Below are 227,048 nucleotides of genomic sequence, written 5' to 3'. Positions count from 1 at the left end.
GGGGGACCGGCAGCAGGTGCCCCGCCTCCAGGACGGAGGTCGCGGTCAGCGGGCCCCCGGCCCGGACGAACGCGATGTGCTCCGTCACCAGGGGCGCCCCCAGCGCCGTCGCCTTCGCCGCCAGCTCCGCGAGCCGCCCGGCGTCCGGACGGTCCGCGCCGCCGATGCCCAGCGACACCCCGTGCGGGACGACCGTGACCCCTCGCGAGCGCAGCCGGGTCAGGGAGTCGGGGAGGTGGCCGGCGCAGAGGTTCTCCGCGACGACCTCCACCCAGTCGACGCCGGGCAGCGCCTCCACCGCGTCCGCGATCTCGGGCCGCCAGCCGATGCCGATGCCGAGTTCCGTCATGTCCCCCTCCTTCAGTCCCCGGTGTGATGGCCCCGCCGGATCCGTTCGAATCCAGCCGGAGGGACGTTCAGAGGTTGATTTGAGGTTCCGGCGCACCCGGCCCCGATGGCGCCGCTATCCGGACATGCCCTAGGAGTGCGGGGTGACGATCCCCCCGTCCGGCACCGGCCGGGAGGTGAACGACTGGTCCGTCCCCGACGGGACCACCGGCGTCGGCACGCCGGGCGACGGCACCGCGGGCGGCCCCGTCGGGCTCGACGTCTTGCGCCCGGCGGCCTCGTTCGCCAGCGCGTCGAAGTCGACCATCCCGGTCGCCTCCAGCATGGTGATGTGGTCGAGGACCGTCTGGTTCGCGTCACTCGCCAGCTGGCGTATCAGGGTGTTGCGGGTGGTGTGCCGGACCTCGGCGATCAGCGCGAAGACCTTGCCGTGCGCGTTGCGGAGCAGGTTCGCGAACTTCCGCTCGTACTCCTCCCCGCGCGACGCCGTCAGCTCGCGCAGCCAGCCCTGCTGCTGGTCGGTGGGCTGATTGGGCAGCTCCACGCCCAACTGCGCCGCCACGGTCCGCGCCCGCCGGTCCAGGTCGGTGTGGCCGACGACGAGGTGGTCGCCGCACTCCACCATCGCCTTGCTGGGGGCGCGCTCGATGGCCTGCTGTCCGGCCGGTAGCTCCCAGAGGCCGGCCAGCCGCACCTTCACCAGGAAGTCCCGGTCGGTGGCGGAGAGCGGCCCCCACTGGGTGGCCACGGACGAGGCGTTGAGATTGGCCTCTCCGGTGCCGGAGCGGTCGGCATAGGACCAGACGGGGAAGGCGAGCGCGCCGACCGTGGCGACGAGCGCCGCGATGATGAGTGCCGTCCCGTTGACGCGTAGCGACAAGGTGTCTCCCGTACGTTCGTGGTACCGCAGACTGAACCGCCTCACGGGCAGCGGTTCAACCTCCTTGGCGATATGAGGAGATACGCACGGGGAGGGAGGTGCGTTCAGCCGAGGAGCCGACCCGCGGCCGGGAAGTCGGACACCACCGTGCACGAACCGGGAGCGATCTCCGTGAATCCGGCGTCCCGTACCACCGGCAGGCCGCTCGTCGTCAGCGCAGCCCAGCGCGCCGGGTCCGCCGTCCGCACCGCCAGCGGGAACCCGGCCTCGCGCCAGGCCTCCCGGTCCGGCTCCGGCATCGCCCACCAGAGGAGCTGCGCCCCGTGCCCGGCCTGCGCCATCGCCTTCCCCGCGGACATCTCGAGGCCGGGATTGAGCCACAGCCGCGCGGCCCCGGCCGGTACGTCGCCGGGCTCGGCCGGGTCCTCCAGGTCGGTGCCGGAGACCTGGAGCTTGACCAGCTCCTTGGGCCAGCCGTCCAGCGGGACCGGCGGGAAGACCCGCACCTCCGCGGTCTCCCCGTGGACGGTGATGCCGGGCAGGGCGGCCGCCCGGCGCCACTCCGCGCCGCGCGCCCGGCGCACGACCTTCCGGATCCGGGCGTCCTGCCATTCGGTCATGACCCGCGCCCACTCCCCGTCGCCGTGCGCGCGTGCGTCGGTGAGGATCGCCAGCACGGCGCGGGCCGCCGTCTGCAGGGCGTCGGTACGGGCGGGGGGTTCGGCGCGCTCCACCCGGACGACGAGGGGCAGGACGAACTGGGGCTTGTCGTCGCGGGGATCGGTCTCGTTGCTGCTCACCCGGCAAGTCTGCCATCGCGGCCGTCCACCGCCCGCGACGGGCGATTCTTGTAGGAACGACCGATTCCGGGTCAGGATGCGAGCATGAAAAGTGATCTGTTCACCGGCGAACACCTTGCCGACGCCGCGACGTTTCCGGGGATGACCCTCCAGAACGCGAAGTCCGTGAAGTACACCGTCCAGGGCGAGATGCACGCCCGCCAGGGCTCGATGATCGCCTTCCGCGGGGACCTCCAGTTCGAGCGCAAGGGCCAGGGCCTCGGCGGCATGCTCAAGCGCGCCGTCACGGGCGAGGGGCTGGCGCTGATGGCCGTGCGCGGGCAGGGCGAGGCCTGGTTCGCGCACGAGGCGCAGAACTGCTTCATCGTCGAGATCGAGCAGCACGACGCGCTCACCGTGAACGGCCGCAACGTCCTCTGCTTCGACCCCACCCTCTCGTACGAGATCAAAACCGTGAAGGGCGCCGGCATGACCGGCGGCGGCCTCTTCAACAGCGTCTTCTCCGGTCACGGCAAGATCGCCCTGGTCTGCGACGGCACCCCGATCGTCATCCCGGTCTCCCCGCAGCTGCCGGTCTTCGTCGACACCGACGCCGTCGTCGGCTGGAGCGAGCGCCTGCACCCCTCCCTGCACCGCTCGCAGTCCTTCGGCTCGATGATGCGCGGCGGCTCGGGCGAGGCGGTCCAGCTCAAGCTGGAGGGCGAGGGCTTCGTCATCGTCCGGCCGAGCGAGCTGACCCCGCAGAAGGCGTCGGCCAACTGACCGTGTCCCCCACGCGCTTGGCGGGGGTGGGCCGCCGCTACGGCCTGCGCGGCTCGTGGGTGCTGCGCGGCGCCGACCTCGCGCTGCCCGCCGGCGCCCTGGTGCGGGTCATCGGGGGCAACGGCTCCGGCAAGTCCACCCTGCTGCGGCTGATCGCGGGGATCGACGCGCCCTCCGAGGGGCGGATCACGGGCCGCCCCGCCCGCACGGCGTACGTCCCCGAACGCTTCCCGGCCGCCCTGCCGTTCACCGCGCGCGGCTATCTCCGCCACCTCGGCCGCGTCCAGGGCCTCGGCGGGGCGGAGGCGGAGGCGCGGGCGGGGGAGTGGCTGGAACGCTTCGGCGGGAGCGGCTTCGCCGACACCCCGCTCGCCGCACTCTCCAAGGGCAGCAGCCAGAAGGTCGCCGTCGCCCAGGCCCTCCTCGCGGACCCGGAGCTGCTGGTCTTGGACGAGGCGTGGACCGGCCTGGACGCGGCGGCCCGCCGGGAACTCGACCACGCGGTCCGGGGCCGGCTCGCCGCCGGGGCGGCGGTGGTCTTCGTCGACCACGACCCGCGGAGACTGGCGGGGGAGGCCGACGCGGTGTACGCGGTGGCGACGGGCCGGGTCCACCCGGCCCCGGCCGGGGCCGTCGGCGCCGCGGCCTCCGGGGCTGCCGCCTCCCCGGCGCACCGGACTCTGCCCGCGGTCGTCGGCGCCGCGGTCTCCGGCGCCGCCGCCTCCCGAGCGCACGGGACTCCGCCCGCGGTCGTCGGCGCCGCGGTCTCCGGCGCCGCCGCCTCCCGAGCGCACGGGACTCCGCCCGCGGTCTCCGGGGCGCTCCCGGAACCGGCCTCTGCCGGCGGGGTCCGGGTGCGCATCGTGGTCTCCGGCGGGGGAGCGCTGCCCGACGGGCTCCCGGGCCGGCCCGCGTCCGCCCCCGGCCCGGACGGGACCACGGCTCTGACCGTCGACGCGGCCCACTCCGACGCGGTGCTGCGCACGCTGCTCACCGCCCGCCCCGCCTGGCACGTCCACCACCTCAGTACCGAAGGCGTACGGGTATGACCGCACTGGTCCGCTACCACACGGCCCTGCTCCTGCGCTCCCAGCGCTGGCTCGCCCCGCTCCTCCTCTATGGCGTCTTCCTCGTCGTGGGCCTCCGCGCCGGAGAACCCGTGCTGGGCGCCCTCGGCTACGCCGTGGCCGGACTGCTGCCGGTGACCGCCTGGGTGGTACGGATCTGCCTGAGCCAGGAACCGGCCGCCGCGCGCGGGGTGGTGGCGGCCGCGGCGGGCCGCCGACGGGCCCACGTCGCGGCGGTCCTGGCCGCCGTGGGCTGCGCGGGGCCGGTCGGCGCGGTCGCGGCCCTCGCAGTGACGGCGACGAGCGACCTGCGCCGGGTCGACCCCGTGGCGGCGGGCGCCGCCGGGCTCCTCGCCACGGCCGTCTGCGTACTGACCGGCGCGGCCGTCGGCACCCTCACCTCCCGTCCCTTCCTCCACGCCCGCGGCCTCTCCCTCGCTGCCCTGGTCCTCGGCTCCCTGCTCGCCCTGGTCACCACCGGCTCCCCGGCGGCCCACACCATCACCTCCCTGGTCACCGCCTCCGCCACCTCGACCGTCCCCCTCCCCTGGCTCCCCCTGGCCGGCGCCGTGACCCTCACGGCGGCGACGGTGACCCTGGCGTGCCGGGCGACGGCGTGGCGCGAGTGACGGACTATGTCGAAAGTTGGTGTGATTTGTTTCATGCGTGCGAGAGCGCAATTGCCCTGTTTGTCGCATGTATATAGGTCCAAAGTGTCGGATCTGTGCGGTCTGAGTACAACGAGTGACGTGACATAACCCTTTGACGTCAGCGTGGTCAGCCTCGTTCACTCCCTCCAGTACCTGAAGCGGGGGGAATTGGGGGGTCATGAGAGTCAGACGCGCACGATGGGGACTTGGGCGAGGTGTTGCGACAGCGGTCGCGGCAGCCTGTGCCTTCACCGGAATGAGTGCCGTGCCCGCCGCGGCGGACATCGCAGCGCCGACGCAGGGCGGCGGGCAGGTCGACGCGCAGTCGGAGAACGCCGACACGCCGGAGAGCCTTGCCGTCGCCAAGGCGAAGAAGAACGGCAAGCCGGTCGATGTGGCGTCGATGCGGACCGAGTTCAGCGAAGTGACGGCACGTCCGGACGGGACGTTGGAGTCGGTCACGCACACGCAGCCGGTGCGCACGCGCAAGAGTGGTGCGTGGGTGGACATCGACCCTGCCCTCGAGCGGGCTTCCGGCGGCATGGTGGAACCTCGGGCGGCCTTGTCCGGTCTCGCTTTCTCCGGGGGAGGTGACAAGCCTCTCGTCCGGATGACGCGCGCCGGCAAAGTTCTCGAGTTGACCTGGCCTGAGCCGCTTCCGGAGCCTGAGCTCGACGGTGCGACGGCCACGTACCAGTCGGTCCTGCCCGGAGTCGACCTTCGGCTGATTGCCACGCGTACAGGGTTCAATCAGTTGCTCGTGGTCAACACCCCGGAGGCGGCGAAGAACCCGGACCTCGCCCAGCTCCGCCTCGGGCTGAACGCCGAGGGGATTGCCGTGCGGGAGAACGCCGACGGCACGCTGGAAGCGGTCGACAAGGGCGCAGGCGGAACGGTATTCACCGCTCCCAAGCCGATGATGTACGACTCCTCGGCCGGCGCCAAGGAGGGGCCGGGCAACCCTGGGACTCCCGCTGCAGCGGCCGCGCGCGGCGCGCGGGCCGCATCCAGCCTGCCCGGCGCCACCTCCGTCGAAGCTCCCGTGCCCGGCGCAGCGCACGCCGCGCCGGTCGGCGTGGAATTCACGGCCGATGGTCACGGCACGGGCGGTGACGACGCGATGATCCTCACCCCCGCACAGTCCCTCCTGCAGGATCCTCGCACGGTCTACCCGGTCCACATCGACCCCGCGTGGGACACCCCGCACACCTCGGCCTGGGCCGGTATCTCCCGGGCTTATGGAGACCAGGCCTACTATAAATTCACGTACAACAGTACATATGTGCACGACTTCGGAACGGGCTACTGTGCATCGCCCAGGTGCGCCACAGCTGATGTGAAGCGGGTCTACTACCGCATTCCGGTGACCGGCAAGTTTGCCGGAAAGCACATTCTGTCGGCCGAGTTCAACGCCTACGAGTCTCACTCCTACAGCTGTAGTGCGAAACCCGTACAGCTGTATCTGACCAAGGCGATCGGGCCGGGCACGACCTTCAACAACTCGACGGTCTCAGGCTTCTGGCAGAAATGGCTCCAGACCGTGACAGCGGCCAAGGGCTGGAGCTCCAGTTGCGCTCCCGGCTTTCTGGAGTTCGGGGCTGCCAACGTCAAGAGCGTGGTGCAACAAGCGGCCACCAATGGCTGGCGGGACATCACCTTCGGCCTTAAGGCGGAGAACGAGTCGGACCCCGCAGCGTGGAAGCGCTTCACGGACGACGCGAGCCTGCGGGTCCACTACAACCTCCCGCCCCGCCAGATCCCGATGAAGTCGCTGACCATGTCGCCCGGGTCGGTCTGCCTTGCCACTGGCGTCAAGATCAACCGCGTGCCGCAGATCACTGCCGTCGCGACCGACCCGGACAACGAGAAGATTGGCGTGCAGTTCGCCGTCAACTGGGACGCGGGCGACAAGACCGGCTACAAGCGACGCTGGTGGTCTACGGGAGCGGAAGGTACGACGCCTTCCTCCAGCTCCTTCAAGGCGTCGGGCTCGCCGTTCTCCGTCTCGCTGCCCGTCGCGATTCCCCAGGGCATCTGGGTGGGGTGGGAGGCGCGTGCCTGGGACGGGGCCGAATGGGGCCCATGGAGTTCGTACGGTGACGCCACCGGGTGTTACATCAACATCGACACCAGTCTTCCCGACGGGCCCCGCGTATCGTCCAGTGAGTTCCCCGGCAGCAAGACACACTCCGACGCGCTGCCCTCGACCGACGGGGTCGGCAGATACGGAACCTTCACGCTCGACAGTGCGGCGGTCGACGTCGTCAAGTACGAGTACGGGCTGGACACCACGGCCTCGGCCGCCAACACGGTTGCGACGACCGACGGAGACCCACGGACGGTCAGTCTGCTTCTCGAAACTTCCGGACCCCACTTCCTCTCGGTCCGGTCCATCGACGGGGCGAATAACGCCTCACAGCCTGAGAATTACTACTTCAATGTCCTGGTGGGGCATCCTCAGCGAGCCGGCTGGTCCATGGACGAACAGCAGGGCGCAACGTCGCTCGCGGGAGCGGAGAGCACCTTCGAGACGACCGCGGGTGCCGGAGCCACCAGCGACCCTGCCGGACATGACGGCAGCGGGCCAGCCGTGAGTCTGAACAACACCAAGACGGGCTATCTGGCCACTGACCGAGCCATCGTCGACACCGACCGCAGCTTTACGCTCTCCGGATGGGTCAAGCCCGTCGGCGTCCTCCCCACGAGGAACTCCGCCGCCATCGCTCAGTACGGCCAGCACCAGTCCGTCACCATGGGACTGCTCGGGGACAAGTGGGCGATCAAGTCGACCACCGCCGACACCGCGTCCGGCTACGGGTGGTACACCGCCGCATCGACCGCCCCAGCGGTCGAGGGCCAGTGGACCCACCTCGCAGGCGTGTACGACGCGGCGGCTCGTACCCTCACGCTCTATGTCGACGGCGTCTCCTCGGCTTCCCTCGCGAACGTCACGATGTGGTCCGCCCGAGGTGCGATGAATTTCGGACGCATGAAGCAAGACGGCGACCCACAGGCGGATCCGTGGTCCGGGGCCCTGGACGATCTCTCGGTCTGGGACCGCGCTCTCGGGGCCACGGAGGTGGCCGAGGCGGCGGCAGGCCGTCGAGTGACGACAGGTCTGCCCGCGAAGGCGCGATGGACGCTTGACGAGCCCACGACCGGACTGCTGTTCGGGCGCTCGGAAACCACCGTTGCGACGTTGGAGAACGGCGCCATCACGGGGGCGGCCGGCACCTCTGGGAAAGCTGTGCACCTCGACGGAGTCGACGACCACATCCGCACCGCACGCCCGCAGGTGGACGGCACCCGCAGCTTCTCCGTATCGGCATGGGTACGTCTGCCGGCCACCACGGGTACGACGCCGAGAATGATCGTCAATCAGCGTGGTGTGCATCAATCCGAATTCCTGCTGTACTACTCCGCGTACGCGAAGAAATGGAGCTTCGGCCGTTACACCGAGGACTCGGCGTCGGCGCCGCTGATCTCGGTACAGCAGCCCGCCTGCACGGCGCCGGTGGCCGGTGCGCCTGGAACGCCCCGCACTCCCTGCTTCGGGCCGACGACGAACGAGTGGACCCATGTCATGGGTGTCTCGGACGCGAAGGCGGGCAAGCTGAGGCTGTTCGTCAACGGCTACCGGGTCGGAGAGGTCGCGTACGCCCAGGCGAAGCCGTGGGTCTCCCCGGGCGGGCTCCAGATCGGGGCGGTGCACCGCGGGGGCGTCAACGGTGAATTCTTCGGCGGAGACGTCGACGACGTGCGGGTTCACGACCGAGTCGTCACGTCGGACGAGGCACGTGCGATGGTGCAACAGCGGCCCCAGCTGGGGGCCCGATGGGCGTTCAACAACTCGACCGGGACGCCCCCGGCGGCACCGGATGACGCGGGTGCCCCCGAGAACGCGGTGATGACCGCGGGCGCCCGGATCAACGAAGAGGGCGGCGCGGTCGTCGGAGACGACGGAAGCCCGTCGGGGAGCCTGCTGCTCGACGGCGTCGGAGCCCATGCGGCCACCACAGCCATGCCGATCCGCACCGGGCAGAGTTTCAGCGTCGCAGGCTGGGCTCAAACCGCGGGAACGCCGAACCGGGACATGACCATGCTGTCGGTCGCGGGGAGTAACCAGAGCGCCGTCGAAGTCGGCTGGGATTACATCAAGACCGTGACCGACCCCGTCACCTCGGAGCCGTCCCACGTAGGGCAGTGGCGTGTCAGCGTCGCGGACAAGGATGGCGCGACCACCACCCGCACGACGGCGGTGCACACCTTCGACGAAGGCGCACGGTTGGGCCTCTGGAACCACCTCGCTGTGGTGTACGACGGCTTCAGTGACCAACTGTCGTTGTACGTCAATGGCGCGTTGGAAAACCAGGTCTGCTCCGAGGAGGCTCCTGCCGGGAACTGCGTCGATCACGTCTCCTGGGCATCGGCTACGCAGCCCTTCGACGCCACCGGCCAGGTGCAGTTCGGTCGGGACCGGGTCAACGGTTCATGGGGCTCCTACTTCTCGGGCGAGATCGACGACGTGTGGATGTATCAAGGTGCGCTGAGCCCCGCTCAGGTCGTAGCCCTGAGCGACCCCAACGTCGAGTCGAGCAGTTACTCGGCTCTGTAGCCGGCAGCGAGAACCGAGGGGTGAGTGAGCGCCGCTTGCCCACCCCTCATCGGCCTGGGGCCGCCTGCCTGACCCGATCTCTCGCCGGCCCTGCTTCCTTCCCCCATCCAGCCGCAACACCGGAGGACGTTCCGTAGTGCGCTCCTACAGATCAGCACGGAGACGGGCCCTGGCCCGGATCTCCCTTGTCACGAGCGGAGCCCTGCTGGGCACGCTCATACAGGGCTTGTCACCCTCCGCGACCACGTCGGCGACGGCCGACGAAAATCGCCCGACGCCCGTTTCGTCCGAGCGGCCCGTGAAGGGCTCCGTGGCGAAGCCCAAGCCGCGACGCGGCGAGCAGCCTTCCACGGCAACCAAACCGGTCATCGCCTGGCCTGCTCCCGGCAACGTTCGCGTGCAACTGCCCTCGCGCGGCGCTGCGGAGAAGACGTCGGTGCGGGTGGGGAAGACGGCCGTAACACTGGGCGCGGTGGGGGGAAGGGGGGCCGCCCGCTCCGGAGCCGGCGGCCGCGCCGCCGAGGCGGACCTGCGCTTCCTGGACCGGTCCGCCGCCGAGCGCGCCGGGATCGACGGCGCACTGCTGACCCTGGGAAACGCGACCGTCGGCACCGCTGCGACACCGCTGACGACGAGGGTGACCGTCGACTACAGCGATTTCACCAGGGCCGCCGGCGGCAGCTACGGCTCACGGCTTCAGCTCGTCCGGTTGCCCGACTGCGTTCTGACGACACCGGAGAAGCCGAAGTGTCGCATTCCGGTCCCGCTCGCGGGACGTAATGACGCCGAGGCCAAGTCGGTCACCGCCGACACCGTCCCGGTACCACCGGCGGCGCCGGCGGGAGTGCGGACGCAGCTAGGCGCCGCCACCACGACCGTACTGGCTGCGGTCTCTGGATCCTCGAGTCTCTCGGGCGATTTCAAGGCGAGCCCGCTCGGAACCTCTTCCTCCTGGAAAACCGAGCTCAACACGGGTGCCTTCACCACCTCGTACGGGATGGCCGTACCGTCGGTGCCGGGCGCCTTCGTGCCCAAGCTCGCGCTCAACTACTCTTCCGGTGCGCTGGACGGCCGCACCTCGAACAGCAACAACCAGGCGTCCTGGGCCGGCGACGGCTTCGACATGTCGCCCGGATTCGTCGAGCGTTCGTACAAGCCCTGCTCCGATGAGGGCGTCAAGAAGGACGACGTCGAGATCGGCGACCTGTGCTGGGGCTATGACAACGCCACGATCAGCTTCGCCGGGCACTCGGGCGAGCTGATCCCCGTGGGCGCGGACGAGTGGCGACTCAAGGGCGACGACGGCACCAAGGTCACCCGCCACAAGGAAGCAGCTCGCGGCAACGGCGCCAAGGACGGCGAATACTTCAAGGCAGTCACCTCGGACGGCACCACGTATTGGTTCGGGTACAACCGGCTCGACAACTGGGCCTCCGGCAAGCCCGAAACCAAATCGGTCTTCACCGTGCCGGTCTACGGCAACAACGCGAACGAGCCCTGCCACACCAGTGACATGAAGACCTCCTGGTGCCAGCAGGGTTGGCGCTGGAACCTCGACAAGGCGGTCGACTCCAAGGGCAACGTCATCACCTACTGGTACAACCAGGAGGGCAACTCCTACGGCCGGTACCTCACCGCGGCGGACGACACCCCCTACGTACGCGGCGGAACCCTCGACCACATCGAGTACGGCCTGAAGGCGGCCGACATCCATTCGGCCACCGTCAAACCGATGGCGCGGGTCGACCTCAGAACCGCCGAGCGATGCCTGGAGACGAACGCCTCCCTGTGCGACGCCGCGAAGATCGACACGAACCGCCAGTACTGGTACGACACGCCCTGGGACATGAATTGCAAGGCCGGAACGGAATGCAACGCCGGCCGCTTCTCCCCCACGTTCTTCACGCGCACCCGCCTCGCTTCGGTCACCACACAGACACTGCAGCCGGACGGCGTCTACAAGGACATCGACTCCTGGACCCTGCACCATCGATGGGGTACATCCGACAGCGACTACCAGCTGCTTCTCTCCTCGATCGACCGCAAGGGACTCGCGGGGGCCACCCCGCTGTCCGTGCCGCCGACGGTCCTCGGGTACGACGAGCGGATCAACCGCCTCGACAAGAGCGGTGACGGGCGCGCGCCGTTCATCAAGGAGCGGCTCTCCAGCATCACCGACGAAGCCGGCGGCCAGCTCGACATCAACTACTCCGGGGAAGCCTGCTCTTGGAGCCGTCTGCCGACGCCGCAGACCAACACCACGCGGTGTTTTCCGCAGCAGTACCAACCGAGCAACAAGATGCCCGTCACCACCGAGTGGTTCAACAAGTTCGTCGTCGACTCCGTGACCGCGACCGACCTCACGGGCGGTTCGCCGGACATGGTCACCCGGTACACCTACCTTGGCGACGCGGCTTGGGCATTCGACGACGACGAGGGGCTGACCAAGGAGAAGCTCAAGACCTGGTCGCAGTGGCGTGGCTACCAGCACACACGGGTCCAGACCGGTAGCACGCTCGCGATGTCCACGCAGACCGACCACTGGTTTCTGCGGGGCATGGACGGGGACCGCAGCGAACCCGCCGACAAGACCGCGACGCGCTCCGTGAGCGTGGCGGACGGCGTGGGCGGCACCCTCAAGGACGATCAAGCATGGTCGGGCCACGAGTTCCGGGTCGAGTCGTATGACAGGCCTGGTGGCAAGATCCTGGCAAAGCAGATCAAAAGGCCGTGGAAGAAGGAGACCGCGAAGCGCGTCCGCGACTGGGGCACCACCACTGCCAACATCACCAACACCGAGACGACCCGTTCCTTCACATCCCTCGACGACGGAGCCGGCAGCCGGTGGCGCGAAACCCGCTCCAACAGCGCCTTCGATGCCTACGGCCGCGCCGTCACTTCGGAGAACCTCGGTGACGTCTCCGATTCCACCGACGACCAGTGCACGCGTACCACCTACGCCGACAACCGCGGTGCCTGGATACTCACCGGTGTCATCCGCAAGGAGACGGTAGCGGCGAACTGCGCCACGGCGGTCGACCGTGACACCCGCGCGGACGGGTCCTCCGCCGTCCTCTCCGACGTGCGCACCCGCTATGACGGTCAGGCCTACGGCGCGGCACCTGTCAAGGGCCTTCCCACACTGGTGGAGACGCTCAAGGAGCGAACGGGGACCAAAGCCACCTACTTGGACAGCGCGGCGACCTTCGACGCGTACGGTCGGCCGCTGACCGCGACAGAACTCGCTTCCACCAGCGTCTTCGACCCCTCTGACGGGACGGCCACACCGGTCACCACGGCCCACTCGGGTGCGCGGACCACGTCCACGGTCTACACACCCGCCACAGGACGCCCGACCAGGAGCACGGTGACGACCCCTCCGGCTACGGTCGGTGTCGCCGCTACGGCACAGCAGTCCACGACGTACTACGACACTCTCCGGGGGCTACCGGCGGCGGAAGTCGACGCCAACACCCTCCGCACGGACGTCGTGTACGACGCGCTGGGACGGAGCCTCAAGCTCTGGAAGCCCGACCGATCGAAAGTGAGCGGCAAGACACCGAACGTGGAGTACCGCTACCACGACGGCGCGAACGGCATTCGTTCCGTCGAGGCGCTCATTCTCAACAGCGACGGCTCCCAGACATCGAGCTTCGTCCTGTACGACGGGCACCGTCGTGAACGACAGACCCAGGGACCCGGCGACAACGGAGGAAAGCTCCTCACCGACACCTTCTACGATGCCCGCGGCAATGTAGAGCGCACGCACGCGACTTACTACGCCACGGAGGCGCCATCAGGGCAGCTTTTCAAGCCCGAGAACGCCACCGGAGTCGAGACCCAGACAGTGACCGAGTACGACGGCCTGGACCGCGCCACGAAAGTCACTCAGCTCGCGGGCAACGGAGTCGGTCTCAAGATCCTGTCCAGCAGCCGCACCATCTACGGCGGCGACCGTGTCACGGTGATCCCCCCAAAGGGAGGTACCACCACCACGTCCATCGCGGACGCGGCAGGCCGAGTCGTCGAGCTGCTCCAGTACCGGAGCGCGGAGCCCTCGGGCCCCGCGGACAGCACGAAGTACGCGTACGACCCGGCCGGTCGCCTCGACAAGCTGACCGATCCGTCGGCCAACGTCTGGACGTGGACGTATGACCAGCTCGGCCGCCAGACCAAGGCGACAGACCCGGACACCGGCACCTCGAAGAAGCACTACAACGACCGCGGTGAGCTGACGAGTAGCGAGAACGGCAACAAGAAGAGCACTGCCTTCCGCTACGACAATCTCTCGCGCCAGATCGAATCACGCGCGGACAGCGCGACCGGCACCCTGCTCACCTCCCAGATGTGGGACCCCGCACAGAACAAGGGCAGGGTGGGAAGTTCCAGCCGCTACGTGACGGCCGGTGCGAAAACGTACGAGTACAAGTCGACGGTCAACGTCTACGACGCCCTCTACCGGCCGACCCGTACGACCCTGACCGTTCCTTCGGTTCCGGGGCAGGAGGGCCTGGCCGGCAATTACGTCACCGGTACGACGTACTTCCCCGATGGCACGGTGAAGTCCCTGGCCTATCCGGCCGCGGGTAATCTCGCCGGTGAATCCTTGGCGTTCACCTACGACTCGCTGCACCGGAGAGTCAGCGCCGGCAGTCAGATGTCCGGATACCTGGCGAAGCAGACGTACAGCCTCACCGGCAAGCCGCTGCAGTCCACGCTCAACGCCGGTGGAAAGAACATCTGGGTCGGCAACGCCTGGGAGCACGGCACCCAGCGTCTCGTGGGGAGCCGTACCGACCTGGAGGGTGGAGACGGTGCGGAGCGCGCGGCCACCTACACCTATGACGAAGCGGGCAACGTCACCTCGCTGAGCGACACCTCCCGGTACGGTCAGGACTACCAGTGCTTCACCTATGACTACGTCGGGCGCCTGACCGAGGCGTTCACGCCGACATCCACACCTTGCCCCGCCTCGCCCTCTGCCGCGACCCTGGGAGGCCCGGCTCCGTACTGGACCAGCTGGGCCTACAACACCGATGGCACCCGTAAGACGGAGACCGAGCACGACCCCGCCGGCAATGCCGCCGCCGACAAGGTTCGCACGTTCACCTATCCGGCCAAGGGCGCGGCTCGGCCCCATGCGCTCCTCGGTACCAGCACCCTCACGGGCGGCACGGGCTCGTCCGTCGACGAGTCCTATGCCTACGACGACAGCGGCAACACGACGGAGCGGCACCTGAAGCCCGCACCCGGCACCAGTAGTGATCAGATCCTCGAATGGGACGGCCAGGGCAAGCTCAGCAAGATCACTGACACGGTCAGGAGTGGGACCGACGGGCTGACCGTCACGACAGCGAAGACCAGTGACTATGTCTACGCCCCGGACGGCAGCAGGCTGCTGAGCCACAGCGTCGATTCGGCGAACCCGGCGGCGGAGACCACGACCCTCTACCTGGGAGCCACCGAGCTTCAGCTGACCAAGGGCGCGGCGAAGCCGAAGGCTACGCGGTACTACGACCTCGGCACGGCGATCGCCGTTCGGACAGACGACAATCGGGTGTCCTTCCAGGTCGTCGACCACCACAACACCGGCACCCTCGACATCGACGCCGCAGGCACCGAGGTCGACCAGCGCCGCATGACGCCCTTCGGTAAGCCGCGCGGTGGTTCTCCCACCGGCTGGGCAGGCTCCCGCGGTTTCGTCGGTGGAACCATGGACCCGACCGGTCTGACCCACCTCGGGGCGCGTGAGTACGACCCCGTCACCGGTCGATTCATCAGCGTCGACCCGATCCTGGCCACGGGGGACATCCAGTCCCTCAATGGCTACGCCTACTCCAACAACAACCCCATGACCCTCTCGGATCCCTCGGGCCTCCGCCCTGAGGGAATCTGCGGCGGCAACTCCAGCACCTGCCGTCCGGACAATCACCCCAATGAGATGTCCGTGACGTACCACGAGTCCTGGCAGTACATGGGCACCGGTTGGAAGTGGAGCAACTACCAGGAGGACAAGAAGGGGAAGCGCTGGTACACGTACGGCGGCGTCAACTGGGGCACGGTGGTCGACCTGACGCCCCGCAAGATCCGGTGGAACCGGAACACCCTGGCCGGCGCGCTACGCAGCGTCGTGGCCACACTCGACGTCATCAGGCCCCTGCCCATCGGGCCGTCGGCGACTCAGTCGTACGACGCCGTGGTGCAGGGACTGGGCTTCGACACCAGTGACCCGGGTTATGAAGACGGCGAGACCATGGTCGATGCCGTCGGGCTCGCCTTTGCCGGAGTCGGGGCGGCCAAGGGCGTGGCGAAACGCTGTGCGAAGTCGAACAGCTTCGTAGAAGGAACGGAAGTCCTCCTGGCCGACGGCACGGCCAAGCCGATCGAAGACGTCCGCGTGGGAGACAAGGTGCTCGCGACCGACCCGGAGACGGGGGAAACGCGAGTCGAGACGGTCGAGGCCGAGATCACGGGCGAGGGGCTCAAGCACCTGGTCAAGGTCACCCTCGACACCGACGCCAAGGCCGACTCGAAGCCGTCCCAGCTGACGGCGACCGACGGCCACCCTTTCTGGGTGCCCGAGCTCGGCAAGTGGGTCAACGCGAAGGACCTGAAGCCTGGCCAGTGGCTCCGCACGAGCGCTGGCACGCACATACAGGTCACGGCGATCGAACGCTGGACCAGTCCGGGTACTACGGTCCGTAACCTGACGGTTAGTGACCTGCACACGTACTATGTGCTGGCGGGGCAGACTCCGATCCTCGTTCACAATACGGGTGGGGCAGGTTTTGACCTCGATAAATATGACCGCCCAGGGTACAGCAACTATGTACTGGTCGACCGGAATAATGTGCCCTACTACAGCGGGATGTTTGGTCCCAATGAATCACCGGCGTCTGTTCAGCGACGCCACAGTGGAACCTATAATCGATTCAACCCTGCAAGCGGCGATAGGATGGACGTGTATCCGGGCACACGGACCTATGGCCAATCCCGCCTCCTTGAACAGCGAATGACAGACCACTTCGGCACGTACATCGGAGATGACGGCGTCAACTACAGGGGTAATCGCCAGAACCCTATGGATCCCAAGAAGACGCCCGGGTACCTGGCATACGAGACGTTCAAGAATGGAGGGTGTCCGTGAGCGGTGACAATGTGAGGGCCAAACTAGCGGAGATCGTATTGGAATTCTCCGAAATGACGGGAAGTCTTCCTTCATTGAAAGAGTTCTTGCAGCTGCTGGAGTGGTCGTCGGATGGTATTTATTCCACGCCTCTCGCCTTTGAGGCTACCCTGGCGGACGGAACCGTCTACTCCGGCCCGGGAGGCTCCAGGGTGCCTGAATTGAGCGATTCGCTGTTTACCGACGTGGCCGACATCCTTGCTGGTTCGTCCGATGAGGGAAGCACGAAGCCTGTGTCCCCGTCCGGCCTGGCGGACATCCTATTGTCCTTCATCAATGACGAAGCGGCGACCCTTATAGATGTGTCCAGTGGAGACGTTTCCCGGCTCTCATTCGCATCGACACGGAGCGCCAGCAAGCCCGAGATTGGGGACATCCTAGCAATTCCTGCCAACGGCAGCTGGTATGCAGGGATCGTGGTGGCTCGCAACAGATTCGGGGTTGCGTTCGGAATCTTCCGAGAAAAGTTTGATTCCTTGGCGTCCGTAAGTCCTCGACATTCCTCCGCGCGTAGATTCCCTGTTTATAGTGATGACGAGCAGGTTCTGAATGGTTCGTGGCAAGTGATCGGGCATAATGAAGGCCTGCTTTCGGCTTTCCCTGACGAACCTGAAATTTACCACTCGCCGATTCCGGTGTGGCCAGGGCGTAATTTTGGGGAGTTTGGCGCAGCCGAAACTCCGGCAGGGGATATCAGACTGATTGACGGCGATGAAGCAAGGGCCATCGGGATTGCGGATGGGAGTTACAGGCAGTCGCATACTAGTGACTTCTTGCAGCTGTCGCTGGAGAGTTTGGTAACTCGCTGATATCGACCTACTGTTGCTTCCTCTAGGGCCTCGCTACTGGTCACTGGCCTGTGGGCGGTAATCGAAGGGGATCGACCCAATATGAGAAAGCCGCCGGGGCGTGCATCGAGCACACCCCGGCGCTTTCTTCCGAGTCGCCAGCGATTTCGGTGCGATGGGGGACCCGAACTGCCCCGCTTTCGTTACAGGCAAAGTCAAAGGTCTCACAGGCTGGGCGCGAGGGAGAGTAGCTGATGCATGCCCTGGTGCTCACCTTCATGCAGTCGTGAAAAGGGCACCCGGGACTGTCCCATGGCTGCTACGGGAGCGCTTGACGGCAGTTAGTTGACGGCAACGTCAGCGGACGAGGGCGGCACAGGGTGGCGGTTCATCGCCGTCGTCGTTGGCCGTCTCGGTGATCGCCGGGCCGTTGAGCGCGGTGCTTTCGATAGCGTCTCGCTGGAGGCGGAGTCGAACGTGGGCATAGACGGTGGCGGTAACGCCGATGTGGGCGTGGCCGAGAGTTCCTCAATCACGACGAGTTCCACGCCTTGCTCCAAGAGCAGCGTGGCGGTCGAATGGCGGAGGTCGTGAAAGCGGATGCGGCGGAGGCCGGCCTTGCGGAGGAGTGCGGTGAAGGTGAGGGTGAGTTTGGTCGGGTCGGTCGTTCTTCCCTGGGGAGTGGTGAACACGTGTCCGCTGTGCTGCCACGTGGCGCCCGCGGCCTCCCGCTCGCGCCGCTACTGCTCACGGTGGAGCTTCAGCGACTGGACGCAGCGGGAGGGGAGGGCGATGCGGCGTTCGGAGGCCCGCGTCTTGGTGGGCAGCGTGGTGAGCCCACCTGCGGGGGCGCGCTGCAAGGTTCGGCGGATCGCGGGTGGGGTCGGTCGGCTCCGTGGCCTTACCCACCTGTTCGGGCCGGGGCCCGCGTCGGGCAAGGCCAGGGGTCCACTCGTTCTTGCGGTCAGGCTCAAATCCTGCCCGAGTTGCCGACCAGCGTACGGCCCCCTGACCATGCCCGGCCCCAACCCGAACAGGGCACCGGCCAAAACCCACTCCGCAGACCTCACGTGCGTAGCCGTCTGACGGCAACCCCGACGGCAACAGGGGCGCACGGCACCGCACTTCCGCGCACACCCACGGACTGGCCTAATTCCGCTGACCTGCGAAAACGCAGATGACAGCACCTCAGCACGCACACGTACTATGTGCTGGCTGGGGCCACCCCGGTCCTGGTTCACAATTGTGGCGGCCAGGACGGGAGGTCGTGGCGTCGCGGGGAGTGGTCATCAGACGGCTTCCTGGTCGAGTCAGGCGCGGATGAGGTCGGTGAGGGCGTGGGTGGGGATGCGGCGGGCCAGCCGAGAGTGATCGAGGCGAGCTGCCGAGTACGGAGAAAGTTGTAGACGGCCGACCGGCCGAGCTGGAGCTGTGCCATTACCTGGGGAACCGTCATCAGCTCCTGCGTCCCGCCCGGCCCGTGGTTGAGCACGGTGGGCTGGTACGAGGTCATCAGCAACCCCCTTCCGCTACGAACTGCCGCTCCAGCTCTCTGCGGTGCCAGACGCCAGCAGCGAGGATCCCGGCGCCGGAGCTGTAACCCGAACCGAGGTAGGACCAGTGGCCGGGGACGAGGGTTGTCATCGGGTCGAGGTCGGGAAGGCCGGCGTGGGCGCGGCCCTGCTCGGTACGCCAGGCGCGGCAGGCGTGGCGCAGCGCGCCGACGGTGGCCGAGTAGCAGCGGGACCTAGTGGAGAAGTGACCCCGGAAGCCGAGCATGTGCGCCCACTTCCAGAGCCTGAGAGCGGCGAACCCCGGCAGCTTGCCCAGCTTCCAAGAGGTCCGGATCATCTGCCGTGCGTGGCGTGCGACGGAGAGGCGGGGCAGTGGCCGGGCCTGTCCGGTGCCAGTGCATGCGGTGCACTGGACCGGGGTTCCGTGCGCCGTGAGAGTCACACCGCGTCCCTGGCAGGGGCGGCAGAGCAGGGCCCGGTTGAGGGTGCCGGAGGCGTCTGCGGACTTGGTGGCGTGCTTGGCCACGTAGGCGGCGAGGGCGTGGTCGGTCAATCCGGCGTCGGTGTCGAAGGCGACGATCTCGCGTACGTCGAGCTGTTCGCCTCAAGCGAGTTCGCGTTTCCCGACCGCGTCGGACACGACCGCGATACGGGCGCGGACGGCGGCGGCCGGGATGGCGTCGTCGGGCAGGGCGACGGTGGCGGACGATGGTGGGGGCTGGGTGCTTCCGTCGGGGCCGTCGAGGCGGATCACCGCATGGAAGTGGACCAGGCCGCGCTTCTGGTACTCGGCGACCTTGGCGAAGGAGACCCAGGGGCCGCGCGGGTGGCCTTCTGGGTGAGCCCGAGCCGGGCGGCGATCTCGCGGGGCAGGTAGATCGTGAAGCGTGCCCACAGCGCGGAGGCGTGGGCGTAGAACAGGACCGCAGCCGCGTAGTCGTACGTCGCCGGTTCAGCGGGGTACCGAGCAGGGTGTCTGTGGGTTCGTGGAGCTTGCCGCAGCGGCAGGGGCGGGGGGCCGTCGTCTGCGTTGGCGGGGCGGTTGTGGACGGGGCCGAAGGAGGGGTTGGTGAGGGTGGCGAAGACGCGGGGGTGGGCGCGGACGATTTCGGGGACGGTCTTGCCGCCGGTCAGGCCGGCGCGGATGAGGTGGTATGTGTCGGCGGCGTAGAGGCGGGAGCAGGCTGGGCAGCGGGAGGCGCGGCGGTTGCCGCACGCGGTGAGCAGGCTGCCCGTGGGCTCCTCGGACGTGGCATGAGAGCGCAGGACCTCGCCGGTTGTGGTGTCGACGGTGGTGGTGTGACCGGTGAGGCGGACGGGTTCGGTGCAGCCGCCGAGGTATTCGATCTGTGGCTGTGCGCGGTCGAAGTTGGGGTGGTTGACGAAGTGGAGCAGGTCCCGTACGGCGGGGCTTGCCACGTGGCGTAGGTCCAGGGTGATCATGTCGGGGCGTGTCCCTTCTGTCGGGGTGGGTGGCCCCGAGCAGCAACCGGCCAGGAGAGGAGGCGTGTTGGTGTTGCGGCATGACGAACCGGGCCCATTGGTGGGCGTGGGGTTCGGTGGGGTGATTCGGCCAGCGGCCGGGGCGCTCAGAGCTGAGCGAGCGCGGCGGTGGCCACCGGCAGGGCGACACCCATGCGCGCGCCCAGGTGAGCGGCGGTGATTGGGGCCCCGTGCTCGGCACGGTGGGTGTCCGCGATTCGCCGGGCCGCGTCCAGCAGGACGGCCGGCAGGGCCGGGCCGGAGGCGGGACGAGCCGTCTTGGCGACGGGCGGAGCGGCGGCGGGAGCCGGACTGGTAGGCGGTTCCTCAGCCAGCGGGGCGACGGCGACCGGACCGGGGGCCGGGGGCGCTGATTCGGGTGCGGGTGCTTCGTCGGGCACCGGCTCGGAGACAGGAGCGGCGGCGTCCTCCAGATGCGGGGTGGGGGCGGTGGGGTTGTGGAACCGGGCGAGGAAGGCGGGGCCGACGTGGCCCCAGTCGAGGAGTAGGAGCGGGGCGACGGGCTCCAGGCAGGCCCGGCCGTAGCGTCCGGCCAGCAGCGGTTCGGCGGTGTTCGGGGCGAGAGTGAGCAGCCCCGCACAGGTGCAGCAGCCGCCTACCAGCCCGCAACTCCGCCTTGGGCACCCCACGCAGGGCCGGGAACCGCAGCGTTACCAGGAGCCCTACCACGGACAGGTCCACCATGGGCGCGATCAGCGGCGTGATCGGGTGCGGAACGCCGAGGCGTAGGGCGAGCGCCCAGACGTTGCCGAAGGAGAAGACGAAGGCCAGGGCCGCGATGACCGCCATGACCACGGTCACGGTGCGCCGGGCGACCGTTCGGACTCCGGTGCAAAGCCGAGTTCGTGCCGCGCGCGGAGCCGCTCCGCGCGGGCCGCGTCGAGGAAATGGCGAGCCTCCGCCGCCGTGAGCGGCCGGAAGCATCTGGACAGGGGCGTGGTACAGAGGGCACGTAGGTCACGGTCAAAGCGGACAGTTGCTTCTTGCGGCACCCGCCCAACGGCGCAGCACTTTCCGTTCAGTGTTCAGGCCCTGGGTGCAGCACTGGCAGGTGGTACGGAGTCGGTCGAGGAAGGCGCGGATGCCCCTGGCGGTGAGACGCGCGACATTCTTGGTGCCGAGGCCGGGGATGCGGTGGAGGCGGTGTAGCGCGTGTGGGTGTTCTCTTGGAGCCGGTGCGAGTTTTTCGGCGGCTTCTCTGCGGGTGCTGCCGTAGACGCGGACGCGTTTACGGGTGCCGTTGGCGGCGAGGACATGGCCAGCGGCTGACCAGCGACCGGCTTTGCGATGGTAGATGGAGGCGTCGCCATTGGAGCGGGCCTTCATGCGCTTCGGGGCGGCTCTCAAGCCCCTTTCAGGCGGCGCTGGACGCGTCAGCGTGGGCGTGGCGGGGAAACGGCGGGTGCGCAGGAGGTCATAGAGGGCGGTGCGGCGTCGATTGCGGTGACGCACAACGGCAGAACGACGCACATTGAGGCGGGTTTTCGAGTAAGAGAGGACTATACTGCTGGCCTGCGGAATCGATCTAATTATCCCGGCACAACCGTGATTCGAGTGCCTCTGCTGAATGCAATTCCCGGTATCGAGATCTAGTGAGATCGCAGCCTGGCTGCGAAAACAACCTTTCCTCGAAGGAAGCTGTGATGGAAGACGAGTGGGAGTGGCTGAGAGGTCTGCAGCCATCCGAGGGGGTTCCTGAGCGCCTGTGCGAACCGACGGCATCACCAGAACTCAACCTCGGTGTGCAGATGATCGGCAGCAACATCGTCGGTAACGACGTGGTCGAACTGGCCGCGCAATACATGGCCGAACATGCCAGACTCGAACTGTGGATCGGGAATCACGAGCCGCCCCTGGGATTTAGGAAGCAGTTCGAGCTGGGTCGGACCTCTTCCGGGGTGCTACTTGAGGCTTTCGAGGCGTGGGTCGCGTTCGAAACCGCCTACGTGGCGTCCGGAAAGAGGGTCGATCACGTGCGCGAGGAACGAGAGAAGCTGAAGGTAGCTCTTCGCGGGGCCACTGAGGCTCTCATACGCGCAAGGATCGAATAGCGGAAAAGGGCCGCCGGCGGCCGTGCGCCCGTCCGTGGGTCCCCGAGGCACTCCAGACGACTTCGCCGCCCCTTGATCACACCAGGCCCGCCCGCCCTCACCCCTCACGGCCCCTTCGTGGAAAGGCACGGTGCGCCCCTCACCGGGGTGAGGTGAAGCTCACCCCGGTGGTCGGGAACCTCGCCGAGTGAGGGATCATCTGACCTTCGGCGCCCGGAGCGGTGCCACTGACGCATGCGGTTACGAAGCTGGGCGCGCCCCGGCCGCCGTTCTGGAGACACAGTTGAAGACAGTCACGACCCTGGAGCCGGCGGAGTCGGCTCCTGACACCCATCGGACGTCACGGCGCCGGGCGCCCGAGGGGCTCGTCCAGGGGTTGACGCGCCGGTGGGGTCCGGCGGTCGGCGAGATAGCCGTCGGTGTGGCAGCCGCGCTCGGGTTCACGTACCTGGGGCTGGGGGTCGACAACAGTCCCGTCACGCGGGTGGGGCAAGTCAGTGGGCTGTCGAACCTGCAGTTGTGGTTCGCGCTGCTCGTCCTGGCCGTCCTCGCCGCCGTGGGCTGGGCGACCGTTCGGGCGGGCGAGCGGGTGCGGAAGCTGTCGGTGCGGCTCGGTGCCGCCGCCGTCGCGGGGTTGAGCACCGGCTTCCTCGGGGCCGCTCAGGTCTTCGCGCTGCGTGGGACGCCGTGGCCGCTGAACGGGCCGTACGGGGACAACAACCGCATCCTCGGATGGGCGGAGGAGGTGCTGCACACCGGGGCGATGGACGCGTTCTATCCGCCGGGGGTGCCGTACTCCATCGGCTACCTCGCCAAGGCCGGGCTCTTCGACGGTGAACCCGCGCTGGCGTTCAAGTGGGTGTTCATCGCTCTCGTGGCGCTCACCGGACCCGCCGCCTATCTGTTCTGGCGGATGAGCGTCACTCCGCTGCCCGCGCTCGCGCTCGGCCTCCTGCCCGCCCTGCAGCAGACGCTGCCGCACAAGCCGTACAGCCCCCTCGTCCTCGTCCTGATCGTGCCGCTGATCGCGAAGCTGCTGCTGTGGCTGCGCGCCTCGCCGCACTTCACCACCCGCGGGACCGTCCTGCGCGGCGGTTTCCTCGGGCTGCTCTTCGGGCTGCTCTTCCTCGTCTACTCCGGCTGGCACCTGTGGTCGCTGCCCGGCGTGCTCGTCGCCGTCCTGTTCTTCTACCCGTGGCGGACCGGCCGGCTGCGCGGTCTCGCCTTCCTCGGCAGCTCGCTGCTCGGCTTCCTGCTGGTGGCGGGCGTCTACCTGCGGGTCCTGTTGGGCGCGACGAGCACGCGTGACCAGTGGTGCTCGGGCTACACGCTCACCGAACCCGGGTACATCGGGACCACGCCGCTGAGCAGCCGGGCCTGGGACGAGCCGGGGGAGTACCCGGGCTTCGGGGAGTTCGCCGGCCTGCACATGTACGCGGTCGTCGTCCTGGTCGGCCTCGGCTTCGCCGTGGCGCTCGGCCTGCGCAAGGCCGTGGTCGTCGCCCCGCTCGCCTGCTTCGCCAGCGCGTGGCTCATCCGCTTCTGGCTGGCCGGCCACATGGAGGCCGACCAGCAGGTGCAGCTCTTCCCGCGCACCATCATGCAGATCCAGGTCACGCTGACCGCACTGACCGTCCTGGCCTGCGTGCTCGCAGCGCAGCGGCTCGCGCCCCTCGTGAAGCGCCTGCGCTCAGCGGATGCCGAGACCGAGGCCGGTCCCGAGGCCAAGCCCACGGCCAAGGGCGCGAGCACCGAGGCGCGCCGGTTCACCGCGGTCGGCGTGCTGCTGGCCATGGCGCTCGCCGGCGGCATGATCGGATCCTTCTTCGGCAACCAGTACCTCCCCACCCATCCCGACGAGAAGCTCGCCGGCACCCTCGCCTGGCAGGCCCATCAGTTCCGCAAGCCCGACGGCGACTGCCCGAAGTACGCCAACTTCGGCAAGTGCAAGCCCTTCCCGGCGCGCACCGTCGCCGAGGAGCCCGTCGAGGTGGAGCGGATGGTGTGCGAGTACCCGTGGCGGAAGGCCACCGAGGGCGGTTCGATCGTGCTGGATCTGATGACGCGGCCCTGAGGCGCGTCAGCGGGTGGGGGCCATCAGGTCGGAGACCTTCACGAAGCGGTAGCCCCGGGCGCGCAGTTCCGGGACGATCCGGCGGATCGCCTGTTCCGTGACGGGGGCGGCGCTGCGCGTGCAGTGCATGACCACCAGTGAGCCCGGTTTCACGCCGTCCAGGACCTGCTGGGCCACCGCGTCGCCGTCCTTCGCGAAGGCGTCGCCGCTGACCACGTCCCACTGCACCGCCGTCACCCGGGCGGGGCCGAGGGCGCGCAGCGCGGCGTCGTCGTAGCAGCCGCCGGGGAAGCGGAAGTACGGCACGACGTTGCTCGCGCCCGCGTCCCGGAAGGCGTCGAAGGCCCGCTGGACGTCGGCGGCCATGTCCGTCCGCGCCACCGTCGGCAGGCCGTAGCAGGGGGTCGCGAAGGCGTGGTGGCTGTAGGAGTGGTTGGCGATCTCGAAGAGCGGGTCGTTGCCGATCGAGCGGGCCTGGTCGGGGTACTCCTCCGCCCAGCGGCCCGTCATGAAGACCGTGGAGTCCACCCGCAGCCGGCGCAGGGTCTCGATCAGGCGCGGGTTGTCGAACCGTTCCCCGGCCGCCGCGCGCGGCCCCTGGTCCGCCGTCATGTCGGCGTCGAAGGTGAGCGCGACGACCTTCTCGGTGCCGCGGGCGGTGCGGTGCGTGTAGACCGGCGTGAGGCCGCCGGGACCGGGCGCCATCGTCGGCGGTGCCGTGCGCGCGGGCGCCGCCGGTCCCGGTGCGGCGGTACCGGGGCTCTTGGCGGCACCCGGGCCGCCCACCCCACCCGGGCCGCCCGCGTCGGCGCGGACGGTCGGGCGGGTGGGGGGCGGGGTGTCGGTGGTTCCCCCGGCGCAGCCGACAAGAACGGTACTCAAGAGGGCGAGTGCCGACATTCTTCGTACAGAAATGGTCACTCACGGAAATTATCTGATGATTCGCTCGGTGGCCGCCACCGGCACTCGGTCGGCGGCCGGATCAGCCTCGCGGCCGCCTCAGCGCCACCGCCGCCACCGCCGGATCAGCCTCCCGGCCGCCTCAGCACCACGGACCCCGCACCGCGAACGTCGTCCCCGGCGTGTAGCAGTTCACGTACATCGTCCGGCGGTCAGGCGAGAACGTCACGCCCGCGAACTCGCCCCACTCGGGCGCCTCCGGCGTCCCGATGTTGTTCGCCCCGCGCGCCACCGCGTACAGCCGGCCCTTCCGGCTGAGCCCGTAGACGTGCTGCGCGCCGTCGCCGTCCTCGCAGACCATCAGTCCGCCGCCGGGCGCCAGGCAGATGTTGTCCGGGGACTCGCCCGGCAGCCGGATGTCCGTGCTCGGACCGAAGACGACGACGAGCGTGAGCCGGCGCAGGTGCGGCTCGTACTTCCAGACCTGGCCGAAGTGGGTGGCCCCCGAGCCGTCCGCCGCGCGGGCGAAGCTGGAGACGAAGTAGACCGCACGCCCGCCCCAATAGCACCCCTCCAGCTTCTGCGCGTGCGTGATGCCCCGCGGGCCGAAGTCCTGGAGGCGGATCGGGGTCCGCTCCGCCTGCGGATCCGGTACGGGGACCCACTCGACGCCGTCGAAGGACGCGCCCGTCTCCTGGATCACGGACAGGTCCGGGACCCCCGGCACCCGCATGGCCTGCAGCGCGCCGCCCGCGCGCAGCGAGCCGGTGCCGCCGAGCGGCTTGCGGGGCAGGAAGCGGTAGAAGAGGCCGAAGGGGTGCTGGAAGGCGTCCTCCGTCTCGTAGACGATCCCGCTGCGCGGGTCGACGGCGATCGCCTCGTGCTGGAAGCGGCCCATCGCGGTGAGCGGGACGGCCCCGGTGCGGTGCGGGTCGGCGCCGTCGACCTCGAAGATGAAGCCGTGGTCCTTGGTGTATCCGGCGGTGCCCGCCTTCTCCTCGGTCTCCTCGCAGGTGAGCCAGGTGCCCCACGGGGTCGGGCCGCCCGCGCAGTTGACGGCGGTGCCCGCGATCGCGACGCGCTCGCCGAGGACCTCGTTCCGGCTGTCCAGCTCCAGCGCCGTACAACCGCCCTTGGCGGCGGGGTCGTACGTCAGCCCCTTCACGGTCGGGACGCCGACGCGGCCCGTGGTCCGGTTCTCGTGGTTGCGTACGAGATGGGTCCGTCCGCGCCGTCCGGCGAAGGCGCCCATGCCGTCGGGGTTGCTCGGGACCGGGCCCTCGCCCGAGCGGAGGGGGTCGCCCTCGCGGGAGAGGACCTTGTAGCGGAAGCCCTTCGGGAGGTCGAGCAGTCCGGCCGGGTCGGGGACGAGCGGGCCGTACCCGCTGCCGCTGCTCGCGGCCGCGCTGCCGGCGAAGAGTTCGCCGAAGGCGCCGGCGAAGGCGATCCCGGCGACGGACGCGCCGGTACGGGACAGGATCTGACGTCGTGTTGCGGACACGCTCATGAGGCAACCCACTCTGTTGGCGGACAGGTGTGCGTGACCCGCATGTGTGTACCACGCGTGGTGGTGACACGTGAACCATGCGGGCCCACGGTTACCTCAGGTGACGGCCGATCAGGTGAGCACGCGGCTCCGGCCGTCGGTGGCCCGGAAGGCCGGTGGATCAGGCCAGTTCGGCGGTGAGCGTGATCGTCGTGCCGGTGAGCGCCTGGCTGACCGGGCAGTTCTTCTTGGCGTCCTCGGCGAGGGACTGGAACTGGTCCGCGTCCAGGCCGGGGACCTCTCCGCGCACGGTCAGGTGGATGCCGGTGATGCCCTCGCCCGGCTGGAAGGTGACGTCGGCCTTGGTCTCCAGCCGGGTCGGCGGGTTGCCGGCCTTGGCGAGGCCGTTGGAGAACGCCATGGAGAAGCAGGAGGAGTGCGCGGCGGCGATCAGCTCTTCCGGGCTCGTCTTGCCGTTGGGCTCCTCGGAGCGCGCCGGCCAGGAGACGTCGTACGAGCCGAGGCCGGAGGAGTCGAGGGTGACGACGCCCTCGCCCTTGAGGAGGTCGCCCTTCCAGACGGTGTGGGCGTGACGGACGGTGGCCATGGTGAATCCCTTTCGATCGGGTATGGCCCCCAACCTACTGCTCCACCAGACCCTTTGCGTCGCGTGCCAGCGCCGTGAGCCGGGAGATCGCCCGGAAGTACTTCTTCCGGTACCCGCCCTTCAACATCTCTTCACTGAACAGCCGGTCGAAGGGGAGCCCGGAGGCGAGCACCGGGACCTCGCGGTCGTACAGCCGGTCGGCGAGGACCACGAGCCGCAGCGCGGTGGACTGGTCCGGGACCGGGGTCACCTCGGTGAGGCAGACCGCGGTGACGTCGTCCGTCAGGGCGCCGTAGCGACTGGGGTGCACCTTGGCCAGGTGGTCGAGGAGATGGGGGAAGTCGTCGAGGGAGGCGCCCGGGGTGGCGTACGCCGCCCTGACGACCTGCTCCTCGGCGTACGGAGCGGGGGCCTCGGGCAGTCCGCGGTGGCGGTAGTCCTCGCCGTCGATCCGCAGCGGGCGGAAGTGGGCGGACAGGCCCTGGATCTCGCGGAGGAAGTCGGCGGCGGCGAACCGGCCCTCGCCGAGCTTGCCCGGCAGGGTGTTGGAGGTGGCGGCCAGCGCGACACCCTCCTCGACGAGCCTGCTGAGCAGGGAGGAGACGAGGACGGTGTCGCCCGGGTCGTCCAGTTCGAACTCGTCGATGCACAGCAGCCGGTGTCCGCTGAGGGTCTTCACGGTCTGCTGGAAGCCGAGCGCGCCGACCAGATTGGTCAGCTCGACGAAGGTGCCGAACGCCTTGAGCGCGGGCTCGGCGGGGGTGGCGTGCCAGAGGGAGGCGAGCAGGTGCGTCTTGCCGACGCCGTAACCGCCGTCGAGATAGACGCCGCGCGGGCCGGTGGGGGTCGCGGGCTTCTTCGCGAACAGACGGGCGAGGACCGGCTGCCGCTTGCCGGCGCCGCTCGCGTGCGCGCCGCCGAGCCCCTCGGCGAAGGTGCTCAGCACCTCGACCGCCTCGGTCTGGCTCGGCTGGTTCGGGTCCGGGATGTACGTGTCGAAGCGCACCGAGTCGAACCGCGGGGGCGGCACCATCTCCGCCACGAGCCGGTCGGCGGGGACATGCGGCTCTCGGGCGCAGAGCGAGAGGGGGGCCGCTTCCGTGGAAGCCGCTTCGGTAATGGCACGGGTCGACACAGTTCCCCACTCTAAGGGCCGTGTCAGACTGCGGGGATGCGACGCCTGTTCCCTGTGACGGACATGACAGCAGCCGATGCGGCGGCCGGGGACCGGGAGTGGTCCCTCGACGAGCTGGCCGACGCCTACCCGTATCCGGAGGGTGACGGCGCGTGGCTGCGCGCCAACATGGTCTCCTCCCTCGACGGCGCCGGACAGCACGACGGCCGCTCCCAGCCGCTCTCCTCCGACACCGACATGCGGATCTTCGGCACCCTCCGGGGCCTCGCGGACGTGATCGTCGTGGGGGCGGAGACGGTACGGCTGGAGGGGTACCGCCCCGCCCGGGCGCGGGAGGCCTTCGCGGGCCGCCGGGCCGCCGCCGGGCAGGGCCCCGCGCCGGTGATCGCGGTGGTCAGCGCCTCCCTGGACCTGGACTTCTCGCTCCCGCTCTTCACCGGCCCGCTGGTTCCGACCCTCGTCCTGACCGGGGCGGCGGCGGACCCCGGGCGGGTGAGCGAGGCCGGGAAGGCGGGCGCGGAGGTGGTGGTCGCGGGGGACGGTCCCGGGGTGGACCCGGCGCGAGCCGTGGCCGCGCTGGCCGAGCGGGGCCTGCGGCGGCAGCTGACCGAGGGCGGCCCGCGGCTGCTCGGCCAGTTCGTGGCGGCCGGCGTCCTCGACGAGCTGTGTCTGACGGTCTCCCCGACGATGACGGCGGGGGACGCCCAGCGGATCGCCGGAGGGCCCCCGGTGGCCGTGCCGAAGCGCTTCGCCATGGCGTCGGTCCTGGAGGAGGCCGGGTTCCTTTTCACCCGCTACCGTCGGATCTGACATGGAGCGGAATTTGCCGTTCCGGTTAGCGTCCGCTGGGCACACTTACTCTCGCAGACCCCGTGTGGGCACGGGGAAGGATGGTTTCCGCAGAAGGGCTCCTGAGGTGTTCACAAGCGTTTTGATGATCGAGAAGCCCCTGACGTCGGTCGACGTGGAGTTCGTCACCACCCTGCACGGCGACGAGCATGTCTCCTTCATCGTGCTGATGCAGCCGCGCGGTGACCAGGCCGATGTCCTGCTGCGTGCCATCGACGACGTCGCGATGGGCGAGCTGAAGGAAGCGACCCGGGAGGGCGAGGAACCGGAGGGCAAGGAGGCCAGACGCCCGGCGGAGGCGGCCCTGGAGCACTCCCTCCAGGCCCTCCGCGACGCCGGCTGCGGCGCCGTCGGCCAGGTCGTCGAGGACCATCCGCTCGACAGGATGAAGACCGTGGTCGACGAGTCCGGGGCCGACGAGGTGATCGTCCTGACCGCGCCGCACTACGTGGAGGAGTTCTTCCACCGCGACTGGGCGTCCCGGGCCCGCCACAAGGTGGGCGTCCCGGTCCTGAAGCTGTTCGCGCACAGCGAGGAGCCGCAGGAGCCCGGGAAGGAGTAGGCGGGCGCGGGGGAGGGGCGCCCGGTGGGGCCCGCCCCTCCCGCACGCAAGCCCGCCCGCGCCGCCTCCCGCCCCCGGCAGCCCGCTCCCGGGTCCCCGCCCGCCGCATGGGGCGCCCGGAGGGCGGGCCGGGAGCCACTAGGCTGGGACCTCCTGTACGCCGCACTCCGGGGAGAGATCCGCATGGCATCCGCCATCCCTGCCGCCGCCGTCGTCCCTGCCACCATGGAGCGGCCGCACTTCATCGGCATCGGCGGTGCCGGAATGTCGGGCATCGCGAAGATCCTCGCCCAGCGCGGCGCGAAGGTCGCCGGCAGCGACTCCAAGGAGTCCGCGACCGCAGAGGCGCTGCGCGCCCTCGGCGTCACCGTGCACATCGGGCACGCCGCCGCCCACCTCGCCGACGACTCCTCCGCCGTCGTCGTCTCCAGCGCCATCCGCGCCGACAACCCGGAGCTGGTCCGCGCCGCCGAGCTTGGCATCCCGGTCGTCCACCGCTCCGACGCGCTCGCCTCCCTCATGGACGGCCTGCGCGCCGTCGCCGTCGCCGGGACGCACGGCAAGACGACGACCACCTCCATGCTGGCCGTCGCCCTGACCGAGCTGGGCCTCGACCCGTCGTACGCCATCGGCGGCGACCTCGCCGGGCCCGGCACCAACGCCCGCCACGGCGCCGGCGCGGTCTTCGTCGCCGAGGCCGACGAGAGCGACCGCAGCTTCCAGAAGTACGACCCCGAGGTCGCCATCGTCCTCAACGTCGAGCTGGACCACCACGCGAACTACGCCTCCATGGACGAGATCTACGAGTCCTTCCAGGCCTTCACCGCCAAGATCCGCCCCGGCGGCACCCTGGTCGTCGGCGAGCACCCCGGCGCCCGCGAGCTGGCCGCGCGGGTCTCCGGCAACCGGGACCTGCACGTGGTCACCGTCGGCGAGTCCGAGACCTCCGACGTGTGGATCCGCTCGATCGTCCCGAACGGCATGACCAGCGAGGTCGTCGTCGTCATGGACGGCGTCACGCACACCTTCACCGTCTCCGTCCCGGGCCGCCACTACGCCCACAACGCCGCCGCGGCCCTCGCCGCCGGCGCCCGCGTCGGCATCGACCCGGCCGAGCTGGCCCAGGCACTCACCGCCTACACGGGGGTCGGCCGTCGCCTCCAGCTCAAGGGCGAGGCGGCCGGCGTGCAGGTCATCGACTCGTACGCCCACCACCCCACCGAGATGACCGCCGACCTGGAGGCCATGCGCGGCGCCGCCGGGGCCGCCCGCCTGCTGGTCGTCTTCCAGCCGCACCTCTTCTCCCGCACCCAGGAGCTGGGCACGGAGATGGGCGACGCCCTCGCCCTCGCCGACGCCTCGGTCGTCCTCGACATCTACCCGGCCCGCGAGGACCCCATCCCGGGCGTCACCAGCGAGCTGATCATCGCCGCGGCCCGCGCCGCCGGCGCCGACGTCACGGCCGTCCACGACAAGGGCGCCGTCCCCGAGGCGATCGCGGGAATGGCGAAGCCCGGTGATCTCGTTCTGACCATGGGCGCGGGCGACGTGACGGACCTGGGCCCGCTGATCCTCGCCCACCTGGCGAAGTAACAGAGGGAGTGAGCCGATGTCGTACGACGTCGAGAAGCCGGACGAGCAGTGGCGCGCGGAGCTGACCCCGGCGGAGTACCAGGTGCTCCGCCAGGCGGGCACCGAGCCGGCCTTCCGGGGCGAGTACACCGACACCACGACCAAGGGCGTCTACTCCTGCCGCGCCTGCGGTGCGGAGCTGTTCACCTCGACGGAGAAGTTCGCGTCGCACTGCGGCTGGCCGTCCTTCTACGACCCTAAGGACTCCGACGCCGTCGAGCTGATCGAGGACCGCTCCCACGGCATGCTCCGCACCGAGGTCCGCTGCTCCCGCTGCGGCTCCCACCTGGGCCACGTCTTCGAGGGCGAGGGTTACCCGACCCCGACGGACCAGCGCTACTGCATCAACTCCATCTCCCTGCGCCTGACCGCGGAGTCCGACGCCGGCTGAGCCCCCGCCGGTACGCGTCAGCCGGCGGCCCCGCCCGACAGGGCGCCGCCGGCCACCACGTCGGGCGGATGGAGCATGTCGGGGACGACGGCCGCGCCCGGGGCCGTGTGGACGAGCGCGGTCACGGTGATGCCCTCTCGCGCGGTCCGGAAGTCCCGTGACCGCAGAAGGCACTCGGCGTAGGCCGCCGACAGCACGTTGTCGTACTTCGACTCCGGGATGGCGCACGGCGCGGCCGCCAGCGCCGCGCAGACACGGGACGTGTCGATGGCCGCGCTCTGCGCGTTGCTCACGCCGACGACGACGTTGCGGGTGCCGTACGCGTTCGGCATCGGGTAGTACCCCTCCAGATAGCCGCCCTTGTGCGCGCCGCAGTACCCGAGGGCCGCGGCGGGCAGGAAGGGGGAGACGGCCTCCGCCACCGTGGTCGCGTTGAGCCGCAGGTCGCGGCCGCCCAGGACCAGCGCCGGGCGGAATTCCGGATCCTTCGTGTACACCCCCACCGAGAGCGCCGTTCCGGACGCGCCCTCGACCACCTGGACGGTCTCCCACTCGCGCTCGTACTGGTGCAGCCGGTTCCCCGAGGGGAGAGCGACGGAATGGTCCGGCTCGGTGCCGAGGGCCTGCTGGATCCGGTAGTAGCCCCGCCCGGGGACGAGTTCCGTGAGGAGCCGTTCCTCGGCCGCCATGCGGTAGCCCGGGCTGGACGTGTACAGCTGACGGCCGAACCAGAACAGCCCGGCCGTCACGGCCAGTACGGCGACGACGACCACGGTCGTGGTCAGCGGGCGGCGCGGGGTGTGGTGGACGTTGATCTGGGGGCCGGCGCCCAGGTGCAGGGGGCCGTGGAACTGCCCGCCGTGGACGCTGACGGCGGGCCTCCGCTCTTCGGACGGCATGCGCGCGAGCCCGGTCCGGCACTGCCTAGCGCGGGCCGAAGTTGTTGATCTGGGTGCCGCTGCCCAGGTGCATGGGCCCGTGGAACTCCCCGCCGTGGATCTCGGTGCGCACCGGGGCCTTCTCGCCCTCCTGCGGGAACTCCCCCAGGATCGCCCGGAGTTCGCCGACGGACTCCGGGTGCTCCGCGAGCACCGCCCGGAGTTCCGTCCGCCACTGCTGCCTGGCGCTCTCGTGCGCGCCGCCGGGATCGGCGAGGACCCGGGCGCGCGAGGCGTCCAACTCCGCCTCGGCCGCGGCGCTCGACCTCCGGAGCAGGCTGCCGAACCGTTCCCGCGCACGCTCCCAGCCGTCCGTCACCATCAGTGCGACCAACGTCGTCGCCCCCGAAGAGGCCAGCGCCACCAGCTCGGCTTCCATGTCGTTCTCCCCCCGCGGATCCAGCAGTTCGGTCGTGCCGGTGGCCATCCTAGATCGACGTGCGGAGGAGGCGCCGAGGGGCGCTTGCCCGCGGGGCGGGGGAGGGCCGAGGATTCCCGATGATCCATCAGAGATCGTCCTGGGGAGGGGAAATGATGATCAAGGGGGCCAACGCCTTCGTGCCGTCGGTGCCGCTGCGCATCGCCGTGCGGAGCGGGGTGGACGTCATGGCGCTGCTGCTCACCGAGCGGGGCCGGGTCAGGGGCGACGGGGACGTCGTCTTCCACGGCGCGCCGGTCCATCCGTCCGGCGCCGTGCGGCTGCTCGGGGAGGAGAGCGGCACGATATGGCTGGAGACCGGCCTCACGGCCGTGGAGGGGGACATCGCCCGTGTCCTCGTCGTCGGATCGACGGAGGGCGGCGCGATGCGGGACGTGCACGGGCTGTCGGTGGAGGCGTACGCGCCGGACGGCACGTCGGTCGCGCGGTACGACGTGTCCGACGCGGGCGGGGAGACCGCGATGGTGCTGGCGGAGCTGTACCGGCGGGCGGGCGGCTGGAAGTTCCGTGCCGTGGGGCAGGGCTACGTCCAAGGGCTCGCCGGCCTGGCCACGGACCACGGCGTCGACGTGGCGGACACCGCCCCGGCCCCCGTTCCGGCCCAGGCACCTGCCCCGCCGCCGCCCGTGCCGTCGGCGGTTCCGTTCCAGGTTCCGCTTCCGGCGCCGCCGCCGTTCCAGGCTCCGGTTCCGGTCCAGGCTCAGGTCCCGCCTCCGGTCCACGCCCCGGCGCAGGCGCCGGTCCCGCCCGCGGTTCCCTTCCAGGTCCCGGGTCCACCTCCCGTACCGGCTCCCGCCGCCGTGCCGGCCCCGGCTCCCGCGCCGACCACGTGGACGTACGGCGCCGTCTTCGAGCCGTACGCGCAGACCGGCCGGGACAACGACGTGATCACGGTGGACGCGCTGCCGCCGGGGCCGGTCATCGTCGATCTCGCCGTCCGCGGGGACGGGTACACGGGCCTGTGGCCCCTCACCCGGTTCAACAAGGAGGGCGACAACCTCGTCAACAGCACCGAGGAGGACTACCGGGGCCGCGTGCTGGCCCACGTCCCCGACAGCGGCCGCCTACGGCTGCGGCTGAGGGCCGACGGGCCCTGGGAGCTGCGCGTATTGCCGCTGGCGGCGGCCGCGCACCTGTCGGAGCAGCAGTTGGAGAGCCGAGGCCCTGACGTCCTGCTGCACACGGGAGGGACGGCCGATCTCGTCCTGCGCTACCGGGGTGACGACAACCTCATCGTCTACCTCTTCGAACTGGCGGGGCACCACGACTCCACCGCCCTGCCCAACGGTGAGAACGTCGTCAACGAGATCGGCAAGCGGCGCGAGACGGTACCCCTGCCGGAGGGCCCGGTCCTCGTCCAGCTGGAGATGGCGGACGGCCCGTGGCGGGCGCAGCTGAAGCACCTTGAGCCGCGCAGCCGGCCCTTCGCGGGGGACGGTTCCGGGCAGGTCACCGACATCCGCCACGCGCAGGGCCGCCCGCGGCGGGGCAGGCGCTGACCTCCCGCCCCGGGGATCAGGCGTGGGTCGCGTGCTCGACGAACGCGGCCCACGCGGCGGGGGCGAGGGCGAGCCGGGGGCCCTGGGGGTTCTTGGAATCCCGGACGTGGACGGTGGTGGGGCAGGCGGCGACCTCGACGCAGTCGTCGCCGGATCCGCTGCTGTAGCTGGACTTGTGCCAGGAAGTGGCAACCTCGACGCAGTCGCCACTTCCGCCGCTGCTGTAGCTGGACTTGTGCCAGGAGAGGGCTACCTCGACACAGTCACCATCGCCGCTGCTGCTGTAACTGCTCTTGAACCAGGCCAGTTCTGGGGTGCTCATACCGCTCCTCGCATCTGCCGCAACAGGCTCAGGGAGTCTTCCAGGGTAAGAGCCTGTGAGCGCATCCTGGCATACCGCTGTTGCAGGATGCCGACCTCTTTCGGGTCGGCGATGAACTGCCCGCCGCGCTGTCCCTCGCAGTAGGCGAACCAGCGGTTCTCCGGCGTCTCGAGGAGTTGCATAGGACCCGCGAGTCCCGCGTGATGGCCGCGGGCCCTCGGCATGATCTGGAACTCGATATTGCGCCTCTGACAGAGGTCGAGGATGTGGTCGATCTGCTCACGCATGACCTCGGGCCCGCCCGTCATGCGACGCAGCACGTGCTCCTCCACGATGAAGCTGTACGCCGTGTTGGGCCGCTCCGTGAGCAGCCGCTTCCGCTCGATCCGAGCCGCGAGCTGCGCCTCGATCTCGTCGTCGCCCAGCGGAGGAAGCCGCTCCTCGAACAGCGTCCGCGCGTACGGCGCCGTCTGCAACAGCCCCGGCACCAGCCGGTTCTCGTACGTGTACAGCGTCAGCGCCTCCGCCTCCAGCTTCGCCCACTGGCGGAACCAACTCGCGATCCCCGGCTGCCGTGCCAGATGCCTCGCCGCCGCCCGGATCACCCCGAACGCGTCCAGCACCTCCTCCGCCCGCTCCACGAAGTCCTGGCGCGGAAACCGGCGCCCCTGTTCGATCGAGGCCACCGTCGGAACCGAGTACCGCACCCGGGGGGCGAACTCCTCCTGGGTCAGCCGCGCCCGTTTGCGGAAGGTCTTGACCACCTCCCCGAACGTCTTCAGGCTGTCCGACGTCTCCGGCTCTCCGCCGCCCGGAATCCCGTCCGTCATTCCGCACCCACCTCCCGCGCCCCACACGTCAACCCACCCATGCTCACGCGCGGTTACCGGTACTGTCCACCCTCCGAACCCGTACGCTCACTCAGCGTACGGGTGGCTGACCTGGCAACACGGCCCTGACCTGGCCACATTGATCACATGACGTCCCCCGTGACCCGCGAAGAACCCGTCACCGTACGTGTGTTCACCCAGCGCTTCAGCTCCACCCCGCGCGGCGCCCGGCTCGCCCGGCACCTCGCCCTGCACCAGCTCGACCGCTGGGGCGTTCCCCACGGCACGACCGCGTCCGACACGGCCGCGCTCCTCGTCGCCGAGCTGGCCGCCAACGCGGTCACGCACGGGCGGGTGCCGGGGCGGGACTTCGAGCTGACGCTCGCGTACACGGCCGGGCGGCTGCTCCGCGTCGACGTGTCGGACACGCGGACGGAGCGCAAGCCGCCGGAGCCCGGGGGCCTCGCCGGGCCGGTGCCGCTGGACGAGTCCGGGCGGGGGCTGCTGATCGTGGAGGCGCTGGCCTCGCGCTGGGAGGTCCTGGACCGTGTCCCGGTCGGCAAGACGGTCCGCGCCGAACTCGACCTCGGCTGACGCCGAGCCGCCGGGTGCGGGGGCCGGCCTCAGGAGGCGGGCTGGAGGAGGTCCCAGCGGTTGCCGTACAGGTCCTCGAAGACGGCGACGGAGCCGTACGGCTCGTGGCGTGGCTCCTCCAGGAAGCGCACGCCCGCCGCCGTCATCCGGGCGAGGTCGCGCGCGAAGTCGTCGGTGTGCAGGAAGAAGCCGACCCGGCCGCCGGTCTGGTCGCCCACCCGGGCGGCCTGGCCGTCGTCCGCCGCGCGGGCCAGCAGCAGGCCCGTACCGGCGGGGCCGCCCGCCGGGCGCACGACGATCCAGCGCTTGCCGTTCCCGCGGTCGGTGTCCTCGACGAGGTCGAAGCCGAGCGCCTCGGTGTAGAAGGCGAGCGCTTCGTCGTAGTCGCGGACGAGCAGGGTGACGAGGGCGAGGGAGGACATACTTCTACGTTATACGTATGACTCATGGCTCGCCAGCCGGTGCGACAATGCCCGGCATGGACGCTCAGCAGCTCGCCGACCTCACCGCCCGTGCCCGGCGCCTCGCCGTCCCCGGCCGCCGGAGGATCCTGGGCCTCTCCGGAGCCCCGGGCGCCGGCAAGTCCACCCTCGCCGAGGAGCTGGTCGCCGGACTCGACGGGCTCGCCGCGCTGGTGCCCATGGACGGCTTCCACCTGGCCCAGGCCGAGCTGACCCGGCTGGGGCGGGCGGGGCGCAAGGGGGCGCCGGACACGTTCGACGCCGCCGGGTACGCCGCGCTGCTGGCCCGGCTGCGCGCCCCGGAGCCCGGCACCGTCGTCTACGCCCCCGCCTTCGACCGCTCGCTGGAGGAGCCCGTCGCCGGCGCGATCCCGGTCGCCCCCGACGTACCGCTCGTCATCACGGAGGGGAACTACCTCCTGCACGACGAGGGGCCGTGGGCGGCGGTCCTGCCGCTCCTCGACGAGGCGTGGTTCCTTGAGCCGGACGACGGGAGCCGGGTGTCCCGGCTGATCCGGCGCCACGTCCGGTTCGGCAAGGAACCGGCCGAGGCCGAACGGTGGGTGCGGGAATCCGACGAGGCCAACGCCCGGCTCGTGGCGCGGGGGCGCGACCGGGCGCACCTCGTGGTGCGGCCGGCCTGAGGGGCCCGGGTCCGTGCCCCGGTGCCCCGGTCGGCGGCGGTGCGCCGAACCCGTGCGGTGAGCCGCCGAGTCGGGCCGGAAGCGGCCCGTCGCAAGCCCTCCTGATCCACACACCACCCTCTAGGCTGATCAGGACGGCACGGACCGCAGGGCAACGGAAGGCGGCGCACGTGGGTTTGTTCCGGCGAGGACCCCGGCGGGACGGCGAGGACGCCCCGAGGGACCCCGAGTTCTCCTACTTCTCCGCACGCGAGGGCACGCTCTTCCGCGGCCAGGTCCGCGAGGCGTTCGCCGAACTCGGACTCGAAGTCACCGTCTACGCCGACCTGGTGAGCGACGACAGCGGCCGGCAGTTCGGCCTCGGCAACCTGGCGGCGGTCTGCCACAACGACCGGCGGGGGCCGCGCGTCTGGCCGGAGCTCGTCCGTCGCCACGTCCGCCTCGTCCTGCGCACCATGGACGGGCCCTCCGCCCTCGACACCCTCCCGCCCGAGCAGATCCGCGCCCAGCTCTACCCCCGGGTGGTCAGCGGCGACGGCATCGACCCGGGGGCCTTCGGCTACGCCAGGACCGTCGCGCCGGGACTGTACGAGATCCTCGCCCTCGACCTGCCGGAGAGCGTCATGCTGCTCACCGACGAGGCCCTGGAACCCCTCGGCGACGTCCGGCGGCTCCGTGACCGGGCGCTGGACAACCTGCGCGACCTTCCGGTCGAGGGGCACGAGACGGTCCGGGACGCCGACGGCATGTGCTTCGAGGTCGTGCTCGGCGACTCCTTCTACACCGCGAGCCGGGTCCTCGACCTGGACGCCGTCGTCCGCCGCGTCACCGGCCGCCCGCTGACCGAGCACGGGGCGCTGGTCGCGCTGCCGTTCCGGCACCAGCTCGCCTTCCACCCCATCCGCGACACCACCATCGTCGCCGCGCTCGGCGCGATGGCCTCCTTCGCCGCCTCCGGCTACGAGGACACCCCGGGCTCCATCAGCCCGTACGTCTTCTGGTGGCGCGACGGCACCCTCACCCAGCTCAGCGAGCGGGACGCAGAGGACGGCGACCTGCGCATCGTCGTCGGCGACGACTTCCAGGAGCTGCTCGAACGACTCATCGCGCAGGGGCCGGACAAGGACAGGCGCTGAGCGGTCCGTGCCCCGTGAGCCCGGCCGCGCCGTCGTCACCCGCGTTCGGGCCGCAACTTCCGGGCCATCTCCCCGCGGTTCCGCACCGCCAGCTTTCGGTAGATGTTCGTCAGGTGCACTTCCACCGTCTTGGGGGCGATGAAGAGAGCCGCGGCGATCTCGCGATTGATGCTTCCCCGGCCGGCGAGTTCGGCGACCCTCCGCTCGCTCGGGGTGAGCGCCGCGAGACCCGTGGGCGGTGCCGAGCCCGCGCGGGCCGCGATCCTCCCCAGCTCGTGCCGGATCCGGTCGGCGAGCGTCCTGGCGTGGCAGGTGAGGGCGATGTCCAGCGCCCGGGACATCGCCGTGGACGCCTCGGGAAGCGACGACCGCTCGCCGAGACAACACCCCAGGGCGGTCAGCGCCTTGGCGTATTCGAGGCACGCCGAGGACCCGCCGAGGGTGGCGACGGCGTCCTGCAGCAGCCCGAACCCTTCGTCTCCGGCGACCAGGGTGCCGGCGACGCGCTGGGCGCGGCCGAGGGAGCGGGGGCCGCCCCAGTGGGAGGCGAGAGCCACTTCCTCGAAGGCCAGGGCCCGTGCCTCAGGGGTGCGCCCCAAGGTGTGCAGCGCCTGGGCCAGAGGTGCTCGCCAGGACAGGAACGCGGGGTTCGTCCAGCCCCGGGTGGAGGCGCGGGCCCCACACGCGCGCAGGAGTTCGGATCCTCGCCGCCCCTCGCCCTCCGCGAGGAGGAGCTCGGCCCGGCTCACCATCAGCCAGTTCTCCTGTCCAGCGCGGTGCCGAGGCCCGGCGGTGTGGACCCGGTCGAGCGCCGACCGCGCCTCTTCCCACCGGCCCTGCTCCCGCAGGCACTCGGCCAGGAAGGCCGCCGCGAGGGGACGCAGGACCTCCGCGTGCGAGGCGTCGATCCGCTCCATGGCCGCCCGCAGGCACTCCTCCGCCTCGGCCAGCGCCCCTCGACGGAGCAGGGTGAGCGACCGGACCGTCTGCAGGACGGCCATGCCCGTATCGGACCCTTGGCGCCGTTCCCGGTCCATGCGCTCGTCCAGGAGCGTCTCGGCGCGCCTGTCGTCGGCGGCGGCGAGTACCCAGCACGCGTCCGCCACGGCTTCCGGGGTCGTGGACGCGTCCAGCAGCATTCCGGTGTCGAGCGCTTCGGACACGGCCGCCGCGCACGCCGACGCGGTGGCGTCCTGACTGATTCCGGTATGCCAGGCGTGGACGAGGAAGGTGTTCTTGGCCTGGTCTCCCGCTGTGCGGGGGCGGGCGGACACGTGGCGGCATCCGCCCGTCGGGCGGGGTGACCGGGGCGCCGGACGAGAGAAGTTGACCAGTGTCGAGTCCGAGGTCTCCGGGGTCAGCGCCTCGGCCGGCCGGCCCAGCGCGAAGAGGGAGCGCCCCAGCAGGGAGGAGAGGGCGGCTTCGCACCCGGCGCAGCCGGTTTCGTCGAGGGCCGCCCGCAGATACGTGACCGCGGTGCGGTGGTCCACCAGTTGCGCGATCTCGCCCGCGAGGGCGAGCGCCCGCACCCGGTCGTCCGGCGTGGCGAAGGGCTCCTGGAGCCTCCGGGTGGCGAACGCGAGGGCCGCGGCGGGTTTCCCCTCGTGCACGGCGTCCCGGGCCGCGTTCTCCAGCGCTCCTGCCGCCCACTGCGCGCCGAGAGGGAAGGAGCGGACCAGGTGGGACGCGACGCGGTCGTTCTCCGCGTGGCACCGGTGCAGGATCTCCGCGGCCGTGCCGTGCAACGTGGTGAGCCGGGCGGCCCCCGTCACGTCTCGGAGGGCGGGTACGGCGAGGGGGTGCGCGAAGCCGAGCGAGCCGTCGTCCCGCAGGATTCCGGCGGCACGCAGGGCGGAGAGCTGACGCGTCGCCACCTCGCCGGACTGGTGGGCCAGCGAAGCCGCCTCGTGCAGCGCGGCGCCTTCCCCCAGCGTCGCCATCGCCCGGGCCAGCTCCGCCGCGTCCTCGTGCATCGCTCCGAGCAGGCTGCGAAGGTGTCCGCCCAGGACGTCCACGGCGATCGCGGCGAGCGCGTCCGCGTCCGCGACGGAGGGGTCGATCTGCTGATGGAGCAGGGTCCTGGCCAGTTCGCGGACGAGGAGGGGGTTGCCGCCGGACAGGCGGTGGACGGAGTCCGCGAGTCCGCCGGGGAGAGGGGTGCCGGTGATCTCGTCGGCCAGCCCCAGGGAGGACGCCGCGCTCAGCGGCCGCGGCCGCAACAGCGTGACACCGTCGTCGGCGGCGAGTTGATCGACGAACGCTCCGGATGAACCTGATGAAGCGTCCGTCGGCGGCCGGGCCCCGGCGATCACCAGGAGGGGAAGAGACCGCATCCGGGGCAGCAGATAGGCGAGAAACCGCAGCGACGCCTCGTCCGCCCACTGCAGGTCGTCCACCGCGAGGAGCAGGGGGGACCGCTCGCACCTCTCCACGACCGCCTGGTGGAGCCTGTCGAGCGCGGGGAAGGACGCGTCGTGACGCTCGCCGGTGGGAACCACGCGGCCGACGATCTGCCCGGCGAGGCCGAAGCCGTTCTCCTGCTCCCACCGCGAAGCGCGGCCGGACAGGACGCGCAGGCCTCGCGCCCGGCCCCTCTCCCGGCCCTCGCCCAGGAGACGCGACTTCCCGATGCCCGCGGGCCCGTGCAGGAGGAGGAACCGTCCCTCACCCGAGGCGGCGGACCGCACGGCCGCTTCGAGAACCGCGATCTCCTGGTCACGGTCCCGGATACGTGGCTCCACGCCGAACCCCCGGTCATCCGGGTGCGCAGGCGGGCACCTCGACGTACAGATCGTCCAGTGCCCGCAGGGAGACACCGGTCGGCACGAGGCGGAGGGCCAGGTCGCGGGCGGCTGCCGCGACGGGGTTCCGCAGGCCGGCCACGACGCCGGCCCGCCGGGAGCGGAGCCGGATGTCGTTCGTCCGCGCGAGCCGATCGGCAGAGTACGCGACCAGCGCCTCCTCGACCCCGTCGGCGCCGGCCTCGTCGAGTCGGCGACCGACCGCCACCGCGTCCTCGATCGCCTGGCACCCGCCCTGGCCGAGGTTGGGCGTCATGGCGTGCGCCGCGTCGCCGATCCAGGCGAGGCGCCCGTGGTGGAGTCGCGGGAGCGGCTCCGCGAGGTCGTACAGGTCGTGCTGCAGCAGGCGTTCGCCGTCGACGCGCCGCAGGAGTTCGGGGATGGGGCTGTGCCACGCGTGGAACCTGTCCCACAGGAAGCCGAGGGGTTCGGCGGGCCGGGTGCCCTCCGGCAGGAAGGCCGTCGCGAAGACGTACACACGGCCGTCCGCGAGGGGAACGATGCCGAAGCGCTCGCCCCGGCCCCAGGTCTCCGAGGTGGTGAGGCCGGGCAGGCCCTCGCCGGAGACGACGGACCGCCAGGCGGTCTCTCCACTGTAGTGGAGACCGGCATGGTGCGGGAAGTACCGCTTGCGCAGGGAGCTGTGGATGCCGTCGGCGGCGATGACGACGTCGGCGACGACTTCTCCCGCGTCGGTCACGACGCAGGGGAGGCCGGACGCCGTCGCACGCACCTCGGTGACCGCCGTGCCGTACAGCAGCGCTCCCGGGGGGAGTTCGTCGGCGAGTCCGGCCACCAGCGCGGCACGGTGCACGGCCAGCGGAGGTGATCCGTAGCGGGCGGTCAGCGCGTCCGTGTCCGCCCGGCGCAACCAGGAGCCGTTGGGTTTGCGCATGCCCATGGCCGCCGGCACCGCACTGCCGGCCGCGGCCGCGGGGTCGAAGCCGATGGCGCGCAGCGCGCGGAGGGCGTTCGGAGCGAGGACGATGCCCGCGCCGGTCGCCGGCTGTGCGGGCGCGCGCTCCAGGACCAGGACGTCCCAGCCCTTCCTGTGGAGGGCCAGCGCCGTGGTCAGTCCGCCGATGCCGGCGCCCACCACGATCGCTCGTCGACGATTCATTGCCTTTCCCCTCTCGGCTCTACAGGTGTAGAGTCGGTTTCACCGTAACACTACAGATGTAGAGTCGCCACGTGGACACCAGAGACCGCAGAACCCTGATCGCGGACGCCGCGATCACCACGGTCGCGCGGGCGGGCCTGCGCGGACTGACCCATCGCGCCGTCGACGCGGCCGCCGACCTGCCGGCCGGCAGCACGTCGTACTACTTCCGCAACCGGACCGCGTTGATCACCGCCTGCTACGAGCGCCTGCTCCAGCTCGATCTCCAGGACGTGGGCGACGCGGAGTGGACGCCGGCGGATCGAGGCCAGGCGGCGGAGGCGCTGGCGGTCATGCTCCACCGGTGGCTGACCACCGGCCGTGAACGGCAACTGGCCCGCATCGAACTCACCATCGAGGCGGCGAGGCAGCCCTCGCTGCAGGGCAGCCTCGCCGACGCCGGCCGCAGGGGGCGCGCACGGGCGGCCGTGATCCTGGCCGAACTGGGCGCGCGCGACCCGGAGTCGGCCGCCACGCTCCTCGTCGCGTGGACGGAAGGCATCCTGCACGACTACCTCGTGGGCGCGATGGCGTCGGTGCGGCCGGCGCCCGATGCGAGGGCCCTGGTCTCCGTCGCCCGCCGGATGCTGGACGCCGCCCTCGCCCCGGAACCCGCCCCCTAGGGGGGCCTGTTCCGGGGCGCAAGACCGAGACATGTTGCGTGAATCCGCTCGGAGGTGCGGTGTTCTCCCAGTACCGACAGATCTTCGGCGAGCCGGGTACCCGAGGATTCTCCGCCGCCGGCTTCCTGGCCCGTCTGCCCATGTCCATGATCGGCATCGGCATCGTCGTCATGCTGTCCGAGACGCGGGACTCCTACGGCGTGGCCGGCGCGGTCGCCGCCACGTACGCGTGTGCCACGGCGCTCCTCGGCCCCCTGGTGGCCCGCGCCATCGACCGGAAAGGGCAGCGGGCGGTCGCCTTGCCGGCTCTGCTCCTCTCGACCGCGGCCCTCGTCCTCCTCCTGGTCCTCTCGGATTCCGCGTTCCCCGCCTGGCCGCTCTTCGTCTGCGCGTTCACGGCGGGGCTCATGCCGAGCATCGGCTCCCTGGTGCGGGCGCGATGGGCCGACGTCCTCACCGACGGGGAGGCCCTGCAGACCGCGTACTCCTTCGAGTCGGTAGCCGATGAGGTCGTCTACATCGTCGGGCCGCTGCTGGCCGTGACGCTGGCGTCCTCCTTCTTTCCCGGCGCGGGAGTCCTCGCCGCGGGCGTGCTGGCGCTCCTCGGCACGCTGGCCTTCCTCGCCCAGCGGAGCACCGAGCCCGCCGTCAGGAAGAGACGCGGGAACACGCGCTCGGCCCTGCGGATCCCCGCGCTGACGGTGCTCGTGGCGGTCCTCGTCGCGGTCGGGGCGATCTTCGGATCCTTCGAGGTCGCCGTCGTGGGATTCGCGGAAGCCCAGGGGAGCCGAGGCGCGGCCAGCTACGTCCTGGCGGTCAACGCGGCCGGTGGATGCCTCGCGGGCCTGCTCTTCGGGGCCGTCGCGTGGGACCGTCCCCTCGATCGGAGATTCCTCGTCTGCGTGTGCGCCATGCCGGTGCTGCTGGTGCCTCTTCCGCTCTCCTCGTCGCTCGGCGTGCTGACGGCGGCGATGTTCGTCGCCGGTCTCGCCACCGCACCCGTGCTCATCACCAGCATGACCCTGGTGGAGCACCTCGTGCCGGACGCGTCCCTGACCGAAGGGCTGACGTGGGCCACCTCGGGCATCAACATGGGCCTGGCCTTCGGGGTCGCCGCAGGAGGCTGGACGGTCGACCAGTCCGGAGCGCGTGCCGCCCTCCTCGTCCCGCCGGCCTCCGCGGTCCTCGCGGGGGTCATCGCCGTCATCGGCAGGAAACGGCTGAGGACCCCGGCCGCGCCCACGGCCTAGGGGGGTCGGCCGGGGATCTAGGGGGTGTCCCTGATGTCTCCGGTACCGCCGTGGCATGTAATGGAGACAGCAAGATTCCAGACAGTTCATCCGCGTGGGCACACGCTCGGCAACGATGCTCCGCGGCGTGAGGGAACCGACTCCGGCCCGGGAGAACGTTGTGAACGCTTCGCGCGATGGCCAGGCGCTCTGGGCAGAGGGCGACTTCCTCCAGCAGCCGTCGCTTCTCTCGCACCCCCCGTTGGTGGGCCGGGAGCAGGTCATCCAGTCCGTCGGGTCGACCCTTCGCGGCTCGACATGGGGCGGCGCGGTCCTGGCGGGCAGGGCGGGCGTGGGCAAGACCCGTCTGCTGCGGCACCTGGTCGAGGGCGCCCGGGAGCGGGGTCTGCTCGTTCTCCACGTACAAGCGGATTCCGCCAACGGCCGCCTGCCGCTCGCGGGACTCGTGTCCGCCATGAGCGACCTCGGCATGAAGGCCCCGGCCTCGGTCGCCGAAGCGGTCACGGCACTGGCCGACGCACAGCGGCTCGGTCCCGTGCTGATCTGCGTCGACGACGCACATCACCTGGACGATCATTCGGCGGCGGTGATTCTGCAGTCGGCTCGTCGCGGAGCGGCGAAACTCGTGATCGTGTCGTGCGAGTCGAGGCCGTGCAGCGAGGCGGTCACGGCCCTGTGGAAGGAAGGATGGCTCGCCCGGATCGCGGTGGATCCGTTGGGGAGCGACGAGGCGGCGCAGGTCGTGGAGGCCATGCTGGGAAAGCCGATGGCTCCGGTGACCTCCGCCCGCTTCTCGATGCTCGCCGACGGCAACCTGGTGGCCCTGCGCGAGCTCCTGGCATCCGCGCTCGAAGAAGGAGCTCTCGCCGAGCGTTCCGGCGTGTGGGTGGAGAGCGACGACGGCTTCCACTCGACGCGCCTGGCCGCCCTGATGCAACCGGCCCTGCAGCACCTGACCGACGCGGAGCGGTGGGCCCTCGACGTGCTCTGCGTGGCGCGCACGTTCCCTCTCGAGGTCGCGACCGAGGTGGCCCAAGCATCCGTGTGGGAACGCCTCGAATCCCGGGGGCTGATCGCTGCGGACGACGGGCCGGACGTCCGGCTGAGCGTCTCCGACCGCATCCTGTCCGCAGCCGTGCTGCAGGAGCTTCCCGTCCTGCGTCGGCGCAGGATCCTGAGGCTGCTCACCGGTCTGCTCGACGGTCACCCGGTGACGCGCGAAGCGTCCGCCCCGCACATCGTGGAATGGCGCCTGGAGCTGGGGGAACGCGTGCCCGAGGCCGCCGTCGTCGACGTGTGCAGGAAAGCCTGGTGGAACAACGACTGGCAGGCCGCGTACCGCTTGGCCGACAGCGCCTGGAAGCAGCACCGGACTCCGGAGATCGGGCTGATGCTGGCGAGGATCCTGACCCACTGCGGGCACCGGGAGCGAGCCGAGTCCCTCTTCGCCACCGTGGCCGAGATCGGGACCGCCGCCCATCGAGCCGAGGCGCTGAAGGCCCTCGAGCGCATCCACCTCGTCCGCGGCACGGCGCGCGGAGAGAAGCACGACGGGCCGCGGGCCACCGGTCCGGAACCCTCCGGAAGCGCGCGGGACATCGACGACGCCATCGCCGGCATGCTGGCCGGCAGGCCCGGCGAGTCCCTGCACAGCGTCCAGGAGATGGTCGGCAGCGACGATCCGACCTGCGTGGCCATGGCCGGATCGGCCGCGCTGGTCGCCCTGTTGAGCATGGGACGCCCCCTGGACTGCGTGGACCTCGAACCGCGGCTCGTGCGGGCCGCCGAGGCGATGCACACCGTGGACGTACAGGACTACGACGCGCTCAACCTGCGCGTGCTGACCTCCTACGCCCGTGCCCTCGCCGGCGAAGCGGTCCAGGGCGAGCAGGAACTGCGCGCTCTGATACGCGAGGCCGCCGACCGGAGGAACGGGGTGATGGCGAACCGCGCCGGGCTCTTCCTGGCGCGCCTCCTGTTCGACCGCGGACAGGTGCGAGACGCCTATCGGCTGTTCGTCACCGCCTGCGAGGACGACCTCTCCATCGTCCGCCAGGTCGCCGCGGCCGGTGCCCTCTGCTCCGCCCTGCACGACGGCGACGACGAGCTGATCCGGACGGCGGAGGAACGGCTGGAGACGGTCGCGGGCGATGAAGTCCCCCGCGTCGAAGTCCAGGTCGCGCGCGCCCTGTTCGAGATGCACAAGGGGCGTGTCGACACGGCGGTCCGGATCCTGGACACGGCCGGAGAGACGGCCCTCGCGTCCTGTGCGTACGGAGAGTTGGCGGACGTCCTCCACGCGCTGGCGAGAATCGACCGCGCGGAGCACGCAGCCCGCTTCACGGGGGCGTGGACCGCCGAGGTGCAAGGCGTACTCGACAGGATCCGTATCGACTTCGCCGAGGCCGCCGCTCTCCGGGACCCCGACGCGCTGTCCGCGTGTGCGCACGCCTTCGAGAAGAATTTCGCCGCCCTGTACGCGTCCGAAGCCTGGGCAAGTGCCTCCCGGGCCTACCGCCGGCGTGGTGAGCCCCGGCTCGCGGCGGCGGCGCACCGGCGTTGCGCCGAGTCGGGCAGAGGATACGACGGCATGCCGACCCACCTCCTGCACATGATGGACGAGCTCATCCCGCTGAGCCGGAGAGAAAGGGAAATCGCGCTGCAAGCCTCGGCCGGATTCTCCAACAAAGAGATCGCGGAACAGCTCGTCCTTTCCGTGCGCACGGTCGACAACCACCTTTACCGCGTGTATCGAAAGCTCGGCGTGACCAACCGGCGTGCGCTGCGGCGCATGATCGACGAACAGGGTTCATAGGGCGAAGGCGAGGGGGGCGTTCCCCCGCGTACCGGCGGGCGTACCCCGCGTCGCATTCCGCAGCAGGAACCGCACTCGGCGCCGGCGTGAGTATCCGGTACTCATGCCCCCGCTGATCCATGACGTTACGTTTCGACGTCAGGACCGTTCCACCGCCGCACCCACTCGCACCCCGACGGGACGAGGAGAAGCGGCAAAGCTGAAAGACCCCTTATGGAATCCATCGGCGCCCTGCGGAATGCCGCGCGTAGGACCTGTCACGCTCTTGCGGTCACGAGAACACCGACCCCAGGAGGGCGGGGCATCGCATGGATGATCGCCTTGGCGTGCTTCTCGCTCTACGCGACCCTCTCCTTGCGGCTGCACGCGCGCATGCTCACCACCGGCTACGATCTCGGGATATTCGAGCAGGGGATCAGCGCCTATGCACAGGGCCGGCTCCCCACCTCCGAGCTCAAAGCCCACGCATTCCCGCTGCTCGGTGATCACTTCTCCCCGATTCTCGCCACTCTGGCCCCCTTCTACCGGTTGTGGCCCACGCCGGAGACCCTTCTCCTCGCTCAAGCGGCTCTGCTCGCCGTGGCCGCCGTTCCCCTCGCGCTGTGGGGATGGGAGGTGGCGGCGAGGCGGGGCGCGCTCGTCACCGGGCTGGGCTACGGAGCCTCCTGGGGCATAGCGCAAGCAGTCGGATTCGACTTCCACGAGATCTGCTTCGCCGTCCCGCTGATGTCATGCGCGGTGACGGCGCTGGGCAACGAACGGTGGCACGCGGCCGCCCTGTGGGCGAGTCCCCTGGTTCTGGTGAAGGAGGACCTCGGCCTGACCGTGGGAGCCGTCGGGGCCTACATCGCGTGGCGCGGCTCGCGTCGCCTGGGGATCACGGTGGCACTCTGCGGACTGGCCGGCTCACTGGTCGCGATGTTCCTCGTCATCCCCGCCTTCAACCCGGGCGGCGTCTTCACCTACTACGCGAGCGTCTCGGACGGAGAGGACGGCGATCGGCTCGAACTGCTCTTCCGCTACACGCTGGGGCTGGTCACGCCGGCGATCAAGATGGCGACGCTGGCCCTGCTCCTGGCGCCGACCGCGTTCCTCGCCCTCCGTTCTCCCCTCGTGCTGCTGGCGGTCCCCACCCTGGCCTGGCGCTTCGCGTCGTCGAACGCCTTCCACTGGGGACCGCAGTTTCACTACAGCGCCGTTCTCATGCCCGTCATGTTCGGGGCGTTCGTCCACGGGCTGGAGAAGTACCGTGCCGCAGGCCTGCCGAAGCCGGTCGCCAGGGGCCTCCTGATCAGCTCGCTGGTGACACTCTGCACCGTCCCGTTCTTTCCGTTCTCGAAGCTCGCCACGGGCGATCTGTGGGGATCGAGCGCGCGGGTCGACACCGCGCACAGGATTCTCGCCGAGATCCCGGACGGTTCCACGGTGGTCGCCTCCAACCGGCTGGTCCCGCAGCTCACCAAACGCTGTGTCGTCATGGTCATCGGATGGCCGCGCAATCGACCCGACCCCGACTGGGTGGTGGTGGACACGGCCACGCCGCAGGGATGGCCGACGAGCGGCGAGAACGAGGCCGCCGAGATCCAGAAATACCGCGCGAGACGGTACGAGAAGGTCGCCGAGGAGGACGGCTACGTCCTGCTGCGCAAACCGGAATCGGTGGACGGGGAGATCGCCGGATAGTCGTCCGCGGTGCGCGGCCCGGCCTTGCTGAGCGGCCCTTGTTGAGCAGCGATTGCTCACAGGGCGGCAGCCGACGGGTGCTCAAATTGATGAGGCGTCAGGGCGGTTCGCGAACCCCCTGGGCCCCCATCCGCGCGCAACGCAGAGATAACGAAGGAAGAGCCCTATGCGAAGAACGACGAAGGCACGAGCGGGGGGAATGCTGGCCATGCTGACGGCGGCCCTCCTTCTCACGCCGCAGCAGCAGGCGCAGGCCTGGGTGGACTCACCGCTGTCCTACGAGTACAGCTACTCGTTGGGGACCAGTTTCTTCTACTCGCCCGAGTCCGTCATGGCCGGAGCCGCGTCCAAGTTCGTCGACACGTTTCCCTTCGAGGTCGACTGCGGCCAGTTCGCGCAGCTCCCTCCGAAGCACGAACCGCCGTACAAGTGCAATCTGCCGACCGGGCCGTTCCTCAACCCCCTGGCCGTCACCGACCGCACGGCGACCACCTTCCAGTTCACCTCGCTCCCGGGACATGCCGAGGGCCCGGATCGCAAGATCCGGTTCAGTTTCTCGAAGACGTCGGACCAGGACATCCGGCTCAATGTCGAGGGCTGGGGGCCCTTCACCGCCGAGGCGGCGGGATCCATCCAGTCCGGTGCCGTCAAGCAGATGTGGCAGAGCTACGCCAACAATCTGAAGGCCTACATCGAGGCCGGCATCCTGAACGGCGTCGAGGAGAAGTCGGAGCGAGAAGCGATCACCCGGCGCGCCCTCTCCTGCGGCGACGGCGGAATCACCGAGGCCAACGACTGCTTCGAACCCGACTCCCTGAAAATGCTCGCCGGCTTCGGGGGGAGCCCCGGCGCGGTGGGCACGGCCGAGCACGACACCGCGGCCGGCTGCCGCGACGCGGACTTCGTCGCCGCCGACCCGTTCTACCCGAACACGCGCGCCGCCGCGAGTGCCGGACTCCTCTCGTGCATCGGCGACCTGAAGAAGAAGTTCAACGACGCCATCACCGCCGGGGGTGTCTTCGTCGACAACCGCTACAAGGTCGACGCGACGACCGGCCCGTGCTTCTCCTGGACCACGCAGACCAGGAAGTGCCAGCTCATCAAGGGATTCGGCCAGGAGCTCGCAGGGATACACGACTTCTATCTCCGCAGCAACTACACGGACAAGGCGGAGCCCGAGTTCAGTGTGACGAACCCTCCCGGCCTGGGCCTGCACGCGCCGTCCGGCCTGTTCAACATGCTGGGAACCGCTCCCACCGCGGCCGAGATACCGAACGACCTCACCATGGGGTGCGTTCCCGCCTCCGCCAACAACTACTGCGCCGCCGCGACCCCCATGGGCCTCAAGGGGCGGACCCAGCACGAATACCTGGAGAAGGACCGGGGTGAGATAGCCCCGCCTCCCAGCACCTTCATCGGCCACCCCGTCAGCGTGCGCGGCCAGACCACCGTCGACGGCAGGTCCAACTTCGTACGCGCGGTCGAAGCGTCGATCGCCGAGACGAAGGGCAGTGGAAGGACTTCCGCGAGCAGCTCCGCACCAAGTACGGCGCTCGACGGGGCAACGAGATCGCGTGCGCGATGACCCACGACGACGCGATGCGTTGCCAGCCCGGACCCATGGGTGCCGGTATCGCTCTGGAGGACCCCGCCACCGGCAACTTCACCGATGTGGGCCGGTTCACGCACGGCTACCCGGACAGCCCCTTCGGCCCCTCCCTGGAGAACAGCTTCCAGAAGCTCATGGGTGAGGCCAAGAGGCTCGCCGAGCAGCGGTCCGGCGACCCCCAGGGGGACTTCCAGGTATCCGTCTACGGATTCGCCGACCAGAAGGACGCCGCGTACATCGACGCCTTCATCACCCACAACGACTGGTTCATGACGAGCGCCTGGACCTCGGCGCACAACACCAACCCTCTCTACGGACCCGTGTACTCCAACGGATTCCCCGGCTACGAATGCCACGAGGGCGGCCCGCAGGCCCAGAACATCTCCACGCCGGCCGTGGGTCAGCACGTGTTCCAGGTTGCGTACACCTGCTCCTACGCGCTCTGAACGACGGAGCTTCCGGCCTTCGGTGACCGACACCCGGCCTGTGGTCCTCGGTCCCCTCCCTCCCGTCGCGGTCATCCCGCCGGGAGGGAGGGGACCGCGCCACCCGCCACCCCTCTGCGAAGGAGACGCGATGTCCCTGCGAAAAGAACCCCGCCGGCGGCACCTGCTGGCCCTCATGGCGGCTTCCGCCTCCGGACTCCTGATACCCGAGGCCACCGCCGCACCACGCGGGCCGGCTCCCGGCGGCGCCGGGGCCGACGGCCTCGTCGACGCGCTGGAGCGAGCGGCGCACCCTCTGCGCTCCACGGACCCCGGGGTGGGGACCGCCGATCTGCACGCCCTGGGCGCCATGATCGGCGACGCGGAGGTCGTCGGACTCGGCGAGGCCACGCACGGCTCCCACGAGTTCTTCGCGATGAAGGAACGCGTCTTCCGGTACCTGGTCGAGGAGCGGGGCTTCACGACCTTCGCCCTCGAGATGAGCTGGCCGGCGGGCCTGCTCATCGACGAGTACGTGCAAGGCGGCCCGGGCGGGGCCCGGGAGATCGTGCTCGATGCCCTCGCGGGGACCCCGTGGGCGCGTCAGGAGTTCGTCAGCCTCATCGCCTGGATGCGCGGTCACAACCAGCGCCACCCGGACCGCACGGTGCACTTCATGGGCGACGACCTGGGAGGGCCGAAGCTCGGCGACCGGATCTTCGAACGCGTCGTCTCCTCCGTACGGACAGCGGCGCCGCGGATCCTGACGAGGCTGGTCGACCTGTACGCGGGGCTGCGCCCGTTCGACGACTTCTACGGCTATCTGCACAAGCCCGTCGAGGAACGCAGGCGGAACGCGGCGCTCGCGCAGGAAGCACTGGACCTCGTGGCCGGGCGGCGGCACAGCCCGGACGACCCGTACGCGTGGACCGTGCAGCACGCCAGGAACATCGCCCAGACCTTCGCCTTCGCCACGATCGACCTCGACGATCCCGCCACCGTTCCCCCCGCCCAACGGCTGCGCGATCAGGCCATGGCGGACAACGTGCTGTGGTGGAAGGAGCGCACCAAGGGCAGGATCCTGCTGTCCGCGCACAACGCCCATGTGGGATACCGGGCCACCGATCCCGTCACGTACGCGCGCACGCAGGGCGTGGCCTTGCGTGAGCGTCTGGGGAGGCGCTACGCCGCGATCGGGTTCACCTTCGCCGGCGGCACCTTCCTGGTCAAGGACGCGTCCGGCGGCGCCGCGTGGACGCCCGTCAGCGTGCCCCCGGCCACGCCGGGCATGAACGAGCACACCCTGGACCGGGTGCGGTACCGGGATTTCTACGTCGACCTCCGGACCGTACGAGCCCCGGCGCGCGCCTGGTTGGCCGGCGCACGTCCGGTGTACGACGCCGGGCAGGTGTTCACCCCGGATCCGCTGCCGGAGCTCGCCCTCGGCACGGCGTACGACGTCCTCGTCCACCTGCACCGGGTCCGGGCGGCCACGCCCCTGGCGAGGAATTGAGTACTCAACCCTCACGTTTTCGCCGGTACGCGTGACTAACGTCGGTCTCCATTCAGGACATCCGACCACTCAGGGGAAATGATGAGAATGCGTGCGATGGGCATCGCGATTGCCGCGCTGCTCTCCGGAACCATTGCGGCCGCTCCGGGCGCAAGCGCCACGGAAAGCCCGGCCGCGACGGCTTTCCAGCCGTTCAAGGTCGTCACCTCCAACACCATGCTGCTTCCCTCCTTCGTCTCGGACGGCCTTGCTCAGGACGTACGCGGGGAGCTCATAGGCAAGGCGCCGTATGTGAAGGGAAACGATGTCGTCGTCTTCCAGGAACTCTTCGACGACACGGCGAGCGACCTTCTCTTCCAGCATCTGGAGGGCTACCCCCATCGCACGCCGGTGATCGGCAGGTCGCGTGACGGGTGGAACGCGACCGCGGGGAACTACTCCTCGCTCCCGTACGAGGACGGGGGAGTGGCCATCGTGAGCAAGTGGCCCATGCTGCGCAAGATCCAGTACATCTTCGACGCGAGCTGTGGGGCCGACACCATGGCGGAAAAGGGGTTGGCCTACGCGAAGCTCGGCACGCCGGGCTCACCCGTGCACGTCATCGGGACCCATCTCCAGGCGGACGACGACGGCTGTGACACCGGCGAGGCGGCACAGGTCCGCAAGCGCCAGCTGGGCGAGATCACGGCCTTCGTCGACTCCCTGCGAATTCCCGCGAACGAGCGCGTCATCTACGCGGGCGACATGAACGTCGACCGGCATCGATCCGAATACCCGGCCCTGGTCCAGGGGCTCCACGCCGTTCCCCCGACCTACTCCGGCCACCCCTACACCAGCGATCCGCACACCAACGCGGTCGCCCGGCTGAGGTACCCGAACGCGCCCCGCGAGTGGCTCGACTACGTGTTCTACGACAACCGGCACGCGCACCCCGCGAGCTACGGAAATTCCGCCCTGCGCGTGACATCCCCGTTCTGGGAACTGGATGACATCTCGTACAACAGGTATTCCGACCACTACCCCGTGACCGCCTCGTCGTGATGCGAACCCGACCCCCCGCGCACCTCTGGAGCAGGAAATGACAATGAATCGCAGAGCGGTCCTCAAGGCGGCCGCCGCGACAGCCGCCGCGGCCCCTCTCGCCACGGCGATGGCGACCCCGGCAGCGGCCGTGTCGACCAATCCGCGCATCACGCAATGGGAACACGCCACGTCGACCTCCCATCAGGCGTGGTGGACACAGCAGTGCAACGGCATCTGCACGGACGGCCAGTACTGGTACGCCGTCTCGAACAGCTCGCGGGACCGCCGGGTCTACAAGCTCTCCATGGACTTCCGCACCGTGGTGGCCAGCAACGCGGCGCCGGCCGACTACCTGCACATCGGTGCGCCCACCTTCGACCCGGTGCGCAAGCTGCTCTACGTTCCCGTCGAACGGGACGGCGGAGAGCCGTGTTACGTCTGGACCATGACCTCCGCGCTGAATTCGCTGACCACGCTGAAGCTGTCCGGACGTACGGCGGGATCGCGGTCCCCTCAGAAGCACAAGGCCCCGTGGGTCGCCTACAACCCGATCGACCGACTGCTCTACAGCTCGGCCTACGGTCCCCCGGACACGACGGACCCGGCGCTGCAGGTCAACTGGCTCAACGCGTTCTCGCCCGTCGACGGGACCCTGAAGAAGCAGGTCCTGCTCCCCTCGAAGCTGCACAACGTCCAGGGCGGCGGAATCTCCGGGAACGGCAACATCTTCCTCGCGACCGACTACGCCTTCAACGGCGCCAAGAGGATCTATTCCTACGACCTCTCGAACGCCCGCGATCAGCAGGTCGCACCCTATTGGGGAAACATCGCCATCCCGGACTCCAGTGACGAGGACGGGCTGGAAGTGGAACACTGCACGCTCGCCTCGCTCGCGTGGGACGGCGGGCGCAGCACCTCCGTCACCGCCGTCGTCCTCAATACCGAGGTGGAGGACGACGTCTATCTCCGGCACTACTGGGTTCCCTATCCCGCGGCGCTCTGACCCGCCGGGAAAGCCGTCCGCCCGGCCGCCCCTCCCGGATCGAATCCGGGAGGGGCGGCCGGGCGGCTCTCCGTGGGCCCTGTCGTCTCAGGGAACGTGGTGCGTGGCCGGGTCGGTCTCACGAACGAGGCTGCACGGAGACGTGCACCCGCAGATTGCAGGACGCGGAACCATTCCAGTCCTGATGCAGGGTGTACGGGGTGTACCGCATCATGCCGTCCCGCAGGGTGAACTCCTTCGAAGCGAAGCAGATCTGATCATCGGAGCTGGGCCAGTCCTCGTCGATCAGCTTCGACTCGATCTTGATGACGTCTCCGGTGACCGCGGTGAGAAAGACACGGTCGCGGGTGCCGTTCCCGCCGCGGCTCATGCACTCGATGGAAGACGACGACGAGCAGAACTGGAACTTCTCGATGTCGTACCGCTGCCCTTGGTAGACGGGATAGGACTTGTCGAGAGCGTCGTGCATGGTGAGGAAGGGGTAGTCGTTCCCGGTCAGCGGATGAGTCATGTTCCGGACGCTCAGGGATCCGTTCATGTCGGCGGTGTTGCAGGCCGCCACCTCGTCCCAGCTTCCCTCGCTTCCGCCTCCGAGGCAGTCGCCGATACCCGGAAAGGTGATGTCCTCGAACGTCACGGTGACGTCATAGGTCAGGGGAATCTTGATCGGAGGGACCGCCGCGGCGGCCGGCGAGACCAAGCCGGTGCAGAAGGCGGCGAACGTGGCCAGTGAAGCGATCCCGACGCGCTTCCTCGTCGCATGTGACATTGCGTCCCCTTTGGTCGAATCTTCGCGGAAAGGTGAAGGAAGGCTATGGGGGGGAGCGCCGCGCGTCGTAGAGTGCCCGCTACTCAATTCCGGTGCGGAGTCTCCCGCTTTGTTGAGTAGGTGCTGCTCTCGAGGAAAGGGCGGCACCGACACTAATCTCCTCGCACGGCCCCGATGCCGGCCGAAGTCGAAAAATCTGACGACTGAATCGAGGAACTCATGGAATCCCTTACGCAGTTGAGGAGAGCGCTGAGCGTCGGCACCTCACTCGTCGCGCTCGCGGGTGCGTCGCTCACGATCGCTCCCGCCGCCTCCGCGTCCGGACCGCCGCCCATCGCCATCGACCCCCGGAACGTGGCGGTGACCTTCTCCGTCGAGTCCGTGGAAGTGAACGGCATCAGCGACGGGGACGGGCCCGACAACCCCGATGTGGAGATGTACGGGTATGCCTCCGCGACCCCGGAGAAAAGCGGACCGGTCGTCTGGCAGCTCGGCAAGTGTGCGGTCAGCTACCCCTCGCCCACCGGTCTCATCTGGTCCTCTTCCGGAGAGTCCGGCTGGTCCTCCGAGAGCTGCAGCCCCAAGAACGTGCGCAACTCGGACACGTACGACTTCGCGGAGGCCTGGCTCTGCAGGGCGGAGGACTACGGGCACCCGACACGCGACTTCGACTGCGCACACGGAGCCCCGCAGAATCAGTGGCTCGACAACGTCGACAGCTACGAAAAGGTGCAGTTCGCCTACGACTTCGAGGACTACGACGAACTCTCGGCAGACGACTCGGTCTGCGAGGCCAAAGCGTCCTTGACGGTGACGCCCAGGATGCTCAAGCCCGGCGAGAGCACCACCTTCCGCCTCTCCACCCCCAAGCAGGACGACGACGACGCGGCCTGTGTCGTCACCTTCACGATGACGTACGCCTCGGCCCAGCCCGCCGGATAGCCGCGCCGGCCGTACGCCTCAGCCGTCGGTCAGGATCACCGCCGACTCGGCCGGCAGCAGCAGCGCCCCGTCCCGTCCCGGCGCCTCGACCGCTTCCCAGGCCGTCACGATCCGGTCCCGGCCGTTCGAGCCCAACGGGATCTGCGCGGTCTCCTTCCCCAGGTTGACCGCGATCCGCAGCACCCCGCGCCGGAACGCCAGCCAACGCCCTCCCTCGTCATAGGCCACCCGGACCGCCGCGAGGTCCGGGTCGGTGAGGTCGGGGAGGGTGCGGCGCAGGGCGATCAGCTCCCGGTGCCAGGCCAGGAGCCGGTTGTGCGGGGCCCGTTCGCGCTCCGTGCGGTCCAGGACCGACCGGTCCCGGGTCGCGGGGTCCTGCGGGTCCGGGATGTCCTCCTCCGCCCAGCCGTGCTCCGCGAACTCCCGCCGCCTCCCCCGCCGTACCGCCTCCGCCAGCTCCGGATCGGTGTGGTCGGTGAAGTACTGCCAGGGCGTGCCCGCCCCCCACTCCTCGCCCATGAAGAGCATCGGCACCGAAGGGCCGGTGAGGACGAGCGTCGCCGCGCAGGCCAGCAGCCCGGGGGAGAGGGTCGCCGAGAGCCGGTCGCCGGTCGCCCGGTTCCCGATCTGGTCGTGGGTCTGGGCGTAACCGAGGAACCGCTGCGCGGGCGTACGGGCCCGGTCCACGGGCCGCCCGTGGCAGCGGCGGCGGAACGTGGAGAACGTACCGTCGTGGAAGAAGACGTGCGTCAGGGTCTTGGCGAGCGCGGCCAGCGGTGCGCGCGCGAAGTCGGCGTAGTACCCCTGGGACTCGCCGGTCAGCGCCGTGTGCAGGGCGTGGTGGAAGTCGTCGTTCCACTGGGCGTGGATCCCGAGCCCGCCCATGGTGCGCGGGGTGGTGGTCCGCGGATCGGCCAGGTCCGACTCGGCGATCAGGAAGTGCTGGCGGCCCTGCTCCTTCGCCAGCTCGTCCACGGCCTCCGAGAGCTCCTCCAGGAACGTTCGCGCCCGGGTGTCGGCGAGCGCGTGCACCGCGTCGAGGCGGAGGCCGTCGATCCGGTAGTCCCGCAGCCAGGCGAGGGCGCTGCCGATCAGATACGCGCGGACCTCGTCCGAGCCGGGCGCGTCCAGATTGACCGCGGCGCCCCACGGCGTGTGGTGGGTGTCCGTGAAATACGGACCGAAGGCGGGCAGATGGTTCCCGGACGGTCCCAGGTGGTTGTGGACCACGTCCAGGATCACGCCCATACCGAGCCCGTGGGCCGCGTCCACGAAGCGCTTGAGGGCCTCGGGCCCGCCGTACGGCTCGTGGACCGCCCACGGCGAGACACCGTCGTACCCCCAGCCCCACGTCCCCGGGAAAGGACAGAGCGGCATCAGCTCCACATGGGTGATGCCGAGCCCGGCCAGCTCCCCGAGCCGCGCCGCCGCCGCGTCCAGGGTGCCCTCGGGGGTGAAGGTCCCGACGTGCAGCTCGTACAGGATCGCGGAGCGCAGCCGCAGGCGCGGCGCGGCATGGCGCCAGGTGTACGCGTCGTGGTCCACGACCGCGCTGCGGCCGTCGGGTCCGTCCGGCTGGCGGCGGGAGCGGGGGTCGGGCAGGAGGGGGCCGTCGTCCAGGGCGTAGCCGTAGCGGTCGCCGTCGGCGGCCGGCGCGACGGCCGTCCACCAACCGTCGCGCTCGGCATCCCGTTCCATCGGGTGCTCGGCACCGTTCAGTTCCAGCGTCACCCGTTCACGGGCCTGCGGAGCCCACACCTCGAACAGCACTGGCCGATCCCCTCGTCGACGGACCTACGACTGACCGCGCGTACCGAGGTCCATCCTGGCAGTCAGGAGTCGGTACCGCCCGGCGCGTCCCACACGTAGTTGATCGCCCGCTCGAAGGTGACATAACCCGCCCGGGCGAACGCTTTCGCCATCGGTACGTTCGCGAGATCGGTCGCGGCGCGGATGCGCGGCACGTTCTCGCCGGCCAGGATCCGGGTGCCCTCGGCGAGGATGTCGTCGATGTGGCCGTGGCCGCGGTGGGCGGGGAGGACGCCGATGTAGGCGATGGTGTGGTGGTAGTTGTTCCGCGCCGGGATCACGAAGCCCACCGGCTCGCCGGTCTCCGGGAGCCGGGCGACCTGCCACCACTCCCGGGGCGAGGTGTAGTGCGCGAACTCCTCGGCGTAGTGCTTCTCCGCCGCCTCGCGCGGCGACAGGCCGGACGCCAGATCGGCCTGGCCGTGCGCGTCGAGCGTGCCCTCGAGCACCGGCGTCATCAGCGCGACGAGCTCCTCGCGGTCCCGCACCGGCCGGAACGCCAGACGGCCCTTCGGCTCCGGTACGGCGGTGCCCGGGCGCCACTCCAGGCGCAGCCGCTCGACCAGCGGGCGGGCACCGGCGCGCTCCAGGACGCCGAAGAGTGCCCCGAGCCGGTCGCGGGTCTCGGGGACCTCGCGCCAGTCGGGCGGCAGGAACCGGCCGTACTCGGGGCGGGGGGTCCCGGCCGGTACGACGGCGGCGGTCGCCGTCTCGACCAGGCGCAGCCCGATCTCGGCGCGCTCGTCGACGGGCACGGCGGGATCGAGGTCGAAGAAGTCGAGGGCGAGCGGCGCGCCGCCCCGCTCGTGGGTCCACCAGGCGATCCGGCCGAGCACCCGGTCGCCGCGCAGCGCCACCCACATCCACTCGGGGATCCGGCGACCGGTGGCGAGGTCGTCCTCGAGCTCGTGGTCGAGGACGTAGGCGAGACGCCGGAAGAGGGCGAGTTCGCCGGGGCCGGAGAGCGGGCGCAGGGTGAGGCCGTCGGCGGTGCCCGTCGGGCCGGCGGCCGTGGGTGACGCGGCGTCGGGCGTCGGCAGAGAAGACGTGGTCACGTCCGGGTTCCCCCTGGGAGTCGAGTGCGCAGACCGTAACAGCGATCTTGTGCGGGGCGGTACGGCTTTGTTGTCCGGAGCGCTTCTGGACACTCCGGGCTCTTCGGCCCGACAATCACACGTGTGACGACGCCTTTCGAGTTCCCCACGCACTCCGCGCGGCTCTCCGACGCCGAGCGGGACCGTGCGCTGGTGCTGCTCCGGGAGGGTGCCGCGCAGGGCCGGCTCTCGCACGACACCTTCCTCTTCCGGATGGAGCGCGCGCTCGCCGCGCGCCGTCCCGACGAACTCGCCCTGCTGACCGCCGATCTGCAGACGGAGTCGCGCTGGACGCGGCGCGTGGTGGGCGCGGTCGAGAAGATGTCCGCGTTCACGGCGAGGGTCGGGCGCGCGTGGCAGGCCGAGCGGCTGCCGAAGCTGCTCCTGCCGGCCCCGGGCCCCCACCCGCTCCGCATCGGCCGCGACCCGGTGAACGGCCTGCGCCTCAGCCACGAGACGGTCTCCCGCGCCCACGCCGAACTCTCCCTGCAGGATGGCCTCTGGGTCCTCCGCGACCTCGGCTCGACGAACGGCACGACCGTCAACGGGCGCCGGGTGACGGGTGCGGTGGTGGTCCGCGCGGGCGACGCGGTGGCCTTCGGCCAGATGTCCTTCCGTCTCTCCCTCCGCTGAACGACGGCCGCGCGGGCGGGGATTGCGGGGCAGGGTTCTCGGGCCTCCTCGTGACAGGTGCCGGCGGCCCTGTCCGCCGCCGGTGAGGCGGCCCGTCCGCGGTCGGTGACGGCAACCCGCCCGCGGCGGTCACGGGGCGCGGAGCCGCCCGCGTACGCCTCGACGTTTCTCGGCGATCCGAACGCGCGGCCCGCCCCCGCGCCCGCCCCCGCGCCCCTCCCCGGCACGCGCGCCTCGCGCCCCTGGCCGCGGCGCCCGGCCCGCGGGCCTGAGGCGCAGCCTCCCCCTCCGCACCCTCACCCGTTCGGCCGAGTACCGGACGCGGCGGGCGGGGGGGCGGTGGTGAGGTGGGGAGACGGGCGGTCGCGGGTGCCGGTCGTCGTGGGCTGGTGGAGCGGAAACGACAGGGGGCGCGATGCGCGACAGGTCGAAGCCGGACATACCCAGGGACAACGCGATGCGCGACACGCCGAAACCGGACATACCCCGGGACAGCTGGGCCGAGGTGCCGAGGATGGCGCCCGCCGCCGTGAAGCGACCGGCGGAGGGCGGGCGGGCCGCCCCCGCCCGGACCGTGGCGCCCAGTCCGATGGCCCCCGGCGCCGGCCGGGACCCGCACCGGGTGCACCGCGTGCTGCGGAAGGAGTTCCCGCTCACCTTCGACCCGCTGCTGCGGGCCTGGGTGCTCAGCCGGTTCGCCGACGTGGCCTGCGCGCTGACCGACGCGCGGTTCACCCATGGCCACCGCCCCGGCGACCCGCCCTGCGCCCGGAGCCACGTCGACGTCGACGAGGCGGAGTTGCGGGCCGTCGCCGCGCGCACCGCCCGCCTGCTCGCCCGGCGCCTCGCCGACCGGCCCCGCGTGGACTTGGTCGCCGACTACTGCCACTGGCTGCCCGCCGGCACCGTCGCCGCCGCCACCGGCGTGCCCTACCGCGACATGATGCGCCTGGTGCGCGGACGCGCCGCCTCCGCGCTCGCCGGGCAGTGCAGCGCGCAGATCGCGGTACGCGAGAAGGCCCTGGCCTCCTTCCTCGCCAACGTCCTCCTCGACCCCGACCTGGTGGCCGCCCTCCGCGACGCGCCGTCCGACCTGATCGCCCGCGCCTGGACCGAATCGCTGCGCCGCGACCCGCCCGTGCAGATCGCCGTGCGCCGCACCAGCGCCCCGGTGCGGGTGAGCGGCGGCACCCTCCCCGAGGGCGCGCCCGTGGCCCTGCTGGTCGGCTCCGCCGGACGGGACCCCGAACGGTTCCGGGCGCCCGACCGCTACGACCCGTTCCGCGACGACCCCGGCCAGCTCACCTACGGCCACGGCGCCTGCCCCGCCGTCCTCCTGGCCCGTTTCGAGGCCGAGTACGCCCTGCGCGCCCTCTTCGAGGCCATGCCCGCGATCCGGCTCGCCGACGGATACCGCCCCGAGCAGACGGGCCTGATCACCCGCGGCCCCGCCAACCTTTTCGTCCGCCCCCGAGGCTGACCGTCGCCCGACCGGGGGGCGCGCCCGGCGACGGACGCGCCCCCCGGCCCGGGTCACTCCGGCAGGCGGCCGAGCAGTGCCACCGGACGCGCGTCGAAGAGTTCCGCCAGCTTGACCTCCGAGTCCGGGCCACCCGTGAACTCCCGTACCCCGTCCAGCAGATCGGTCCACCGGCCTTCCGGAAGCACCAGCTCCGTGTCCTGCCAGCCGCCCGCCTCCGCGAGCCGCAGGGGCAGCCGCGTCACGGCCGTCACCACCTCGCCCGCGCGGGCGAAGGCCAGGCAGTGCGCGGCCGCCGGACCGGACGCGGCCAGCGGGAGATAGCCCTCACGGGCGCCGAAGACGTCGGGCCGCTCCCGCCGCACCCGCAGCGCCGCCCGCACCACCGCCGCCTTGTCGTCGTCGCCGCCGACCGCGAACGGCTGCCGGTTGTCCGGGTCGACCAGGGCCCGGTACTCCCGCTCCGTCCCCTGGTACAGCTCCGGCACCCCCGGCATCGTGAGCTGCACCAGCGCCGCGCCCAGCATCTGCGCCCGGATGTGCGGCTCCAACGCGAACGCCGCCTCCGACGCCGAGCGGAGCGGGATACGGCCCGGGCCCGCCGCCACGAAGTCGGTCACCGCCCGTTCGTAGACCGGATCCGGCTCCGTCCAGCTGGTGTGCAGACCCGCCTCCCGTACGGACTTCAGCACCGCGGGACCGAGCCGGTCCGCGTCCGCCGTGCCGAAGCCGAACGCGGTCTGCCAGGCCGTCCACGCGAGGTGCGGGTCGGGCGCCGGCACCCCCGCCACCTCTTCGAGCAGCGCCGCCCACACCGTGGGGCACTGCGCGAGCACCGAGATCCCCGCCCGCACGTCCGCGCTCCGCTTGGTGTCGTGGGTCGTCAGCACCGTGCCCGTGGCCGGCCAGTCCCGGGCAAGACGCAGGCAGTACGCGTGGAACTCCTCGGGCGTGACCGCCGGGCGGCCGGGGTCGCCCCCGACCTCGTTCGCCGACAGGAGCGGGGTGTAGCGGTAGAAGGCCGTGTCCTCCACCGACTTGGCGCGCAGCGCCGACGAGGTCTGCGCGAACCGCGCCCGGAACGCACGGTGCGCCGGGCCGTCGCCCAACCGCCCCAGCGCCAGCGCCCGTACGGTGTCGACCGCCTCGGACTCCTCCGCCACGGCGAACGCGGCCTTGGCGCCCCGGGCGGCCTCCTCGGTGAGGACCTGCTCGCCGCCGGTCCGGTACGTGCGGTACACCGGCACCCGGACGAGGAGCTCGCGGATCGCGGTCTGCAGCGCCCAGGGCGCGTGGTCGCGCAGCTCCGGGTCCGCCGCGCAGACGCGACCGGCGATCCGGGTCAGGGCGGAGGTCTCCGCGGCCAGTTCGTGCGTCACGACCTCGTACGCGGCCCGGCGCGCGGTCGCCTCCCAGCAGCCGCCCCGGTCGCCGGCACGGCCGGCGAACTCGCGGTACACGTCGAGGAGTTCGTCGGCGCCGACCGGGTCCACGAACACCCCGTCCACATACCGCAGGGCGTCGTATCCGGTGGTGCCCGCGACGGGCCAGTCGACCGGCAGCGGCTCCGTGCCGGTGAGGATCTTCTCGACCACCGTCCAGCACCGGCCGTCCGTCGCCTCCCGCAGCCGCTCCAGATAGCCCTGGGGGTCGGCGAGCCCGTCGGGGTGGTCGATCCGCAGGCCGTCGACCACCCCGTCCCGTACCAGCCGCACGATCGTGGCGTGGGTCGCGTCGAAGACCTCGGGGTCCTCGACGCGGACCCCGATGAGATCCGAAATGGTGAAGAAGCGGCGGTAGTTCAGCTCCGTGCGGGCCAGCCGCCACCAGGCCAGGCGGTACCACTGGGCGTCGAGCAGTTCGGTGAGCGGCAGCTCCTCGGTGCCCGCGCGGAGCGGGAACTCCTGCTCGTCGAGGCGCAGGACGCCGTCCTCGACCCGCATCCGGTCCCGGACCTCGGAGAGCCGCGCCGGCAGTACGGGCAGCAGGAGGCGGCCGTCCTCCGCCTCCCAGTCGATGTCGAACCAGCGGGCGTACGGCGAGTCGGGCCCCTCGCGGAGCACCTCGCGCAGGGCGTGGTTGTACCGGGGGTCGGCGGCCATGTGGTTGGGCACCAGGTCGACGACGAGACCGAGACCGTGGGCGCGGGCGGTCGCCGCGAGGGCGCGCAGGCCGTCCTCGCCGCCGAGTTCGGCCCGGACGGCGCGGTGGTCGGTGACGTCGTAGCCGTGCGTGGAGCCGGGCACGGCTTCGAGGATCGGCGAGAGGTGGACGTGCGAGACCCCGAGGCCGGCCAGATGGGGGACGGCACGCTCGGCGGCCGCGAACGGGAACTCCGGCTGGAGCTGCAGCCGGTAGGTGGCGGTGGGCGTGGTCGAGGGCGTCATGCGAACGTACGTACCCCGTTGGGCGGCTTCTGTGTCATCACCCCATGCGCCCGTTCGGGTGTATCGCGTTACGTTCGCGCGATGTTCCGGATGTATCGCCCCACGCTGTCCCTGCTCGGACCGGCCCTGCCGGTCATCTCGTTCCTCGGCCGGCTGCCGACGGCGATGTGCCAGCTCGGCAGTCTCCTTCTGGTCGCCGAGACGAGCGGTTCCCTGACGACGGCGGGGCTGGCGGGCGGGGCGCTCGCGGCCGGGCAGACGGTCGCGGGCCCGGTCATCGGCCGGCTCGCGGACCGGCGCGGACAGCGGGGAGTCGTGCTCACGGCCTCCCTCGCCAACGCGGTCCTGGTGACCGCCCTGGTCGTCGCGGCGCTGGGGCGGGCCGGGACCGGCTGGCTGATGCTGCTCGGCGCGCTCGCCGGGGCGAGCGTCCCGCAGGTCGGGCCGCTGGCCCGGACCCGCTCGGTGGCCCTGGTGCGGCGCGGCGGCGCGGACGACCGGGCGGTGGGGACGGTGCTGTCCTTCGAGGGCACCCTCGACGAGGTCTCCTTCGTGCTCGGCCCGGCGCTGGTCGGTGTCGCCGCGGCCCTGGCGCACCCGGCGGCGGCGCTGCTGCTCGCCGCCGCCCTGCTGGCGACCTGCGGCACGGCCTTCGCCCTCCACCCGTCGGCGCGGACGGCCGAGACGGGCCCTGCGAAGGCCCCCGCGCCGGCGGGGCCGGGGGCGGCGGAGGAAAGGGCGGCGGCCGGGGGCGCCTCCCGTACGACCAGGACCCGTGCGACCACGACCCGTACGACCACGACCCGCACCACCACCCGTACGGCCGTCGCCCAACGGAGGCGGCTGCCGGGGGCGGCGTACGCCCTTCGGGTCACGATGGTGCTCCAAGGCGCGATGTTCGGGGCCTCGCAGGCGGGGATCACCGCGCTCACCGAGCAGCTGGGCGCGCCGGCCCAGGCCGGGCTCGTCTATGCCGCGATGGGGGTGATGAGCGCCGCCGTGGGTCTGTCGATGGCGGCCGTTCCGGCCCGGATCGGACCGGCGACCCGCTGGCGCGTCTCCACCGCCGGGCTCGTCCTGCTCTCGGTCCCCCTGCTCTTCGTGGACTCGCTCGGCGCGCTCTACGCGGTCGTGATCGTCCTCGGAGCGGCGTACGCGCCGCACCTGATCACCGTCTTCGCCCTGACCGAGCGGACCGTGCCGGCCGCCCGGCTCGCCGAGTCCATGGCCTTCCTGACGAGCGGCGTCGTCGGGGGCCAGGCCCTCGCCCTCGCCCTCTCGGGCCGGCTCGCGGAGGGCCACGGGGCCCCGGCGGCGTTCGCCGTGGCCGTCCTCGCCGCCGTGCTCTGCGCGGCCTTGTCCTGGACGGTCCGCACCCGCCTCCCGTCCTCGCCGGCGACCGCCTGACGCCCCGCCACCTCCCTGGAACAAGGCGGGCGGCACCACCCCCTGCCGGCCGGCCCCGCCGTCGCCGCACAGCGAGGCGGGGGCGGCCTCCCGCGCCGCCCCCGCCTCGCCTTCGGCCCCGACCGTCAGGCCCGTCGCCCGGTCACGCCGGGCGGCACAGGACCGTCAGGCTGAGCGGCGCCAGGGTCACCCGTTCACCCGCCGCCACCTTGGGCCCCTCCTGCGGCGGGATGCCTTCCGGATGGGAGGTGTCGACCACGACCCGCCAGGTCTGGCCGTGGTTGACCGGGACCTCGAACTCCAGCTCCTGCGAGGAGGCGTTGAACATCAGCAGGAAGGAGTCGTCGGCGATCCGCTCGCCCTGCGTCCCCGGCTCCGAGATGGCGTTGCCGTTCAGGAAGACCGTCAGCGCCTGCGCGTGCGCCGCCTGCCAGTCCCGCGCGGTCATCTCCTCGCCCTTCGGCGTGAACCACGCGATGTCGGTCAGCTCGTCGTGCGTGCCCTCCACCGGCCGCCCGTGGAAGAAGCGGCGGCGCCGGAAGACCGGATGGTCCCGCCGCAGCCGCACCATCGCCCGGGTGAACTCCAGCAGGGTGCCCTCCTCCTCGGCCCCCGGCTCCGGCCAGCGCACCCACGACACTTCGTTGTCCTGGCAGTAGGCGTTGTTGTTGCCGCCCTGCGTCCGCCCGAACTCGTCGCCGTGGCTGAGCATCGGCACGCCCTGCGACAGCATCAGCGTCGCGAGGAAGTTGCGCATCTGGCGGAGGCGCAGCTCCCTGATGCCGATGTCGTCCGTGTCGCCCTCGGCGCCGCAGTTCCAGGACCGGTTGTGGCTCTCCCCGTCCCGGTTGCCCTCGCCGTTCGCCTCGTTGTGCTTCCCGTCGTACGACACGAGGTCGCGCAGCGTGAAGCCGTCGTGGCAGGTCACGAAGTTCACCGAGGCGAGCGGACGCCGGCCGTCGTCCTGGTACAGATCGGACGAGCCGGTGAGCCGGGACGCGAACTCGGCGAGCGTGCGCGGCTCGCCGCGCCACAGGTCCCGTACGCAGTCGCGGTACTTCCCGTTCCACTCGGTCCACAGCGGCGGGAAATTGCCGACCTGGTAGCCGCCCTCGCCCACGTCCCAGGGCTCGGCGATCAGCTTCACCTGGCTGACCACCGGGTCCTGCTGCACCAGGTCGAAGAAGGACGACAGCCGGTCCACCTCGTGGAACTGGCGGGCCAGGGTGGCCGCCAGGTCGAAGCGGAAGCCGTCGACGTGCATCTCCGTGACCCAGTACCGCAGCGAGTCCATGATCATCTGGAGTACGTGCGGGGACCGCATGAGCAGCGAGTTCCCGGTACCGGTGGTGTCGAAGTAGTGCTCGGGCGCGTCGTCCACGAGACGGTAGTACGAGGGGTTGTCCAGGCCCCGGAAGGAGAGCGTCGGGCCCAGGTGGTTGCCCTCCGCGGTGTGGTTGTAGACCACGTCGAGGATGACCTCGATCCCGGCCTGGTGCAGCGCCTTGACCGCCGACTTGAACTCCAGGACCTGCTGGCCCCGGTCGCCCCAGGAGGCGTAGGCGTTGTGCGGGGCGAAGAAGCCGATGGTGTTGTAGCCCCAGTAGTTCGCCAGGCCCGAGTCCACCAGCCGGTGGTCGTTGACGAACTGGTGGACCGGCATCAGCTCCAGCGCCGTGACGCCCAGTTCCTTCAGGTGCCCGATGACCGACGGGTGTGCGAGGCCCGCGTACGTGCCGCGCAGCTCCTCCGGAAGCTCCGGATGGAGCATCGTCAGGCCCTTCACATGGGCTTCGTAGATCACCGTGCGGTGGTAGTCGGTCCTCGGGCGCCGGTCGTCGCCCCAGTCGAAGTACGGGTTCACCACGACCGAGGTCATCGTGTGCGGCGCCGAGTCGAGGTCGTTGCGTGAGTCCGGCCGCCCGAAGTGGTAGCCGTACACCGCCTCGCCCCAGTCCACGGAGCCCGATACCGCACGGGCGTACGGGTCGAGGAGCAGCTTCGCCGCGTTGCAGCGCTGCCCCTGCTCCGGCGCGTACGGACCGTGGACCCGGAATCCGTACCGTTGGCCGGGCATCACGCCCGGCAGATAGGCGTGACGGACGAAGGCGTCCGTCTCGCGCAGCTCGACGGCCGTCTCCGACCCGTCGTCATGGATCAGACACAGCTCGATTCTGTCGGCGGTCTCCGAGAAGACCGCGAAGTTCGTTCCGGCGCCGTCGTAGGTGGCGCCCAGGGGATACGCCTGTCCCGGCCAGACCTGCATAGATAAGACTCTTCCATTCTGATCCGGGTGTGGGGGTGCACTCCGGCCAAATCCTGCCGCAAAGAAGGGCAACCTCCTAGGACTTCGACCCGTCCTACCGGGTGACCGCATGCACGTGGGGGAACAGAGGGGGAAGTGTGTACGAATCAGTGCGCCGCCATCTGGGGAAGGTGGTGGCGGGCACGGCCCTGGCCGTGACGGGGACCGCCGTCATGGTCGGCGTCACCCTGCCGGGAACGGCGGGCGCCGACGACACGCCGAGGGCCGGCATCGCCGGCGGGCGCGGCGGCGGACCGGGGGCCGCGGAGGGCGCGTCGGGCGACGGCGGAGCCGCCCCGGAGCCCGCGACCCTGGCCGTCGCGCCGCCCGAGGGAACGAAGGGGGTGGGCACCGACCCGCTCACCGACGACGAGCTGAAGCGGGCCGAGACGCTGGCGCTGACCCCGCCGGCCCGGGCCGCGCGGCGCGACGTCGAGGGGGCACGGGGCCCGCAGCACCTGGGCACCGAGCTGGCCGACCCGCGCCCCGAGGAGGCCGACGACCCCGCCGCGCCGCGCCGGGCGGAGGTCCGCTTCTACGACTACGAACGCGACGAGCTGATCACCCGGACCGTCGACCTCGACACCGGGAAGGTCGAGAGCGCCGCCGCCCAGCGCGGCGTCCAGCCCTCGGCCCACCCCGAGGAGCTGCGCGAGGCCCTGGAGCTCATCCTGAAGAGCCCACTCGGCAAGGGTGTCCGCGAGGACTACAAGGACGCCACCGGCAAGCCCCTGACCTCGGCCGACCAGCTCTGGTTCAACGGCGACGTCTACCGCCCCTACCGCGAGGCGAAGGTGCCCGCACCGCTCACCGCCTGCGGCGGGCACCGGTGCGTCCGGCTCGTCACCAAGATCCACAACGGCTCCTGGATCGACACCCGGAACCTGATCGTCGACCTCAGCGCCAGGACGGTGACCCGCGTCGGCTGACCGCGCCCCGCGCCGGCCGGCCCCACGCCACGACCCACCCGTCCCACCCGCCCCCGCGCCCCGGCGCGGGCCGGCCGCCGTCGGCCCGCCCGCCCCCGGCCCGGGGACGGCGCCGCGCGGATCGACCACCCGCGCGCCCGTCCGCCTTCCGCACTTCCGTACGAGGGAGTTCGTCCTCATGTCCACCCCATCGCTCGCGCGCGCCCGCCGGCACGGCGCCGTGCTCGCCGCGGCCGGTCTGCTCGCCACCGCCACGGCCGCCGCCGGACCGGCGACCTCCGCCACCGCCGCGCCCACCCCGCCCCGGCCCGACTGCTCCGCCGCGTACCGCATCGAGCAGAAGCTCGACGGCGGCACCACCTGGCGCATGTGCTGGCGCTACGACACCGACTCCGGCCTCGTCCTGGACAAGGTCACCTACCAGCCCAAGAGCGCGAGCACGCCCATCCGCGTGCTCAACAGCGCCAAGCTCGCCCAGATCCACGTGCCGTACGACGACGGCAACGCCGAGTACGACGACCTCACCGGCGCCGGATTCGGCTGGGGCCTGCAGAACCTGAAGCCCGCCGAGTGCCCCGGCGGCACCCTCACCAGCGTGAAGGTGCCCGAGGTCGGCAAGGTCAACGGCCTGTGCACCACCACCCGCGCCCGCGGCCACGCGTACCGCATGGCCAACGACCAGGGCACCAAGGTCTGGCAGGCCCAGGGCAAGGACCTGCTCGTCTACACCGTGAACAAGGTCGCCTGGTACGAATACATCACCGAATGGCGGTTCTCCTCCGACGGCACGATCGCCGCCAACGTCGGCGCCACCGGCAGCCTCTCGCCCTTCGACTACAACGCCACCGACGGCAAGGGCTGGCCCATCGGACCGGGCGCCCGCTCCTACGCCACCAGCCACGCCCACAACGTCTTCTGGCGGCTCGACTTCGGCCTCGATGGCAGCGTCAAGGACAGGATCGAGCAGTACGACTCCAAGGTCACCGCACCGGGCCCGCAGGGCGGCGGCCCGACCGTGAAGACCACCCGCACCCCCGTCACCAAGGAACTCGCCGGGGACGCGAAGAACATGCGCTGGTGGCGCGTGGTCAGCGCGAACGGCAAGAACAAGGACGGCCACGCCCGCTCGTACGAGATCGTGCCCGGCCCCTCCAACACCCACGCCGGCCGCGGCTTCACCCGGCACGACATCTACTTCACCCAGAGCCGCGCCTGCGAGCAGTTCGCCAGCAACAACATCCTGAACTGCGGCCCCAACGCCCCCGACAGCGTGGACAAGTGGGTCAACGGCGAGACGCTGACCGACCCGGCCGTCTGGGTCAACATCGGGTTCCACCACATCGCCCGGGACGAGGACCAGCAGCCGATGCCCGTCCACTGGCAGGGATTCCAGCTCGCGCCCAGGGACGTAACCGCTATGAATCCGCTCACTCCGGCTGATCTCGCCAACCAGAACGGCACTCCCCAACAGGGGAGTTGAGCGAGCAGCCTGACGATCCTGCTGCACCGCCTCCCGCTCCCGGAGTACCCTTCCTTGATCTTGTCGGACTGGTCAGACGGGCGTCCAGGAGCAGAAGGCGGTGCGCGGGTGAGCTCGGGAGGTCTGGAGCTGCCCCCAGGTGACGCGGGTCACGAGGGGAGCTCCCCCGACCCCGGCGAAGGGCCGCCCGGAGCGGTCACCGTCGCCAGGCCGATGGAGATCGGGGCGGAGCTGGACTGGGACGCCGACGCGTGGAGCGAGGTGCGCACCCGCGCCCAGCGCGCCGGGCGCGCCTATATCTGGCTGAATCTCGTCGAGCAGCGCCTGCGCGCGGTGGTCGCGGCGGTCCTGCGGCCCGTGTACGAGCCCACGCACGGCGAGGAGTGGGTGGTGGCCGCGGCCGGCCCGGCCGGCCAGGAGTGGGTGCAGCGGGCCGTCGCCGTCCGGGAGGTCTCCCGGCGCAAGGGATACCTCCTCGACCCGGCCGACGACAACGTCCTCAGCTTCCTCACGCTCCCGCAGCTGCGCGAGCTGATGGTGCAGCACTGGCCCTGCTTCGAGCCGTACTTCGACGACCGGCGCGAGGTCGAACTGGCCCTGGACGAGCTGGAGGTGACGCGCAACGTCGTCTCCCGCAACCGGGCCCTGTCGCTGACCGTGCTCGCCCAGTCCGAGCGCGCCTCCGCCCGGCTCCTGGAGATCCTCGGGAGCGGGGCCGGCGTGCCGTCCGCCGACCGGCTGCCCGTCGACGCGGTCGAGGACCTCGTCGGCGACCGGTACGCCGACGTCGTCTCCGTCCACCCCGACCGGGTCCGGCTCCAGCGGCAGCTGCCGGCCGAGGACCTCTTCGGCGGGGCCCGCCGCCTCGACGCCACCGGCATAGGCCTGAACCTCCTCGTGCAGAACTTCTCCGGTCGCCGGCTGGTCCGCCTGGCCGAGTCCGGCTGCCGCATACGGCTCCTCTTCCTCAACCCGGCCAGCAGCGCCGTGAAGCGGCGCGAGCGCGAACTCGGCCTGAAGAAGGGCGAGCTGAGCCGCTCGGTCGAGATGAACATCCTCCACATGCGACGGGTCCGCTCCAAGCTGCGCGACCCCGGGGCCTTCCAGATCCACGTCTTCGACGAGACCCCCCGCTTCACCGCGTACCTCGTCGACGGCGACGGGCCGGACGGGGTCGGCGTCGTCCAGTCCTATCTCCGGCGCGCCCGGGGGATGGAGGCGCCGGTCCTCGTGCTGCGCGGGGGAGGGCGGAACGTGGTGCGCTCCGGACGGCAGGACGGCCGGGACGGCGACAACGGACTTTTCGAGACGTACCGGGAGGAGTTCGAGTCGGTGTGGCTCGACTCCCGTCCGGTCTCCTGAGCGCTCCCGGGCGCTCCGCGGCCTGGACCGGGGGCGTTGTCAGTGGCGCGTGCGAGGGTGTTCAGCACCACGGGGGAGATCACGTAAGGAGGTCCCGATGGCTTGGCACGGGGAAACGCTGGTCGGCTTCGACCTGGAGACGACCGGGACGGAACCGCTGGAGGCGCGGATCGTGACGGCGTCGGTCGTCGGCGTCCACGGCGGACGGGTGGTGCGGCAGCGGGACTGGCTGGCCGACCCCGGGATCCGCATCCCGGCCCAGGCCTCGGCGATCCACGGCATCAGCAGCGAACGCGCGGCGGCCGAGGGGCGCCCGGTGCGCGAGGTGGCGGACGAGATCGCCGAGACGCTGACGGGGTACTGGGCGCGGGGCGTCCCGGTCGTCGCGTACAACGCGGCCTTCGACCTGACCCTGCTCTCCGCCGAACTGCGCCGCCACGGCCTGCCCTCGCTGGGCGAGCGACTGGGCGGCGCCGCCACCGGCCCGGTCATCGACCCGTACACCATCGACCGCGCCGTCGACCGGTACCGCCGGGGGAAGCGGACGCTGGAAGCGGTCTGCGGGGAGTACGGCGTGGTCCTGGAAGCGGCCCACCAGGCGGCCGCCGACGCCCTGGCCGCCGTGCGGGTCGCGATCGCGATAGCCGACCGGCACGCGTCGGTGGCCGCGTTGAGCCCCGCCGAGCTGCATGAGCGTCAGATCGACTGGTACCGCGCCTGGGCGGAGGACTTCCAGACCTTCCTCCGCCGCAAGGGCACCCCGGACGCGACCGTCGACCCGTCCTGGCCCCTGCGGGAGCCGGCACCGGCGCCGCACTGACGGGGGCGCGCACGCTCCGGCCTCGCGCTCTGGGGAGTGGGGTCCCGGATCAGAGCGGGTACCACCGGACCTCGGGGTCGTCGTCGCGGAGGGAGGAGACGCGGCGTTCGAATTCGGTCAGGGCCTTCGGGTTCGTCGGGGCGTGTTGGGCCACCCACGCGCAGCTCGCCGTCTCGCGGGCTCCGCGCAGGACCGCGCAGCCCTCCCAGGTGCGGACGTCCCAGCCGTAGGCGTCGGTGAACGCGTCGTAGGCCGCCGGGTCGAGCCCGTAGCGGTCGCGGGAGAGGGCGAGGACCACCAGGTCGTGCTCGCGCAGGTCGGAGGAGAAGGTCTCCAGGTCGACCAGGACGGGGCCGTCGGGGCCGACGTGGACGTTGCGGGGCAGCGCGTCGCCGTGGATCGGGCCGGGGGTGAGGTGGGGGGTGAGCGCGGCCGCCGCCGGGGCGAAGGAGTCGCGGCGGTCCCGCAGGAAGGCCGCGTCGGCCGGGTCGATCGCGTCGCCGGCGAGCCGCAGCCACCGCTCGACCCCGCCGAGCAGCTCACGGCGGGGGAGGGTGAACTCCGTGGGCTCCGCGAGGGCGTGGACCCGGCGGAGCAGCGGGGCCAGGTCCCGGGGCTCGGCGGGCCGTACGGCCTCGGGCAGCCGGTGCCAGAGGGTGACGGGGTGGCCGTCCACCAGGAGGGGTTTCGGTTCCGCCGCCCGTACCGCCGGGACGTCCGCCTCCGCCAGCCAGTCGGCGAGCGCCAGCTCCCGCTCGGCGCGGGGCAGCAGCTCGGCGTCCCGGCCGATCTTGACCGCCCGGTCGCCCGCCGCGAAGACCGCGTTCTCGCCCAGCGCGAGCAGCGACGCCTCCGACTCCCGGGACGGCAGTCCCGCGGCGGCCAGGATCTCCCGTGCCCGCGCCTCGTCCATACGTCTCTCCGTCTCTCTCCGATGCGTGTGCGAATCAGCCAAAGTCTCCCATCGACGCAGGTTGCCTTGACGAACCCACGGCCCGTCAGGAGCATGACGGGGCCCGTTGCAACGTTGCACATGCCGTAGACGTCCTCCGAGGGGTTCCTCTGTGAGTGTGGTGACCGCGCCGAAGCGGTCCGGCCGACCGGCGCCCGCCGGCCGGGGACCGGACCGGAGGCAGGGGCCCGGCGCCTGGTTCCTGGTGCTGCCGGCCCTGATCCCGATCCTGGTCCTGAGCGTCGGCCCGCTGCTCTACGGCATCGCGCTCGCGTTCACGGACGCCCAGTCCGGCCGCACCCAGCCCACCCAGTGGGTGGGCACCCTCAACTTCCGGGACCTGCTGCACGACACGCTCTTCTGGGACTCGTTCCGGATCGGCCTCGTGTGGGCCGTCGGCGTCACCGTCCCGCAGTTCCTGCTCGCCCTCGGTCTGGCGCTGCTCCTCAACCAGAACCTCCGCTTCCGCTGGCTCGCCCGAGCGCTCGCGATCATCCCCTGGGCCATGCCCGAGGTCGTCGTCGGCATCATGTGGCGGCTGGTCTACAACCCCGACGCGGGCATCCTCAACGAGACCATCCGCGACCTGGGCCTCGGGGAGGGGCGCGACTGGCTCACCGGGCTCGCGACCGCGCTGCCCGCCGTGATCGTCGTCGGGGTCTGGGCCGGGATGCCCCAGACCACGGTCGCCCTGCTCGCCGGGCTCCAGAACACTCCGCACGAACTCCACGAGGCCGCCGCCCTCGACGGCGCGGGCGCCTGGCGCCGCTTCCGTACCGTCACCTGGCCCGCCCTGCGGCCCGTCGCCCTCGCCATCACGGCGCTCAACTTCATCTGGAACTTCAACTCCTTCGCCCTGGTCTACGTCCTGACCAACGGCGGTCCCGGCGGCCGCACCCGGCTGCCGATGCTCTTCGCGTACGAAGAGGCTTTCCGCTACGGACAGTTCGGCTACGCCGCCGCGATGGGCTGCGTGATGGTCGCCGTCATCTCCGTGCTCCTCGCCCTCTATCTCGTCGGACGGCTGAAGGGGGACCAGGACCGGTGAGCATCCGTACCGGCAAGCCCGCGCGGGCCGGACAGTACCTCGCGCTCCTCGCCTATCTCGTCTTCCTCGCCTTCCCGTTCCTCTGGCTGATCTCCACCGCCTTCAAGCCCGCCCCCGAGCTGGCCTCGCTCCACCCCACCTGGATCCCCGAGGACCCCACGCTCGCCAACTTCCGGCAGGCCTTCGACGAACAGCCGCTGCTCCGGGCCGCCGGGAACAGCGCGATCGCCGCCTTCTCCGCCGCCCTGATCGCCGTCGTCATCGCCACCCCCATGGCGTATGTCATGGCCCGGCACCGGGGCCGGCTCACCACCGCCGCCACCGGCTGGGTCGTGGTCAGCCAGGCGTTCCCCTTCGTCCTCGTGATCATCCCGCTCTTCCTCGTCCTCAAGAACCTCCACCTGATCAACAGCCTCGCCGGGCTGGTCATGGTCTACGTCGTCTGGTCGCTGCCGTTCGCGCTGTGGATGCTGGTGGGGTACGTCCGGGCCGTCCCGGCCGAGCTGGAGGAGGCCGCCGCCGTCGACGGCGCGGGCAGGCTCCGGATCCTCGTCTCGGTCACCGCCCCGCTGCTCGCCCCCGGCATCGTCGCCACCGCGCTCTTCGCCTTCATCACCGCGTGGAACGAGTTCTTCTTCGCGCTCGTCCTGCTCAAGACCCCGGAGAAGCAGACCTTGCCGGTCGTCCTCACCCATTTCCTCGGCGCCGAGGGCGTCGCCGACCTCGGCCCGCTGGCCGCGGCCGCCTTCCTCGCCACCCTCCCCTCGCTCGTCGTCTTCGCGGTCATCCAGAAACGGATCACCGGCGGCATGCTCACCGGGGCGGTGAAGTCCTGATGCGCCCGCCCCGCTCGCTCACCGCCGTGACGGCCGTGACCGCCGTGCTGGCCCTGCTGCTCACCGGCTGCGCCGGGGACGGCGAGAGGGAGGACGGGAAGGTACGGCTCCGGTTCCAGTCCCTCGCCTGGCAGCAGGAGTCCGTCGACGCCAACAAGGAGCTGGTGGCGGAGTGGAACGCCGCCCACCCCGACATCCAGGTCGACTACGTCCAGGGCAGCTGGGACTCCGTCCACGACCAGCTCCTCACCTCCTTCGAGGGAGGCGAGGCGCCCGACATCATCCACGACGCCTCCGACGACCTGGCCGACTTCGCCTACGGCGGCTACCTCGCCGATCTGACCGGCCTCCTCCCCGCCCGGCTGCGCGCCGACATCCCCGCGCACAGCTGGCGGACGACGACCTTCGGCAAGGGGGTCTACGGCGTGCCGTTCCTCCAGGAACCGCGCATGATCATGGCGAACAAGAAGATCCTGGAGTCCTCCGGCGTCCGCGTCCCCACCCCGGAGCGGCCGTGGAGCTGGGCGGAGTTCCGGCAGGTCGCCAAGGAGCTGACGGCGCGCATGGGCGAGGGGAGGTACGCGGTCGCCTGGCCGCTCAAGGAGCCGGTCTCCGTCAGTCTCAACCTGGGTCTCTCGGCCGGCGGGCAGCTCTTCCACCGGGGCGCGGACGGCAAGGTCACCGTCCGCTTCACCGAGGCCGACGGCGTCGTGCCGGGCACCATCCACGACCAGGTCGACGTCGACGGCACCGCCTCGCGCTCCACACTCGGCTCGGGCGGCTCGGACACCCTGCCGGGCTTCTTCGGCGGCAAGTACGCGATGGTCCCGCTGGGGTTCTCGTACCGGCAGCAGATCACCCAGCAGGCGCCGAAGGGCTTCGAGTGGATCGTGCTGCCCGCGCCGGCAGGGGAGGACGGGCTCGCGCAGGGGGTGAGCCCGCAGACGCTCTCCATCGCCGAGGAGAGCCCCCACAAGAAGGAGGCGGCGCTCTTCCTCGACTTCTTCCTCCGGCCGGCGAACATGGTCCGCCTCGCGCGGGGCGACTGGATGCTGCCCACCGGCACGGCGGCGCTCGCCGACCCCTCCCTGCACACGGCGAAGGACGGCTGGGCGACCGGCGCGGCGGTGGCCCGGCACCTGCGGCCGGCGCCGGCGCAGTCGGTGCGGGGCTACGCCGAGTGGAAGGACAAGGTGGCGACGCCGGCGTTCCAGGAGTACTACAGCGGGGCGATCGACGCCGACGAGCTGCGCGCAAGGCTGGAGGAGGACGGCAACCTGGTGCTCGCCCGCTACCAGCGCGACTGAAATGACTGGACGAGACGTCTCGTCTCGCGTACGGTTCGGGCATGACCACCACGCCGCGCGCCCATATCGCCATGTTCTCCATCGCCGCACACGGGCATGTGAATCCGAGTCTGGAGGTGATCCGGGAGCTCGTCGCCCGTGGCCACCGCGTCAGCTACGCCATCCCCGCCTCCTTCGCCGAGAAGGTGGCCGCGACCGGGGCCACCCCCGTCGTCTACACCTCCACCCTGCCCACCGACGACGACCCCGAGGCCTGGGGGACGGAGCTGATCGACAACATCGAGCCGTTCCTCGACGACGCCGTCCAGGCGCTGCCCCAGCTCGCCGACGCCTTCGACGCCGACCGGCCCGACCTGGTGCTGCACGACATCACCGCGTACCCCGCGCCGGTCCTCGCACACCGCTGGGGCGTGCCGGCGGTCGCACTCTGGCCGAATCTCGTTCCCTGGGAGGGGTACGAGGAAGAGGTCGCCGAGCCCATGTTCGCCGCGCTCAAGACCTCCGAGCGGGGCAAGGCGTACTACGCGCGGTTCACGTCCTGGCTCACCGAGCACGGCGTGGAGACCCACCCCGACCGGCTCATCGCCCGCCCCCGCCGGGCCCTCGTCCTCATCCCGCGCGCGCTCCAGCCGAACGCCGACCGGGTCGACGAGTCCGTCTTCACCTTCGTCGGGGCCTGCCAGGGTGAGCGGGCGGACCAGGGGGAGTGGCAGCGGCCGGCCGGGGCGGAGAAGGTGCTCCTGGTCTCCCTGGGCTCCGCCTTCACCAAACAGCCGGACTTCTACCGCGCCTGCGCCGAGGCCTTCGCCGACCTCCCCGAGTGGCATGTCGTGCTGCAGATCGGGAAGTTCGTCGATCCCGCGGAGCTCGGCCCGCTGCCCGCCCACGTCAAGGCCCGGTCCTGGGTGCCGCAACTGGCCATCCTCAAGCAGGCGGACGCGTTCATCACCCACGCCGGCGCCGGCGGCAGCCAGGAGGGACTGGCCACGGCGACCCCGATGGTCGCGGTGCCGCAGGCCGTCGACCAGTTCGGCAACGCCGACATGCTCCAGTCGCTCGGGGTGGCCCGGCACGTGCCGATGGAGGAGGCGACGGCGGAGCGCCTGCGCGAGGCCGTCCTGGCCCTGACCGGGGATCCCGAGGTGGCCCGGCGCGGCAAGGAGATCCAGGAGCGGATGGCGAAGGAGGGCGGCACGGCCCGGGCCGCGGACCTCATCGAGGCCGAACTCCACTGACGGACAGCGGTGATGAAGACCCCCGGGACCACCGGGGGCCTTGCGCATGGTCCCTTTCATGGGAGTATGCGTGATTTGTTATTAAGAAAGCTTGTTGAATAAGTCATAGGTGTGTGAAGGCCCTTTGATTTGCACTCGTCAATCGGTCAGGGTTTCGAGCACAGCTACCGGAGAGTTTCGCTCCAGTGGCCCAACCCCCCACAAATGCTGACGAGGAGACCCCTCTTCATGGCTACACACAAGCGAGTTCGCCGGACGAAGCTCATCGTCGTCGCCACCGCGATAGCGGCCGCGACCGGAGTCACCGCCCTCACCACCCCGTTCGCCGGCGCGGCCACCGCGCCCGCCGAAGGAACCGTCCACGGACTCGGAGCCGAAGGCGCGGTCGCCGGAAGCTACGTCGTCCTGCTGGACGAGAACGCCGACAAGGGGAAGCTCGCCGAGGAGTACGGCGGCACCCTGCGCCGCAGCTACGACTCGGCCGTCAACGGCTTCTCGGTCAACGGCATGTCGGAGACCGAGGCCAAGCGCCTCGCCGCCGACCCGGCCGTCGCCAAGGTCGTGCAGAACAAGAAGTTCACCATCAACGCCACCCAGGCCGACCCGCCCTCCTGGGGCCTCGACCGGGTCGACCAGGCCGACACCGCCGGGGACGCGAAGTACACCTACCCCGACAAGGCCGGCGAGGGCGTCACCGCGTACGTCATCGACACCGGAGTCCGCGTCACGCACAAGGACTTCGAGGGCCGCGCGGCCGACGGCTTCGACGCCATCGACAACGACAACACCGCGCAGGACGGCAACGGCCACGGCACCCACGTGGCCGGCACCATCGCGGGCGCCACCTACGGCGTCGCGAAGAAGGCGAAGATCGTCGCCGTCCGCGTCCTCGACGACAACGGCTCCGGCACCACCGAGCAGGTCGTCGCCGGCATCGACTGGGTCACCGAGAACCACCAGGGCCCCTCCGTCGCCAACATGAGCCTGGGCGGCGGCGCCGACCCGGCCCTCGACGAGGCCGTCAAGAAGGCCATCGCCGCCGGCGTCACCTTCGGCGTCGCCGCCGGCAACGAATCCTCCGACGCCGGCCAGGGCTCCCCCTCCCGCGTCCAGGAAGCCCTCACGGTGGCCTCCTCCACCAAGAACGACGAGCAGTCCGACTTCTCCAACTTCGGCGCGGTCGTGGACCTCTACGCCCCGGGCTCCGACATCGCCTCGGCCTGGAACGACAGCGACACCGGTACGAAGACCATCTCCGGCACCTCGATGGCGACCCCGCACGTGGTCGGTGCCGCCGCCGTCTACCTCGCCGGACACCCCGACGCCACCCCGGACCAGGTCGCCCAGGCCCTGGTCGGCGGCGCCACCGCCGACAAGATCACCAACCCCAGCCAGGGCACCGCCAACAAGCTGCTCAAGATCGTCGAGTAGCGGCCCCCTTCGCCTGACCGACGGCCGCCGCGCCCTCCCCCACGGGGCGCGACGGCCGTCCTATCGTGTGACCATGACGACGACCCACGCCGCCCTGCTGCGCGGCATCAACGTGAGCGGTCACCGCAAAGTCCCCATGGCGCAGCTCCGTTCGCTCCTCGAAGAGCTCGGCCACCGGGACGTCCGGACCTATCTGCAGAGCGGCAACGCCGTCTTCACCACCGACGCCGACGACCAGGACGAGGAGACGCTCCGGCAGTCCCTCGAAGCCGCCGTCGAGCAGCACTTCGGCTTCCACGTCGACTGCCTGGTGCGCGACGCGGAGTACCTCGCGGCTGTGGCCGACGCCTGCCCGTTCCCCGCCGCCGAGCTGGAGGGCAGACAGCTCCACGCCACTTACTTCTCCGCACCCGTCGCACCCGAGCGGCTCGCCGGGATCGACCAGGCCGCCTTCCTCCCCGAGGAGTTCCGGCTCGGCGACCGCGTCCTCTACCTCTACGCGCCCGACGGCCTCGGCAGGTCCAAGCTGGCCGAGGCGCTGTCCCGGCCCGGCCTCACCAAGGGCATCGTCGCCACCACCCGCAACTGGAACACCGTCGTGAAACTGGTCGAGCTGACCCGCGCCTAAGCGCCGCCCCCCGCCCGGCCCCCTGCTCACACGGAGCGCCCGGCCCGCACCCACGCCGGATCGAATGGCCCAGTTGACGGAGTCGCGACCGGCCCGCCGCTCCGGCGGGCCCGCTGGCTAGGCTCACGCTCCATGACGACCGAGACGCAGCCCAGGACCGCCGTCGACTTCTACTTCGACCCCGCCTGCCCCTTCGCCTGGATCGCCTCCCGCTGGATGCTGGAGGTCGAGCGGCACCGCGACATCGACCTGCGGTTCCGGGTGATGAGCCTGTACCTCCACAACGTCGGCAACGACCTGCCCGACTGGTACCGGGAACTCGTCGACAAGTCGATCGGCCCCGTCCGGGTCGCCGTCGCGGCGGCGGAGAAGCACGGCGAGGAGGTCCTGCGCCCGCTCTACACCGCGTACGGCACCCGCATCCACAACGAGAAGCAGTCCGACTTCGACGCCGTCATCGCCGAATCCCTCGCCGAGGCCGGGCTGCCGGCCGAGCTGGCCGCCGCCGCGCACGACGAGAGGTACGACGAGGCGGTCCGCCGCAGCCACGACGCCGGCAAGGACCCGGAGGTGGACGGCTACGTCGGCACGCCGACGCTCCACCTCGACGGCACGGTCTGGTTCGGTCCCGTCCTGCGGGCCGTCCCGCGCGGCGAGAAGGCGGCCGAGCTGTTCGACAGCTTCCGCGTGCTGGCCGGCCACCCCGACCTGTTCGAGCTCAAGCGGCCCCGCACCGGCGGCCTGGACTTCAGCTGACCGCCGTCAGCGCGGCCGCGGTCCGCGCCTCGTCGTAGCGGGCGGTCAGCAGCCGCGCCAGCTCCGGCGAGGGACCCAGGACACCGGCGAGGACGTCCGCCTCCGCCGCGCCCGCCGCGATGCGGTCCGGGAGCCGGCCCGGCGCGATGACGTACGGCGCCACCGCCACCCGGCGCACACCGTCGGCGCGCATCGCGCGGACCGCGTCCTCGGTCCTCGGAAGGGATGCGGAGGCGAACGCAGGCCGCACGGAGCACCAACCGGTGCGCCGCAGCTCCCGCGCCGTTTCTGCGATCACTGCGATCGCCTCCGGGTCTGAGGAGCCCGCCGAGGCCAGGACGACCCCGGTCGTGCTCTTGTCGGCGGGCCCGAGGCCCGCCTCGTACAGCCGTCGCTCCACCGCCGAGACCAGCAGCGGCGACGGTCCGAGGACCTCCGCCTGCCGGATCCGCAGCGAGGCGGGGGCCTGGCGCAGGACGGCGGGGATGTCGGCCTTCGCGTGGAAGGCCCGGGTCAGCAGCAGCGGCAGCGCCACCACGTCCCGTACCCCCTCGGCGGCCAGGGTCTGGAGCATCCCGGGCACCGACGGGAGGTTGAAGTCCAGGAACGCCGTCTCCACCCGCAGCCCTGGCCGCAGCGACCGTACGCGGCGCGTCAGCGCGTGCACGGTCGCTGCGTGCCGCGGATCGCGGCTGCCGTGGGCGACGACGAGCAGGACGGGGTTCATGGGTGTCAGCTCCGGGCCAGCAGACCGCGGCTGCGCAGGACCGAGCGCTCCAGCGGGCTGAAGATCAGCAGGTCGATGGCGATGCCGACGACCAGGATCAGAATGATGGCGAGGAAGATCCCCGGCATGTCGATGTTGTTGCGGCCGTTCTCCAGCAACTGGCCCAGACCGAGGCCCAGTTCCGGGGAGGAGGCGATGATCTCGGCGGCCATCAGGGAGCGCCAGGAGAACGCCCAGCCCTGCTTCAGCCCCGCCAGATAGCCGGGCAGCGCGGCCGGCATCACGATGTGCCAGGCGCCCCTCAGCCCGGTCGCGCCGAGCGTCTGCCCGGCCCGCAGGAAGAGCGGCGGCACCTGGTCGACGCCGGCCACCAGGCCGTTGGCGATCGAGGGGACCGCGCCGAGCAGGATCACCGCGTACATCATCTGGTCGTTGAGGCCGATCCAGAGCACCGCGGGGGCGACCCAGGCGACCGAGGGCAGCGACTGGAGCCCGGAGAGGATCGGGCCGATCGCCGCCCGGACGAACTTCACCCGGGCGACCAGCAGACCCAGCGGCGTACCGATGGCGAGCGCCATCAGGAAGCCGAGCAGGGCCCGGGACACGCTCGTCCACAGGACGTCGAGGAGCGTGCCTTCCAGCCACATCGTGGACAGGCTGTCCCAGACGGCGGACGGCGGCGGGAGCTTGAACTCGTCCGTGACCTGGGCGGTCACCAGGAGCTGCCAGACGACCAGCACCAGCGCGACGGCGAGGACCGGCGGCAGCACCTTCTTCAGCAGGACCTCGCGGACCGGCGTGCGGTTCACCTGCACGGCGTCGAGCGCGTCGAGGCCCGCTTCCAGGCCGGCCAGATCGTCGGCCTTGGTGGTCGTGTCAGTGCTGGCCATGACGGCGGATCTCCCCACGCAGTTCTTCGGTGATCTCGACGGACAGCTCCGCCACGGCGGCGTCCTCGATGCGGCGCGGCTGCGGGATGTCGATGCTCCACTCCCGGGCGATCCGGCCGGGGCGGGACGACAGCAGGACCACCCGCTCGGCCAGCCGCACGGCCTCGCGCACGTTGTGGGTCACGAACAGCACCGACAGCTTCGTCTCGCGCCAGATCCGGGTCAGCTCGTCGTGCAGCACGTCCCGGGTGATGGCGTCGAGCGCCGCGAACGGCTCGTCCATCAGCAGCAGGTCGCTGTCCTGGGCGAGCGCCCTGGCCAGGGCCACGCGCTGGCGCATACCGCCGGACAGCTCGTGGACCCGCTTGCCGTACGAGCCGCGGAGCCGTACCAGTTCGAGCAGGCGCTCCGCCTCGGGGCGGCGCTCGGGCTTCGGGACGCCGCGCAGCCGCAGCGCCAGTTCGATGTTCTTGCCCGCGGTCAGCCACGGGAAGAGGGCGTGCTCCTGGAACATCAGGGCGGGCCGGCCGCCGGGCGTCTCGATGGAGCCCGCGGACGGCCGGTCGAGTCCGGCGACCAGGTTGAGCAGCGTGGACTTGCCGCAGCCCGAGGCCCCCAGCAGGGTGACGAACTCGCCCGGAGCGACATCGAGCGTGATGTCGTCGAGAACGAGCTGCGGACCCGCGGGTCCGCCGAAGGACTTCGATACATGCTCGATCCGTGCGGCATGGGTCACCGCCACACGGTCCTCGGCCTTGGCGAGCGTCGCGGTCGTGGCCATGGTCGTCACCTCCTGGGAACTCGGCTGGTTGGGGGCTACTTGACGCCGAGACCGGCGTCGGCGACCTCGGGCCGGCCCGCGGCCTTCAGGACCTTGTCGAGCGGCCTCAGGTCGTAGATGCCGTTCAGGTCGGGCTTCTTGAGGAGTCCGGCCTTCACCGCGTGGTCGGCCTGGGCCCGGAGCGTCGCGGCCAGCGGATCGTCGGTGAACCGGATCGAGGGCCAGGCGGCGTCGATGACCTCGGCGCCGAGCGGCTTGCCGGTGAGGTCCTTGAGCTTGGCGTTCGCCGACGCCTTGGCCTTGTCCGGGTTGGCGTTGATCCACGCGTTGGTCTTCACCGAGCCGCGCAGGACCGCCTCGACCACGTCCGGGTGCTCGGTGAGGAACTTCTGGGACACGATGATGTTCGTGATCACGAACTTCTCGTCGGGCCACAGCGTCGACTCGTCGAGCAGCACCTTCGCGCCCTCGGCGACGAGCTTGGACGCCGTCGGCTCCGCGGCCCAGGCACCGTCGATGGAACCGGAGGTGTAGGCGTTGGGGGTGACCTTGTTGTCCGTGCGGACCACGGAGACGTCGCCCTTGCCGCTCTGGGCGTCGACCTTCCAGCCCTTCTCGGAGATCCAGTTGAGGAAGGCCACGTCCTGCGTGTTGCCGAGCTGCGGGGTGGCGATCCTCTTGCCCTTGAGGTCGTCCAGGGTCTTGATCTTCTCGGGGTTCACGACGAGCTTCACGCCGCCGGAGGCCGAGCCGCCCACGATCCGCAGGTTCTTGCCGTGGGACTTGGTGTAGCCGTTGATCGCGGGGGAGGGGCCGATGAAGCCGATGTCGATCGAGTCGGCGTTCAGCGCCTCGATCTCGGAGGGGCCGGCGTTGAAGGTGGAGGCCTCGAGCCGCGTGCCGCCCAGCTCCTTCTGGAGAATGCCCTCCTGGTCGCCCACCAGGGCCGTGGCGTGGGTCAGGTTCGGGAAGTACCCGACGCGGACCGTGTCGGCCGAGAGCTTCGCGCCCTCGGCGGCCACCTTCTTCCGGTCGTCCTTGGCCTGGGAGCCGTAGCCGCACGAGGCGAGCGCGCCGATCAGCAGCGGCAGAGCCGCGAGGGCGGCGAGCGAGCGGCGCGAGGTGGTACGGAAGGCAGGCACGGAGGTTCCCCTCAGGGTCTTCGAAGTTCTCGTCGTCTATGGCGTGCGGGGTGGAGCGGGACGGCGCCGCGTACGCGGCGCACCGGCGTCAGCACGCACATCGCCCGACTCCTCCCCGGCCCGCGCCGAGGGCGCCGGAACCCACCCGGCCGCCCTCCTTGGCGAAGGTGGCGTAGACGTCCCGGCGCATGTCAGAAGTCCCAGCCCTCGTCGTCGGCGGCGGCCGCGGGAAGGGCCTTGGCGGTGGCGAAGGACTCGCCCGCCATGCCGGCGGCGAGCGTGGTGCCGTCCGCGGGGTCGATCAGCAGGAACGATCCGGTGCGCCGCGAGTCGGCGTACGCGTCCAGCGCGAGCGGCTCGGCGGTACGGACCCTCACCCGGCCGATGTCGTTGGCGACGAGCTGCCCGGGCTCGGGGTGCTGGGAGAGGTCGTCCAGGGTCAGCCGGGACGGGATCTCCTTGACGATCGCCTTGACCGTGCGGGTGGTGTGCTTCAGGAGCACGCGCTGACCGACGGAGAGCGGCTGGTCGGCCACGTGGCAGACCGTCGCCTCCACGTCCTGGCTGGTGGCCGGGGCGTCGCCGTGCGGGGCCAGCAGGTCGCCGCGCGAGATGTCGATGTCGTCGGCGAGCCGGATGGTGACCGACTGCGGGGCCCAGGCGATGTCCACGGACTCGCCCAGCGCGTCGATCCCGGTGATCGTGGAGGTCCGGCCCGAGGGCAGGACCGTGATCTCCTCGCCGACCCGGAAGGCGCCGGCCGCGATCTGACCGGCGTAGCCGCGGTAGTCGGGGTGTTCGGCGGTCTGCGGGCGGATCACGTACTGCACGGGGAAGCGCGCGTGGCACGCCGTGAGGTCGTGGCTGACCGGCACGGTCTCCAGGTGCTCGAGGACGGTGGGGCCGCCGTACCAGTCCATGTTCGCGGACGGCTCCACGACGTTGTCGCCGGCCAGCGCCGAGATCGGGATCGCGGTGATCTCCGGGACGCCCAGCTCGGAGGCGTACGTCGTGAACTCCTCGGCGATCGCGGCGAAGACGGGCTCGGCGTAGTCGACGAGGTCCATCTTGTTCACGGCCAGGACGACGTGCGGCACCCGCAGCAGCGCGGCGACGGCGGCGTGCCGGCGGGTCTGCTCGACGACACCGTTGCGGGCGTCGACCAGGACCACGGCCAGCTCGGCCGTCGAGGCGCCGGTCACCATGTTCCGGGTGTACTGCACGTGCCCGGGGGTGTCGGCGAGGATGAACCGGCGGCGCGCCGTGGCGAAGTAGCGGTAGGCCACGTCGATGGTGATGCCCTGCTCGCGCTCGGCCCGCAGCCCGTCGGTGAGCAGCGCGAGGTCCGGCGCCTCTTGGCCGCGCTTGAGGGACGCGGCCTCGACGGCCTCCAGCTGGTCGGTGAGGACCGACTTGGAGTCGTGGAGGAGCCGGCCCACCAGGGTCGACTTGCCGTCGTCGACGGAGCCGGCGGTGGCGAAGCGCAGCAGGGTGGTCGCCGAGACGTCGGCGAACTGCTCGGTGGTGCTCGTGCTCGTCATGGCTAGAAGTACCCTTCGCGCTTGCGGTCTTCCATCGCGGCCTCGGACATCTTGTCGTCGGCGCGGGTCGCGCCCCGCTCGGTGAGACGGGAGGCGGCGATCTCGGCGATCACGGCGTCCAGCGTGGTGGCGTCGGAGTCGACGGCGCCCGTGCAGGACATGTCACCGACGGTGCGGTAGCGGATGAGCCGCGTCTCGACCGTCTCGGTGTCCTTGGGGCCGCCCCAGTCGCCGGCCGTCAGCCACATGCCGTTGCGGGCGAAGACCTCGCGCTCGTGGGCGAAGTAGATCTCGGGCAGCTCGATGCCCTCGCGGGCGATGTACTGCCAGACGTCCAGCTCGGTCCAGTTGGAGAGCGGGAAGACCCGGACGTGCTCGCCGGGCGCGTGCCGGCCGTTGTACAGCTGCCACAGCTCCGGGCGCTGACGGCGCGGGTCCCACTGGGAGAACTCGTCGCGGAGGCTGAACACCCGCTCCTTGGCGCGGGCCTTCTCCTCGTCGCGGCGGCCGCCGCCGAACACCGCGTCGAAACGGTGCTGCTGGATCGCCTCGGTCAGCGGCACCGTCTGGAGCGGGTTGCGCGTCCCGTCGGGACGCTCGCGCAGCTTCCCGGCGTCGATGTACTCCTGCACGGAGGCGACGTGCAGCCGCAGCCCGTGCTTCTCGACCGTCCGGTCGCGGTACTCGATGACCTCGGGGAAGTTGTGCCCGGTGTCGACGTGCAGCAGCGTGAACGGCACTGGCGCCGGCGCGAACGCCTTCAGCGCCAGGTGCAGCATCACGATCGAGTCCTTGCCGCCGGAGAAGAGGATCACCGGCCGCTCGAACTCGCCCGCCACCTCACGGAAGATGTGCACGGCCTCGGACTCGAGCGAGTCCAGGTGCGACAGCGCGAACGGGCTGTCGGTCGCTTCGTCGATGGTGACGGCGGTCGTCATGCGAGACCCCTCTCGGTGAGCAGCGCGTGGAGCTGCGCCGCCGACTCCTGCACGGTCTGGTTCTGGGACTCGATCCGCAGATCGGGGTCGGCCGGCTCGTCGTACGGGTCGTCGACCCCGGTCAGGCCGCTGATCTCGCCGGCGGCCTGCTTGGCGTACAGCCCCTTCACATCGCGTACGGAGCACACGTCCACCGGAGTGGCGACGTGCACCTCGACGTAGGGGGTGCCCTCGGACTGGTGGCGCTTGCGGACGGCCTCGCGGCTGTCCTGGTAGGGAGCGATGACCGGGACCAGGACCTTCACACCGTTCGAGGCGAGCAGTTCGGCGACGAAGCCGATGCGCTGCACGTTGGTGTGCCGGTCCTCGCGGGTGAAGCCGAGGCCCGCCGAGAGGAACTCGCGGATCTCGTCGCCGTCGAGCACCTCGACACGGTGGCCCTCGCCGCGCAGGCGGCCGGCCAATTCGTACGCGATGGTGGTCTTGCCGGCGCTCGGCAGGCCCGTGAGCCAGATGGTGGCACCGGTCACGTGGTTCTCCTGGGAAGAGGTCTGGGTGGTGGTCATCAGCCGTGCAGTCCGCATTCCGTCTTGGCGCGCCCGGCCCAGCGGCCGGCCCGGGCGTCCTCGCCCTCCTCGACGCGGCGGGTGCAGGGGGCGCAGCCGACGGAGGCGTAACCGTCCATCAGCAGCGGGTTGGTGAGCACGCCGTGCTCGGCGACGTACGCGTCGACGTCGTCCTGCGTCCAACGGGCGATGGGCGAGATCTTGACCTTCCGGCGCTTCTCGTCCCAGCCGACGACCGGGGTGTTCGCCCGGGTCGGGGACTCGTCGCGGCGCAGACCGGTCGCCCAGGCGCGGTACGCGGTCAGGCCCTCTTCTAGGGGCTTGACCTTGCGCAGCGCGCAGCACCGGTCGGGGTCGCGGTCGTGCAGCCGGGGGCCGTACTGCGCGTCCTGCTCGGCGACCGTCTGACGCGGGGTCAGAGTGATGACGTTGACGTCCATCACGGCCTCGACCGCGTCACGGGTGCCGATGGTCTCGGGGAAGTGGTAGCCGGTGTCGAGGAAGACGACGTCCACGCCCGGCGCGGCACGCGAGGCGAGATGGGCGACCACGGCGTCCTCCATGGAGGAGGTGACGCAGAAGCCCTTGCCGAACGTGTCGGTCGCCCACTGGAGGATCTCCAGCGCGGAGGCGTCCTCCAGATCGCGTCCGGCCCGCTCGGCGAGCGCCTTGAGGTCGGTGTCCTCGGTGATGACCTGAGTCGTCGTCATATCTCGTCCCCTCCAGCAGGGTTGCTCGAAGTGCCCGGAGCGAGGAGCCCCAGGAACTTCAGCTGGAAGGCTCGACCGCATGCCCGGCATTCCCAGGCGCCGTGGCCCTGCTCGTTCGGACGCAGGTCCTCGTCGCCGCAGTACGGGCAGTAGAAGGGCGCGGCTCGCTCGCTCACAGCGCACTCCTTTCCGCTGCTCCGCCCACACGGCGCGGGGTGGCGGCCGTCGTCGTCGGCTGCGGCCCGGCGGCCGCGTGTGCGTCGCTCATGACAGCGCCTCTTCCGAGGCGCGCGCCGCCCAGGTGGCGAAGCGCTCGCCGTCCTCGCGCTGCTCCTGGAAGCGCTTGAGGACCCGCTCGACGTAGTCGGGCAGCTCGGCGGAGGTCACCTTCAGGCCGCGGACCTTGCGGCCGAAGCCGGCCTCCAGGCCGAGCGCGCCGCCGAGGTGGACCTGGTAGCCCTCGACCCGGTTGCCGTCGTCGTCCAGGACCAGCTGCCCCTTGAGACCGATGTCCGCCACCTGGATACGGGCGCAGGCGTTGGGGCACCCGTTGATGTTGATGGTGAGGGGCTCGTCGAACTCCGGGATGCGGCGCTCCAGTTCGTCGATCAGGGCGGAGCCGCGCGCCTTGGTCTCGACGATCGCGAGCTTGCAGAACTCGATGCCGGTGCAGGCCATCGTGCCGCGCCGGAACGGCGAGGGCGTGACCCGCAGGTCCAGCGACTCCAGCGCGGAGACGAGGGACTCGACCTGCGGCTCCTCGACGTCGAGGACGATCATCTTCTGCTCGGCGGTGGTCCGCAGCCGGCCCGAGCCGTGTGCCTCGGCGATCCCGGCGATCTTGGTGAGCGTGGCGCCGTCGACCCGGCCGACGCGCGGCGCGAACCCGACGTAGAACCGGCCGTCCTTCTGCCGGTGGACACCGACGTGGTCGCGCCACTGGCCGGCGGGCTCGGCCGGGGCCGGGCCGTCGGTGAGGGCGCGCTTGAGGTACTCCTCCTCCAGGACGCGGCGGAACTTCTCCGGGCCCCAGTCCGCGACCAGGAACTTCAGCCGCGCGCGGTTCCGCAGCCGGCGGTAGCCGTAGTCGCGGAAGATGGAGATGACGCCTTCGTAGACGTCCGGGACCTCGTCGAGCGAGACCCAGGTGCCCAGGCGCACGCCCAGCTTGGGGTTGGTGGAGAGGCCGCCGCCGACCCAGACGTCGAAGCCGGGGCCGTGCTCGGGGTGGTGCACGCCGACGAAGGCGATGTCGTTGATCTCGTGCGCCACGTCGAGCAGCGGCGAGCCGGAGACCGCCGACTTGAACTTGCGGGGGAGGTTGGAGAAGTCCTTGTTGCCGACGATCCGGCGGTGGATCTCGTCGATGGCGGGGGTGCCGTCGACGATCTCGTTCTCGGCGATGCCGGCGACCGGCGACCCGAGGATGACGCGCGGGGTGTCGCCGCAGGCCTCGGTCGTGGACAGCCCGACCGCCTCCAGGCGGTTCCAGATCTCGGGCACGTCCTCGATCCGGATCCAGTGGTACTGCACGTTCTGGCGGTCGGTGATGTCGGCGGTGCCCCGCGCGAACTCCTGCGAGATCTCGCCGATCACCCGCAGCTGCTCGGTGGTCAGCCGGCCGCCGTCGATGCGGACCCGGAGCATGAAGTACTCGTCGTCCAGCTCCTCCGGCTCCAGGACGCCGGTCTTGGTGCCGTCCAGACCCTGCTTGCGCTGGGTGTAGAGGCCCCACCAGCGCATGCGGCCGCGCAGGTCGTTGGGGTCGATGGAGTCGAATCCGCGCTTGGAGTAGACCGTCTCAATACGTGTCCGCACATTGAGACCGTCGTCGTCCTTCTTGAACTGCTCATTGCCGTTCAGCGGGGTGAAGTGCCCCGCGGCCCACTGACCCTCGCCACGGTGACGCCCGGCCTTGCGGCGGGCGGCGACGGGAGTGGGGTTTTCCGGGGTGGCGGCCATGGCGTTTTGTCCTTCGGGACTGCGGGAGGGCGGCTCTGACCTGCACACTCGCGCTCAGGTCAGAGGGTGGCGCGTCGGTGCGCAGCAGGGTCGTGCAGAAAGTCGATCGCGGCGGTGCTGGTTCTCTCAGCGCGCCGGACAGATGGCGCTGGACATGCGGCCTAGGTCGACGTGCCGCCGACTCACCAAGGCAATTCCAGTTCCAGACATGACGGAAGCGTGTCACGGGCCTTTGGACTCAGTCCAGCTTCGTCCGGTATGTGGACACCACCGTCCCGCATCGCGAGACGGTGTGCCGTGGGTCACTCCGTAAGGGTGCTGCTCAGGGTGGGGACGGCGGTTCCGCTCAGCCGTGGGCGCCGGGCCAGGGGCCGGGCACCGGCGCCTCCTCGGCCTGTTCCACCGTGGTGTCGAAAAGCCGGAAGCCGCGCCGCTGGTAGTTGTCCATGGCGTGCGGCCCGTCCAGGGAACAGGTGTGCAGCCACACCCGCCGGGTCGGCTCCCGGTCCGGCCACCGCTCGGCCAGGTCCCACGCGCGCCGCACGCCCTCGGTCAGCAGATGGCCGCCGATCCGGCGCCCCCGGAAGGAAGGGATCAGACCGAAGTAGAGGATCTCCACGACCCCGTCGTCCTGCGGGTCGAGCTCCACGTACCCGGCCGGCGTCCCCTTCTCGTACGCCACCCAGATCTCGGACCCCGGCCGCTCGACGATCTCCTGCCACTCCTTGTACGACAGGTGCAGCCGGTCGGTCCAGCTGATGTCACCGCCGACCGCCGTATAGAGGAAGCGGGCGAACTCGGGGGAGGGCACCTCGGCCCGCACGATCCGCACGTCGTCGCCCTCCGGCGGGGCGGCGGGACGCAGGTCACGGGCCGAGGTCTGTTCGAGGGACCAGGTGGTGAGAGTGATGCTCATACGTCCATCGCATCATGCGGAGCGCGAGATTCCCATGGGGGTCCGGCGTTGTGTGCGTTACCCGCCCCGGGGCCCGGGCACCCGGGCCGCGCGGATCGCCGGAGCCGTGGAGTGGGGGAGCAGGTCCTCCGTCCCGGCCGGGCGGACGACCTCCACGTCGACCTCCTCGCTGAACCGGTACGGACGGTGGGCGAGCACGCTCGCCAGGGTGCGGCGGACCCGGGACATCTCCGCCCGTACCGTCACCGTCCTCGTCCGGTCCCCGAACACGTCCTGGGCCAGCTCCGCCGCCGTCCGCCCGTCCCGGTGCAGCGCGAGCAGGAACAGCAGCTCCGCGTGGCGCGGACTCAGCTCCCGCGACCAGCTCCCCGCCGCGCCCGACACCGTCACCGACCACCGGCGCGGCCGGCTCAGATCGAGCACCACCCGGCTCGGCGCCCGGGACGGGTCCGGCTCCGCCGCCCGCTCCTCCTCCACCCGCAGCAGCCAGCCGCCCGGCAGCGGCTCCACCGCGCACGCGCCGAGCGCCGGCAGCCAGACCCGGCCGGCCCGGAACGACGTCGGCAGCGCGATCCGGTCCACCGGCGCCATCCCGGTCACCGCCGCCGTCCAGCCGTGCCGGTCCACCGCGATGGCTCGCCCCCCGACCCGGCACAGGATCGGCGCGGCCACCGAGCGCAGCCGCTCGATGGAGCGCAGATGACGCTGGCGCATCTCCGCCTCGGCCAGCCGGGCCACCGAGCCGACCAGGGCCAGCGTCGCCGGATGGAAACTCGACGCGGGACCGCTCACGTCCACGATCCCCAGCAGCCGCTGATCACGAGGGTCGTGCACCGGGGCGGCGGCGCAGGTCCAGGAGTGCAGCGCGTGGACGTAGTGCTCGGCCGAGTGCACCTGGACGGGGCGGCGCATCGCGAGCGCCGTCCCCACCGCGTTGGTCCCGGTGGTGTGCTCCGTCCAGGCCGCGCCCTCCTCCAGGCAGATGCCGTTGGCCTGCCGCATCACCGCGAGGTTGCCCTCCCGCCACAGGACCCGGCCCTGGTCGTCGGTGACCACCATGATCTGCAGGGAGGCGTCGGCGATCCCGGCCAGTCCCGTGCTCAGCGTCCGCATCACCTCGCCGAGGACCGTGGCGCGCCGCCGCTCCTCCAGCTCGTCCCGTCCGAGCAGCACGCTGCTGGTGCCCTGGTCCGGGTCGAGCCCCAGCCGGAACATCCGCCGCCAGGAGGCGTCGATGACGGGTCGGGGCGCGATCGGCGGCGTCCGGCCGGCCAGGGTCTCCTCGCGGACGCGGTGCAGCAGCCGGGCGGCCTGGGCGGCGTCCATCGCGGCGAGCCGGCCCATGTCGAGCCGCGTGTTCTTCATCGGTCCCTCCCGGCCGCCCGCGGTGCTGTGTCGGATCCGCCGAGGGAACCGCCGACGGGCGAGGCCAGTGCCCATCGTGCCGCCCGCCGCGCCCCGGTGACGGGCGGTTCGGGTAATCCTGCAACCCTTTGCAACTCTGGCAGCCGAACGCTCCGTCCACGAGGGTGGTGTCAGCCGAGGGTGGTGCCGTGTCGGCGCAGCACCACCCCCGGCTCTCCCGCCCCGCGGCGCGCCCCCGTGCTCAGGCGTCCACCTCCACGCGGGCCCGCTCCACCACCGAGCCCAGGTCCAGGGTCGACGGCAGCGTCCCGAACGCCGATCCCCAGTCACCGCCGAGCCGCGAGGCGCAGAACGCGTCCGCCACCTCCGCCGGCGCCCACCGCACGAGCAGCGCCCCCTGGAGCACCAGGGCCATCCGCTCCACCAGCCGCCGTGCCCGGCCCTCGACCCCCTCCAGATCGGCCAGTTCGGTCAGCATCCCCTTGATCGCCCCGTCGAGACGGTGGTCCGCGCCGCGCGCCGCCCCGACCTCCGTCAGGAAGGCGTTCAGCGCCCGCGGCTCCGAGCGCAAGGCCCGCAGCACATCGAGCGCCTGCACATTGCCCGAGCCCTCCCAGATCGAGTTGAGCGGCGACTCGCGCAGCAGCCGGGGCAGTCCCGACTCCTCCACGTAGCCATTGCCGCCCAGACACTCCAGCGCCTCCGCCACCACCGGCAGGCACCGCTTCGTCACCCAGTACTTCGCCACCGGCACCGCGATCCGCGCGAACGCCCGCTCCGCCTCCGTGTCGGCGTCGTACGCCGCCGCGAGCCGCATCCCGAGGACCGTCGCCGCCTCCGACTCCAGCGCCAGATCCGCCAGCACGTTCCGCATCAGCGGCTTGTCGACCAGCAGCCCGCCGAACGCCCGCCGGTGCCCGGCGTGGTGCACGGCCTGCGCCACCGCCTGCCGCATCAGCCCCGCCGACCCCAGCACGCAGTCCAACCGGGTCGCCGCCACCATCCCGATGATCGTCCGGATGCCGCGCCCCTCCTCCCCGACCCGGCGCCCCCACGTCGTCCCGTCGAACTCCACCTCCGCGGAGGCGTTCGACCGGTTGCCCAGTTTGTCCTTGAGGCGCTGGATCGCGAACGCGTTGCGCGAGCCGTCCTCCAGGACCCGCGGCACCAGGAAGCACGTCAGCCCCTCCGGAGCCTGCGCGAGGACCAGGAACGCGTCCGACATCGGAGCCGAGCAGAACCACTTGTGCCCGGTCAGGACGTACTCGCCGTCCGCGTCCAGCCGCCGGGCCGCCGTCGTGTTCTCCCGTACGTCGCTGCCGCCCTGCTTCTCCGTCATCCCCATCCCGAAGAGCACCCCGTCCTTCTCCCGGGGCGGCCGCAGCTCCTCCTCGTACACCAGCGACGTCAGCAGCGGCTCCCAGACGGCGGCCAGCTCCGGATCCGCGCGCAGCGCCGGCACCGCCGCGTGCGTCATCGACACCGGACAGCCGTGCCCCGCCTCGACCTGCGTCTGCACCACGAACCCCGCCGCCCGGCGCACGTGACCACCCGGACGGCCCCACGCCGCCGTCAAACCCGCGTTGACCGACTTCCCCAGGAGCCGGTGCCAGGAGGGATGGAAGTCGACCTCGTCGACCCGGTGCCCGTACCGGTCGTGCGTCCGCAGCCGCGGCGGGAAGGCGTTGGCGAGCGCCCCCCACTCCTGCACCTGAGCCGACCCGGCCGACCGGCCGAGCGTCGTCAGATCGTCCCGCGCGTCCGCGAGGACGTCCGGCGCCAGATGCCGTTCCACGGCCTCCGCCAGAGCCCGGTCGGAGGAGAAGACGTCATATCCCACCAGGGGCGGAGCCTGGTTGGTCACGGTGTGGGTGGTGGCTGCCATGCCGATACGGTAAGGAGGTGCAGGCAGCAAAGGAAACACCCGAGCGGCGGCCCGGGACCAGGCTTCACCGGGCGCGCGTCCTCTACCGCAACGTGTCGAAGCGGAAGATGGTCTGGCTGCTCCTGAAGGACACCGTCAACTCGTGCATCGAGTACCGCATCCTCGGCCTCGCCGCGGAAGCCGCGTTCTTCACCCTGCTGTCGCTGCCCCCGCTGCTCCTCGGCCTCATCGCGCTCCTCGGCTACGCCGACGACTGGACCAACACCGACACGGTCGCCAGCATCGAGGAGAACATCCTGCGGGCCTCCCGGACGGTCCTCTCCGACCGGGGCGTCCGCGAGATCGCCAAACCCGTCCTGGACGACGTCACCCAGGGCAAACGCCCCGACCTGATCTCGATCGGCTTCGCCATCGCCCTGTGGTCCGGCTCGCGCGCCGTGAACGTCTTCATCGACACGATCACCGTGATGTACGGGCTCGACGGCCACCGCGGCATCGTGAAGACCCGCCTCCTGGCCTTCCTGCTCTACATCGTGGCCCTGCTCATCGGCGCCGTCGTCCTGCCGCTGGCCGTGGTCGGCCCCGACCGGGTGGTCGAACTGATCCCCTGGGGCACGGAAGTCGTCTCGGTGCTGTACTGGCCGGCCGTCATCCTGCTCTCCATCGCCTTCCTCACCACGCTCTACCACGTCTCCGTCCCCGTCCGCTCGCCGTGGATCGAGGACATCCCCGGCGCGCTGGTGGCCCTGGGCATGTGGGTGCTCGGCAGCTTCCTGCTGCGGATCTACCTCACCAGCCAGGTCGAGGGACCCACCATCTACGGCTCCCTCGCCGCCCCGATCGCCGTGCTGCTCTGGATCGGCATCTCCGCCTTCGCCGTCCTGGTCGGCGCGGCCGTGAACGCGGCGATCGACCGCGTCTGGCCCTCGGTCGCCACCGCCGCCGCCCGCGAGGCCGGCGAACGCGCCCGCGCCGCCCAGGCCGCCGAACTCGTCGCCCGCCTGCGCGCGGACGCCGAGGACGTCGACGACGACGACCCGGACATGCCCTCGGAGTTCCCGGAACGCTGGTCGCGCTTCCTGCCCCCGGACGACGTCAAGTCGCGCCTGCACTCCGGCTGGGAGAAGGAGTGACGGACGGCCGTCCGGCCGGGCATCAGTAGCGGCCGGGAGACCGCGGGGATGAGCCGGCCGGGGCGGGCGCCTACCCTCGGAAGGGTGTACGAAGAACGTCCGGCGCGGGTCGACGGAGCCGTCCTCTGGACCCGCGTCCTCGGCCCCGGGCCCGGCGCGGAACACCCCGTCCTGCCCGACGGCTGCATGGACCTGCTCTGGTGCGACGGCCGCCTCCTCGTGGCGGGCCCCGACACCCGGGCGTACGTCCCCGAGGGCACCGTCGCCCACTACGCCGGGATCCGCTTCGCGCCCGGCGACGCGCCCGCGCTGCTCGGCGTACCGGCGAACGAACTGCGCGACCGGCGGGTCGCCCTCGGCGCACTGTGGGGCGAGGCCCGGGCCCGGCGGCTCGGCGAACGGATCGCCGCCGCGCCCGACCCCGCCGCCGCCCTGGAGGAACTGGCGGTGCGCCGGGCCGCCGACGCCCCGGCCCCCGATCCCCTGCTGCGCGAGGTCGTACGGCGGCTGAACGCGGGCCGGACGGTGGCCGAGACCTCCGAGGCCGTCGGGCTTGGCGCCCGGCAACTGCACCGGCGGTCGCTCGACGCGTTCGGCTACGGCCCCAAGACCCTGGCCCGGATCCTCCGCCTCCAGCGCGCCCTCGCCCTGGCCCGGACCGGGCTGCCGTACTCCGAGGCGGCCCTCCGCGCCGGCTGCGCCGACCAGGCGCACCTGGCCCGCGAGACGAGGGCGCTGACGGGCACGACCCTCTCCGCCCTCACCGGGCGGGTCTCCTAGGGCGTGTCCGGAAAGTCCCGCCTGGCCCGCGACGCCTGGCACGCTCCCCCGTAGCCCTTCGGGCACGGGAGGTGCCCCCACGCCACGTTGTCGGGGTCACCCGAGTACGCCCCGTACGGGGATGACCCTCGCGCCTTGCGATCGCACGCACCAGACGCCGCGGGCCCTGCCCTGCGGGCAGACGGCGCTACTTTCCGGACACGACCTAGGCCCCCGCCGCGGCGAAGAGGGAGACGCCGCAGCCGTCCGGGTCCAGGACCACCGCGTAGCGCTGTCCCCAGACCGCGTCCCACGGCTCGAGGTGCCCGCGGTACCCGGCCGAGGTCAGCGCCTCGTACACCGCGTCGACCTCGCGTGGCGAGTCGCAGCGGAAGGCGAGCCCGATCCTGTCCCCGCCCTCCGGCCTGCTCCAGGCCGCGTCGAAGGAGCGGATGACCTCCTCCGTGTCCCAGGCGATCCGCATCCCGCCCGGCAGGACGGCCTCCACGTGCGGCTGCGTGTCCGCCTCCGCGGGGAGATCGAGGCCGAGCCGGCGGTAGAAGGCGAGCGAGGCGGCCATGTCGGAGACCACCAGGCCGATGACATCGAGTCGTGGTGCGTTCATGTCCGTACCGTAGGCAGGGCCGGCCGGAGCCGTCTTGTACGAATCGGACACCGGCCGCGCGGTCAGCCGCCGCCCGCAAGCCCGGCCGGCGGGGCCGGGCGCCGCGCCAGGAGGAGCGCGCGGCAGGCCCGAGCCCGCTCGCCCAGACGGTCGCCGGACGCGGAGAGTTCCGCCAGATAGCAGAGCAGGTCCGTGACGGCGTCGTGGTCGGGGCCCGCCGCGAGGAACGCCTCCACCGCGCCGGCCGGATCGCCCTCCGGTTCCAGGACGAGGACGCGGAACAGGCCGAAGAAGCGGGTGCCGTCGCCCCACCGCCCCTCCACGGGCCGGCCCAGCAGCTCCCGCCACTGCTCCGCGCACGCGGCGGCCCCCGACTCCAGCGTGTCCAGCACGGCCTTCTCGAAGAGGTACCCCAGGTCGGCGGGGCGGGCGGCGACGGCCGCTTCGATGTCCTCGCGCGCCGGCGCGAGCGAGCCCGCCTCCCGGTGGGCGACGCCCCGCTGCGCGAGGTGCCACGGCTCACCGGGTTCGACGTCGAGCGCGGCCGTGAAGTCGGCGACCGCCTCCGCGTACCTCCCCGCCTGCCGGTGGGCGACACCCCGCTGCGCGAGCGCCAGGCCGAGAGTCGGATCGGCGTCGAGCGCGGCGGTGAAGTCGGCGACGGCCCGCTCGTACCGGCCGGCGTTGCGATGCGCCTCGCCCCGCTCCGCGAGGGCCCAGACGAGGGAGCCGTCGAGGTCGAGCGCCGCGGTGAAGTCGGCGACCGCCTCGTCGAAGCGCCCCGCGTGCACCCGCGTCTCCCCGCGCTGCGCGACGGCCCACGCGAAGTCCGGCGCCAGCGCGAGCGCGCTGGTGAAGTCGGCGATCGACTCGTCGTACCGCTCCGTCTGACGGAAGGCCACCCCCCGCTGGGCGTGGGCGTCGACGAGCGTGGGATCCAGCGCGAGCGCGGCGGTCAGGTCCGCGACGGCCTCGTCGTACCTCCCCCGCAGGCGCTGGATGAAGCCCCGCCGCGCCAGGGCCCACGCATCGGCCGGGTCGAGCGCGAGCGCGGCCGTGAGGTCGGCGACGGCCTCCTCGTACCGCTCCGCCTCCTGATGGGCCAGCGCCCGGGCGACCAGGGCCCAGTCGAGGGCCGGGTCGAGGGCGAGCGCGGCGGTCAGGTCCGCGACGGCGCGGTCCGCACGCCCGGCCCCCTGGTGCGCCTGCCCCCGGGAGCCGAGCGTCCACGCATCGGCCGGGTCGAGGGCGAGCGAGGCGGTGAAGTCGGCGACCGCCTCGTCGTACCGCTCCGCGAGCCGATGGGCCTCGCCCCGCTGGGCGAGCGCGTAGGCGTAGTCGGGTTCGACGGCGAGTGACGCGGTGTAGTCCGCGACCGCCTCGTCGTACCGGCCGGCCTCGCGGAAGGCGTCACCGCGCTGGGCGAGCGTGAACGCGTGGCCGGGGTCCAGGTCGAGGGCGGCGGTCAGGTCGGCGATCGCCTCCTCGTACCGCCCGGCCTGGTGGTGAGCCAGGCCTCGGTGCGCCACCAGCCGCACCGGCACCGGTTCGGGGACCAGGGCGAGCGCGGTCGTGAAATCGGCGACGGCCTCGTCGTACCGCCCCGCCCGCCGGTACGTCTCACCCCGCTCGGAGACCGGCCACGCGTCGGTGGGGTCCCGGTCGACCGCGGCCGTGAGATCGGCGATCGCCTCGTCGTACCGGCCTGCCCGCCGATACGTCTCGCCCCGGTGCGTCAACGCCCACGCGTCGGCGGGGTCGTGGGCCAGGGCCGTGGTCAGGTCGGCGACGGCCTCGTCGTACCGGCCCGCCTCCCGCAGGGCCGCGCCGCGGTGGGCGAGGATCCAGGTCTCCTCCGGCCGCAGGGTCACCGCCGTCGTCAGATCGCGCAGCGCCTCCTCCGGATGGTCGAGCCAACTGTGGGCGTCCCCGCGGTACGCCCAGGCGACGGCGTTGTCCGGGGCGAGCTCGACGGCCCGGTCCAGCGCCACGACCGCCTCCGCCTCCCGGGCCGCCAGGAAGAGATGCCGGCCGCGGTAGGTGTACGCCCAGGCCCGCGCCTCGTCCCCCAGCCGGGCGTGGGTCAGCAGGGCGGTCAGGCAGGCGAGCAGCGGTTCCTCGTCGGCGGTGGTGCCCCGCAGGCGGTCCGCCCAGACGAACAGGTCGCGGTCGGCGGTGTCGCGCGCCGCCTGCTCCAGCGTGCCGACCCACTGCTCCAGCGCCTCCGCGTTCCGCCCCGCCGCGTGCACCGCCTCTTCCAGCGCCGCCGTCAGCTCACCCGCCGGGTGGGCGCACAGGCGGTGGTACACCTCGTCCAGACGGTGCCTGCGCCACCGCGGATCGCTCCACCGCCTCCGCCCCGCCGGCAGGTCCCGCTCGGCCGCCTCGCGCCAGACCGCGTGCGTGCCGGCGAGCCGCAGATGGGCGGCGGTCCACCGCCGCGGCGAGTGGGTGCGCTGCTGGCGGACCATGCTCGCCCGCACCACGGCGTGGTACTGCTTGAAGTCACCGCGCCCGTTGACGAACGGCTGCTCGCACAGCCACCCCCACAGGTCCCCCGCCTCCGGGGGCGCCGCGGCGGCGAACACGTCCTCGTTGAGCTGTGTCGCCAACGCGCACGCCAGGACCGTCTCGCGCTGCCGCGGGTCCGTGATCCACTGCACGAACCGCTCCACCACGTCGTCCATCACCTCGGCGCCGACGTCCTCCGCCGCCCGCGGCCGGGCCAGCGCCAGCAGGTCCACCAGCAGCGGCAGCCCCATGGACAACTGCCACACCGCGTCCACGACCTCCGGCTCCGTCACCCCACGCGCCGCGAGGAGCGTGCGCGTCTCGGCCTCCGTGAACACCTCGAGCGGCACATCGGCCACAAGGGTCCGCAGCGGCGCCCAGTCCCGCTCCGCCAGCTCGTCCCGGCCGGCCAGCACCACGATCACGTCCACCGGCAGCGGACCGAAGCCGTCGTCGAGGAGATCCCGCAGCCACCCGTCCAGAAAGCGCCGGGTCTGCTCCCAGGTGTCCAGGAAGAGCACCACCCACGGGTGGCGGGCCGACAGCCGGCCCAGCTCGGAGACGAACGCCCTGCTCAGTCCGGTCGCGTCGGCGCCCCGGACCCGCCGCCCCCGCGAGCGGGCGCCCGCCCGCAGCCGGTCGAGACCCTGCGCGGCGACGTCGGGGTTCGCCATGGCGGTCACCACACCGACGCCGGGGATGAGCGAGGCCGCCCCCAACGCGGCCTGGGTCACCACCCGGCTCGACGTCGACGCCTCGGCTCCGGCGACCCCGGGACCGTCCACCTGCAGCGGCTCCGCGGCCGCCGTCTCCTGCTCCCGGCGATGCTGCTCGGCGGCCTTGTCGAACTCCTTGAGCGGCCCGTCCTGTTCGGCGAGCTGGCGGGCCAGCTCCGTCAGCGCCTGCGGGACGCCGTGGACATCGTTCTCGTCCACGATCGCGGTCACCGCGCCCGCCCGGCGGGCCGCCTCCTGCCACTGCCGCAGCAGGGACGACTTGCCCACGCCGCCGACACCCCGCACATGGAAGAGGAACTCCGCCGGGTCGGTCTCCGACTCCGGATCCTTCGCCAGGTTGTCCGTGAACAGCGACAGTTGCGCCGAACGCCCCACGAACTGCGCCCGGCTCCGCTGCCGGATCAGCTCGCCGCGCGACCGGACCCGACGCCCCGACCCCGCCATGCCCCACCCCCGCTCCGGCCGACGCGTCGTCACCCCGGCGCCGGTCCCCGAGAAGTATGCCGGTCAGGGCCCCGGCCGGGGGCCGGAAGAGCGCGCCGAAAATACCTCGCGCGCTCCGCCGGAGCCGGTCTAAGGTGTGCTCGTCCGCGGGAGACCGGGGACCGGCCGGACCCGGGTGCCGATCACCGCCCCGTGTGCCGTGCCGTGTGATCGTGCCGTGTGATCCAGGAGGTGTGACCGATGGCTGTCGAGTCGATGGGCGCTGCCCGCATCCCGAAGTTCGTCCACACCACCTCCGTGGCCACCGGCTGACCTCTTCACCACCTCGCGCCCGTACGGCGCGTGCCGGGGCCGCCCTTGTGAAGGGTCCCCCCTTGTCTTTCGCCTCTTTCCAGGCACCGCTCTCCCCTTCCGCGCACCCGCTCTCCGCCTACGGCTGGGACGAGGGCTGGGAAGCCGTCTCCGCTCCGTACGTCGCCCAAGGGCTGCTGCCGGGCCGGGTCGTCCGCGTCGACCGAGGCCAGTGCGACCTCGTCACCGCCGAGGGCACCGTCCGGGCCGACACCGCCTTCGTCACCCCGCACGACCCCCTCCGGGTCGTCTGCACCGGCGACTGGGCGGTCGTCGACCCCGAGGGCGGCCACCCCCGATACGTACGGGCGTGCCTCCCGCGCCGTACGGCGTTCGCGCGGTCCACCTCCTCCAAGCGGTCCGAGGGCCAGATCCTCGCGGCCAACGTCGACCACGCCATCATCACCGTCTCGCTCGCCGTCGAGCTCGACCTCGGCCGCATCGAGCGCTTCCTCGCCCTGGCCTGGGAGTCGGGCGCCCAGCCCGTCGTCGTGCTCAGCAAGGCCGACCTCGTGCCCGACCCGGTCGGGCTCTCCTACCTCGTCCAGGACGTCGAGACCGCCGCGCCGGGCGTGCAGGTGCTCCCGGTCAGCGCCACCACCGGCGAGGGCGTGGAGGTGCTCGCCGCGGTCGTGGCGGGCGGGACGAGCGTGCTGCTCGGCGTCTCCGGCGCCGGCAAGTCCACGCTCGCCAACACCCTCCTCGGCGAGGACGTCATGGACGTCCAGGCGGCCCGCGAGGTGGACGGCAAGGGCCGCCACACCACCACCACGCGCAATCTGCTCCGGATGCCGGGGGGCGGCGTCCTGATCGACACCCCGGGACTGCGCGGAGTCGGCCTCTGGGACGCCGAGGCCGGCGTCGGCCAGGTCTTCTCCGAGATCGAGCACCTCGCGGGGGAGTGCCGCTTCCACGACTGCGCCCACGAGTCCGAGCCGGGCTGCGCGGTGACGGCGGCGGTCGAGGACGGCACGCTGCCGGCCCGGCGGCTGGACAGCTACCGCAAGCTCCTGCGCGAGAACCAGCGCATCGTCGCGAAGACCGACGCCCGGCTCCGGGCCGAGATCCTCAAGGACTGGAAGCGCAAGGGCGCGGAAGGCCGGGCCGCGATGGAGATCAAGCGCGGCCGGGCGCGGTAGCCGGCGCGGACCGGACGGGGCCGGGCGACGTCGGGAGCGGCGGTACGGGTCGGGCGGCGGAGGGCCCCGGACGGCCGCGCGGCGGGGAGACGTCGTGTCCGAAAACCGCCAGATGCGGGGGACGCCGTCCCGCACACTGGAGGGCGTGACGGACGAGGACACCAGGTACGAGGCGGTCAGCAGCCGGGACGCGCGGTTCGACGGCGAGTTCTTCTTCGCCGTCACGACCACCGGCATCTACTGCCGGCCCAGCTGCCCCGCCGTCACCCCCCGGCGGAAGAACGTCACGTTCTTCCCCACCGCGGCCGCCGCCCAGGGCCACGGCTTCCGGGCCTGCCGACGGTGCCGGCCGGACGCCGTGCCCGGCTCCGCCGAGTGGAACGTCCGCGCCGACGTCGTCGGACGCGCCATGCGCATGATCGGCGACGGCGTCGTCGACCGCGAAGGCGTGCCCGGCCTCGCCGGCCGGCTCGGCTACAGCGCCCGCCAGGTCCAGCGCCAGCTCACCGCAGAGCTGGGCGCCGGCCCCGTCGCACTCGCCCGCGCCCAGCGGGCGCACACCGCACGGCTGCTCCTGCAGACCACCGGCCTGCCGATCACCGAGATCGCCTTCGCCTCCGGATTCGCCAGCGTCCGCCAGTTCAACGACACCATCCGCTCCATCTACGCCCGGACCCCCTCCGCACTCCGCACGGAATCCGGCACCGGCACCGCGACCGCCGCCCGCACCCGCGGCACGGACCGCCCCGCCACCGGGCCCGGCGCCGCCGCGCGGGCCGCCGGGATCCCGCTCCGGCTCGCCCACCGAGGCCCGTACGCCGCACGCCAGGTCTTCGACCTGCTCGCCGAGGAGGCGCTGCCCCACGTCGAGGAGGTCCTCGGCGACCCCGGAGCCCGTACGTACCGCCGCACCCTCCGCCTCCCGCACGGTGCCGGCGTCGTCTCCGTCGACGAACGGTCCCCCGGCCCCTGGCTGGAGGCCCGGATCCACCTCACGGACCTGCGCGACCTGACCACCGCCGTCCAGCGGCTGCGCCGCCTCCTCGACCTGGACGCCGACCCGTACGCCGTCGCCGAGCGGCTCGGCGCGGACGTCCGGCTCGCCGCGCGGGTGACGGCACGCCCCGGCGTACGCTCGCCCGGCGCGGCCGACCCCGACGAATTCGCCCTCCGCGCACTGCTCGGCCCGGACGAGGCCGCGAGGCTGGCCGGGACACGGGGAACCGTCCTGGACCACCCCTGCGGCGGCCTCACCCGGCTCTTCCCCGAGCCCGCCGACCTCGCCACCCACCCGGTCGCCGGACCGCTCGCGACCGCGCTCGCCACCGGGGCCGTACGCCTCGACCCGGGCGCCGACCGCGACGAGGCCGAACGGGCCCTCCTCACGGTCCCCGGCGTCACCGCCCCCCTCGCCGCCCTCCTCCGGATGCGCGCCCTCGGCGACCCCGACGTGGCCCCGGCCGACGCCCCCGACGCGGAGGCCTGGCGCCCCTGGCGGTCCTACGCCCACCACTACCTCCAGGCATGCCCTAGCCCCAGATGACCGCGCCCACCCATGCCCCGACGATCAGCAGGCACGAGAACAGCTCGACCAGCACGCTCCTCCCGGCCGCCCGCATCACCCTGCGGGTGGACGCCTTCGCCTGGCCGTGGCCGCCCAGACGGAGGCGCTCCGAGAGGTAGATCCCGCCGACGAAGCCGGGGATCGCGCCGAGCACGGGCACCAGAAAGAAGCCGAGGAACGCGCCCACCCCGGCGTACACCACCATGCGCTGCGTGATGCCGACCCCCCGCAGCCGGCGCGGCGGCAACTGCCACACGACCACCTGGGTGAGCAGCAGCAGAGCCGTGGCGGAGACCAGCAGGATCCACGCGAGGCCGCTCTTCTCGTGCAGGGACCACCAGAGCATGGCCGCCCAGACCAGCCACGGCCCCGGCACACCGGGAGCCAGCACTCCGACCAGGCCCAGCAGCATCACCATCGCCACCAGCAACAGCTGCCACACACCCATCTGCCCAGCGTGCAGGACCGACGGGCCCCGCGCAGTTCGCGGCGCACCCCTTTTTCCTTGGAGGCTCGGTTCGCCTCCGGGGCCTGGGAGTCGGACTCACACGGCCGTACGTGCTCGCTCCCTCGTTCCTCGGGAGCTGCGCGCGCTCGGCCGTGTTCCCCCGACGGCCCCTTCGGCTCACTCGCCATAGGCACCGAGGGGGCGACGACGCTCGGGCGGGGCCACCCGACGGCCCCTTCGGCTCACTCGCCCCGGCCCTAGCCCCGGGCCACCCACCCCTTCTCGTACGCGTGCCAGCCCAGCTGGAGCCGGGTCGTCACACCCGTCAGCTCCATCAGGCCCTTCACCCGGCGCTGCACCGTCCGCAGGCCCAGGTCCAGCTGCTTCGCCACGCTCGCGTCCGTCATCCCCGCCAGAAGCAGCGACAGGATCTCCAGATCCGTCACGTCCGGACCCGGCACCTCCGTCTCCTGGACGTGCGCGCCCGCCCCGAGCCGCAGGGGCAGCGCCTCGCGCCAGACCGACTCGAAGAGGCCCATCAGGGACTCCAGGAGTCCGCTCGCGTGGACCATCAGCGCCGCCGGCTCCGCCCCCCGGCCCGTCAGCGGCACCATCGCCAGCGTCCGGTCGGCGACCACCAGCTTGGTCGGGACCCGGTCCACCACCCGGATCTGCTCCTCGCGGCCGAGCGCCGCCGTCAGCTCCACCAGCCCCGACGGCAGCGTCAGGACCTCCCGCTCGATCACCACCCGATAGCGCACGCCCCGCCCGGCGGCCAGCTCCTCCGCCTCGTTCTCCAGACCGCTCACCACCACCGGCTTCCCGGTGACCAGCGCGCAGACCTCCTCCACGGCCCCCAGCTGCAACTGCAGGAAACGGTGCGTGACGGCGCTCGCTCCGGTCACCACCTCGACCAGATCGTGCACGGCCGGTTCCGTCGCCTCCGCGCGGTACTCCTCCGCCAGCAGCTTCGCCGCCAGCTCCGCCTGCTCCAGCTCGTGCCGCTGCTGCGTCAGCAGCGCACCCAGCGCCACCCCCGGCGGCGCCGCCACCCACCGGCCCGTCTTCGCCGATGACTGCGCGGCCAGGCCCTGTGACTCCAGGCGCCGCAGCGCCCGCTCGGTGTCCGTCTCCGGCAGGGCGAGCCGGAGCGCCAGGTCCGCCACCTCCGCCGCCCCCAGCGCGACCAGCGCGCGATACGCGCACTCCTGCCGTTCGTCGAGCCCTATCGCTCCCAGCATCGCTGCCCCACCCCTCACCGGACGCCGCCGCACGTCCCGCACTTTCACCGGACGTTCGGCGGACGCATTCGTTCCGTTGGTGCCCTGGCGGGAATCGGCCACGGCGCATTCCCGCCTCGCCCATCATCCCTGCACCACCCGCACGTCTGCCAATGTGGCGCCACCGCAGCACCGACAGCCCCCGGGCGAGGCCCTTTCGCCTGCCTATGGACCGGAATCGAGAGGGGAGAGGGGATGAACGCACTTCCCAGGCCGATGAAAACGTCTACTCTCAAGACATCCCGATTCTCTTCCCCCGGTACGACCTGCCGGAGGACGGCCTCACCACCCTCGCCGACCGACGGCCGGAGGATCGGCCTCACCGCCACGGGCCGCGCGGGCCACCCGCCCGCCGCGCCCACCCCGGCCGGTCTCCCGTCCTCCGACGACGGAGGAGGACCGGACCGACGGACGCCGAGGGCGTCTCCGTCACCCAGACCGTGATCCGCGCTGACGACGTGCGCTGATCACGCCGGTCCGCCGGGCGTCCTTCCCGTGGGGGGTGGGGTCGCCCGGCGGACCTCTTTTTCGTTCACTTTTCGGGATGTCCCGTTTTCGCGCGGCCCCCGCGGTGGACACTAGGGGCATGACTCAGCAGGGGGACCACTGGTGGGACAAGCTGTACGACGACACGGCGCCGGACACCGCGCCGACCACGACGGGTGACACCGTCGACGACCGCTTCGACTCCGCGTCCCGGGCCATGCCCGCCGCCGTACGACGGGACACCGTGCCTCCCCGGCCGGAGAAGGCCCCGTGGGAACCGCTCGGCCCGGACGCGGGCGCCCCGCGCACCTTCCCGGCCGCCCCGCCCGACGTACCGCCCCCGCCGGAGCCCGAGACCCCGGCCCCTGCCCCTCTCCCGGCGGCCTCGGCGACACCCCCCGCTCCTCAGTCCCCGCCCCCGGGCGCCCCCACCGTGCAGGTCCCGGCCCCCCGCCCCCGTACGGAACACATCGGCGGCCGGCCGCCCACCTACGAACCGGAACCGACCGCCCTGCCCGCCGCCCGCCCCGGCGAGCTGGCCGACCTGGTCGCCGACACCGTCCTCGACGGCGCCCGGTACGGCGCGTTCACCCTGCGCGCCGCCTCCGTCCGCGGCGACTCCGCCCGCTACCGCGGCGAACCCCGCCGCGACACCCTGCTCACCGCCCGCTTCGGCCAGGACGGGGCCGCCCTCGTCCTCGTCGCCGTGGCCGGCGGCGTCCGCGCCGCCGACGGCTCCCACCTCGCCGCCGCCGACGCCTGCCGCTGGATCGGCGAGGCCGTCGGCCGCAGCCACGCCCGGCTCTCCGAGGACATCCGGGCCGGCCGCCGCGGCGACCTCAAGTCCGGACTCCACCGGCTCACCGACCGGACGTACGGCAGACTCCGCGCCCGCGCCGCCGAGCTGGGCATGGAACCCGACGACTACACCGCGAGCCTGCGCTGTCTGCTCCTCTCCGCCGACCCCGGCTGCCGCACCCGGGTCTTCTTCGGCATCGGCCGGGGCGGGCTCTTCCGGCTCCGCGACGGAGCCTGGCAGGACATCGAGCCGCTGGTCCCCGAACCGGCCACCCTCACCGGCGCGCCCGTCGTCGGCTTCGGCTCCCCGCCCGCCGGAAGCGCCGCGGGCGGCACGCGCGCACCGGGCGCTCCGGCTTCTCCGAACCCGCCGGCCGAGGCGGAGGGCGGCGACCGGCTCACGATGAAGCTCGGCGTCACCACCGCGCCCGGCGGCCCCCTCGCCGAGGACCCGCCCCCGCCCCCGGCGGAACCGTTCCGCTTCCGCGCCTCCGTGGCCCGCCCCGGCGACACCCTCCTCCTCGCGTCGAACGGCCTCGCCGACGCGATGCGCGGCGAACCCGCCCTCGCCAAGGAACTCGCCGCCCGCTGGGCGTCCCCCGAACCGCCCGGCCTCGCCGCCTTCCTCGCCGACACCCAACTGAGGGTCAAGGGCTACGCCGATGACCGTACGGCCGCGGCCGTCTGGGAGGCGTAACGACCGGGCCCATGTGTTGATGGACCCATGGCCAAACAGAACGTCGCTGAACAGTTCGTCGACCTTCTCGTCCGCGCCGGCGTCCGACGCCTGTACGGAGTCGTCGGCGACAGCCTGAACCCCGTCGTCGACGCCGTCCGCCGCACGCCGGGCATCGACTGGATCCACGTCCGGCACGAGGAGACCGCCGCGTTCGCCGCGGGCGCCGAGGCGCAGATCACCGGCCGTCTCGCCGCCTGCGCGGGCTCCTGCGGCCCGGGCAACCTGCACCTCATCAACGGCCTCTACGACGCCCACCGCTCGATGGCCCCCGTCCTCGCCCTCGCCTCGCACATCCCGTCGAGCGAGATCGGCCTCAGCTTCTTCCAGGAGACCCACCCCGACCGCCTGTTCACCGAGTGCAGCCACTACAGCGAGCTGATCTCCAGCCCCAAGCAGATGCCCCGGCTGCTCCAGACGGCCATCCAGCACGCCGTCGGCCAGAGCGGGGTCAGCGTCGTCTCCCTGCCCGGCGACATCGCCTCCGCTCCCGCCCCCGAGAAGGCGGTGGAGCACGCGCTCGTCACCACCCGGCCCACCGTCCGCCCGGGGGACACCGAGATCGACGCCCTGGTACGGCTCATCGACGAAGCCCGCAGGGTGACGCTCTTCTGCGGCAGCGGCACCGCCGGCGCCCACGCCGAGGTCATGCAGTTCGCCGAGCGCGTCATGTCGCCCGTCGGCCACGCCCTGCGCGGCAAGGAATTCATCCAGTACGACAATCCGTACGACGTCGGCATGAGCGGGCTGCTCGGCTACGGCGCCGCCTATGAGGCCACCCACGAGTGCGATCTGCTGATCCTGCTGGGCACCGACTTCCCGTACTACGCCTTCCTGCCCGACGACGTCAAGATCGTCCAGGTGGACGTGCGGCCCGAACGGCTCGGCCGCCGCTCCAAGCTCGACCTCGCCGTCTGGGGGGACGTGCGCGAGACCCTGCGCTGCGTCACCCCGCGCGTGCGACCCAAGACGGACCGGCGCTTTCTCGACAAGATGCTGAAGAAGCACGCCGACGCGCTCGAAGGGGTCGTCAAGGCCTACACCCGCAAGGTCGAGAAGCACGTCCCGATCCACCCCGAGTACGTGGCCTCGGTCCTGGACGAACTCGCCGACGACGACGCCGTCTTCACCGTCGACACCGGCATGTGCAACGTCTGGGCCGCCCGCTACCTCTCGCCCAACGGGCGCCGCCGCATCATCGGCTCCTTCAGCCACGGCTCCATGGCGAACGCGCTGCCGCAGGCCATCGGCGCCCAGTTCGTCGACCGGAAACGCCAGGTCGTCTCGATGTCCGGCGACGGCGGCTTCTCCATGCTGATGGGCGACTTCCTCACCCTCGTGCAGTACGACCTGCCCGTGAAGGTCGTGCTGTTCAACAACTCGTCGCTGGGCATGGTCGAGCTGGAGATGATGGTGGCCGGCCTCCCCGCGTACGGAACGGCCAACCACAACCCGGACTTCGCCGCCATCGCCCGCGCGGCCGGCGCCTACGGCGTACGGGTCGAGAAGCCGAAGCAGCTCGCCGGGGCGCTCAAGGACGCCTTCAAGCACAAGGGGCCCGCCCTCGTCGACGTCGTCACCGACCCCAACGCGCTGTCCATGCCGCCGAAGATCAGCGCCGACATGGTCACCGGGTTCGCCCTCTCCGCCGGCAAGATCGTCCTCGACGGCGGTGTCGGCCGCATGCTGCAGATGGCCCGATCGAACCTGCGCAACGTCCCCCGACCGTGAATGCCGGACGGCGCGTGGGGCATGCATCCCCGTGACTGTCCGACGACTGTGGGTGGGGGTTATGGCCGGGGAGGCGAGACAGCCGGCTCAACTGCTGAGGAAGGTGGGGTGCGCGGATCTCACCGCGGTGCCGGAGGTGCGACACGCCTTGCGCGCGATGCTGCGCGCGTGGGGCGGGCCGGGCGCCTGCGACGTGGCGGAGCTGCTCACGAGCGAGCTGGTCACCAACGCGCTGATCCACACGGAGCACGGCGCGGTGGTGACCGCGACGATCGTCCCGGAGAGCCTGCGGGTGGAGGTCCGGGACTTCGTCCCCGGCCTCGCCGCCTCGCACGCCCCGGCCGCCGAGGAGGGCACGCACGGCAGGGGGCTCGTCCTGGTCGACGCCCTGGCCGACTCCTGGGGCGTCGAGGAGCAAGGTGCGGGCAAGGTCGTGTGGTTCGAACTGAACGGCGGCGCGGCGTGACCGGCGGCGCCGCCTGAGGCTCGGGAGCACGTGAACGGCGGGGCGGGCCCAGGGCCCCGGGAGTGCGAGAACAACGGGGCGGCTCCAGGGCCCCGGGAGCGCGCGAAGAACGGCGGGGCCGCTTGAGGGGCGGCCCCGCCGTTCCGTTCGTCCTTCTCTCTTGATCTCTCGGAGGGAGCGACGCTCAGCCGAACTGCTGCTCGAGGTCCTTGAGCTTGCGCTCCAGGGAATCGAGCCGGGGGAGCGTCTGGGTGTCGTCCTCGGCGGTGAGGTCCACCGTCCGGGACTCAACGCCCTGGACGGCCTGGAGGGAGGGCCGGGGTCGAAGCGGCAGCTGTCCGGGGTCCGCTATGGCGGGCTCCGCGACGGCCGGCCCCACGGACGGCGTCGCGGAGCCCGCGCCGGAGTTCAGGGCCGCGACCTCGACCTGGCGCCCGCCGCCGCGTCCGCGCCCGAAGGCCCGGTGCTGCCGGTTGATCGCCTTGAGCCTGGCCCGGCCGAGTTTCTCCTGCTCCCGCCTGCGGAGCCGGTTCTGCTGCTTCTCCCGCCGGTCCTCGCGGACCTCGTCGACCGCCTCGTCCAGCGTCCGTACGCCTTCGAGGAGCATCAGCGACCAGGCGCCGAAGGTCTCCCTGGGCGCCCGCAGCCACCGTACGATCCGGATCTGCGGCAGCGGACGGGGCACCAGGCCCTGTTCCCGCAGCGCCGCCCGGCGGGTCTGCTTGAGGGCCCGGTCGAAGAGGACGGCCGCCGAGAGGGACATGCCGGCGAAGAACTGCGGGGCGCCGGCGTGCCCCAGACCCCGGGGTGCGTGCACCCAGTTGAACCAGGCGGCGGCACCCGCGAAGGTCCAGACGAGGAGGCGCGAGCCGAGGGCCGCGTCGCCGTGGCTGGCCTCGCGGACCGCGAGGACCGAGCAGAACATGGCCGCGCCGTCGAGGCCGAAGGGGACGAGGTACTCCCAGCCCCCGGTGAGGTTGAGGTTCTGCCGGCCGAAGCCCACGAGCCCGTGGAAGGAAAGCGCGGCCGCGACCGCCGCACAGCAGAAGAGCAGGACGTAGGAGGCGGTGCCGTAGATCGCCTCCTTGCGTCTGCGGCGTTCCTCGCTGCGTTCCCAGGAGTCCTCGGCCGCGGCCTGGTCACCGGCGCGCTTGCCGCGCGCGAGCACCGCCACCGCCGTCAGGACTCCGGCCACCATCACGCCGCCCGGAAGCAGCCAGTCCAGCGATATGTCGGTCAGTCTCATGCGGTGTCCCTTGCATCGCAGTAGGGCGTTTCGGGCGCCCATACTGGCCGACCTCGCGGGGGCCTCAAGGGGTTTCGCGGCAAGAGCACGCCAACGGGGTCGCACGGCATACGAATAGGTGCGATCTGGTCGAACGGGCGAGCGGGGGCGGGGGGACGTGTTCGACGGACGCCACCCCTGGGGGTGGCGTAAGCGCCGGTCGGACGTCAGGCGGTGCCGGCGAGTCGGCGGAGCCGCCGGTCGGACGTCAAGCGGTGCCGGCGAGTCGGCGGACCCGCCGGTCGGACGTCAGGCGGCGGCGGCGAGTCGCCGGACCCGCTCGGCGTCGCAGGTGCGCGGGCACGTCAGACAGGTGTCCTCGGGGCGCAGGGTGTAGAAGAAGCAGCAGCTGGCCCGGTCCCGGGTCGCGGCGGGCGGGGTGTCGGCCGTGCCGGAGCCGGGCAGTTCGCGGAAGCCCGCGGTCCCGACGTACGGCTTGGCGGTGCCGGGCAGCAGCAGCCCCAGCTCCGCCATCGCCCGCGCCTCCTCGCCCATCAGGGAGGCGATGTACCAGAGCCCTTCGACGATCTCGTCGGTCGCCATGCCCCACAGCGCCCGCTTGCCGCGCCGCATCCGCGGTCCGAAGCCGGCGAGCAGCTCCTCGAAGTGCTCGGCGAGCGCGTCGCGGACCTCGGCCCGCAGGGCCTCCTCGTCGGCGACGACCCGGGCGCCGGGCAGCGCGGCCGCGGGGTCGCCGGGCAGGCAGGCGAACTCCTCCACCCGGAACGCCAGCAGGCCGGCGGCGCGCTGGAAGGCGACGTTACGGGCGGGCATGCGCGGCACCCTGCGGTGCAGGAACCAGGGGGCGGTGACCAGGAGACAGGCGGGCCAGGCGTAGCGGTGGAGTCCGAAGCCGGCGACCACGTCGGGCCTGGCACGGCGGCCGTAGTCGCGCAGCACCTGGGCGTCGTCCCAGGCGAGGAACGCGTCGAGGGCGGCGCCGCCGGCCGCGAGGTCGTCCGCGCCGACCCAGCCGTCGCCGCGCGGCATCCGGTCGTCCGGGCCCAGCTCTTCTATCCGCAGGCCGCTGAACACCTCGCCGAGGCGGGCGTACGAGGCCGCGACGGGTGAGGTGAGGGGGGCGGGGAGCAGGGCGGGGACGGCCATGGGGGGACCACCGAATCGCGATCGTTAGCAGGTTAGCCTTACCTTACCCGATGCGATCGGTGTTTGCCCTTCACCTCTGCTGGGCACGCCCTCCGGACTCCGCGCGTCCGCTCGTCGCCTATCGTGCACAGGGGGCGCCGGCATCGCGAGCCGGGCCCGGCACGATCCCGCAGGAGGACCCGGGTGGAGCAGGGCAGAGCGCGTGAGCCGTACGCGCCGTTCGGCGACGCCGCGGGCACCCCGGACCCGGCGTACGGCACCCACCCCGCCCCGCCGCCGGTGACACGCCTCGGCGAGAACACCGACCCGGCCCGCGGCGCGGGCGCGCGCCTCGCCCCGCGCCCGACGCCGGACGATAGGGCCGGGACGCCGGACAACGAGGCCGTACCGGGGGTCGTGCCGCCGGTCGCCACCGGGCCCGAAGCCTCCTTCGTGCTGCCCTCCGGGCCGGCGCCGGGTGCCGCCTCCGCGCCGACGGCCGACGCCTCGACCGGGCCGGGGGCGGGTCTCTCACCCGTGCGCCACGCCACCTCCGTACTCGAGCCCGCGGCGGGGGCCGTGCCCGGGCCGCGGGGCGGGGTGCGGCGGCATTCCGTGCGGGGGCAGGTGCTGCAGGCGTTGCGGGACGCGCTCGTCGGCGGGGAGCTGGTGCCGGGCGAGGTCTACTCCGCGCCCGTGCTCGCCGAACGCTTCGGCGTCTCGGCGACCCCCGTGCGCGAGGCGATGCAGCGGCTCGCCACCGAGGGCGCCGTCGACGTCGTGCCGAACAGGGGGTTCCGGGTCGTCGAGCGCACCCCCCGCGAACTCGCCGAACTCGCCGAGGTCCGCGCGCTCATCGAGGTGCCCGTCATGCTGCGGCTGGCCCGCACCGTCCCCGCCGACCGCTGGGCGGAGCTGCGTCCGCTCGCCGAGGCCACCTCGACGGCAGCCGCGCGCGGCGACCGCGCGCACTACGCGGAGGCCGACCGCGCCTTCCACCGCGCCGTCCTCGCCCTCGCCGGCAACACCCAACTCCTCGCCGTCGCCGACGATCTCCACCGCCGCTCCCAGTGGCCCCTGACGAGCGCCCCGGCCGTCCGGCACGCCGACCTGGTCGCGGACGCCGCCGAGCACACCGCCCTCCTCGACGCGCTCGTGGCCCAGGACCTGACCGTCGTACGGTCGCTCGTACGGGAGCACTTCGCCGGATCCGGCGGCTGACCCCACCTCCCGGCCCCCACCGACTAAGGTCGGTGGCGTGAGGTGTCCCATGCCGTCCCCGGTCCCGTACCCGCCGTCATCGGGGACACCCCGGCCGGAGGCCGGGGAGGGACGCCCGTGACCGGCCCCGTGCGCGCGGAACGCCCCGCCCCCGGCAGGGAGGCCGAGGCGGCGGCCCTGCTCGGCTGGCTCACCGACCCGGACGCACCCCGCCTGTGCCTCGTCACCGGAGGGCCGGGCCGCGGCAAGAGCGCCCTGCTCGTCTGGCTCGCCGCCCACGGCACCCGCTCCGGCGCCGCCCGCCGCCGCCGCGCGGCCCGCGAACTGGTCCCCCTAACCGGCCAGAGCGTGCTCGGCACGGCCTGGACGATCGCCAACCGGCTGGGCGTGGTCGCCCGCACCCCCGGCGAACTCGTCCAGGTCCTCGCCACCACCGACGTACGCCGTGCCGCCCTGCTCCTCACCGACCTGCACGCGGCGGACGAACCGGACGCCCTGGCCGAACTCCTCGCCGAGATGGCCGCGTTGGGGCGCGTCCGGCTCCTGGTCGAGACCGCGGCCGGGAGCTCCGCCCACACCCGGCTGGCCGCCGGCGGCCGCGCCACGGTCGTGGACCTCGGCGAGGACGACCCGCCCACCTTGTCCGACCCGGCCGCGCCCCCCGCCGTATCGCCCGGCCCCGCCGCGGTCGCGGGACGGCGGCCGCCGCGGATCGACACCGACGACCCCCGGGCGGTCTGCGCGGCCGATCCCGCCGGGGTCACCCGCGCCTATCTCGCGGAGCCCGACGACGACCGGGGCGGCCTGCGATCCGCCTGGCTGCGCGCGGGCCAGTCCCTCAGCCGGGACCAGGCCCCCTCCGGCCGCGCCCTCGTGCTGCTCGCCGCCCTCGGGGACGGCGCGGACCCCCGGCTACGGCCCGCCCTCACGGAACTGGCCGGGCGGGCGGCCTGGCGGGTGCGGTGGACCCGGGTGCGCGGGGACGTGACGCCGCCCTGGCCGGGGCCCGTCACCGCGCTCGGCGCCGTGGGGGAGCGGCTGCTGGTCGCCGGCCCCGCGGGTGCGGTGCGGCTGCTCGACGCCCGGGACGCACACCCCGGGGGCCGTCTCGACGCCGGACCCGCGAGCCGGGTCAAGGCACTCGCGCCCGCAGCCGACGGAACCGTCCTCCTCCTCGACGAGCGCGGCCGGCTGCACACCGTACGAGGAAAGGCGCCCCGCCCCCCGTACCTGGAGCGGCTCACCCAGGCCGTCACCGCCACCCTCACCCGGCATCCCGGCACCGCGCTCGCGGTGATCGGCGGCTCGGTGGTGGTCGGCGACCGGCTGGGCTCCGTGCACGCCTTCGGGCTGACCGGCATCCACCAGGCCGCCCTGCACAGCGGACGCGTCGCGGCCGTCACCGCCGTCGAGACGGAGACGCCGTTCGTGTGCAGCGGCGGTACCGACGGCACCGTCCGTCTCTGGACGCCAGGGAAGGACGCGGCCCCCCACCCGGCCCCGCTCGTGGAGCGTGCCGCTCCGGTCGTCACCCTCCACGCGGCCGAGACCCCCCGGGGCCCGGTCCTCGCGGTCGCCTGGGCCGACGGCCTCGTCGAACTCCGCCACCTCGACACCGGCGCCCTCCATCGCTTCCGCCCCGGCCCTCCCGTCCGCGCCGTCGTGGTCACCCCGGACGGCGGCGTCGTCGTCGGCATGGACGAGACACTGGTCCGTCTGGAGCCCCACGGGGGCGCTCACTGAGGTGAATGTGCGCCCCCGTGCGCGCTGAGCGCCCCAAAACCCGCCCGCGCACACTCTGCCCACGCGCCTCCTTACCTGCTCTTCTGTAGCAGGTGAGGCGAGTGGTCGCCGACGGACCGGAGTGGGGCCGGGGGATAGGGGGATGTCCGTGACACCGCAATCCGAACAGCGGGACCGGGAAGGGTGGCCGACCGGGAGTTTTCTCGGCGCGCTGCCGGAAGCCGTGCGCGCCGACCTGCTGAACATCGGGACCCGCTGCCGGTACGTCCCGGAAGAGATCCTGATGCACGAGGGAGAACGCTCCCGCCATGTGGTCCTGCTGCGCTCCGGCTTCGTCAAGGTGACCGCGCGCCTCGCCAACGGGCACGAGGCGCTGCTCGCGATCCGGGTCGGCGGTGACATCGTCGGCGAGATGGCCGCCATGGACGACGCGCCGAGGTCCGCCACGGTCACCGCCTGCGGCGACATCGCGGCTAGCATCGTCCGGGAGTCGGACCTCCGTCTCTTCCTCGACACCCGCCCCCAGGCGGCCCTGGCCATCGCCGGGATCGTCACCCAGCGCCTGCGCTGGGCGAACCGCCGCCGCGTCGAGTTCGGCGGCTTCCCGGTCAAGGTGCGCCTCGCCCGCGTCCTGGCCGAACTCGCGGCCTCGTACGGACACCGGGTGCCCCGCGGTCTCGTGATCGGCGTCGATCTCACCCAGCCGGAGCTGGCCGCGCTGACCGGCTCGGCGGAGGTCACGATCCACAAGGCGCTCGCCGAACTGCGCCGGGACGACCTGATCACGACGGGCTACCGGCGCACCACCGTGCTCGACCTGGACCGGCTCCGCCGGGTCGCCCGCATGGACGAGGACCAGGGCTGACGGCGCAGCCGTAGGCCGCCCGAACCGGAAACCGCCCGAACCGGAAACCGCCCGTACCGGAAGCCGCCCGGCCCCGACCCGCCCTCGACGCCTCGCCCGCCCCCGAAGACCGCCGCCCCTTCCCCGAAGCCCCCGCCCCCGCCCGCCGCCCACCCGGGCGCCCCCGTCCCTGCCGGACGCCCGCTCCCGGACCCTGCCCCGCGCCGGGTCTCGCCGCCACCCGCCCGTGACCCCGCGCCGGGCGCCACCCGGGCCTCCCGGTCGAGGGCCCGCGAGGCCCGTGGACGGTGCCCTTCCGGCCCCTCCCACCTCCCAATTCCGTATTTCTACGACCCACTCCGCGTTTCGCGCACCCCGGTGCACAGTTGACGCCCGAGCCCGCCCACTACGGCAGTCAGGTGGCCCCTCCGTGACCAACCAGCCCTCTCTTCCCCTGCCCGCGCAGGAGTCGATCCCGCGCCGCCTCTGCCTCGCGGCGGACGTGGAGAAGTACAGCCTGCTCGACACCCTCGGACAGGAGACCGTCCAGTCCGACCTCGTACGCCTCCTGGAGGAGGCCGCCGAACGCAGCGGTCTCGACCGGACCACCTGGGAGCGACAGCCGCAGGGCGACCAGGAGTTCGCCGTCCTCCCCCTCGACACGCCCGAGTCGGTCGTCCTCGGCGACTTCGTCCGCCACCTGGGCCAGCGGCTCGGGGTCCGCAACGCCAACCGGGACACGGCGGAGCGGATGCGGCTGCGCCTCGCCGTCGACACCGGCGTCGCCCGCACCGCCGCCCTCGGCTACGCCGGCCCCGCCCCCGTCGCCCTCGCCCGCTACCTCAACGCCGCCCAGCTCAAGCGGGTCCTGGAGGGCATCGACTCCACGGACCTCGCGCTGATCGTCTCCGACCGTCTCTACCAGGACGTCGTCCGGCTCCGCGGCCAGGGCCTCGACCCGCGGACCTTCGCCAAAGTGCACGTCAAGCAGAAGGAGTTCACCGGCTACGGCTGGATCCACGTACCCGAGCACGGACCGGAGGAGCTGGCGGAACTGGTCGCCGACCCGGAACCGAAGCCGGGGGAGGGGACCCGGACCGGCCCCACCCACGTCGTGGAGCGCAACGAGGGGGTCGTCCACTACGGCAGCGGTGACGCGACCACCGGCACGATCAACAAGAACTACTACCGGTGAGCGGGGCGGCGTCATGGCAGAGCACCTCACGTCCGACAGCGGGCCCGTGACCACGGCCGACGACGAACCGCCGGAGGAACGGCCGGGCGCACGGGACGGCACCGAGGAGGCGGAACAGTACGCCGAGGAGGACCCGGCGGTCGCCGACCACATCCGCGGTCTGCGCCGCCGGGGACTCCAGGGCATACGCGTCGCCGGCGGAGCGGTCGGCTTCGGCGCCGGCGACGCGGCCGGGACGATCAACAAGCACTACTACGCCTCCGCTCCGCACGCCGACCCCGTCGACGGCCGGATCCGCGAGGAGGACCTCGACCGCCTGCGCGAGCGGTACGTGGAGCCCGACAGCCACCGCGCCCTCACCGCACTGCTCCTCAAGGAGGGTGTCGCCGTGCTCCGCGGAGCGCCCGGCTCCGGGCGGTACACCACCGCGCTCCTCGCCGCGCAGGAGGTGATGGACGCCGAAGTCGTGCTCCTCGACCCGGAGATGGACCTGAAGCGGCTGCTGAGCCGGGGCGGCGACCTCCAGGCGGGACGGGGACACGTCGTCGAGGGCGACGGCCGGCCCTGGGCGTCCCAACTCCGCCCCCAACTGCTCAGCCGACTCAAGGAGGTGACCTACCGGCGCAGCCCGCTGGTCGTCGTCGTCGACGACCAGGTGCCGGTCGACGGCCTCGACGCGCACGTGGTCGAACACCGCGTCCCGGAGGGCCTGCGGTTCGAGGCCCTGGCACGGCACCTGGCCGTGCGGCTACCCGACCGCCCCGGTGCGTGCGAGAAGCTGCTGCGGCACGACAGCGTCCGGGCGGGACTGAACGGGCGCACCACCCTGACCGAGATCCATGCGATCGCGCGGCGGCTGGAGCGGTGCGAGCGCGACGGCGACGACGTCGACACCATCGCCCAGGGCTTCCAGGCACAGCTACGGGCCAAGGCCAAGGAACTGCTCCGCGCCCCCGTGCGGGGCGCCGGCCCCCAGGGCGGCAAGCAGGAGGTCTCCCTCTGGGCCCGGGCCTTCCTGCTGGCCTGTGTCGTGCTCGACGGGGGGCGGCTGAGCCGGGTGAGCCGGGAGTCCCACCAGCTCGCCGCGCTGCTCCACGGCGTGCGCTCGCCCTCGGTCGAACCGGAGATGCGGCTCTTCGAGGAAGGCCTCTCCGACTGGCTCGACACCTCCGTCGTGGAGCGGATCGACGGCTCGGGCGGGCCCGCCGAGGAGGGCCACCCCGACTGCCGGGTGCGCATCGCCCGGCCCGGCCTCGGCGAGGCGCTGCTGGAGACGCTGTGCCTCGAACACGGCGGAGCCCGCGCCCCGCTGCTCGCCTGGCTGGACAGCCTGGTCGTCCGGGGCGAGGAGGACATCCGCGTGTCCGCCGCCCAGGCCGCCGGCCTGCTCGCCGGCTTCGACTGGGACTACGTCCTGGAGGAGCTGCTCGTCCCCTGGGCGACCGCGAAGGGGGACCACGCCGACCGGCGCCGGCACGCGGCCGCCTGGGCACTGGAGCGTGCCGCCGCCGACCCCGTGCTCGCTCCGCGTGTCCAGCGGCTGCTCCGCGACTGGTCCCGGCGGCGGGACCGCCAGGCGTGCGCCCAGGTGGCGTACGGCACCGCGATCGGCGCGCGGTACCCGCTGGAGGCGCTGGGCAGCCTGGAGAGGATCGCCGGAACGAGCCTGAGAGGCGTACGGTCCGCCGTCCGGGAGATCTACGCCGCGGGGGCGCGGGAGCAGACGATCGAGCGGCTGGCCGCCTGGGCGGAGTCACCGCACTCCGGGCTCCGGGGCGAGGCGGCCGCGTGCCTGCAGCAGCTCAGCAGGTTCAGGGGCGATCTCGCGGTCACCGGATTCCTCGCCGACCCGGTGCAGCACGGCCATCTCCTCCGGCTGATGCGCGGCACCCTGTCCAGCCCCCGGCCCGGGGTCCCGCAGCGGGGCTGGGACTCCCTGCGGTCGTGGATCGAGCGGTCCGGGGACGAGCCGGGACTCGATACGACGCTCGTCGCGTTCGTCACCGAGCTGTTCCTCGACGACGGCTCGGCCGCCGGCCTGCGCGAGCGGTTCCTGTTCTTCCTCCGGCTGTGGAGCCACCAAGGAGTCGGCTTCGACGCGGCCGCCCAGTTCAACTCCCTCGTGACCGAAAGGTGGTCGACATGACCCGCACACCACGCCGCGGCCCGATCTCCTGGCTGCGCTCCCTCTTCGGCCGCCGGGCGGAACCCGACGCACCGGTCTTCTCCCCCGTGACGGTGGACGTGCCCGAGATCGTCAAGGTGCACCGGGAATCCGTGGTCGCCTTCGAAACCCCCTCCAAGGGAGGCGGGTTCGACTTCCGGATCGAGATCCGCTGCGACTGGTGCGCCGAAGGGCGCCTCGACACCCTCGCCCTCAGCCGCGCCGTCGACGGCTATCAGGCGGACCTGCCGCAGCGGCTCGCCGAACGCGTCCGCGAGATCACCCGGCACTACGAACCATTCCACGCGCAGGACGCCGAGCAGGCGGTCAACGAGGCGCTGCGCGAGGGCGAATGCTTCGACAGCGGTCTCGTGACGTGCCGTACGAGCACCGTCGTCCGGCCGCCGCAGGAGATCGTGGACCAGCAGCGCAAGGCGGCCCTGGAGCTCCAGCAGATCGAGCACGACTACGCCAAGTCGTCGCTGCGGGTACGGCTTTTGGGCGAGGTCGCCGAGGAGTGGCGGGCCTTCCTGGCGAGCGGCCTGGTCGACGTCGGCCCCGACGACGAGTCGGCCTCGTGGCTGACGCCGTGGGCGGTCCTCCTGGCCGAACGGCCCGAGGAGGCCGCGTCCGAGGTCAGCGCCATGTTCCGGGAGCGCCAGAAGCAGCTCGACCAGTTCATCACGCTCGTCGGACGGCAGCGCAAGGAGTACCAGGCACACGACCTCTTCGAGTTCGTCACCGACAACGAACGGCAGCTCGGCCGGGCCATGCGGCTCTTCGGACTCGTCCCGGCGGGGGAGCCCGGTCCCGCCGTCGGCCCGCCCGAGCCCCTTCCCCAGCCCCGGAGTTCCCGGAGCTGAACAGGGGGACGGGCGGGCGCCCGGCGGCGCCTGCGGTCAGAGCAGCAGCGGCCCGGCGAGGAAGGAGAGACCGGCGGCCAGGGCCATCAGACCCGTCCAGACGACACCCCGCGCGATGTACCGGTGCTTGGCCATTCCGACCCGGGCCAGGATCGGGATCAACTGCCAGATCTCGGCCCGCTCCGCCTCGTCGTCCTGCGACGGGGGAGTGCCGTCCGCCGAGGCCAGTAACGGCAGGCTGAACCGGTTCGGGGCGGGCGGCGGCGCGAGGCGGGGCCGGAGGGCCTGGGCGACGCAGTACACGGCCGGCAGGAAGGCCGCCACGTGCAGCACGAGCAGCCCGGCGGCCACCCACGCCCCCGGACCGCCACGCGTCCACGCCTCGCGCACCACCGCACCCTGCGGTACGGACGCGGCCACGAGACCCGCCTGGACGGCGCCCAGGATGCCGACCTTGGCGTCGGCGAACTGGTTCGACGCCTGGAGCGAGGTGTAGACGGCGAGACCGGAGCGCAGACCGGCCGCCGTGCGCTCCGCGGAGCGCGAACCCGTCGCGGCGGGGCCGGCGTCGGAGCTGTCGGAAGCGTCGGCGGTGCCGCCGGACGCGGCAGCGGAGTGGGACATGGGGAGCCTCCCGGCATCGAGGTGGTCGAGGACTCCCAGTAACGGCCTCGGCCCCGGCCGAGAACAGTCATAAATGCGGATTCGACTCACTTGGGAGAGCACCATGTCCTTCTTGACCCGCGCGCTGCCCGGCCGGCTCCTCGCCGGGGCCCTCGCGCTCTCCGCGGCCGTGGCGGGCAGCGGTTGTGCGGCCTTCGAGGCCCCGAAGGTCCGGCATTGCGCCTGGCTGGACCCGTCGGCCGAGGACGTCGGCGGCACGGCGCGCACCGCCGTGCTGGTCGACCGGAGCTCCTCCGCCCGGCCCGGAGCCCGCACCGCTCCGGGAGCCCCGGTCCCGGACTGGCCCGCGACCCTGGTCCGCAGGCTCGACCTCGCGGGCCTTGAGGGCGGGACCCTCTCCATAGCCGGTTTCGACGGCACCCGCGCGACCGTCGACTGGGAGGCCGAGGCGGCCTCCGTCACCCACGCGGAGGGCACCGACGAAGCGAAGGAGGACCAACGCCGGGCCCGGCGCGGATGTCTGGTGGAGCGGCTCCGGCAGGCGTCGGCCGGGGCACCGCGGTCGGGCCGTACGGACCCGCTGGGCGCCCTGGCGGCGACCGTCGACCGGCTCGGCCCCGGAGAGGGCCGCCGCCGCGTCCTGGTGGCGACCGACGGGCTGGCCAACACGGGCTGCGCCGACCTTCGGCAGGCCGGGTTCGACGGGACCGCGGAGATCGACGCGATCGTCGCGCGCTGCCGCTCGGCGGGTGAACTGCCCGCTCTGCGGGGGGTCGAGGTCCAGCTCGTGGGCATCGGTCTCACGGCCGGCGGACCCGTGCCGACGTCCGTGCAGACCGCCTGGCTGACGACCCTCTGGACGCGCCTGTGCCGGGCGGCCGGCGCCTCCGACTGCCGTACGGAGGCCTCGGGACGCACCCGGAAGGCAGGGGAGCGTGCCGCCGAGCGGCAGGTGGCCGAGGAGCCCGCGGTCACCTTCCCGGCCGTGTCGGAGCGACCCGCCGGGCGGGTCACCACGCTCACGCTCCCCGGTTCGGTGCTCTTCGCGACCGACACCTCCGCCCTGTCGCCGCAGGCGCGCGGCACGCTGGACGCCGCGGCGAAGCGGATCCGGGAGCTGGGGCCGCTCTCCGTCGCCGTCTCCGGGCACACCGATTCGCGGGGCACCGAGGAGCGCGGCAAGCGGCTCTCGCGGGACCGCGCCGAGGCCGTCCGCGCCGCCCTCACCGCGCGCGGCATCGCGGTGGAGTCGGCCCGCGGCCACTCCGACGACCGGCCCCGCTGCACACCCGAGTACCGCGACGGCGAGCCGGACCACGCGGCGATGGCCTGCAACCGGCGGGTCGAGATCGCCGTCACCGTCCGCCGCTGACCCCACCGGCCGGTCCGACCAGGGCCGCACCCCGAGCCACGACCCGGAGAGAAGGACACCGTCCGATGACCGAGAACCACCGAGGCGTCCCCTGCCACCACGGCTGCGGATGCGACATCCGGCACCTGGTGAAGAGCGCCGAACAGGGGCCGGAGCGCACCCCGGAGAACCTCGACAACGGCGAGATGCGGATGCTGCTGCGCGCGGCCCGCGAGGTCGCCGAGATCGTCGGCCACAACCGCGAACAGCTCGCCGCCGCCCGCTCCCGGACCATCGGCACCCACGCCCGGGCCGAGGAGACCCTGCACGCCCTCGCCCGCTTCGAGGCCGCCGCCTCGCTGCGGGCCGCCCGCGCGGCGCACGACGCCGTCGAGAAACGCCACGCCGGGGACGGGGCGCGCGACCGGCGGCGCCGCGACCTGTGGATCAGGGCGTTGCGGTGGCCGGTGATCGCCGCCATGGCCGTCTTCGACGCCTGGTACTTCATGCGGGTGTTCCAGTACCTCACCAGCAGTTCGGAGGCCGTCTCGGTGATCGAGCGGACGGTCTCCTTCCTGCCCGGGGTGGTCCTGGCCCTGGCCCTGATGCTCTCCGGGCACGTGATCGCCGCGCCGTTGCACGGGATACGGGAGTGGCTGCACGAGCTGAGCGGGCGCCACCCATTCTGGGCGCTGGTCGGCTCCCTCGTGCTGCCCGTGCTCTACCTCCTCTCGGTGCTCTTCGTCGTCACGGTGTGGGCGCTGATGCGGGCGCGGGAGACCGGGGTCGGCGAGGGCGACATCGAGGGGGCGCGGTACGCGCCGGGCTGGGTGGCCGCGCTGATGCTGGTCCTGGCCCTGACCGCCGTCGTGATGAAGGTTGTCGCGCACAATCCGTACGCGGACAGCGCGGCCGAGGCTCGGCGCGGCTTCCTCGAGGAGCGTACGGCGTACGGGCTGCTGGTGCGGGGGGCCGGCGAGGCCCTGCGCGATCACGAGGAGGCGTGGAGCGACCTGTGCGCGGCGCGCGACGAACTGGCCTCGCACGTGCGGCTGGAGAGCATGCGGGTGTGGGAGGCGGCCATCCTGTCCGCCCGCATGCTCCACGGGCAGGCGGGACATCTGCCGCCCACCCCGGCCTCGCTTCCCGCCGGTGCGTCGGCGGAGCCGTCGGCGGCGGCGCTGACGGAGCCCCTCTTCTCGGGGGTGGTGGAGCCGCCGCCGGAGCTGGGCCCGCTGATCGAGGCGCACCGCATCACCCTCGACTACTCACCGCAGGAACTCCGGCGGCAGCGTGACGAGTTGATCGGACGGATCGATCTTCAGCTCGCGGCGGTGTGAGCGCGTGTGCCGGGCCCTTCACCGCACCGGCCGCTCACGGCCGGTGCGGTGGGGGCGCGTCAGGCGGCGGTCTGCGGGACGAGTTGGGCCGCCAGCCAGGTCGGGACGCCGCCCAGGAGCCGGAAGAGGCGGGTCGCCTCGGCGCGGAGGCGGCGTGCCTCCGGTTCCGTCTCGGTGTCCGCGAGGGCGGTGAGGGCCGGGGCCGTACCGACGAGGAAGCCCAGCTCCTCGCGGATCCGGAGTGACTCGGCGAAGCCGTGTCGTGCCTCGGCCAACTCCCCTTCTCGTAAGGCGAGTCCGGCGAGGTGTCGCCAGGTGGAGGAGAGCAGCAGGGTGTCGCCCCGGTCGGCGGCGCCCGCGTGGGCGCGGCGGTAGGCGGCGCGGGCCGCCTGCGGGGAGTCGCCGAGGTTCTGGGCGACGAGCCCGCGCCGCAGGTCGAGCAGCGGGCGCCCGCCTGCGGTGGGGCCGATCAGCGCGGCGGCCCGGCCGAGCGCCACGCGGGCCTCGTCGGCCCGGTCCCGTACGCCGAGCAGCGTCGACGCGTAGGCGAGGTAGCCGCGTTCGCATGCCGCGGCCCCGCGTTCCTCGTCGCTCTGGGCGACCGCCTCGGCCGCCCGCAGTGCCTCCTCGGCGTCGGCCCAGCCCTGTTCGGTGTAGAGACAGCGTTCGATCAGCAGCGCGGCCCGTTCGAGCGCCGCCGCGGGTTCGGCGGCGTGCGGAGTGAGCAGGGCGGCCGCGTCCGTCCAGCAGCCGCGGGATCGCAGCCGCCATATGGCGGTCTCCATTGGGGTCTCCTTGCCGTAGGCAAGGGACGGTTCGACGCTATCCGTTGTTTCGGAACCAGACATGGCGGTGTCCGCCACATTGCCCTCCCCGAGCGCGCCATTGAGCTGTTGAGTTGCCTCGCATCTCAGCACGAAGGGGAGCGCCTGGCCAAGGGGTCGAGTGAATCATTTCACAAGAGCCGTGCGCGCACCGGTATACGGACACGTCCGGTACCCGGGATCGGCGCCTGATCCGGCCGACCTGCGCCCTGTCGGACGGCCCCGTGGGGAGGGCCGGGGCGGCCGCCGGTGAGCGACGCCGGAACCCGCCCCTCCGGCCGCCCCCGGACTCGCCCGAAAAGATGAATCTCGCCCGCCCATGGGTTCCCCCGGCCGCGTTGCCCCGACCGGGTGAAGTACGGGGCCCTGCCCGGCTCACCCCTCCGGCGAGTGAGCTGCCAGGGCCGGCTTGGGCCGGGTGAGCCTGCCAGGGCCGGCTGGGGGCCTTCGGCGAGTGAGCCGAAGGGGCGCGCGGCTGTCGAAAGGGAGGTCGCGCACAGCTCCCGAGGTACGAGGGAGCGAGCACGTCCGACTGTCGACAGTCGCACGAAGCGCCCCGGAGGCGAACCGAGCCCTCAAAAAAATCAGCTCATGCGGAGGGCGAGGAAGAAGTCGAGCTTGTCCTCCAGGCGCGACAGGTCCCGGCCGGTGAGTTGCTCGATCCGGCCGACTCGGTAGCGCAGGGTGTTCACATGCAGGTGGAGGCGGGTGGCGCAGCGTGTCCAGGAGCCGTCGCAGTCGAGGAAGGCTTCCAGGGTGGGGATGAGTTCGGCGCGGTGGCGGCGGTCGTAGTCGCGCAGCGGGTCGAGGAGGCGGGCGGTGAAGGCGCGGCGGACGTCGTCGGGGACGAAGGGGAGCAGGAGGACGTGGGAGGCGAGCTCGTGGTGGCCGGCGGCGCAGACGCGGCCGGGGCGGGCTGCGGCGACGCGGCGGGCGTGGCGGGATTCTTCGAGGGCGCCGCGGAGGCCTTCGGCGGAGTGGACGGCGGCGCTGACGCCGAGGGTGAGGCGGCCGTCGTCGGCGAGGCCGGAGGTGAGGGGGCCGCGGACGGCGGCGAGGAGGGTGTCGGCGTGGAGGCCGAGGCCGTGGGTGGGGCTTTCGTCCTCGCTGTCGGGGAGGGGGCCTGCGGGCAGGGGGACGAGGGCGATGGCTTCGTCGCCGTGGTGGGCGACGGCGATGCGGTCGGCGGAGTCGGCGCCGACGGTGGCGGGGTCGACGAGGATTTCTTCGAGGAGGGCTTGGGCGACGGGGCCGCTGTCGATGGCGGTTCCGGGGGTGCCTTCCTGGTCCCATTCGACGCGGGCGACGACGACCTGCCAGTGAGGTGCGCTGCCGAGGCCGGGGAGGAGGACGGGGGCGGCGACGCGGAGCCGGGCGGCGATTTCGGCGGGGGCGGCGCCGGTCTGGACGAGTTCGAGGACTTCTTGGGCGAGCCGGCGGCGTACGGTGCGGGCGGCGTCGCGGCGGTCGCGTTCGACGGCGATCAGTTGGGTGACGCCTTGGAGGAGGTCGAGCCGGGCGGCGGGCCATTCGCCGGCGTCGGCTTCGACGGCGAGGAGCCAGTCGGAGAGCACGGTTTCGCGGACGTCGCGGGAGGCGGGGGCGGCTCCGCGGCCGGTGTTGCGGATCGGGAACAGGGAGTAGGTGGTTCCGCCGAGGGTGAGGCGGTGTGGGCCGCGGCGTCCGGTGCGGGTCGCGGCGAGGTGTTCTCCGGCGAGAGTGGCGGCCAGGCCGGCTTCGAGGGGGTCGCCTGCGCCGGCGATCTGGCGGCCGGTGGGGGAGAGGACCCAGGCGCGAAGGTCCAGGTCGGAGCCGAGGAGGTCGAGGACGACTTCAGGGCCGCCGCCTGCGGGGCCGGAGGTCATGAGGCGTCGGTGGCGGTCGACGACGGCCGCGAGGTCGCCTGCTCGTTCGCCGGAGACCTGTCGAACGACGTGTTCCGTGATCGTTGCGAACGCAACGGTCTCGTTGACCGCGAAGAGGGGCAGGCGGTGGCGCAAACAGGCCTGTACGAGATCGTCCGGGATGTCGCCGAGCTCGGCCTCGCCGGCCGCGAGGGCGGCGACTCCGGCGGAGGCGAGGATGCGGACGAAGGGTTCCGCGTCCGAGGGGTCCCTGAGCCAGGCGAGGCCGGTGAGGACCAGCTCGCCGCCGGACAGGTACCTACTGGGGTCCTTGAGGTCCGTCGTCATCACGCCGCGGACCGTGCGGTCCAGCTCTTCGTCACCACCGAGCAGGCGCAGCCCCAGCGCGTCGGTTTCCAGCAGTGCGCGCAGCCGCATCTCGTCTCCGCCGTTCCTTGTCGTCCGTCGCGAAAACTGTCGCGTTGTCGTCGGTGGCGTGGCGCCACCGTTTCCAGGGGAAAACGGCGAGGTTGCCGAGCCCCGCCTTTCGTTCGAATCTACAAGACGAACAAGGTCACCAGCCAACTCCTTCATGGTTTCGGTGACTGCACCCCAGCCTGCGGGGCTTGTGTACTAGGCCACACATCGCGTGAACAGCACATGAACATGAAATCGAAGTCGAGGGCCGGCCGTATCCCGGGCCCGCACGACGGACCCCCGATCACTAGAAGCACTAGAAGAGAGCCACCATGGACTTCCTTCGCCCCGCCAGCTGGGAGGAGGCGCTCGCCGCCAAGGCCGAGCACCCCACGGCCGTGCCCATCGCGGGAGGCACCGACATCATGGTCGAGATCAACTTCGACCACCGGCGTCCCCAGTACCTCCTGGACCTGAACCGCATCGAGCTGCTGAGCGAGTGGGAGGTCGGCGAGGAGAACGTGCGCCTCGGTGCCTCCGTTCCGTACACGCAGATCATGGAGCACCTGCGGGCCGAGCTGCCCGGCCTGGCGCTCGCCTCGCACACGGTCGCCTCCCCCCAGATCCGTAACCGCGGCGGTGTCGGCGGCAACCTGGGCACGGCCTCGCCGGCCGGTGACGCGCATCCGGCGCTGCTTGCCGCGGGTGCCGAGGTCGAGGTGGAGTCGGTGCGCGGCAACCGGTTCATCCCGATCGACGCGTTCTACACGGGTGTGAAGCGCAACGCGCTGGAGCCCGACGAACTCATCAAGACCGTCCACATCAAGAAGGCGGACGGCCCTCAGCAGTACTCCAAGGTCGGCACCCGCAACGCGATGGTCATCGCGGTCTGCGCCTTCGGCCTGGCACTGCACCCGGAGACCCGGACCGTGCGCACCGGCATCGGTTCGGCCGCGCCGACCCCGATCCGCGCCAAGGAGGCCGAAGCCTTCCTGAACGCGGCTCTGGAGGAGGGCGGCTTCTGGGAGAGCGGCAAGATCATCACTCCGTCGATCGCCAAGCAGTTCGCCGAGCTGTGCTCGGGTGCCGCGAACCCGATCGACGACGTCCGCGGCACCGCCAAGTACCGGCGCCACGCCGTCGGCATCATGGCCCGCCGTCAGCTCGGCTGGACCTGGGAGCAGTACCGCGGCACCGGCCGCACGCTTGAGGGAGCTGCATAACCATGCGCGTCAATTTCACGGTCAACGGTCGTCCGCAGGAAGCCGATGACGTCTGGGAGGGCGAGTCCCTCCTCTACGTCCTGCGTGAGCGGATGGGCCTGCCCGGCTCGAAGAACGCCTGCGAGCAGGGCGAGTGCGGTTCGTGCACGGTCCGTCTCGACGGGGTGCCGGTCTGTTCCTGTCTGGTCGCCGCCGGGCAGGTCGAGGGCCGCGACGTCGTCACGGTCGAGGGCCTGGCCGACTTCGCCAAGCAGCGCGAGGAGCACGGGGCCCACGGCGGCTGCGCCTCCGGCGCCTGCGGCACCTCGCTGGACTCCGCCAAGCAGTGGGAGGCCAAGCCCGGTCAGGACTCGCAGACCGGTGAGGGCATCGAACTGAGCCCGATCCAGCAGGCGTTCATCGACGCCGGCGCCGTCCAGTGCGGTTTCTGCACCCCCGGTCTGCTGATCGCCGCCGACGAGCTCCTGGAGCGTCAAGGCGACCCGTCCGACCAGGACATCCGTGAGGCCCTGTCCGGCAACCTGTGCCGGTGCACGGGGTACGAGAAGATCCTCGACGCGGTCCGCCTGGCGGCCGCCCGTCAGGGAGAGGCGGTCTGACCATGGCTCAGAACACCCGCACGGTTCCGGCCGGTACGCCGACGAACGTCACCCAGAGCCACACCAAGGGCGGCATCGGGGAGTCCACGCTCCGCCCGGACGGCACCCTCAAGGTCACCGGTGAGTTCGCGTACTCCTCGGACATGTGGCACGAGGACATGCTCTGGGGCCAGACGCTCCGCTCGACCGTCGCGCACGCCGAGATCGTCTCCATCGACGTCTCCGAGGCCCTCGCGATGTCCGGCGTGTACGCCGTCCTGACCTACGACGACCTGCCGACCGAGGTGAAGAACTACGGTCTGGAGATCCAGGACACCCCCGTCCTGGCGCACGGCCGGGTACGCCACCACGGCGAGCCGGTGGCCCTGATCGCCGCCGACCACCCGGAGACCGCCCGACGGGCGGCCGCCAAGGTCAAGATCGACTACCGGGAGCTGCCCGTCGTCACCGACGAGGCCTCCGCGCTCGCCGAGGACGCGCCGCTGATCCACGAGGGGCGCGACGACCACCACGCCGGTCACGTCCCGCACCCGAACATCGTGCACCGCCAGCCGATCATCCGCGGCAACGTGGCGGAGGCGCGCAAGCGTGCCGACGTGATCGTCGAGGGCGAGTACGTCTTCGGCATGCAGGACCAGGCCTTCCTCGGCCCGGAGTCCGGGCTCGCCGTGCCCGGCGAGGACGGCGGTGTCGACCTGTACGTCGCCACCCAGTGGCTGCACTCGGACCTCAAGCAGATCGCCCCGGTCCTCGGCCTGCCCGAGGAGAAGGTCCGGATGACGCTCTCCGGCGTCGGTGGTGCCTTCGGCGGCCGCGAGGACCTGTCGATGCAGATCCACGCCTGCCTCCTGGCGCTCCGCACCGGCAAGCCCGTCAAGATCGTCTACAACCGCTTCGAGTCCTTCTTCGGGCACGTGCACCGCCACCCGGCGAAGCTCTGGTACGAGCACGGTGCCACCAAGGACGGCAAGATCACGCACATGAAGGCGCGGATCGTGCTGGACGGCGGCGCCTACGCCTCCGCCTCCCCGGCGGTCGTCGGCAACGCCTCCTCCCTCGGCGCCGGTCCGTACGTGATCGACGACGTCGAGATCGAGGCCGTCGCGCTCTACACCAACAACCCGCCCTGCGGCGCGATGCGCGGCTTCGGCGCGGTCCAGGCGTGCTTCGCGTACGAGGCGCAGATGGACAAGCTCGCGGCCAAGCTGGGCATGGACCCGGTGGAGCTGCGGCAGCTCAACGCCATGGAGCAGGGCACGATCATGCCGACCGGCCAGGTCGTGGACTCGCCGGCCCCGGTCGCCGAGCTGCTGCGCCGGGTCAAGGCCCGCCCCATGCCGCCGGAGCAGCAGTGGCTCGCCGCCGGCGAGGACGCGGACGTCCGCGCCCTTCCCGGTGGTCTGTCCAACACCACGCACGGCGAGGGCGTCGTCCGCGGTGTCGGCTACGCCGTCGGCATCAAGAACGTCGGCTTCTCCGAGGGCTTCGACGACTACTCCACCGCCCGTGTGCGGCTGGAGGTCATCAACGGCGAGCCGGTCGCCATGGTCCACACGGCGATGGCCGAGGTCGGTCAGGGCGGTGTCACCGTGCACGCCCAGATCGCCCGCACGGAGCTGGGCGTCACGCAGGTGACGATCCACCCGGCCGACACCCAGGTCGGCTCCGCCGGTTCGACGTCCGCCTCCCGGCAGACGTACATGACCGGTGGCGCGGTGAAGAACACCTGCGAGAAGGTGCGCGAGTCCGTCCTCGAGATCGGCCGCCGCAAGTTCGGCTCGTACCACCCGGCGTGGGCCACCGCCGAGCTGCTCCTGGAGGGCGGCAAGGTCGTCACCGACGGCGGCGAGGTCCTCGCGGACCTGGCGGACGTCCTCGAGGGCGAGTCCATCGACCAGGAGCACGAGTTCCGGCACCGCCCGACCGTCCCGTTCGACCTGGTCACCGGCCAGGGCGACGGCCACGTCCAGTACACCTTCGCCGCGCACCGCGCGGTGGTGGAGGTGGACACCGAGCTGGGCCTGGTCAAGGTCATCGAGCTCGCCACCGCGCAGGACGTCGGCAAGGCGCTCAACATGCTCTCCGTCGTCGGCCAGATCCAGGGTGGCACCACCCAGGGCCTGGGCGTCGCGGTGATGGAAGAGATCATCGTGGACCCGAAGACCGCGAAGGTGCGCAACCCCTCCTTCACGGACTACCTGATCCCGACGATCCTCGACACGCCGACCATTCCGGTCGACGTACTCGAACTGGCCGACCCCAACGCGCCGTACGGCCTGCGGGGACTCGGCGAGGCTCCGACCCTGTCGTCCACCCCGGCCGTCCTCGCGGCGATCCGGAACGCGACGGGCCTGGAGCTCAACAAGACGCCGGTCCGCCCCGAGGCGCTCACCGGCACCCTGTAGGACTCTCCGGGCGGTGCGTGCCTCCAGGGAACGTCACACCTTCCACCGCCCGTACCGCCCGGAGTACCCCCCGCAGTACCCAGCACCACCAGATCGATCTGAACCATCCCGTTCGTCTCGGGCCGTCCCCCGGGTCGTGCAGCCCACGCAGCATCCCAAATCCCGCAGCGTCTCTGACTTCCCCAGTCTTATGCGGGTGCCCCTTTGAACCTTGGGAGTAGGCCCCATGACCCAGTCGTCTGTGGAGCCCAAGACCGCCTCGGAGGACGCGGGCTCCGGCTCCAACGTCCCCTCCGGCCGTTCTTGGCTCGACCGGTACTTTCACATCTCGGAGAGAGGATCCACCGTCGCGACGGAGATCCGCGGCGGCGTCACCACCTTCATGGCGATGGCGTACATTCTCCTGCTCAACCCCCTGATCCTCGGCGGCAAGGATGTGGACGGCAACGTCCTCAGCCAGCCCGCGCTCATCACGGCGACGGCTCTCGCCGCCGCGGTGACGACCCTCCTGATGGGCTTCTGGGGCAAGGTCCCGCTTGCCCTGGCCGCCGGTCTCAGCGTCTCCGGTGTCCTCTCCTCGCAGGTCATCGCGGTGATGACCTGGCCGCAGGCCATGGCCATGTGTGTGGCCTACGGTGTGGTGATCTGTCTTCTGGTGGTCACCGGCCTCCGCGAGATGATCATGAACGCGATACCGCTGGCGATCAAGCACGCGATCACCATCGGCATCGGTCTCTTCATCGCGATCATCGGCTTCGTCAAGGCCGGGTTCGTGCACGAGAACCCGTCCCCCGGCGGTGGCCCGGTCACGCTCGGCCCCCTCGGTGAACTCCAGGGCTGGCCGGTCCTGATCTTCGCCGTCACCCTGCTGCTGATCTTCGCGCTGCAGGCCCGCAACGTCCCGGGCGCCATCCTCATCGGCATCGTCGCCGGCACGGTCCTCGCCCTGATCGCCAACGCCGTCGCCGACATCCCGGAGAAGGGCGCGGGAGCCTGGTTCTCCGGCTCGCCCGAGCTCCACGGCAGCGCCGTCTCCGCCCCGGACTTCTCGCTCATCGGCGAGGTCTCCTTCAGCGGCTGGGGCGACGTCGGCTACATCACGATCACCATGATCGTCTTCACCCTGGTGCTGGCCGGCTTCTTCGACGCCATGGCCACCATCATCGGTGTCGGCTCCGAGGCCAACCTGGCCGACGACAAGGGCCGCATGCCCGGCCTGTCCAAGGCGCTCTTCATCGACGGCGCCGGCGGTGTCATCGGCGGCGGCGTCGGCGGCTCCGGTCAGACGGTCTTCGTCGAGTCCGCCACCGGCGTCGGCGAGGGTGCCCGCACCGGCCTCTCCTCCGTCGTCACCGGCGCCTTCTTCGCGGCCTGCCTCTTCTTCACCCCGGTCACCGCGATCGTGCCCGCCGAGGTCGCCTCCGCGGCCCTGGTCGTCATCGGCGCGATGATGATGCAGAACGCCAAGCACGTCGACTGGAGCGACCGCTCCGTCGCGATCCCGGTGTTCCTCACCGTGGTCCTGATGCCGTTCACGTACACCATCACCACGGGTGTCGCGGCCGGTGTCATCTCCTACGCCGTCATCAAGGTGGCGCAGGGCAAGGCACGCGAAGTGGGCGCCTTCATGTGGGGCCTGACCGCGATCTTCATCGTGTACTTCGCGATCCATCCGATCGAGAGCTGGCTGGGCGTCAGCTGACGCCCGTACCGCCGCCCTCCACACACGTATCGAGGAGTTCGAGATGCTGGACATCGCCGAAGAGCTGCACCGGTGGGTCGAGCAGGGCCGCGAGTTCGCCGTCGCCACCGTGGTGGCCGTCGGCGGCAGCGCGCCCCGGCAGCCCGGCGCCGCGCTCGCCGTCGACCAGGACGGCACGGCGATCGGCTCGGTCTCGGGCGGATGTGTGGAGGGCGCGGTCTACGAGCTGTGCCAACAGGCCCTCGAGGACGGCAGGACCGTCGTCGAGCGCTTCGGATACAGCGACGAGGACGCCTTCGCGGTCGGTCTGACCTGCGGCGGCATCATCGACATCCTCGTCACCCCGGTGCGCGGCGGGGTCTTCCCCGCCGCCCTCCAGGCCGCCGTCTCCGGCGAGGCCGCGGCCCTGGCACGGATCGTCGGCGGCCCCGCCGACCTGCTGGGCCGGGCGCTGCTGGTCCGTCCCGACGGGTCGTACGACGGCTCCCTCGGCGGCCACCCCGAGCTGGACCGCACGGCGGCCGGCGAGGCCTTCGCCCTGCTGGACGCCGGCCGGACCGGCACCGTGGAGATCGGCGAGGACGGCAGCCGCTGCGGGCAGCCCCTCACCCTTCTGGTCGAGTCCTCCGTCCCCGCCCCCCGCATGATCGTCTTCGGCGCGATCGACTTCGCCTCCGCGCTGGTGAGGGTCGGCAAGTTCCTCGGCTACCACGTCACCGTGTGCGACGCCCGACCCGTCTTCGCGACCCCGGCCCGTTTCCCCGACGCCGACGAGATCGTCGTCGAGTGGCCCCACCGCTACCTCAAGGCCGCCGCCGAAGCCGGCGAGACCGACGGACGCACCGTCCTGTGCGTCCTCACCCACGACGCCAAGTTCGACGTCCCGCTGCTCGAAGCGGCCCTGAAGCTTCCCGTCGCCTACGTCGGCGCGATGGGCTCCCGCCGCACCCACGAGGACCGCAACAAGCGGCTGCGCGAGGTCGGCGTCACCGAGATCGAACTGGCCCGGCTGCGCTCGCCGATCGGCCTCGACCTCGGCGCCCGCACCCCCGAGGAGACGGCGATCTCCATCGCCGCGGAGATCGTCGCCAACCGCCGCGGCGGCAGCGGCGTCTCCCTCACGGGCGCGCACACCCCCATCCACCACGACGGGCCGCGCGCACCCGCCGGACGGATAGGCTCCGTCGCGTAGCCGGCCGTGGCGCTCCGGCCCCACGACACAGCACGACGGTACGGGCCGGAGCCCGACGGTACGGGCCGGTCCCGGCCGGGTCGGGATCGAGACGCGGACGCGCGGCGGTGCGACCCCCGCCGGTTAGGGTCCGGATCATGGAGATTCGTGACGTACCCGAAGCCCATCTCGACCGCGCCCTCGACCTCGCGTACCTCGTCTTCCACGAACGCCCCGACGAGGCGAAGCGCAAGCACCACCGCGCACTGATGCTGCCCTGCGCACGCGTCGGCGCCTACGACGGGGAGACCCTGGTCGGCTTCGTCGCCGCCCACCCCTTCACCCTCTCCGTGCCCGGCGGCGACCTGCCCTGTCCGGGCCTGACCTTCGTCTCCGTCGCCCCCACCCACCGCCGGCGCGGCGTGCTCTCGGCCATGCTCGGCGAGCTCTTCCGCCGCTGCGGCGAGCGCCGGGAGCCGATCGCCGCCCTGTGGGCCTCGGAGGACGCCATCTACGGCCGGTTCGGCTTCGGACCCGCCACCCAGGGCGCCCTCGTCGAGATCGACTCGCGGCGCCCCCTCGCCCTGCGCATCGCCCCCGACGAACGCCCGCTGCGCCTCGTCGACCCGGCCGCCGCGCCCGCCGCCGTCGGCCCGTACTACGCATCCACCCGCGCCCTGCGCGCCGGACGGGTCGCCCGCGACGAGGAGCGCTGGAGCGGCGAATGGCTCGCGGACGAGGACGAGGAGGACGACGAGCTGTCCCCGCCCCGGATCGTCGCCCTCGGCGACCCCCTCGCGGGCTACGCCGTCTACCGCACCAAGGGCGAGAACGAGGACACCCGGACCCCGGGCCTCGTCCGCGTCGACGAGCTGGAGGCCGACACCCCGGCCGTCGCCGCCGCCCTCTGGACGTACCTCGCCGCCGTCGACCTCACCGGCACCGTCCGCGCCTGGGGCCGCCCGCTCGACGACCCCCTGCTGCTCTTCGCGGCCGACCGCGACCAGGTGCGGGTGACCGGGCAGTTCCCCGCCCTGTGGGTGCGGCTCGTGGACGTCGGGGCGGCGCTGACCGCGCGGAGCTGGGCCGCCGCCGCGGAGCTGGTGATCGAGGTGCACGACGCCCGCGTCCCGGCCAACTCCGGCCGCTTCCGGCTCGCGGTGGACGGGCGGAGCGCACGGTACGAGCCGACCGGCGACCCGGTCGACCTCTCCTTCGACGTACGCGACCTCGGCGCCTGCTACCTCGGCGGGACGCGCGTCGCGGACCTGGTCGCCGCGGGCCTGGTGGAGGAGCACACCCCGGGCGCGGCGGCCGCCCTGGACGCTGCCCTGCGCACCGACCGCCTCCCGCACACCGACGACGAGTTCTAGGGGGTGTCCTGCGTGTGAACCATGCCGGGAACGCCAGGCAGGCGCTCCCTTGGGGCCCCGTCAGGCCGTGCCGGGCCGTGTCAGGCCGTTCAGCAGCAGCTCCGCGAGCTGTTCGTACGCCTCCGCGTCGGCGAGGCCCGTCGCCGACGCCACCTGCCGCTGCTGGATGCGGACCATCACCGAGGCGATGACATCGGCCGCGAAGGTCACGTGGACGTCGCGGAAGACGCCCGCGCGCACGCCCTCCTCGATCAGCTGCTGCACCCGCCCGGCCGCCGCGCGCGTGTTGCGTTCGTACACCTCCGCGGCCGGCTCGAAGGCGGCCACGTCGTCGAAGAACCGGGGGGAGACCGGGGCCAGTTCGGCGGCCACCGCCCGCAGATAGGCGGCCAGCCGCTCGGCCGGCTCGGTCTCGGCGGCGAGCACCGACTCCACCCGGGTGGTCGCGCGCCGGAAGAAGTGGACGACGGCCGCCCGGACGAGCTGCTCCTTGCTGTCCGCCAGGCCGTAGAGGGTGCGCTTCGAGCAGCGCAGCCGCGCGGCGAGGTCGTCGAGCGTCAGCTGGGCGAAGCCCTCGCCGACCAGGAGCGCCACCAGCTCCTCGAACAGGGCGGACCGGCGGGCGGCGCCGCGGCCGGTCAGCTTGGGCGCGCCGGCGGCTGAGGTCTCGATCACCCGAACAGTATGCCGGGCGGTCCTTCCGGGGGGTTACGCCGACACCCTTCTGCGCTACGCTAACCGGTACTGCCGTACCACCCCCAGTACCGCTTACCCGGTGGTGCCGAGTGTCACTGGAGTCGCCATGGATGTCGACCGCCTGCTTCCCACCCCCGAAGCCGCGGATCTCATCGCCCTCACGCGGGAGATCGCCGACAAGGAGCTCTCCCCCCGCGTGGACGAGCACGAGGCCGCCGAGACGTATCCCGAAGGTCTCTTCGCCACCCTCGGGGAGGCCGGGCTGCTCGGCCTCGCGTACCCCGAGGAGTTCGGCGGCGGAGGCCAGCCCTACGAGGTGTACCTCCAGGTCCTGGAGGAGCTGGCGGCCCGCTGGGCGGCCGTCGCCGTCGCCACCAGCGTCCACACGCTCGCCTGCCACCCGCTGCACTCCTTCGGCACCCCGGAGCAGAAGGAGCGCTGGCTGCCGGCGATGCTCGAAGGCGAGCTGGTCGGCGGCTACAGCCTCTCGGAGCCCCAGGCCGGCTCCGACGCGGCCGCCCTGACGTGCAAGGCGGAGCGCACCACCGACGGCCCCGGCGGGGACGCGTACCGGATCACCGGCACCAAGGCGTGGATCACCCACGGCGGCAAGGCCGGGTTCTACGCCCTCTTCGCCCGTACGGCCCCGGGCAGCCACGGCATCTCCTGCTTCCTCGCCCCGGGCGCCACCGACGGTCTGACCTTCGGGAAGCCGGAACGGAAGATGGGCCTCCAGGCCGTGCCCACCACCTCCGCCCACTGGGACGGCGCGCTCGTCGACGCGGACCGCCGCATCGGGGAGGAGGGGCAGGGACTCCAGATCGCCTTCAGCGCCCTCGACTCCGGGCGCCTGGGCATCGCCGCCTGCGCCACCGGCCTCGCCCAGGCCGCCCTGGACGCCGCCGTCGCGTACGCCAACGAGCGCACCACCTTCGGCCGGAAGATCGTCGACCACCAGGGGCTCGGCTTCCTCCTGGCGGACATGGCCGCCGCCGTCGACTCCGCCCGCGCGACCTATCTGGACGCGGCCCGCCGCCGTGACCTCGGCCGCCCGTTCAGCCGTCAGGCCAGCGCGGCGAAGCTGGTCGCGACCGACGCCGCCATGAAGGTGACGACCGACGCCGTGCAGGTGCTGGGCGGGTACGGATACACCCGCGACTTCCCGGTCGAGCGCTACATGCGCGAGGCCAAGATCATGCAGATCTTCGAAGGCACCAACCAGATCCAGCGGCTGGTCATCAGCCGGTCCCTCGTCCGCTGACCCCCGTCTGACGACCCATCCCGCTAGGAGCATCATGGACATCGCCGGATCCGCCGCGCTCGTCACCGGAGCGGCCTCGGGCCTCGGCGCCGCCACCGCCGCCGCCCTCGCGGCGCGCGGCGCGACCGTCTACGGCCTGGACCTGGACAAGGCCGTCGCCGCCTCGGGCCCCCTGCCCGACGGCGTCACCCTGCTCGCCGCCGACGTCACCGAGGAGGGCCCCGTCCGCGAGGCCCTCGCCCGGATCGAGGCCGACGGCGCCGAGCTGCGGCTCGCCGTCAACTGCGCGGGCATCGCGCCCTCCGCCCGCATCCTGGGCCGCAAGGGCCCCCACGACCTCGACCTCTTCCGCGCCGTCCTGAACGTCAACCTCCTGGGCACCTTCAACGTCATGCGCCTCGCCGCCGAGGTCATCGCCCGGCAGGAGGCGGACGAGCACGGCCAGCGTGGACTCGTCGTCAACACCGCCTCCATCGCCGCCTTCGAGGGCCAGGTCGGCCAGATCGCCTACGCCGCCTCCAAGGCGGGGGTCGCCGGAATGACCGTCACCGCCGCCCGCGACCTCGCGCAGTTCGGCATCCGGGTCGTCACCGTCGCGCCCGGCATCGTGGACACGCCGATGATGGCCGGCTTCAGCGACGAGATCCGGGCCGGGCTCGGCGCGAGCGTCACCTTCCCGCAGCGCCTGGCCCGCCCCGAGGAGTACGCCCGGCTTATCACCATGGTCACCGAGCACGACTACCTCAACGGCGAGACGATCCGGATGGACGGTGCCCTGCGCATGGCGGCCCGCTGACCCGTCGTCCCGGAGGGCCGTGACCCGCCCGGACGCTTCGTAGCACTTGGTGCCGCCTTCGCGTGGCACCAAGTGCCGCTTCGGCGTCCCCGGGGTGTTAGGTTCGGGCCATGGGAACGGGAACAGCGTCGACCAGCTCCGCGAAGCCCGGCATGCGGGACTCCCTCATCGCCGCGGCCTTCCAGCTCTTCCTGGAGCGGGGGTACGAACAGACGACCGTGGACGACATCGTCCGGACGGCCGGGGTCGGCCGCCGGTCCTTCTTCCGGTACTTCCCGTCCAAGGAGGACGTGGTCTTCCCGGACCACGAACAGTGCCTCGCCGACATGACCGCCTTCCTCGCCGCCAGCGAGGACGGCGACGACCCGCTGGTCCGGGTCTGCGACGCGGCCCGGCTCGTCATGCGGATGTACGCCGAGAACCCCACGTTCTCCGTCCAGCGCTACCGCCTCACCCGCGAGGTGACGGGCCTGCGCACTTACGAACTCTCGGTCGTCTGGCGGTACGAGAAGACCCTCGGCGACTATCTGCGCACCCGCTTCGCCGGCCGGCGCGACGGCACCCTGCGCGCCAACGTGGTCGCCGCGGCCGTGGTCGCCGCGCACAACCACGCCCTGCGCCACTGGCTGCGCTCGGGCGGCGAAGGGGACCCGCTGGCGGAGGTCGACAGCGCCCTGGAGTTCGTCCGGGACACCTGGAGCCCGGAGGGCACCCCGGCCGGCCCGGCCGAGGAGGCCGAGGACGTCGTCGTCGTGATCACCAAGCGCTCCACCCCCATGTGGCGGGTGGTCCGCGAGGTGGAGTCGAGCATCGGCGAGAGCTGAGCCGAGGGCCTGCGCCCCCCAGGGTTCTGAGTATCTTCAATTAGGGGAACTCAGGTCTTTATTATATGGCACTCAGTGCCATATCTTTGCCCTGCACGGTCGAGCCGCCGAGTGCAAGGAGAAGGCATCGTGTTCCACACGGGACTGAGGAGCGGGTGCGCCGTCCGGACCGAGGAATCGGGCGCAGACGCCGAGCTCTACTTCCAGCGCTGCCGCTGGTGCCACACCCATACGTACCAGCGTCTGCTCTGTCCGACCTGCGGGTCGACCGAGCTGGCGCCCGAACGCAGTGACGGCGAGGGCGTGATCACCGTACGCCGGGGATTCACCGCCGCGCAGGCGGACCTCTGGCCCGTCCACATGACCGAGGGCTTCGTCGTCCGCTGCCGGGTCGACGGCCCGCCGCACGCGGTGCGCCCCGGGGTGCGGGTCCGGCTCTCCTCCGCCGGCACGGAGGCCGCCCACCCCGTCGTCCGCCTCTGCGAAGAGGTCCCCCTCGACGGCTGGCTCTGACGGGGGCGAACCGGGAGACGGGCGACGAGAAGGGCCGGATGGTGGCACCCAGTGCCACCATCCGGCCCTTCTCCGTCACCCGAGCCGGTCCGTCGCCCCGGCCCCGACCGGCCTGGACGACGGACCGGCCGCCTCAGCGAGCGCCGATCTCGTCCGTCAGCTGTGGCAGGACGGCGAACAGGTCGCCGACCACGCCGTAGTCGACCAGGTCGAAGATCGGGGCCTCCGGGTCCTTGTTGACGGCCACGATCGTCTTCGAGGTCTGCATGCCGGCGCGGTGCTGGATCGCGCCGGAGATGCCCGCCGCGATGTACAGCTGCGGCGAGACCTGCTTGCCGGTCTGGCCGACCTGGTTGGCGTGCGGGTACCAGCCGGCGTCGACCGCCGCGCGGGAGGCGCCGACCGCCGCGCCGAGCGAGTCGGCCAGCTTCTCGACGACCCCGAAGCCCTCGGCCGCGCCGACCCCGCGCCCGCCGGAGACGACGATGGCGGACTCGGTCAGCTCCGGGCGGCCGGTGGAGACGCGCGGGGTGCGCGAGACGACCCGGGCGGCGTTGCCGGTGAAGGCGACGGTGACCTCCTCGACCGTGCCGGCGGCCGGGGCGGCCTCGGGCGCGGTCGAGTTCGGCTTGACGGTGATGACCGGCACGCCGTGCGAGACCCGCGACTTCACCTGGTACGAGGCGGCGAAGACGGACTGGGTGGCGACCGGGCCCTCGTCGCCGGCCTCCAGCTCCACGGCGTCGGTGATCAGACCCGAGCCGAGGCGCAGGGCCACGCGCGCGGCGATCTCCTTGCCCTCGCCGGAGGAGGTCACCAGGACGGCGGCGACGCCCTTGTCCTTGGCGATCTGGGTGAGCGCGTCGACCTTCGGGACGACGAGCTGCTCGGCGAACTCGGCGCCGTCCGCGACGTACACGGTGGCCGCGCCGTACTCCCCGGCGGTGGCGGCGACGGAGGCCGCCGCCTCGCCGGCGCCGAGGACGACGGCCGTCGGCTCGCCGATCCGGCGGGCCAGCGTGAGGAGTTCGAGCGCCGGCTTGCGGACCGCACCGTCGGCGTGGTCCACGAGAACCAGGATCTCAGCCATGATTCCTTGCTCCTGAACGGTAGTGACGGTGGGTCAGATGAACTTCTGGGAGGACAGGAAGGCGGCGAGCTGCTTGCCGCCGTCGCCCTCGTCGGTGACGATCGTGCCCGCGGTGCGGGGCGGGCGGGCCGTGGCCGACTCGACGAGCGTCCAGGAGCCGGCCAGGCCGACCTCGTCCGCGTCGATGCCGAGGTCGTCCAGGTCCAGCTCCTCGACCGGCTTCTTCTTGGCGGCCATGATCCCCTTGAAGGAGGGGTAACGGGCCTCGCCGGACTGGTCGGTGACCGAGACGACGGCCGGCAGCGGGGCCTCCAGCAGCTCGGTCGCGGCGTCGCCGTCGCGGCGGCCCTTCACGAGACCGTCCGCCACCGAGACCTCGGAGAGGAGCGTGACCTGCGGCAGGCCGAGCCGCTCGGCGAGCAGCGCGGGCAGCACGCCCATCGTGCCGTCGGTGGAGGCCATGCCGCACAGGACCAGGTCGAAGCCGGTCTTCTCCAGCGCCTTGGCGACGATCGCGGAGGTGCCGATCACGTCCGTGCCGTGGATGTCGTCGTCGTTGACGTGGACGGCCTTGTCGGCGCCCATGGACAGCGCCTTGCGCAGGGCGTCCTTGGCGTCGTCGGGGCCGACCGTGACGACGGTGACCTCGGCGTCGTCGGACTCCTCGGAGATCCGCAGCGCCTGCTCGACCGCGTACTCGTCCAGCTCCGACAGCAGGCCGTCGACGTCGTCGCGGTCGACGGTCAGGTCGTCGGCGAAGCCGCGGTCGCCGGTCGCGTCGGGTACGTACTTCACACAGACAGCGATCCTCAGGGTCACGGCCTGGCTCCTTTCAAACGATCAAGCGGTCAAGTGGGAGGCGGTTACGGGAGGTTGCGGGCCATGACGATCCGCTGGATCTGGTTGGTGCCTTCGTAGATCTGGGTGATCTTGGCGTCGCGCATCATGCGTTCGACCGGGTAGTCGCGGGTGTAGCCGTAGCCGCCGAGGAGCTGGACGGCGTCGGTGGTGACCTCCATGGCGACGTCGGAGGCGAAGCACTTGGCCGCGGCGCCGAAGAAGGTCAGGTCGCCGTCGACGCGCTCGGACTTGGCGGCGGCGGCGTAGGTGAGCTGGCGGGCGGCTTCCAGCTTCATGGCCATGTCGGCGAGCATGAACTGCACGCCCTGGAAGTCGGCGATCGGCTTGCCGAACTGCTTGCGCTCGGTGACGTAACCCTTGGCGTAGTCCAGGGCGCCCTGGGCGATGCCGAGGGCCTGGGCGGCGATGGTGATCCGGGTGTGGTCCAGGGTCTTCATCGCGGTGGCGAACCCGGTGCCCTCGGCGCCGATCATCCGGCTCGCGGGGATCCGGACGTTGTCGAGGTAGACCTCGCGGGTCGGGGAGCCCTTGATGCCGAGCTTCTTCTCCGGCGCGCCGAAGGAGACGCCCTCGTCGGACTTCTCCACCACGAACGCCGAGATGCCCTTGGACCGCTTGTCGGGGTCGGTGACCGCCATCACCGTGTAGTACTCGCTCACCCCCGCGTTGGTGATCCACCGCTTCACACCGTTGAGGACCCAGTCCTCGCCGTCACGGACCGCGCGGGTCCGCATCCCCGCCGCGTCCGAACCGGCGTCCGGCTCCGACAGGGCGTAGGAGAACATCGCGTCCCCCTTGGCCAGCGGCCCCAGATACGCGTGCTTCAGCTCCTCCGAACCGGACAGCACCACCGGCAGCGAGCCGAGCTTGTTGACCGCCGGGATCAGCGAGGACGACCCGCACGCCCGCGCCACCTCCTCGATCACGATCACCGTCGCCAGCGCGTCCGCGCCCGCGCCGCCGTACGTCTCCGGCACGTGCACCGCGTGCAGATCGGCCGCCACCAGCGCGTCCAGCGCCTCCTGGGGGAACCGGCCCTCCTCGTCCACCGCCGCGGCGAACGGCGCGATCTTCGCCTCCGCCAGCGCACGGACCGTCTCCCGGAGCATCTCGTGCTCTTCGGACGGGCGATACAGGTCGAAGTCCTTGCCCATGATCTGGAACTCCCCTAAAGACGCGGTTCGGCGACGCTTGTGGCAACGCTGATGGCACTGAGTACCCTCAGCAAAACACACTCAGTGCCATGATGCCAGTGTCAGCGTGTCCGCGCGCCCGCGGGAAACGTAAATCCCCAGGTCAGAGGGGTGCGGGTGAGCAGGCGAGCGGCCGGCTCAGGGGCCGCTCCTCGGCCGGGTCGTCACCACGACGGCGGCCGCCAGCAGCACCACGTTCTTGACGACGAACTCGCCGACCAGGGTCAGCAGCAGGGGATTGGCGTGCTCGAAGGCCATCCGAGGGGTGAGGACGAGGACGGCGAACGTGCCGCACAGGTGCGCCACGAGGACCGGGAGCGCGCCGCCCAGCGCCCGCCCGGAGACGAGCCAGAGCCCCAGGGCGACCTCGCCCCAGCCCAGCGCCGGGACGATCCATCCGCCGGTCGCGAACGGCATGACGTCGACGACGAGCCGGGCGGCCGGGCTGAGTCCGATCACCTTGAGCACCCCGAACCACACGAAGACCCCGCCGAGGCCGGCCCGGAGCATCGTGAGGCCGTACCGGTGCAGGCGCGGTGCGAGGTGGTCGAAACGTCGCGTGGACGCCGGGGCGGGGGCCGTCCTGCGGACGGGTCTGAGGTGTGGGGAAACGGTCATGCGCGGCATCTCCAAGTCGAGTCGATGCGAGGCGGGATGAGGGGGCTCCGGGAGGGCTCGCCGGCTCTCCGGGGAGCGGGGCACCGGTCGGATTCCGCCGAAGTGCGGCGGGAGCCCGCGAGCGGCTCGGAAGCGCTCGGGACCGCCGAGGGGTGCGCGGAAGTGCGGAGAAGTGCGACGGACTGCGGAGGGGTGCGACGAGCTGCCGAGGAGCGCGGCGACGTACGGACCGGGACGTGCGGGGAGGTGCCGAAGAGCGCGGGAGCGGCCGGTGGGCGGCCGTCGCCGACCGCGGGGCCCACCGGACGAGGGCCGCCTCGCACGGGCTCGGTGACAGGTGCGCGGGGCCCGGGGCGGTGTGCGGCGCCGCCCGCCGGCCGGCCCGTCGGCCCGCCGGTGTCGTGGCCCCACGCTAGCCACCTCCCGAGGGCCACCGCGACGCCCATCGCTTCCTTGCATGCCTGCGATGGAAGAAGCCGATAGGCCGTTGCCCTGCGCGATCAAATCTCGCCAGCCTGAGCACTGTTCGAGTTCGTGTGTGAACCGCGGACCCGGACCGAGTCCGTCCGCTCTCGGTACGATGCGAAGGAATCCCACGGATGTCTCACCGCCCCGACGCCCACCCGACGACCGCCACCGCCGTCCGCGCCCCGCTGACGCGGCGCCGCGTGCTCACCGCCTCCGCCGCCACGGCCGGTGCCCTCGCCCTCGCGGCCCCCGCCGCCCGCGCGGTCCCGATGAGCTTCGAGGCGGAGACCCGCACCGGCAGACGCGCCCCGGGCGCCGGCGCCGAGCCCAGCGTCGTCATCCGCTGGAACCAGGCCACGATGGACGCGATCCTGGGCCGCTACCAGGCCGCCGGCAACCGCTTCGGCCCCGCCACGGTCAACGCCCGCGTCCTGGCCGTCGTCCACAACTGCATCTACGACGCCTGGGCCTGTTACGACCGGGTCGCCTCCGGCACCCGCTTCGGCGGCTCCCTGCGCCGCCCGCGCGCCGAGCGGACGCTCGACAACAAGAACGAGGCCATCAGCTACGCCGCCCACCTGGCCCTGCTCGACTTCTTCCCCGAGTACAAGGTCGCCATCGACTCGATGCTGCGCAGCCTCGGCTACGACCCGGAACTCACCGATCCGCGCCGCAACACCCCTGCCTGGATAGGCCTCCGCACGGCCAGGGCCGTGCTCGCGTACCGCCACGGCGACGGCGCCAACCAGCTCGGCACGCCCCCGTACGCCGACACCACCGGCTACCAGCCGAAGAACCCGCCGCAGACCGCCGGCGCCTTCGACCCGTCCACGGTGGTCGCGGCCGAGCACTGGACTCCGCTGGTCGTCGGCGGCAAGCTCCAGAAGTACCTCACCCCGCAGTTCGCGCTGATGAAGCCGTTCGCGCTCAGCCGCCCCGACCAGTTCACGGTCCCCGCCCCGCCCGCGTACCCCTCGGTGCGGATGACGGCGGCGATCGAGGAACTCATCGACATCAGCGCCCATCTGACGGACGAGCAGAAGTGCATCGCCGAGTTCTGGCTCAACGACGATGTCACCCCGCCCGGCGCCCAGCAGATGTGGGGCCGCTTCGTGTCCGCCCGCGACGGCTACGACGTCGACGAGGACGCCAAGCTCTTCCTCGGCCTCAACATGGCCGAGTGCGACGCGGCCATCGGCTCCTGGGCCGTCAAGCTCCAGTACGACTTCGCCCGGCCGTCCACCCTCATCCCGTACGACCGCCGGGGACAGCAGCTGCGCTCCTGGGGCGGCCCGGGCCAGGGCACCGTCACCATGGACGGCGTCGACTGGGAGGCGTACGTGGCGGTGCCGCCGTTCCCGGCGACCGTCTCCGGGCACAGCACCTTCTCCGGCGCCGCCGCCGAGTTCCTGCGCCGCTTCACCGGCTCCGACCGGTTCGGCGACTCCTACCGCTTCAAGGCCGGCACCTCCACCGTCGAGCCCGGCATCACGCCGCACACCGACGTCGTGCTCACCTGGCCCACCTTCACCGAGGCCGCCGCCCAGGCCGGCATCTCCCGCGTGTACGGCGGCATGCACTGGTCCTTCGACAACGGACCCGGCATCGAGATGGGCCACAAGATCGGCAAGGTCGTCCACCGCCAGGCCCGGCGCTACTTCACCGGCGCCCACCGCTGACCGGCCCCTCCGCCCGACGCACGTCCCCGTCGCACGACCGCCCGCCCCGGCAAGGAGAGAACCCCGTGAGCAACCGGACACAGACGGCCGCGGGCGCGGCCGCCCCGCCGAAGCCGAGCCGCTGGGCGGGCGGCGCCCCGCCCTTCCCCGGCGGCCGCCCGGCCGCCCTGGGCACCCTGGCCACCGTCGTCTCGCTGCTGATCCTGGTGGCGCTCGGCGAGGCCACCGGCCACCTGCTGATGATCGCCCCGCTGGCCGCCACCGCGATGATCATCTGCAGCACGCCGGCGCTGCCCCCCGCCCAGCCCCGCGGCGTCGTCCTCGGCCAGGTCGGCTCCGGAGCCCTCGGGCTCGTCGCCGTCGCCCTGCTCGGCGACTCCCTGTGGGTCGCCGGCCTGGCCGCCGGTCTCACCGTCGGCCTGATGCTCCTCCTGCGGGCCGTCCACGCCCCGGCCGCCGCCACCGCCGTCCTCGCCGTCCTCCAGGACCCGGCGCCGGTCCGCTTCCTCGTCCTGCTGACCGTCGGCAGCGTGCTGCTCGTCGCCGTGGGCCTGGTCGCGTCCCGGACCGGGGTGATCGGCAAGTACCCGACGTACTGGTGGTGACGGGCCCCGCCCCCTTTCCCGCGTCGTCCCTTCCCTCAACGGAGCGCCGATGAACCGTGACAGGCTTCTGGTCACCACCGACCGGATCGACGAGCACCTCTCCGCAGGCACCGCCGGCGACGACCTCGTCCTCGTCGAGATCACCGACGGAGGCAGCCAGGAAGGCCGGATCCCCGGCGCCGTACGCCTCGACTGGAGCGGCGACCTGCAGGACGCCGTACGCCGGGACGTCATCGGCCCCGAGGCCTTCGCCGCCCTCCTCGGCCGGCACGGGATCTCCGAGGACCACACCGTGGTCTTCTACAGCGGCAACAACAACTGGTGGGCCGCCGCCGGGTACTGGCAGTTCCGGCTCTACGGCCACCGCGAGCTCCGCCTCCTGGACGGCGGGCGCGCCCGCTGGGAGGCCGTCGGCGGCCGGCTCACCCACGAGGCGCCCGAGCGGACGCCGGTGACGTACCCCGTCCCCCGGCCCGACGAGTCCGTCCGCGCCCGCCGCGAGGACCTGCTCGACCACATCGGCCGCCACCGGCTGCTCGACGTCCGCTCCCTGGAGGAGTACGTCGGGCGCAGCAACACCCCGCCGGGCGTCCCCGAGGACGTCGGCGTCCGCTGCGGGCACGCGCTCTCGGCGGAGCACATCCCGTGGCACAGCGCCGTCGGCCCCGACGGCACCTTCCGCTCCGACGAGGAGCTGGAGCGCGTCTACGCCGGGGTGGGGGAGGAGGGCACCACCGTCCTCTACTGTCGCGTCGGCTGGCGTTCGGCCCACAGCTGGTTCGTCCTGCACGAGCTGCTCGGCCGCCGTGGGGTGCGCAACTACGACGGCGCCTGGCGGGAGTTCGGCTCCCTCATCGGCGCCCCGATCGTCAACGGCCCGCTGCCGTGGGGCCCCGACGGCATCCCGTCCCTCTTCGCCCAGCGCGCGCCCGGACGCGCGCCCGTCACCTCGGAGGCCACCTCCCGTGCCTGACGTCACCGTGATGCGGAACGTCCTCCGCAGCGGCTTCGACCAGACCGACCTGCCCTGGGTGCCGTGGACCGAACCCGGCCGGGTGGGCGTGGAGTACGTCGTGCTGTGGGGTCCCGACCCCGACGAGGACGAGGACTCCGCCTCCCTGCTGCTGCGCTTCCCGCCCGGCGCGCACGGCGACTTCCACGAGCACCTGGGCCACGAGTTGATGCTCGTCCTCGACGGGACGCTCGACCACAGCGACGGGCGCCGCTTCCACCGCGGCGACCTGGTGGTGGAGGAGCCCGGCACCCGCCACCAGATGTCCAGCGCGGAAGGCTGCACGGTCCTCGCCGTCCGTGCCCGCCCCGCCGCGCCCCGCACGCCGGAGTCCGGCGAGATCACCACCTCGGTGGGCGCGGGAGCCTGACCCCGCCCCGGAGCCGGCCCGGCGGAACACCCGCCGGGCCGGACCCGGCCTGGCCGCGGCCGCCCGGCCCCGGGCCGCCCGGTCGCCGGCGCCCATCGGTTCCGACCGGGCCGGGTCCCGCGCACCCGTACCGCGCCCGTACGCACCTGTCCCGTACGCACCTTCGCCGTACGCACCCGGCGCCTGTCCCGTACGCACCCGGTACCCGCCCCGCAGCTGTCCCGTACCCGTACCGCCCCCGTACCGCACCCGTGCTGTGCGCGGCGACGCGCGTAGCCCGTCACGTGAGAGAGAAGCCATGACCCCGTCCACAAGGCCGCACCCTTTGCGCAGCCCGGAGACCTCCCGTCGGGTCCTGCTCACCACCGGATCCTCCGACGCGCACACCTGGAACCTCGTCCACCTCCAGCTCTTCCTGGAGGAGCACGGGCACTCCGTCCTCAACCTCGGGCCCTGCGTCCCCGACCAGCTCCTCGTCGACACCGCCCGGATGACGACCCCCGACCTCGTCGTCGTCAGCTCGGTCAACGGCCACGGCCACCAGGACGGACTGCGCGCCGCCCGCGCCCTGCGCTCCGACCGCGAGACCCGCGCCATCCCCATGGTCATCGGGGGGCTGCTCGGCATCTCCCCGCAGGGCGCCGAGGAGCGCACCGCCGAGCTGCTCGAAGCCGGCTACGACGCGGTGTACGCCGACGGCACGGCACCGACCGCCCTGCTCCACCACCTCAGCGAGCTGAGAGGCTCGTGTACCGGGCGGGCCGCGGCGTGACCCATCCCGCCCAGCCCCCGCAGCCCCGACACGCCGCGGCCCCCGGCGACCTCGGAACCTTCGTCCAGGAGGCGGCCGCCGCCGGCGAACTCGTCGTCCAGCCCCGCATGGGCATGCTCTCGCCGCAGGAGATGGCCGCCGGAGTCGCCGCCGTCGCCGAGCTGCCCGAACGGACCGTCGCCACCCTCACCATCGACAGCTACACCCGGGTCGGCGACCACGCCGCCGCCACCGCCGCGCTCCGCGCCGGCCGGCCCCTGAACGGCTTCCCCATCGTCAGCCACGGGCCGCAGACCAGCGCCCGGGTCGCCGCCGCGGCGGGCCGCCGCACCCCCGTCCAGGTCAGACACGGCTCCGCCGACCCCATGGCCATCTTCCGCACCATGACCGCGGCCGGCCTCTCCGCCACCGAGGGCGGGCCCGCCTCCTACTGCCTGCCCTACGGCCGCACCCCGCTCGCCGAGTCCGTCGCCGCCTGGCGTGACTCCGTCCAGTACCTCACCGAGGAGAGCCGCGACCACGGCCGCCGCGCCCATCTGGAATCCTTCGGCGGCTGCATGCTCGGCCAGCTCTGCCCGCCCTCGCTGCTCGTCGCGATCTCCGTCCTGGAGTGCCTCTTCTTCGCCGCGAACGGCGCGCGCAGCGTCTCCCTCAGCTACGCCCAGCAGACCCACGCCGGCCAGGACGCCGGCGCCCTCACCGCCCTGCGGATGCTCGCCGACGAGTTCCTGCCGACGGCGGTGGACCGGCACATCGTCCTCTACACCTACATGGGCGTCTATCCGCGGACCGTGCCCGGCGCCCGCCTGCTCCTGCGCCGCAGCGCCGAACTCGCCGTCCGCGGCGGGGCGCAGCGCCTGATCGTGAAGACCGAGACCGAGGCGCACCGCATCCCCACCGTCGAGGAGAACCTGACGGCGCTGCGCACCGCCGCCGACGCCGCACGCGAGGCCCGCGCCCGCGGCCGGCGGCCTGAGCCGGGCGCCACCGACACCGAGGAGATCCTGACCGAGGCCCGCACCCTCGTCACGACCGTGCTCTCGCTCTCCGACGACCTCGGCATCGCCCTGCTCAAGGCCTTCGACCGCGGCCTGCTCGACGTGCCGTTCTGCCTCCACCCGGACAACCGGGGGGAGGCACGCTCCACGCTCGCGCCGGACGGCCGGCTCCAGTGGACCGACCTGGGCTCCCTGCCGCTGCTCACCACCAGCCGAAGGACCATCCCGATGACCTCCCGCCAGCTCTCCGGCATGCTCGGCCGGGTCGCCAGGGAACACGACCAGGCCGCCGAGACCGACCCGCCGCCGGAGCCCTCGCGCCTCACGGCCCCCGCCCCCGGCGGCGCGGGGGAGCCGGCCGAGCCGCTGCGGATCGCCTTCGCCGGCATGGGCCCGCGCGGCCTGTCCGTACTGGAGCGGCTCGCCGCCCGCTGCGCCGCGGACCCGCCGGCCCGGCCGGTGGAGGTCCACGCGGTGGATCCGTACGAGGCGGGGGCCGGTCGGATCTGGCGCACGGACCAGTCGCCGTGGTTCCTGATGAACACCCCGGCCCAGGAGGTCACCATGTTCTCCGGGCCCGCCGACGACGGGCCGCACCGGCCGGGCGCCGGACCCACCCTCGGCGAGTGGTGGGCGCGGGACGACCCCGCTCACGCCGAGCCCGAGGGCTACGCCCCCCGGGTCGTCTACGGCCGCTACCTCGCGTACGTGATGGAGCGCATCGAGGCCACCCTGCCGCCGCCCCTGACCGTGCGCCGCGTCCCGGCCCGGGTGCTCTGCGCCGACCGGACCGGGGACGGCCCGCACCGGCTGAGACTCGACAGCGGCGACGTGCTGAGCGTGGACCGGCTTGTCCTCGCCACCGGCCACCCGGTCAACGAGCCCGACGCGGGGCAGCGGGAGTGGCAGCGGTTCGCCCGTACGCACTCCACCCCCGCCCGCCCGCTGCGGTACGTCCTCGGGGGCTCCGCCGGCGAGATGCCGCTCGCCGACATCCCGGCCGGCGCGTCGGTCGGCGTCCTCGGCATGGGCCTGACCTTCTACGACATCGTCACCGAGCTGACCCTGGGGCGCGGCGGCACCTTCGCCGAGGGACAGGACGGCCTGCTGTATCTGCCCAGCGGCAAGGAGCCCCGGATCCTTGCCGCTTCGCGCAGCGGGGTCCCGCTGCTGACCCGGGGGGCCAACCAGAAGGATCCCTCCCACCGTTACCGCGCGCGGCTGTTCACGGCCGAGCGGATGGCCGAGCTGAGGGCGGGCGGTCCGCTCGACTTCGCGGCGGACGTCCTGCCCTGGCTGCTGGCCGAGGTGAATCTGGTGCTGCTCGCCGGCCGCGTCCGGCAGGCCCACGGGGCCGAGGCGGCGGCGCGGTTCACCGACCGCGCGGGGCGGGCGCTGGACCGGCGCGAACCGCCGGACCTCCGCCTGCTGCGGGATCAGGCCTCCGCCTACGACATCGACCACCGGCCGCTGCACCGGCTCGACACGCTCGCCCGCCCCTTCGCCGGGCGCCGCTTCGGCTCCCCGGCGGAGTTCCACAAGGTGCTCACCGAGTGGCTGCGCGCGGACCTCGCCGAGGCCCGGCTGGGCAACGCGGACGGGCCGCTGAAGGCGGCCGCGGACGTGCTCCGCGACGTACGGCAGACGATCAGGACCGTCGTCGACTTCGGCGGTCTGACCCCCGCCTCGCACCGCTGGTTCCTGGAGGAGTTCGGCCCGGTCGCCGCCATGGTGTCCACCGGCCCGCCGCAGGTGCGCTCGGAGCAGTTCCTGGCGCTGCTCGCGGCCGGCGTCCTCGAACCGGTCGGCCCCGGCGCCCGGTTCGGCGCCGACGCCGGGACGGGACGCTTCACCGTCGAGTCCGCGCAGGTGGAGAACTCCTGGGTGGCCCTCGACGTGCTGGTCGACGCCCGGGTGCCGAGCACCGACATCGGCGCGGACCGTGATCCGCTGATCCGGGGCCTGCTCGCCGACGGGGCCATCCGCCGCTTCGTCAACGCCCCGGAAGCCGACGACGCGTTCGTCACCGGTGGGATCGACTGCACGGACGCTCCCTTCCACCCGGTCCGGGCGGACGGCTCGGTGGACACCGCCACCCATGTGATCGGCATCCCCAGCGAGCACACCCGCTGGTTCACCCAGGTCGGCAGCGGCCGGCCGGGCCCGTGGGGGTCGTTCACCCGGGACGCCGACACGATCGCCGCCGCGCTGCTCGGAGCGGCCTCGTGAACCCGTACGGGCCCGGCGGGGCGGAGGCCGAGGAGGCGTACCGCGAGCACCGGTGGACGGCCGCGCACGAGGAGTACCGCGCCGCCCGTGATCTGCTGCTGCGGCTGCGCGGCGACCGGGAGGCGGCCCGAGCGGCCTTCCGGTGGCCGCGCGCCGAGCACTTCAACTGGGCGCTGGAATGGTTCGACGTCCTCGCCGCGGACAACCACCGGCCGGCCCTGGAGATCCTGGGCCCGCCGGACCCCGGCGACGGCCGGGTCGCCGTCGCCGAGCGGGTCTCCTTCGCCGAACTGTCCGCGCGGTCCGACACGTTGGCCGTGGCCCTCGGGGAGCTGGGGGTCGCCGCGGGCGACCGGGTGCTGGTGCTGCTCGGCACCAGGGTGGAGCTCTGGGAGACGCTCCTCGGCTGTGTGAAGCTCGGCGCGGTCGTGGTCCCCGGCTACCAGGACCTCACCCGGGACGAGGCCGCGGACCGGATCGGCCGGGGCGGCATCCGGCACGTGATCTGCACGTCCGCGCTCGCACCCCTCCTGTCCGGCTCCCCGGTCCCCGGGCTGCGGATCGCGTACGGCACCCCGCCCGGGGAGCGGGGCTGGGTGCCGTACCCGGACACCGGACCGGCCGCCCGGCGGCCCTTCCTGCCCCCGGGCCCGACCCGGGCCGCCGACCCGTCGTTCTGCTACTTCACCTCGGGCACCACCTCGCTGCCCAAGCTCGTGGAGCACAGCCACGCCGGCTACGGCGTCGGCCACCTCTCCAGCCTCTACTGGAGCGGGCTGCGCCCCGGCGACCGGCATCTGAACCTCTCGGCGCCCGGCTGGGCCAAGCACTCCTGGTCCAGCCTCTTCGTCCCCTGGACGGCGGGGGCGACGGTCCTCGCGCCCCCGGACGGCGGCCTTCCGCCCGCCGTCCTGCCCGGCGTGCTCGCCGACCACGGCGTGGAAAGCCTCTGCGCGCCGCCGAGCGCCTGGCGGGCGATGCTGCCGTACGTCTCCGGTGGCCCGGCCGCCCCCCGGCTGAGGGAGGCGACGGCGGCCGGCGAGCCGCTGACGGCCGAGGTCGCGGACGCCGTCGAGCAGGCCTGGGGGGTCAGGGTCCGGGACGGCTACGGCCAGACCGAGGCCACCGCGCTGATCGGCCGCGCCCCGGGCACCCCCGCGGCGCTCTCCCCGCTGGGCCACCCGCTGCCCGGCTACCGCATCGTGCTGCGCGACCCGGAGACGGGCGCCGAGGCGGAGGCGGGGGAGGTGTGCGTGGACCTGACGGAGCGTCCGCCGGGTCTGATGCGGGGGTACGCGGACCGCCCGGACCGTACGGAGGCGGTCTTCGCCGACGGGTACTACCGCACGGGCGACCGGGGCGAGTGGTGTGCGGACGGGTCCCTGCGGTTGCTGGGGCGGCTGGACGAGGTCTTCAAGTCGCACGGCCACCGGATCTCCCCGATGGAGATCGAGGCGGTGCTGCGCCGGCATCCGGCGGTCGCGGACGCGGCGGTCATCCCCTGCCCGGACCCGGCCGGCGGCCTGGCTCCGTACGCCGTCGTCCAGCTCACGGCGGGGGCGGGGGCGGCCAGGGCGGGCGAAGGCGATGGGGAGGAGGCCGGTGTGGCCCGTGTGGAGGAGGAGCTGCTGGCCCTGGCGCGCACCCGCCTCGCGCCGGTCTTCGTCCCCCGGGGCGTGCGCTTCGTCCCCGAACTCCCCCGCACCCGCTCGGGCAAGCTTTGCCGGACGGCCCTGACGGCCCTCGACGTGGGCGACTGAGTACCCCCGGCCGGCGCCGGGTCCCCCGGGGCGGGCCGGACCTCACCCCACCTCCGGGATCGGTCCGCCCCCGCGGGCCGGCCGGGCCCGTCCGCGGACCGCTGTCCACCGCTCCCTCGTTCGCGGGGGCGGTTTCCGGTCGGCTTTCCGTCTCAGGCCGTCGTCGCGGGCTCCCGGTCGACGGACGGGTCGCGCGTGGCGGTGCGCAGGAGGATTTCGGCCACGGACCGGGCGCGTACCGCCGCGTCCGTGGTGCCCTCGCGGAGCGCCGTCACGATGGCGCCGTCGCCGAGGAGGGCGAGCTGGCGGGCGAGCGTCCGGTGGTCCGCGTAGCCGCCGTCGACGAGCAGGCCGTCCAGGACGGCGATGACCTTCTCCTTGTGCTCGGCCGCCACCAGGTGCGCCGGACTCTCCGGGTCCGCCGCCTCGACCATGGTGTTGATGAAGGCGCACCCCCGGAACTCGGCCGCCGCGAAGCGCTCGGCCAGGCCGTCGAAGAGGGCCAGCGGCAGCTCGCGCGGCGGGCGTTCGCTGGCCTCGATCCGTCCCGCGAGCCACCCGCGCCACATGCCGTCGCGGCGTCGGAGCACCTCCACGACCACGTCGTCCTTGCTGGGGAAGTGGCGGTAGAACGACGCGCGGCCCACACCGGATTCGGACAGGATCCGCTCGATCCCGACGGCCCGGATCCCTTCTTCGTAGAACAGACGCTCCGCCGCGCTGAGGAGCCGTTCTTTCGCGTTCGTCGCCATACGAAACGGTACCACTCAGTACCGCGCAGAGTCGCACACCATTGCGGAAGACGGCACTGATCGGTACCGTTCCGATGGTACCGATCAGTTCCGTCTTGGTCCTGCGCTAGGAGAGCTCCATGCCCCGCCTGCCCCAACTGACCGTCGACACCGCCAACGAGGAGCAGCGCGAGCTGCTCGAGGGCACCCTCAAGCAGCTCGGCAAGCTGCCGAACCTCTACGCCTCCATGGCCAACGGCCCGGCCGCGCTGCGCGGTTACCTCGCCATGCGCGAGGCCCTGGTCGGCGGCTCCTTCAGCGCCCGCCAGCGGGAGCAGCTCGCCCTCTACATCGCCCAGCGCAACGACTGCACGTACTGCGTCTCCGCGCACACCCTGCGCGGCGGCAAGGTCGGCCTGAGCGAGCAGGAGCTGCTCGCCACCCGCCATGGCGGCGACGCCGGTGACCCGCACATGGACCAGGTGCTGCGGATCGCCGGGGACATCATCGACACCGGCGGCCGGGTCACCGACGCGGCCCTCGCCGACGCGCGGGCCGCCGGCGTCACCGACGCCGAACTCGCCGAGATCGTCGGCCACATCGCGCTCAATGTGCTGTCCAACTTCTTCAATCACGTTGCGCAACCGGATCTGGACTTTCCGTTGGTCCAGGCCCAGATCGCCGAGTAGAGTCTTCGCGGCCGAGGCAGGGGTGCCGGGCGCGAAGGGGCGCCCGGCACCCCTGTGGCATGTGTGACTGACCGAGTGTGCGACGGACCGGATGGCGTGACCGCCCGACCGGTGCGAGGGACTGCCGCCGGGGGGCGGCGTGGGGGAGTACACGTGGATATCGACGCAAGAACACTCCGGACCTTCCGCGAGGTGACCCTGACCGGGTCCTTCACCCAGGCGGCCCGTCGCCTCGGGTACTCGCAGTCGAGCGTCACCGCGCAGATGCGCGCGCTGGAGAGGCAGGTGGGGGAACCCGTCTTCGAACGGCTGCCCAACGGCGTGCGGCTCACCCGCACCGGAACGGTCATGGGCGAGTACGCGCGGCAGATACTCACCCTGGTGGGGGAGATGGAGGTGGCCCTGCGCCGCCCCGCCGTCACCCCGCCGCGCATGACGGTCGGCATCGTCCCGGCCCTGGCGTACGGACAGCAGCTCGCCCGCGTCACCCACATCGGCCGGCGGCTGCTCTCCGGCGTCCAGCTCGCCCTGCGGGTCATGGGAACGTCCGAGATCCACGAGGCCTTCCGCTCCGGCGCGATCGACGGCGCCCTGGTCCTCACGGTGGTCGACGCGGTCGACCCCGAGGCCATGCTCGCCGACCAGCTGCGGACCGACCGCTCCGACGACCTCACCGAAGTACGGCTCCAGGAAGTCGAGTTCGTACCCGTCACCGGCCGGGGGAACCGACGGTCGGCCGCCCGTCAGGTGGTCATCGCCGACCCCGACTGTCCCTCGCAGCGCTGGCTGCCCGAGTTCCTCCGGCTGCGCTCGGAGGGACCGCCGGAGATCCACGAACTCGGCTCCATGGCGGGCGTCCGCGCCGCCGCCCAGTCGGGCCTCGGCTGCGCCATGCTCCCCCTGGCGCTGGTCTCCTCGCCCCGCGGGGTGACGGGCCTGCGGCCGTTGCCCGGGGTGCCGAAGATGCGCTGGAACGTTTCCCTCATCTCCAGCCGTACGCCCGCCCGCCCCGCCCTCGACTGGGAGAACCTGACGGAGACGCTCCGCCAGGCCACCGCACTGGCCTGCGGCGTCCACCCCGGCCGCCCGGAGGGCCCGGCCATGGTCCCCGCCCTCGACGACGAGCCCACCCTGGACCCCGAACCGGGCGTCCCCACCTGACCGGTGCCGCGGCCCACCGCCCCCCTCCCCGGGCTCAAACCCCGACCGGGCCCGGGGGACACGGGGCGGTGCGCCGCGGCACCTTGAACGCCTGTCGACGTGCGGGACTGGTTCAGTGCTTCCCGAAGTACATGAGTTCCCACAGGGCCGGTGCGCTCACGCTGTCGCGGTCCTCGCCGGGTGTGAGGCGCTCGATGGTGACCCGGCCGGTGAAGCGCAGGTAGGCGCCGTTGAATCCGGCGAGCTTGGCCAGGATCCGCTTGGGGCCTTTGAGGGATTCGATCATGCGGTCTTGGACGATGGTGTTCTCTCGCCGGAAGGTGACCCGAAAGCGTTCGCCGCCTTGGGCGGTGGCGTCGTAGTCGTAGACGAGGAGGTTCGCGACGGGCTTGCCGGTTACCGGGTCGGGCCGTTCGTCGGACTTCGTGAAGCGTACGAGGTTGTCCTGGTCGGCGAGGATCTTGCCGTTCTCGGCGAGCATGAAGAGGGGGATCTCGGCGGAGCCGTACCTCTGCGCGGCGGTGATGTACGAGGCGATCACGGTGTAGTCGCCTGCCTCGGCGCGTGCCCAGTACCAGTGGTGCATGAGGCGGGCCATCTCCGCGTCGCCCCAGTTGTGGTCGTGGTAGCCGGTGCCCGTGCGGGTCTCGGTGGCGCCGTCGACGGTGAGGGTGGCCTCGACCCGGCCCTGGGGGACGGAGGGCAGCCAGGCGAAGCACTTCTGCTTCTCGTCGCCGAACACGATGTGCCCGGTCTTCGGCCGCCAGGAGGGCACCTGCCCGGTGAGGGTGACGTCGGCGACGACGCCGTCGATGTCCGCGTGGATGCGGTAGGTGTGCAGGTCACCGGAGATCCGGTTGTGGCCGATGCGGACGTCGCACCGGTCGGAGGCGAAGTCGTAGTCGCCGGGGTGCGGCAGTGAGGTGCGTTCGACGTGGGTGCCGTCCGGTCGGTCGAGTTCGATGGTGACCACGGGCGCGGGTGGCTGGTCGATGCCCTTGCCCACGCGGAAGTCCTTGGCCATGAAGTTGACGACCAGGGTGGATCCGTCGTCGAGGACGGAGTCGAAGTACCACCACTCGAAGGTTCCGGGGCCGCCGGGGCGGGAGCGGAAGCCGTCCTCCCAGGGTGCGATCTCGCCTTTGGCGATGCCCAGGCGCTGGTAGTCGGCCGGTCGATCGGCCATGCGGCAATCCTCGGTGCCGGACATCGTCCTCGCCTCGTTTCCTTGTGCGGTCGTGCGGTGGCCTGACTGTCGGTACGGCTCATCCGATGTCGACGATGACCTTCCCCTTCGCGCGTCCGCGCTCGACGTAGTCCTGCGCGTCGGCGATCTCGGAGAGGCGGTAGGTCCGGTCGATGACGGCCTTGACCTTGCCCTCGGCGGTCAGGCGGGCCAGCATCTCCAGCGCCGCGCGGTCGGGCCTGAAGAGGGCCCATCCGTAGCCGCGGCGCCGCAGAGCCTGAGCCAGACGCCGGCTGACGAGGGTCGCGGCGGCCCGGGCCCCGCCGCGGAGGAGGCCCTTCTCGTCGACCAGGGGCATCAGTGGATGGACGAGGGTGCCGTAGCCGGCACCGGGCCCGGTGCGCAGGATGGACAGCATCTTCGTCTCCTCCGCCCGGTCGGCGAGGCAGATCGCGAAGTCGAAGTCGTCGAGTTGCCGGGTGAAGTCCTCGGTCCGGTAGTTGATCACCTGGTCGGCGCCCAGCTCGTGGCACAGGTCCATGCCCGCCGGCCCCGCCGTCGTGGCGACGTGGGCGCCGAGCGCCTTGCAGACCTGCAGAGTGACCACGCCCGTGCCGCCTGTGCCGCCCTGCAGGAACACCCGCTTGCCGGCGGCGGTCTCGGGCTTGAAGCCCGCGGCCCGCAGCGCGGCCCACGCGGAGAGGAAGGCGTACGGGAGCGCGGCGGCTTCCGCGTACGACAGGGTTTCGGGCTTGCGGATGACCTGGTCGGCTTTGACCACGCAGTACTCGGCGTACGTGCCCTGCCTCGACGGTTCCTTGGCCCCGAAGACCGCCTCGCCCACGCGGATGCGCGTCACGCCGGGCCCGACCGCCACGACGTCCCCGGATACGTCATTGCCCAGCGTGAGCGGGAAACCGGCGATGCCCCGGAGTTCCATCAGCTTGTGGCCGTAGCCGCCCCGCCTGCGGCAGTCGATCGGATTGACGGAGGTGGCCCGTTGCCGGACGAGGACTTCCCCTTCGCCCGGGGCGGGCACCGGCGCGTTCTCCATGACCTCGAAGACCTCCTGGGCTGCGCCGAAGCGACCGATCTGAGCGGCTCGCATGTGACCCGGAGTCGTGGGTGCGGTACTGGACTGCATAACGGATACGCTAACACCGAAAATGCTTTTTTGGCTACGCCGTACTCATAATGGTGCGCTTCGAGAAGAGGGAGACACCCGTGCCCCCAGAGCCGTCAGCAGTGCCCGGGAGCCCCGCCTGGTGGGCGAGCCGTCCGCCCGCCCCGTCCGCGGGCCGACGCGGGCGACCGCCCGTGGACGTCGGCCGGATCGTCGACACGGCGCTGAAGCTCGTCGACGAGGTCGGGGTGCAGGCACTGACCCTGCGGATGCTGGCCGACGCCCTGGATTCAGGCACCGCGACGCTCTACCGGCACTTCGCCGGCAAGGACGAGCTGCTCGCCTACGTGGTCGACCGGATCCTCGGCGAGGTGCGCGTCAGCCCCGAGTCGCTCGACGGCCTGTCGTGGCGGGAAGCCGTCGAAGTCGGGGCGCAGGCCTTCTACGACACACTGCGTCGGCACCCCCACGCTCTCCCCCTGCTGGTGGCCCAAGTGCCCGTCGGGCCCAACGGCCTGGCCAATCGGGAGCGGATCCTGCGGCTCCTTCACGGCTTCGGATTCCCCGTCGCCCTGGCCGCTCGCGCCTTCACGGCGATCGGCCACTACGTCGTCGGCTTCGCCATTCAGCAACACGGCCCCGGCTCACCCGCGTCCGGAGACGAAGCGCACCTCGTGGACTACTACCGGGCTCTCGACCCGAACACCTACCCGGCCACCATCGCAGCGGCCGATGACCTGACCAACGTGCCGCTCCAGGAGGAGTTCCGGTTCGGCCTGCGCCTGCTGCTCGACGGCCTCGAGCAGACGAGACAAGCCGACGGCGACACACACGCGTGAGGCCGTCGAGGGCCAGAGCAGCACAGTAGACAGTGGACTATCCGGACATCGCGTTGTGGTGGACCTGCCATGCGGGTCCATGCCCTGCCGACAGCGCGAGCTGTAGGGCAGGCCAGGCGGGACTCTCCGGACGCGCCCTAGAGGGCGTCCAGCTCTCCCAGGCCCAGTGTGCGCAAGGTGTGGTTCGCCATCCGCAGGTGGCCGGTCGCGTTGGGGTGGGCCGCGTCGTCGAGCCAGGCGATGGGGTCCGCGTCGCCGTGGTGCTCCCGCCAGTACGCCTCGTGGTCCACGAGCAGCGCGCCGGTCTCCTCGGCGATCTCCCGGACGGCCCGGCAGTACGCGGGAAGCGCGGCGCGGCGCTCCCGGCCCGAGAAGCCGATCACCGCGGGCGTGTGGAGGACGATCTGCGTCGCGGGGCCCACCCCGGCGATGATCCGGCGCATCGCGTCGTGGAACACCGGCAGGCCCTCCTCCCCGGCGAGGCAGTCGTTGGTGCCGAGGGACACCGACAGCACATCGGGCGCGAACCGGCCGACGAGGCGGTCGTGGAGGGCCAGCACGTCGACCGCGCTCCATCCGGAGACGCCGGTGTTCACCACGGTGTCGGTGAGCCGGCCCAGCTGCCAGCGGATCCGCTCGTGGAGGTGCTCGACCCAGCCGCGGGCGCCGTGCGTGTGCAGGACGGCCTGGGTGATGCTGTCCCCCGTCGCCACCCAGGTCATGGGTCCGTCCGACAGCCTGATCATTGCCCGCCCCTCCCGTGCCCGGCCGCCGGGCCTTCCGTGCGGCCGCGGTGTCCCGTCGTCGGGCCATGCTGCCCGGGCAAGATCACCGACGCAACGCCGGGGCGCCCCGACGGCTCAGTCGGAGCGTGCGTCCCGTGCTCCCTCGCTCTCGTCGCCGTCCGCGGCCCCGTCCGCCCGGGCGGCGGCGCGGCGGTACTCGGCGTTGATGCGCTGGGCCTCCTCGAGCTGGTCCTCGAGGATGACGATGCGGCACGCGGCCTCGATCGGGGTCCCCTGGTCGACGAGTTCCCTGGCCCGTGCCGCGACCCGCAGCTGGTAGCGGGAGTAGCGCCGGTGGCCGCCCTCGGAGCGCAGCGGGGTGATCAGCCGCGCCTCGCCGAGGGCGCGGAGGAAGCCGGGGGTGGTGCCGAGCATCTCCGCCGCCCGGCCCATCGTGTAGGCGGGGTAGTCGTCGTCGTCCAGCCGGCCGCCGAGCGCGTCATCCGCTGTCATCTGCACCTCTTCATCGGGAACACGTCGAGGGGCCCCGATGCCGCACGGCACCAGCGCCCCGAGGAATTCAACACCATCCCTCCGTCCCGGTGCCGCGCCGACCTGTGTTTTCGGCCCTGTCTCGCCCCGGGGAGGGACGGAAGGCACCCCGGCCGCACGCCGCCGGGCGTGGCCACGAATAGAATCGGCTTTCATGTCGAAGCCTGACGAGTTGCTCGTTGACATCGCCGCGATGGTGGAGTCCGGGCAGAGCAATCAGATGTCCCTGACCGTGGTCACGGGTGGCACGGTCATCACCGGTCGACTGGCTCCCGAAGCCGTGTGGAGGCAGCGTGTCTCGGAGGTCCTGACGGACTCGGAACGTCTGGGCGAGTTCTCCCGGATCTTCAGTACGTCCGTGGAGACGGGCGGCCCGCCCCGCTATCTGCACTTCCACGTCGCCAGGATCCTCCAGGGCACCGTGGGGATCCCGGAGACGGGCGGGATGTACCGCGTCCTGATCGAGGAGGTCAGCGCGTGGACGGTGGGTGACTTCCGCTACTCCGACCACTGACGCGGCCCGCGCGGGCGTCCCCGCCCGCCGGCCGTACGCGTCGCCGCCACCGCCGTGACCCGAGGGCACGAGGTGGCGGCATACGAGGAGGGCCCGACCGGCGCGCGCCGGTCGGGCCCTCCTCGTATGCCTGCCGGACGCCTCAGAGGGCGGCCGGCGTGCCGAGCAGTACGGACGCCCGCTCCACCGCGCTGCCGAGCGGCGCGGGAGCCACCTCGGGGCGGAGGCGGCAGGTGAAGCCGAGGAGCGTCATGGCCCGCACGACCTCACCGGCGCTGAAGTCGCGGCGGTCCTGGCGGGTGATGACCTCACCCACCTGCTTGACGGGGAAGGTACGACGGCCGATCGTCACGGACTCGCCGGTGACCGGCTCGGGCTTGATGCCCTTCATGGCGTTCAGGACGTCGTTCTTCGTCAGATCGAACGGGAAACGGGCGATGACGCAGCGCATGGGGCCTCACAGGTGAAGAGGGAGACGGCCCGACGGGCCGATGGGGAGGTTCAGGGGGAGAGGGTGAGCACGCCCAGGGCGCAGCCGTGCTCGTCCACGACCGGCGACGCCCCGACCCGCCGGCGGCGCATCGCGTGCTCGGCCTCGGCCATCGGGGTGAGCGGCGAGGTGAAGGGCCCGCTGTCGCCGGTGATCTCGCGGAGCCGGACCCGGTCCGAGTACGCGGAGCCGTCCCGTACGGCGGTGAGCTGCGCCTCGGTCAGCAGCCCGGTGCACCGCCCGTCGTCGTCGCGCACGAGCAGGTGCCCGGCACGCGCACTGGCCATGACGGACAGCGCGACCTCGACGGTCATGCCGTCGTCGACCTGCGGCCCGGCCTCGCTCATGGCGTCGAGCACCGTCCCGGTGCGGAAGGGCGCCGGGTGCGCCGTGGGATGGAACCGCGTCTGAACCGGTGTCACAAAAGGCCTCCTGCGGAGAGAAGCGGGGCGGGGCGCCCGGGGGTCGTACCTGCGGGCGGGCATCGCCGGAGAGGACGCCCGCCCGAGCCTGCCTACGCCGCCGAGTCGAGGGACTGTCGGCGCTGGGCGGTGCGGCGGGCGGAGGAGGAGGGGCGGGAGCGGCGCGGGCGGCCCGAGGCGGTCCGCTGGGGGCGCTCGGACACCGGCGCCGTGATGACGACCGGGATGCCCGAGGGTGCCTGCGCGCCCGTGATGCGGTGCAGCGCGTCCTCGCCGGAGCGGACCTCGGTGATCCGCGGGCGGATCCCCGCGTCCGACATCAGCCGCGCCATCCCCCGGCGCTGGGCGGGCGTGACGAGGGTGACGACGCTGCCGGACTCGCCCGCGCGGGCGGTACGGCCGCCGCGGTGCAGGTAGTCCTTGTGGTCCGTCGGCGGGTCGACGTTGACGACGAGGTCGAGATTGTCGACATGGATCCCGCGGGCGGCGACGTTCGTGGCGACGAGCACGGTGACGTGCCCGGTCTTGAACTGCGCGAGCGTACGGGTGCGCTGCGGCTGCGACTTGCCACCGTGCAGCGCCGCGGCCCGGACCCCGCTGCCCAGCAGCTCCTTGGTCAGCCGGTCGACGGCGTGCTTGGTGTCGAGGAACATGATCACGCGGCCGTCACGGGCCGCGATCTCGGTCGTGGTGGCCTGCTTGTCGGCGCTGTGGACGTGCAGCACGTGGTGCTCCATCGTCGTGACCGCGCCGGCCGAGGGGTCCACGGAGTGCACCACCGGGTCGGTGAGGTACCGGCGGACCAGCAGGTCGACGTTGCGGTCGAGGGTGGCCGAGAACAGCATCCGCTGCCCCTCCGGACGCACCTGGTCGAGGAGCGCGGTGACCTGAGGCATGAAGCCCATGTCGGCCATCTGGTCGGCCTCGTCGAGGACGGTGATGGCGACCTGGTTCAGCCGGCAGTCGCCGCGGTCGATGAGGTCCTTCAGCCGTCCCGGGGTGGCGACGACCACTTCGGCGCCGCTGCGCAGCGCGCCGGCCTGCCGGCCGATCGACATGCCGCCGACCACCGTGGCCATCCGCAGCCTGAGGGAGCGGGCGTACGGGGTGAGCGCGTCGGTCACCTGCTGCGCCAGCTCGCGGGTGGGGACGAGGATCAGCGCGAGCGGCTGCCGGGGCTCGGCGCGCTGTCCCGCCGTACGGGCCAGCAGGGCGAGGCCGAAGGCCAGGGTCTTGCCCGAGCCGGTGCGTCCGCGGCCCAGGGCGTCACGGCCCGCGAGGGTGTTCGGCAGGGTCGCGCCCTGGATGGGGAACGGAACGGTCACGCCCTCCGCGGTGAGCGCGGCGAGCAGCTGCCCCGGCATGTCGAGGTCGGCGAACGCCTCGACGGCGGGCAGGGCCGGGGTGATCGTCCGGGGGAGGGCGAACTCACCTTGCACGGGTGCGGAACGCCGGCTGGACCCGGCCGGGCGGCTGCGGGAGAAGCGGTCGTTCGACCGGTCCTTGCCGCCGGCGGTGCCACGGTCGTTCGCGCGGTCGTTCATCCGGCCGCCCGCGTGGTTGACGGCGCGGTTGCTCGTGCGGTTGTTCGTGCGTGTGCGGTTCATGTGGAACCTTCCTTGATGCGGCACGTATCAAGGAATTCCCGCGGCAGATGAGCCGCACAGAGAATCGCGAGAACGAGCCAACAGGAGAAACGTCGGGACCGTCGCGGAATACGCGGACGGGGCCGTGCGTCGGAGGGGGCTGCCGGAACGGAGACCCGAGAGGGTGTGCGTCCGGAGCCGGGCGGTACGTCCGCCGTACGGGGCGCCTGCCGAGCGGCGGCACCCTTGAATGCAACGAGCTGGGGCCCGCACCCCAAGGTGCGGGCCCCAGCTCGTACGACGTGCGAGCGTCAGGCGGGAACGATGTTCTCGGCCGTCGGGCCCTTCTGGCCCTGCGCGATGTCGAAGTTCACCTTCTGGCCTTCCTGCAGCTCACGGAAGCCCTGGGCGGCGATGTTCGAGTAGTGGGCGAAGACGTCGGGGCCGCCGCCGTCCTGCTCGATGAAGCCGAAGCCCTTTTCCGCGTTGAACCACTTCACGGTGCCAGATGCCATGTCAATTCTCCTTCGGGGCAGTGCCCGGAGTGCGCACTGTGCGGACTCCGCGTCGCCGCGATGATTGCCCCGCCCGGAAAAAGACCGGAAATACAAAAGCGTTCCCCGCGGCGGAAGACCACCGTCGGGGCGCTTGGGTTTTGGGAACCACAACTGCAACTGACACCGACACTAGCATGGCGAGATCGCCCTTGCGCGGTGAGTAATTCCACGTGAGAGGCGCGGTGAGAAATCCTCACCGCGCCTCGATTCCATATCTCACCCGGCGGTCACAGATATTGCCCCGCCCCGCCCGAAGACTGTCATGGAACGGCCGAGAAAGGGGAACGGCGTACACCGGTCGGACGGGTATCAGGGAAACGTCAGACGTCCGGGACGTCGGGCCCGATCCCCAGCGTGGGCGCGATGGCCCGCCAGATCGTCGCCCTGGCCGAGGCGAGGTCGACCCGGGGATCGTCCAGCATCAGCCGGATGCCGAGCCCGTCACTGAGCGCCAGGACCAGATCGCTGACCGCGGCGACGTCGCACTCCTTGAACTCGCCGGTCTCGACGCCCCGCCGGACGGCCCCGCCCACCCACGCGTGCAGCTGGTCGTACAGGTCCACGGCGAGGTGGCGGGCCGCCGTGTCGCGCTGGGCGCGCACCCACAGCTCCTGCCAGAGCTTCCAGTCCTGGCGGAGCTCCGCGTCCGTCGGCAGCATGCTGCGCAGGATGCGGGCCAGCGCGACCGCCGCCGGGGCCGCGTCGGAGTCGCCCTCGGTGTCCCGGCCCGTCTGGGCGAAGGAGTGCGTCATCGCCTCGGCGAAGAGCTTCTCGCGCGTGTCGAAGTGATAGTGCAGCAGAGCCTTGGAGACGCCGGCGTGTTCGGCCACCTTGCGCATGCTGATGTTCTCGAAACCGATGTCGGCGATCACCTCGCAGGCGGCCATGAGGATCCGCTCGCGTGTCTCGAGTGCGCGCTCGGCCTTGGTCACGTCGGCTGCTCCCCGTGTCGGTGCCCGAAGGGCGGGTGGCCCGGCGGACGGGCCCTGGACGCCGCGGCCACCGGCCGCGGGGCGGCCGCCGCCGGGACCGCCGCCGTCGCAGCCGCCCGCGCCGGGACCGCCGGACCCTCATCCTCGCGCATCGCGACCCCCGTTCCGCCATAGGTGTGGAAGCCCCGGCCCGCCTTGCGGCCGAGCAGGCCCGCCTCCACCATCCGGGCGAGCAGCGGCGGCGGGGCGTACAACGGCTCCCCGTACTCCGCGTACATCGACCGCGCGATGGCCTCGACCGTGTCCAGGCCGATCAGGTCGGCCAGGGCCAGGGGCCCCAGCGGATGGGCGCAGCCCAGCGTCATCGCCCGGTCGATGTCCTCGGGCGACGCGGCCCCGGCCTCCGCCATCCGTACCGCCGCCAGCAGATACGGCACGAGCAGCGCGTTCACGACGAACCCGGCCCGGTCCCGGGCGCGGACCACCTGTTTGCCCAGCACGTCGGCGGCGAAGTCCGACGCCCGGCGGGCGGTCCGCTCGGCGGTGAGCAGGGAGGGCACCAGCTCGACCAGGGGGAGGACCGGGACGGGGTTGAAGAAGTGCAGACCGACCACCTGCTCCGGCCGCGAGGTGGCGGCCGCAAGCCGGGCGACCGGGATGGCGGAGGTGTTCGAGGCCAGCACGGCGTCCCGCCGCTCCACGGTCGCGTCGAGCCGGGCGAAGACCTCCCGCTTCGCCCGTTCCTCCTCGGCCACCGCCTCGACGACGAGGTCCCGGTCGGCCAGCGCCGCCAGGTCGGTGGCCATCGTGATCCGTCCGGCCGCGGCGTCCCGTTCGGCGACGGTGAGCCGCCCGGCGTCCACGGCCCGGGCCAGCGAGCGGGTGATCCGCCGCAGGCCGGCGTCCGCGGCCGCCCGGTCCGTCTCCACCACCACGACGTCCCGGCCGGCGCGGGCGCAGACCTCGGCGATCCCCGATCCCATCAGACCGCAGCCCACGACCCCGACGCGCTCGACGTCCGTCATCGGTCCTCCCTCCCTCCCCGGTCGCCCCGACCGGTCAGACGGCGGACGGCATCCGCAGGACGCCCGTGCCGCGCTTGACGAGTTCGCCCGCGACGATCAGGCGCTGGATCTCGGAAGTGCCCTCCCAGATGCGGTCGACGCGCAGCTCGCGGTAGAGGCGTTCGACCGGGTACGTACGGTCGTAGCCGCGGCCGCCGAAGATCTGCACGCACCGGTCGACCACCCGCCCGGCCGCCTCGCTCGCCGACAGCTTGGCGATGGCCGCCTTGGCGTGCAGGGTCTTCCGGTCGGCCGTACCGTCGTCGACCTCCCAGGCGACCTGGTGGGTGTAGGCGCGGTTGACGGCGATGTCGACGGCGCAGTCGGCGAGCATGCCCTGGATCAGCTGGTAGTCGGCGATGGGGGAGCCGAACTGGCGCCGTTCGACGGCCCAGTCGCGGGCCAGCTCCAGGGCCCGCTCCGCCGCGCCGATCGTCCGGGCGGCGATCATCAGCCGTTCCTCGCTGAACCAGGCCCGGGTGATGTCGTAGCCGTTGCCGACCTCGCCGAGGACGGCGTCGTCGGCGACGTGCACGTCGGTGAAGGTGAACTCGGGGTGTTCGTAGACGAAGGTGTGCGTCCAGCGCGGCACCCGGGTCATCTCGACGCCCGGCGTGTCCTTGTCCACCAGGAAGAGGGTCGGGGCCCGCTCATCCCCGGCGTCCCCCGCGAGGGCGAGCACGATCATGAAGTCGGCGTGGTCGCCGACGGTGACGAACCACTTCTCGCCGTTCAGCACCCAGCCGCCGGTGGTCCGCGTCGCCGTGGTCCGCAGACTCTGCGGGTCCGACCCGGCCTCGGGCTCGCTCACCGCGTAGCAGTCGCGGCGCTGCCCCTTGATCACCGGGACGAGGTACCGCTCGCGCTGTTCCGGGGTGCAGAAGGACAGGGCGTTGGCGGGGCGCCAGACCATGTCCCACAGGGCGCCGGTGAGCCGCCCCAGCTCCGCCTGGACCGTCACCTGCTCCAGGACGGTGAGGCCGGCGCCGCCCCACTCCTCGGGCATGTTGACGGCCTGCAGGCCGCTGTCGAGGACGGCGTCGCGGATCGCGGTGTGGGCGAGCGGGGGCAGGCCGTTGTTCTCCTCGCAGTCCAGTTCGTACGCCGTGATGAACTCGGTGAGCGCGCGCGCCGAGGCCTTGAGCTCCTGCTGACGGGCGGTGAGACGGAAGTCCATGCCGGTGACTCCTCCGGGGTCGGGGTGGGAAGGGGCTTCAGACGGTGGTGGGCAGCGCGAGCGCCCGCGTGCCGCGCTTGATCAGCTCGTTGGCGATGATCAGGCGCTGGATCTCGGAGGTGCCCTCCCAGATGCGGTCGACGCGCAGCTCGCGGTACATCCGCTCGACGGGGTACGTACGGTCGTAGCCGCGGCCGCCGAAGATCTGGACGCACCGGTCGATCACCCGCCCGGCGGCCTCGCTGGCCGCGAGCTTCGCCGTCGACGCCTTGGCGTGGAGGGTCTTGCGGTCGGTCTCCGGCCGGTCGGCCTCCCAGGCGACCTGGTGGGTATAGGCGCGGTTGACGGCGATGTCGACGGCGCAGTCGGCGAGCATGCCCTGGATCAGCTGGAAGTCGGCGATGGGGGAGCCGAACTGGCGCCGCTCGACGGCCCAGTCGCGGGCCAGCTCCAGGGCCCGCTCGGCGGCACCGACGGTCCGGGCGGCGATCATCAGGCGCTCGTCGGTGAACCACTCCTTGGTCAGCTCGTAGCCGTTGCCGACGCCGCCGAGCACGTCCTCATCGGGGACGAAGACGTCGGTGAAGGTGAACTCGGGGTGCCCGTTCACCGCGGAGTGCATGAACCTGGGCACCCGGGTCATCGCCACGCCCGGCGCCGCCTTGTCCACGAAGAACAGGGTCGCGGCCCGCTCCGGGCCCGCGTCGGCCTGTACGAGCAGGAAGTCGGCGATGTCGCCGCAGGTCACGAACCACTTCTCGCCGTTGAGCAGCCAGCCGCCGTCGGTCCGGGTCGCGGTGCTGGTGCCGGAACCGGGGTCCGAGCCCGCGCCGGGTTCGGTCACCGCGAACGCGTCGAACCGCTCGCCCCGGACGACGGGCAGGAGGTACTTCTCCCGCTGGGCCTCGGTGCCGTACGCGAGGACGTTGGCGGGACGCCAGGGGATGTCCCAGAGGCAGTTGGTGACCTTGCCGAACTCCTCCTCGACGATGACCTGGTCGAGGAGGGACAGCCCGGCACCACCCCACTCGGCGGGCATGTTGATCGCGTAGACGCCCGCGTCGATCGCGGCGCGGGTCAGCTCGCGCACGGTGTCGGCGGGCAGCGGGCCGCCCGCCTCCTCCGACTGGTCCTCGTACGTCATCAGGAGCCGGGCGTAGGCGGCGGCCCGGTCCTTGAGCGCGGTCTGCTCGGGGGTGTAGCGGAAGTCCATGTGTCCTCCGGGGCACGGTCGATCGAGGAGTGAGGGGGAGGGGGAAAGGGGGAGGGAGGTGAGGGTGGGGCGGTCGGGAGGACGCGGTGGTCAGGCGGAGACGGCCCGGGCGTCCAGGGCCAGGGCGCCGTCCGGGCGCACCAGCAGGGGATTGACCTCCAGTTCGGCGATCTCCGGGTGCGCGGCGGCGACGGTGGTGATCCGCTCGATCACGGCGGCCGCGGCGGCGACGTCCACGGCCGGCCTGCCGCGCACACCGGCCAGCAGCGCGGCGCTCCGCAGACCGTGCAGCAGGGTCCTGGCCCGCTGGGCCGGCACGGGCGCGAGGGCGAAGGCGACATCGCGCAGGGTCTCGGTGAGCACACCGCCGAGCCCCACCATGGCCACCGGCCCGAAGCGGGGGTCGCGGTGCACGCCCACGATCAGCTCGACGCCGTCGGTGAGATCGGCCATCGCCTCGACCGAGTACGCGGGGGCGCGCAGCCGGCCGTGCATCTCCCGGTACGCGGCGAGGAGCGCGTCCCGGTCGGCCAGCCGCAGCGCCACGCCGCCCGCGTCGGACTTGTGCAGGAGGTGCAGGGCCTTCAGCACGTACGGCCCCGGGAAGGCGTCGGCCGCGGCGAGGAGCCCGGCCTCGTCGGTGATCTCCCGCGCGGTGGGGAACGGCACACCGGCGGCGTCGAGGAGCGCACGGACACCGTGATAGCCCAGGTCCCCCGGCGGAGCCTCGGCGGGCGGCACCGAGGTCACCCCCAGGCCGTCACCCCCCGCACGCCCGGTCATCGCGGCCAGCGCCCGCGCGGCGTCCTCACTGGCGGAGAACACCGGCACCCCGGCCTCCACCAGCACCCGGCAGCTCGGCGATCCCGGATACATCGACTGCACGACGAACGGCTTCCCGCCGGCCCCGACCCGCACGGCGATCTCCTTGGCGGCGGCCACCTCCCCGTCCGCGAGCACGGAACCCGCGGCCGGGGCGGAACGGGCCTGTCCCGCGACGGAAGCGCTGGGATCGGAGGGAGCGGAGGGATCGGTGGGGCCGGCGGGGCTGGTGGGTCCGGAGGCGTCGGGGGCTCCGCCGGCCGCCGCCCGCGGGGAGGCGTCCGGGGGTGGGGCGCCGGGGGTGCCCAGGCCGCCCTCGGCGGCCGCGTAGCCGCCGAAGTAGCCGGTCATCAGGATCGCGTCGACCTCCTCGGCGGCGAGCAGGCCGGCGACGGTGTCGGCGTACGAGTGGGGGCGCTGCTCGCCCATGCCCGCGAGGTCGACGGGGTTGCCGACGGCGGACTGTTCCCAGAGGACGGTCCGGAGCCGGTCCTGTGTGGCGCCGGTGAGTTCCGGTACGGCGAGGCCCGCGTCCTCGGCCGCGTCGGCGGCGACGGCTCCGTGGCCGCCGCCGTCGGTGAAGACGGCGGTCCGTCGGCCGCCCGCGCGCCGCGGACCGGCGTTCAGCGCGGCCAGTACGACCGTCATCTCCCGTGGTGTACGGACGAGTTCGACGCCCGCGTCACGGCACGCGGCCGCCACCACGTCGGCCGAGGTGGTGAGCGCGCCGGTGTGCGACTGGGCGCTCCGGGCGGAGGCGGCGCCCCGGCCCGCGGTGAGCAGCACCACCGGCTTGCCCGCCGCCGCGGCGGCCCGCGCGAAGGCCCTGCCGTCGCCGAAGTCCTCGGCGTACACCGCGATCGTCGAGGTGGCCGGGTGCGCGGCGCAGTCCTCGACGAGGTCGACGAGGGTGACGTCGGCCTGGTTGCCGAGCGAGACGAACCGGGAGAAGCCCAGGCCGTGCGGGGCGCCGCGGAGCTGGAGTTCGAGGGCGAGGTTGCCGCTCTGGCTCAGCAGCGCGACGCCGCCGGGCTCGAAGCGGTCCGAGGCGAGGTACAGCTCCGTCGTGTTGTCGGCGACGCCCAGGCAGTTGGGTCCGACGAGGACCGCTCCGGCGTCCCGTACCCGCGCGGCGATCGCCCGCTGCCGGGCCAGCCCGGCGGGCCCGGACTCCGCGAAACCCGCGGTGATGGCGACGATCGCCTTCGCCCCGCAGGCCAGCGCGTCGTCGACGGCGGCCTCGAAACCGGCGCCGGGGACGGCGATGACGACCAGCTCGACGGGTTCGCCGACGGCCGCAAGCGAGGGTGCGGCCGTCCGGCCGAGGACGGTGCCGCCGCGCCGGTTCACCAGATGGACGGGCCGCCGGTGGGCGGGGGCCCGCAGCGCCTGGGAGGCCACCGCGTGGCCGTACTTCGCGGGGTCGTCGCTGGCGCCGACCACCGCGACGGAGCGGGGGTCGAAGAGCGCGGTCAGGTCGCGTCCCATGTCACTTCTCCAGTCGGAGGGCGGAGTTGGGGCAGCTCTCGGCGCAGGCGCGCGCCGCGTCCTCCGCGTCGGGCGGGACGGCGACGGCGAGGACCCGCGCGTAACCCCACTCGTCGAGTTCGACGAGCTCGGGCGCGTGTTCCTGGCACAGTCCGTAGCCCTGGCAGCGGGTGGAGTCCAGCAGGAGTTTCACGGTGTTCCCTTCAGGGCGGGCAGCGGGGTACGGGCCGGGGTGCCGTCGGCGACCCGGGGCACGGCCACGGCGAGGCGGCGGCCGGCGTCCCCCGGCGGGATGGCGGCGCAGTCCGGGCACGGGGTGCGGAGGTGGGACTCGGAGAGGCCGGGGAAGGCGCGCAGCAGGCTGCCGGCGGTCCCGGCGGCGGCGTCGAGCAGACCGCACGCGCCGCGCCCGGGCAGGCCCCGCGACCACCGGTCCAGCTTGGTGAGGGTGTCCGCGTCCGCCGAGCCCGCGGCAAGGGCGTCGACGGCGTCGCGGATCGCCCCGGTGCCGGACACGCAGACGCCGCACTGCCGGGCGCTCTCCGCCGCGAGGTGCCGCAGCGCGTCGGCGGCGGCGGACACGGGGCAGGCGTCGGAGGCGAGGAAGCGGATCGCCCCGCAGCCCAGCGCGGTGCCCGCCGCGGCGAGCGCGTCCGGTTCGAGGGACAGGTCCAGGGCGCCGCGGTCGACGAGGCCCCCGAACAGCCCGCCCATCAACGCCCCCGCCGCGTCCGGGGCGCCGTACGCCGCCGCCAGGGTGCGCAGCGGGACGCCGTACGGCACCTCGGCGAGTACCGGTTCGGCGCGGTCGCCGGAGAGCGTCACCAGCGTGGTGCGGGCGATCCGTTCGCGCAGGTCGGGCCGTGCGGCGGTGAGGGCGATCCGGGCGAGCGTCTCGACGTTGGAGACGAGGGTCGGCGCGCCGCCGACACCCCGCTCGAAGGGGCGGGGCGGCTTGGCGAGCGGCAGCGCCGGACCGCCGTCGATCCTGCGGACGACCGCGGTCTCCTCGCCCGCGACATAGCTGTGGCCGGTCTCGACGACCTCGACGGGCAGGGGCGGCGGGCGTTCGGCGAGGGCGCGGCGGACGCGGACGGCCGCCTCCGGGTCCGAGAGGTAGACGTAGCCGCGGACGGCGCCGGTGATCGAGGCGGCGTGGGCGAGGCCGTCCAGGACCAGGTGCGGGCGGGCCTGCAACAGCCAGCGGTCCTTGACCGAACCCGGCTCCCCCTCCTCGCCGTTGGCCACCACGACCGGGGCGCCCGCGCGGTCGCGGACGGCCCGCAGTTTGACGGCGACGGGGAACCCGGCTCCGCCGCGACCGCGCAGACCGGACGCGGCGAGGTGGTCCAGGAGCTCGGCGGGGAGCGGCGGAGCGGCGGCCGCGCCGTGGGCGGGGTCGGCGTAGCCGCCGGTGGCGCGGTACGCCTCGGCGGACTCCGCGCGGTCCGGTGCCGCTCCGAGGACGGAATCGGGCGTGGGCCCGGACGGGAATCGGATCGTGGTCATCGGCTGCCTCCTTTCCGGCCGGGGGGCCGAGGGGCCCGAGAGGTTCGGGGGGTGGGTGAGGGCAGGGGTAGCGGGTGGGGCGGAGGGCCCGGTGGGGTCCGGCGGCTCGGCTGGTCGTAGGGAGGGTGCGGTGGGGTCTGGCGGCTCGGTTGCTCGTACGGAGGGTGCGGTGGGGTCTGCCCGCTCGGAGCGGACGGCGGGGGCCCCTCGGCCGGGGCCGGCGGTCTCCGCCCTTCCCGGCGGTCCCGCAGGGTCCGTACGGCGTTCTCGAGCGCGGTGCGTTCCCTCGCTGTGCGGTCGTACTCGGCGCCCGGGAGGCCGATGAGCATGCGGTGGTGGTCGAGGACGACCTCGCCGGCGAGGAGCGCGGCCGTGTGGTCGCCCGGCCGTGACCCGTCGGCCACGGCGGTGACCAGGTCGGTGACCTCGGCGAGGTAGCGCAGCCAGCTGTGGCGGCTGCCGCGCAGGATCAGCCGTTCCACGCGGCGCCGTTCGGCGCCCGTCCGTTCGGTGGAGACGCCGGGGGCGTGCCGGGACGGGGTGCGCAGGGCGGCGACCGCGGCAGGCAGTTCCCGTTCCGGTTCGGGGGTGAGTCCGAGCCAGTCCAGACGGCGACGACCGCTCATGCGTGCCTCCGGGAAAGGGGAGGGGGCGGGGAAGTGGGGGAGGGAGGAGCGTGAAGGCCGGCCGGATGAGAGGCCAGGCGGGCTGCTTCCACCCCTGTGAGCAGGGTGGATGCGCGAAAGCGCCGGAGCAGCGACAGACGGCAAGAACGCTGACCGATCGGTCAGGGAGTGGTTTCACGCTAGCTGACCGATCGGTCAGCCCACAAGTCTTGACCCCATGGAATTCAGCCACCAGGCTTGCTGTCCAATCGGTCAGCCTGACTCGGCGCCCGCCGCGATCGGCTGCCCGCCGCCGGGCCGCGCGCCCTCGCCGACACCGCTCGACACGGGTGACCGGCGACCGCTCACGGCCCTCCGTAACCGGCCTCCGCTCACCGTCCACGGCCCTTCGCACCGGCCTCCGCTCACCGATCGCGGCCCCCGCACCGCTCACCGATCGCGGCCCCCGCACCGCTCACCGACCCGAGCACGGGTCACGGCCCCACCGACACCTCGATCTCCGACCCGAGCACGGATCACGGACCCACCGACACATCGATCACCGACACCGATCGCCGCACCGCCGGCACCGAGGAGTCATCCGATGCAGTCCAAAGCCCCCGAGACCCCTCTCCCCCTCGAACCGCCCGCCCGGGGCACGCCCCGCGACGCCCCCGGTGACGACCCCGGCCCGGCGCTGTCCGCCCGCCACTACACCGACCCCGAGGTGGCCGCCGCCGAGATGCGGCACGTCTTCGCCCATTCCTGGCAGCTCGTCTGCCACGAGTCCGACCTGCCGGGGCCCGGCGCCCGGCTCGCCGCCACGGTCGCCGACCGGGAGGTCCTGGTCGTCCGCACCGAGGACGGCGGTCTCGCCGCCCACCTCAACGTGTGCCGCCACCGCGGAACCCAACTGGTCACGGCCCCGGAACCGGCCGGGAAGGCGATCCGGTGCCCGTACCACGGCTGGACGTACCGCCTCGACGGCAGCCTGGTCGGCGCCCCGGAGGCCCGGCAGATCCCCTGCCTCGACAAGCCGCGCCTCGGGCTGTTCCCGGCCCGGGTGGAATCCTTCCTCGGCTTCGTCTTCGTCTCCCTGGACCTCGACGCCGTACCGCTCGCGGAGCAGTGCGCCGGACTCGCCGAGGCGGTCGGTCACTACGCCGGGGCCGACCTGGTCCCGGTCGGCCGCGGCCGTATCCACGACCTGGCCGGCGCCGAAGTGCAGCAGGCCAACTGGAAGGTGGCAGTCGACAACTACCTGGAGGGCTACCACGTCCCCGTCGCGCACCCCGGGCTGATGCGGCTGCTCGACTACCAGGGCTACACCTGCGAGATCGAGGAGTCCTACGCCCTCTTCGCCTCGCCCCTGCGCGACAAGCCGTCCTCCAACTGGGCCGAACGCCTCTACCAGCGTGTCGCCGCGCCCATGCCCGGCCTCGGCGAGGAAGACCGGCGGGTCTGGCGGTACGCCGTGATCTACCCGAACACCCTCATCGACTTCTATCCCGATCACGTCCTGGCATGGACCGCGATCCCGACGGGGGTCGACCGGGTGGCGGTGCCCGGCGCCTTCTACACCCGCCGCGGGACGGGGCCGCGCACCCGGCTCGCCCGCCGCCTCAACATGCACATCGGCTGGATCACCAACGACGAGGACGCCGAGCTGGTGGCCCGCGTGCAGAAGGGGCTCTCCACCCCCGGGTTCCACCCCGGGCCCCTCTCCCGCCGCGAGTCGGCGGTCGGCTGGTTCGCCGGCCGCATCCGCGCCGACCTGGCCGCCGCGGAGCGGTGAACCGTATGCCCGGACCGGCAGACCGGGTAGACCCGGCCGACCCGGCCGACCCGGCCGACCCGGCCGACCCGGCCGACCCGGCCGACCCGGCAGACCCGGCTGCCCCGTCGATCCGGCCGATCCCCGGTCCCGTCGAACCCGCTGACCCCGTCGAACCCGCTGACCCCGTCGACCTGGCCGATCCCGGCCGGTCCCGTCGCCGCGGAGCGGTGAACCGCCCCCGCCCGTAGCCGAACGCGCCACGCCGCGCACCGTTCGTCCCCCGCCGTCCCCCTGCGGCCCTACGGAGAGGACACCGATGTCCCCCGAGGCACAGCCCCCGTCACCCCGCCCGTTCCGCCCCCGGCCCCCGCTCTCCCGAAGGGCGTTCCTCCGCGCCGGCACCGGAGTCGGAGCCTCCGCCGCCCTCGGACTCACGGCGGCCGGCTGCGGATTCGCCCCCGTCGACGACGCGGCCGCCCGCGCCGCCGCGGAGGCCCCGATCGACGTCGAGGTGGACGGCGACCTCGTCTACTTCAACTGGGCCGACTTCGTCGACCCGGCCGTCTTCGCGGGCTTCGAGAAGGAGTACGGCGTCAAGGTCGTCCAGTCGAACTTCGACTCCATGGAGGGCATGACCGCCAAGCTCAACGCCGGCAACCGCTACGACATCATCTTCCCCACCGCGAAATGGGCCGAGCGCCTCACCGCCGGCGGCCGGCTGCGGCGCATCGACCACTCCCGGCTGAGGAACGCCGAGGCGGTCTTCGGCGCTTACGACTACTTCGCCGACCCGTGGTACGACCCCGGCTCCGCGCACACCGTCCCCTTCACCATGTACAAGACCGGCATCGGCTGGCGCAGGGACCGCCTCGGCGATCTCACCGGCTCCTGGGACGACCTGTGGAACGACCGTGCCCGGGGCAGGGTCTTCGTCCTCGACGACCGCGACGAGGTGCTCGGCCTGGGCGCGCTCAAGCTCGGCCACGACCTCACCACGGGCGAGCGCGCGGAACTCGACGGGGTCACGGACACGCTGCGCTCCCTCCGTCCCCGGCTGCGCGGCTTCTCCAGCGACAGCTACAACAACCTGCTCAACGGCAACGCCGACATGACGCAGGCCTGGAGCGGTGACATGGCCGCCATGCTCGCCCAGGCGAAGGACCCCCGGGTCTTCGGCTTCGAAACGGCCCGCGAGGGTGCCCCCGTCAACTCCGACTGCTACGCCATCCCCGTCGACGCCCGGCACCCCGGCACCGCGATGCTCTTCATCGACTACATGCTCCGCCCGGAGAACGTACGGCGGAACATCGAGTACATCGGCTACCCCATGCCGGTCCGCGGCAGCGAGGACACCTACGCCGCGCTCGTGGAACCGTTCCCCGACTGTCTGGTGACCGCGGCCGATCTGAAGGCCGACCTCTTCTTCCGTAACGGCACCGCCGAGGCCGAGAAGGCCCGCGACGCCGCCTGGACCGCTGTGAAGGCGGGCTGACATGGCACGACGCCCCCACCACCACCCCGGGGCCCGGGCGCAGACGCGCCTGTGGACCTGGCTCATGCTCCCCGGCACCCTCTGGATGACCGGCTTCCTCGTCGCCTCCCTGCTGCTCGTGGCCACCCTGGCGCTCGGCACCACCGACCCGCTCGGCAATCCGCGCTTCGGGCTCGACTTCGGCAACATCGCCGCCCTGGCCGATCCGGCGTACCGCACCGTCCTGCTCCGCTCCCTCGGCTACGCCCTGATCACCTGCGTGATCTGCCTCGCCGTGGCCTACCCGGTCGCCTACACCATCGCGCTGCGCGGCGGACGCTTCAAGAACCTGCTGGTCGCCGCGATCGTGGTGCCCTTCTTCGCCAACTACCTGGTGCGGATGTACGGCTGGTCGGTCGTCCTCTCCGACGACGGGCCGCTGCTCCGGGCACTGCGCGCGACCGGCCTCGCCGACGGGGACACCAAGATCCTGCAGACGGGCACGGGCGTCGTCGCCGGACTCGTCTACGGCTTCGTCGTCTTCATGATCATCCCGCTGTACGCGGCCATGGAGCGGATGGACCTCTCGCTGATCGAGGCCGGACGCGACCTCTACGGCGGCCCGCTGCGCACCTTCCTCTTCGTCACCGTCCCCGCCACCCGGCAGGGCGCGGCGGCCGGCTGCGTCCTCGTCTTCCTGCCCGCCATGGGCGACTTCGTCAGCGCCCAGCTCATGGGAGGACCCGACCAGATCATGATCGGCAACCTGATCCAGGACAAGTTCTTCCAGGGCCAGAACTGGCCGCTCGGCTCGGCCCTCACCATGCTGCTGATGGCGGTCCTGTTCCTCGGCCTGCTCGGCTATCTGCGGCGCACCCGCAAGGACGAGGCGGAGGTCGCCCGATGACCCTCCGCCCCGCCGCGCACCGCCAGCCCCGCGAGGACGGTCCGCCCGCCGCCCGGCCCCACGGCTCCGCCCCCACCGGGCCGTCCGGGCCGCCCCGCCGGCGCCGCCGCGGCGCGGAGCGCCCGCCGCGCTTCGCGATCGCCGTCACCGTCGTCTTCTTCGCGCTGCTCTACCTCCCCGTCGCCGTCGTCGTCCTCTTCTCCTTCAACTCGGCGAAGTCCCTCACCGTCCTCGACGGACTCAGCCTCCGCTGGTACGGGGCCTTCCTCCGCGACGACGTCCTCCTCGAATCGCTCGGCATGAGCCTGGAGGTGTCCCTGGTCGCCATGGCCGGCTCGCTGGTCCTCGGCGTGGCCCTGGCCCTGGGGCTCGTCCGCGGCCGGAGCCGCCTCGGCGCCTTCGCCGGCCTGGTCATGCTCGTCCCGCTGATCACGCCGGAGATCGTCACCGGCGTCGCGGCCATGCTCCTCTTCAAGGGGCTCGGCATCACCCTGTCCACCACGACCGTGATGCTCGCCGAGATCACCTTCTCCATCTCCTACGTGACGGTGATCCTCCGCTCCCGCATCGCGGCGCTGAACCCCGAGGTCGAAGAGGCCGCGATGGACCTCGGCGCCACCCGGCGGCAGGCCCTGCGCCTGGTGACCCTGCCCGCGCTGCTCCCCAGCATCCTCGCGTCCGCGGTGCTGATCTTCGCCCTGGTCTTCGACGACTTCGTCCTCGCGTACTTCACCACCGGCGTCGACCCGCAGCCGCTGTCCGTCCGCATCTACTCGGCGATCCGGTTCGGCGTCCAGCCCACCATCAACGCCGTCGGCACCCTGATGCTCGCCGGATCCATCGGGCTCATCGCCCTCGCCCTGGCCATCCCGCGCCTCTTCGGCCGCCACGGCGGCCTCGATCTGCTCTCCGGGAAGTGACCCCATGCCCCACCCGTCCCCGCAGCCGCAGCCGGACCACCAGCCGCCCCCGACACCGGACCACCAGCCGCCCCCGACACCGGACCCGCAGTCGCCCCCGACACCGGACCCGCAGGCGGACCCGCCCGCGCAGTCGTCCCCGGACCCCGGGCCGTCCCCCCGCCCCGCCGTCCGGCTCGACCGGATCGGCAAGCGGTACGCCGCCGGCACCTACGCCGTCCAGGGCATCACCCTGGACATCGCACCGGGGGAGTTCTTCTCCCTCCTCGGGCCCTCCGGCTGCGGCAAGACCACCCTGCTGCGGATGATCGGCGGTTTCGCCGACCCCACCGAAGGCAGCGTCCTGCTCGACGGCGAGGACGTCACCGGCCTCCCGCCCGACAAGCGCAACGTCAACACCGTCTTCCAGAGCTACGCCCTCTTCGACCACCTCTCGCTCGCCGACAACGTCGCCTTCGGCCTCAAACGCAAGGGGGTCGGCCGCGCGGAGATCCGCTCCCGGGTGGCCGAGATGCTCGATCTCGTCCAGCTCGGCGGGCTGGCCGGCCGCAAGCCGCCCACGCTCTCCGGCGGCCAGCGCCAGCGCGTGGCCCTGGCCCGGGCCCTGGTCAACCGCCCCCAGGTGCTGCTGCTCGACGAGCCCCTGGCGGCCCTCGATCTCAAGCTCCGCCGCCGGATGCAGGTCGAGCTCAAGCAGATCCAGCGCGAGGTCGGCATCACCTTCGTCTTCGTCACCCACGACCAGGACGAGGCCCTGACCATGTCGGACCGCGTCGCCGTCATGAACGAGGGACGCGTCGAGCAGTGCGGCACGCCCGAGGACGTGTACGAGCGCCCGACGAGCACCTTCACCGCCTCCTTCATGGGCACCTCCAACCTCGTCCCCGGCACCTACCGCACCGGCCGCGTCGTCCTCGACGGGGGCGCGGCCCTGCCCGTCGGCCTCCGGCCCGGCGTCCCCGACGGCAGCCGGGTCAGCCTCTCCATCCGCCCCGAGAAGATCTGGCTCTCCGACTTCGAACCCGACATGGCCAAGGTCGCCGGCGTCGTCCGCGAGACCGTCTACTCCGGGCCCACGACCACGTACCTCATCGAACTGGCCCCCGGCGTCACCGTGTCCGTCCTGGAGCAGAACACCTACCGCTCCCGCATGGAGGACCGGTGGTGCGGCGGCGAACGGGTCGAGATCGCCTGGAAGCCCGAGCACTGCCTGGTCCTCGACTGACCCGTCGCCCGCCTGTCCGCCCGTACGTCCGTACGTCCGTACGCCCGCATACGTACGGGCGGCCCGACCGAAGGAACACCCCTCCATGAACCACGACGTCATCGTGCTCGGCGCCGGACTCGCCGGGCTCGCCGCCGCACGTGACCTGGCCCGGGCCGGAGCCGACGTCCTCGTCGTCGAGGCCCGCGACCGGGTCGGCGGCCGCGTCGAGCAGACCGCGCTCCCCGACGGCCGCCCGGTCCAGCTCGGCGGCGAGGTGGTGGGCCGGGCCCACACCGCGTACACCGGCCTCGTCGCCGAACTGGGCCTCACCCTCGTCCCCAGCTACGTCGCCGAGCCCGGCGCCCTCACCCGCGCCACGCCCGAGTCCGTCTCCGACGACGACCCGCCCCCCTGGTTCGGCCCCGGCGACGAGACCCGCCACGCCACGACCGCCGCCGCCTTCGCCGCGCTCGCCCGGACCGTCGACCCGGACGACCCGTGGTCCCACCCCGACGCCACCGCCCTCGACCGGCTCTCCGTCGGCGACTGGCTGCGCTCGGAAGGGGCGACCCCGGCCGTCGTACGCCTCTGGGAGATCGGCCAACTCGCCCTCGCCGACGGCTCCTGCGAACGCACCTCCCTGCTCGCCGCCCTGCGCAAGCACGCCGTCGTACCCGGCCCCGTCCCCTACGACTACGAGGCGTGGGAGGGCCTGCGGGTGGCCGAGGGCTCGGCCACCGTCGCCCTCCGCCTGGCCGACGCCCTCGGCGCCCGGGTCCGCACCGGCGCGCCCGTGGACGCGGTCGCCGTACGACGGCCCGGCGGCTGCTCCGTACGCCTGGCCGGCGGGGAGACCCTCACCGCCGGCGCCGTCGTCAGCGCCCTGCCCGCCGGCCCGTTCCGCTCGGTCCGCGTCACCGGCGTCTCCGACGGGCGCCTCGCCTCGCTGCACCGCCAACGCCACGCGCTCGCCGCCAAGTTCGTCGCCGCGTACGACAAGCCGTTCTGGCGCGCCCAGGGCCGCAGCGGCCTCTCCGAATGCGAAGGGGTCGTCGGCAGCACCTGGCCGCAGAGCGAGGGCATCCTCTCCGCCCTCGTCCCGCCCGAACGCTACGGAGTCCTGCTCGGCACCCCCGACGCCCTGCGCGCCCCCGAACTCCTCGCCGACATCGCCCGCCTCTACGGCGACGAGGCCCACCGCCCGCTCGCCACCCACCTCCGGCTGTGGGGCACCGACCCGTGGACGCAGGGGTACGTCACCCAGTGGGCCCCCGGCGACGTCATGGCCGTCGGCCCCCGGCACGGCACCCACGAACCGCCCTTCTACGTCTGCGGATCCGACCAGTGGGTGGCCGGCTACATGGAAGGAGCCGTACGCACCGGACGCGCCGCGGCCCGGGAGGTGCTGCGCCATGGCTGACCCGGTCACCAACCACATCGGGGGAGCGGACCGCCCGGCCGCCTCGGGCGCGACGACGGAACTGGTCGACCCGGCCACCGGCCTCGTCCACGGCCACGCCCCGCGCTCCGGCCCGGCCGACACCGACGCCGCCTGCGCGGCGGCCGCCGCGGCCTACCCGCACTGGTCCACGACCACCCCCGCCACCCGGCAGCGGGCCCTGCTCGGCATCGCCGACGCCCTCGAAGCGCACGCCGACGCCCTGGCCGCCGCTGAGACCCGCGACACCGGCAAGCCGCCGGACCGCTTCCTCGCCGACGAACTGCCCGCCGTCGTCGACGCCGTCCGCTTCTTCGCCGGCGCCGCCCGCAACCTGCCGGGCGCCGCCGCGGCCGAGTACACCGAGGGCCGCACCTCGCTGCTGCGCCGCGAACCGGTCGGCGTCTGCGCCCAGATCACCCCCTGGAACTACCCCCTGATGATGGCGGCGTGGAAGATCGCCCCGGCGATCGCCGCCGGCAACACGACCGTCCTCAAGCCCGCCGACACCACGCCCTCCTCGGCCTCGCTCCTGGCCCGGATCGCGGCCGGGCACCTGCCGCCCGGCGTCCTCAACGTCGTCTGCGGCGACCGCGACACCGGCCGCGCCCTCACCACCCACCGGGACGTCGCCCTGATCGCGGTCACCGGCAGCGTCCGCGCGGGACAGGAGATCGCGGCCGCCGCCGCGGCCGGCCTCAAGCGCGTCCACCTCGAACTCGGCGGCAACGCCCCGGTCGTCGTCCACGCCGACACGGACGTCGACGCCACCGCGGACGCCCTCGCCGCGGTCGCCTTCTACAACGCCGGCCAGGACTGCACCGCGCCCACCCGGATCCTGGTGGACCGCCGGGTGCACGACGCCTTCCTCACGGCCTTCGCCGCCGCCGCGCGGAAGCACGGTATCGGCTTCGGCCCGCTCAACAGCGCCCGCCAGCTCGCCTCGGTACGGGGCCTGCTCGACCGGCTCCCGGCCCACGCCGAGATCGTCACCGGCGGGCAGCCGCTGCCCGGCCCCGGCTTCTTCCACGAAGCCACCGTCGTCGCCGGAGTGCGCCAGGACGACGAGATCGTCCAAGAGGAGATCTTCGGCCCCGTCGTCACCGTCCAGCCGTTCGGGGACGAGGCCGAGGCCCTCCGGCTCGCCAACGACGTCCGCTTCGGCCTGGCCGCGAGCGTCTGGACCGCCGACCACGCCCGCGCGATGCGCGCGACGCGGGCCCTGCACACCGGCATCGTGTGGGTGAACACCCACGGCACCACCGTCTCCGAGATGCCCCACGGCGGCGTCAAGCACTCCGGCTACGGCAGCGACCTCTCCCTGGCCGGGCTCCTGGACTACACCCAGGCCAAACACGTCATGCTGTGAGCCGCGCGGGGCCCGGGGTTTGGCGCGGATCCGGGGCTGGGCATCCCTCTCTACGGGAATGACCCTGACTCCGACCGGCGAGGTGCCCCAGATGCCCGACACGAGCCCGGAACCGATCGCGACCTTCTGCGGGAAGTGCGACTGCGGCTGCCCGCAGCTCTTCGTGGACGTCGACGCGCCCGACGACAAGCGGGTCCGCATCACCGACGACTTCGGGCAGCAGGTGCAGATGAGCGAGGAGCAGTTCACCGACCTCGTCGCCCAGGCCAAGGCGGGCGCCCTGGACCGCCTGACCACCGCCCCGGCCTGACCGACCACCGCCCGGGCCTGACCGGCCACCGCCCGGACCCCGGACCGCCCGGCCCGGGGTCACGGCGCGGTCAGGCGTCGTCCGCCCCGCGCCCCGCCGCCCCGGTCGCTTCCTCGAACACCCGCAGGATGCGCTCGGCGGCCAGCGTCGCCGTCAACTCGCCCGCGCGCACCCGCTGCTCGAGAGCCGGCGCCAGCGCGCGCACGGACGGATCGGCGTGCAGACGGCCGAGCAGTTCGTCCCTCACCATCGTCCAGGTCCAGTCGACCTGCTGGTCACGGCGGCGGGCGGCGAGGCTGCCGGTCCCGTCGAGCAGCGCCCGATGCTGTTCCAGGCGTTCCCAGACGGTGTCCAGACCGCTCGACTCGCGGGCGCTGCAGTGGAGGACGGGCGGAGTCCAGGCCGCGTCCCTGCCCTGCATCAGACGCAGCGCCCCCGCCAGTTCCCGGGCCGCCGCGCGCGCGTCCCGCTCGTGCGGGCCGTCCGCCTTGTTGACCGCCACGACGTCCGCCAGCTCCAGGACGCCCTTCTTGATGCCCTGGAGCTGATCGCCCGTCCGCGCGAGGGTGAGCAGCAGGAACGAGTCGACCATGTTGGCGACGGCGGTCTCGGACTGCCCCACCCCTACGGTCTCCACCAGCACCACGTCGTACCCCGCCGCCTCCATCACCAGGATCGACTCACGGGTCGCCTTGGCGACCCCGCCCAGCGTCCCGGCGGTGGGGGAGGGCCGGACGAAGGCCGCCGGGTCCACGGCGAGCCGCTCCATCCGCGTCTTGTCGCCCAGGATCGAACCCCCGGTACGGCTCGACGACGGATCGACGGCGAGAACGGCGACCCGATGGCCCAGACCGGTCAGCATCGTGCCGAACGCGTCGATGAACGTCGACTTCCCGACCCCCGGCACACCGCTGATCCCGATCCGCCGCGCCTTCCCGCTGTGCGGCAGCAGCTCGGTCAGCAACCGCTGCGCCAGCGCGCGGTGCTGGGGGCGGGTGGACTCGACGAGCGTGATGGCACGGGCCACGATCGCCCGCTTCCCGTCGAGGACACCCTTCACATACGCGTCGACGTCGATCACAGGTCGTGCCCGAGGCCGGCCGACAGCCGCCGTACCAGGTCGTGCGCCGCGTCCGGGATCACCGTCCCGGGCGGGAATACGGCCGCCGCGCCCATCTCCAGCAGCGTCGGCACGTCCTGCGGCGGGATCACCCCACCGACGACGATCATGATGTCCTCGCGCCCCTCCGCGGCGAGTTCCTCCCGCAGCGCCGGTACGAGCGTGAGGTGACCGGCCGCCAGCGACGACACCCCCACGATGTGCACGTCCGCCTCCACGGCCTGGCGCGCGACCTCGCCCGGGGTCTGGAACAGCGGGCCGACGTCCACGTCGAAGCCCAGGTCGGCGAAGGCGGTGGCGATCACCTTCTGGCCCCGGTCGTGGCCGTCCTGACCCATCTTGGCGACCAGGATGCGCGGACGGCGCCCCTCGGCCTCGGCGAAGGAGTCCACCAGGCCACGGGTGCGCTCGACGGACGGGGACTCACCGGCTTCGTTGCGGTACACACCCGAGATCGTACGGATCTGGCTCGCGTGCCGCCCGTACACCTTCTCCAGGGCGTCGGAGATCTCGCCGACCGTCGCCTTCGCGCGCGCCGCGCGCACCGCGAGCTCGAGCAGGTTGCCCTCGCCCCCGGCGGCCCGGGTCAGCGCGTCGAGCGCGTCCCGGCAGGCCGTCTCGTCGCGCTCCTCGCGCAGCCGCCGCAGCTTCGCGATCTGCTGGGAGCGCACGGAGGAGTTGTCGACCTTGAGCACGTCGATCTGCTCGTCGGTCTCCACCCGGTACTTGTTCACGCCGATCACCGGCTGGCGTCCGGAGTCGATCCGGGCCTGCGTCCGGGCCGCGGCCTCCTCCACACGCAGCTTCGGGATGCCCGCGTCGATGGCCTGCGCCATTCCGCCGGCCGCCTCCACCTCCTGGATGTGCTGCCAGGCCCGGCGCGCCAGGTCGTACGTCAGCTTCTCCACGTAGGCGCTGCCGCCCCACGGGTCGATCGTCCGGGTCGTGCCCGACTCCTGCTGGATCAGCAGCTGGGTGTTGCGGGCGATCCGCGCCGAGAAGTCGGTCGGCAGCGCCAGTGCCTCGTCGAGGGCGTTGGTGTGCAGCGACTGGGTGTGGCCCTGGGTGGCCGCCATCGCCTCGACACACGTACGCGTCACGTTGTTGAAGACGTCCTGCGCCGTCAGCGACCAGCCGGAGGTCTGCGAATGGGTGCGCAGCGACAGCGACTTGGCGTTCTTGGGGTCGAACTCCCGCACCAGCTTCGCCCACAGCAGGCGGGCCGCCCGCATCTTGGCGATCTCCATGAAGAAGTTCATGCCGATCGCCCAGAAGAAGGAGAGCCGCGGCGCGAACGCGTCCACGTCCAGACCCGCCTCGCGCCCGGCCCGGATGTACTCCACGCCGTCGGCGAGCGTGTACGCCAGCTCCAGGTCGGCCGTCGCCCCGGCCTCCTGGATGTGGTAGCCGGAGATCGAGATGGAGTTGTAGCGGGGCATCCGTTGCGAGGTGAAGGCGAAGATGTCGGAGATGATCCGCATCGACGGCTTCGGCGGATAGATGTACGTGTTGCGGACCATGAACTCCTTGAGGATGTCGTTCTGGATGGTCCCGGCCAGCTTCTCGGGCGGCACGCCCTGCTCCTCGGCCGCCACGATGTACAGCGCCAGCACCGGCAGCACGGCGCCGTTCATCGTCATCGACACGGTCATCTTGTCCAGCGGGATGCCGTCGAAGAGCTGCCGCATGTCGTAGATCGAGTCGATGGCCACCCCCGCCATGCCGACGTCGCCGGTCACCCGCGGGTGGTCGCTGTCGTATCCGCGGTGGGTCGGCAGGTCGAAGGCGACCGACAGGCCCTTCTGCCCGGCCGCCAGGTTGCGCCGGTAGAAGGCGTTGGACTCCTCGGCGGTGGAGAATCCCGCGTACTGCCGGATCGTCCAGGGCTGGTTGACGTACATCGTCGGGTACGGGCCGCGGAGGTACGGCGCCATGCCCGGGTAGGTGCCCAGGAAGTCCAGGCCCTCCAGGTCCCGACCGGTGTAGAGCGGCTTGACGGCGATGCCCTCCGGGGTCTCCCAGAGCAGGTCGTCACCGCCGGCCGCCTTCTTGACCGCCGTCCGCCAGTCGTCGGCGCTGCCGTGCGCGGCCGGGGTCCCCAGGTCGATCGCGGAGAAATCGGGGATGGACATCAGGAGACTCCCATGCGGTCGAGCGTGGCGGAGAGCACGGCGACGGCGTCACAGCCGGCGAAGACGTACGTGTCGGCGTCCGGATACGGTCCGGGGCGGCCCGCGAGGAACACGTGACCGGCCCCCGCCGCCCGCAGCTCCCCGGCGAGCGCCGCGGCCCCCTCCTCGTAGAGCGCGTCGCTGGAGCAGAGGCAGACCTCGGCCGCTCCGCTCTCCTCGAAGGTGCCTTCCGCGACGGCCTCGATGCCGCCCGCCTGGAAGAAGTTGGCGGCGAACGTGGCCCGCGCCGTGTGCGCGGCGGCGGGGCCGAGGGTGGCGAGGAAGACGCGGGGGCGGGCGCCCGTCGCGGCGAGGTGCGCGTCGGAGCGGGCGCGCAGCGCCTCGTACGCGTCGTCGCGCCGGACGCGGGGCAGCCCGCCGGACGGCGGGGCGGGCGCGGGCTCGCGGACGACGGGCTTCTCGGTCAGGTGCGGGAACTCGCTGACGCCGGTGACCGGTTCGCGGCGGGTGGCGAGCTTCGCGCCCCGGGCGGACCAGGTCGCGGCGAGGCGGTCCCGGACCATGCCGGACCGCAGCGCGGCCGCCTGCCCGCCCGCACGTTCGAGGGTGCGGAAGAACTCCCAGCCCACGTGGGCGAGTTCGTCCGTGAGGCGTTCGACGTACCAGGAGCCGCCCGCCGGGTCGATCACCCGGGACAGGTGCGACTCCTCGATCAGGATGGTCGAGGTGTTGCGGGCGATCCGGCGCGCGAAGGCGTCCGGCAGCCCGAGCGCGTGGTCGAAGGGGAGCACGGTGACCGCGTCGGCCCCGCCCACCCCGGCGGCCAGGGTCGCCACCGTCGTGCGCAGCATGTTCACCCACGGGTCGCGGCGGGTCATCATCACCGGCGAGGTCACGGCGTGCTGGATCTGCCCGCCCGCGCCGCTCGCCCCGCAGGCCTCCGCGACCCGGGCCCACAGCCGGCGCGCCGCCCGCAGCTTCGCGATGGTGAGGAACTGGTCGGCGGTGGCGGCGTAACGGAACTCCAGCTGGCCACAGGCCTGCTCGATGTCCAGGCCCGCGTCGGTCAGCTGCCGCAGATAGGCGACGCCGGTCGCCAGCGAGCAGCCGAGCTCCTCCGCGGCGGAACCGCCGGCCTCGTGGTACGGCAGGGCGTCGACGGTCAGCGCCCGCAGCCCCGGGTATTCCTCGGCGCACCGCCGGGCGAGCGCGGCGACCGGTGCGAAGCCGGACGACCGTCCCGTACGGGCTTCGAGGCCGAGGGGGTCGGCGCCCAGGGTGCCGCGCGCCGCCTCGGGGGCGACGCCACGGCGCTCGTACAGCCGCAGCAACTCCGCCGCGGCGTCCTCGGTCCGGTCGCCCGCGTCGAGGGCGACGGGCGCGAGGTCGAGGTAGACGCCGTCGAGGACCGTGTCGAGGGCCTCCGTCGGGATGCCGCCCTCGCCGACGACCAGCCAGAGCGAGGTGACGCCGTTCTCCAGGTCCCCCAGCACCGCCGCGCCGTCGGCGGCCGTGTGCCGTTGCCGTACGTCCCAGCCGCCGAGGGTGCCGCCCTCGGGGCGGCCGCCCCGCACGAACGGGGCGAACCCGGGGAAGCCGGCCTCGGGCGCGGCGTCGTCGGCCGCGTACAGCGGACGGACGCGAAGCCCGTCCTCCAGCGTGGTGGACAGGGCGTCCTCGGCTGCCGCGCCTTCGACGTCCTTGCCCGACTTGCGCAGGACGCCGGCCACCAGGCCCTGCCACTGCTCACGGGACGCGTCGGAGAAATCGGCGGCGAGGGCAAGCCCGTCGTCGGGAAGGACTGTCATGCTCGGATGCTAGGTCAGGGGAACAAAGGAGCAGCAGTCCGCACAGCTGTGACCTTGCCCTCTCCTGGACGCTCTTGAAGCTCCGGGCGGATCCGTTCTATATGAACGGGGCGGCGGGAGCGCCGTCAGCCGGCCGTCACCCGGCGCCCACCGGTCACTCGGCGCCGGCCGGAGCGGGCAGGTCGAGCGCCGGGTCGGGCAGGTCGAGCGCCGGTACGGGGCGGGGGCGCCCGTCGGCGTCGACGGCGACGAAGCTGAGACGGCCGGTGGCGACCTCGGCGGTCGGGCCGGAGGCGTTCCAGCGTTCGGCGGTGACACGGACCTCGGCGGTCATCGACGTGCGGCCGGCCCGGACGAGTTCGGCGTGGACGCTCAGCAGGTCGCCGGAGCGGACGGGGGCGAGGAAGGTCATCCGGTCGACCGACACGGTCACGGCGGGACCGTCCGCGTGGCGCCCGGCGGCCGCCGCGGCGGCGTCGTCGATGAGCTTCATCACGACCCCGCCGTGGATGGTCCCGTACAGGTTCGTGTCGTGCTCGCTCATGATGTGGGCGAGGGTCACCCGGGAATCGGCCGGGGTCTTGCGGACGGGGGACGGCAGGGTGGCGGCGTGGTCGGCCACGTCAACTCTCCTTCGCGAGTCGCGGCGGTCGGATCCGCGCGCACGGGGCCGGGGAGCCCGGAGGCCGGGTGCGCGGGCAACGGGCAGGTCTTCGGACTCGCGGGCGTGTCCACCGGTTCGACCGGCGGTCTCCTACTGGCCGTCGCTTCCCAGGCCCTTGCCGGGCCCAGTGCGTATGACGGCGGTCGTTCCCGCTCACCGCTGCGGGGCAGTCCCGGATTCCCACCGGGTTCCCTCTTACGACGCCTCCCGCCTGGCGGACGGGGCGAACCAGCTGCGCGCTCCAGACTACGTCCTGCGCGGCCCGTCAGTCCGTGGTCTCCGGGGCCGGCCGCGCGAAGTGCCGTGCGCCGGGCACCAGGCACGCGGCGGCCGGGACGAAGAAGCAGGCGGCGGCGCACGCCGCGAGGACGGGCGTGACGCCGAGGAGGCCGATGGCCGGGGCGATCAGGGCGAGACCGACCGGCGCCAGACCGTAGGAGACGAGGAAGTCCAGCGAGGAGACCCGGGCCAGCTTGTCCGGCGCGACCTCGCGCTGCGTGGCCGTGAACCAGGGCACGTTGAACAGCTCGATGCCGATCCCCGCGACGGCGTACGCGCCGACCACCACCGCGGGGTGGACCGGCAGCACCAGGCTGAGCGGGGCGAAGCCGTACGCCGCGAGGCCGGCGAAAGCGGCCCAGCCCTGGGACCGCGGCCGGACGCGGGCGATGAACAGGGCGCCGCCGAGCGCGCCGACGGTGTACGCGGTCATGGCCGCGGCGAGCACCCACTCGGTGCCGTAACGGTCCCGGCTGATCAGGGGGAGGGCGACGCTGGTGGCGGAGTAGCCGAGGGCGATGACGGCGACCAGGGCGGCGAGACCGGCGAGGAACCAGGGGTGGCGCCGGGCCTCGCGTATGCCCTCGACGAACTCGGCACGGAAGCCAGGGCGGTGCGGGGCGTCCGGTCCGGTGCGGGGCCCGGTGTGTCGGGCGGGGTCGGACGGGTGCGGGGTCGTGGGGGCGGGGGCCGCGGTCGTGGGGGCGGAGGTCGTGCTGCCGGCGGTGCCCCTGCCTCCCCTCGCCGGGACCAGCGCCGCGACCAGCCAGAGCAGCCCGATGCCCAGCAGCAGCGACGCGACGTCGAGGAAGGCCGCGAGCAGTGCGGTCAGCGCGGGCCCGGCGAGCGTGGCGGACCGGACGGCCATCGTCATGGCGGCGTTCGCCTGCTGACGGCGCTCCGGCTGGACGGTCTCGGCCGTGAGCGCCTGGAACGCCGGGCGGCAGGCGCCCTGTCCGGCGCCCGCGAGCGCCGCGGCGGCCGTCATCAGCACGAGGGAGTGCCCGAGGCCGGCCGCGAGGAGGGGCGAGGCGACCGCCGCCGCGAGGGCGGACCAGAAGACGACGGCGCGGCGCGCGTGCCGGTCGGCGAGCACGCCGCCGACGGCGACCGCGAGGAGGAACCCGGCGGTGCGGGCGGCGAGGACCAGGCCGAGCCCGGTGGCGCCCAGATCGCGGTGGAGGACGGCGAGCCCGAGGACGAAGGGCAGCGCCCAGGTCGCGAGACCGGAGGCGGTGGTGCCCGCCCAGAGGCGCAGGAAGGCGAGGTCGCGCAGGACCGAACGCGGCGGTGCGTCAGGGGACTTGGCCGCGGTGGCGGTGGATGGGGTGACCACGATGTGGGGTGCTCCTCGGCGAGGGGGGCGAGGTCCGCGACGACGCCCCCGGGGTCGTTAATGAAAATGATTGCCATTACAGTACTCTTCGAACGCGGCGCCCTCGCACCCGGTGCCCCGCTGCCCCGCCACACCCCTGCCCGCCCGTCGCCCCCGGCCCCCGGCCCGTCGCAACCCACCCCGCCCTCGTCCCACCGGAGAGACCCATGCGTCATCCCGCCCGCCTCGGCCTCGCCCTGGCTCTCGCCCTCGCCACCGCCGGCTGCTCCACCGCCCGCCCCGGCCCCGTCGCGCCACCTGCCGCCGGATCGGCCGCCCTCACCAGCTGCGGGCGCCCCCTCTCCCTCGCCGAACCGCCCCAGCGCGCCGTCGCCCTCGATCAGGCCTCCACCGAGACGCTGCTCGAACTCGGCCTCCAGGAGCGGATGGCGGGCACCGCCAACCTCAAGACCAAGATCCCCGCGCGGTACCGGACGGCGTACGCGTCGGTCCCGGTGATCGCTCCGAAGATCGCGACCGGCGAGCAACTCCGCGCCGCCGCGCCGGACTTCGTGGTCGCCGGCTCCGCGGACCTCCTCACCAAGGACCGCGCCGGCACCCGCGAGGAACTCGGCGCCCTCAAGGTCCCCACCTTTGTCAGCGCCGTGGACTGCCCGCAGCACAACCCCGCCGGCAGAACCCCGTTCGACCTGCTCTTCTCCGACTACGAGAACCTCGGCACGGTCTTCGGCGTCCGCCAGCGGGCTGCCGCACTGGCCGCCGAGCAGCGCGCGGCCGTCGCCCGGGCGAGGGGGGCCGCCGCCGAGGCCCCCGGGGCCGCGAGCGCGGAGCGGCCCACCGTCGTCTACCTCTACTCCGTCTTCAACGGCATGCCGTACGTCGCCGGCGGAACCGGTCTGCCCAGCGAGATGAGCCGGATCGTCGGCGCCAGGAACGCCTTCGACGACGTCGAGGAGGACTGGCCGGAGGTCACCTGGGAGGAGGTCGCCGAGCGTGACCCCGACATCATCGTGATCGGCGACCTGTCCGAGCGTGGCCGACCCGGCGACAGCGCGGCCGAGAAGCGCGCCACGATGACCGCGCACCCCGTGATCTCCCGGCTGCCCGCGGTCCGTGACGACCGGATCATCGAGGTCCCGGGCATCGAACTGGACCCGTCCGTGCGCTCCGTCCACGCACTCGGACTCCTCGCCCGGGGAATCAAGGACCTCGGCCATGCCCGCTGACCTGCTGAGCCCCCGGGCGCGCGGCCGCGTGGCGACGGATCCCGCCGTCGAGGCCGGACCCGCCCCGGACGGGCCCCGGGGGGACCGACCCAAGGCGGACGGGCTCCCGGCGGGGCGGCCGGCCACCCGGCGGGCCCCCTGGTTCGCCCGTACCGACCGCCGATCCTCCGCGGCCCCGGGGACCTCGCCGGTCCTCTCGTCCGTCGTCCTCCCCTCGTCCCCGGCCGGCCGCGGGGTCCTCCTGCTCCTCGTCCTCGCCGTCCTGGCCGGATCCATGGCGGCCGCGCTGCGCGTCGGCGCCGCCGAGGTCGAATGGGAGGGCCTCGCCCGCGTCTTCGGCACCCGTCTCGGTCTCGACGTCGAGCCCCTGCCCCCGATCGTCGACTCGCTCGTCTGGGAGCTGCGGCTGCCCCGCGTCCTGATGGCCGCCCTGGTCGGCGCCTCGCTCGCGGTGTGCGGCACGGTGCTCCAGGCGGTCACGCGCAACGCCCTCGCCGACCCGTACCTGCTCGGCGTCTCCTCCGGCGCGTCGACCGGGGCCGTCGCCGTGGTCGTCCTCGGCGTGGGCGCGAGCACGCTCGGGGTGACCGGTGGCGCCCTCGCCGGCGCGCTGCTCTCGTTCGCGTTGCTGCTGTTCCTGCTGCGGCGCGGGGGCCCGGACTCGGTTCGCATCGTCCTCACCGGCGTCGTGATCGGCCAGCTCTTCACCGCGCTGACCTCGTTGATCCTGATGGCCTCGGCGGACGCCGACACCACCCGGGCCGTCACCCACTGGCTCCTCGGCTCGATGGCGCCGGCCCGCTGGAACGCGGTACTGGTCTGCGCGGTCGTCACCCCGCTCGGACTGCTGGCCGCGTGGCTGTGCGCGAACGCCCTCGACGGCCTCGCGTTCGGCGCGGACACCGCCGCCTCCCTCGGCATCGGGGTACGGCGCACGCGGACGCTGCTGCTCGTCGTCACCGCCGCACTGACCGCGGTGGCGGTCGCCACCGTCGGTGCCATCGGATTCGTCGGCCTGATCGTCCCGCACGGCGTCCGGTTCCTCGTCGGGCCGACCCACCGCGTCCTGCTGCCGTACGCCGCCCTCGCCGGCGCGGTGTTCCTGGTGTGGACGGACGCCCTGGCGCGGGTGGCGTTCGCGCCACGGGAAGTACCCGTCGGCGTGATCACCGCGCTCCTCGGCGTGCCGCTCTTCCTCCTCGTCCTGCGCAAGAGGGGCGCGCTGTGAGGATCACCGCGGAGGAACTCACCTGGTCGGCCGCCGGAACGCCGATCGTACGAGGGGTCGGCGCCGACATCGCGCCCGGCGAGACGGTCGGACTCCTCGGCCCCAACGGCTCGGGCAAGTCCTCGCTGCTCCGCTGTCTCGCGGGCCTCCGGACCCCCGACACCGGGACGGTCCGCTACGACGGCGCGTCCGTACGGGACTGGAGCGCACGCCGGATCGCCCGCCATGTCGCCTTCGTCGCGCAGGAGCCGGGCGCCGACCACGACCTGCGGGTCGCCGATGTCGTGGGCCTGGGGCGCACTCCGTTCCGGGACCGCTGGCGCGGACCCGACGCCACCGACCGCGCGGTCGTCGCGGCCGCCCTGGAACGCGTCGGACTCACCGCCCTCGCCGGCCGCTCCTGGAAGGAACTGTCGGGCGGTGAGCGCCAACGCGCCCACCTGGCCCGCGCGCTGGCCCAGCAGCCGTACGCCCTCCTCCTCGACGAACCGACCAACCACCTCGACGTCCGGCACCAGCTGGAGTTGATGGAGCTGCTGTCCGGCACCGAGCAGACGGTCGTGGTGGCCCTGCACGACCTCTCGCTCGCCGCCCGCCACTGCGACCGGCTGCTGCTCCTGCACCACGGCCGGCTGGTCGCCGCCGGGCCGCCGGCCGCCGTCCTGACGCCCGAACGGCTCGCCGAGGTCTTCGAGGTGGAGGCCGCGCTCACCACGGACGGCCACGGACACCCGACCGTCACCTACCGACGCCCCCTCGCCACCCGCCTGCCCGCCCCGCACCCCGCACCCTGACAAGGAACCCCATGCCACAGACCACCCCCTCCGCCCCGGCCCCCGCCTCCGCCGGATCCGTCGACGCGCTCATCGAAGAGGTCCTCGCCGGCTGCGAAGACCACGAAGGGACCGACGCCCCCTCCCGGGGCGACGGCAGCGGCCTGCCGGCCTCCCGGCCCGTCGCGACCAGCGTGTTCTGGATCCACCACGGCACCCGGCTGGCCGGCGGCGACATCACGTACCTCAACCAGTACGTCCTGGTCCGCGTCGGCGGCTCGTTCGGCGGCTGCGCCTTCGAGGCAGGGGAGATCGACCCCGCCGTCTGCCGGGACGCCTCGGGCACCCCGCTCGACGTCCTGCTGCGGGAGGCCCCCCGCCCGTTGCGGATCGCCGCGCTCGACGCCCACCTCTCCGAGACGCGCCCGCACCGGGTGGCCGCCGCGGCGGGCGACGCCGAGCCCGTCACCCTCCCCGCAGGTCCTCCGGAGGTCCGCGCCAAGGCCCGGGACGCGGCCATCGCGGGCCTGCTCGACCTCCCGGCGGGCGCCGAGGTCGGCCTGATCGGCGTCGTCAACCCGCTGGTCGCGGCCATCCGCGAGCGCGGCGGCGAACCGCTGCCCTGCGACTTCAACCTCAAGACCACCCAGTGGGGCGACCCCGTCACCGACGACATGCACGCGGTGCTCGACCGCGCCGACGCCGTCGTCGCCACCGGAATGACCCTCGGCAACGGCTCGTTCGACACCATCCTGGAGCGTTGCCGGTCCCGGGGCGTCCCGCTGATCGTGTACGCGCAGAGCGGCAGCGCCGTCGCCCGTGCCTTCCTCGGCTCAGGGGTGACCGCCCTGTCGGCGGAGCCGTTCCCCTTCTCCCAGTTCAGCGCCGACGAGACGGTCCTGTACCGCTACCGGACGGCGGGCGGCGCATGAGCCCCACCGCCACCACCGCCCCGGGAGCCCCACTGGGACCTTCCGCCCCGGGAACCCCCGCCACGGGAGCCTCCGCCCCCGGCGCCCCCGCCCTCACCAAGGGCACCGGGCACGCGCCCTGCCACCACGGCGAGATCCTCCAGGGCGTCTTCCGCGACGCCGAAGGACGCCGGTGCGCCGGCCTCGTCACCCTCCCCCTGGCCGGCCCGGGCAGCCGCGCCGCATTCCTCCGCCGGCCCGGCACCCCGCCCGGCGCGCTGACGGCCGTGCCCTCCGGCCGGACGAAGGCCGCGCACGCCGCCGCCCTCGCGGTCGCCGAGTGCGCGTGCCGCACCGGACTCGCCCCCAGCGGCGGGGAGTTGCGGCTGGCCGGTGACGTACCGGTGGGCCTGGGCATGGGCAGCTCCACCAGCGACGTGATCGCCACCGTGCGCGCGGTCGCCGACGCGTACGGGCTGACCCTGACCCCCGACACGGTCGCCCGGCTCGCCGTGCGCGCCGAGCTGGCCTGCGACCCGCTGATGCTGGACGGGCGCCCGGTCCTCTTCGCCCAACGCGAGGGCCGGGTCCTGGAAGTCCTCGGTCCGGCCCTCCCGCCGCTGGTCGTCGTGGGCTGCGCCCTCGGCGGGGGCGCGCCCGTCGACACCCTCGCCCTGCCCGTACGGGAGGCCTCCGACGCCGACGTACGGGACTTCGAACGGCTCCGCGCGCTGCTGCGACGCGCGGTGGCGACCGGCGACGTCCGACTCCTCGGTCAGGTCGCCACCGCCAGCGCCCACCGTGGCCAACAGGTCCTGCACCACCCCGAGTTCGACGCCCTGACCGTCATCGCCCGGCGGACCGGGGCGGCGGGCGTGCAGATCGCGCACAGCGGCGCGGTGGCGGGGGTGCTGTTCGACCCCGCCGCCCGCGGCTGGCGCCACCGCGTACGGAGCTGCCTGCGCGCCCTCGACGCCCACGGCATCCCCACCACCCGCACCTTCACCACCACCACGACGACCCAGGAGGTCCCCGATGGACCAGCACATCGCGGAGGCGATCGGCCGGCCGGACCTGATACGCCTCGACGACCGGCTCGTCTGCCTGCGCTTTGAGACGATGAAGGTGGTCTCCGCCCTCGCCGCGGTCCGCCACCTCCTCGACACCGGAGCCGTACGGCGCGGCGACACCCTCCTCGACAGCTCCAGCGGCATCTACGCCTACGCCCTGGCCCTGGCCTGCCACCGGCACGGCATGCGCTGCCACATCGTCGGGTCGACGACGGTGGACCGCACCCTGCGCGTCCAACTCGCCGTCCTCGGCGCCACGCTGGAGCGGATGGAGCCGTGCGACGACCTCAAGCTCGACCAGAAGCGCCGGGTGGAACGGATCCACGAGATCCTGGCCGAGCACCCCGAGTACCACTGGATGCGGCAGTACCACGACGACATCCACTACCTCGGCTACCGCCCGATCGCCGACCGGGTCCGCGAGGCGACGGGCACGGACGCGCTCACCGTCGTCGGCGGCGTCGGCTCGGGCGCCTCCACCGGCGCCCTCGCCCGCTACCTCCGCGAGGCCCCCGACGGCGCCCCGACCGATGTGGAACTGGTCGGCGTCCAGCCCTACGGCAGCGTCACCTTCGGCGCCGAGCACATCGCCGACCCCGAGATCATCATCGCGGGCATCGGCAGCTCCATCCCCTTCGGGAACGTCTCCCACGCGCTGTACGACACCCTCCACTGGATCTCCTTCGACGCGGCCCTCGCCGGCAGCGTCGACCTCCTGCGCCGCCACGCGGTCTTCGCGGGCCTCTCCACCGGAGCCGCCTACCTCGCCGCCCGCCACGAACACACCCGCACCCCCGACCGGACGATCCTCTTCCTCGCCCCCGACACGGGCCACCGCTACGTCGACACGGTCTTCACCCGCCACCGGGAGGCGTCCCCCCTGACGACCCTCACCCCTCACGAGGCGACCCACCAGGACGACCTCGCGCTCCCGTGGTCCCGCATGCCCTGGAACCGCCGAGGGTGACGCACGGGGCCCAGGCAGCGGGCAGCTCGTGCACACGAACGCAAATCGAACCCTTCGGCGAGCGTGTTCGGCACGGGTGATGACGCATTTGCGCTCTGGCGATTCGCCGAGTTCAGCGCGAGGATGCCCGCGGGATCGGTGAACGGGGGACGGGCGTGGTGCAGGGGCGGATTCTCGGTGTGCGGGAGCGAATGGCGGGGGCGCTTCCGGAGGGGCCGGCGGTGCCGAGGCAGGCCGGTTCTCCGGCCTGGCAGGAGGCCGAGGACCGTGCTCGCGGGGAGCGGGCGGGGGAGGTGTCCGCTTCCGAGGTGACCCCTTTGCTCTGCCAGGCGCTCCACCGGCGTCCCGACCGCGTGCGGGCCGTCATGGCGTGGTGGAAGAGGGCCCGGGGCGGGGCCGAGGTGCGGAAGAAGCCCCGGCGCAGTGCCCGGCGGCGCGTCTATCTGGAGAGCAGTGACGACTGCCCGCCTCTGGGCGAGCCCATGGCGCGGTGGGTGCTGGACCATGTGCTCCACGGACCGCGGCTCGCGGTCCCGTCGTACGCCTTCGACCTCGTGCCCGTGCTCGCGCACAGCATGCGCGCACGCCGGCGATGGAGGGTGCGGCGGGCCGCGGTCCTCGTCCTCACCGCCGCCGTGGCGTACGCGCTTCCCCTGCCGGCGGCGGTGTGGGGCGGGACGCTCCTCTTGTCGCTGCTCCTGTGGTGGGCCGCTTTCCGGGCCGTGCGCAAGGGGGCGAAGGCGCGGCCCGCGCCGTCCCCGCGTGCGGCGTTGCTCGTCCTGAGCCTCCCTCTGCTGGGCGCCGTGCTGCCCTTCGCGACGGTGCCGGGCGCGGCGGTCTCCTTGCGGGGAGGCCTGCTCCTGCTCCCGCTCGCCTGGTGGGTGACGGCCGCGCTGGTCTGTACGGCGGACCGGGTGGCGGCCCTGGCCGCGATGGCCCGGATCGCACGGGTGGGCGTCGCGTCCGACCGCTTCCCCGTGGCCGCGGTCCGGGCCGGGCGGCGGGCGGCGATGATCGGCGAGGGACAGCGGAGGCAGGAATTGCCGTACGACCATCCTGAGCGTTTCATCGGAGCGGGACGAGACGTCTGGGGCGTGGCGGACATCGGCATCCCGCTCACGGCCAAGGATCCGCAGAGGCGGGTCGAGCTGTCCGGCGAGGCGGAGTTGCTGGAGCGGGTAGGAGCCGCGCTCGGCGAGCTGGGCGGTCATGGCGGCATCACCGACTCGCTCCCCGGCTTCACGGTGGCCCCCGTGGTCGGGCTTCCGTCGGCGCTGTGGCTGCGACGCGTCCACGCCGCGAAGCCGAGCGATCCGGACCTCCGGGGCCGGGGCCGCCGTTCGCCGTCCGGCGTGCCGGACCGGCTCTATCTGCGGGCGCAGTGCGTCAGCTGGGGCGGCCAGGTCGTGGCCAGCGTGTTCGTCCACGCGGCGCTGGAGGCCGGCGAACTCCGACTCACCGTACGCCCGCACGTGATGGCTCCCCTCCACGACGAACTGCGCTCGACCGGCGACCCCCTGGCCGGGAACCGCGCGCGTCTGGTCGGCCGGGTGGCGGTGCAGGGTTTGTTGGACGCGGCCGAAGGGCCGTTCGCGCTCTTCCGTGGGGTGAGACGCCTCGCGCTGCGCGAGACGCGCGGGGGGCGCGCGGAGGAGAAGGACCCGGTGAGCCTGCGTGACCGGTACTCCATCGACGAGGTCGCCGACATGCACCAGAGCGACGACGCGAAGAGGCACGTGGTGCTCATGCAGACGTGCGTCTTCCAGGCGGTCGCCGCGTACCTCGACGAACTGGGCATCGACACTGCCCAGTACGACAAGCAGGTGGCGACGGTCATCACCAACATCCAGGTCTACGGCGACAACAACGCGCCGATCCAGAACGTCGCCGGAGCCGGCATCAGCGATGTCGGCCAGGGTACCTAGTCGTCAGGAGCGAGCAGATGATCATGTGGCATCGAGGTCGGACACCAGGGGCGGGGCACGGCTCGGGGATCAGCATCGGTGGCGACAACACCGCCCCGTTGCAGAACGTGGTGGGACAGAACGTCTCCCACGTCCACCAGTCGACCTCCCTCCAGAGCACACCCGTCGACCTCACCACGCTGCGCGGCCTTCTCGACGCCGTGCGCGCGGACACGGAGCGGCACGCGGCGGAGCTGCCGAACCTCGCGACGGTGCGCGGCATGCTGGACGACATCGACACGGCCCTGACATCCCCCGCCACGCCCGAGCCGCGGGCGCTGAGCGGGGTGATCCAGGCTCTGCCGGCCCTGGTGGCCGGAACCGCGGTCCAGCAGACCGGCGAGGCGCTCGCCCGTGCCCTCGCCGGGTGGGGCGGATGAGCCGGGCACTCGTGCCCACGCCGTGCGGCCGGATCAGGCGGGGTGGCAGAGGGCGTTGTCGACGAGGGTGCGCAGGGCGTCCTCCTGGCGGGCCGCGGTCCGGGGGTCCGCGGGGCGGCTGTGGGCCGAGACCGTGATCGTGCGTCGGCCGTCCGTGGTGGTCGCCGCGCGCAGGACGTATCCGAAGCCGCTTCCCCCGTGCCCGAGGTATCCGCCGCCGCAGGACAGGGGGGTGAAGAACAGGCCCAGGCCGTCCTGGGTCCCGGCCGGGTGGCCGCTGCCTTCCGGCACCGGGACCATCGTCCGCATCGCGGCCTGTTCGGCGGGCTTGAGCAGCCGGCCGTCGACCAGGGCTTTGAAGAAGCGGTTGAGGTCGCGGGCCGTGCCGGTCATCGAGCCGTCGGCCCCGCTGTCGAAGGGACGGTAGGGGATCGTGGTGTCGAGCATGGGGCCGTCGGCGGTGAACTGCTGGTAGTCGGCCGCGTGTGGCCACGGCAGGAAGGGCCGGGTGCCGGGGGTGTCGGTGTGCGTCAGGCCCAGGGGGCGCAGGATGCGGTCGTGGACCTGGCGGTCCCAGGTGCGGCCGGTGACCTTCTCGATGATCATTCCGGCGAGGACGTAGTTCGTGTTGGAGTACGCCCAGCCGTGGCCGGCCGGGAAGGCGGGCTCGTGACGCACGGCAAGGGCGACCAGGTCCTCGGGCGCGTAGGCGCGCCACCGGTGGGCGAAGTAGGTCCGGGCGGTCTGCTCGGGGAAGACGTCGGCGACGTAGTCGGACAGGCCGCTGGTGTGCCGCAGCAGGTCGCGGACGGTGATGGTCCGGCCGTCGTTCCCGGCTCCGGAGACGACCCCGGGAAGCAGCTCCTCCACCGTCTGGTCGAGGGAGACCCGGCCTTCGCCCACCAGCTGCAGCACCACGGTGGCGACGAACGTCTTGGTGGTACTGCCCAGCCGCAGGTAGCCGTCCTCCGGGACCGGGCGACGAGTGACCAGGTCCCTGACCCCCGAGCCGGCCGTGACGGTACCGCGCGGGGTCTCCAGGCGGACCGTCACTCCGGTGACCCCGGCATCGCGCAGGGCGTCGGCGTCACGCTGCACCGGCCAGGCGCCGCCGGAGGGCCGCGGCGCGGCCGAGGCACCCGCGGTGAGGAGCGACGACACGGCGGCCAACGCCAGTAGAGCGGTTGATATCCGTAAACGACGAGAACTCATGATCCAAGGCTAGGAATCACCGGACCCTTCCCTCCATCCGGAACACGCCCCGCGTGAACGGGTGCCAGCCGTATGGACAAGGCTTCCGAGCCCGGCCCCCTGCGCCGCTCTCGCACCCCGGATCGAGGAGAGGCGACGGCGGCCGCCTCCCGGCGACCGCCCCACCCCCCTCACCCGATCACGACGAGGAGGTCACCGCCTTCCACCTGCTGGATCCGGCTGATGGCCAGGCGGGACACCCGGCCGTTCTTCGGGGCGGTGATCGAGGCCTCCATCTTCATCGCCTCGATGGTCGCCACCGTCGCCCCCGCCTCGACCTCGTCGCCCTCCGCGACCGCCAGCGTCACCACGCCCGCGAACGGCGCCGCGACATGGCCCGGGTCCGACCGGTCGGCCTTCTCGGTCACCGGGAGGTCGGCGGCCGCCGCCTCGTCGCGGACCTGGATCGGGCGGAGTTGGCCGTTCAGGGTCGACAGGACGGTCCGCATGCCGCGTTCGTCGGCCTCGCCGATCGCCTCCAGTTCGATGAGCAGCCGCACCCCGGGTCCGAAGTCGACGGTGTACTCCTTCCCGGGGCGCAGCCCGTAGAAGAAGTCCTTGCTGTCGAGCACGCTCGTGTCGCCGTATGCCTGCCGGTGTGCCTCGAACGCCTTCGTCGGGCCCGGGAACAGCAGCCGGTTCAGCGTCCCGCGCCGGTCCTCCGCCAGGCCCGCGCGGTCCTCCGCGGTCAGCTCCCGCATCGGCTTGGGGCCGGCGCGGCCCTCCAGCGCCTTGCTGCGGAACGGCTCCGGCCAGCCACCCGGAGGCGTGCCCAGCTCGCCGTGGAGGAAGCCGACGACCGAGTCGGGAATGTCGAAGCGGTTCGGCGCCGCCTCGAACTCCGCGGGCGCCACCCCGGAGCCCACCAGATGCAGCGCGAGGTCGCCCACCACCTTCGACGACGGCGTGACCTTCACCAGCCGGCCCAGCATCCGGTCCGCGGCGGCGTACGTCGACTCGACGTCCTCGAAACGGTCGCCGAGGCCGAGCGCGACGGCCTGGGTGCGCAGGTTGGAGAGCTGCCCGCCGGGGATCTCGTGGTGGTAGACGCGCCCGGTCGGCGAGTCCAGGCCCGCCTCGAAGGGGGCGTAGACCTTGCGGACGCTCTCCCAGTACGGCTCCAGGTCGCCGACCGCCTGGAGGTCGAGACCGGTGGGCCGGTCGGAGTGGTCGGTCGCGGCGACGATCGCCGACAGCGACGGCTGGGAGGTCGTCCCCGCCATGGAGGCCACCGCGCCGTCCACCGCGTCCGCCCCCGCCTGGATCGCCGCGAGGTACGTGGCGAGCTGGCCGCCCGCGGTGTCGTGCGTGTGCAGGTGCACCGGCAGGTCGAACTCGCGGCGCAGTGCGGAGACCAGGGTGGCCGCCGCGGGCGCGCGCAGCAGGCCCGCCATGTCCTTGACCGCCAGCACGTGCGCCCCCGCGGCGACGATCCGCTCGGCCAGCCGCAGGTAGTAGTCCAGCGTGTACAGCTTCTCCGCCGGGTCGGAGAGGTCGGCGGTGTAGCAGAGCGCGACCTCGGCCACCGCCGTCCCCGTCGCCCGTACGGCGTCGATGGCGGGGCGCATCTGGTCGACGTCGTTGAGCGCGTCGAAGATCCGGAAGATGTCGATGCCGGTGGCGGCCGCCTCCTCCACGAACGCGTCGGTCACCTCGGTCGGGTAGGGCGTGTACCCCACGGTGTTGCGGCCCCGCAGCAGCATCTGCAGGCAGATGTTCGGCACGGCCTCGCGCAGGGCGGCGAGCCGCTCCCACGGGTCCTCGGCGAGGAAGCGCAGCGCGACGTCGTAGGTGGCGCCGCCCCAGCACTCCAGGGACAGCAGCTGCGGCAGGGTGTGCGCCACCGTGGGGGCGACGGCCAGCAGGTCCTTGGTCCGGACCCGGGTGGCGAGGAGCGACTGGTGGGCGTCGCGGAAGGTGGTGTCGGTGACCCCGATCGTCGACGACGCGCGCAGGCTCCGCGCGAAGCCCTCCGGGCCGAGCGCGAGGAGCCGCTGCCGGGAGCCGGCGGCCGGCTCGCCCGCGGGCAGCGCCGGCAGCTTGCCGGCCGGGGAGATCAGCTCCGGGCGCGGGCCGTGCGGCTTGTTCACGGTGACGTCGGCGAGGTAGGTGAGCAGCTTCGTGCCGCGGTCGGCGGAGTGGCGCGCGGTGAGCAGATGCGGCCGCTCCTCGATGAAGGCCGTGGTGACGTTCCCCGCCTGGAAGTCCGGGTCGTCCAGCACGGCCTGCAGGAAGGGGATGTTCGTGGACACGCCCCGGATGCGGAACTCGGCGACCGCGCGCCGCGCCCGGTCGACGGCGGTCCCGAAGTCCCGGCCCCGGCAGGTCAGCTTGACCAGCATCGAGTCGAAATGGGCGCTGACCTCCGTACCGGCATGGGTCGTGCCGCCGTCCAGGCGGATGCCGGAGCCGCCGGGGGAGCGGTACGCGCTGATCATGCCGGTGTCCGGGCGGAAGCCGTTGGCCGGGTCCTCGGTGGTGATCCGGCACTGCAGGGCGGCGCCGCGCAGGACGACGGACTCCTGCGTCAGGCCGAGGTCGGCGAGGGTCTCGCCGGCGGCGATGCGCAGCTGCGACCGCACCAGGTCGATGTCGGTGACCTCCTCGGTCACCGTGTGCTCGACCTGGATGCGCGGATTCATCTCGATGAAGACGTGGTTGCCTTCGCGGTCGAGGAGGAACTCCACGGTGCCGGCGTTGCGGTAGCCGATCCGGCGGGCGAACTTGACGGCGTCGTCGCAGATGCGCTGCCGCACCTCCGGGTCGAGGTTCGGGGCGGGCGCCAGTTCGATGACCTTCTGGTGGCGCCGCTGCAGCGAGCAGTCGCGCTCGTACAGGTGGATGACGTTGCCCTCGCCGTCGGCGAGGATCTGCACCTCGATGTGGCGCGGGTCGACCACGGCCTTCTCCAGGAAGACCGTCGCGTCGCCGAAGGCGGACTCGGCCTCGCGGGCCGCCGCCTCGATGGACTCGCGCAGCGTCGCCGGGTCCTCGACCCGCCGCATGCCGCGGCCGCCGCCGCCCGCGACGGCCTTCACGAACACCGGGAAGCCGATGCCGTCGGCGGCCGCCACCAGCTCGTCCACGTCCGTGGAGGGCGCCGAGGAATCGAGCACGGGGACGCCCGCCTCCCGGGCGGCGGCCACGGCCCGCGCCTTGTTCCCGGTCAGCTCCAGGGTCTGCACGCCGGGGCCGACGAACGTGATGCCCGCCTCCTCGCAGGCGCGTGCCAGCTCCGGGTTCTCGGACAGGAATCCGTACCCCGGATAGACGGCGTCGGCGCCGGCCTGCCGGGCCGCCCGGACGATCTCCTCCACGGAGAGGTAGGCCCGGACCGGATGCCCGGGCTCGCCGATCTCGTAGGCCTCGTCGGCCTTCAGCCGGTGCAGGGAGTTGCGGTCCTCATGGGGGAAGACGGCGACCGTGCGCGCCCCCAGTTCGTAGCCTGCGCGGAAGGCGCGAATCGCGATCTCGCCGCGATTGGCCACCAGTACCTTGCGGAACATCATGATCCCTTCACCGTGCCGGTGACGAGCAGCGGGTCGCCGACGCCTCTGCGCGTACGAGGTGCCCGGGGGCGGCCCCGTACGCGTCGAGTCCGGCTCGTTTCGGCCACGCTAAGGGCTGCGTCGTGGCGTACTGAAGGTCCCACGACAGTGACATGGATCATCGCGACCCGGCCGTCTGTGCGGGCGTAAAGAGGGCAGAAGCGGCCCGCCGGCCGGAGAGGGGCCCCGGGGTGGCCCCCGCCTGCGCGGACGGCCCGGTCGCCGAGCACGGTGCGGGTGCTCCTATGACGGAAGAATCCTTTTCGCGTCATGTGGTGCGTTCGGGTGACATCTGCGTGGCGCCCCATTTCTCCATGCCTAAGATCCACCGTTGTGACAGAGAGTCAATACGCCGGGATTCCCCAGGACTCGGCCGATGTGGTGATCCTGGGTGCCGGCCCGGCGGGCCTGGTCCTCGGCAATCTCTTACTCCGCGCCGGCATCGACTGCGTCGTGCTGGAACGCGCCGCCCGCGACCACGTCCGAAACCGGGCCCGGGCCGGCTTCCTCGCCGCGAACACCGTACGGATCCTGGAACGCCACGGCCTGGACGGGGGACTGCGCCGCCACGGGCAGGAGCACGGCGTCTGCGAGTTCCGCACCGAGGACGGCCGCTTCCGCCTGGACTACCGGCAGCTCGGCCGGGGCGAGCCGCACACCGTGTATCCGCAGCACGAGCTGGTCGCCGACCTGCTGGACCTGTTCGTCGACGCCGGGGGACGGATCCGCTTCGACACCGAGGCGGTCGCCGTGGCCGACGCCGACGGTCCCACGCCCGCCGTGACCGTACGGGAGCGGGACGGGCGCCCCGGACGGTGGCGGGGACGGTACGTCGCCGCCTGCGACGGCCGCCACGGCGCGGGACGGCGCGCGCTCCCGCCCGGGGCGGTCCACCGCCACCACCGCGACCACGGCGTCTCCTGGCTCGGCCTGCTCGCCGAGGCGCCGCCGAGCCTGGACGCCGTCGGCTACGCCACCCACCCGCGCGGATTCGCCGGGCACATGGCCCGCTCCGCCGAGATCACCCGCTACTACCTCCAGTGCGCGCGCGGGACGCGGGACGACGCCTGGGGCGACGACCGCGTCTGGGACGAACTCGACCTGCGCATGCGCGCGCACGCGTACGGACCCCTGCGGCGCGGGCGGATCGTCCAGCGGGCCGTCGTCGACCTCGAGTCCGACGTGCTCGAACCGCTGCGCCACGGCTCGCTGTTCCTGGTGGGCGACGCCGCCGCCCTGATCAGCCCGTCCGCCGCGAAGGGCGCGAACCTGGCGGTGCTGGAGGCGGAGATCCTGGCCCGGGCGCTGACCGCGGCCCTCGCGCACGGCGACCCCGAGCCCCTCGACGCGTACTCGGAGCGGTGCCTGGCCCACATCTGGCGGGCGCAGGAGTTCTCCCACTGGATGATCCGCCTCCTGCACGACGCCCCCGGGCCCGACGGCGGCTCCCTCTTCCAGGAGCGGCTGCGCCACTCCCGTATCGCCTCGCTGCGCACCTCACGCGCCCACCAGGACTGGTTCGCCGAGAATTACGTCGGCGTCTGACCGGCCCCCTCTTCCCCCCCGGCCCTCTTTCCTCCGCGGCCCTCGCGCGTCCTCCTCCTCCGCCGCGTCTTCGTCCCCGTACCGGGCCCGGCCCGGACTTCCTCCTTCATCCACGGACAGGGAATGCACTCCGAACATCGCTTCACCATGCCCGCATCCACGACGACGACGGCGGACGCGCACGCGGACGAGGACACGGAGCGGTTGCGCGCGACGGCCGGATTCGTCCGGGAGCAGGACACCTCCGACCTGCTCTCCCGCGTCCTGCCCGGCCTCGACGGCCCCGAACTGCGGGCGCTGACGGACCGGTGCCGCTTCGCCCACGCCGCCGTGCTCGTGTTCCCGCCCGACGAGCCCGCGCTCCGGGCCGGCCTGGCGGCCTGCGGACTCTCCGCCGAGGCCCCGGCGCGGCCCAGTGTCGTCGTACGCGAACGCCTCGCCGCCCGCCACGAGCGCACCCCCGAGGATCTTGACGTAAGGATTCTCCGTCCGGTGGTCCACGGCCCCGCCGGGGAGCACCGGACGGTCGAGGTGTTCGCCCTGACGGTGCCGGCCGGCTCTGGCCTGTCCGCGCTCGTCGAGGAGGAACGCCGCCTGGACCACGAGGCACACCTCGCCTTCGACGTCGAGCGGCCCGACCCCCTGGTGCTGCGCGGGCTGTTGGCGAGCTTCGCGCGCCACGGCGCGGCCGCCGACGGAGGCGGCTACAACCCGCACGAGAACGGCACGGTCTTCTACTTCACCGCCCCGGACGGTACGAAGACGCCGTACCGGCGCGTCGAGCTGTACGCGGGCGGGGACCACCGGGACGTCCTGGCCGAGCACCTCGGCCGTCCGCTCGTCCCGGCGGACCGCCCGCGCCGGCCCGGCGCGCCGCGGCCGGCGGAAGCGCTGCTGTGGCTGCTGACCGGCGCCTGGACCACCCAGGCCCTGGCGGCGTGCGCGCGGCTCCGGCTGCCGGAGGCCGTGCGCCGCCACCCCGGCGCCGGCGCCGCGGAGCTGGCCCGGTCCGTCGGCGCCGACCCCGACAGCCTGGCGACCCTGCTGCGGTACCTCGCCATGCTGGGCGTGGTCGTCGAAGGCCCCGACGGCTTCCGCCTCACCGATGTCGGCGCCCTCCTGGACGCGGACGCCCCGGGCTCGATGCGGCCCCTGGCGCTGATGTACGGCGGCCCCTTCTACGAGTCCTTCGCGCACCTGACCCACACCGTGCGCAGCGGAGAGCCCGGCTTCGAGCACCTCCACGGCGAGAACCACTTCGACCACTTCGCCCGCGACCCCGAACTCGCGGCCCTGTTCGACCGGTCCATGGCGTCCAGCGCCGCCATGTTCGACCCCCTCCCCGCGCACCCGGTCCTCACCGCCGCCGCCACCGCCCCCGGCCGCCCCCGCACCGTCGTCGACATCGCCGGCGGTACCGGAGAACTCCTCGGCCGGGTCCTCACCGCCCACCCCACCCTGCGCGGCATCCTTCTCGAACGTCCGCACGTCCTCGACGCGGCGCGCGCCCGGCTGGCCGCCACCGACGCCGGCGGGCGGTGCTCCTACCGGGCGGGCGACTTCGCGGACGTCCCGAAGGGCGGCGACGTCTACCTCCTCTCCCGCGTCCTGCACGACTGGGACGACGACCGCTGCCGGAGCATCCTGCGCCACTGCGCCGACGCCATGCCCCCGCACGCCGACCTCCTCGTCGTCGAACGGCTCCTGCCGGCCGACGCCACCCCCTCGCTCGCCACCGCCTGGGACCTCCACATGATGTGCAACACCGGAGGCCGCGAGCGGACGGCCGAGCACTACGCCCGGCTGCTCGCCGCCGAGGGCCTCGGCCTCCTCGGCCACAGCCCGCTGGCGCTGGGCGCCCACGTCCTGCACGCCCGCAGGACCTGACGCGTCCACCCGGCCCCGCTCATTCGGGCGGGGCCGGGTGGGGGATGCCGTGATCGGTGAGGAGCCGGCGGAGGGCCTCGTTGTCGCGCTGGAGCTCCTGGAGGTGGGCGCGCAGGGGCTGCAGGGCCTCGTGTAGTTCGGCGGTGGTGTAGCGGGGGGTGATGTGCTGCGGGCAGTTCCAGTCGAAGGCCTCGATGGTGATGAGGACGAGGCGTTCGACGATGGGCGGGTGGGGGTGCGTGGGGGTGGCCGGGCGGCTGAGGCGCCGGGTGAGCTCGGGGTGGGCCGCGGGGGAGGCGATGGCGGCGTGGCCGAGGATCTTGAGGCGGGTCCGGTTCGGGTAGTCCGTGAGGATCAGGGCCACGCGGGGGTTGTCGTCGAGGTTGCCGTTGGTGATGTATTGGCGGTTTCCGCGGTAGTCGGCGTACGCCAGCGTCCGGGCGTCCACGGGGTGGAGGAAGCCGGGGGGCCCGCCGCGGTGCTGGACGTAGGGCCAGTCGCCGGTGTTGACGGAGGCGATGTAGAAGCTGTCGCGCTCGGCGATGAAGTGCTCTTCGTCCGGGCCCAGCCGGTCGGGCTCGGGCCCCTCGGCCCGGGCCATGCGCTGGTAGCCGCGGGCGCTTCCGGCGGCGGTCTGGTGGTGCTGGACGGCGGGGGTGAAGAGGAGTTGGGCGTACCGGCTGGTCATGGGGTGGTCACCACCAGTAGAGGGGATAGCGGGGGGTGGCGCGTTCGAGGGCGGAGCGGACGAGTCCGGTGGCGGTGATGATCACCGTGGCGAAGGCGAGGAGCACGAGGAAGAGCCACGTGGGGGGCTGGGTGACCACGACGATGACGGCCGTGGCGGCGGCGGGGGAGTGGGGCGTACGAGCGGCCATCATGGCGCCGAGCGCGAGTCCGCCGGCGAGGGCGGCGGCCCAGGTGGAGGAGCCGGCCACGGCGAGGGTGGCGAAACCGGTCAGGGCGGAGACGAGCTGCCCGCCGATCACGCTGCGGGGCTGGGAGAGGGGGAGCGCCGGGGCGCCGAAGACGAGGGCGGCACTGGCGGCGAGCGGGGGGACGAGCATGGGCTGGTCGATGAGGGTGCCGGCCAGGACGACCGCGGTCAGGGCGACGGCGGCGGCCACGGTGGAGACGAGGATCGTCCGAGGGGCCGGGCGGGCCGGCGCCTTGCTGGCGAAGCGGCCGCCCGCGGCTGCCGTCGCCGGTCCGGGTGCCGGTGTCGCGGGCGCGGGAGTGGGGGCCGCCGCGGAGGGTGGATCGGGGGTCGTCGCGGGGGCCGCGTGGGCGGCGGTGTCGGACATGGGACCTGCTCCTGTCGATCGGAGGGGCGGCGGAGGCGGGGTGGTGCGGAGGGTGCCGGGGTACGGCGGCGGTGCCGGAGTACGGCGGCGGTGCCGGGGTACGGCGGTGTGCCGGGGCCGCCTGTCGGGCAAGGCGGCTCCGGCACACCGTGGAACGGGGTGGTGCGGGTCAGAAGCGAGCGGTGGCCTTGGAGGCGACCTGGTAGCCGAGGGTCAGCGCGGCGGCGTTGTCCCACTCGAAGTGCACGCCGATGTACTTCCGGCTGTCGGCCTTCTCCTTCGCGGCGGCGGAGAAGGACGGGAACGAGCGGGTGACGCCCTGGGCGAAGGGGTCGTCCGTGCCGGCGCTGAAGGCGAGGTCGTCACGGCCGAAGTGGTTCTTCAGCGCGCCCGCCCACGCCGCGGCTATGCCGGAGTGGCCGGAGACGTAGGTGGGGAAGTTGGGGCTGAAGCTGTTGCCCGCGAGGTCGCTCTCCAGCGGCTGCCAGGCCGGGTCGGCCGTGAGGTCCGGGTTCGGGACCTGGTCGGCGAAGTTGATGGCGTGCTGGGGCCGCCACAGGTCCCAGTCGGTGTCGAACTTGGAGTCCCAGATCGCGATGGCGGCGTCGGCGAGGGAGACCGACAGCTTCGCGAACAGCTTGGCGGAGTCGAAGGAGCCGCCGTAGGGGCGGTACTTCTTGTAGATGGCGATCGTGTGGTCGTACTGCTGGCCGACGGGCTTGTAGGTGCCGTCGACGTCGTTGGCCCAGTAGTGCGCGATCTGGGTCTGGTCGGCGGTGCGGACGGTGGAGTTCTTCCCGCCGACGGCCTTGACCTCGTTGACCTGGGCGGCGTACTCCGGGCTCTTGAGCATCTGCTCCGGCGTGGTGAACCCGGCCGGCTTGGCCGGACGCAGCTGCGATCCGCTGGTGAGCGCGAACGGCTTGACCTTGCCCCAGTTGGGGGCGCCGACGGGCTTGTTCGGGGCGGGGATCCAGTGGCCGGGGCCGGTGGTGACGACGTACGGCGTGGTGTTGACCGAGCCGTCGTTGGTGCGGTGCGCGATGATCGCGTTGGCGGTCTTGACACCGAGCTGGCTGCCCAGCTGCCGCTCGGCGGCGGTGCCCCGGTCGGGCAGGGCGCGGGCGGTGTTGAACGCCTGGGTGAAGTCCACGGTGGGGAAGGAGCTCTTCAGCGCGGTGTAGGCGGCGTGGTCGACCGCCGAGTCGACCGCTCCGTACCGGCCCGCGGCGGAGGCGTCCTTGGTGAGGTACGGCTTGCCGACCGTGCTGATGGAGTTGACCGCGTCGTAGATGGCGATGTTCATGATCGCGCCACCGCGGGTGAGCGGACCCGGCGTGCCGCCGACCTTGCGGAAGGCGTCGAGGATGGCGTTGTTCCAGTACAGGACGCGGTCGGGGGTCGCACGGGCGCCCGTGTCCGTGTCCAAGGAGGCCGCGCCGGCCGGGGTGGTGGAGACGGCGGCGGCGAGCACGAGGCCGGCGATGGCGGCCTTGGCGAGACGGCGGCGGCTCGGACGTGTGGAGAGCATCAAGGGTCCTTGTCTGTCTGACGGCGGGTCATCACCACCGACGCGGCGGCCCCGGGTGTGCGGGTCCTGGCGTTCCCGGGCGCCCTTGAGCGGGCCTGATCCCGGGTGGTGGGGGGCGGTTCCGGCGGCTCGGCGGCCTTCCGGTCCGGTGGTGACGACGTTAGAGCCGCGCGACGGCCCTTCCTGATCACGTCTCAGATGGCTGATATACCGGAATCCGATACCAGCACGTCAGCCGCTCATAACGGCTTGTTCGGCAAGGGCCGTTAGAGACGAGGGTGGGGTGAGGGCCGGGTCAGGGGCGGTCGGACGGGGCGGGGCCGCGGTGGTGGCGGCTGTAGTGGCGCGCGGCGCGGGCGCGGTTGCCGCAGCCGGGCGAGCACCATGCGCGCCGGGGCGGGGTGCGTTCGAAGTACAGGACGCAGCCCGGGGCGAGGCAGGGCTTGACCTCGAGGTGGGGGGAGGTCATCAGGCGGACGACCTCGTGGGCGAGTTCGGCCTGGCATTCCAGGAGCGGACCGCCCCCGCCCGTGAGGACGGACTGGGGCCGGCAGCCGGGCTCCCATATCAGGACCGGCCACGAACGCCCGAGCCCACCGGCCCGGTTGAGCTGGGCGACGTCCCGCGGGTCGGGTGCCTGCCCGAGGACCTGGGCCTCGATCAGACTCCGTGCGGCGTCGCGCAGCTGCTGGAAACACGCCACGTCGGAGGGGGCGATCCGCGCCAGGTCCCCCTCGCTCGGCGCGGTCGCGAACCGCTCGCGACACGCCCATAGCCACCAGGCGAGTTCGCGGGTTCCGGCCAGCCCGTCACGCAGGCAACCGCGCACCGCGTAATGGGTGTTGATGAACTCCAGGGCCAGGGGTTCGCCCAGCAAGGGCGGCCCTTCGGCGGGTGAGTGGGGTGCGAGCGGAGGGTGGGGGGACATCCAGGTTCCTTCGACGTCGTTGATGCGGGGACGACTTGCCGAGCGACGCGACGGCATGTCAGGATCCCATGACTAACGGGGGTATCCGCAGCGATGCGTTAGGGCAACGCTTAGCGGCAGGGTACGGCGTGCTGGTGCTCGGGGGCGAGCGGTAAGAGAACCGGCACGGCCCGGAGGAGCGTTCTCGCAGAACAGTCAGACGAACTGCGCCCGTTGCGGTCGACCGGACCGCGCGCGGCGCATTCCGACGCAAGATCTCTCACTCTTGGGGACAGCAATGGTATTGGATCTCGCCTTTCACCACCTGCGAACATTCAGAGAAGTCGCCCAGCAGGGCAACGTCTCGAAAGCGGCTCGCAACCTTGGATATGCCCAATCCAGCGTCACGAGTCACATCAAGGCCCTCGAAACGAAACTCGGTTATCCACTGTTCAGAAGACTTCCGCACGGTGTCCGGCTCACTCCGCACGGTGAGATCGTGAAAGAATACACCGAACGCATTTTCCAGACCGTGAACGAGCTGTCCGGGGCGCTGCACCCCGGAGCCGAGGCCGAAGGCCGGGTGCCGCTGGGCGCCGACGCGCTCCTCATGGAGCAGCGGGTCGGCCACCTCATCCGCGAGACCCGCTACCGCTATCCCAAGGTGCAGGTCTCCCCGCGCGCCACCAGCCTCCTGAACGTCGCCGAGGCGGTCCTGCGCGGTGAACTGCCGCTCGCCCTGGTGGCCCTGGACGAGGGGGCCCCGGCCCTGCCGGCGGAGCTGACCGCGGAGAAGCTTCCGCCGTTGCCGCTGGTCCCCGTCGGTTCGCCGTCCCTGGCGGCCGCCGACGACCTCGCCCACGCCCTGCGCAGCGTCCGCGTCCTGACCATCAACGCCGAGTGCACCTGCCACCGGCCCCTCCTGGCCGCCCTGCGCGACCGCTACGGCATCGACGCGCCCGTCATCGAGGCCGGTTCGGTCGGGGGAGTGCGCGAACTGGCCCGCTCCGGCTACGGCGTGGCGATGCTCCCGCCCGAACCCTCCCTGGCCGCCCAGCACCTCGCGGTCATCCCGACCCTCCCCTCCTGCGAACTGGACGTACGGGTCCTCTACGCCCAGCCCGAGCACCTGAGCCAGGCCGCCCGCTCGGTCCTGGAGCTCCTGCGCCGCCTGCCCTTACCCGCCGCCGGCACCGACCGCATGGCCGCCGTCACGTCGTTGACGGTCCTCAACCAGCAGACGGACAGCCGGCCCCTGCACCAGATCGCCTCCTAGGGCGTCCGGGCCGCCGGCCCCGCCAGGCCGCCGGCCGCGTCGTACCACCGGCCGGGTCGTACCACCGCCCGCCGCCTCGCCGTCCACGCCGCGAAGCCGTACGCCGCGACACCGCGAAGCCGTACGCCGCGACACTGGAAAAACAACCGGGAAAACACCCGGGAAACACCTGCGGCACGGCCCCGGAAATCGCTTCAGCCGATTTCTCCCAGGGGTCGTGCCCTTTGTGCTGTCCGGGTCTCGGACGGTAAGTCCGGCCAGAGATCCATCTGTTACCCCGATATCTCCTATCGAAAACATTCGAATCGCACGGATGTTTCTCTCATAGCCTTTTCGAGCGGCCGGATTTCAGCCGCATCGGAGGAGAGCATGAGGGAGATCATGGAAAACGTCCTCTACGTCCAGAACGTGTTCCGCAGCGGGTTCGACCTGAACGAGCTGGAATGGACCACCTGGAGCGAGCCGGGCCGAGTCAGCGTGGAGCACGCCGTTCTGTGGGCCCCCGACCAGGAGAAGAACGAAGACTCCGTCGGCCTGCTGCTGCGCTTCCCGCCCGGCGCCCACGGCGACTTCCACGAGCACCTCGGCTACGAGCTGATGCTCGTACTTGACGGAGTACTCGACCACAGCGACGGACCTTCCTACGTCAAGGGCGACCTGATCGTCGAAGGCCCGGGCACCGAGCACCAGATGTCCAGCCGCACCGGCTGCACCGTCCTGGCCATCCGCACCCGGCCGGCCGAGGCCCGGACGCCGGGCAAGGAGATCCGCCCCGTCGGCGTGACCGCCGCCGTGTGACCGGAAGGGACGGGGCCGCGTACTCCACGCCCTGGCCGTCCGGCCCCGTCTCCTTCCTCTCCCGACCGCCCACGCCACCGGAAAGAACCCCAGATGTCTGTGCCCGCACCCCTCCCGACGACCGCTCCGGCCCGCTCCGGCTCGCGCGTCCTGGTCTCCAGCGTCTCCTCCGACTCCCACACCTGGAACCTGGTCTTCCTCCAGTTGCTCCTGGAAGACCTCGGCCACCAGGTCACCAACATCGGCGCGTGTGTGCCCGACGAGCTGCTGATCGCCGAATGCCGCCGGCTGCGGCCGGACATGGTCGTGGTCTCCAGCGTCAACGGCCACGGGGCGCTGGACGGCAGCCGGCTCATCCGCCGCCTGCGCGAGCAGCCCGACCTCACCGACCTGAAGGTCGTCATCGGAGGCAAGCTCGGCATCCGCGGCGCCGAGGGCGAGTCCCACAGCGCCGCCCTGATGGAGGCGGGGTTCGACGCCGTCTTCGAGGACGCCGCGGGCATCGCCCCCTTCCGCCACTACCTCGCCGGAGCCGCCGCCCCGCTCGAAGCGGCTGGTGCGCGGTGAACGCGCGGCCCACCGGCTCCGCTCGGCCCGACGGCCCGTCCCGGCCGGACGGTTCCGTCCGGTCCGACGACTCCCGGCTCCCGGCCGGCGCGTCGCCGTCGTCCGGTCCGCAGCGGTCCGCCGCGTCGTCGCGGCTCGGCGCGTTCGCCTCCGCCGTCACGCGGGCCCGCGGCGAAGGGGTCCTGGTGGTCCAGCCCCGGATGGGCATGGCCACCGTCGAGGAGATGGGCCGGGGCCTGGCCGCGGTGAAGAAGGCCCGCGCCCGGGTCGTGGGCACCATCACCCTGGACAGCTACACCCGGGTCGGGGACCACGAGTCGGCCCGCCGCGCCCTCGCCGGCGGCCGCGACCTCAACGGCTATCCGATCGTCGCCCACGGCTCTGCCGTGACCCGCCGCCTGGTCGACGCCGTCGCCCCGGCCGGGGACGGCTTCGCCGTCCAGATCCGCCACGGCTCGGCCCGGCCGTACGACATCATCCAGGCGCTGCTTGACGCCGGCCTGGACGCCACCGAGGGCGGCCCCGTCTCCTACTGCCTGCCCTACAGCCGTACGCCGCTGGCCGAGTCGGTCGACAACTGGGCCCGCAGCTGCGACCTGCTGGCCTCCCGCCCCGGCACCCATCTGGAGAGCTTCGGCGGGTGCATGCTCGGTCAGCTCTGCCCGCCGAGCCTGCTGGTGGCCCTGTCCGTCCTGGAAGGCATCTTCTTCCGGCAGCGCGGTCTGGGCAGCGTCTCCCTGAGCTACGCCCAGCAGACCAGCCGCGCCCAGGACATCGAGGCCCTCCACGCGCTGCGCACCCTGGCCGCGGAACACCTCGGCGGCATCGACTGGCACGTCGTCCTCTACAGCTACATGGGCGTCTTCCCGCGGACCGTCGAAGGGGCCCTGGAGCTGCTGCGCGACAGCGCCCGGCTGGCCGCGGCCACCGGCACCGAGCGGATGATCGTCAAGACTCCCGCCGAGGCGCACCGCATCCCCACGATCGCCGACAACATCACCGCGCTGGAGGAAGCCGCCCGCGCCGCAGCGCACGCGCCGCCCGCGGACGCCCCGGACGGCGAGTTCGGCGTCCTCGCCGAAGCCCGCGCCCTGGTGGAGGCCGTCCTGGAGCTCCATCCGGACGTCGGCCAGGGATTCGTCCGCGCCTTCGAGCGCGGCGTCCTGGACGTCCCCTATTGCCTGCACGCCGACAACGCCCAGCGCGCCCGCAGCTTCATCGACGCCCGGGGCAGCCTGCAGTGGCTGCGGGCCGGGTCCATGCCCGTGACCGCCGTCAGCGGCGGCGCCCACACCGGTGTCCGCGCGGAGGACCTGCTGAGGATGCTCGGCCACGTCCAGGACTCCTACGACCAGGCCGCGCTGACCGGCGCCGTCCCGGCCGTCCCGGCGCTCGACTCCCGTACCGCCTGAACCTCTCCCCTGAACTCTCTGCCGCAGGGCCGGGGCCGTACCGCCCGCACGGTCCCGCCCGCCCGCACGCCCGCACGCCCGTGACTTCCGCCGTACGCCCGGCATGCCCGGCCCGCCCGAACCCGCGACCTCAAGGACTGCCCGTGTTCTCCAGCCCCGCCCCCCTCGACATCGCCGTCATCGGCAGCGGCCCCCGCGGACTGTCCGTCCTCGAGCGCCTGGCCTGCCGCCTCGTCCAGGACCACCAGGAACACGGGGACCGGCAGGACCATCCGGCCCCCTCGGCACACGGGGTGGCCACGCCGCCCCGTGACGCCCTGGGCGGGCGGGGTCCTCGCCGCCCCGTGCGCATCCATCTCGTCGACAACGCCGAGATAGGCGCCGGCCGGGTCTGGCGCACCGACCAGGATCCCTGGTTCACGATGAACACCGTCGTCAGCCAGATCACCATGTACTCCGGTGACGCCGACGACGGCCCCGCCCGCCCCGGCGCCGGCCCGTCCCTCGGCCAGTGGCTCGCGGCCACCGCCGCCGAGGGGGAGGTGCCCTGCGGACCCAACGACTACGCCTCCCGGGCGCAGTACGGGAACTACCTCAAGGCCGTCTACCGCTCCATCGTCGCCGCGCTTCCGCCGGGCGTCGAACTCGTCGCCCGCAAGGCGACCGTGACGGCCGTGCGGCCGCGGCCCGACGGCGGCTTCCTGCTGGACCTGGACGACGCCGCCGGCCCGCTCGCGGTCCACCGCGTGGCGCTGACGACGGGCCACCCGCGGAACGCCGCGGACCCCTTCGACGCGGCCATGGAGCACTTCGCCGCCCGCCACGACGGCGTCCACTACCTCCGCGGGGACTCGGCCGCGGACATGCCGCTGGGGGAGGAGACCATCCCGGCGGGCAGCACGGTCGCCATCCGCGGCCTCGGCCTGTCCTTCTACGACGTGATGCTCTCGCTGACCGTGGGGCGGGGCGGGGTGTTCAAGGCGGCCGCCGACGGCACGTACGCGTACGTCCCCAGCGGCCGCGAGCCCCACATCGTCGCCGGGTCCCGCAGCGGGCTGCCGATCCCGGCCCGAGGCCGCAACCAGAAGCCGGCCGACCACAGCCACCGGCCGCGCTTCCTCACCTCGGCGGCGCTGACCGCGGCCCGCGCCGCGCGTGCGGCCACCACCGGCAGCGGGCAGCTCGACTTCGCCGAGGACGTCCTGCCGCTGCTGCTCGCCGAAGTGGCCTACGTCTACTACACCACCGCCCGGCGCACCCGTCCGGGCGCCGGCGCCGACACCGGGTTCGCCCGCGCGCTGGCCGACGCGCTGCACCACGGGCACGACCTGACCGCGCTGCTGCGGGAGGCGGGGCTGGGAGACCTGGAGCCGCTCGACCTCAAGCGCCTGGCCCGCCCCTTCGATGACGCTGCGTTCACCGACCCGGATCACTTCCGCGGCGTCCTGCTGGAGGTCATGCGCCGGGACTTGGACCAGGCCCGGCTCGGCAACGCGGACGGCCCCCTCAAGGCCGCCCTCGACGTACTGCGCGACATCCGCAACATCGTCCGGGAGGCGGTCGACTTCGGCGGCCTGCTGCCCGCCTCGCACACCGGCGACTTCGAGCGGGGCTTCCTGCCGATGAACGCCCTGCTGTCGGCCGGCCCGCCGCTGGAGAGGGTCGAGCAGCTCTACGCGCTGATCACCCAGGGCGTCGTCGAGGTCGCGGGCCCGGGCACCGTCTTCACCACCGACGAGGCCGCCGCCGCCTTCTCGGTGTCGTCCGCGCAGGTCGCCGGCTCGGTCCGGCGGGCCACGGTCCTCATCGACGCCCGGATCCCCAGCCCGGACCTCCAGCGCGACACCTCGCCGCTGACCCGGCAGCTCCTCGCGGACCGCCTGGTGCGTCCCTTCACCATCCACGGCCCCGACAGCGGGCACGAGACCGGCGGCCTGGACGTCACCCCGGCGCCGTACCACGTGCGCGACGCCGAAGGCGCGGCCCGGCCGGGCCTGTTCGCGCTCGGCATCCCCACCGAGCACACCCGATGGTTCACGCAGGTCGGCTCCAGCCGCCCCGGCACCGGCCGCACCCTCTTCTACCGGGACGCCGACGCCCTCGCGCTCGCCCTCCTCGACCCGACCACCGACCAGCGGCCGCTCGCCGCCGCCGGCCAGGCCCGGAGCACCTCATGACCCTCTCCGCCCCCTTGCCCGCCACCCTGCCCGGGGCGCTCCCCGGCGCCGCGGACGCTGCCCCCGACGTGCGTCCTGCCGACTCGCCCGCCACCGCGGCCTTCCGGCACGCCCGTGACACGCTCCTGGCGCACCGCCTCGACCTGGACGCCGCCCGCGCCGCGTTCGCCTGGCCGGAACTGACCCGGTTCAACTGGGCGTTGGACTGGTTCGACGTCGTCGCCCGCGACAACGACCGACCCGCCCTGCACCTGATCGGCCCCGGCGGCCCGGCGGGCGACCGGATCCTCACCTACGCGCAGCTCGCCGCCCGCTCCGACCAGGTCGCCAACTGGCTGCGCGGGAAGGGCGTACGCCGCGGCGAGGCGATCCTGCTGGCCCTGGCCAACCGGGAGGCGGTGTGGGAGGCGATGCTCGCGGCGATCAAACTCGGCGCCGTCGTCATTCCCACGTACACCACCGCCACCCCCGCCGAACTCGCCGACCGCATCACCCGCGGACGGGTCCGGCACGTCCTGGCCGAGGCCTCCGTCACCGACCGCTTCGGCCCGGTGGGCGGATGGACCGCCATCAGCGTCGGCGGAGCCGTCGACGGCTGGCTCGACTACGACGATTCCCATGCGGCGCCCGCCGGGTTCACCCCCGACGGTCCGACCGACGCGGGCGCCCCGCTCTTCCGCTACTTCACCTCCGGCACCACCTCCGCGCCCAAGATGGTGGAGCACACCCACACCAGTTACCCCGTGGGCCACCTGTCGGGCATGTACTGGAACGGCGTCACCCCGGGAGACCTGCACCTCAACATCTCCCTGCCCGGGTGGGCCAAGCACGCCTGGAGCTCGTTCTTCGTGCCCTTCAACGCGGAGGCCACCGTCCTGGCCCTGCCGGCGGAGGACGCCACCCCGCCACGGATCCTGGACGTGCTGCGCACCCGCAGGCCCACCACCTTCTGCGCTCCGCCCACGGTGTGGCGGGGCCTGCTGGCGGCCGGTCTCGGCGAGGCGCCGCCCGGGCTGCGCGAGGCGGTCTCGGCCGGGGAGCCGCTGGACGCCGAGCTGATCGCGGCGGTGCGCGGGCGGTGGGGGATCGAACTGCGGGACGGATTCGGCCAGACCGAGACCACCGCGCAGATCGGGACCACCCCGGGCGCCCGGGCCGTCCCGGGCCGGATGGGCCGCCCGCTGCCCGGTTACGACGTCGTGCTGCTCGACCCCGAGACCGGCGTGGAGACCGCCGACGGCACGCCGGGCGAGCTGTGCCTCGGTCTCGACCCGCGTCCGGCCGGCGTGATGAGCGGCTACACCGGCGATCCCGAGCGCACCGCCCGCGCGTTCGCCGGCGGTCTGTACCGCACCGGCGACCTCGCGGTGCGTCACGCGGACGGCAGCCTGGCCTACCTCAGCCGGGCGGACGACATGTTCAAGTCGTTCGACCACCGCATCTCCCCGCTGGAGCTGGAGCAGGTCCTGCTGCGGCGGCCGGACGTCGCCGACGCCGCGGTGGTGCCGGTGCCCGACCCGGTGGGTATGTGGGTGCCCAAGGCCTTCGTGGTGCCGGCCGCGGGCGTCGAGGCCGGCCCGCGAACCGCCGCCCTCCTCTTCGAGGCGCTCGACGCCGAGCTGCCGCCGGAGAAACGGGTGCGCGTCCTGGAGTTCGCCGGCGCCCTGCCCCGTACCGCGTCCGGCAAGGTGCGCCGGGCCGCGCTCAAGGAGCAGGTGCCGGGGCGGGAGTTCGCCGCGCCCGTGGGGTGAGCGGGGCGGACAGGGGGGCGGGCACCGGCCCGGGAACGAGCCGGTGCCCGCCTTCGGTCTGCGGTGGGGCGCGCCTCGCATGCGGTGGGGCGCGCCTCGCATGCGGTGGGACGCCTCGCATGCGGTGGGACGCTTCGGATGCGGTGGGCGCCCGCGCGTGTGGTGCCGTGCGCGGTGGGGCGGTCGACGGGCCGTCGACCGCCCCGTCCCGTCAGCCGTCGGTGGCCTGCTTGCGGCGGGAGTAGTGCCGGTGGGCCTTGGCGCGGTTACCGCATCCGACCATCGAGCACCAGCGGCGGCCGCCGTTCTTCGAGACGTCGTAGAAGTGCAGGACGCACTCGGGGTTGGCGCACTTGCGGATGCGCTCCGGGTTCTCGTCGAGGAGCTGGAGGTAGACCTCGGCAGCCGTCCAGGCGGCGAGCCAGCCGGGGGAGTCGGTTTCGACGACCGAACGGGGGCCGTCCTCGTCCAGGAGGCGCCGGATCCGCCCGTGGCGGAGGGTCTCATTCAGGTCTTCGGCGACGGCCTGGCCGCCGGCTCCGCTGTCCACCAGCGAGGCCAGCGCGGTGCGGGTGGCCAGCAGGGCGTGGAGGGTCTCCTCCGTGGCGGGGACCTGCTCGCCCAGGTCGGCGGAGTGCAGCCAGATGGCCAGGCCGTCGGGGTATCGCAGCAGGTCGTGCGGGGTTCCGTCGTCTATCCAGCGGGTGTTGAGCAGGTCGAGCGGCAGGGGCTCCCCGATCAGGGGGCGCGGGTCCGCGGCAGGTCCGCGGGCCGGGTTCGTACGCATGAGGCTGCCCTTTCGTGTCGTCGGTGCATCTGACCACATGGCCAGATTCTAACCACTGAAAAGCATTTCACCGGTTGACTTCGCTTCGATTCAACCACTAAAGTTCACATCAACGGTTAGCCGGGAACGGCCCGGCGCCGTCACCTATCGAGAGAAGGCCCTCCCATGACGCAGTCCATCGCCGACAAGCCCCTGCAGACCGGCCACGTCGGCCTGAACGTCACGAACCTGGAGAAGTCGCTCCCCTTCTACATCCGGGTCTTCGGCTTCGAGATCCTGGCCGAGGGCAAGGACGACAGCCAGCGCTGGGCCTTCCTGGCCCGCGACGGCCGACTGATGCTCACCCTGTGGCAGCAGAGCCAGGAGTCCTTCTCCGGTGGGGCCGCCGGCCTGCACCACCTCTCCTTCCAGGTGGACTCCATCGAGGACGTCAAGGCGGCCGAGGCGGTCCTGCGCGAGCTGGGCGCCGACTTCGCCCACGACGGCGTCGTCTCCCACGGCGAGGGCGCCGGCTCCGGCGGCATCTTCTTCGCCGACCCCGACGGCATCCGCCTGGAGATCTACGCCCCCTCCGGCGCCGAGAGCGCCCCCGCCCCGACCGGTGCCGCGCCGACCTGCGGCTTCTTCTAGGAACAGGGACCGCGGGCTGCCACGCCCTGGCAGCCCGCCCCCCAACCCCCCGACCAGGACCCCCCAGCGGGGATCCGCGACACCTCCCCGCGTCACCGCCTCGGAAGGAGCCGGACATGGGCGTCTACCACCACGGCGAACGCAGCGTGCAGGAGCGAGCGGGCCTGCTCGACCACGCCGGGTTCTCCTCCGGGGCCATCAAGAGCGAGATCCCCGACATCGCCGTCGACTTCCTCGCCCAGCAGCCGATGCTCGTCATCGGCGCCGCGGACGACCACGGCGCCCTGTGGGCCTCCCTGCTCACCGGCGCCCCGGGGTTCCTCACCGCCACCGGGCCGGCCTCCCTGACCGTCGACGCCGCCCCGCCGGCCGGTGACCCCCTGCACCCGGCGCTCACCCGCCCCGCCCGCCTCGGCATGATCGCCATCGAACCCGCCACCCGGCGCCGCATGCGGATGAACGGCACGGCGAGCCCCAACGGCACCGGTCTGTACGTCGACCTCGACCAGGTGTACGCCAACTGCCCCAAGTACATCCAGAAACGCACGCCCACCACCGCGCCCACCGCCGACGCGCCCGACCCGACCCGCCGGCACGGCACCGAACTCACCCCCGGGCAGCTGGCCTTCGTGGCGCGGACCGACACCTTCTTCATCGCCACCGCCGACCGCGACGGCAACGCCGACGCCTCCCACCGCGGCGGCCACCCCGGCTTCCTCCAGGCCCTGAGCCCCACCCGCCTGCGCTGGCCCGACTACGTCGGCAACGCCATGTTCGGCACGCTCGGCAACCTCGAGGTCAACCCCCGGGCCGGCCTCCTGCTGCCCGACTGGTCCACCGGCACCCTCCTGCAGCTCACCGGCACCGCCACCGTCGACTGGGACCCCGGCCACGCCGCCGCCGTCCCCGGCGCCCAGCGCATCGTCGAATTCACCGTCGAACACGCCGTACAGAGCGACCACGCCTCCCCGCTGCGCTGGACCGCCCCCCAGTACTCGCGCTTCAACCCCCCGGCGCCCCAGCCCCTCGAAGGAGCCTCCGCATGACCCTGAAGATCACCGTCGACATGACCCTGTGCGAAAGCCACGGTCAGTGCGTCTTCGCCGCCCCCGAGGTGTTCTCCTTCGACGACGAGGACTACCTCCTCTACACGGCCGAACCCGGCGAAGCCCAGCGCGACGCCGTCGTCAAGGCCGCCGCCGCCTGCCCCGTCCGCGCCATCCGCCTCGAGGGATAGCCATGCCCGCCCGCCCCGAGAAGATCGTCGTCGTCGGCGCCTCCCTCGCCGGCCTGCACGCCGTCCAAGCGCTGCGCACCGCCGGCCACCACGGCCCCCTCACCCTCGTCGGCGCCGAGGAGCAGCCGCCCTACGACCGGCCGCCGCTGTCCAAGGACTTCCTCACCGGCCACACCACCGCCGAGGACCTCACCCTGGACGCCCCCGCCGAGCTGGGCGTCACCGAACGCTACGGCTCCGCAGCCGTCCACCTCGACACCGACGGCCGGGCGGTCCACCTCGCCGACGGCTCCACCGTCCCGTACGACGGACTGGTCATCGCCACCGGCGCCGGCGCCCGCCCCTGGCCCGCCCCGACACCCGCCGGCGTCCACACGCTGCGCACCCTCGCCGACGCCCGCGCCCTGAAGGACGACCTCGCGGCGACCCGCCGACGGCTCCTGATCGCCGGCGGGGGGTTCATCGGCTGCGAGGTCGCCTCGGTGGCCCGCGCGCTCGGCCACGAGGTCACCCTCGTCGCCCCCGAACCGCTGCCCCTGCAGGCCGCGATCGGCGCCGACGCGGCCGGCTTCCTCACCCGCCTCCACCACGACGCCGGCGTCGAGATCCTCACCCGCACCACCGTCACCGCCCTCCACGGCGAGCCCCGCGTCACCGGCGCCACCCTGGACGACTCCTGGCAACTGGCCGCCGACACCGCCCTCCTCGCGCTCGGCGCCATCCCGCACACCGGCTGGCTGGAGGACTCCGGCCTCGCCCTCGACCACGGCCTTCTCACCGACGCCCACACCCGCGTCCTGGGCGCCGACGGCCGCGCCCACTCCCGTATCGTCGCCGCCGGCGATGTCACCCGCTTCCCCCACCCCCACGCACCCGAGCCCCTCGCCCTGGGCCATTGGAGCCACGCCATCGAGCAGGCCCGGGCCGCCGCCCACACCCTGCTCCACCCGACCGCTCCCGCCACCTACCGGCCGGTCCCCTCCTTCTGGTCCACCCAGTACGGCGTCCGCTTCCGCGCGGTGGGACTTCCCCGCTACGCCGACCACCACGAGGTCCGCGAACTCGACCCGGCCGCCCGGCGCCTCGACATCGCCTACTACCGCCAGGGCCGCCTGATCGGAGCCCTCACCGCCAACCGCGCGGCCCGCATCACCGCCTACCAGGCGGCCCTCACCGAAGCCCTCACCACCCCACCCGCCCACCCCGCCCCCGGCACCCCGCGGGCGGCCTGACCGCAGGCCGCACGGAGCGGGATGCCGCCGACGACAGCGACGCGGCGGATGCCTGCGGCGCTCCGGCCTGCGGCTCCGTGGCGCGCACGCCCCCTCGGTCTGTGGCCCGCGGTCCGGCGCACGGCGAGCAGGTCCGCGGCCATGTCACCGGTGGCAGGTGCGCGTGAGTCCGGTGTAGGCCCGCATGAGGGGGCGGTCCCGGTGACCGTCGCCCTACCGGTTGTGCACGAGACGGTGCTGGTTCAGCGGCAGAGTTCCATGATGGCGTCGTCGAAGTCGGGGAACTCCTGGGCCGCCAGCTCGATCACGGCTGCCGCCGACCGGCGCTGGTGTGGTGCGCATCCTTCGGCGATGGCTGCCAACTCCGGATTGGGGCGCGCCTTCCAGTCCGGCTCGTACGAGGTGGCGGCTTCCCAGGGGCCGAAGCCGTCGGCCAGGAGCCACAGGAAGTCACCCAGGTCGCGGGCGACGACTCCCGTCTCTCCCTCGGACCCAAGGAAGACGACGGGCTGCTCGGCCAGGGGCCGACCGGGGCGGATGAGCCAGAATGCCGCGTACCCGCCGGTGCCGTCCATTCCGAACACGGGGAAGTCGCTGCCGTCCAGTTCGCTGTTCCCGGTCCACGCCTGGAACCAGTCGGTGGTCTCGGCAGCGGACAGGAAAGCCGGGAACGGCTCGAAGTCGACCCCGGACTTCCCGTCGGCGTAGTCGAATCGAACGGCCATGGCAGCGGCCAGCGCGGCGGGGAACTGTTGGTCATCGATGAGCGTCACAGGGACAGGCTAGCCAGGGGGTCGGACATCGACGCTCTACGAGCCGGGTTGTTGAACGACTGCCGTCTTGCAATCGTCGGGGGAGACAGGGCAGACCTGGTAGCGACAACGGGTGGCACAGGAGATGCTGCGCCACCCCTCATCGACCGTTCGGGCTGGGTTCAGCAGTCGTAACGGTGGGTGTAGGGGGTGCCCGGGCAGGTGTGGCACACGAAGAAGTACATGCCGCCGAGGTCGCCCAGGTCCATGTGGTGTCCGAACGTGTCGAGGACGCCGGGGTCCGCCTCGGCTCGCCAGGGCGGGATCGTGGATTGGTCCTGGCTGGGGTTCCGCTCGTCCAAGGGGAGCCAACGGCCCATGCCCGCCTCAGTCGCGGTGACGCTGAGCAGGTCATCGCGTTCAGCTAGGACGGTCCGGAGGCCTGGTCAGTCGACCTGGGCCACGAACGGCTGACCGCCCCCAGGCCTGTGGGCAGCGCAAGCCTGGGGGCAGCGATCTCCAGGTGTCGTCGGCGCTGAGCGCGGGGCTCGCGGACGGTTCGGGGCGGAGTCAATACGGTCATGCCCGGAGCCATCCAGGTCGAGGCAGAGCGCGCCCTTCCCGCCCGGCACCGTGCGCGGCCCGAGGACCAGATCAAGCGGCAGTGCGTCCCGCGCCGTGGCCGGCCCGAGGACGTCTCCGCCCTGGTGGCGTTCCTCGTGGGCCCCTCCGCCTCGTTCATCACGGGGCAGTCCGTCCACGTCGACGGCGGCTGGCTGCTCCACTGAGACCGTCAACAAGCAAGGAGACGAACCGAAATGATCGAACGAGTCCGCGCCGTCCTCGTCACCGCCGACGACACGATGCTGGTCATCCGCCGCACCAGGCCCGGCATCCCCGAATACTGGGTCCTGCCCGGCGGCGGTGTCGAGGCCGGCGACGAGTCCCGGGAGGCCGCCCTCCACCGGGAGATCCACGAGGAGATCGCGGGGAAGGCCGACATCGTCCGCCTCCTCCACACGGTGGAGACCGACGACGAGCGCCAGTTCTTCTACCTCGCCCGGATCGCGACCTGGTCCTTCGACGACCGAACCGGCCCCGAGTTCAGTGCCGAAGGCCGGGGCGAGTACACGCTGGAGGAGGTCCCGCTGACCCTGAAGGGGCTCGACGGCATCGACCTCAAGCCCGAGGAGATCGCCCACGTGCTGAAGGGAGCCATCGGCGCCGGAAGCCTCGGCGTCGAGGCATCGCTCTGAGCCAGCGCGTACAACGTCCTGCTGCCGGGCCGGCTCTGAGATGAACCGGTCCCGGCAGCCTTCCGGACTCAGCGGCGGGAGTCCGGCGCTTCGGCTTCGGCGCTGGCGTCGGGGTCGTAGACACGGACGTCAGCGGGCCGTTCCCGTGGTGGCCCCAGAGCTGCAGGCAAGGGCGGTGGGCGCCCGCGCCCCAGCGCCGCGCCTTCTCCCCGGATTCTCCCCAGGGGCAGGGGACAGCCCTTCTCGGGCATGCGCATTCGTGAAGTTGATCAGGCGATCCGGGGGCCGCTACAGCCAGTCCCGCCTCTTGAAGATGACGTACAGGCTCGTGCAGACCACGGCCATCAGCAGAATCGCGAAGGGGTAGCCGGCTGCCCATTGGAGTTCCGGCATGGTTTCGAAGTTCATGCCGTAAATGGTTCCCACCAGTGTGGGTGCGAAGAGGATGGCCGCCCAGGCCGAGATCTTCTTGATCTCCTCGTTCTGCTCGAAGCCGGCTTCCGCCAGGGCGCGCATCTCCGCGTTCTGTTGTTGGGTGACCAGCGTCGCGTTGACCGTGAGGATCTCCGTCAGGGCCTGGCGGAAGCCGTCCACGCGTTCGCTGGTGTGGGTGACGTGGTCGGCGACGTCGCGGAGGTAGCGCTGGAGTTCCTCGTCCGTGCCGTATTTGGCGAAGCCGGCCATCAGGGCGTGCAGCATGCCCACCAGAGGGCGGGTGGCGCGTTGGAACTCGACCATTTCGCGGGAGAGTTCGTAGATGCGGCGGGAGACCGCGGGGTCCCCGCCGAAGACCTCGGTCTCGATCTCGTCGATGTCGTTCTGGACGCCCTCCACCACCGGGGCGTAGCCGTCGACCACCGCGTCGAGGATCGCGTACAGCACCGCCTCCGGCCCGAGCGCCAGGAGTTCGGGGTTCTCCTCCATGCGGTGGCGGACCGCCGAGAGGTCCGGGGCGGCGCCGTGGCGGACCGTGATCACGAAGTCCCGGCCGACGAAGACGTGCAGCTCGCCGAAGTCGACCTCCTCCTGGGCGTCGAGGTAACGCGCCGCGCGCAGGACGACGAAGAGGGTGTCGCCATAGCGCTCCAGCTTGGGGCGCTGGTGCGCCTCCAAGGCATCCTCGATCGCCAGCTCATGCAGGTCGAACTCGGCTGCCAGCGAGTGGAGTTCGGCCTCCGTCGGACGGTGCAGGCCGATCCACGCCATGCCGTCCGGGTGCTTGCGGAGCTGGCGGAAGATCTCGGCGAGCGAGCCGGGGGAGGAGACCCGGTGCCCCTCGCGGTACAGCGTGCCCTGCACCACGCTCGAGCGGGCTGCCGACCCCTCATCGGAATCGGCCGGCGGCGCCGGAGTGGTGTCGGCCGGCGGCTCCGGCTGACGCCGCCAGGCTGCGCGGGGGCGGCGCTCCGGCATCGTGGGTCCACCCTTCGAGGTCGTGGTCGTGAGGTCGAGGTCCTCGGCCCCCCGGGGACGTCGGCAGGATATACGGGGCGCCTCACGCCGGGGCGGAGGCGACGCAGTGCCGGCGCCGTACGAGACCACCGCCGCGCGCTCTCGCCACAGCACCACCCCCGCTGCCGGGCTCCGCGCCCATCAAGCCCCCCGCGGTGGAAAACTGCCCCTCCTCCGGCCCTTGCGGACCAAAACTGTCCTCAAGTCGCCGTACCGTTCCCACCATGGCCTCCACGACGAACGCCCCGGTCCTCACCGCCCGTGCCCTCGGGCGCGCCACGCTCGCGCGGCAGTCGCTGCTGAGCCGTACCGCGCTGTCCGCCGAGGACGCCGTCTCGCACCTTCTCGGGCTGCAGGCGCAGAACACCAAGCCGCCCTACTACGCCCTCGCCGCCCGTCTCGCCGGCTTCCGGCCCGAGGCGCTCTCCGCGCTGATGGAGGAGCGGAAGGTCGCCCGGATCGTCACCATGCGCTCCACCATCCACACCCACACCGCCGAGGACGTGTTCACCCTCCGGCCCCTCGTGCAGGCCGCCCGCGACCGCGAGCTCACCCTCTTCCGCAAGGGTCTCGACGGCGTCGACCTCGACCGGCTCGCCGTTCTCGCCCGCGAGCTCGTCGAGGAGCGGCCCCGGACCCCGAAGGAGATCCGGGAGGCGCTCCTCGTGGAGTGGCCGCACGCCGACCCGCAGTCCCTCGGGACCGCCGCCCGCTGTCTGCTGCCGCTGGTGCAGGTCACCCCGCGCGGCCTGTGGCGCCGCAGCGGACAGGTGTGTCTGACCACCGCCGAGACGTGGCTCGGCCGCGCCGCCGAGCCCGCACCCGCCCCCGACGCGACCGTCCTGCGCTACCTCGCCGCCTTCGGGCCCGCCTCCGTCAAGGACATGCAGACCTGGTCCGGCCTCACCCGGCTCCGTGACGCCTTCGAGCGCCTGCGCCCCCGGCTCCTCACCTTCCGCGACGAGCGCGGTGTCGAGCTCTTCGACGTGCCCGACGCCCCCCGCCCCGACGAGGACGTCTTGGCCCCGCCGCGCTTCCTTCCCGAGTTCGACAATGTGCTGCTCTCCCACGCCGACCGCTCCCGGCTCGTGCCCGCCGAGGCGAAGGACCGCACCTGGAAGGGGAATCAGGCGTACTGCGTCTTCCTCCTCGACGGTTTCCTCGCCGGGCTGTGGCGCCTGGAGGAGGCCAAGGAGCGCACGACGATGACCATCGAGCCCTTCGGCCGCCCCGACAAGGCCCAGCGGGACGACCTGACCGCGGAGGCCGAGCGCGTGCTCGGCGTGATGGCGCGCGAGGGACTGCCGTACGAGATCCGGTTCGGCGCCGTCGCCGCATAGGCGTCCACGCGTAGAGCCGTCCGCCGTGCAGCCGCCGTGCAGCCGCCGCGTGGAGCCGGGTGTGCCTCGTCCCCCGGGGCGGTCACGGTCCGTCCCACGGCAGCAGCCCCGCCCGACGGGCCGTCACCACCGCCTCCAGCCGGGTGTGCGCCCCCAGCTTCCGCATGACCGAGCGGAGGTACCCCTTCACCGTCTCCGGGCGCAGGCCGAGCCGCGACGCGGCCACCGCGTTGGTCGCGCCCGAGGCCACCGTCGCCAGGACCTCCGTCTCGCGCGGCGTCAGCGTCGCCCCCGGCGGCCGGTCGACCCCGTGCGTCGCCGTCCGCGGGCCCGGTCCGGCCGACGCCGTCTCCAGGCGTCCGCAGACCGCGAGCAGCCGCGCCCGCAGCTCCGGGTCGCCGACCAGGGGCGCCAGCCCCCGCAGCTCCTCCTCCGCCTGCCGCACCTCCTCCCACGACGCCCCCGCGACCGCAGACCCCGGTGCCGCGCCCGCCCCCGGCAGACCGATCCGGGTCTCGTCCCTTACCGCCAGGGCCTGTTCCACGTCCCGGGCCGCCGCCACCGCCGCGTCGAAGACGCGGTCGCCGATCGGCAGCGCGTCACGCAGCGCCCCGTACAGCACCCCCCGCACCTTCCGCCGTACGACGACGGGCACGGCGACCACCGACCGCAGCCCCTCCGCCGCCACCGGCCCGTCATACTCGTGCGTGATGTGCCGGGCGGAGGCGTAGTCCGTGACCGCGCACGGCCGCGACAGGGCCAGGCACCTCCCGCCCAGGCCGCTGCCCGTCGTGATCGACAGACCGTGCAGGGCCGGCGTCACGGCGCCGTCCACGTCCGCGATCCGCAACCGGCGGCCGTCGTGGAGCAGCCCGCCGAAGACCACCTGCAGCCCGGTGGTCCGGCGCAGTCGCAGCAGCGCCGCGCGCATCTCCCCCTCGTGCGTCCGCCGAGTCCGCTCGCTCACGGAACCTCTCCTTCACCCCCGAACGGGGGTAGTGAGACCTGGGTCACCGATTACACGATGTCCCTGACCGGTCCCGCAACGAGGAGGACACATGACGGCCACCAGCGCGACGGAGAGGTTCCGGGCCGCCCGGGACTTCCTGCTGGAGCACCGCGAGGACTACGCCACGGCGTACGAGGGCTTCGCCTGGCCCCGCCCCGAGCGTTTCAACTGGGCCCTCGACTGGTTCGACGTCATCGCGGCCGGCAACGACAGGACCGCGCTGCACCTCGTCGAGGAGGACGGTTCCGAGACGAGGCTGAGCTTCGCCGAGATGTCCGCCCGTTCCGCCCGGGCCGCCAACTGGCTGCGCGGACAGGGCGTGCGTGCCGGAGACCGGATCATCGTCATGCTCGGCAACCAGGCGGAGCTGTGGGAGACCGCGCTCGCCGCCATGAAGCTCCGCGCCGTCGTCATCCCCGCGACCCCGCTGCTCGGCCCGGCCGATCTGCGCGACCGGGTCGAGCGCGGCCGCGCCCGGCATGTGCTCGTGCGCGCCGAGGACACGGACAAGTTCGACGACGTACCGGGGGAGTACACCCGGATCGTCGTCGGGGGCGAGCGCGCGGGCTGGGCCGGCTACGAGGAGGCGTACGGCGCGTCCGAGCGCTTCGAACCGGACGGGGTCACCCGCGCGGACGACCCGCTGATGCTGTACTTCACCTCCGGTACGACCGCCCGCCCCAAGCTCGTCGAGCACACCCACACCTCGTATCCCGTCGGCCACCTCGCCACCATGTTCTGGATCGGGCTGAAGCCCGGCGACGTGCATCTGAACATCTCCTCGCCCGGCTGGGCCAAGCACGCCTGGTCGAACCTCTTCGCGCCGTGGAACGCCGAGGCGACCGTCTTCCTCCACAACTACACCCGCTTCGACCCGGCCCGGCTGCTGGCCGAGATGGAGCGGAACGGGGTGACCAGCTTCTGCGCCCC

190 protein-coding genes, 6 pseudogenes and 1 riboswitch (2 of these 197 only partly in view) are annotated in these 227,048 nt (G+C 72.5%); of the genes and pseudogenes, 109 read left to right on the top strand and 87 right to left on the bottom strand.

Annotation, left to right across the window (positions count from 1 at the left end):
* From ACZ6RC_RS14735 to ACZ6RC_RS14725, 3 genes are all read right to left on the bottom strand, one after another.
* On the bottom strand, positions 1–349 hold the start of the coding sequence (locus ACZ6RC_RS14735; RefSeq protein WP_469582558.1) for an MbnB/TglH/ChrH family RiPP precursor modification enzyme. The gene continues 1,160 nt to the left of window position 1, outside the view; only the first 349 of its 1,509 coding nucleotides appear in the window; it begins with the start codon at positions 347–349; the stop codon falls past the left edge of the window.
* 129 nt (positions 350–478) lie between these two features.
* Positions 479–1,228 carry a DUF4142 domain-containing protein gene (locus ACZ6RC_RS14730; protein WP_391141746.1) on the bottom strand — a complete coding sequence of 250 codons (750 nt, stop codon included), beginning with the start codon at positions 1,226–1,228 and terminating at the stop codon, positions 479–481.
* A 104-nt stretch (positions 1,229–1,332) separates the two neighbouring features.
* A complete protein-coding gene (locus tag ACZ6RC_RS14725) occupies positions 1,333–2,028 on the bottom strand; it encodes a peptidyl-tRNA hydrolase (RefSeq protein ID WP_469582555.1) in 696 nt (231 codons plus the stop codon).
* 84 nt (positions 2,029–2,112) lie between these two features.
* On the opposite strand from ACZ6RC_RS14725, the gene ACZ6RC_RS14720 reads away from it, so the two are divergent.
* From ACZ6RC_RS14720 to ACZ6RC_RS14695, 6 genes are all read left to right on the top strand, one after another.
* Complete coding sequence (locus ACZ6RC_RS14720; protein ID WP_391141751.1) at positions 2,113–2,790, top strand: AIM24 family protein; 678 nt, start codon at positions 2,113–2,115, stop codon at positions 2,788–2,790.
* A 2-nt stretch (positions 2,791–2,792) separates the two neighbouring features.
* On the top strand, positions 2,793–3,839 hold the full coding sequence (locus tag ACZ6RC_RS14715; RefSeq protein ID WP_469582552.1) for an ATP-binding cassette domain-containing protein: 1,047 nt from the start codon (positions 2,793–2,795) through the stop codon (positions 3,837–3,839).
* Positions 3,836–4,486 carry an ABC transporter gene (locus ACZ6RC_RS14710; protein WP_469582550.1) on the top strand — a complete coding sequence of 217 codons (651 nt, stop codon included), beginning with the start codon at positions 3,836–3,838 and terminating at the stop codon, positions 4,484–4,486. The genes ACZ6RC_RS14715 and ACZ6RC_RS14710 overlap by 4 nt, the downstream gene beginning before the upstream one ends.
* Before the next feature lie 277 nt (positions 4,487–4,763).
* A complete protein-coding gene (locus tag ACZ6RC_RS14705; RefSeq protein WP_469582547.1) occupies positions 4,764–9,122 on the top strand; it encodes a LamG-like jellyroll fold domain-containing protein in 4,359 nt (1,452 codons plus the stop codon).
* A gap of 310 nt (positions 9,123–9,432) precedes the next feature.
* Positions 9,433–16,269: a polymorphic toxin-type HINT domain-containing protein gene (locus tag ACZ6RC_RS14700; protein ID WP_469582544.1), complete on the top strand. Its 6,837-nt coding sequence runs from the start codon at positions 9,433–9,435 to the stop codon at positions 16,267–16,269.
* Positions 16,266–17,117, top strand: coding sequence for a hypothetical protein (locus tag ACZ6RC_RS14695; RefSeq protein ID WP_469582541.1), 852 nt, complete (start codon positions 16,266–16,268; stop codon positions 17,115–17,117). The genes ACZ6RC_RS14700 and ACZ6RC_RS14695 overlap by 4 nt, the downstream gene beginning before the upstream one ends.
* A 336-nt stretch (positions 17,118–17,453) precedes the next feature.
* Here ACZ6RC_RS14695 and ACZ6RC_RS14690 read toward each other — a convergent pair.
* From ACZ6RC_RS14690 to ACZ6RC_RS14665, 6 genes and pseudogenes are all read right to left on the bottom strand, one after another.
* Positions 17,454–17,971: pseudogene (locus ACZ6RC_RS14690) on the bottom strand (site-specific integrase); the annotation flags it as partial.
* Positions 17,972–18,406: 435 nt separating this feature from the next.
* Positions 18,407–18,609, bottom strand: a pseudogene (locus ACZ6RC_RS14685) (helix-turn-helix domain-containing protein).
* Positions 18,609–19,364 (bottom strand): annotated as a pseudogene (locus tag ACZ6RC_RS14680) (replication initiator). Before ACZ6RC_RS14680 ends, ACZ6RC_RS14685 begins: the two co-directional pseudogenes overlap by 1 nt.
* Positions 19,361–20,053, bottom strand: coding sequence for a replication initiator (locus tag ACZ6RC_RS14675; protein WP_469582538.1), 693 nt, complete (start codon positions 20,051–20,053; stop codon positions 19,361–19,363). Before ACZ6RC_RS14675 ends, ACZ6RC_RS14680 begins: the two are co-directional and overlap by 4 nt.
* 146 nt (positions 20,054–20,199) lie before the next feature.
* Positions 20,200–20,742: a hypothetical protein gene (locus tag ACZ6RC_RS14670; RefSeq protein WP_469582890.1), complete on the bottom strand. Its 543-nt coding sequence runs from the start codon at positions 20,740–20,742 to the stop codon at positions 20,200–20,202.
* Between the two features lie 7 nt (positions 20,743–20,749).
* Positions 20,750–20,902 (bottom strand): annotated as a pseudogene (locus ACZ6RC_RS14665) (DUF2637 domain-containing protein); the annotation flags it as partial.
* Between the two features lie 854 nt (positions 20,903–21,756).
* Between ACZ6RC_RS14665 and ACZ6RC_RS14660 the strand changes: the two are divergent.
* The gene (locus tag ACZ6RC_RS14660) at positions 21,757–22,164 is read left to right on the top strand and encodes a hypothetical protein (protein ID WP_469582535.1); all 408 of its coding nucleotides are present in this window, start codon (positions 21,757–21,759) and stop codon (positions 22,162–22,164) included.
* 283 nt (positions 22,165–22,447) lie between these two features.
* A complete protein-coding gene (locus tag ACZ6RC_RS14655) occupies positions 22,448–24,238 on the top strand; it encodes a hypothetical protein (RefSeq protein ID WP_469582531.1) in 1,791 nt (596 codons plus the stop codon).
* 6 nt (positions 24,239–24,244) lie between these two features.
* On the opposite strand, the gene ACZ6RC_RS14650 is transcribed toward ACZ6RC_RS14655, so the two are convergent.
* From ACZ6RC_RS14650 to zapE, 4 genes are all read right to left on the bottom strand, one after another.
* Entirely contained in the window at positions 24,245–25,138 is an 894-nt protein-coding gene (locus ACZ6RC_RS14650) for a polysaccharide deacetylase family protein (RefSeq protein ID WP_469582879.1), read from the bottom strand.
* Positions 25,139–25,280: 142 nt separating this feature from the next.
* Positions 25,281–26,645 (bottom strand): alkaline phosphatase PhoX, encoded by a 1,365-nt coding sequence (locus ACZ6RC_RS14645; RefSeq protein WP_469582528.1) that lies wholly within the window; start codon positions 26,643–26,645, stop codon positions 25,281–25,283.
* 160 nt (positions 26,646–26,805) lie between these two features.
* Complete coding sequence (locus ACZ6RC_RS14640; RefSeq protein ID WP_391141771.1) at positions 26,806–27,231, bottom strand: OsmC family protein; 426 nt, start codon at positions 27,229–27,231, stop codon at positions 26,806–26,808.
* A 34-nt stretch (positions 27,232–27,265) separates the two neighbouring features.
* Positions 27,266–28,366 carry a cell division protein ZapE gene (gene zapE / locus ACZ6RC_RS14635; protein WP_469582524.1) on the bottom strand — a complete coding sequence of 367 codons (1,101 nt, stop codon included), beginning with the start codon at positions 28,364–28,366 and terminating at the stop codon, positions 27,266–27,268.
* 36 nt (positions 28,367–28,402) lie between these two features.
* Here zapE and ACZ6RC_RS14630 point away from each other — a divergent pair, with 36 nt between their 5' ends.
* The 4 genes from ACZ6RC_RS14630 (at position 28,403) to msrB (ending at position 31,800) form a co-directional block, all read left to right on the top strand.
* Entirely contained in the window at positions 28,403–29,176 is a 774-nt protein-coding gene (locus tag ACZ6RC_RS14630) for a pyrimidine reductase family protein (protein ID WP_391141776.1), read from the top strand.
* A gap of 106 nt (positions 29,177–29,282) precedes the next feature.
* A complete protein-coding gene (locus ACZ6RC_RS14625) occupies positions 29,283–29,777 on the top strand; it encodes an indole-3-glycerol phosphate synthase (protein ID WP_469582521.1) in 495 nt (164 codons plus the stop codon).
* A 183-nt stretch (positions 29,778–29,960) separates the two neighbouring features.
* Positions 29,961–31,370 carry a UDP-N-acetylmuramate--L-alanine ligase gene (gene murC / locus ACZ6RC_RS14620; RefSeq protein WP_469582517.1) on the top strand — a complete coding sequence of 470 codons (1,410 nt, stop codon included), beginning with the start codon at positions 29,961–29,963 and terminating at the stop codon, positions 31,368–31,370.
* 16 nt (positions 31,371–31,386) lie between these two features.
* The gene (gene msrB / locus ACZ6RC_RS14615) at positions 31,387–31,800 is read left to right on the top strand and encodes a peptide-methionine (R)-S-oxide reductase MsrB (RefSeq protein ID WP_453612099.1); all 414 of its coding nucleotides are present in this window, start codon (positions 31,387–31,389) and stop codon (positions 31,798–31,800) included.
* Positions 31,801–31,817: 17 nt separating this feature from the next.
* Here msrB and ACZ6RC_RS14610 read toward each other — a convergent pair whose 3' ends face one another.
* Positions 31,818–32,699, bottom strand: a complete 882-nt coding sequence (locus ACZ6RC_RS14610) for a hypothetical protein (RefSeq protein WP_453612097.1) — start codon at positions 32,697–32,699, stop codon at positions 31,818–31,820.
* Between the two features lie 25 nt (positions 32,700–32,724).
* On the bottom strand, positions 32,725–33,165 hold the full coding sequence (locus tag ACZ6RC_RS14605; RefSeq protein ID WP_469582513.1) for a hypothetical protein: 441 nt from the start codon (positions 33,163–33,165) through the stop codon (positions 32,725–32,727).
* A gap of 104 nt (positions 33,166–33,269) precedes the next feature.
* Between ACZ6RC_RS14605 and ACZ6RC_RS14600 the strand changes: the two genes are divergently transcribed.
* The gene (locus ACZ6RC_RS14600; protein ID WP_469582511.1) at positions 33,270–34,676 is read left to right on the top strand and encodes a TerD family protein; all 1,407 of its coding nucleotides are present in this window, start codon (positions 33,270–33,272) and stop codon (positions 34,674–34,676) included.
* Between the two features lie 16 nt (positions 34,677–34,692).
* On the opposite strand, the gene ACZ6RC_RS14595 is transcribed toward ACZ6RC_RS14600, so the two are convergent.
* A complete protein-coding gene (locus tag ACZ6RC_RS14595; RefSeq protein WP_469582508.1) occupies positions 34,693–34,998 on the bottom strand; it encodes a DUF397 domain-containing protein in 306 nt (101 codons plus the stop codon).
* Positions 34,995–35,828, bottom strand: a complete 834-nt coding sequence (locus ACZ6RC_RS14590) for a helix-turn-helix domain-containing protein (protein ID WP_469582505.1) — start codon at positions 35,826–35,828, stop codon at positions 34,995–34,997. The genes ACZ6RC_RS14595 and ACZ6RC_RS14590 overlap by 4 nt, the downstream gene beginning before the upstream one ends.
* Before the next feature lie 147 nt (positions 35,829–35,975).
* Between ACZ6RC_RS14590 and ACZ6RC_RS14585 the strand changes: the two genes are divergently transcribed.
* Entirely contained in the window at positions 35,976–36,422 is a 447-nt protein-coding gene (locus tag ACZ6RC_RS14585) for an ATP-binding protein (protein WP_469582502.1), read from the top strand.
* Positions 36,423–36,451: 29 nt separating this feature from the next.
* On the opposite strand, the gene ACZ6RC_RS14580 is transcribed toward ACZ6RC_RS14585, so the two are convergent.
* On the bottom strand, positions 36,452–36,844 hold the full coding sequence (locus tag ACZ6RC_RS14580) for a VOC family protein (RefSeq protein ID WP_391141797.1): 393 nt from the start codon (positions 36,842–36,844) through the stop codon (positions 36,452–36,454).
* A 47-nt stretch (positions 36,845–36,891) separates the two neighbouring features.
* On the opposite strand from ACZ6RC_RS14580, the gene ACZ6RC_RS14575 reads away from it, so the two are divergent.
* Together ACZ6RC_RS14575 and ACZ6RC_RS14570 are read left to right on the top strand one after the other, a co-directional pair.
* Complete coding sequence (locus ACZ6RC_RS14575; protein WP_469582499.1) at positions 36,892–37,527, top strand: nucleoside/nucleotide kinase family protein; 636 nt, start codon at positions 36,892–36,894, stop codon at positions 37,525–37,527.
* A gap of 170 nt (positions 37,528–37,697) precedes the next feature.
* On the top strand, positions 37,698–38,663 hold the full coding sequence (locus ACZ6RC_RS14570) for a DUF1444 domain-containing protein (protein ID WP_453612082.1): 966 nt from the start codon (positions 37,698–37,700) through the stop codon (positions 38,661–38,663).
* Positions 38,664–38,698: 35 nt separating this feature from the next.
* Here the strand turns inward: ACZ6RC_RS14570 and ACZ6RC_RS14565 are convergent, their stop codons facing one another.
* Together ACZ6RC_RS14565 and ACZ6RC_RS14560 are read right to left on the bottom strand one after the other, a co-directional pair.
* A complete protein-coding gene (locus ACZ6RC_RS14565) occupies positions 38,699–41,404 on the bottom strand; it encodes an ATP-binding protein (RefSeq protein WP_469582496.1) in 2,706 nt (901 codons plus the stop codon).
* Between the two features lie 13 nt (positions 41,405–41,417).
* A complete protein-coding gene (locus tag ACZ6RC_RS14560) occupies positions 41,418–42,584 on the bottom strand; it encodes an FAD-dependent oxidoreductase (protein ID WP_469582494.1) in 1,167 nt (388 codons plus the stop codon).
* A 71-nt stretch (positions 42,585–42,655) separates the two neighbouring features.
* Here ACZ6RC_RS14560 and ACZ6RC_RS14555 point away from each other — a divergent pair, with 71 nt between their 5' ends.
* The 9 genes from ACZ6RC_RS14555 (at position 42,656) to ACZ6RC_RS14515 (ending at position 54,567) form a co-directional block, all read left to right on the top strand.
* On the top strand, positions 42,656–43,246 hold the full coding sequence (locus ACZ6RC_RS14555) for a TetR/AcrR family transcriptional regulator (RefSeq protein WP_469582491.1): 591 nt from the start codon (positions 42,656–42,658) through the stop codon (positions 43,244–43,246).
* A 38-nt stretch (positions 43,247–43,284) separates the two neighbouring features.
* Positions 43,285–44,496, top strand: a complete 1,212-nt coding sequence (locus ACZ6RC_RS14550) for an MFS transporter (RefSeq protein WP_469582489.1) — start codon at positions 43,285–43,287, stop codon at positions 44,494–44,496.
* 160 nt (positions 44,497–44,656) lie between these two features.
* On the top strand, positions 44,657–47,311 hold the full coding sequence (locus ACZ6RC_RS14545) for a LuxR C-terminal-related transcriptional regulator (RefSeq protein WP_469582487.1): 2,655 nt from the start codon (positions 44,657–44,659) through the stop codon (positions 47,309–47,311).
* Between the two features lie 312 nt (positions 47,312–47,623).
* Positions 47,624–48,994, top strand: a complete 1,371-nt coding sequence (locus tag ACZ6RC_RS14540; protein WP_469582485.1) for a DUF2079 domain-containing protein — start codon at positions 47,624–47,626, stop codon at positions 48,992–48,994.
* 166 nt (positions 48,995–49,160) lie between these two features.
* Positions 49,161–50,579, top strand: coding sequence for a hypothetical protein (locus ACZ6RC_RS14535; protein WP_469582482.1), 1,419 nt, complete (start codon positions 49,161–49,163; stop codon positions 50,577–50,579).
* A gap of 35 nt (positions 50,580–50,614) precedes the next feature.
* Positions 50,615–51,049 (top strand): hypothetical protein, encoded by a 435-nt coding sequence (locus ACZ6RC_RS14530; protein WP_469582479.1) that lies wholly within the window; start codon positions 50,615–50,617, stop codon positions 51,047–51,049.
* 130 nt (positions 51,050–51,179) lie between these two features.
* Positions 51,180–52,541 carry an erythromycin esterase family protein gene (locus tag ACZ6RC_RS14525; protein WP_469582477.1) on the top strand — a complete coding sequence of 454 codons (1,362 nt, stop codon included), beginning with the start codon at positions 51,180–51,182 and terminating at the stop codon, positions 52,539–52,541.
* A 96-nt stretch (positions 52,542–52,637) separates the two neighbouring features.
* Positions 52,638–53,582 (top strand): sphingomyelin phosphodiesterase, encoded by a 945-nt coding sequence (sph, locus tag ACZ6RC_RS14520; protein ID WP_469582476.1) that lies wholly within the window; start codon positions 52,638–52,640, stop codon positions 53,580–53,582.
* Between the two features lie 43 nt (positions 53,583–53,625).
* Entirely contained in the window at positions 53,626–54,567 is a 942-nt protein-coding gene (locus ACZ6RC_RS14515; protein ID WP_391141829.1) for a hypothetical protein, read from the top strand.
* 118 nt (positions 54,568–54,685) lie between these two features.
* On the opposite strand, the gene ACZ6RC_RS14510 is transcribed toward ACZ6RC_RS14515, so the two are convergent.
* Positions 54,686–55,336, bottom strand: coding sequence for a hypothetical protein (locus ACZ6RC_RS14510; RefSeq protein ID WP_391141832.1), 651 nt, complete (start codon positions 55,334–55,336; stop codon positions 54,686–54,688).
* Positions 55,337–55,555: 219 nt separating this feature from the next.
* Here ACZ6RC_RS14510 and ACZ6RC_RS14505 point away from each other — a divergent pair, with 219 nt between their 5' ends.
* The gene (locus ACZ6RC_RS14505) at positions 55,556–56,278 is read left to right on the top strand and encodes a hypothetical protein (RefSeq protein WP_469582469.1); all 723 of its coding nucleotides are present in this window, start codon (positions 55,556–55,558) and stop codon (positions 56,276–56,278) included.
* Positions 56,279–56,296: 18 nt separating this feature from the next.
* On the opposite strand, the gene treZ is transcribed toward ACZ6RC_RS14505, so the two are convergent.
* Complete coding sequence (treZ, locus tag ACZ6RC_RS14500; protein WP_469582466.1) at positions 56,297–58,048, bottom strand: malto-oligosyltrehalose trehalohydrolase; 1,752 nt, start codon at positions 58,046–58,048, stop codon at positions 56,297–56,299.
* A gap of 62 nt (positions 58,049–58,110) precedes the next feature.
* Positions 58,111–59,061, bottom strand: a complete 951-nt coding sequence (locus tag ACZ6RC_RS14495) for a GNAT family N-acetyltransferase (RefSeq protein WP_469582875.1) — start codon at positions 59,059–59,061, stop codon at positions 58,111–58,113.
* A 204-nt stretch (positions 59,062–59,265) separates the two neighbouring features.
* On the opposite strand from ACZ6RC_RS14495, the gene ACZ6RC_RS14490 reads away from it, so the two are divergent.
* Together ACZ6RC_RS14490 and ACZ6RC_RS14485 are read left to right on the top strand one after the other, a co-directional pair.
* Positions 59,266–59,814, top strand: coding sequence for an FHA domain-containing protein (locus tag ACZ6RC_RS14490; RefSeq protein ID WP_391141841.1), 549 nt, complete (start codon positions 59,266–59,268; stop codon positions 59,812–59,814).
* Between the two features lie 457 nt (positions 59,815–60,271).
* Entirely contained in the window at positions 60,272–61,294 is a 1,023-nt protein-coding gene (locus tag ACZ6RC_RS14485) for a cytochrome P450 (RefSeq protein ID WP_469582462.1), read from the top strand.
* A 53-nt stretch (positions 61,295–61,347) separates the two neighbouring features.
* Here the strand turns inward: ACZ6RC_RS14485 and treY are convergent, their stop codons facing one another.
* Positions 61,348–63,681, bottom strand: coding sequence for a malto-oligosyltrehalose synthase (gene treY, locus ACZ6RC_RS14480; RefSeq protein ID WP_469582459.1), 2,334 nt, complete (start codon positions 63,679–63,681; stop codon positions 61,348–61,350).
* Between the two features lie 81 nt (positions 63,682–63,762).
* Here treY and ACZ6RC_RS14475 point away from each other — a divergent pair, with 81 nt between their 5' ends.
* Positions 63,763–65,088, top strand: a complete 1,326-nt coding sequence (locus ACZ6RC_RS14475; RefSeq protein WP_469582456.1) for an MFS transporter — start codon at positions 63,763–63,765, stop codon at positions 65,086–65,088.
* A gap of 142 nt (positions 65,089–65,230) precedes the next feature.
* Here ACZ6RC_RS14475 and glgX read toward each other — a convergent pair whose 3' ends face one another.
* Positions 65,231–67,354 carry a glycogen debranching protein GlgX gene (glgX, locus tag ACZ6RC_RS14470; RefSeq protein ID WP_469582453.1) on the bottom strand — a complete coding sequence of 708 codons (2,124 nt, stop codon included), beginning with the start codon at positions 67,352–67,354 and terminating at the stop codon, positions 65,231–65,233.
* A 137-nt stretch (positions 67,355–67,491) separates the two neighbouring features.
* Here glgX and ACZ6RC_RS14465 point away from each other — a divergent pair, with 137 nt between their 5' ends.
* From ACZ6RC_RS14465 to ACZ6RC_RS14450, 4 genes are all read left to right on the top strand, one after another.
* Positions 67,492–68,322, top strand: a complete 831-nt coding sequence (locus ACZ6RC_RS14465; RefSeq protein ID WP_469582450.1) for a Tat pathway signal sequence domain protein — start codon at positions 67,492–67,494, stop codon at positions 68,320–68,322.
* 178 nt (positions 68,323–68,500) lie between these two features.
* Complete coding sequence (locus tag ACZ6RC_RS14460) at positions 68,501–69,802, top strand: copper amine oxidase (RefSeq protein WP_469582446.1); 1,302 nt, start codon at positions 68,501–68,503, stop codon at positions 69,800–69,802.
* A 108-nt stretch (positions 69,803–69,910) separates the two neighbouring features.
* A complete protein-coding gene (locus tag ACZ6RC_RS14455) occupies positions 69,911–71,164 on the top strand; it encodes an SAV2148 family HEPN domain-containing protein (protein ID WP_391141861.1) in 1,254 nt (417 codons plus the stop codon).
* Positions 71,165–71,261: 97 nt separating this feature from the next.
* The gene (locus ACZ6RC_RS14450; RefSeq protein ID WP_469582443.1) at positions 71,262–71,984 is read left to right on the top strand and encodes an exonuclease domain-containing protein; all 723 of its coding nucleotides are present in this window, start codon (positions 71,262–71,264) and stop codon (positions 71,982–71,984) included.
* 49 nt (positions 71,985–72,033) lie between these two features.
* On the opposite strand, the gene ACZ6RC_RS14445 is transcribed toward ACZ6RC_RS14450, so the two are convergent.
* Positions 72,034–72,897, bottom strand: coding sequence for a phosphotransferase enzyme family protein (locus tag ACZ6RC_RS14445; RefSeq protein WP_469582439.1), 864 nt, complete (start codon positions 72,895–72,897; stop codon positions 72,034–72,036).
* A 157-nt stretch (positions 72,898–73,054) separates the two neighbouring features.
* Between ACZ6RC_RS14445 and ACZ6RC_RS14440 the strand changes: the two genes are divergently transcribed.
* The 7 genes from ACZ6RC_RS14440 (at position 73,055) to ACZ6RC_RS14410 (ending at position 80,177) form a co-directional block, all read left to right on the top strand.
* On the top strand, positions 73,055–73,984 hold the full coding sequence (locus tag ACZ6RC_RS14440; protein WP_391142220.1) for a carbohydrate ABC transporter permease: 930 nt from the start codon (positions 73,055–73,057) through the stop codon (positions 73,982–73,984).
* A 2-nt stretch (positions 73,985–73,986) separates the two neighbouring features.
* Positions 73,987–74,820 (top strand): carbohydrate ABC transporter permease, encoded by an 834-nt coding sequence (locus tag ACZ6RC_RS14435; protein ID WP_469582872.1) that lies wholly within the window; start codon positions 73,987–73,989, stop codon positions 74,818–74,820.
* Complete coding sequence (locus tag ACZ6RC_RS14430) at positions 74,820–76,127, top strand: ABC transporter substrate-binding protein (protein ID WP_469582437.1); 1,308 nt, start codon at positions 74,820–74,822, stop codon at positions 76,125–76,127. Before ACZ6RC_RS14435 ends, ACZ6RC_RS14430 begins: the two co-directional genes overlap by 1 nt.
* A gap of 41 nt (positions 76,128–76,168) precedes the next feature.
* The gene (mgt, locus tag ACZ6RC_RS14425) at positions 76,169–77,362 is read left to right on the top strand and encodes a macrolide-inactivating glycosyltransferase (RefSeq protein WP_469582435.1); all 1,194 of its coding nucleotides are present in this window, start codon (positions 76,169–76,171) and stop codon (positions 77,360–77,362) included.
* Positions 77,363–77,590: 228 nt separating this feature from the next.
* Positions 77,591–78,793, top strand: coding sequence for a S8 family peptidase (locus ACZ6RC_RS14420; RefSeq protein WP_453612035.1), 1,203 nt, complete (start codon positions 77,591–77,593; stop codon positions 78,791–78,793).
* A 73-nt stretch (positions 78,794–78,866) separates the two neighbouring features.
* Positions 78,867–79,421, top strand: a complete 555-nt coding sequence (locus ACZ6RC_RS14415) for a DUF1697 domain-containing protein (protein ID WP_469582430.1) — start codon at positions 78,867–78,869, stop codon at positions 79,419–79,421.
* Between the two features lie 132 nt (positions 79,422–79,553).
* Positions 79,554–80,177 carry a mycothiol-dependent nitroreductase Rv2466c family protein gene (locus ACZ6RC_RS14410; RefSeq protein WP_469582427.1) on the top strand — a complete coding sequence of 208 codons (624 nt, stop codon included), beginning with the start codon at positions 79,554–79,556 and terminating at the stop codon, positions 80,175–80,177.
* Here the strand turns inward: ACZ6RC_RS14410 and ACZ6RC_RS14405 are convergent.
* The 14 genes from ACZ6RC_RS14405 to ACZ6RC_RS14340 all read right to left on the bottom strand — a co-directional run bounded on the left by ACZ6RC_RS14405 (position 80,170) and on the right by ACZ6RC_RS14340 (position 93,600).
* Positions 80,170–80,904, bottom strand: a complete 735-nt coding sequence (locus ACZ6RC_RS14405) for a sirohydrochlorin chelatase (protein ID WP_391141883.1) — start codon at positions 80,902–80,904, stop codon at positions 80,170–80,172. The genes ACZ6RC_RS14410 and ACZ6RC_RS14405 overlap by 8 nt on opposite strands.
* A gap of 5 nt (positions 80,905–80,909) precedes the next feature.
* Complete coding sequence (locus ACZ6RC_RS14400) at positions 80,910–81,794, bottom strand: ABC transporter permease (protein WP_391141886.1); 885 nt, start codon at positions 81,792–81,794, stop codon at positions 80,910–80,912.
* Complete coding sequence (locus tag ACZ6RC_RS14395) at positions 81,781–82,575, bottom strand: ABC transporter ATP-binding protein (protein WP_469582422.1); 795 nt, start codon at positions 82,573–82,575, stop codon at positions 81,781–81,783. Before ACZ6RC_RS14395 ends, ACZ6RC_RS14400 begins: the two co-directional genes overlap by 14 nt.
* Before the next feature lie 35 nt (positions 82,576–82,610).
* Positions 82,611–83,717 (bottom strand): aliphatic sulfonate ABC transporter substrate-binding protein, encoded by a 1,107-nt coding sequence (locus ACZ6RC_RS14390; protein ID WP_469582420.1) that lies wholly within the window; start codon positions 83,715–83,717, stop codon positions 82,611–82,613.
* Between the two features lie 191 nt (positions 83,718–83,908).
* Positions 83,909–85,258 carry a sulfate adenylyltransferase subunit 1 gene (locus tag ACZ6RC_RS14385; RefSeq protein WP_391141891.1) on the bottom strand — a complete coding sequence of 450 codons (1,350 nt, stop codon included), beginning with the start codon at positions 85,256–85,258 and terminating at the stop codon, positions 83,909–83,911.
* Positions 85,259–85,260: 2 nt separating this feature from the next.
* Complete coding sequence (gene cysD, locus ACZ6RC_RS14380) at positions 85,261–86,196, bottom strand: sulfate adenylyltransferase subunit CysD (protein ID WP_391141893.1); 936 nt, start codon at positions 86,194–86,196, stop codon at positions 85,261–85,263.
* Positions 86,193–86,762 carry an adenylyl-sulfate kinase gene (gene cysC / locus ACZ6RC_RS14375; protein ID WP_469582415.1) on the bottom strand — a complete coding sequence of 190 codons (570 nt, stop codon included), beginning with the start codon at positions 86,760–86,762 and terminating at the stop codon, positions 86,193–86,195. Before cysC ends, cysD begins: the two co-directional genes overlap by 4 nt.
* Positions 86,762–87,472 carry a phosphoadenylyl-sulfate reductase gene (locus tag ACZ6RC_RS14370; protein ID WP_391141901.1) on the bottom strand — a complete coding sequence of 237 codons (711 nt, stop codon included), beginning with the start codon at positions 87,470–87,472 and terminating at the stop codon, positions 86,762–86,764. The genes cysC and ACZ6RC_RS14370 overlap by 1 nt, the downstream gene beginning before the upstream one ends.
* Complete coding sequence (locus ACZ6RC_RS14365; RefSeq protein ID WP_453612017.1) at positions 87,469–87,648, bottom strand: hypothetical protein; 180 nt, start codon at positions 87,646–87,648, stop codon at positions 87,469–87,471. The genes ACZ6RC_RS14370 and ACZ6RC_RS14365 overlap by 4 nt, the downstream gene beginning before the upstream one ends.
* An 88-nt stretch (positions 87,649–87,736) precedes the next feature.
* Positions 87,737–89,434: a nitrite/sulfite reductase gene (locus tag ACZ6RC_RS14360; protein WP_391141907.1), complete on the bottom strand. Its 1,698-nt coding sequence runs from the start codon at positions 89,432–89,434 to the stop codon at positions 87,737–87,739.
* Between the two features lie 126 nt (positions 89,435–89,560).
* Complete coding sequence (locus ACZ6RC_RS14355; protein WP_310591794.1) at positions 89,561–89,644, bottom strand: putative leader peptide; 84 nt, start codon at positions 89,642–89,644, stop codon at positions 89,561–89,563.
* A gap of 136 nt (positions 89,645–89,780) precedes the next feature.
* Positions 89,781–90,350, bottom strand: a complete 570-nt coding sequence (locus ACZ6RC_RS14350) for a GNAT family N-acetyltransferase (RefSeq protein ID WP_469582409.1) — start codon at positions 90,348–90,350, stop codon at positions 89,781–89,783.
* A 57-nt stretch (positions 90,351–90,407) separates the two neighbouring features.
* Complete coding sequence (locus ACZ6RC_RS14345; RefSeq protein WP_453612010.1) at positions 90,408–91,715, bottom strand: helix-turn-helix domain-containing protein; 1,308 nt, start codon at positions 91,713–91,715, stop codon at positions 90,408–90,410.
* Between the two features lie 241 nt (positions 91,716–91,956).
* Positions 91,957–93,600, bottom strand: coding sequence for an acyl-CoA dehydrogenase family protein (locus ACZ6RC_RS14340; RefSeq protein ID WP_469582404.1), 1,644 nt, complete (start codon positions 93,598–93,600; stop codon positions 91,957–91,959).
* Between the two features lie 17 nt (positions 93,601–93,617).
* On the opposite strand from ACZ6RC_RS14340, the gene ACZ6RC_RS14335 reads away from it, so the two are divergent.
* On the top strand, positions 93,618–94,733 hold the full coding sequence (locus ACZ6RC_RS14335; protein WP_469582401.1) for a YihY/virulence factor BrkB family protein: 1,116 nt from the start codon (positions 93,618–93,620) through the stop codon (positions 94,731–94,733).
* An 84-nt stretch (positions 94,734–94,817) separates the two neighbouring features.
* Entirely contained in the window at positions 94,818–95,513 is a 696-nt protein-coding gene (locus ACZ6RC_RS14330) for a helix-turn-helix domain-containing protein (protein ID WP_469582398.1), read from the top strand.
* 205 nt (positions 95,514–95,718) lie between these two features.
* Here the strand turns inward: ACZ6RC_RS14330 and ACZ6RC_RS14325 are convergent, their stop codons facing one another.
* Together ACZ6RC_RS14325 and ACZ6RC_RS14320 are read right to left on the bottom strand one after the other, a co-directional pair.
* The gene (locus ACZ6RC_RS14325; protein WP_391141921.1) at positions 95,719–96,168 is read right to left on the bottom strand and encodes a VOC family protein; all 450 of its coding nucleotides are present in this window, start codon (positions 96,166–96,168) and stop codon (positions 95,719–95,721) included.
* Positions 96,169–96,179: 11 nt separating this feature from the next.
* Entirely contained in the window at positions 96,180–99,809 is a 3,630-nt protein-coding gene (locus ACZ6RC_RS14320) for a tetratricopeptide repeat protein (protein WP_469582393.1), read from the bottom strand.
* A gap of 374 nt (positions 99,810–100,183) precedes the next feature.
* Here ACZ6RC_RS14320 and rsgA point away from each other — a divergent pair, with 374 nt between their 5' ends.
* Positions 100,184–101,299, top strand: a complete 1,116-nt coding sequence (gene rsgA / locus ACZ6RC_RS14315; RefSeq protein ID WP_469582390.1) for a ribosome small subunit-dependent GTPase A — start codon at positions 100,184–100,186, stop codon at positions 101,297–101,299.
* A gap of 112 nt (positions 101,300–101,411) precedes the next feature.
* A complete protein-coding gene (locus tag ACZ6RC_RS14310) occupies positions 101,412–102,842 on the top strand; it encodes a bifunctional transcriptional activator/DNA repair enzyme AdaA (RefSeq protein WP_469582870.1) in 1,431 nt (476 codons plus the stop codon).
* Here the strand turns inward: ACZ6RC_RS14310 and ACZ6RC_RS14305 are convergent.
* Both ACZ6RC_RS14305 and ACZ6RC_RS14300 read right to left on the bottom strand, forming a co-directional pair.
* Complete coding sequence (locus tag ACZ6RC_RS14305) at positions 102,829–103,311, bottom strand: DUF456 domain-containing protein (RefSeq protein WP_391141928.1); 483 nt, start codon at positions 103,309–103,311, stop codon at positions 102,829–102,831. The two genes, ACZ6RC_RS14310 and ACZ6RC_RS14305, sit on opposite strands and share 14 nt — an antisense overlap.
* 257 nt (positions 103,312–103,568) lie before the next feature.
* The gene (locus ACZ6RC_RS14300; RefSeq protein WP_391141930.1) at positions 103,569–104,552 is read right to left on the bottom strand and encodes a helix-turn-helix domain-containing protein; all 984 of its coding nucleotides are present in this window, start codon (positions 104,550–104,552) and stop codon (positions 103,569–103,571) included.
* A gap of 625 nt (positions 104,553–105,177) precedes the next feature.
* Between ACZ6RC_RS14300 and ACZ6RC_RS14295 the strand changes: the two genes are divergently transcribed.
* The 3 genes from ACZ6RC_RS14295 (at position 105,178) to ACZ6RC_RS14285 (ending at position 108,808) form a co-directional block, all read left to right on the top strand.
* The gene (locus ACZ6RC_RS14295) at positions 105,178–106,572 is read left to right on the top strand and encodes a protein phosphatase 2C domain-containing protein (protein WP_469582384.1); all 1,395 of its coding nucleotides are present in this window, start codon (positions 105,178–105,180) and stop codon (positions 106,570–106,572) included.
* A 27-nt stretch (positions 106,573–106,599) separates the two neighbouring features.
* Positions 106,600–108,342 (top strand): pyruvate dehydrogenase, encoded by a 1,743-nt coding sequence (locus tag ACZ6RC_RS14290; protein ID WP_469582381.1) that lies wholly within the window; start codon positions 106,600–106,602, stop codon positions 108,340–108,342.
* Between the two features lie 136 nt (positions 108,343–108,478).
* Positions 108,479–108,808 (top strand): ATP-binding protein, encoded by a 330-nt coding sequence (locus tag ACZ6RC_RS14285; RefSeq protein ID WP_391141938.1) that lies wholly within the window; start codon positions 108,479–108,481, stop codon positions 108,806–108,808.
* 184 nt (positions 108,809–108,992) lie between these two features.
* On the opposite strand, the gene ACZ6RC_RS14280 is transcribed toward ACZ6RC_RS14285, so the two are convergent.
* Both ACZ6RC_RS14280 and ACZ6RC_RS14275 read right to left on the bottom strand, forming a co-directional pair.
* Positions 108,993–110,054, bottom strand: a complete 1,062-nt coding sequence (locus ACZ6RC_RS14280; protein ID WP_391141941.1) for a DUF2637 domain-containing protein — start codon at positions 110,052–110,054, stop codon at positions 108,993–108,995.
* 288 nt (positions 110,055–110,342) lie between these two features.
* Positions 110,343–111,200 carry a (2Fe-2S)-binding protein gene (locus ACZ6RC_RS14275; RefSeq protein ID WP_469582376.1) on the bottom strand — a complete coding sequence of 286 codons (858 nt, stop codon included), beginning with the start codon at positions 111,198–111,200 and terminating at the stop codon, positions 110,343–110,345.
* Positions 111,201–111,596: 396 nt separating this feature from the next.
* Here ACZ6RC_RS14275 and ACZ6RC_RS14270 point away from each other — a divergent pair, with 396 nt between their 5' ends.
* From ACZ6RC_RS14270 to ACZ6RC_RS14245, 6 genes are all read left to right on the top strand, one after another.
* Positions 111,597–112,400: a GntR family transcriptional regulator gene (locus tag ACZ6RC_RS14270; RefSeq protein WP_469582867.1), complete on the top strand. Its 804-nt coding sequence runs from the start codon at positions 111,597–111,599 to the stop codon at positions 112,398–112,400.
* 117 nt (positions 112,401–112,517) lie between these two features.
* Complete coding sequence (locus ACZ6RC_RS14265) at positions 112,518–114,143, top strand: WD40 repeat domain-containing protein (RefSeq protein WP_469582373.1); 1,626 nt, start codon at positions 112,518–112,520, stop codon at positions 114,141–114,143.
* A gap of 148 nt (positions 114,144–114,291) precedes the next feature.
* Positions 114,292–115,008: a Crp/Fnr family transcriptional regulator gene (locus tag ACZ6RC_RS14260; protein WP_391141949.1), complete on the top strand. Its 717-nt coding sequence runs from the start codon at positions 114,292–114,294 to the stop codon at positions 115,006–115,008.
* 409 nt (positions 115,009–115,417) lie between these two features.
* On the top strand, positions 115,418–116,182 hold the full coding sequence (locus ACZ6RC_RS14255; protein WP_469582368.1) for a hypothetical protein: 765 nt from the start codon (positions 115,418–115,420) through the stop codon (positions 116,180–116,182).
* 13 nt (positions 116,183–116,195) lie between these two features.
* Entirely contained in the window at positions 116,196–118,328 is a 2,133-nt protein-coding gene (locus ACZ6RC_RS14250) for a hypothetical protein (RefSeq protein WP_469582365.1), read from the top strand.
* A complete protein-coding gene (locus ACZ6RC_RS14245; protein WP_391141957.1) occupies positions 118,325–119,209 on the top strand; it encodes a hypothetical protein in 885 nt (294 codons plus the stop codon). Before ACZ6RC_RS14250 ends, ACZ6RC_RS14245 begins: the two co-directional genes overlap by 4 nt.
* 36 nt (positions 119,210–119,245) lie before the next feature.
* On the opposite strand, the gene ACZ6RC_RS14240 is transcribed toward ACZ6RC_RS14245, so the two are convergent.
* A complete protein-coding gene (locus ACZ6RC_RS14240; RefSeq protein ID WP_391141958.1) occupies positions 119,246–119,833 on the bottom strand; it encodes a Pycsar system effector family protein in 588 nt (195 codons plus the stop codon).
* 103 nt (positions 119,834–119,936) lie between these two features.
* On the opposite strand from ACZ6RC_RS14240, the gene ACZ6RC_RS14235 reads away from it, so the two are divergent.
* Positions 119,937–121,205 (top strand): OmpA family protein, encoded by a 1,269-nt coding sequence (locus ACZ6RC_RS14235; protein ID WP_469582361.1) that lies wholly within the window; start codon positions 119,937–119,939, stop codon positions 121,203–121,205.
* 65 nt (positions 121,206–121,270) lie between these two features.
* Positions 121,271–122,524, top strand: coding sequence for a hypothetical protein (locus tag ACZ6RC_RS14230; RefSeq protein WP_469582357.1), 1,254 nt, complete (start codon positions 121,271–121,273; stop codon positions 122,522–122,524).
* A 59-nt stretch (positions 122,525–122,583) separates the two neighbouring features.
* Here ACZ6RC_RS14230 and ACZ6RC_RS14225 read toward each other — a convergent pair whose 3' ends face one another.
* Positions 122,584–123,372, bottom strand: a complete 789-nt coding sequence (locus tag ACZ6RC_RS14225; protein WP_391141966.1) for a hypothetical protein — start codon at positions 123,370–123,372, stop codon at positions 122,584–122,586.
* 560 nt (positions 123,373–123,932) lie between these two features.
* Positions 123,933–125,630, bottom strand: a complete 1,698-nt coding sequence (locus ACZ6RC_RS14220) for a PucR family transcriptional regulator (protein WP_469582353.1) — start codon at positions 125,628–125,630, stop codon at positions 123,933–123,935.
* A gap of 311 nt (positions 125,631–125,941) precedes the next feature.
* On the opposite strand from ACZ6RC_RS14220, the gene ACZ6RC_RS14215 reads away from it, so the two are divergent.
* The 6 genes from ACZ6RC_RS14215 (at position 125,942) to ACZ6RC_RS14190 (ending at position 134,082) form a co-directional block, all read left to right on the top strand.
* On the top strand, positions 125,942–126,832 hold the full coding sequence (locus ACZ6RC_RS14215; protein WP_469582351.1) for an FAD binding domain-containing protein: 891 nt from the start codon (positions 125,942–125,944) through the stop codon (positions 126,830–126,832).
* Between the two features lie 2 nt (positions 126,833–126,834).
* The gene (locus ACZ6RC_RS14210) at positions 126,835–127,431 is read left to right on the top strand and encodes a (2Fe-2S)-binding protein (protein WP_453611960.1); all 597 of its coding nucleotides are present in this window, start codon (positions 126,835–126,837) and stop codon (positions 127,429–127,431) included.
* A 2-nt stretch (positions 127,432–127,433) separates the two neighbouring features.
* A complete protein-coding gene (gene pucD, locus ACZ6RC_RS14205) occupies positions 127,434–129,836 on the top strand; it encodes a xanthine dehydrogenase subunit D (RefSeq protein WP_391141978.1) in 2,403 nt (800 codons plus the stop codon).
* A 226-nt stretch (positions 129,837–130,062) separates the two neighbouring features.
* Positions 130,063–131,538 (top strand): NCS2 family permease, encoded by a 1,476-nt coding sequence (locus ACZ6RC_RS14200; protein WP_391141980.1) that lies wholly within the window; start codon positions 130,063–130,065, stop codon positions 131,536–131,538.
* A 43-nt stretch (positions 131,539–131,581) separates the two neighbouring features.
* Positions 131,582–132,730: an XdhC family protein gene (locus ACZ6RC_RS14195; protein ID WP_469582346.1), complete on the top strand. Its 1,149-nt coding sequence runs from the start codon at positions 131,582–131,584 to the stop codon at positions 132,728–132,730.
* 137 nt (positions 132,731–132,867) lie between these two features.
* Positions 132,868–134,082, top strand: a complete 1,215-nt coding sequence (locus ACZ6RC_RS14190) for a GNAT family N-acetyltransferase (RefSeq protein ID WP_469582343.1) — start codon at positions 132,868–132,870, stop codon at positions 134,080–134,082.
* Positions 134,083–134,142: 60 nt separating this feature from the next.
* Here ACZ6RC_RS14190 and ACZ6RC_RS14185 read toward each other — a convergent pair whose 3' ends face one another.
* Entirely contained in the window at positions 134,143–134,757 is a 615-nt protein-coding gene (locus ACZ6RC_RS14185; RefSeq protein WP_391141987.1) for a TetR/AcrR family transcriptional regulator, read from the bottom strand.
* A 127-nt stretch (positions 134,758–134,884) separates the two neighbouring features.
* Between ACZ6RC_RS14185 and ACZ6RC_RS14180 the strand changes: the two genes are divergently transcribed.
* From ACZ6RC_RS14180 to ACZ6RC_RS14165, 4 genes are all read left to right on the top strand, one after another.
* The gene (locus ACZ6RC_RS14180) at positions 134,885–136,039 is read left to right on the top strand and encodes an acyl-CoA dehydrogenase family protein (RefSeq protein ID WP_453611952.1); all 1,155 of its coding nucleotides are present in this window, start codon (positions 134,885–134,887) and stop codon (positions 136,037–136,039) included.
* Between the two features lie 34 nt (positions 136,040–136,073).
* Positions 136,074–136,835 (top strand): SDR family NAD(P)-dependent oxidoreductase, encoded by a 762-nt coding sequence (locus tag ACZ6RC_RS14175; protein WP_469582339.1) that lies wholly within the window; start codon positions 136,074–136,076, stop codon positions 136,833–136,835.
* Between the two features lie 110 nt (positions 136,836–136,945).
* On the top strand, positions 136,946–137,659 hold the full coding sequence (locus ACZ6RC_RS14170; RefSeq protein WP_391141994.1) for a TetR/AcrR family transcriptional regulator: 714 nt from the start codon (positions 136,946–136,948) through the stop codon (positions 137,657–137,659).
* A gap of 129 nt (positions 137,660–137,788) precedes the next feature.
* The gene (locus ACZ6RC_RS14165; protein WP_391141996.1) at positions 137,789–138,172 is read left to right on the top strand and encodes a Zn-ribbon domain-containing OB-fold protein; all 384 of its coding nucleotides are present in this window, start codon (positions 137,789–137,791) and stop codon (positions 138,170–138,172) included.
* A gap of 133 nt (positions 138,173–138,305) precedes the next feature.
* Here ACZ6RC_RS14165 and ACZ6RC_RS14160 read toward each other — a convergent pair whose 3' ends face one another.
* The 4 genes from ACZ6RC_RS14160 to ACZ6RC_RS14145 all read right to left on the bottom strand — a co-directional run bounded on the left by ACZ6RC_RS14160 (position 138,306) and on the right by ACZ6RC_RS14145 (position 141,934).
* Complete coding sequence (locus tag ACZ6RC_RS14160; RefSeq protein WP_469582335.1) at positions 138,306–139,262, bottom strand: electron transfer flavoprotein subunit alpha/FixB family protein; 957 nt, start codon at positions 139,260–139,262, stop codon at positions 138,306–138,308.
* A 33-nt stretch (positions 139,263–139,295) separates the two neighbouring features.
* Positions 139,296–140,081, bottom strand: a complete 786-nt coding sequence (locus tag ACZ6RC_RS14155; RefSeq protein WP_391142001.1) for an electron transfer flavoprotein subunit beta/FixA family protein — start codon at positions 140,079–140,081, stop codon at positions 139,296–139,298.
* Positions 140,082–140,125: 44 nt separating this feature from the next.
* Positions 140,126–141,277: an acyl-CoA dehydrogenase family protein gene (locus tag ACZ6RC_RS14150; protein WP_391142003.1), complete on the bottom strand. Its 1,152-nt coding sequence runs from the start codon at positions 141,275–141,277 to the stop codon at positions 140,126–140,128.
* A gap of 177 nt (positions 141,278–141,454) precedes the next feature.
* Complete coding sequence (locus tag ACZ6RC_RS14145) at positions 141,455–141,934, bottom strand: hypothetical protein (RefSeq protein ID WP_469582331.1); 480 nt, start codon at positions 141,932–141,934, stop codon at positions 141,455–141,457.
* A 599-nt stretch (positions 141,935–142,533) separates the two neighbouring features.
* On the opposite strand from ACZ6RC_RS14145, the gene ACZ6RC_RS14140 reads away from it, so the two are divergent.
* From ACZ6RC_RS14140 to ACZ6RC_RS14110, 7 genes are all read left to right on the top strand, one after another.
* Positions 142,534–144,081 (top strand): vanadium-dependent haloperoxidase, encoded by a 1,548-nt coding sequence (locus tag ACZ6RC_RS14140; protein WP_453611941.1) that lies wholly within the window; start codon positions 142,534–142,536, stop codon positions 144,079–144,081.
* A 65-nt stretch (positions 144,082–144,146) separates the two neighbouring features.
* Positions 144,147–144,686 carry an HPP family protein gene (locus tag ACZ6RC_RS14135; RefSeq protein WP_391142011.1) on the top strand — a complete coding sequence of 180 codons (540 nt, stop codon included), beginning with the start codon at positions 144,147–144,149 and terminating at the stop codon, positions 144,684–144,686.
* Positions 144,687–144,735: 49 nt separating this feature from the next.
* A complete protein-coding gene (locus ACZ6RC_RS14130; protein ID WP_391142014.1) occupies positions 144,736–145,659 on the top strand; it encodes a sulfurtransferase in 924 nt (307 codons plus the stop codon).
* Positions 145,652–146,068, top strand: coding sequence for a cupin domain-containing protein (locus ACZ6RC_RS14125; RefSeq protein ID WP_391142017.1), 417 nt, complete (start codon positions 145,652–145,654; stop codon positions 146,066–146,068). Before ACZ6RC_RS14130 ends, ACZ6RC_RS14125 begins: the two co-directional genes overlap by 8 nt.
* 325 nt (positions 146,069–146,393) lie before the next feature.
* Positions 146,394–146,840: a cobalamin B12-binding domain-containing protein gene (locus ACZ6RC_RS14120; RefSeq protein WP_453611934.1), complete on the top strand. Its 447-nt coding sequence runs from the start codon at positions 146,394–146,396 to the stop codon at positions 146,838–146,840.
* The gene (locus tag ACZ6RC_RS14115) at positions 146,837–150,067 is read left to right on the top strand and encodes an FAD/NAD(P)-binding protein (protein ID WP_469582324.1); all 3,231 of its coding nucleotides are present in this window, start codon (positions 146,837–146,839) and stop codon (positions 150,065–150,067) included. The genes ACZ6RC_RS14120 and ACZ6RC_RS14115 overlap by 4 nt, the downstream gene beginning before the upstream one ends.
* Positions 150,064–151,827, top strand: a complete 1,764-nt coding sequence (locus ACZ6RC_RS14110; protein WP_469582321.1) for an acyl-CoA synthetase — start codon at positions 150,064–150,066, stop codon at positions 151,825–151,827. Before ACZ6RC_RS14115 ends, ACZ6RC_RS14110 begins: the two co-directional genes overlap by 4 nt.
* Before the next feature lie 152 nt (positions 151,828–151,979).
* Here ACZ6RC_RS14110 and ACZ6RC_RS14105 read toward each other — a convergent pair whose 3' ends face one another.
* On the bottom strand, positions 151,980–152,579 hold the full coding sequence (locus ACZ6RC_RS14105) for a TetR/AcrR family transcriptional regulator (protein WP_391142024.1): 600 nt from the start codon (positions 152,577–152,579) through the stop codon (positions 151,980–151,982).
* Positions 152,580–152,698: 119 nt separating this feature from the next.
* On the opposite strand from ACZ6RC_RS14105, the gene ACZ6RC_RS14100 reads away from it, so the two are divergent.
* Both ACZ6RC_RS14100 and ACZ6RC_RS14095 read left to right on the top strand, forming a co-directional pair.
* Entirely contained in the window at positions 152,699–153,247 is a 549-nt protein-coding gene (locus tag ACZ6RC_RS14100; protein WP_391142025.1) for a carboxymuconolactone decarboxylase family protein, read from the top strand.
* Between the two features lie 153 nt (positions 153,248–153,400).
* Positions 153,401–154,408 carry a LysR family transcriptional regulator gene (locus ACZ6RC_RS14095; protein WP_391142027.1) on the top strand — a complete coding sequence of 336 codons (1,008 nt, stop codon included), beginning with the start codon at positions 153,401–153,403 and terminating at the stop codon, positions 154,406–154,408.
* A 112-nt stretch (positions 154,409–154,520) separates the two neighbouring features.
* Here ACZ6RC_RS14095 and ACZ6RC_RS14090 read toward each other — a convergent pair whose 3' ends face one another.
* A complete protein-coding gene (locus tag ACZ6RC_RS14090; protein WP_469582314.1) occupies positions 154,521–155,594 on the bottom strand; it encodes a lipocalin-like domain-containing protein in 1,074 nt (357 codons plus the stop codon).
* 79 nt (positions 155,595–155,673) lie between these two features.
* Positions 155,674–156,702 carry a zinc-binding dehydrogenase gene (locus ACZ6RC_RS14085; protein ID WP_469582311.1) on the bottom strand — a complete coding sequence of 343 codons (1,029 nt, stop codon included), beginning with the start codon at positions 156,700–156,702 and terminating at the stop codon, positions 155,674–155,676.
* 209 nt (positions 156,703–156,911) lie between these two features.
* On the opposite strand from ACZ6RC_RS14085, the gene ACZ6RC_RS14080 reads away from it, so the two are divergent.
* Positions 156,912–157,556 (top strand): TetR/AcrR family transcriptional regulator, encoded by a 645-nt coding sequence (locus tag ACZ6RC_RS14080; RefSeq protein WP_469582308.1) that lies wholly within the window; start codon positions 156,912–156,914, stop codon positions 157,554–157,556.
* Positions 157,557–157,693: 137 nt separating this feature from the next.
* On the opposite strand, the gene ACZ6RC_RS14075 is transcribed toward ACZ6RC_RS14080, so the two are convergent.
* On the bottom strand, positions 157,694–158,302 hold the full coding sequence (locus ACZ6RC_RS14075; RefSeq protein WP_469582305.1) for an SGNH/GDSL hydrolase family protein: 609 nt from the start codon (positions 158,300–158,302) through the stop codon (positions 157,694–157,696).
* A 114-nt stretch (positions 158,303–158,416) separates the two neighbouring features.
* The gene (locus ACZ6RC_RS14070; protein ID WP_391142031.1) at positions 158,417–158,794 is read right to left on the bottom strand and encodes a helix-turn-helix domain-containing protein; all 378 of its coding nucleotides are present in this window, start codon (positions 158,792–158,794) and stop codon (positions 158,417–158,419) included.
* Positions 158,795–158,987: 193 nt separating this feature from the next.
* Between ACZ6RC_RS14070 and ACZ6RC_RS14065 the strand changes: the two genes are divergently transcribed.
* Entirely contained in the window at positions 158,988–159,347 is a 360-nt protein-coding gene (locus ACZ6RC_RS14065) for a hypothetical protein (RefSeq protein WP_469582302.1), read from the top strand.
* 142 nt (positions 159,348–159,489) lie between these two features.
* On the opposite strand, the gene ACZ6RC_RS14060 is transcribed toward ACZ6RC_RS14065, so the two are convergent.
* The 12 genes and pseudogenes from ACZ6RC_RS14060 to ACZ6RC_RS14005 all read right to left on the bottom strand — a co-directional run bounded on the left by ACZ6RC_RS14060 (position 159,490) and on the right by ACZ6RC_RS14005 (position 171,233).
* Positions 159,490–159,798 (bottom strand): SCO5918 family protein, encoded by a 309-nt coding sequence (locus tag ACZ6RC_RS14060; protein WP_469582298.1) that lies wholly within the window; start codon positions 159,796–159,798, stop codon positions 159,490–159,492.
* 50 nt (positions 159,799–159,848) lie between these two features.
* Positions 159,849–160,184: a CBS domain-containing protein gene (locus ACZ6RC_RS14055; RefSeq protein ID WP_469582865.1), complete on the bottom strand. Its 336-nt coding sequence runs from the start codon at positions 160,182–160,184 to the stop codon at positions 159,849–159,851.
* 167 nt (positions 160,185–160,351) lie between these two features.
* Positions 160,352–161,866, bottom strand: a complete 1,515-nt coding sequence (locus tag ACZ6RC_RS14050) for a DEAD/DEAH box helicase (protein ID WP_469582295.1) — start codon at positions 161,864–161,866, stop codon at positions 160,352–160,354.
* Between the two features lie 290 nt (positions 161,867–162,156).
* A complete protein-coding gene (locus ACZ6RC_RS14045; RefSeq protein WP_030693997.1) occupies positions 162,157–162,360 on the bottom strand; it encodes a cold-shock protein in 204 nt (67 codons plus the stop codon).
* 362 nt (positions 162,361–162,722) lie between these two features.
* Entirely contained in the window at positions 162,723–163,334 is a 612-nt protein-coding gene (locus ACZ6RC_RS14040) for a TetR/AcrR family transcriptional regulator (RefSeq protein ID WP_391142039.1), read from the bottom strand.
* 170 nt (positions 163,335–163,504) lie between these two features.
* Positions 163,505–164,359, bottom strand: a pseudogene (locus tag ACZ6RC_RS14035) (3-hydroxybutyryl-CoA dehydrogenase); the annotation flags it as partial.
* Positions 164,360–164,393: 34 nt separating this feature from the next.
* Positions 164,394–165,575 (bottom strand): acyl-CoA dehydrogenase family protein, encoded by a 1,182-nt coding sequence (locus ACZ6RC_RS14030; RefSeq protein ID WP_391142041.1) that lies wholly within the window; start codon positions 165,573–165,575, stop codon positions 164,394–164,396.
* 37 nt (positions 165,576–165,612) lie between these two features.
* Entirely contained in the window at positions 165,613–166,788 is a 1,176-nt protein-coding gene (locus ACZ6RC_RS14025) for an acyl-CoA dehydrogenase family protein (protein ID WP_469582290.1), read from the bottom strand.
* 90 nt (positions 166,789–166,878) lie between these two features.
* Positions 166,879–169,098, bottom strand: a complete 2,220-nt coding sequence (locus ACZ6RC_RS14020; protein ID WP_469582288.1) for an acetate--CoA ligase family protein — start codon at positions 169,096–169,098, stop codon at positions 166,879–166,881.
* A 1-nt stretch (position 169,099) separates the two neighbouring features.
* Positions 169,100–169,291: a ferredoxin gene (locus ACZ6RC_RS14015; protein WP_391142048.1), complete on the bottom strand. Its 192-nt coding sequence runs from the start codon at positions 169,289–169,291 to the stop codon at positions 169,100–169,102.
* Positions 169,288–170,607 (bottom strand): NADH-ubiquinone oxidoreductase-F iron-sulfur binding region domain-containing protein, encoded by a 1,320-nt coding sequence (locus ACZ6RC_RS14010; protein WP_469582280.1) that lies wholly within the window; start codon positions 170,605–170,607, stop codon positions 169,288–169,290. Before ACZ6RC_RS14010 ends, ACZ6RC_RS14015 begins: the two co-directional genes overlap by 4 nt.
* Complete coding sequence (locus tag ACZ6RC_RS14005) at positions 170,604–171,233, bottom strand: hypothetical protein (protein WP_469582277.1); 630 nt, start codon at positions 171,231–171,233, stop codon at positions 170,604–170,606. Before ACZ6RC_RS14005 ends, ACZ6RC_RS14010 begins: the two co-directional genes overlap by 4 nt.
* Before the next feature lie 583 nt (positions 171,234–171,816).
* On the opposite strand from ACZ6RC_RS14005, the gene ACZ6RC_RS14000 reads away from it, so the two are divergent.
* The 8 genes from ACZ6RC_RS14000 to ACZ6RC_RS13965 all read left to right on the top strand — a co-directional run bounded on the left by ACZ6RC_RS14000 (position 171,817) and on the right by ACZ6RC_RS13965 (position 180,611).
* Positions 171,817–173,007 (top strand): aromatic ring-hydroxylating oxygenase subunit alpha, encoded by a 1,191-nt coding sequence (locus ACZ6RC_RS14000; protein ID WP_469582275.1) that lies wholly within the window; start codon positions 171,817–171,819, stop codon positions 173,005–173,007.
* Between the two features lie 298 nt (positions 173,008–173,305).
* Positions 173,306–174,481: a polyamine ABC transporter substrate-binding protein gene (locus tag ACZ6RC_RS13995; protein WP_469582272.1), complete on the top strand. Its 1,176-nt coding sequence runs from the start codon at positions 173,306–173,308 to the stop codon at positions 174,479–174,481.
* 1 nt (position 174,482) lies between these two features.
* On the top strand, positions 174,483–175,367 hold the full coding sequence (locus ACZ6RC_RS13990) for an ABC transporter permease (RefSeq protein ID WP_469582270.1): 885 nt from the start codon (positions 174,483–174,485) through the stop codon (positions 175,365–175,367).
* Positions 175,364–176,287 (top strand): ABC transporter permease, encoded by a 924-nt coding sequence (locus ACZ6RC_RS13985; RefSeq protein WP_469582268.1) that lies wholly within the window; start codon positions 175,364–175,366, stop codon positions 176,285–176,287. Before ACZ6RC_RS13990 ends, ACZ6RC_RS13985 begins: the two co-directional genes overlap by 4 nt.
* 4 nt (positions 176,288–176,291) lie before the next feature.
* Positions 176,292–177,512: an ABC transporter ATP-binding protein gene (locus ACZ6RC_RS13980; protein WP_469582266.1), complete on the top strand. Its 1,221-nt coding sequence runs from the start codon at positions 176,292–176,294 to the stop codon at positions 177,510–177,512.
* 85 nt (positions 177,513–177,597) lie between these two features.
* Positions 177,598–178,914, top strand: a complete 1,317-nt coding sequence (locus ACZ6RC_RS13975) for a flavin monoamine oxidase family protein (protein ID WP_469582263.1) — start codon at positions 177,598–177,600, stop codon at positions 178,912–178,914.
* Positions 178,907–180,301: an aldehyde dehydrogenase family protein gene (locus tag ACZ6RC_RS13970; RefSeq protein ID WP_469582258.1), complete on the top strand. Its 1,395-nt coding sequence runs from the start codon at positions 178,907–178,909 to the stop codon at positions 180,299–180,301. Before ACZ6RC_RS13975 ends, ACZ6RC_RS13970 begins: the two co-directional genes overlap by 8 nt.
* A gap of 91 nt (positions 180,302–180,392) precedes the next feature.
* Positions 180,393–180,611 carry a hypothetical protein gene (locus ACZ6RC_RS13965; RefSeq protein WP_469582255.1) on the top strand — a complete coding sequence of 73 codons (219 nt, stop codon included), beginning with the start codon at positions 180,393–180,395 and terminating at the stop codon, positions 180,609–180,611.
* Positions 180,612–180,681: 70 nt separating this feature from the next.
* Here the strand turns inward: ACZ6RC_RS13965 and meaB are convergent, their stop codons facing one another.
* From meaB to ACZ6RC_RS13940, 5 genes are all read right to left on the bottom strand, one after another.
* Positions 180,682–181,692: a methylmalonyl Co-A mutase-associated GTPase MeaB gene (gene meaB, locus ACZ6RC_RS13960; RefSeq protein ID WP_469582251.1), complete on the bottom strand. Its 1,011-nt coding sequence runs from the start codon at positions 181,690–181,692 to the stop codon at positions 180,682–180,684.
* The gene (scpA, locus tag ACZ6RC_RS13955) at positions 181,689–183,863 is read right to left on the bottom strand and encodes a methylmalonyl-CoA mutase (RefSeq protein ID WP_391142077.1); all 2,175 of its coding nucleotides are present in this window, start codon (positions 183,861–183,863) and stop codon (positions 181,689–181,691) included. The genes meaB and scpA overlap by 4 nt, the downstream gene beginning before the upstream one ends.
* The gene (locus ACZ6RC_RS13950) at positions 183,863–185,671 is read right to left on the bottom strand and encodes a methylmalonyl-CoA mutase family protein (RefSeq protein ID WP_469582247.1); all 1,809 of its coding nucleotides are present in this window, start codon (positions 185,669–185,671) and stop codon (positions 183,863–183,865) included. The genes scpA and ACZ6RC_RS13950 overlap by 1 nt, the downstream gene beginning before the upstream one ends.
* A 154-nt stretch (positions 185,672–185,825) precedes the next feature.
* Positions 185,826–186,293, bottom strand: a complete 468-nt coding sequence (locus ACZ6RC_RS13945) for an acyl-CoA thioesterase (RefSeq protein WP_469582245.1) — start codon at positions 186,291–186,293, stop codon at positions 185,826–185,828.
* Positions 186,294–186,358: 65 nt separating this feature from the next.
* Positions 186,359–186,583: riboswitch (cobalamin riboswitch) on the bottom strand.
* A 17-nt stretch (positions 186,584–186,600) separates the two neighbouring features.
* Positions 186,601–187,950 carry an MFS transporter gene (locus ACZ6RC_RS13940; RefSeq protein ID WP_469582242.1) on the bottom strand — a complete coding sequence of 450 codons (1,350 nt, stop codon included), beginning with the start codon at positions 187,948–187,950 and terminating at the stop codon, positions 186,601–186,603.
* Between the two features lie 206 nt (positions 187,951–188,156).
* Here ACZ6RC_RS13940 and ACZ6RC_RS13935 point away from each other — a divergent pair, with 206 nt between their 5' ends.
* The 8 genes from ACZ6RC_RS13935 to ACZ6RC_RS13900 all read left to right on the top strand — a co-directional run bounded on the left by ACZ6RC_RS13935 (position 188,157) and on the right by ACZ6RC_RS13900 (position 196,469).
* Positions 188,157–189,176 carry an ABC transporter substrate-binding protein gene (locus ACZ6RC_RS13935; protein WP_469582240.1) on the top strand — a complete coding sequence of 340 codons (1,020 nt, stop codon included), beginning with the start codon at positions 188,157–188,159 and terminating at the stop codon, positions 189,174–189,176.
* Positions 189,166–190,404 (top strand): FecCD family ABC transporter permease, encoded by a 1,239-nt coding sequence (locus tag ACZ6RC_RS13930; RefSeq protein ID WP_469582235.1) that lies wholly within the window; start codon positions 189,166–189,168, stop codon positions 190,402–190,404. Before ACZ6RC_RS13935 ends, ACZ6RC_RS13930 begins: the two co-directional genes overlap by 11 nt.
* On the top strand, positions 190,401–191,198 hold the full coding sequence (locus ACZ6RC_RS13925) for an ABC transporter ATP-binding protein (protein WP_391142092.1): 798 nt from the start codon (positions 190,401–190,403) through the stop codon (positions 191,196–191,198). Before ACZ6RC_RS13930 ends, ACZ6RC_RS13925 begins: the two co-directional genes overlap by 4 nt.
* Before the next feature lie 11 nt (positions 191,199–191,209).
* Positions 191,210–192,109, top strand: coding sequence for a Rossmann-like domain-containing protein (locus tag ACZ6RC_RS13920; RefSeq protein ID WP_469582232.1), 900 nt, complete (start codon positions 191,210–191,212; stop codon positions 192,107–192,109).
* Entirely contained in the window at positions 192,106–193,203 is a 1,098-nt protein-coding gene (locus ACZ6RC_RS13915; RefSeq protein WP_469582229.1) for a GHMP family kinase ATP-binding protein, read from the top strand. Before ACZ6RC_RS13920 ends, ACZ6RC_RS13915 begins: the two co-directional genes overlap by 4 nt.
* Entirely contained in the window at positions 193,124–194,125 is a 1,002-nt protein-coding gene (locus ACZ6RC_RS13910) for a pyridoxal-phosphate dependent enzyme (RefSeq protein WP_453611866.1), read from the top strand. Before ACZ6RC_RS13915 ends, ACZ6RC_RS13910 begins: the two co-directional genes overlap by 80 nt.
* 308 nt (positions 194,126–194,433) lie before the next feature.
* Positions 194,434–196,050, top strand: coding sequence for a hypothetical protein (locus ACZ6RC_RS13905; protein ID WP_469582225.1), 1,617 nt, complete (start codon positions 194,434–194,436; stop codon positions 196,048–196,050).
* A gap of 17 nt (positions 196,051–196,067) precedes the next feature.
* The gene (locus ACZ6RC_RS13900; protein ID WP_469582222.1) at positions 196,068–196,469 is read left to right on the top strand and encodes a hypothetical protein; all 402 of its coding nucleotides are present in this window, start codon (positions 196,068–196,070) and stop codon (positions 196,467–196,469) included.
* A gap of 33 nt (positions 196,470–196,502) precedes the next feature.
* On the opposite strand, the gene ACZ6RC_RS13895 is transcribed toward ACZ6RC_RS13900, so the two are convergent.
* Positions 196,503–197,681: a serine hydrolase domain-containing protein gene (locus ACZ6RC_RS13895; RefSeq protein ID WP_469582217.1), complete on the bottom strand. Its 1,179-nt coding sequence runs from the start codon at positions 197,679–197,681 to the stop codon at positions 196,503–196,505.
* Positions 197,682–197,851: 170 nt separating this feature from the next.
* A complete protein-coding gene (locus tag ACZ6RC_RS13890; RefSeq protein ID WP_469582863.1) occupies positions 197,852–201,226 on the bottom strand; it encodes a pyruvate carboxylase in 3,375 nt (1,124 codons plus the stop codon).
* Between the two features lie 375 nt (positions 201,227–201,601).
* Between ACZ6RC_RS13890 and ACZ6RC_RS13885 the strand changes: the two genes are divergently transcribed.
* On the top strand, positions 201,602–202,813 hold the full coding sequence (locus ACZ6RC_RS13885) for a 4-hydroxybenzoate 3-monooxygenase (protein WP_469582215.1): 1,212 nt from the start codon (positions 201,602–201,604) through the stop codon (positions 202,811–202,813).
* A 147-nt stretch (positions 202,814–202,960) separates the two neighbouring features.
* Positions 202,961–204,700 (top strand): methyltransferase, encoded by a 1,740-nt coding sequence (locus tag ACZ6RC_RS13880; RefSeq protein WP_469582860.1) that lies wholly within the window; start codon positions 202,961–202,963, stop codon positions 204,698–204,700.
* Positions 204,701–204,719: 19 nt separating this feature from the next.
* Here the strand turns inward: ACZ6RC_RS13880 and ACZ6RC_RS13875 are convergent, their stop codons facing one another.
* The 4 genes from ACZ6RC_RS13875 to ACZ6RC_RS13860 form a co-directional block, all read right to left on the bottom strand.
* Entirely contained in the window at positions 204,720–205,388 is a 669-nt protein-coding gene (locus tag ACZ6RC_RS13875; protein ID WP_391142106.1) for a pyridoxamine 5'-phosphate oxidase family protein, read from the bottom strand.
* Between the two features lie 7 nt (positions 205,389–205,395).
* Entirely contained in the window at positions 205,396–206,004 is a 609-nt protein-coding gene (locus tag ACZ6RC_RS13870) for an HPP family protein (protein WP_469582211.1), read from the bottom strand.
* Positions 206,005–206,173: 169 nt separating this feature from the next.
* Positions 206,174–207,535: a vanadium-dependent haloperoxidase gene (locus ACZ6RC_RS13865; RefSeq protein ID WP_391142111.1), complete on the bottom strand. Its 1,362-nt coding sequence runs from the start codon at positions 207,533–207,535 to the stop codon at positions 206,174–206,176.
* A 295-nt stretch (positions 207,536–207,830) separates the two neighbouring features.
* Complete coding sequence (locus ACZ6RC_RS13860) at positions 207,831–208,463, bottom strand: CGNR zinc finger domain-containing protein (protein WP_391142113.1); 633 nt, start codon at positions 208,461–208,463, stop codon at positions 207,831–207,833.
* 277 nt (positions 208,464–208,740) lie between these two features.
* On the opposite strand from ACZ6RC_RS13860, the pseudogene ACZ6RC_RS13855 reads away from it, so the two are divergent.
* The 7 genes and pseudogenes from ACZ6RC_RS13855 to ACZ6RC_RS13825 form a co-directional block, all read left to right on the top strand.
* A pseudogene (locus ACZ6RC_RS13855) lies at positions 208,741–208,926 on the top strand (LysR family transcriptional regulator); the annotation flags it as partial.
* A gap of 15 nt (positions 208,927–208,941) precedes the next feature.
* Positions 208,942–209,718, top strand: a complete 777-nt coding sequence (locus tag ACZ6RC_RS13850) for a substrate-binding domain-containing protein (protein ID WP_469582858.1) — start codon at positions 208,942–208,944, stop codon at positions 209,716–209,718.
* Positions 209,719–210,087: 369 nt separating this feature from the next.
* Complete coding sequence (locus tag ACZ6RC_RS13845; protein WP_469582207.1) at positions 210,088–210,516, top strand: cupin domain-containing protein; 429 nt, start codon at positions 210,088–210,090, stop codon at positions 210,514–210,516.
* Between the two features lie 93 nt (positions 210,517–210,609).
* On the top strand, positions 210,610–211,083 hold the full coding sequence (locus ACZ6RC_RS13840; protein WP_469582203.1) for a cobalamin B12-binding domain-containing protein: 474 nt from the start codon (positions 210,610–210,612) through the stop codon (positions 211,081–211,083).
* Entirely contained in the window at positions 211,080–212,495 is a 1,416-nt protein-coding gene (locus tag ACZ6RC_RS13835) for a methylaspartate mutase (RefSeq protein WP_391142120.1), read from the top strand. Before ACZ6RC_RS13840 ends, ACZ6RC_RS13835 begins: the two co-directional genes overlap by 4 nt.
* Positions 212,496–212,638: 143 nt before the next feature.
* A complete protein-coding gene (locus tag ACZ6RC_RS13830; protein ID WP_469582200.1) occupies positions 212,639–214,672 on the top strand; it encodes an FAD/NAD(P)-binding protein in 2,034 nt (677 codons plus the stop codon).
* Entirely contained in the window at positions 214,669–216,423 is a 1,755-nt protein-coding gene (locus tag ACZ6RC_RS13825; RefSeq protein ID WP_469582197.1) for an AMP-binding protein, read from the top strand. The genes ACZ6RC_RS13830 and ACZ6RC_RS13825 overlap by 4 nt, the downstream gene beginning before the upstream one ends.
* A gap of 211 nt (positions 216,424–216,634) precedes the next feature.
* Here ACZ6RC_RS13825 and ACZ6RC_RS13820 read toward each other — a convergent pair whose 3' ends face one another.
* Positions 216,635–217,210 (bottom strand): CGNR zinc finger domain-containing protein, encoded by a 576-nt coding sequence (locus ACZ6RC_RS13820; RefSeq protein ID WP_469582195.1) that lies wholly within the window; start codon positions 217,208–217,210, stop codon positions 216,635–216,637.
* 165 nt (positions 217,211–217,375) lie between these two features.
* Between ACZ6RC_RS13820 and ACZ6RC_RS13815 the strand changes: the two genes are divergently transcribed.
* From ACZ6RC_RS13815 to ACZ6RC_RS13800, 4 genes are all read left to right on the top strand, one after another.
* Positions 217,376–217,840: a VOC family protein gene (locus tag ACZ6RC_RS13815; protein ID WP_391142128.1), complete on the top strand. Its 465-nt coding sequence runs from the start codon at positions 217,376–217,378 to the stop codon at positions 217,838–217,840.
* A gap of 116 nt (positions 217,841–217,956) precedes the next feature.
* The gene (locus ACZ6RC_RS13810) at positions 217,957–218,886 is read left to right on the top strand and encodes a pyridoxamine 5'-phosphate oxidase family protein (RefSeq protein WP_469582191.1); all 930 of its coding nucleotides are present in this window, start codon (positions 217,957–217,959) and stop codon (positions 218,884–218,886) included.
* Positions 218,887–218,888: 2 nt separating this feature from the next.
* The gene (locus tag ACZ6RC_RS13805; RefSeq protein WP_391142238.1) at positions 218,889–219,077 is read left to right on the top strand and encodes a ferredoxin; all 189 of its coding nucleotides are present in this window, start codon (positions 218,889–218,891) and stop codon (positions 219,075–219,077) included.
* Between the two features lie 2 nt (positions 219,078–219,079).
* Positions 219,080–220,309 carry an NAD(P)/FAD-dependent oxidoreductase gene (locus ACZ6RC_RS13800; RefSeq protein ID WP_469582188.1) on the top strand — a complete coding sequence of 410 codons (1,230 nt, stop codon included), beginning with the start codon at positions 219,080–219,082 and terminating at the stop codon, positions 220,307–220,309.
* Positions 220,310–220,551: 242 nt separating this feature from the next.
* On the opposite strand, the gene ACZ6RC_RS13795 is transcribed toward ACZ6RC_RS13800, so the two are convergent.
* Together ACZ6RC_RS13795 and ACZ6RC_RS13790 are read right to left on the bottom strand one after the other, a co-directional pair.
* Positions 220,552–221,034, bottom strand: coding sequence for an SMI1/KNR4 family protein (locus ACZ6RC_RS13795; protein WP_469582855.1), 483 nt, complete (start codon positions 221,032–221,034; stop codon positions 220,552–220,554).
* Between the two features lie 209 nt (positions 221,035–221,243).
* A complete protein-coding gene (locus ACZ6RC_RS13790; protein WP_469582186.1) occupies positions 221,244–221,441 on the bottom strand; it encodes a hypothetical protein in 198 nt (65 codons plus the stop codon).
* A gap of 201 nt (positions 221,442–221,642) precedes the next feature.
* On the opposite strand from ACZ6RC_RS13790, the gene ACZ6RC_RS13785 reads away from it, so the two are divergent.
* Together ACZ6RC_RS13785 and ACZ6RC_RS13780 are read left to right on the top strand one after the other, a co-directional pair.
* Positions 221,643–221,849 (top strand): SDR family oxidoreductase, encoded by a 207-nt coding sequence (locus tag ACZ6RC_RS13785; RefSeq protein ID WP_469582184.1) that lies wholly within the window; start codon positions 221,643–221,645, stop codon positions 221,847–221,849.
* Between the two features lie 30 nt (positions 221,850–221,879).
* Positions 221,880–222,317 carry an NUDIX hydrolase gene (locus tag ACZ6RC_RS13780; RefSeq protein WP_469582181.1) on the top strand — a complete coding sequence of 146 codons (438 nt, stop codon included), beginning with the start codon at positions 221,880–221,882 and terminating at the stop codon, positions 222,315–222,317.
* Positions 222,318–222,605: 288 nt separating this feature from the next.
* On the opposite strand, the gene ACZ6RC_RS13775 is transcribed toward ACZ6RC_RS13780, so the two are convergent.
* Positions 222,606–223,730 (bottom strand): magnesium and cobalt transport protein CorA, encoded by a 1,125-nt coding sequence (locus ACZ6RC_RS13775; protein ID WP_469582178.1) that lies wholly within the window; start codon positions 223,728–223,730, stop codon positions 222,606–222,608.
* Between the two features lie 263 nt (positions 223,731–223,993).
* Between ACZ6RC_RS13775 and ACZ6RC_RS13770 the strand changes: the two genes are divergently transcribed.
* Positions 223,994–225,109: a winged helix DNA-binding domain-containing protein gene (locus ACZ6RC_RS13770; protein ID WP_469582174.1), complete on the top strand. Its 1,116-nt coding sequence runs from the start codon at positions 223,994–223,996 to the stop codon at positions 225,107–225,109.
* Between the two features lie 82 nt (positions 225,110–225,191).
* Here ACZ6RC_RS13770 and ACZ6RC_RS13765 read toward each other — a convergent pair whose 3' ends face one another.
* The gene (locus ACZ6RC_RS13765) at positions 225,192–226,040 is read right to left on the bottom strand and encodes a helix-turn-helix transcriptional regulator (protein WP_469582852.1); all 849 of its coding nucleotides are present in this window, start codon (positions 226,038–226,040) and stop codon (positions 225,192–225,194) included.
* Between the two features lie 127 nt (positions 226,041–226,167).
* On the opposite strand from ACZ6RC_RS13765, the gene ACZ6RC_RS13760 reads away from it, so the two are divergent.
* On the top strand, positions 226,168–227,048 hold the 5' portion of the coding sequence (locus ACZ6RC_RS13760) for an AMP-binding protein (protein ID WP_469582171.1). 796 nt of this gene lie beyond the right edge of the window; 881 of the gene's 1,677 nt are visible here — the first part of the coding sequence; it begins with the start codon at positions 226,168–226,170; its stop codon lies off the right edge, out of view.

Source organism: Streptomyces sp. NPDC048353 (assembly GCF_055587165.1).
Note: the sequence above shows the minus strand (reverse complement) of the source record. Positions and strands in the feature narration are given on the sequence as shown.

What these genes read in the sequence shown, in the direction of transcription:
- ACZ6RC_RS14210 (WP_453611960.1), top strand. Translation starts at nt 126,835, where the DNA reads ATGCGCGTCAATTTCACGGTCAACGGTCGTCCGCAGGAAGCCGATGAC.
- ACZ6RC_RS14460 (WP_469582446.1), top strand. Translation starts at nt 68,501, where the DNA reads ATGTCCACCCCATCGCTCGCGCGCGCCCGCCGGCACGGCGCCGTGCTC.
- cysD (WP_391141893.1), bottom strand. Translation starts at nt 86,196, where the DNA reads ATGACGACCGCCGTCACCATCGACGAAGCGACCGACAGCCCGTTCGCG.
- ACZ6RC_RS14235 (WP_469582361.1), top strand. Translation starts at nt 119,937, where the DNA reads ATGTCCTTCTTGACCCGCGCGCTGCCCGGCCGGCTCCTCGCCGGGGCC.
- ACZ6RC_RS14585 (WP_469582502.1), top strand. Translation starts at nt 35,976, where the DNA reads ATGACGTCCCCCGTGACCCGCGAAGAACCCGTCACCGTACGTGTGTTC.
- ACZ6RC_RS14450 (WP_469582443.1), top strand. Translation starts at nt 71,262, where the DNA reads ATGGCTTGGCACGGGGAAACGCTGGTCGGCTTCGACCTGGAGACGACC.
- ACZ6RC_RS13935 (WP_469582240.1), top strand. Translation starts at nt 188,157, where the DNA reads ATGCGTCATCCCGCCCGCCTCGGCCTCGCCCTGGCTCTCGCCCTCGCC.
- ACZ6RC_RS14600 (WP_469582511.1), top strand. Translation starts at nt 33,270, where the DNA reads ATGATGATCAAGGGGGCCAACGCCTTCGTGCCGTCGGTGCCGCTGCGC.
- ACZ6RC_RS14245 (WP_391141957.1), top strand. Translation starts at nt 118,325, where the DNA reads ATGACCCGCACACCACGCCGCGGCCCGATCTCCTGGCTGCGCTCCCTC.
- ACZ6RC_RS13980 (WP_469582266.1), top strand. Translation starts at nt 176,292, where the DNA reads ATGCCCCACCCGTCCCCGCAGCCGCAGCCGGACCACCAGCCGCCCCCG.
- ACZ6RC_RS13900 (WP_469582222.1), top strand. Translation starts at nt 196,068, where the DNA reads ATGATCATGTGGCATCGAGGTCGGACACCAGGGGCGGGGCACGGCTCG.
- ACZ6RC_RS14030 (WP_391142041.1), bottom strand. Translation starts at nt 165,575, where the DNA reads ATGGACTTCCGTCTCACCGCCCGTCAGCAGGAGCTCAAGGCCTCGGCG.
- ACZ6RC_RS14395 (WP_469582422.1), bottom strand. Translation starts at nt 82,575, where the DNA reads ATGGCCACGACCGCGACGCTCGCCAAGGCCGAGGACCGTGTGGCGGTG.
- ACZ6RC_RS14320 (WP_469582393.1), bottom strand. Translation starts at nt 99,809, where the DNA reads ATGGCGGGGTCGGGGCGTCGGGTCCGGTCGCGCGGCGAGCTGATCCGG.
- ACZ6RC_RS14605 (WP_469582513.1), bottom strand. Translation starts at nt 33,165, where the DNA reads ATGGCCACCGGCACGACCGAACTGCTGGATCCGCGGGGGGAGAACGAC.
- ACZ6RC_RS14340 (WP_469582404.1), bottom strand. Translation starts at nt 93,600, where the DNA reads ATGGCAGCCACCACCCACACCGTGACCAACCAGGCTCCGCCCCTGGTG.
- ACZ6RC_RS14560 (WP_469582494.1), bottom strand. Translation starts at nt 42,584, where the DNA reads ATGAATCGTCGACGAGCGATCGTGGTGGGCGCCGGCATCGGCGGACTG.
- mgt (WP_469582435.1), top strand. Translation starts at nt 76,169, where the DNA reads ATGACCACCACGCCGCGCGCCCATATCGCCATGTTCTCCATCGCCGCA.
- ACZ6RC_RS13890 (WP_469582863.1), bottom strand. Translation starts at nt 201,226, where the DNA reads ATGTTCCGCAAGGTACTGGTGGCCAATCGCGGCGAGATCGCGATTCGC.
- ACZ6RC_RS14215 (WP_469582351.1), top strand. Translation starts at nt 125,942, where the DNA reads ATGGACTTCCTTCGCCCCGCCAGCTGGGAGGAGGCGCTCGCCGCCAAG.
- ACZ6RC_RS14310 (WP_469582870.1), top strand. Translation starts at nt 101,412, where the DNA reads ATGCGGGGGACGCCGTCCCGCACACTGGAGGGCGTGACGGACGAGGAC.
- ACZ6RC_RS14475 (WP_469582456.1), top strand. Translation starts at nt 63,763, where the DNA reads ATGTTCCGGATGTATCGCCCCACGCTGTCCCTGCTCGGACCGGCCCTG.
- ACZ6RC_RS14065 (WP_469582302.1), top strand. Translation starts at nt 158,988, where the DNA reads ATGTCGAAGCCTGACGAGTTGCTCGTTGACATCGCCGCGATGGTGGAG.
- scpA (WP_391142077.1), bottom strand. Translation starts at nt 183,863, where the DNA reads ATGTCCATCCCCGATTTCTCCGCGATCGACCTGGGGACCCCGGCCGCG.
- ACZ6RC_RS14650 (WP_469582879.1), bottom strand. Translation starts at nt 25,138, where the DNA reads ATGTCGGCACTCGCCCTCTTGAGTACCGTTCTTGTCGGCTGCGCCGGG.
- ACZ6RC_RS14130 (WP_391142014.1), top strand. Translation starts at nt 144,736, where the DNA reads ATGAACCGTGACAGGCTTCTGGTCACCACCGACCGGATCGACGAGCAC.
- ACZ6RC_RS13780 (WP_469582181.1), top strand. Translation starts at nt 221,880, where the DNA reads ATGATCGAACGAGTCCGCGCCGTCCTCGTCACCGCCGACGACACGATG.
- ACZ6RC_RS14720 (WP_391141751.1), top strand. Translation starts at nt 2,113, where the DNA reads ATGAAAAGTGATCTGTTCACCGGCGAACACCTTGCCGACGCCGCGACG.
- ACZ6RC_RS13865 (WP_391142111.1), bottom strand. Translation starts at nt 207,535, where the DNA reads ATGCTCTCCACACGTCCGAGCCGCCGCCGTCTCGCCAAGGCCGCCATC.
- ACZ6RC_RS14240 (WP_391141958.1), bottom strand. Translation starts at nt 119,833, where the DNA reads ATGTCCCACTCCGCTGCCGCGTCCGGCGGCACCGCCGACGCTTCCGAC.
- ACZ6RC_RS14355 (WP_310591794.1), bottom strand. Translation starts at nt 89,644, where the DNA reads ATGTCTGGAACTGGAATTGCCTTGGTGAGTCGGCGGCACGTCGACCTA.
- ACZ6RC_RS13950 (WP_469582247.1), bottom strand. Translation starts at nt 185,671, where the DNA reads ATGACAGTCCTTCCCGACGACGGGCTTGCCCTCGCCGCCGATTTCTCC.
- sph (WP_469582476.1), top strand. Translation starts at nt 52,638, where the DNA reads ATGGGCATCGCGATTGCCGCGCTGCTCTCCGGAACCATTGCGGCCGCT.
- ACZ6RC_RS14085 (WP_469582311.1), bottom strand. Translation starts at nt 156,702, where the DNA reads ATGCGAGCCGCTCAGATCGGTCGCTTCGGCGCAGCCCAGGAGGTCTTC.
- ACZ6RC_RS13800 (WP_469582188.1), top strand. Translation starts at nt 219,080, where the DNA reads ATGCCCGCCCGCCCCGAGAAGATCGTCGTCGTCGGCGCCTCCCTCGCC.
- ACZ6RC_RS14350 (WP_469582409.1), bottom strand. Translation starts at nt 90,350, where the DNA reads ATGAGCATCACTCTCACCACCTGGTCCCTCGAACAGACCTCGGCCCGT.
- ACZ6RC_RS14075 (WP_469582305.1), bottom strand. Translation starts at nt 158,302, where the DNA reads ATGATCAGGCTGTCGGACGGACCCATGACCTGGGTGGCGACGGGGGAC.
- ACZ6RC_RS13880 (WP_469582860.1), top strand. Translation starts at nt 202,961, where the DNA reads ATGCCCGCATCCACGACGACGACGGCGGACGCGCACGCGGACGAGGAC.
- ACZ6RC_RS14360 (WP_391141907.1), bottom strand. Translation starts at nt 89,434, where the DNA reads ATGGCCGCCACCCCGGAAAACCCCACTCCCGTCGCCGCCCGCCGCAAG.
- ACZ6RC_RS14250 (WP_469582365.1), top strand. Translation starts at nt 116,196, where the DNA reads ATGGCAGAGCACCTCACGTCCGACAGCGGGCCCGTGACCACGGCCGAC.
- ACZ6RC_RS13965 (WP_469582255.1), top strand. Translation starts at nt 180,393, where the DNA reads ATGCCCGACACGAGCCCGGAACCGATCGCGACCTTCTGCGGGAAGTGC.
- ACZ6RC_RS13790 (WP_469582186.1), bottom strand. Translation starts at nt 221,441, where the DNA reads ATGGGCCGTTGGCTCCCCTTGGACGAGCGGAACCCCAGCCAGGACCAA.
- ACZ6RC_RS14200 (WP_391141980.1), top strand. Translation starts at nt 130,063, where the DNA reads ATGACCCAGTCGTCTGTGGAGCCCAAGACCGCCTCGGAGGACGCGGGC.
- ACZ6RC_RS14180 (WP_453611952.1), top strand. Translation starts at nt 134,885, where the DNA reads ATGGATGTCGACCGCCTGCTTCCCACCCCCGAAGCCGCGGATCTCATC.
- ACZ6RC_RS13785 (WP_469582184.1), top strand. Translation starts at nt 221,643, where the DNA reads ATGCCCGGAGCCATCCAGGTCGAGGCAGAGCGCGCCCTTCCCGCCCGG.
- ACZ6RC_RS14540 (WP_469582485.1), top strand. Translation starts at nt 47,624, where the DNA reads ATGATCGCCTTGGCGTGCTTCTCGCTCTACGCGACCCTCTCCTTGCGG.
- ACZ6RC_RS13915 (WP_469582229.1), top strand. Translation starts at nt 192,106, where the DNA reads ATGAGCCCCACCGCCACCACCGCCCCGGGAGCCCCACTGGGACCTTCC.
- ACZ6RC_RS14225 (WP_391141966.1), bottom strand. Translation starts at nt 123,372, where the DNA reads ATGTCTGGTTCCGAAACAACGGATAGCGTCGAACCGTCCCTTGCCTAC.
- glgX (WP_469582453.1), bottom strand. Translation starts at nt 67,354, where the DNA reads ATGCAGGTCTGGCCGGGACAGGCGTATCCCCTGGGCGCCACCTACGAC.
- ACZ6RC_RS14410 (WP_469582427.1), top strand. Translation starts at nt 79,554, where the DNA reads ATGACGACCGAGACGCAGCCCAGGACCGCCGTCGACTTCTACTTCGAC.
- ACZ6RC_RS13770 (WP_469582174.1), top strand. Translation starts at nt 223,994, where the DNA reads ATGGCCTCCACGACGAACGCCCCGGTCCTCACCGCCCGTGCCCTCGGG.
- ACZ6RC_RS14195 (WP_469582346.1), top strand. Translation starts at nt 131,582, where the DNA reads ATGCTGGACATCGCCGAAGAGCTGCACCGGTGGGTCGAGCAGGGCCGC.
- ACZ6RC_RS14020 (WP_469582288.1), bottom strand. Translation starts at nt 169,098, where the DNA reads ATGGGACGCGACCTGACCGCGCTCTTCGACCCCCGCTCCGTCGCGGTG.
- msrB (WP_453612099.1), top strand. Translation starts at nt 31,387, where the DNA reads ATGTCGTACGACGTCGAGAAGCCGGACGAGCAGTGGCGCGCGGAGCTG.
- ACZ6RC_RS14370 (WP_391141901.1), bottom strand. Translation starts at nt 87,472, where the DNA reads ATGACGACGACTCAGGTCATCACCGAGGACACCGACCTCAAGGCGCTC.
- ACZ6RC_RS14055 (WP_469582865.1), bottom strand. Translation starts at nt 160,184, where the DNA reads ATGAGCGAGGCCGGGCCGCAGGTCGACGACGGCATGACCGTCGAGGTC.
- ACZ6RC_RS14145 (WP_469582331.1), bottom strand. Translation starts at nt 141,934, where the DNA reads ATGACCGTTTCCCCACACCTCAGACCCGTCCGCAGGACGGCCCCCGCC.
- ACZ6RC_RS14140 (WP_453611941.1), top strand. Translation starts at nt 142,534, where the DNA reads ATGTCTCACCGCCCCGACGCCCACCCGACGACCGCCACCGCCGTCCGC.
- ACZ6RC_RS13930 (WP_469582235.1), top strand. Translation starts at nt 189,166, where the DNA reads ATGCCCGCTGACCTGCTGAGCCCCCGGGCGCGCGGCCGCGTGGCGACG.
- ACZ6RC_RS14660 (WP_469582535.1), top strand. Translation starts at nt 21,757, where the DNA reads ATGGAAGACGAGTGGGAGTGGCTGAGAGGTCTGCAGCCATCCGAGGGG.
- ACZ6RC_RS14705 (WP_469582547.1), top strand. Translation starts at nt 4,764, where the DNA reads ATGAGTGCCGTGCCCGCCGCGGCGGACATCGCAGCGCCGACGCAGGGC.
- ACZ6RC_RS14595 (WP_469582508.1), bottom strand. Translation starts at nt 34,998, where the DNA reads ATGAGCACCCCAGAACTGGCCTGGTTCAAGAGCAGTTACAGCAGCAGC.
- ACZ6RC_RS13910 (WP_453611866.1), top strand. Translation starts at nt 193,124, where the DNA reads ATGGACCAGCACATCGCGGAGGCGATCGGCCGGCCGGACCTGATACGC.
- ACZ6RC_RS13995 (WP_469582272.1), top strand. Translation starts at nt 173,306, where the DNA reads ATGTCCCCCGAGGCACAGCCCCCGTCACCCCGCCCGTTCCGCCCCCGG.
- ACZ6RC_RS14530 (WP_469582479.1), top strand. Translation starts at nt 50,615, where the DNA reads ATGGGTGCCGGTATCGCTCTGGAGGACCCCGCCACCGGCAACTTCACC.
- murC (WP_469582517.1), top strand. Translation starts at nt 29,961, where the DNA reads ATGGCATCCGCCATCCCTGCCGCCGCCGTCGTCCCTGCCACCATGGAG.
- ACZ6RC_RS14160 (WP_469582335.1), bottom strand. Translation starts at nt 139,262, where the DNA reads ATGGCTGAGATCCTGGTTCTCGTGGACCACGCCGACGGTGCGGTCCGC.
- ACZ6RC_RS14415 (WP_469582430.1), top strand. Translation starts at nt 78,867, where the DNA reads ATGACGACGACCCACGCCGCCCTGCTGCGCGGCATCAACGTGAGCGGT.
- ACZ6RC_RS14090 (WP_469582314.1), bottom strand. Translation starts at nt 155,594, where the DNA reads ATGGCCGATCGACCGGCCGACTACCAGCGCCTGGGCATCGCCAAAGGC.
- ACZ6RC_RS14505 (WP_469582469.1), top strand. Translation starts at nt 55,556, where the DNA reads ATGGAATCCCTTACGCAGTTGAGGAGAGCGCTGAGCGTCGGCACCTCA.
- ACZ6RC_RS13775 (WP_469582178.1), bottom strand. Translation starts at nt 223,730, where the DNA reads ATGCCGGAGCGCCGCCCCCGCGCAGCCTGGCGGCGTCAGCCGGAGCCG.
- ACZ6RC_RS14405 (WP_391141883.1), bottom strand. Translation starts at nt 80,904, where the DNA reads ATGAACCCCGTCCTGCTCGTCGTCGCCCACGGCAGCCGCGATCCGCGG.
- ACZ6RC_RS14100 (WP_391142025.1), top strand. Translation starts at nt 152,699, where the DNA reads ATGCCCCGCCTGCCCCAACTGACCGTCGACACCGCCAACGAGGAGCAG.
- ACZ6RC_RS13860 (WP_391142113.1), bottom strand. Translation starts at nt 208,463, where the DNA reads ATGTCCCCCCACCCTCCGCTCGCACCCCACTCACCCGCCGAAGGGCCG.
- pucD (WP_391141978.1), top strand. Translation starts at nt 127,434, where the DNA reads ATGGCTCAGAACACCCGCACGGTTCCGGCCGGTACGCCGACGAACGTC.
- ACZ6RC_RS14515 (WP_391141829.1), top strand. Translation starts at nt 53,626, where the DNA reads ATGAATCGCAGAGCGGTCCTCAAGGCGGCCGCCGCGACAGCCGCCGCG.
- ACZ6RC_RS13895 (WP_469582217.1), bottom strand. Translation starts at nt 197,681, where the DNA reads ATGAGTTCTCGTCGTTTACGGATATCAACCGCTCTACTGGCGTTGGCC.
- ACZ6RC_RS14610 (WP_453612097.1), bottom strand. Translation starts at nt 32,699, where the DNA reads ATGCCGTCCGAAGAGCGGAGGCCCGCCGTCAGCGTCCACGGCGGGCAG.
- ACZ6RC_RS14295 (WP_469582384.1), top strand. Translation starts at nt 105,178, where the DNA reads ATGACTCAGCAGGGGGACCACTGGTGGGACAAGCTGTACGACGACACG.
- ACZ6RC_RS13815 (WP_391142128.1), top strand. Translation starts at nt 217,376, where the DNA reads ATGACGCAGTCCATCGCCGACAAGCCCCTGCAGACCGGCCACGTCGGC.
- ACZ6RC_RS14220 (WP_469582353.1), bottom strand. Translation starts at nt 125,630, where the DNA reads ATGCGGCTGCGCGCACTGCTGGAAACCGACGCGCTGGGGCTGCGCCTG.
- ACZ6RC_RS13825 (WP_469582197.1), top strand. Translation starts at nt 214,669, where the DNA reads ATGACCCTCTCCGCCCCCTTGCCCGCCACCCTGCCCGGGGCGCTCCCC.
- ACZ6RC_RS14485 (WP_469582462.1), top strand. Translation starts at nt 60,272, where the DNA reads ATGCGCGACACGCCGAAACCGGACATACCCCGGGACAGCTGGGCCGAG.
- ACZ6RC_RS13820 (WP_469582195.1), bottom strand. Translation starts at nt 217,210, where the DNA reads ATGCGTACGAACCCGGCCCGCGGACCTGCCGCGGACCCGCGCCCCCTG.
- ACZ6RC_RS14420 (WP_453612035.1), top strand. Translation starts at nt 77,591, where the DNA reads ATGGCTACACACAAGCGAGTTCGCCGGACGAAGCTCATCGTCGTCGCC.
- ACZ6RC_RS13795 (WP_469582855.1), bottom strand. Translation starts at nt 221,034, where the DNA reads ATGGCCGTTCGATTCGACTACGCCGACGGGAAGTCCGGGGTCGACTTC.
- ACZ6RC_RS14445 (WP_469582439.1), bottom strand. Translation starts at nt 72,897, where the DNA reads ATGGACGAGGCGCGGGCACGGGAGATCCTGGCCGCCGCGGGACTGCCG.
- cysC (WP_469582415.1), bottom strand. Translation starts at nt 86,762, where the DNA reads ATGACCACCACCCAGACCTCTTCCCAGGAGAACCACGTGACCGGTGCC.
- ACZ6RC_RS14510 (WP_391141832.1), bottom strand. Translation starts at nt 55,336, where the DNA reads ATGTCACATGCGACGAGGAAGCGCGTCGGGATCGCTTCACTGGCCACG.
- ACZ6RC_RS14190 (WP_469582343.1), top strand. Translation starts at nt 132,868, where the DNA reads ATGGAGATTCGTGACGTACCCGAAGCCCATCTCGACCGCGCCCTCGAC.
- ACZ6RC_RS14275 (WP_469582376.1), bottom strand. Translation starts at nt 111,200, where the DNA reads ATGGCCGTCCCCGCCCTGCTCCCCGCCCCCCTCACCTCACCCGTCGCG.
- ACZ6RC_RS14590 (WP_469582505.1), bottom strand. Translation starts at nt 35,828, where the DNA reads ATGACGGACGGGATTCCGGGCGGCGGAGAGCCGGAGACGTCGGACAGC.
- ACZ6RC_RS13970 (WP_469582258.1), top strand. Translation starts at nt 178,907, where the DNA reads ATGGCTGACCCGGTCACCAACCACATCGGGGGAGCGGACCGCCCGGCC.
- ACZ6RC_RS14385 (WP_391141891.1), bottom strand. Translation starts at nt 85,258, where the DNA reads ATGACGAGCACGAGCACCACCGAGCAGTTCGCCGACGTCTCGGCGACC.
- ACZ6RC_RS13990 (WP_469582270.1), top strand. Translation starts at nt 174,483, where the DNA reads ATGGCACGACGCCCCCACCACCACCCCGGGGCCCGGGCGCAGACGCGC.
- ACZ6RC_RS13765 (WP_469582852.1), bottom strand. Translation starts at nt 226,040, where the DNA reads ATGCGCGCGGCGCTGCTGCGACTGCGCCGGACCACCGGGCTGCAGGTG.
- ACZ6RC_RS14535 (WP_469582482.1), top strand. Translation starts at nt 49,161, where the DNA reads ATGCGAAGAACGACGAAGGCACGAGCGGGGGGAATGCTGGCCATGCTG.
- ACZ6RC_RS14300 (WP_391141930.1), bottom strand. Translation starts at nt 104,552, where the DNA reads ATGCTGGGAGCGATAGGGCTCGACGAACGGCAGGAGTGCGCGTATCGC.
- ACZ6RC_RS14050 (WP_469582295.1), bottom strand. Translation starts at nt 161,866, where the DNA reads ATGAACCGCACACGCACGAACAACCGCACGAGCAACCGCGCCGTCAAC.
- ACZ6RC_RS14640 (WP_391141771.1), bottom strand. Translation starts at nt 27,231, where the DNA reads ATGGCCACCGTCCGTCACGCCCACACCGTCTGGAAGGGCGACCTCCTC.
- ACZ6RC_RS14005 (WP_469582277.1), bottom strand. Translation starts at nt 171,233, where the DNA reads ATGAGCGGTCGTCGCCGTCTGGACTGGCTCGGACTCACCCCCGAACCG.
- ACZ6RC_RS14070 (WP_391142031.1), bottom strand. Translation starts at nt 158,794, where the DNA reads ATGACAGCGGATGACGCGCTCGGCGGCCGGCTGGACGACGACGACTAC.
- ACZ6RC_RS14575 (WP_469582499.1), top strand. Translation starts at nt 36,892, where the DNA reads ATGCCCGGCATGGACGCTCAGCAGCTCGCCGACCTCACCGCCCGTGCC.
- ACZ6RC_RS14630 (WP_391141776.1), top strand. Translation starts at nt 28,403, where the DNA reads ATGCGACGCCTGTTCCCTGTGACGGACATGACAGCAGCCGATGCGGCG.
- ACZ6RC_RS14230 (WP_469582357.1), top strand. Translation starts at nt 121,271, where the DNA reads ATGACCGAGAACCACCGAGGCGTCCCCTGCCACCACGGCTGCGGATGC.
- ACZ6RC_RS13920 (WP_469582232.1), top strand. Translation starts at nt 191,210, where the DNA reads ATGCCACAGACCACCCCCTCCGCCCCGGCCCCCGCCTCCGCCGGATCC.
- ACZ6RC_RS14580 (WP_391141797.1), bottom strand. Translation starts at nt 36,844, where the DNA reads ATGTCCTCCCTCGCCCTCGTCACCCTGCTCGTCCGCGACTACGACGAA.
- ACZ6RC_RS14305 (WP_391141928.1), bottom strand. Translation starts at nt 103,311, where the DNA reads ATGGGTGTGTGGCAGCTGTTGCTGGTGGCGATGGTGATGCTGCTGGGC.
- ACZ6RC_RS14105 (WP_391142024.1), bottom strand. Translation starts at nt 152,579, where the DNA reads ATGGCGACGAACGCGAAAGAACGGCTCCTCAGCGCGGCGGAGCGTCTG.
- ACZ6RC_RS14400 (WP_391141886.1), bottom strand. Translation starts at nt 81,794, where the DNA reads ATGGCCAGCACTGACACGACCACCAAGGCCGACGATCTGGCCGGCCTG.
- ACZ6RC_RS14430 (WP_469582437.1), top strand. Translation starts at nt 74,820, where the DNA reads ATGCGCCCGCCCCGCTCGCTCACCGCCGTGACGGCCGTGACCGCCGTG.
- ACZ6RC_RS13975 (WP_469582263.1), top strand. Translation starts at nt 177,598, where the DNA reads ATGAACCACGACGTCATCGTGCTCGGCGCCGGACTCGCCGGGCTCGCC.
- ACZ6RC_RS14150 (WP_391142003.1), bottom strand. Translation starts at nt 141,277, where the DNA reads ATGGGCAAGGACTTCGACCTGTATCGCCCGTCCGAAGAGCACGAGATG.
- ACZ6RC_RS14000 (WP_469582275.1), top strand. Translation starts at nt 171,817, where the DNA reads ATGCAGTCCAAAGCCCCCGAGACCCCTCTCCCCCTCGAACCGCCCGCC.
- ACZ6RC_RS13810 (WP_469582191.1), top strand. Translation starts at nt 217,957, where the DNA reads ATGGGCGTCTACCACCACGGCGAACGCAGCGTGCAGGAGCGAGCGGGC.
- ACZ6RC_RS14525 (WP_469582477.1), top strand. Translation starts at nt 51,180, where the DNA reads ATGTCCCTGCGAAAAGAACCCCGCCGGCGGCACCTGCTGGCCCTCATG.
- ACZ6RC_RS14025 (WP_469582290.1), bottom strand. Translation starts at nt 166,788, where the DNA reads ATGGACTTCCGCTACACCCCCGAGCAGACCGCGCTCAAGGACCGGGCC.
- ACZ6RC_RS14280 (WP_391141941.1), bottom strand. Translation starts at nt 110,054, where the DNA reads ATGAGACTGACCGACATATCGCTGGACTGGCTGCTTCCGGGCGGCGTG.
- ACZ6RC_RS14045 (WP_030693997.1), bottom strand. Translation starts at nt 162,360, where the DNA reads ATGGCATCTGGCACCGTGAAGTGGTTCAACGCGGAAAAGGGCTTCGGC.
- ACZ6RC_RS13840 (WP_469582203.1), top strand. Translation starts at nt 210,610, where the DNA reads ATGTCTGTGCCCGCACCCCTCCCGACGACCGCTCCGGCCCGCTCCGGC.
- ACZ6RC_RS14345 (WP_453612010.1), bottom strand. Translation starts at nt 91,715, where the DNA reads ATGAAGAACACGCGGCTCGACATGGGCCGGCTCGCCGCGATGGACGCC.
- ACZ6RC_RS14175 (WP_469582339.1), top strand. Translation starts at nt 136,074, where the DNA reads ATGGACATCGCCGGATCCGCCGCGCTCGTCACCGGAGCGGCCTCGGGC.
- ACZ6RC_RS13985 (WP_469582268.1), top strand. Translation starts at nt 175,364, where the DNA reads ATGACCCTCCGCCCCGCCGCGCACCGCCAGCCCCGCGAGGACGGTCCG.
- ACZ6RC_RS14170 (WP_391141994.1), top strand. Translation starts at nt 136,946, where the DNA reads ATGGGAACGGGAACAGCGTCGACCAGCTCCGCGAAGCCCGGCATGCGG.
- treY (WP_469582459.1), bottom strand. Translation starts at nt 63,681, where the DNA reads ATGACGCCCTCGACCACGCCCACCGCCACCTACCGGCTGCAGCTCCAG.
- ACZ6RC_RS14060 (WP_469582298.1), bottom strand. Translation starts at nt 159,798, where the DNA reads ATGCGCTGCGTCATCGCCCGTTTCCCGTTCGATCTGACGAAGAACGAC.
- ACZ6RC_RS14645 (WP_469582528.1), bottom strand. Translation starts at nt 26,645, where the DNA reads ATGAGCGTGTCCGCAACACGACGTCAGATCCTGTCCCGTACCGGCGCG.
- ACZ6RC_RS13870 (WP_469582211.1), bottom strand. Translation starts at nt 206,004, where the DNA reads ATGTCCGACACCGCCGCCCACGCGGCCCCCGCGACGACCCCCGATCCA.
- ACZ6RC_RS14710 (WP_469582550.1), top strand. Translation starts at nt 3,836, where the DNA reads ATGACCGCACTGGTCCGCTACCACACGGCCCTGCTCCTGCGCTCCCAG.
- ACZ6RC_RS13845 (WP_469582207.1), top strand. Translation starts at nt 210,088, where the DNA reads ATGAGGGAGATCATGGAAAACGTCCTCTACGTCCAGAACGTGTTCCGC.
- ACZ6RC_RS13875 (WP_391142106.1), bottom strand. Translation starts at nt 205,388, where the DNA reads ATGACCAGCCGGTACGCCCAACTCCTCTTCACCCCCGCCGTCCAGCAC.
- ACZ6RC_RS14010 (WP_469582280.1), bottom strand. Translation starts at nt 170,607, where the DNA reads ATGACCACGATCCGATTCCCGTCCGGGCCCACGCCCGATTCCGTCCTC.
- ACZ6RC_RS14290 (WP_469582381.1), top strand. Translation starts at nt 106,600, where the DNA reads ATGGCCAAACAGAACGTCGCTGAACAGTTCGTCGACCTTCTCGTCCGC.
- ACZ6RC_RS14675 (WP_469582538.1), bottom strand. Translation starts at nt 20,053, where the DNA reads ATGATCACCCTGGACCTACGCCACGTGGCAAGCCCCGCCGTACGGGAC.